Annotated in this window: 215 protein-coding genes, 5 tRNA genes, 1 other RNA gene, 1 pseudogene and 2 riboswitches (1 of these 224 running past the window's edge); of the genes and pseudogenes, 138 read left to right on the top strand and 84 right to left on the bottom strand. The window is 69.9% G+C overall.

What is annotated here, in order from left to right; genetic code table 11:
- The 7 genes from ACJJV7_RS09230 to xseA all read right to left on the bottom strand — a co-directional run.
- Positions 1-532, bottom strand: partial view of a response regulator transcription factor gene (locus tag ACJJV7_RS09230; RefSeq protein WP_405375451.1) — the 5' portion only. Its footprint begins 125 nt before the window's first position; 532 of the gene's 657 nt are visible here — the first part of the coding sequence; it begins with the start codon at positions 530-532; its stop codon lies beyond the left edge, outside the window.
- Positions 529-1,509, bottom strand: coding sequence for a sensor histidine kinase (locus ACJJV7_RS09225; RefSeq protein ID WP_405375453.1), 981 nt, complete (start codon positions 1,507-1,509; stop codon positions 529-531). The genes ACJJV7_RS09230 and ACJJV7_RS09225 overlap by 4 nt, the downstream gene beginning before the upstream one ends.
- A gap of 10 nt (positions 1,510-1,519) precedes the next feature.
- Entirely contained in the window at positions 1,520-2,917 is a 1,398-nt protein-coding gene (locus ACJJV7_RS09220) for a class II fumarate hydratase (RefSeq protein ID WP_405375455.1), read from the bottom strand.
- A gap of 63 nt (positions 2,918-2,980) precedes the next feature.
- A complete protein-coding gene (locus ACJJV7_RS09215; RefSeq protein ID WP_405375457.1) occupies positions 2,981-3,634 on the bottom strand; it encodes a carbonic anhydrase in 654 nt (217 codons plus the stop codon).
- Positions 3,631-4,245 (bottom strand): DUF4245 family protein, encoded by a 615-nt coding sequence (locus ACJJV7_RS09210; protein ID WP_405375459.1) that lies wholly within the window; start codon positions 4,243-4,245, stop codon positions 3,631-3,633. Before ACJJV7_RS09210 ends, ACJJV7_RS09215 begins: the two co-directional genes overlap by 4 nt.
- Positions 4,245-4,466, bottom strand: coding sequence for an exodeoxyribonuclease VII small subunit (locus tag ACJJV7_RS09205; RefSeq protein ID WP_405375461.1), 222 nt, complete (start codon positions 4,464-4,466; stop codon positions 4,245-4,247). Before ACJJV7_RS09205 ends, ACJJV7_RS09210 begins: the two co-directional genes overlap by 1 nt.
- Positions 4,467-4,476: 10 nt before the next feature.
- Entirely contained in the window at positions 4,477-5,775 is a 1,299-nt protein-coding gene (xseA, locus tag ACJJV7_RS09200; RefSeq protein ID WP_405375463.1) for an exodeoxyribonuclease VII large subunit, read from the bottom strand.
- 85 nt (positions 5,776-5,860) lie between these two features.
- Between xseA and ACJJV7_RS09195 the strand changes: the two genes are divergently transcribed.
- The 3 genes from ACJJV7_RS09195 (at position 5,861) to ACJJV7_RS09185 (ending at position 9,883) form a co-directional block, all read left to right on the top strand.
- Positions 5,861-6,895, top strand: coding sequence for a 4-hydroxy-3-methylbut-2-enyl diphosphate reductase (locus tag ACJJV7_RS09195; RefSeq protein ID WP_405376186.1), 1,035 nt, complete (start codon positions 5,861-5,863; stop codon positions 6,893-6,895).
- The gene (locus ACJJV7_RS09190; RefSeq protein ID WP_405375465.1) at positions 6,892-7,422 is read left to right on the top strand and encodes a DUF6264 family protein; all 531 of its coding nucleotides are present in this window, start codon (positions 6,892-6,894) and stop codon (positions 7,420-7,422) included. Before ACJJV7_RS09195 ends, ACJJV7_RS09190 begins: the two co-directional genes overlap by 4 nt.
- 124 nt (positions 7,423-7,546) lie before the next feature.
- Positions 7,547-9,883 (top strand): peptidoglycan DD-metalloendopeptidase family protein, encoded by a 2,337-nt coding sequence (locus ACJJV7_RS09185; protein ID WP_405375467.1) that lies wholly within the window; start codon positions 7,547-7,549, stop codon positions 9,881-9,883.
- A 79-nt stretch (positions 9,884-9,962) separates the two neighbouring features.
- On the opposite strand, the gene fbaA is transcribed toward ACJJV7_RS09185, so the two are convergent.
- Positions 9,963-10,994 (bottom strand): class II fructose-bisphosphate aldolase, encoded by a 1,032-nt coding sequence (gene fbaA, locus ACJJV7_RS09180; protein ID WP_405375469.1) that lies wholly within the window; start codon positions 10,992-10,994, stop codon positions 9,963-9,965.
- Between the two features lie 187 nt (positions 10,995-11,181).
- Between fbaA and glpX the strand changes: the two genes are divergently transcribed.
- Both glpX and ACJJV7_RS09170 read left to right on the top strand, forming a co-directional pair.
- On the top strand, positions 11,182-12,171 hold the full coding sequence (gene glpX, locus ACJJV7_RS09175; RefSeq protein WP_405375471.1) for a class II fructose-bisphosphatase: 990 nt from the start codon (positions 11,182-11,184) through the stop codon (positions 12,169-12,171).
- A gap of 135 nt (positions 12,172-12,306) precedes the next feature.
- Positions 12,307-12,615, top strand: a complete 309-nt coding sequence (locus ACJJV7_RS09170) for a hypothetical protein (protein WP_405375473.1) — start codon at positions 12,307-12,309, stop codon at positions 12,613-12,615.
- On the opposite strand, the gene rmuC is transcribed toward ACJJV7_RS09170, so the two are convergent.
- Together rmuC and ACJJV7_RS09160 are read right to left on the bottom strand one after the other, a co-directional pair.
- The gene (gene rmuC / locus ACJJV7_RS09165; protein ID WP_405375474.1) at positions 12,574-13,872 is read right to left on the bottom strand and encodes a DNA recombination protein RmuC; all 1,299 of its coding nucleotides are present in this window, start codon (positions 13,870-13,872) and stop codon (positions 12,574-12,576) included. The two genes, ACJJV7_RS09170 and rmuC, sit on opposite strands and share 42 nt — an antisense overlap.
- 53 nt (positions 13,873-13,925) lie before the next feature.
- The gene (locus tag ACJJV7_RS09160) at positions 13,926-14,522 is read right to left on the bottom strand and encodes an exonuclease domain-containing protein (RefSeq protein WP_405375476.1); all 597 of its coding nucleotides are present in this window, start codon (positions 14,520-14,522) and stop codon (positions 13,926-13,928) included.
- Between the two features lie 112 nt (positions 14,523-14,634).
- On the opposite strand from ACJJV7_RS09160, the gene ychF reads away from it, so the two are divergent.
- From ychF to ACJJV7_RS09140, 4 genes are all read left to right on the top strand, one after another.
- On the top strand, positions 14,635-15,708 hold the full coding sequence (gene ychF, locus ACJJV7_RS09155; protein WP_405375478.1) for a redox-regulated ATPase YchF: 1,074 nt from the start codon (positions 14,635-14,637) through the stop codon (positions 15,706-15,708).
- A gap of 481 nt (positions 15,709-16,189) precedes the next feature.
- Positions 16,190-17,473, top strand: coding sequence for a sensor histidine kinase (locus ACJJV7_RS09150; RefSeq protein ID WP_405375480.1), 1,284 nt, complete (start codon positions 16,190-16,192; stop codon positions 17,471-17,473).
- Positions 17,457-18,131, top strand: coding sequence for a response regulator (locus ACJJV7_RS09145; RefSeq protein WP_405375482.1), 675 nt, complete (start codon positions 17,457-17,459; stop codon positions 18,129-18,131). Before ACJJV7_RS09150 ends, ACJJV7_RS09145 begins: the two co-directional genes overlap by 17 nt.
- 139 nt (positions 18,132-18,270) lie before the next feature.
- Positions 18,271-19,044 carry an alpha/beta fold hydrolase gene (locus ACJJV7_RS09140; protein ID WP_405375484.1) on the top strand — a complete coding sequence of 258 codons (774 nt, stop codon included), beginning with the start codon at positions 18,271-18,273 and terminating at the stop codon, positions 19,042-19,044.
- Between the two features lie 18 nt (positions 19,045-19,062).
- Here ACJJV7_RS09140 and ACJJV7_RS09135 read toward each other — a convergent pair whose 3' ends face one another.
- Positions 19,063-19,998: a helix-turn-helix domain-containing protein gene (locus tag ACJJV7_RS09135; protein WP_405375486.1), complete on the bottom strand. Its 936-nt coding sequence runs from the start codon at positions 19,996-19,998 to the stop codon at positions 19,063-19,065.
- 29 nt (positions 19,999-20,027) lie between these two features.
- Positions 20,028-20,354, bottom strand: coding sequence for an ATP-dependent DNA ligase (locus ACJJV7_RS09130; RefSeq protein ID WP_405376188.1), 327 nt, complete (start codon positions 20,352-20,354; stop codon positions 20,028-20,030).
- A gap of 105 nt (positions 20,355-20,459) precedes the next feature.
- Here ACJJV7_RS09130 and ACJJV7_RS09125 point away from each other — a divergent pair, with 105 nt between their 5' ends.
- Positions 20,460-21,395: a hypothetical protein gene (locus ACJJV7_RS09125; protein ID WP_405375488.1), complete on the top strand. Its 936-nt coding sequence runs from the start codon at positions 20,460-20,462 to the stop codon at positions 21,393-21,395.
- A 6-nt stretch (positions 21,396-21,401) separates the two neighbouring features.
- Here ACJJV7_RS09125 and ACJJV7_RS09120 read toward each other — a convergent pair whose 3' ends face one another.
- Complete coding sequence (locus ACJJV7_RS09120; RefSeq protein ID WP_405375490.1) at positions 21,402-21,596, bottom strand: hypothetical protein; 195 nt, start codon at positions 21,594-21,596, stop codon at positions 21,402-21,404.
- A 180-nt stretch (positions 21,597-21,776) separates the two neighbouring features.
- On the opposite strand from ACJJV7_RS09120, the gene ACJJV7_RS09115 reads away from it, so the two are divergent.
- Positions 21,777-22,358, top strand: coding sequence for a copper resistance protein CopC (locus ACJJV7_RS09115; RefSeq protein WP_405375492.1), 582 nt, complete (start codon positions 21,777-21,779; stop codon positions 22,356-22,358).
- An 81-nt stretch (positions 22,359-22,439) separates the two neighbouring features.
- Positions 22,440-23,324, top strand: coding sequence for an SDR family oxidoreductase (locus ACJJV7_RS09110; RefSeq protein WP_405375494.1), 885 nt, complete (start codon positions 22,440-22,442; stop codon positions 23,322-23,324).
- Between the two features lie 61 nt (positions 23,325-23,385).
- Here ACJJV7_RS09110 and ACJJV7_RS09105 read toward each other — a convergent pair whose 3' ends face one another.
- The gene (locus ACJJV7_RS09105) at positions 23,386-23,934 is read right to left on the bottom strand and encodes a type 1 glutamine amidotransferase domain-containing protein (RefSeq protein ID WP_405375496.1); all 549 of its coding nucleotides are present in this window, start codon (positions 23,932-23,934) and stop codon (positions 23,386-23,388) included.
- Between the two features lie 85 nt (positions 23,935-24,019).
- Here ACJJV7_RS09105 and ACJJV7_RS09100 point away from each other — a divergent pair, with 85 nt between their 5' ends.
- Positions 24,020-24,142 (top strand): hypothetical protein, encoded by a 123-nt coding sequence (locus ACJJV7_RS09100; RefSeq protein ID WP_405375498.1) that lies wholly within the window; start codon positions 24,020-24,022, stop codon positions 24,140-24,142.
- Between the two features lie 23 nt (positions 24,143-24,165).
- Here the strand turns inward: ACJJV7_RS09100 and ACJJV7_RS09095 are convergent, their stop codons facing one another.
- The gene (locus ACJJV7_RS09095) at positions 24,166-25,650 is read right to left on the bottom strand and encodes a DHA2 family efflux MFS transporter permease subunit (protein ID WP_405375500.1); all 1,485 of its coding nucleotides are present in this window, start codon (positions 25,648-25,650) and stop codon (positions 24,166-24,168) included.
- Between the two features lie 167 nt (positions 25,651-25,817).
- On the opposite strand from ACJJV7_RS09095, the gene ACJJV7_RS09090 reads away from it, so the two are divergent.
- Entirely contained in the window at positions 25,818-27,692 is a 1,875-nt protein-coding gene (locus tag ACJJV7_RS09090; RefSeq protein WP_405376190.1) for an ABC transporter ATP-binding protein, read from the top strand.
- A gap of 64 nt (positions 27,693-27,756) precedes the next feature.
- On the opposite strand, the gene ACJJV7_RS09085 is transcribed toward ACJJV7_RS09090, so the two are convergent.
- From ACJJV7_RS09085 to ACJJV7_RS09060, 6 genes are read right to left on the bottom strand one after another with little or no spacing between them, the layout of a single operon-like run.
- Complete coding sequence (locus tag ACJJV7_RS09085) at positions 27,757-28,719, bottom strand: glycosyltransferase family 2 protein (protein ID WP_405375502.1); 963 nt, start codon at positions 28,717-28,719, stop codon at positions 27,757-27,759.
- Complete coding sequence (locus ACJJV7_RS09080; protein WP_405375504.1) at positions 28,719-29,858, bottom strand: cysteine desulfurase family protein; 1,140 nt, start codon at positions 29,856-29,858, stop codon at positions 28,719-28,721. Before ACJJV7_RS09080 ends, ACJJV7_RS09085 begins: the two co-directional genes overlap by 1 nt.
- 1 nt (position 29,859) lies before the next feature.
- Positions 29,860-30,717, bottom strand: coding sequence for a carboxylating nicotinate-nucleotide diphosphorylase (gene nadC, locus ACJJV7_RS09075; RefSeq protein ID WP_405376191.1), 858 nt, complete (start codon positions 30,715-30,717; stop codon positions 29,860-29,862).
- On the bottom strand, positions 30,717-32,279 hold the full coding sequence (nadB, locus tag ACJJV7_RS09070; protein ID WP_405375506.1) for an L-aspartate oxidase: 1,563 nt from the start codon (positions 32,277-32,279) through the stop codon (positions 30,717-30,719). Before nadB ends, nadC begins: the two co-directional genes overlap by 1 nt.
- A complete protein-coding gene (nadA, locus tag ACJJV7_RS09065; protein WP_405375508.1) occupies positions 32,276-33,589 on the bottom strand; it encodes a quinolinate synthase NadA in 1,314 nt (437 codons plus the stop codon). Before nadA ends, nadB begins: the two co-directional genes overlap by 4 nt.
- A gap of 10 nt (positions 33,590-33,599) precedes the next feature.
- A complete protein-coding gene (locus tag ACJJV7_RS09060; protein WP_405375510.1) occupies positions 33,600-34,283 on the bottom strand; it encodes an NUDIX hydrolase in 684 nt (227 codons plus the stop codon).
- Between the two features lie 138 nt (positions 34,284-34,421).
- Here ACJJV7_RS09060 and ACJJV7_RS09055 point away from each other — a divergent pair, with 138 nt between their 5' ends.
- From ACJJV7_RS09055 to gcvP, 5 genes are all read left to right on the top strand, one after another.
- Positions 34,422-35,591: a MarP family serine protease gene (locus ACJJV7_RS09055; RefSeq protein ID WP_405375512.1), complete on the top strand. Its 1,170-nt coding sequence runs from the start codon at positions 34,422-34,424 to the stop codon at positions 35,589-35,591.
- Between the two features lie 74 nt (positions 35,592-35,665).
- A riboswitch (glycine riboswitch) is annotated at positions 35,666-35,752 on the top strand.
- Positions 35,753-35,843, top strand: a riboswitch (glycine riboswitch).
- A gap of 92 nt (positions 35,844-35,935) precedes the next feature.
- Positions 35,936-37,294, top strand: coding sequence for an L-serine ammonia-lyase (locus ACJJV7_RS09050; protein ID WP_405375514.1), 1,359 nt, complete (start codon positions 35,936-35,938; stop codon positions 37,292-37,294).
- A 10-nt stretch (positions 37,295-37,304) separates the two neighbouring features.
- Complete coding sequence (locus ACJJV7_RS09045) at positions 37,305-38,492, top strand: glycine cleavage system aminomethyltransferase GcvT (protein ID WP_405375516.1); 1,188 nt, start codon at positions 37,305-37,307, stop codon at positions 38,490-38,492.
- On the top strand, positions 38,489-38,869 hold the full coding sequence (gcvH, locus tag ACJJV7_RS09040; protein ID WP_405375518.1) for a glycine cleavage system protein GcvH: 381 nt from the start codon (positions 38,489-38,491) through the stop codon (positions 38,867-38,869). The genes ACJJV7_RS09045 and gcvH overlap by 4 nt, the downstream gene beginning before the upstream one ends.
- 53 nt (positions 38,870-38,922) lie before the next feature.
- Positions 38,923-41,745, top strand: a complete 2,823-nt coding sequence (gene gcvP / locus ACJJV7_RS09035; protein ID WP_405376193.1) for an aminomethyl-transferring glycine dehydrogenase — start codon at positions 38,923-38,925, stop codon at positions 41,743-41,745.
- Between the two features lie 114 nt (positions 41,746-41,859).
- Here the strand turns inward: gcvP and ACJJV7_RS09030 are convergent, their stop codons facing one another.
- The 5 genes from ACJJV7_RS09030 to ACJJV7_RS09010 form a co-directional block, all read right to left on the bottom strand.
- On the bottom strand, positions 41,860-42,486 hold the full coding sequence (locus tag ACJJV7_RS09030) for a hypothetical protein (protein ID WP_405375520.1): 627 nt from the start codon (positions 42,484-42,486) through the stop codon (positions 41,860-41,862).
- 612 nt (positions 42,487-43,098) lie between these two features.
- Positions 43,099-43,893: a CPBP family intramembrane glutamic endopeptidase gene (locus ACJJV7_RS09025; RefSeq protein ID WP_405375522.1), complete on the bottom strand. Its 795-nt coding sequence runs from the start codon at positions 43,891-43,893 to the stop codon at positions 43,099-43,101.
- 75 nt (positions 43,894-43,968) lie between these two features.
- Positions 43,969-44,511: an Lrp/AsnC family transcriptional regulator gene (locus ACJJV7_RS09020; RefSeq protein WP_405375524.1), complete on the bottom strand. Its 543-nt coding sequence runs from the start codon at positions 44,509-44,511 to the stop codon at positions 43,969-43,971.
- Complete coding sequence (locus ACJJV7_RS09015) at positions 44,508-45,872, bottom strand: M20/M25/M40 family metallo-hydrolase (RefSeq protein WP_405375525.1); 1,365 nt, start codon at positions 45,870-45,872, stop codon at positions 44,508-44,510. Before ACJJV7_RS09015 ends, ACJJV7_RS09020 begins: the two co-directional genes overlap by 4 nt.
- Complete coding sequence (locus tag ACJJV7_RS09010) at positions 45,869-47,026, bottom strand: M24 family metallopeptidase (protein WP_405375527.1); 1,158 nt, start codon at positions 47,024-47,026, stop codon at positions 45,869-45,871. The genes ACJJV7_RS09015 and ACJJV7_RS09010 overlap by 4 nt, the downstream gene beginning before the upstream one ends.
- Before the next feature lie 366 nt (positions 47,027-47,392).
- On the opposite strand from ACJJV7_RS09010, the gene ACJJV7_RS09005 reads away from it, so the two are divergent.
- The 16 genes from ACJJV7_RS09005 (at position 47,393) to ACJJV7_RS08930 (ending at position 65,720) form a co-directional block, all read left to right on the top strand.
- The gene (locus ACJJV7_RS09005; RefSeq protein ID WP_405375529.1) at positions 47,393-49,009 is read left to right on the top strand and encodes an ABC transporter substrate-binding protein; all 1,617 of its coding nucleotides are present in this window, start codon (positions 47,393-47,395) and stop codon (positions 49,007-49,009) included.
- 112 nt (positions 49,010-49,121) lie between these two features.
- Positions 49,122-50,051: an ABC transporter permease gene (locus ACJJV7_RS09000; RefSeq protein ID WP_405375531.1), complete on the top strand. Its 930-nt coding sequence runs from the start codon at positions 49,122-49,124 to the stop codon at positions 50,049-50,051.
- The gene (locus tag ACJJV7_RS08995; RefSeq protein WP_405375533.1) at positions 50,041-50,991 is read left to right on the top strand and encodes an ABC transporter permease; all 951 of its coding nucleotides are present in this window, start codon (positions 50,041-50,043) and stop codon (positions 50,989-50,991) included. Before ACJJV7_RS09000 ends, ACJJV7_RS08995 begins: the two co-directional genes overlap by 11 nt.
- Positions 50,988-52,703: a dipeptide ABC transporter ATP-binding protein gene (locus tag ACJJV7_RS08990; protein WP_405375535.1), complete on the top strand. Its 1,716-nt coding sequence runs from the start codon at positions 50,988-50,990 to the stop codon at positions 52,701-52,703. Before ACJJV7_RS08995 ends, ACJJV7_RS08990 begins: the two co-directional genes overlap by 4 nt.
- Before the next feature lie 94 nt (positions 52,704-52,797).
- Entirely contained in the window at positions 52,798-53,322 is a 525-nt protein-coding gene (locus ACJJV7_RS08985) for a PH domain-containing protein (RefSeq protein WP_405375536.1), read from the top strand.
- A 227-nt stretch (positions 53,323-53,549) separates the two neighbouring features.
- On the top strand, positions 53,550-54,533 hold the full coding sequence (locus ACJJV7_RS08980) for an ABC transporter permease (protein WP_405375538.1): 984 nt from the start codon (positions 53,550-53,552) through the stop codon (positions 54,531-54,533).
- A gap of 1 nt (position 54,534) precedes the next feature.
- Positions 54,535-55,461 carry an ABC transporter permease gene (locus ACJJV7_RS08975; protein ID WP_405375540.1) on the top strand — a complete coding sequence of 309 codons (927 nt, stop codon included), beginning with the start codon at positions 54,535-54,537 and terminating at the stop codon, positions 55,459-55,461.
- Complete coding sequence (locus ACJJV7_RS08970; protein WP_405375541.1) at positions 55,454-57,598, top strand: dipeptide ABC transporter ATP-binding protein; 2,145 nt, start codon at positions 55,454-55,456, stop codon at positions 57,596-57,598. The genes ACJJV7_RS08975 and ACJJV7_RS08970 overlap by 8 nt, the downstream gene beginning before the upstream one ends.
- Positions 57,599-57,661: 63 nt before the next feature.
- Positions 57,662-59,350 (top strand): ABC transporter family substrate-binding protein, encoded by a 1,689-nt coding sequence (locus ACJJV7_RS08965; RefSeq protein ID WP_405375543.1) that lies wholly within the window; start codon positions 57,662-57,664, stop codon positions 59,348-59,350.
- A 169-nt stretch (positions 59,351-59,519) separates the two neighbouring features.
- A complete protein-coding gene (typA, locus tag ACJJV7_RS08960) occupies positions 59,520-61,430 on the top strand; it encodes a translational GTPase TypA (RefSeq protein WP_036312378.1) in 1,911 nt (636 codons plus the stop codon).
- Between the two features lie 18 nt (positions 61,431-61,448).
- On the top strand, positions 61,449-62,159 hold the full coding sequence (locus ACJJV7_RS08955) for an AzlC family ABC transporter permease (protein WP_405375545.1): 711 nt from the start codon (positions 61,449-61,451) through the stop codon (positions 62,157-62,159).
- On the top strand, positions 62,156-62,470 hold the full coding sequence (locus ACJJV7_RS08950; RefSeq protein WP_405375546.1) for an AzlD domain-containing protein: 315 nt from the start codon (positions 62,156-62,158) through the stop codon (positions 62,468-62,470). Before ACJJV7_RS08955 ends, ACJJV7_RS08950 begins: the two co-directional genes overlap by 4 nt.
- Before the next feature lie 23 nt (positions 62,471-62,493).
- The gene (locus ACJJV7_RS08945) at positions 62,494-62,877 is read left to right on the top strand and encodes a histidinol dehydrogenase (RefSeq protein WP_405375547.1); all 384 of its coding nucleotides are present in this window, start codon (positions 62,494-62,496) and stop codon (positions 62,875-62,877) included.
- Between the two features lie 9 nt (positions 62,878-62,886).
- Entirely contained in the window at positions 62,887-63,207 is a 321-nt protein-coding gene (gene fdxA, locus ACJJV7_RS08940; protein WP_405375549.1) for a ferredoxin, read from the top strand.
- A gap of 9 nt (positions 63,208-63,216) precedes the next feature.
- On the top strand, positions 63,217-64,335 hold the full coding sequence (gene dapC / locus ACJJV7_RS08935) for a succinyldiaminopimelate transaminase (RefSeq protein ID WP_405375551.1): 1,119 nt from the start codon (positions 63,217-63,219) through the stop codon (positions 64,333-64,335).
- 113 nt (positions 64,336-64,448) lie between these two features.
- Positions 64,449-65,720, top strand: coding sequence for a citrate synthase (locus ACJJV7_RS08930; protein ID WP_405376195.1), 1,272 nt, complete (start codon positions 64,449-64,451; stop codon positions 65,718-65,720).
- Between the two features lie 68 nt (positions 65,721-65,788).
- On the opposite strand, the gene dapD is transcribed toward ACJJV7_RS08930, so the two are convergent.
- Positions 65,789-66,733 (bottom strand): 2,3,4,5-tetrahydropyridine-2,6-dicarboxylate N-succinyltransferase, encoded by a 945-nt coding sequence (dapD, locus tag ACJJV7_RS08925; RefSeq protein ID WP_405375553.1) that lies wholly within the window; start codon positions 66,731-66,733, stop codon positions 65,789-65,791.
- A 36-nt stretch (positions 66,734-66,769) separates the two neighbouring features.
- On the opposite strand from dapD, the gene dapE reads away from it, so the two are divergent.
- From dapE to ACJJV7_RS08910, 3 genes are all read left to right on the top strand, one after another.
- Positions 66,770-67,846, top strand: a complete 1,077-nt coding sequence (gene dapE, locus ACJJV7_RS08920) for a succinyl-diaminopimelate desuccinylase (protein WP_405375554.1) — start codon at positions 66,770-66,772, stop codon at positions 67,844-67,846.
- Entirely contained in the window at positions 67,828-69,027 is a 1,200-nt protein-coding gene (locus ACJJV7_RS08915) for a hypothetical protein (protein ID WP_405375556.1), read from the top strand. Before dapE ends, ACJJV7_RS08915 begins: the two co-directional genes overlap by 19 nt.
- A 93-nt stretch (positions 69,028-69,120) precedes the next feature.
- Entirely contained in the window at positions 69,121-69,294 is a 174-nt protein-coding gene (locus ACJJV7_RS08910; RefSeq protein WP_405375557.1) for a DUF3117 domain-containing protein, read from the top strand.
- A 61-nt stretch (positions 69,295-69,355) separates the two neighbouring features.
- Here the strand turns inward: ACJJV7_RS08910 and ACJJV7_RS08905 are convergent, their stop codons facing one another.
- Entirely contained in the window at positions 69,356-69,991 is a 636-nt protein-coding gene (locus ACJJV7_RS08905; RefSeq protein WP_405375559.1) for an O-methyltransferase, read from the bottom strand.
- Positions 69,992-70,064: 73 nt separating this feature from the next.
- On the opposite strand from ACJJV7_RS08905, the gene ACJJV7_RS08900 reads away from it, so the two are divergent.
- Positions 70,065-70,436 carry a Sec-independent protein translocase TatB gene (locus ACJJV7_RS08900; RefSeq protein WP_405375561.1) on the top strand — a complete coding sequence of 124 codons (372 nt, stop codon included), beginning with the start codon at positions 70,065-70,067 and terminating at the stop codon, positions 70,434-70,436.
- Between the two features lie 7 nt (positions 70,437-70,443).
- On the opposite strand, the gene ACJJV7_RS08895 is transcribed toward ACJJV7_RS08900, so the two are convergent.
- Genes ACJJV7_RS08895 through ACJJV7_RS08885 form a run of 3 tightly spaced genes read right to left on the bottom strand, consistent with a single transcriptional unit; the run spans position 70,444 to position 73,405 of the window.
- A complete protein-coding gene (locus tag ACJJV7_RS08895) occupies positions 70,444-71,571 on the bottom strand; it encodes an Mrp/NBP35 family ATP-binding protein (protein ID WP_405375563.1) in 1,128 nt (375 codons plus the stop codon).
- Positions 71,568-72,137 (bottom strand): DUF1003 domain-containing protein, encoded by a 570-nt coding sequence (locus ACJJV7_RS08890; protein WP_405376197.1) that lies wholly within the window; start codon positions 72,135-72,137, stop codon positions 71,568-71,570. Before ACJJV7_RS08890 ends, ACJJV7_RS08895 begins: the two co-directional genes overlap by 4 nt.
- Entirely contained in the window at positions 72,137-73,405 is a 1,269-nt protein-coding gene (locus ACJJV7_RS08885; protein WP_405375565.1) for a magnesium transporter MgtE N-terminal domain-containing protein, read from the bottom strand. Before ACJJV7_RS08885 ends, ACJJV7_RS08890 begins: the two co-directional genes overlap by 1 nt.
- A 72-nt stretch (positions 73,406-73,477) precedes the next feature.
- On the opposite strand from ACJJV7_RS08885, the gene ACJJV7_RS08880 reads away from it, so the two are divergent.
- Positions 73,478-74,209, top strand: coding sequence for a general stress protein (locus ACJJV7_RS08880; RefSeq protein WP_405375567.1), 732 nt, complete (start codon positions 73,478-73,480; stop codon positions 74,207-74,209).
- An 8-nt stretch (positions 74,210-74,217) separates the two neighbouring features.
- Positions 74,218-74,910, top strand: coding sequence for an alpha/beta family hydrolase (locus ACJJV7_RS08875; RefSeq protein WP_405375568.1), 693 nt, complete (start codon positions 74,218-74,220; stop codon positions 74,908-74,910).
- Here ACJJV7_RS08875 and ACJJV7_RS08870 read toward each other — a convergent pair.
- The 3 genes from ACJJV7_RS08870 to ACJJV7_RS08860 are packed head-to-tail and all read right to left on the bottom strand — an operon-like array spanning position 74,892 to position 79,139.
- On the bottom strand, positions 74,892-76,613 hold the full coding sequence (locus ACJJV7_RS08870; RefSeq protein WP_405376198.1) for a gamma-glutamyltransferase family protein: 1,722 nt from the start codon (positions 76,611-76,613) through the stop codon (positions 74,892-74,894). The two genes, ACJJV7_RS08875 and ACJJV7_RS08870, sit on opposite strands and share 19 nt — an antisense overlap.
- A gap of 59 nt (positions 76,614-76,672) precedes the next feature.
- Positions 76,673-78,091: an aminopeptidase P family protein gene (locus ACJJV7_RS08865; protein WP_405375569.1), complete on the bottom strand. Its 1,419-nt coding sequence runs from the start codon at positions 78,089-78,091 to the stop codon at positions 76,673-76,675.
- Between the two features lie 34 nt (positions 78,092-78,125).
- Positions 78,126-79,139: an endonuclease/exonuclease/phosphatase family protein gene (locus ACJJV7_RS08860; protein ID WP_405375571.1), complete on the bottom strand. Its 1,014-nt coding sequence runs from the start codon at positions 79,137-79,139 to the stop codon at positions 78,126-78,128.
- A gap of 54 nt (positions 79,140-79,193) precedes the next feature.
- Between ACJJV7_RS08860 and ACJJV7_RS08855 the strand changes: the two genes are divergently transcribed.
- Positions 79,194-80,069 carry a PHP domain-containing protein gene (locus tag ACJJV7_RS08855; RefSeq protein ID WP_405375573.1) on the top strand — a complete coding sequence of 292 codons (876 nt, stop codon included), beginning with the start codon at positions 79,194-79,196 and terminating at the stop codon, positions 80,067-80,069.
- A 30-nt stretch (positions 80,070-80,099) separates the two neighbouring features.
- On the opposite strand, the gene ACJJV7_RS08850 is transcribed toward ACJJV7_RS08855, so the two are convergent.
- Complete coding sequence (locus ACJJV7_RS08850; RefSeq protein ID WP_405375575.1) at positions 80,100-81,614, bottom strand: DEAD/DEAH box helicase; 1,515 nt, start codon at positions 81,612-81,614, stop codon at positions 80,100-80,102.
- 142 nt (positions 81,615-81,756) lie between these two features.
- Here ACJJV7_RS08850 and ACJJV7_RS08845 point away from each other — a divergent pair, with 142 nt between their 5' ends.
- Positions 81,757-82,473, top strand: coding sequence for a ferritin-like fold-containing protein (locus ACJJV7_RS08845; RefSeq protein WP_405375576.1), 717 nt, complete (start codon positions 81,757-81,759; stop codon positions 82,471-82,473).
- Positions 82,474-82,485: 12 nt separating this feature from the next.
- Here ACJJV7_RS08845 and ACJJV7_RS08840 read toward each other — a convergent pair whose 3' ends face one another.
- Together ACJJV7_RS08840 and ACJJV7_RS08835 are read right to left on the bottom strand one after the other, a co-directional pair.
- Complete coding sequence (locus tag ACJJV7_RS08840) at positions 82,486-82,776, bottom strand: hypothetical protein (protein ID WP_405375577.1); 291 nt, start codon at positions 82,774-82,776, stop codon at positions 82,486-82,488.
- Position 82,777: 1 nt separating this feature from the next.
- On the bottom strand, positions 82,778-82,999 hold the full coding sequence (locus ACJJV7_RS08835) for a DUF3107 domain-containing protein (protein WP_405375578.1): 222 nt from the start codon (positions 82,997-82,999) through the stop codon (positions 82,778-82,780).
- Positions 83,000-83,140: 141 nt separating this feature from the next.
- Here ACJJV7_RS08835 and ACJJV7_RS08830 point away from each other — a divergent pair, with 141 nt between their 5' ends.
- Entirely contained in the window at positions 83,141-86,224 is a 3,084-nt protein-coding gene (locus tag ACJJV7_RS08830) for an ATP-dependent helicase (protein WP_405375580.1), read from the top strand.
- A complete protein-coding gene (locus ACJJV7_RS08825; RefSeq protein WP_405375582.1) occupies positions 86,221-89,523 on the top strand; it encodes an ATP-dependent DNA helicase in 3,303 nt (1,100 codons plus the stop codon). Before ACJJV7_RS08830 ends, ACJJV7_RS08825 begins: the two co-directional genes overlap by 4 nt.
- 52 nt (positions 89,524-89,575) lie before the next feature.
- On the opposite strand, the gene ACJJV7_RS08820 is transcribed toward ACJJV7_RS08825, so the two are convergent.
- Complete coding sequence (locus ACJJV7_RS08820; RefSeq protein WP_405375583.1) at positions 89,576-90,886, bottom strand: phosphotransferase; 1,311 nt, start codon at positions 90,884-90,886, stop codon at positions 89,576-89,578.
- 63 nt (positions 90,887-90,949) lie between these two features.
- Between ACJJV7_RS08820 and nudC the strand changes: the two genes are divergently transcribed.
- Both nudC and ACJJV7_RS08810 read left to right on the top strand, forming a co-directional pair.
- Positions 90,950-91,852: an NAD(+) diphosphatase gene (gene nudC, locus ACJJV7_RS08815; protein WP_405375584.1), complete on the top strand. Its 903-nt coding sequence runs from the start codon at positions 90,950-90,952 to the stop codon at positions 91,850-91,852.
- Positions 91,849-93,561, top strand: coding sequence for an ATP-dependent helicase (locus tag ACJJV7_RS08810; RefSeq protein ID WP_405375585.1), 1,713 nt, complete (start codon positions 91,849-91,851; stop codon positions 93,559-93,561). The genes nudC and ACJJV7_RS08810 overlap by 4 nt, the downstream gene beginning before the upstream one ends.
- 808 nt (positions 93,562-94,369) lie before the next feature.
- On the opposite strand, the gene ACJJV7_RS08805 is transcribed toward ACJJV7_RS08810, so the two are convergent.
- Entirely contained in the window at positions 94,370-95,794 is a 1,425-nt protein-coding gene (locus ACJJV7_RS08805) for a zinc-dependent metalloprotease (protein ID WP_405375587.1), read from the bottom strand.
- 125 nt (positions 95,795-95,919) lie between these two features.
- On the opposite strand from ACJJV7_RS08805, the gene ACJJV7_RS08800 reads away from it, so the two are divergent.
- Together ACJJV7_RS08800 and ACJJV7_RS08795 are read left to right on the top strand one after the other, a co-directional pair.
- Positions 95,920-97,044, top strand: a complete 1,125-nt coding sequence (locus ACJJV7_RS08800) for a PDZ domain-containing protein (RefSeq protein ID WP_405375589.1) — start codon at positions 95,920-95,922, stop codon at positions 97,042-97,044.
- A 91-nt stretch (positions 97,045-97,135) separates the two neighbouring features.
- Positions 97,136-100,063: a UPF0182 family protein gene (locus ACJJV7_RS08795; protein WP_405375591.1), complete on the top strand. Its 2,928-nt coding sequence runs from the start codon at positions 97,136-97,138 to the stop codon at positions 100,061-100,063.
- A 136-nt stretch (positions 100,064-100,199) separates the two neighbouring features.
- On the opposite strand, the gene ACJJV7_RS08790 is transcribed toward ACJJV7_RS08795, so the two are convergent.
- The 5 genes from ACJJV7_RS08790 to idi are packed head-to-tail and all read right to left on the bottom strand — an operon-like array spanning position 100,200 to position 105,144.
- The gene (locus tag ACJJV7_RS08790; RefSeq protein WP_405375593.1) at positions 100,200-101,075 is read right to left on the bottom strand and encodes a prenyltransferase; all 876 of its coding nucleotides are present in this window, start codon (positions 101,073-101,075) and stop codon (positions 100,200-100,202) included.
- 52 nt (positions 101,076-101,127) lie between these two features.
- Positions 101,128-102,687, bottom strand: coding sequence for a phytoene desaturase family protein (gene crtI, locus ACJJV7_RS08785; protein ID WP_405375594.1), 1,560 nt, complete (start codon positions 102,685-102,687; stop codon positions 101,128-101,130).
- The gene (locus ACJJV7_RS08780; protein WP_405375596.1) at positions 102,684-103,538 is read right to left on the bottom strand and encodes a phytoene/squalene synthase family protein; all 855 of its coding nucleotides are present in this window, start codon (positions 103,536-103,538) and stop codon (positions 102,684-102,686) included. Before ACJJV7_RS08780 ends, crtI begins: the two co-directional genes overlap by 4 nt.
- Positions 103,535-104,599 carry a polyprenyl synthetase family protein gene (locus ACJJV7_RS08775; protein WP_405375598.1) on the bottom strand — a complete coding sequence of 355 codons (1,065 nt, stop codon included), beginning with the start codon at positions 104,597-104,599 and terminating at the stop codon, positions 103,535-103,537. The genes ACJJV7_RS08780 and ACJJV7_RS08775 overlap by 4 nt, the downstream gene beginning before the upstream one ends.
- Complete coding sequence (idi, locus tag ACJJV7_RS08770) at positions 104,596-105,144, bottom strand: isopentenyl-diphosphate Delta-isomerase (RefSeq protein WP_405375600.1); 549 nt, start codon at positions 105,142-105,144, stop codon at positions 104,596-104,598. Before idi ends, ACJJV7_RS08775 begins: the two co-directional genes overlap by 4 nt.
- A 189-nt stretch (positions 105,145-105,333) precedes the next feature.
- On the opposite strand from idi, the gene ACJJV7_RS08765 reads away from it, so the two are divergent.
- On the top strand, positions 105,334-105,684 hold the full coding sequence (locus ACJJV7_RS08765) for a MarR family winged helix-turn-helix transcriptional regulator (protein ID WP_405375602.1): 351 nt from the start codon (positions 105,334-105,336) through the stop codon (positions 105,682-105,684).
- A gap of 98 nt (positions 105,685-105,782) precedes the next feature.
- Here ACJJV7_RS08765 and ACJJV7_RS08760 read toward each other — a convergent pair.
- Positions 105,783-105,856: transfer RNA gene (locus ACJJV7_RS08760), tRNA-Met, on the bottom strand.
- An 81-nt stretch (positions 105,857-105,937) separates the two neighbouring features.
- Here ACJJV7_RS08760 and ACJJV7_RS08755 point away from each other — a divergent pair.
- Together ACJJV7_RS08755 and ACJJV7_RS08750 are read left to right on the top strand one after the other, a co-directional pair.
- Positions 105,938-106,435, top strand: a complete 498-nt coding sequence (locus ACJJV7_RS08755) for a DUF6328 family protein (RefSeq protein ID WP_405375604.1) — start codon at positions 105,938-105,940, stop codon at positions 106,433-106,435.
- Positions 106,432-107,241: a carbon-nitrogen hydrolase family protein gene (locus ACJJV7_RS08750; protein ID WP_405375606.1), complete on the top strand. Its 810-nt coding sequence runs from the start codon at positions 106,432-106,434 to the stop codon at positions 107,239-107,241. The genes ACJJV7_RS08755 and ACJJV7_RS08750 overlap by 4 nt, the downstream gene beginning before the upstream one ends.
- Here the strand turns inward: ACJJV7_RS08750 and ACJJV7_RS08745 are convergent, their stop codons facing one another.
- Positions 107,242-108,450, bottom strand: a complete 1,209-nt coding sequence (locus tag ACJJV7_RS08745) for an aminotransferase class I/II-fold pyridoxal phosphate-dependent enzyme (protein ID WP_405375608.1) — start codon at positions 108,448-108,450, stop codon at positions 107,242-107,244. It lies immediately after the preceding gene.
- A gap of 126 nt (positions 108,451-108,576) precedes the next feature.
- Between ACJJV7_RS08745 and ACJJV7_RS08740 the strand changes: the two genes are divergently transcribed.
- Genes ACJJV7_RS08740 through ACJJV7_RS08730 form a run of 3 tightly spaced genes read left to right on the top strand, consistent with a single transcriptional unit; the run spans position 108,577 to position 112,696 of the window.
- A complete protein-coding gene (locus ACJJV7_RS08740; protein WP_405375610.1) occupies positions 108,577-109,965 on the top strand; it encodes a S1C family serine protease in 1,389 nt (462 codons plus the stop codon).
- Positions 109,966-110,006: 41 nt separating this feature from the next.
- On the top strand, positions 110,007-111,251 hold the full coding sequence (locus ACJJV7_RS08735) for a CDP-glycerol glycerophosphotransferase family protein (RefSeq protein WP_405375612.1): 1,245 nt from the start codon (positions 110,007-110,009) through the stop codon (positions 111,249-111,251).
- A complete protein-coding gene (locus tag ACJJV7_RS08730) occupies positions 111,248-112,696 on the top strand; it encodes a CDP-glycerol glycerophosphotransferase family protein (protein ID WP_405375614.1) in 1,449 nt (482 codons plus the stop codon). The genes ACJJV7_RS08735 and ACJJV7_RS08730 overlap by 4 nt, the downstream gene beginning before the upstream one ends.
- Before the next feature lie 21 nt (positions 112,697-112,717).
- Here the strand turns inward: ACJJV7_RS08730 and ACJJV7_RS08725 are convergent, their stop codons facing one another.
- Genes ACJJV7_RS08725 through ACJJV7_RS08700 form a run of 6 tightly spaced genes read right to left on the bottom strand, consistent with a single transcriptional unit; the run spans position 112,718 to position 119,270 of the window.
- Positions 112,718-113,725, bottom strand: a complete 1,008-nt coding sequence (locus ACJJV7_RS08725; protein ID WP_405376199.1) for a glycosyltransferase family 2 protein — start codon at positions 113,723-113,725, stop codon at positions 112,718-112,720.
- A gap of 47 nt (positions 113,726-113,772) precedes the next feature.
- Positions 113,773-116,241: a CDP-glycerol glycerophosphotransferase family protein gene (locus ACJJV7_RS08720; protein WP_405375616.1), complete on the bottom strand. Its 2,469-nt coding sequence runs from the start codon at positions 116,239-116,241 to the stop codon at positions 113,773-113,775.
- A gap of 33 nt (positions 116,242-116,274) precedes the next feature.
- On the bottom strand, positions 116,275-117,414 hold the full coding sequence (locus tag ACJJV7_RS08715) for an acyltransferase family protein (protein ID WP_405375617.1): 1,140 nt from the start codon (positions 117,412-117,414) through the stop codon (positions 116,275-116,277).
- A 29-nt stretch (positions 117,415-117,443) separates the two neighbouring features.
- A complete protein-coding gene (locus tag ACJJV7_RS08710) occupies positions 117,444-117,662 on the bottom strand; it encodes an SCO4848 family membrane protein (protein WP_405375619.1) in 219 nt (72 codons plus the stop codon).
- 10 nt (positions 117,663-117,672) lie between these two features.
- Positions 117,673-118,530 (bottom strand): hypothetical protein, encoded by an 858-nt coding sequence (locus tag ACJJV7_RS08705; protein ID WP_405375621.1) that lies wholly within the window; start codon positions 118,528-118,530, stop codon positions 117,673-117,675.
- A gap of 47 nt (positions 118,531-118,577) precedes the next feature.
- The gene (locus tag ACJJV7_RS08700) at positions 118,578-119,270 is read right to left on the bottom strand and encodes an NTP transferase domain-containing protein (protein WP_405375623.1); all 693 of its coding nucleotides are present in this window, start codon (positions 119,268-119,270) and stop codon (positions 118,578-118,580) included.
- Between the two features lie 184 nt (positions 119,271-119,454).
- On the opposite strand from ACJJV7_RS08700, the gene ACJJV7_RS08695 reads away from it, so the two are divergent.
- The 3 genes from ACJJV7_RS08695 to ACJJV7_RS08685 are packed head-to-tail and all read left to right on the top strand — an operon-like array spanning position 119,455 to position 123,162.
- The gene (locus tag ACJJV7_RS08695; RefSeq protein ID WP_405375625.1) at positions 119,455-121,326 is read left to right on the top strand and encodes an ATP-binding cassette domain-containing protein; all 1,872 of its coding nucleotides are present in this window, start codon (positions 119,455-119,457) and stop codon (positions 121,324-121,326) included.
- A complete protein-coding gene (locus ACJJV7_RS08690; protein WP_405375627.1) occupies positions 121,302-122,855 on the top strand; it encodes a hypothetical protein in 1,554 nt (517 codons plus the stop codon). Before ACJJV7_RS08695 ends, ACJJV7_RS08690 begins: the two co-directional genes overlap by 25 nt.
- A 40-nt stretch (positions 122,856-122,895) precedes the next feature.
- The gene (locus tag ACJJV7_RS08685) at positions 122,896-123,162 is read left to right on the top strand and encodes a DUF3039 domain-containing protein (RefSeq protein WP_405375629.1); all 267 of its coding nucleotides are present in this window, start codon (positions 122,896-122,898) and stop codon (positions 123,160-123,162) included.
- Here ACJJV7_RS08685 and ACJJV7_RS08680 read toward each other — a convergent pair.
- Positions 123,141-124,469 carry a nicotinate phosphoribosyltransferase gene (locus ACJJV7_RS08680; RefSeq protein WP_405375631.1) on the bottom strand — a complete coding sequence of 443 codons (1,329 nt, stop codon included), beginning with the start codon at positions 124,467-124,469 and terminating at the stop codon, positions 123,141-123,143. The genes ACJJV7_RS08685 and ACJJV7_RS08680 overlap by 22 nt on opposite strands.
- Before the next feature lie 39 nt (positions 124,470-124,508).
- Between ACJJV7_RS08680 and murI the strand changes: the two genes are divergently transcribed.
- The 4 genes from murI to ACJJV7_RS08660 all read left to right on the top strand — a co-directional run bounded on the left by murI (position 124,509) and on the right by ACJJV7_RS08660 (position 127,704).
- A complete protein-coding gene (gene murI / locus ACJJV7_RS08675) occupies positions 124,509-125,336 on the top strand; it encodes a glutamate racemase (protein ID WP_405375633.1) in 828 nt (275 codons plus the stop codon).
- Positions 125,333-126,073 (top strand): ribonuclease PH, encoded by a 741-nt coding sequence (gene rph, locus ACJJV7_RS08670; protein WP_405375635.1) that lies wholly within the window; start codon positions 125,333-125,335, stop codon positions 126,071-126,073. The genes murI and rph overlap by 4 nt, the downstream gene beginning before the upstream one ends.
- Before the next feature lie 7 nt (positions 126,074-126,080).
- On the top strand, positions 126,081-126,698 hold the full coding sequence (gene rdgB, locus ACJJV7_RS08665; protein ID WP_405375637.1) for an RdgB/HAM1 family non-canonical purine NTP pyrophosphatase: 618 nt from the start codon (positions 126,081-126,083) through the stop codon (positions 126,696-126,698).
- Between the two features lie 94 nt (positions 126,699-126,792).
- Positions 126,793-127,704, top strand: a complete 912-nt coding sequence (locus tag ACJJV7_RS08660; RefSeq protein WP_405375639.1) for a cation diffusion facilitator family transporter — start codon at positions 126,793-126,795, stop codon at positions 127,702-127,704.
- A 13-nt stretch (positions 127,705-127,717) separates the two neighbouring features.
- On the opposite strand, the gene ACJJV7_RS08655 is transcribed toward ACJJV7_RS08660, so the two are convergent.
- Positions 127,718-130,132 (bottom strand): ATP-dependent DNA ligase, encoded by a 2,415-nt coding sequence (locus ACJJV7_RS08655; protein WP_405375641.1) that lies wholly within the window; start codon positions 130,130-130,132, stop codon positions 127,718-127,720.
- Between the two features lie 60 nt (positions 130,133-130,192).
- On the opposite strand from ACJJV7_RS08655, the gene ACJJV7_RS08650 reads away from it, so the two are divergent.
- Positions 130,193-131,098, top strand: coding sequence for a Ku protein (locus ACJJV7_RS08650; protein WP_405375643.1), 906 nt, complete (start codon positions 130,193-130,195; stop codon positions 131,096-131,098).
- A gap of 7 nt (positions 131,099-131,105) precedes the next feature.
- On the opposite strand, the gene ACJJV7_RS08645 is transcribed toward ACJJV7_RS08650, so the two are convergent.
- Together ACJJV7_RS08645 and ACJJV7_RS08640 are read right to left on the bottom strand one after the other, a co-directional pair.
- Positions 131,106-131,912 carry a DedA family protein gene (locus ACJJV7_RS08645; RefSeq protein WP_405375645.1) on the bottom strand — a complete coding sequence of 269 codons (807 nt, stop codon included), beginning with the start codon at positions 131,910-131,912 and terminating at the stop codon, positions 131,106-131,108.
- Positions 131,913-131,988: 76 nt separating this feature from the next.
- Positions 131,989-132,070: transfer RNA gene (locus ACJJV7_RS08640), tRNA-Leu, on the bottom strand.
- Between the two features lie 60 nt (positions 132,071-132,130).
- Here ACJJV7_RS08640 and ACJJV7_RS08635 point away from each other — a divergent pair.
- The 8 genes from ACJJV7_RS08635 to ACJJV7_RS08600 all read left to right on the top strand — a co-directional run bounded on the left by ACJJV7_RS08635 (position 132,131) and on the right by ACJJV7_RS08600 (position 137,527).
- On the top strand, positions 132,131-133,024 hold the full coding sequence (locus ACJJV7_RS08635; RefSeq protein ID WP_405375647.1) for a methylenetetrahydrofolate reductase: 894 nt from the start codon (positions 132,131-132,133) through the stop codon (positions 133,022-133,024).
- 68 nt (positions 133,025-133,092) lie between these two features.
- Positions 133,093-134,253, top strand: coding sequence for a CpaF family protein (locus tag ACJJV7_RS08630; RefSeq protein ID WP_405375649.1), 1,161 nt, complete (start codon positions 133,093-133,095; stop codon positions 134,251-134,253).
- Positions 134,250-135,107, top strand: coding sequence for a type II secretion system F family protein (locus ACJJV7_RS08625; RefSeq protein WP_405375650.1), 858 nt, complete (start codon positions 134,250-134,252; stop codon positions 135,105-135,107). Before ACJJV7_RS08630 ends, ACJJV7_RS08625 begins: the two co-directional genes overlap by 4 nt.
- Entirely contained in the window at positions 135,104-136,015 is a 912-nt protein-coding gene (locus tag ACJJV7_RS08620; protein ID WP_405375652.1) for a type II secretion system F family protein, read from the top strand. The genes ACJJV7_RS08625 and ACJJV7_RS08620 overlap by 4 nt, the downstream gene beginning before the upstream one ends.
- Before the next feature lie 55 nt (positions 136,016-136,070).
- On the top strand, positions 136,071-136,280 hold the full coding sequence (locus tag ACJJV7_RS08615) for a hypothetical protein (RefSeq protein WP_405375653.1): 210 nt from the start codon (positions 136,071-136,073) through the stop codon (positions 136,278-136,280).
- 71 nt (positions 136,281-136,351) lie between these two features.
- Positions 136,352-136,681 carry a TadE family protein gene (locus ACJJV7_RS08610; protein WP_405375655.1) on the top strand — a complete coding sequence of 110 codons (330 nt, stop codon included), beginning with the start codon at positions 136,352-136,354 and terminating at the stop codon, positions 136,679-136,681.
- Positions 136,656-137,120: a TadE family protein gene (locus ACJJV7_RS08605; RefSeq protein WP_405375659.1), complete on the top strand. Its 465-nt coding sequence runs from the start codon at positions 136,656-136,658 to the stop codon at positions 137,118-137,120. Before ACJJV7_RS08610 ends, ACJJV7_RS08605 begins: the two co-directional genes overlap by 26 nt.
- Positions 137,117-137,527 (top strand): pilus assembly protein TadG-related protein, encoded by a 411-nt coding sequence (locus tag ACJJV7_RS08600; protein WP_405375661.1) that lies wholly within the window; start codon positions 137,117-137,119, stop codon positions 137,525-137,527. The genes ACJJV7_RS08605 and ACJJV7_RS08600 overlap by 4 nt, the downstream gene beginning before the upstream one ends.
- Positions 137,528-137,550: 23 nt before the next feature.
- On the opposite strand, the gene ACJJV7_RS08595 is transcribed toward ACJJV7_RS08600, so the two are convergent.
- Positions 137,551-138,852, bottom strand: coding sequence for an MFS transporter (locus tag ACJJV7_RS08595; protein ID WP_405375662.1), 1,302 nt, complete (start codon positions 138,850-138,852; stop codon positions 137,551-137,553).
- A 20-nt stretch (positions 138,853-138,872) separates the two neighbouring features.
- Between ACJJV7_RS08595 and prfB the strand changes: the two genes are divergently transcribed.
- The 8 genes from prfB to smpB all read left to right on the top strand — a co-directional run bounded on the left by prfB (position 138,873) and on the right by smpB (position 145,517).
- On the top strand, positions 138,873-139,982 hold the full coding sequence (gene prfB / locus ACJJV7_RS08590; protein ID WP_405375664.1) for a peptide chain release factor 2: 1,110 nt from the start codon (positions 138,873-138,875) through the stop codon (positions 139,980-139,982).
- 118 nt (positions 139,983-140,100) lie between these two features.
- Positions 140,101-140,922, top strand: a complete 822-nt coding sequence (locus ACJJV7_RS08585) for a DUF4397 domain-containing protein (RefSeq protein ID WP_405375666.1) — start codon at positions 140,101-140,103, stop codon at positions 140,920-140,922.
- Between the two features lie 10 nt (positions 140,923-140,932).
- Positions 140,933-141,583, top strand: a complete 651-nt coding sequence (locus ACJJV7_RS08580) for a class F sortase (protein WP_405375667.1) — start codon at positions 140,933-140,935, stop codon at positions 141,581-141,583.
- Positions 141,584-141,588: 5 nt separating this feature from the next.
- Entirely contained in the window at positions 141,589-142,170 is a 582-nt protein-coding gene (locus ACJJV7_RS08575) for an RNA polymerase sigma factor (protein ID WP_405375669.1), read from the top strand.
- A complete protein-coding gene (locus ACJJV7_RS08570; RefSeq protein ID WP_405375670.1) occupies positions 142,157-142,909 on the top strand; it encodes an anti-sigma factor domain-containing protein in 753 nt (250 codons plus the stop codon). Before ACJJV7_RS08575 ends, ACJJV7_RS08570 begins: the two co-directional genes overlap by 14 nt.
- Before the next feature lie 84 nt (positions 142,910-142,993).
- Positions 142,994-144,046, top strand: coding sequence for a cell division ATP-binding protein FtsE (ftsE, locus tag ACJJV7_RS08565; RefSeq protein ID WP_405375672.1), 1,053 nt, complete (start codon positions 142,994-142,996; stop codon positions 144,044-144,046).
- On the top strand, positions 144,043-144,957 hold the full coding sequence (gene ftsX / locus ACJJV7_RS08560; protein ID WP_405375674.1) for a permease-like cell division protein FtsX: 915 nt from the start codon (positions 144,043-144,045) through the stop codon (positions 144,955-144,957). Before ftsE ends, ftsX begins: the two co-directional genes overlap by 4 nt.
- An 83-nt stretch (positions 144,958-145,040) precedes the next feature.
- Complete coding sequence (gene smpB, locus ACJJV7_RS08555) at positions 145,041-145,517, top strand: SsrA-binding protein SmpB (RefSeq protein ID WP_405375676.1); 477 nt, start codon at positions 145,041-145,043, stop codon at positions 145,515-145,517.
- A 7-nt stretch (positions 145,518-145,524) separates the two neighbouring features.
- Here smpB and ACJJV7_RS08550 read toward each other — a convergent pair.
- The 3 genes and pseudogenes from ACJJV7_RS08550 to ACJJV7_RS08540 all read right to left on the bottom strand — a co-directional run bounded on the left by ACJJV7_RS08550 (position 145,525) and on the right by ACJJV7_RS08540 (position 147,909).
- A pseudogene (locus tag ACJJV7_RS08550) lies at positions 145,525-146,105 on the bottom strand (SIMPL domain-containing protein).
- A 110-nt stretch (positions 146,106-146,215) separates the two neighbouring features.
- Positions 146,216-146,398, bottom strand: a complete 183-nt coding sequence (locus ACJJV7_RS08545; protein WP_405375678.1) for a hypothetical protein — start codon at positions 146,396-146,398, stop codon at positions 146,216-146,218.
- A 32-nt stretch (positions 146,399-146,430) separates the two neighbouring features.
- Complete coding sequence (locus ACJJV7_RS08540; protein WP_405375680.1) at positions 146,431-147,909, bottom strand: SDR family NAD(P)-dependent oxidoreductase; 1,479 nt, start codon at positions 147,907-147,909, stop codon at positions 146,431-146,433.
- A 46-nt stretch (positions 147,910-147,955) separates the two neighbouring features.
- Here ACJJV7_RS08540 and ACJJV7_RS08535 point away from each other — a divergent pair, with 46 nt between their 5' ends.
- Positions 147,956-148,372 carry an NUDIX domain-containing protein gene (locus ACJJV7_RS08535; RefSeq protein WP_405375682.1) on the top strand — a complete coding sequence of 139 codons (417 nt, stop codon included), beginning with the start codon at positions 147,956-147,958 and terminating at the stop codon, positions 148,370-148,372.
- 136 nt (positions 148,373-148,508) lie between these two features.
- Positions 148,509-148,880: a transfer-messenger RNA gene (gene ssrA / locus ACJJV7_RS08530) on the top strand.
- Between the two features lie 80 nt (positions 148,881-148,960).
- Here ssrA and ACJJV7_RS08525 read toward each other — a convergent pair.
- Both ACJJV7_RS08525 and ACJJV7_RS08520 read right to left on the bottom strand, forming a co-directional pair.
- Positions 148,961-149,524 (bottom strand): hypothetical protein, encoded by a 564-nt coding sequence (locus ACJJV7_RS08525; RefSeq protein WP_405375684.1) that lies wholly within the window; start codon positions 149,522-149,524, stop codon positions 148,961-148,963.
- 6 nt (positions 149,525-149,530) lie between these two features.
- Complete coding sequence (locus ACJJV7_RS08520) at positions 149,531-150,364, bottom strand: inositol monophosphatase family protein (protein ID WP_405375686.1); 834 nt, start codon at positions 150,362-150,364, stop codon at positions 149,531-149,533.
- 93 nt (positions 150,365-150,457) lie between these two features.
- Here ACJJV7_RS08520 and ACJJV7_RS08515 point away from each other — a divergent pair.
- Positions 150,458-150,530, top strand: a tRNA-Lys gene (locus ACJJV7_RS08515).
- 66 nt (positions 150,531-150,596) lie between these two features.
- On the opposite strand, the gene corA is transcribed toward ACJJV7_RS08515, so the two are convergent.
- The 5 genes from corA to ACJJV7_RS08490 form a co-directional block, all read right to left on the bottom strand.
- The gene (gene corA, locus ACJJV7_RS08510; RefSeq protein WP_405375688.1) at positions 150,597-151,595 is read right to left on the bottom strand and encodes a magnesium/cobalt transporter CorA; all 999 of its coding nucleotides are present in this window, start codon (positions 151,593-151,595) and stop codon (positions 150,597-150,599) included.
- 66 nt (positions 151,596-151,661) lie between these two features.
- Positions 151,662-151,877: a DUF2945 domain-containing protein gene (locus ACJJV7_RS08505; RefSeq protein WP_405375690.1), complete on the bottom strand. Its 216-nt coding sequence runs from the start codon at positions 151,875-151,877 to the stop codon at positions 151,662-151,664.
- The gene (locus tag ACJJV7_RS08500; protein ID WP_405375692.1) at positions 151,862-152,479 is read right to left on the bottom strand and encodes a DUF2238 domain-containing protein; all 618 of its coding nucleotides are present in this window, start codon (positions 152,477-152,479) and stop codon (positions 151,862-151,864) included. Before ACJJV7_RS08500 ends, ACJJV7_RS08505 begins: the two co-directional genes overlap by 16 nt.
- Positions 152,479-153,294: an endonuclease/exonuclease/phosphatase family protein gene (locus ACJJV7_RS08495; protein ID WP_405375694.1), complete on the bottom strand. Its 816-nt coding sequence runs from the start codon at positions 153,292-153,294 to the stop codon at positions 152,479-152,481. The genes ACJJV7_RS08500 and ACJJV7_RS08495 overlap by 1 nt, the downstream gene beginning before the upstream one ends.
- A 3-nt stretch (positions 153,295-153,297) precedes the next feature.
- The gene (locus tag ACJJV7_RS08490; protein ID WP_405375696.1) at positions 153,298-154,092 is read right to left on the bottom strand and encodes a glycosyltransferase family A protein; all 795 of its coding nucleotides are present in this window, start codon (positions 154,090-154,092) and stop codon (positions 153,298-153,300) included.
- A 123-nt stretch (positions 154,093-154,215) separates the two neighbouring features.
- Between ACJJV7_RS08490 and ACJJV7_RS08485 the strand changes: the two genes are divergently transcribed.
- Positions 154,216-155,634 (top strand): dihydrolipoyl dehydrogenase family protein, encoded by a 1,419-nt coding sequence (locus ACJJV7_RS08485; protein ID WP_405375697.1) that lies wholly within the window; start codon positions 154,216-154,218, stop codon positions 155,632-155,634.
- 19 nt (positions 155,635-155,653) lie between these two features.
- On the opposite strand, the gene ACJJV7_RS08480 is transcribed toward ACJJV7_RS08485, so the two are convergent.
- Positions 155,654-156,445: an IclR family transcriptional regulator gene (locus ACJJV7_RS08480; RefSeq protein ID WP_405375699.1), complete on the bottom strand. Its 792-nt coding sequence runs from the start codon at positions 156,443-156,445 to the stop codon at positions 155,654-155,656.
- Between the two features lie 111 nt (positions 156,446-156,556).
- Between ACJJV7_RS08480 and ACJJV7_RS08475 the strand changes: the two genes are divergently transcribed.
- Genes ACJJV7_RS08475 through ACJJV7_RS08465 form a run of 3 tightly spaced genes read left to right on the top strand, consistent with a single transcriptional unit; the run spans position 156,557 to position 159,163 of the window.
- Complete coding sequence (locus ACJJV7_RS08475; protein WP_405375701.1) at positions 156,557-157,333, top strand: CoA transferase subunit A; 777 nt, start codon at positions 156,557-156,559, stop codon at positions 157,331-157,333.
- Between the two features lies 1 nt (position 157,334).
- On the top strand, positions 157,335-157,985 hold the full coding sequence (locus ACJJV7_RS08470) for a 3-oxoacid CoA-transferase subunit B (RefSeq protein ID WP_405375703.1): 651 nt from the start codon (positions 157,335-157,337) through the stop codon (positions 157,983-157,985).
- Positions 157,982-159,163, top strand: coding sequence for an acetyl-CoA C-acyltransferase (locus ACJJV7_RS08465; RefSeq protein ID WP_405375705.1), 1,182 nt, complete (start codon positions 157,982-157,984; stop codon positions 159,161-159,163). The genes ACJJV7_RS08470 and ACJJV7_RS08465 overlap by 4 nt, the downstream gene beginning before the upstream one ends.
- Before the next feature lie 54 nt (positions 159,164-159,217).
- Here the strand turns inward: ACJJV7_RS08465 and ACJJV7_RS08460 are convergent, their stop codons facing one another.
- Positions 159,218-159,472: a hypothetical protein gene (locus ACJJV7_RS08460; RefSeq protein WP_405375707.1), complete on the bottom strand. Its 255-nt coding sequence runs from the start codon at positions 159,470-159,472 to the stop codon at positions 159,218-159,220.
- Positions 159,473-159,500: 28 nt separating this feature from the next.
- On the opposite strand from ACJJV7_RS08460, the gene ACJJV7_RS08455 reads away from it, so the two are divergent.
- The 9 genes from ACJJV7_RS08455 (at position 159,501) to serA (ending at position 169,645) form a co-directional block, all read left to right on the top strand.
- On the top strand, positions 159,501-160,958 hold the full coding sequence (locus tag ACJJV7_RS08455; protein ID WP_405375709.1) for a trehalose-6-phosphate synthase: 1,458 nt from the start codon (positions 159,501-159,503) through the stop codon (positions 160,956-160,958).
- Positions 160,955-161,722 carry a trehalose-phosphatase gene (gene otsB / locus ACJJV7_RS08450; protein ID WP_405375711.1) on the top strand — a complete coding sequence of 256 codons (768 nt, stop codon included), beginning with the start codon at positions 160,955-160,957 and terminating at the stop codon, positions 161,720-161,722. The genes ACJJV7_RS08455 and otsB overlap by 4 nt, the downstream gene beginning before the upstream one ends.
- 9 nt (positions 161,723-161,731) lie before the next feature.
- Positions 161,732-163,438 (top strand): dihydroxy-acid dehydratase, encoded by a 1,707-nt coding sequence (gene ilvD / locus ACJJV7_RS08445; protein ID WP_405375713.1) that lies wholly within the window; start codon positions 161,732-161,734, stop codon positions 163,436-163,438.
- 41 nt (positions 163,439-163,479) lie between these two features.
- Positions 163,480-165,279: an acetolactate synthase large subunit gene (locus tag ACJJV7_RS08440; RefSeq protein WP_405375714.1), complete on the top strand. Its 1,800-nt coding sequence runs from the start codon at positions 163,480-163,482 to the stop codon at positions 165,277-165,279.
- A 2-nt stretch (positions 165,280-165,281) separates the two neighbouring features.
- Positions 165,282-165,791 (top strand): acetolactate synthase small subunit, encoded by a 510-nt coding sequence (gene ilvN / locus ACJJV7_RS08435; RefSeq protein WP_405375716.1) that lies wholly within the window; start codon positions 165,282-165,284, stop codon positions 165,789-165,791.
- Between the two features lie 46 nt (positions 165,792-165,837).
- Positions 165,838-166,863, top strand: coding sequence for a ketol-acid reductoisomerase (gene ilvC / locus ACJJV7_RS08430; RefSeq protein WP_405375718.1), 1,026 nt, complete (start codon positions 165,838-165,840; stop codon positions 166,861-166,863).
- 163 nt (positions 166,864-167,026) lie between these two features.
- Positions 167,027-167,578 (top strand): DNA polymerase III subunit gamma/tau, encoded by a 552-nt coding sequence (locus tag ACJJV7_RS08425; RefSeq protein WP_405375720.1) that lies wholly within the window; start codon positions 167,027-167,029, stop codon positions 167,576-167,578.
- Entirely contained in the window at positions 167,578-167,925 is a 348-nt protein-coding gene (locus tag ACJJV7_RS08420; protein WP_405375722.1) for a hypothetical protein, read from the top strand. Before ACJJV7_RS08425 ends, ACJJV7_RS08420 begins: the two co-directional genes overlap by 1 nt.
- Positions 167,926-168,040: 115 nt before the next feature.
- Entirely contained in the window at positions 168,041-169,645 is a 1,605-nt protein-coding gene (serA, locus tag ACJJV7_RS08415; protein WP_405375724.1) for a phosphoglycerate dehydrogenase, read from the top strand.
- Between the two features lie 7 nt (positions 169,646-169,652).
- Here the strand turns inward: serA and ACJJV7_RS08410 are convergent, their stop codons facing one another.
- Positions 169,653-170,195, bottom strand: coding sequence for a TetR/AcrR family transcriptional regulator (locus ACJJV7_RS08410; protein WP_405375726.1), 543 nt, complete (start codon positions 170,193-170,195; stop codon positions 169,653-169,655).
- A gap of 65 nt (positions 170,196-170,260) precedes the next feature.
- On the opposite strand from ACJJV7_RS08410, the gene ACJJV7_RS08405 reads away from it, so the two are divergent.
- The 8 genes from ACJJV7_RS08405 (at position 170,261) to ACJJV7_RS08370 (ending at position 178,090) form a co-directional block, all read left to right on the top strand.
- Positions 170,261-171,808, top strand: coding sequence for an MFS transporter (locus ACJJV7_RS08405; protein WP_405376200.1), 1,548 nt, complete (start codon positions 170,261-170,263; stop codon positions 171,806-171,808).
- Positions 171,809-171,840: 32 nt separating this feature from the next.
- Positions 171,841-172,893, top strand: coding sequence for a 3-isopropylmalate dehydrogenase (locus ACJJV7_RS08400; protein ID WP_405375728.1), 1,053 nt, complete (start codon positions 171,841-171,843; stop codon positions 172,891-172,893).
- Between the two features lie 51 nt (positions 172,894-172,944).
- Complete coding sequence (locus tag ACJJV7_RS08395; protein WP_405375730.1) at positions 172,945-174,039, top strand: branched-chain amino acid aminotransferase; 1,095 nt, start codon at positions 172,945-172,947, stop codon at positions 174,037-174,039.
- A 3-nt stretch (positions 174,040-174,042) separates the two neighbouring features.
- Positions 174,043-174,810: a fumarylacetoacetate hydrolase family protein gene (locus ACJJV7_RS08390; protein ID WP_405375732.1), complete on the top strand. Its 768-nt coding sequence runs from the start codon at positions 174,043-174,045 to the stop codon at positions 174,808-174,810.
- A complete protein-coding gene (locus ACJJV7_RS08385) occupies positions 174,803-176,038 on the top strand; it encodes an MFS transporter (protein WP_405375734.1) in 1,236 nt (411 codons plus the stop codon). Before ACJJV7_RS08390 ends, ACJJV7_RS08385 begins: the two co-directional genes overlap by 8 nt.
- Before the next feature lie 63 nt (positions 176,039-176,101).
- A complete protein-coding gene (gene gltX / locus ACJJV7_RS08380; RefSeq protein WP_405375736.1) occupies positions 176,102-177,616 on the top strand; it encodes a glutamate--tRNA ligase in 1,515 nt (504 codons plus the stop codon).
- A 70-nt stretch (positions 177,617-177,686) separates the two neighbouring features.
- Positions 177,687-177,758: transfer RNA gene (locus tag ACJJV7_RS08375), tRNA-Gln, on the top strand.
- Between the two features lie 95 nt (positions 177,759-177,853).
- Entirely contained in the window at positions 177,854-178,090 is a 237-nt protein-coding gene (locus ACJJV7_RS08370; protein WP_405375738.1) for a hypothetical protein, read from the top strand.
- 3 nt (positions 178,091-178,093) lie between these two features.
- Here the strand turns inward: ACJJV7_RS08370 and ACJJV7_RS08365 are convergent, their stop codons facing one another.
- Positions 178,094-180,106, bottom strand: a complete 2,013-nt coding sequence (locus ACJJV7_RS08365) for a DUF262 domain-containing protein (protein WP_405375740.1) — start codon at positions 180,104-180,106, stop codon at positions 178,094-178,096.
- 121 nt (positions 180,107-180,227) lie between these two features.
- On the opposite strand from ACJJV7_RS08365, the gene ACJJV7_RS08360 reads away from it, so the two are divergent.
- The 5 genes from ACJJV7_RS08360 (at position 180,228) to ACJJV7_RS08340 (ending at position 185,264) form a co-directional block, all read left to right on the top strand.
- Complete coding sequence (locus tag ACJJV7_RS08360; protein WP_405375742.1) at positions 180,228-181,001, top strand: hypothetical protein; 774 nt, start codon at positions 180,228-180,230, stop codon at positions 180,999-181,001.
- 129 nt (positions 181,002-181,130) lie between these two features.
- Positions 181,131-181,913 carry a DeoR/GlpR family DNA-binding transcription regulator gene (locus tag ACJJV7_RS08355; protein ID WP_405375744.1) on the top strand — a complete coding sequence of 261 codons (783 nt, stop codon included), beginning with the start codon at positions 181,131-181,133 and terminating at the stop codon, positions 181,911-181,913.
- Entirely contained in the window at positions 181,910-182,860 is a 951-nt protein-coding gene (locus ACJJV7_RS08350) for a 1-phosphofructokinase family hexose kinase (protein ID WP_405375746.1), read from the top strand. Before ACJJV7_RS08355 ends, ACJJV7_RS08350 begins: the two co-directional genes overlap by 4 nt.
- A 24-nt stretch (positions 182,861-182,884) precedes the next feature.
- Entirely contained in the window at positions 182,885-184,978 is a 2,094-nt protein-coding gene (locus ACJJV7_RS08345; RefSeq protein ID WP_405375748.1) for a fructose-specific PTS transporter subunit EIIC, read from the top strand.
- A 16-nt stretch (positions 184,979-184,994) separates the two neighbouring features.
- Entirely contained in the window at positions 184,995-185,264 is a 270-nt protein-coding gene (locus ACJJV7_RS08340) for an HPr family phosphocarrier protein (RefSeq protein ID WP_405375750.1), read from the top strand.
- Between the two features lie 56 nt (positions 185,265-185,320).
- On the opposite strand, the gene ACJJV7_RS08335 is transcribed toward ACJJV7_RS08340, so the two are convergent.
- Positions 185,321-185,959 carry an MBL fold metallo-hydrolase gene (locus ACJJV7_RS08335; protein ID WP_405375752.1) on the bottom strand — a complete coding sequence of 213 codons (639 nt, stop codon included), beginning with the start codon at positions 185,957-185,959 and terminating at the stop codon, positions 185,321-185,323.
- Between the two features lie 93 nt (positions 185,960-186,052).
- Here ACJJV7_RS08335 and ACJJV7_RS08330 point away from each other — a divergent pair.
- A tRNA-Glu gene (locus ACJJV7_RS08330) sits at positions 186,053-186,128 on the top strand.
- Positions 186,129-186,178: 50 nt separating this feature from the next.
- Here the strand turns inward: ACJJV7_RS08330 and ACJJV7_RS08325 are convergent.
- Positions 186,179-187,231: a DUF4349 domain-containing protein gene (locus ACJJV7_RS08325; protein ID WP_405375754.1), complete on the bottom strand. Its 1,053-nt coding sequence runs from the start codon at positions 187,229-187,231 to the stop codon at positions 186,179-186,181.
- Positions 187,228-187,788: an RNA polymerase sigma factor gene (locus ACJJV7_RS08320; protein WP_405376201.1), complete on the bottom strand. Its 561-nt coding sequence runs from the start codon at positions 187,786-187,788 to the stop codon at positions 187,228-187,230. Before ACJJV7_RS08320 ends, ACJJV7_RS08325 begins: the two co-directional genes overlap by 4 nt.
- Before the next feature lie 212 nt (positions 187,789-188,000).
- Here ACJJV7_RS08320 and ACJJV7_RS08315 point away from each other — a divergent pair, with 212 nt between their 5' ends.
- From ACJJV7_RS08315 to ACJJV7_RS08295, 5 genes are all read left to right on the top strand, one after another.
- Positions 188,001-189,107, top strand: a complete 1,107-nt coding sequence (locus ACJJV7_RS08315) for a TerC family protein (protein ID WP_405375756.1) — start codon at positions 188,001-188,003, stop codon at positions 189,105-189,107.
- A 114-nt stretch (positions 189,108-189,221) separates the two neighbouring features.
- On the top strand, positions 189,222-190,046 hold the full coding sequence (locus ACJJV7_RS08310) for an ABC transporter ATP-binding protein (protein ID WP_405375758.1): 825 nt from the start codon (positions 189,222-189,224) through the stop codon (positions 190,044-190,046).
- Between the two features lie 13 nt (positions 190,047-190,059).
- Positions 190,060-190,740: an ABC transporter permease gene (locus ACJJV7_RS08305; RefSeq protein ID WP_405375760.1), complete on the top strand. Its 681-nt coding sequence runs from the start codon at positions 190,060-190,062 to the stop codon at positions 190,738-190,740.
- A complete protein-coding gene (locus ACJJV7_RS08300; RefSeq protein ID WP_405375762.1) occupies positions 190,737-191,462 on the top strand; it encodes an ABC transporter permease in 726 nt (241 codons plus the stop codon). Before ACJJV7_RS08305 ends, ACJJV7_RS08300 begins: the two co-directional genes overlap by 4 nt.
- 34 nt (positions 191,463-191,496) lie before the next feature.
- Positions 191,497-192,414 (top strand): ABC transporter substrate-binding protein, encoded by a 918-nt coding sequence (locus tag ACJJV7_RS08295; RefSeq protein WP_405375764.1) that lies wholly within the window; start codon positions 191,497-191,499, stop codon positions 192,412-192,414.
- Between the two features lie 69 nt (positions 192,415-192,483).
- On the opposite strand, the gene ACJJV7_RS08290 is transcribed toward ACJJV7_RS08295, so the two are convergent.
- A complete protein-coding gene (locus tag ACJJV7_RS08290; RefSeq protein WP_405375766.1) occupies positions 192,484-193,794 on the bottom strand; it encodes an LLM class flavin-dependent oxidoreductase in 1,311 nt (436 codons plus the stop codon).
- Positions 193,791-195,107 carry an O-acetylhomoserine aminocarboxypropyltransferase/cysteine synthase family protein gene (locus ACJJV7_RS08285; protein ID WP_405375768.1) on the bottom strand — a complete coding sequence of 439 codons (1,317 nt, stop codon included), beginning with the start codon at positions 195,105-195,107 and terminating at the stop codon, positions 193,791-193,793. The genes ACJJV7_RS08290 and ACJJV7_RS08285 overlap by 4 nt, the downstream gene beginning before the upstream one ends.
- 245 nt (positions 195,108-195,352) lie before the next feature.
- Here ACJJV7_RS08285 and leuC point away from each other — a divergent pair, with 245 nt between their 5' ends.
- The 6 genes from leuC to ACJJV7_RS08255 all read left to right on the top strand — a co-directional run bounded on the left by leuC (position 195,353) and on the right by ACJJV7_RS08255 (position 201,692).
- Complete coding sequence (gene leuC, locus ACJJV7_RS08280; RefSeq protein WP_405375770.1) at positions 195,353-196,801, top strand: 3-isopropylmalate dehydratase large subunit; 1,449 nt, start codon at positions 195,353-195,355, stop codon at positions 196,799-196,801.
- A 2-nt stretch (positions 196,802-196,803) separates the two neighbouring features.
- Entirely contained in the window at positions 196,804-197,400 is a 597-nt protein-coding gene (leuD, locus tag ACJJV7_RS08275) for a 3-isopropylmalate dehydratase small subunit (protein ID WP_405375772.1), read from the top strand.
- 62 nt (positions 197,401-197,462) lie between these two features.
- Entirely contained in the window at positions 197,463-198,827 is a 1,365-nt protein-coding gene (gene murA, locus ACJJV7_RS08270) for a UDP-N-acetylglucosamine 1-carboxyvinyltransferase (RefSeq protein WP_405375774.1), read from the top strand.
- A 4-nt stretch (positions 198,828-198,831) separates the two neighbouring features.
- Entirely contained in the window at positions 198,832-199,590 is a 759-nt protein-coding gene (locus tag ACJJV7_RS08265) for a lysophospholipid acyltransferase family protein (RefSeq protein WP_405375775.1), read from the top strand.
- A complete protein-coding gene (locus tag ACJJV7_RS08260) occupies positions 199,580-200,713 on the top strand; it encodes an NAD(P)H-dependent glycerol-3-phosphate dehydrogenase (RefSeq protein WP_405375776.1) in 1,134 nt (377 codons plus the stop codon). The genes ACJJV7_RS08265 and ACJJV7_RS08260 overlap by 11 nt, the downstream gene beginning before the upstream one ends.
- Complete coding sequence (locus tag ACJJV7_RS08255) at positions 200,613-201,692, top strand: D-alanine--D-alanine ligase family protein (RefSeq protein WP_405375778.1); 1,080 nt, start codon at positions 200,613-200,615, stop codon at positions 201,690-201,692. Before ACJJV7_RS08260 ends, ACJJV7_RS08255 begins: the two co-directional genes overlap by 101 nt.
- A gap of 15 nt (positions 201,693-201,707) precedes the next feature.
- Here the strand turns inward: ACJJV7_RS08255 and ACJJV7_RS08250 are convergent, their stop codons facing one another.
- On the bottom strand, positions 201,708-202,181 hold the full coding sequence (locus tag ACJJV7_RS08250; protein WP_405375780.1) for a DUF3515 family protein: 474 nt from the start codon (positions 202,179-202,181) through the stop codon (positions 201,708-201,710).
- 22 nt (positions 202,182-202,203) lie between these two features.
- Between ACJJV7_RS08250 and thiL the strand changes: the two genes are divergently transcribed.
- Positions 202,204-203,175, top strand: a complete 972-nt coding sequence (gene thiL, locus ACJJV7_RS08245; protein ID WP_405375782.1) for a thiamine-phosphate kinase — start codon at positions 202,204-202,206, stop codon at positions 203,173-203,175.
- Positions 203,176-203,185: 10 nt separating this feature from the next.
- Here the strand turns inward: thiL and rsmD are convergent, their stop codons facing one another.
- Positions 203,186-203,743, bottom strand: coding sequence for a 16S rRNA (guanine(966)-N(2))-methyltransferase RsmD (gene rsmD / locus ACJJV7_RS08240; protein ID WP_405375784.1), 558 nt, complete (start codon positions 203,741-203,743; stop codon positions 203,186-203,188).
- 51 nt (positions 203,744-203,794) lie between these two features.
- On the opposite strand from rsmD, the gene ACJJV7_RS08235 reads away from it, so the two are divergent.
- From ACJJV7_RS08235 to mutM, 6 genes are read left to right on the top strand one after another with little or no spacing between them, the layout of a single operon-like run.
- Positions 203,795-205,948 (top strand): ATP-dependent DNA helicase RecG, encoded by a 2,154-nt coding sequence (locus ACJJV7_RS08235; protein WP_405375786.1) that lies wholly within the window; start codon positions 203,795-203,797, stop codon positions 205,946-205,948.
- Positions 205,949-205,994: 46 nt separating this feature from the next.
- On the top strand, positions 205,995-206,492 hold the full coding sequence (gene coaD, locus ACJJV7_RS08230) for a pantetheine-phosphate adenylyltransferase (protein WP_405375788.1): 498 nt from the start codon (positions 205,995-205,997) through the stop codon (positions 206,490-206,492).
- A 55-nt stretch (positions 206,493-206,547) separates the two neighbouring features.
- Positions 206,548-207,105, top strand: coding sequence for a YceD family protein (locus ACJJV7_RS08225; protein ID WP_405376203.1), 558 nt, complete (start codon positions 206,548-206,550; stop codon positions 207,103-207,105).
- A 2-nt stretch (positions 207,106-207,107) separates the two neighbouring features.
- Complete coding sequence (gene rpmF / locus ACJJV7_RS08220) at positions 207,108-207,317, top strand: 50S ribosomal protein L32 (RefSeq protein ID WP_208503539.1); 210 nt, start codon at positions 207,108-207,110, stop codon at positions 207,315-207,317.
- A 13-nt stretch (positions 207,318-207,330) separates the two neighbouring features.
- The gene (gene rnc / locus ACJJV7_RS08215; RefSeq protein ID WP_405375790.1) at positions 207,331-208,023 is read left to right on the top strand and encodes a ribonuclease III; all 693 of its coding nucleotides are present in this window, start codon (positions 207,331-207,333) and stop codon (positions 208,021-208,023) included.
- A 24-nt stretch (positions 208,024-208,047) separates the two neighbouring features.
- Positions 208,048-208,971 (top strand): bifunctional DNA-formamidopyrimidine glycosylase/DNA-(apurinic or apyrimidinic site) lyase, encoded by a 924-nt coding sequence (gene mutM / locus ACJJV7_RS08210; RefSeq protein ID WP_405375792.1) that lies wholly within the window; start codon positions 208,048-208,050, stop codon positions 208,969-208,971.
- 21 nt (positions 208,972-208,992) lie between these two features.
- Here mutM and ACJJV7_RS08205 read toward each other — a convergent pair whose 3' ends face one another.
- Positions 208,993-210,069: a GNAT family N-acetyltransferase gene (locus ACJJV7_RS08205; protein ID WP_405375794.1), complete on the bottom strand. Its 1,077-nt coding sequence runs from the start codon at positions 210,067-210,069 to the stop codon at positions 208,993-208,995.
- 54 nt (positions 210,070-210,123) lie between these two features.
- Complete coding sequence (locus tag ACJJV7_RS08200; protein WP_405375796.1) at positions 210,124-210,381, bottom strand: hypothetical protein; 258 nt, start codon at positions 210,379-210,381, stop codon at positions 210,124-210,126.
- A 419-nt stretch (positions 210,382-210,800) separates the two neighbouring features.
- Here ACJJV7_RS08200 and smc point away from each other — a divergent pair, with 419 nt between their 5' ends.
- The 4 genes from smc to ACJJV7_RS08180 are packed head-to-tail and all read left to right on the top strand — an operon-like array spanning position 210,801 to position 216,172.
- The gene (gene smc, locus ACJJV7_RS08195; protein WP_405375798.1) at positions 210,801-214,319 is read left to right on the top strand and encodes a chromosome segregation protein SMC; all 3,519 of its coding nucleotides are present in this window, start codon (positions 210,801-210,803) and stop codon (positions 214,317-214,319) included.
- Positions 214,320-214,373: 54 nt separating this feature from the next.
- Complete coding sequence (locus ACJJV7_RS08190) at positions 214,374-214,730, top strand: excalibur calcium-binding domain-containing protein (protein WP_405375800.1); 357 nt, start codon at positions 214,374-214,376, stop codon at positions 214,728-214,730.
- A 22-nt stretch (positions 214,731-214,752) separates the two neighbouring features.
- Positions 214,753-215,625: a signal recognition particle-docking protein FtsY gene (gene ftsY / locus ACJJV7_RS08185; RefSeq protein WP_405375801.1), complete on the top strand. Its 873-nt coding sequence runs from the start codon at positions 214,753-214,755 to the stop codon at positions 215,623-215,625.
- 46 nt (positions 215,626-215,671) lie between these two features.
- Positions 215,672-216,172 carry a DUF2004 domain-containing protein gene (locus ACJJV7_RS08180; protein WP_405375803.1) on the top strand — a complete coding sequence of 167 codons (501 nt, stop codon included), beginning with the start codon at positions 215,672-215,674 and terminating at the stop codon, positions 216,170-216,172.
- A gap of 10 nt (positions 216,173-216,182) precedes the next feature.
- Here the strand turns inward: ACJJV7_RS08180 and ACJJV7_RS08175 are convergent, their stop codons facing one another.
- From ACJJV7_RS08175 to lipB, 3 genes are all read right to left on the bottom strand, one after another.
- Positions 216,183-216,515, bottom strand: coding sequence for a hypothetical protein (locus ACJJV7_RS08175; protein WP_405375804.1), 333 nt, complete (start codon positions 216,513-216,515; stop codon positions 216,183-216,185).
- Positions 216,516-216,648: 133 nt separating this feature from the next.
- Positions 216,649-217,656 (bottom strand): lipoyl synthase, encoded by a 1,008-nt coding sequence (gene lipA, locus ACJJV7_RS08170; protein WP_405375806.1) that lies wholly within the window; start codon positions 217,654-217,656, stop codon positions 216,649-216,651.
- Positions 217,653-218,294, bottom strand: coding sequence for a lipoyl(octanoyl) transferase LipB (gene lipB / locus ACJJV7_RS08165; RefSeq protein ID WP_405375808.1), 642 nt, complete (start codon positions 218,292-218,294; stop codon positions 217,653-217,655). The genes lipA and lipB overlap by 4 nt, the downstream gene beginning before the upstream one ends.
- Before the next feature lie 63 nt (positions 218,295-218,357).
- Here lipB and ACJJV7_RS08160 point away from each other — a divergent pair, with 63 nt between their 5' ends.
- Positions 218,358-218,906, top strand: coding sequence for a TetR/AcrR family transcriptional regulator (locus ACJJV7_RS08160; protein WP_405375810.1), 549 nt, complete (start codon positions 218,358-218,360; stop codon positions 218,904-218,906).
- A 12-nt stretch (positions 218,907-218,918) separates the two neighbouring features.
- Positions 218,919-220,478 carry a signal recognition particle protein gene (gene ffh / locus ACJJV7_RS08155; protein ID WP_405375812.1) on the top strand — a complete coding sequence of 520 codons (1,560 nt, stop codon included), beginning with the start codon at positions 218,919-218,921 and terminating at the stop codon, positions 220,476-220,478.
- 10 nt (positions 220,479-220,488) lie between these two features.
- On the opposite strand, the gene ACJJV7_RS08150 is transcribed toward ffh, so the two are convergent.
- Positions 220,489-221,646 (bottom strand): glutamate--cysteine ligase, encoded by a 1,158-nt coding sequence (locus tag ACJJV7_RS08150; protein ID WP_405375814.1) that lies wholly within the window; start codon positions 221,644-221,646, stop codon positions 220,489-220,491.
- Between the two features lie 185 nt (positions 221,647-221,831).
- On the opposite strand from ACJJV7_RS08150, the gene rpsP reads away from it, so the two are divergent.
- From rpsP to ACJJV7_RS08125, 5 genes are read left to right on the top strand one after another with little or no spacing between them, the layout of a single operon-like run.
- Positions 221,832-222,242, top strand: a complete 411-nt coding sequence (gene rpsP / locus ACJJV7_RS08145) for a 30S ribosomal protein S16 (RefSeq protein ID WP_405375816.1) — start codon at positions 221,832-221,834, stop codon at positions 222,240-222,242.
- Positions 222,243-222,246: 4 nt separating this feature from the next.
- Positions 222,247-222,477 (top strand): RNA-binding protein, encoded by a 231-nt coding sequence (locus ACJJV7_RS08140; protein WP_405375818.1) that lies wholly within the window; start codon positions 222,247-222,249, stop codon positions 222,475-222,477.
- A 1-nt stretch (position 222,478) separates the two neighbouring features.
- Positions 222,479-223,105: a ribosome maturation factor RimM gene (gene rimM / locus ACJJV7_RS08135; protein WP_405375819.1), complete on the top strand. Its 627-nt coding sequence runs from the start codon at positions 222,479-222,481 to the stop codon at positions 223,103-223,105.
- A 1-nt stretch (position 223,106) separates the two neighbouring features.
- Complete coding sequence (gene trmD, locus ACJJV7_RS08130; protein ID WP_405375821.1) at positions 223,107-223,805, top strand: tRNA (guanosine(37)-N1)-methyltransferase TrmD; 699 nt, start codon at positions 223,107-223,109, stop codon at positions 223,803-223,805.
- Between the two features lie 51 nt (positions 223,806-223,856).
- Positions 223,857-224,321: an MFS transporter permease gene (locus tag ACJJV7_RS08125; protein ID WP_405375822.1), complete on the top strand. Its 465-nt coding sequence runs from the start codon at positions 223,857-223,859 to the stop codon at positions 224,319-224,321.
- Positions 224,322-224,437 lie beyond the last annotated feature (116 nt).

The following is a 224,437-nucleotide window of genomic DNA, read 5'->3' as shown; positions in this document are numbered from 1 at the left end:
GACTGAGCAGCGCCTCACGCGTCAGCACCTCGCCGGCGTTGCGCAGGAACTGCTCGGCGAGGGCGAACTCGCGGGCCGAGAGGTCGACCTCGCGACCGTCGACGCTGGCGCGCCGGGCGAGGATGTCAAGACTGACGGGCCCGCGGGTGAGGACCACGGCGGGGGTCGCGACAGTGTCCCTCAGACGCGAGCGCACACGGGCCATCAGCTCGGCGACCGCGAAGGGCTTCGGCACGTAGTCACTGGCCCCGGCGTCGAGACCCTCGATCGTGTCGGCCGTGCCGCTGCGCGCGGTGAGCATGATCACGGGTGTCGTCGAACCCGACGCCCGGAGGGTGCGGAGGACCTCGAATCCGTCCATGGTGGGGAGGCCGACATCGAGCACGATGACATCCACGTCACCCTGCAGGGCGATCTCCAGTGCTTCGGGGCCGTCTTCGACACCGACCGGCTCGAATCCCTCTGCTCGCACGGCGCGGGAGACGAGTGAGACGATGTGGGGCTCATCGTCGACGATGAGGATGCGGGTCATTCTGTAGCCTCTCGCTGCAGGAGCACGTCGCCGGCACGCACGGGCGACGGAAGGGCGCCACGCGTACCGATGGGGATCTCCAGGGTGAAGGTAGCACCGCCGCCCGGTGTCTCGGCCACCGAGCAGTGGCCGCCGTGAGCTTTGGCGATGGCGTCCACAATGGCCAGGCCGAGACCCGATCCGCCGACGTGACGCTTGCCGGCTCCTCGGTCGAAGCGGCGGAAGATCCGGTGACGCATGGCGTGGGGGATGCCGGGTCCGTGATCGCGCACCCAGAGCTGGGCGCCGGCGGCGTGCACGGCGCTGCCGATCTCGATGGTCGTTCCCTCGGGCGCGTATTTCGCCGCGTTGTCGGCGAGCTGCAGCCACGCCTGCAGCAGCCGGTCGCCGTCGGCGCGGATCACGGCCTCGGCCGTCTGCTCGACCCGCCAGCCGTGGTCGCCGATCACGGCCACCATCTCGGACACCCGCGCGGTGAGTGTCGCGATGTCGACGTCGCCGTAGGACAGCCGGCCCGACTCCACCGCCGCGAGGACATCGATATCGCCGATGAGTCTCGTCATGCGGTCGAGCTCGGCGATCGCCAGGTCGCGGATCGAGGCGACATCGCCGGGGTCGGCGGCATCCATCAGCTCGAGGTGCCCGCGGACGATCGTGATCGGCGTCTTCAGCTCGTGTCGGACGTCGTCGAGGAGGCGCCGCTGCGCCTCAGCGGCTCCGTCCGCGGCGTCGCGGCGGTCCTCCGGCGAGGGCGCGGAGCGCTCGAGGAGCGCCCACGCCACGATCCCCACGCTGGCGACGGCGGGGACGCCTCCGACGAACCACGCGAGCGCGATCCAGCCGGCGTTCTCGGGCGCTGCCCACAGCGCGACCGCGACGACCGCCGCTCCCACCACGAGCACCCCTGCAGCCGAGACCGCGATGATCGTGCGCACGCCCGGAATGCTCCGGCGCGGGGGAGCGGCCGCCTTGTTCACGCTGCGATTATCACCCCGGGTGGGTCATGGACAGGAGATCGAGCTTCTCGTCGAGCTGCTGCTCGGTGAGCTCGCCGCGCTCCACGAAACCCAGGTCGATCACGGCATCGCGGACGGTGATGCCCTGAGCGACCGCGTGCTTGGCGATCTTCGCCGCGGCCTCGTAGCCGATCAGCTTGTTCAGCGGAGTGACGATCGAGGGCGACATGCCGGCGAACGCGGCGGCGCGCTCGGTGTTGGCCTGGAGGCCGTCGATCGTCTTGTCGGCGAGCACCCGGACGGCGTTCGAGAGGAGGCGGATCGACTCCAGCAGCGCCGTTCCCATCACGGGGATCGCGACGTTCAGCTCGAAGGAGCCCGATGCGCCCGCCCAGGCGACGGTGGCGTCGTTGCCGATGACCCGTGCGGCGACCATCAGGACGGCCTCGGGGACGACGGGGTTGACCTTGCCGGGCATGATCGACGAACCCGGCTGGAGGTCGGGGATGTGGAGCTCACCCAGACCGGTGTTCGGCCCCGAGCCCATCCAGCGGATGTCGTTGTTGATCTTGGTGAGCGACACGGCGATCGTGCGGAGTGCCCCGGATGCCTCGACGAGACCGTCGCGGTTCGCCTGCGCCTCGAAGTGGTCCTTGGCCTCGGTGATCGGAAGCTCGGTCTCGCGGGCGAGGAGCTCGATGACCTTCTGAGGGAAGCCCTGCGGGGTGTTGATGCCGGTTCCCACGGCGGTGCCGCCGAGGGGGACCTCGCTCACGCGGGGGAGGACCGCCTGCACGCGCTCGACGCCCAGGCGCATCTGGCGGGCGTACCCGCCGAACTCCTGACCCAGGGTGACCGGGGTGGCATCCATCAGGTGGGTGCGGCCGCTCTTGACGGCGTCCTTCCAGAGGTCCGCCTTCGTCTCGAGCGCGACGGCGAGGTGGTCGAGCGCCGGGATCAGATCGTCGATGAGGGCCTGCGTGACGGCGATGTGCACCGAGGTCGGGAAGACGTCGTTCGACGACTGCGACGCGTTGACGTGGTCGTTCGGGTGGACGGGCGAGCCGAGCTTGCGGGTCGCGAGCGTCGCGAGGACCTCGTTCATGTTCATGTTCGACGACGTGCCGGAGCCCGTCTGGTAGGTGTCGACGGGGAAGTGCACGTCGTAGGCCCCGGTGACCACCTCATCGGCCGCCCAGGCGATCGCGTCCGCGATCGCGGGGTCGAGCGTGCCGAGGTCCTTGTTCGCGAGGGCCGCAGCCTTCTTGATGCGCGCCAGGGCGGCGATCTGCGTCGACTCGAGACCCGACCCCGAGATCGGGAAGTTCTCGACGGCACGCTGCGTCTGCGCGGCGTACAGGGCGTCCTTGGGCACCCGCACCTCGCCCATCGTGTCGTGCTCGATGCGGTATTCGATCGGCTCAGCCATGTCGTTCACGTCCTCGTTTCAGGTGACTGCGGAAAAGCGCCGCTGCGGATGCAGGGCGGGAGGTCAGCGGGTGGGGCCGGCGTCGCCGACGATGACGTCGGGGATGGCCGTGCCGTCGGCGAGGCGGTAGTTCGCGCCCACGATGGCGAGACGGCCGTCGGCGACCGCCTCGGTGATGAGTTCGGACGACTGCAGCAGGCTCCCGACGGTGTCCTGGAGGTGCTGCCGGCCGACCTCGTCGGCATCCACCGTCTCGGTCGTCACTCCGTCGGACGCGCCCGCCCGGAGCACGCGGCGCACCGCCGGCACGATCGGCGCGACCTGGCGCCAGATGTGCGGCGGAAGGGCCGGTGCGTCGACACCGGTGGAGTCGATGGCCGCCCGGACGGCGCCGCACTCGTCGTGGCCCAGGACGACGATGAGGGGCACGTCGAGCACGGCGACGGCGTACTCGAGGCTCCCGACGACCGAGTCGGAGATGACCTGGCCGGCGTTGCGGACGACGAACAGGTCACCGAGACCCTCGTCGAAGATGATCTCCGCGGCCAGGCGCGAGTCGGAGCACCCGAAGAGCGCCGCCGTGGGCCGCTGCACGTGTGCCAGCTCGTGACGTCGCTCCGCGTCCTGACGAGGATGCCGAGGCTCACCGGCGACGAATCGCTCATTGCCCTTGAGCATCTCGGTCCACACCTCGGCGGGCGTCGGGTTCGCCGTCATCGCAGGTCCTCTCTCAGAACGCGGATCTGGTCGCCGAGGCCGGTGGCGGCCTGGGCGGCGGTGTCGGGCGTCATCGACCCGGAGATCAGGATCGTGTCGGTGCCGGCGGCTGTCGCCAGCGCATAGGAGATCTCGGCGACGGGTGCCGGGAGCGCGTACTCGTCCCACTCGATGCCGTCGATCGTGACCGTCCCGGTGGGCGCGAACCCGCCGACCTGCTGGGCCACCCACGTGTCGGGGGCACCGACTGCCTGCGAGACGTGGACGAACCCCGTGGGCGGGGCGTAGACGATGCGCCAGATGCCGCCGTCGACAGCGGCGGAGTTCTTACGCCAGCCTTCGGGCGCGTCGGGCACGACGACGGGGTGCCCGATCGCGGTCGTCGCCTCCGCGGCAGCGGCAGGCAGATCGACGGTCGACTCCTGGGGTGTGCCGCGCGGGACACCCAGGTAGACGACGGCGACGATCGCGACGCACACGATCATCGCGGCGATGAGGTTTCGGAACGTCTTGCTGGAGCGATACCGCTGCGACGCCGCGGCCTTCCGGGCGGCGGCCTCGTCGGCGGTCTCAGGTCGGCCGAGCTCGGCGACGATCCGAGGACGCGCCATCAGGACGCCTTCTCATCGCTCGGACGGGCCTCATCGAGCCGGCGCTTGGCACCGAGCAGCCACTCCTCGCACCGGGCCGCGAGGGCCTCGCCGCGGGTCCACAGCGACAGGGATTCCTCGAGAGTGGGGGCGCCCTGCTCGAGTTTCGCCACCACCTGAACGAGTTCGTCGCGGGCCTGTTCGAAAGTGAGGCTCGAGACGTCGGCGGCGTCGGTGGTCATGCCTTCCATCCTAGATCGGAGCCGGTCCGGGCGACGCCGTGTCCGACTCCGCCACCTCGCCCTCAGAGCGGGCCGCGAACGACCCTCGGGAGACGGTCACCACGACCGGCGATCCGGGGGGTGCCTGCGCGGCGTCCCGGACGATCACGCCGTCGCCGAGGTGGGCGATCGCGTAGCCGCGGTCGAGGGTGGCGCCGGGGGAGAGGGCGCGGAGCGACGCGCGGAGCTCGGCGGTCGCCATCGCCGCGGCATCCCATCGCCGGCTCACGACCTCGCGGCCGCGGGCCGTCAGCGACCACAGTTCCTGGGCACGTCCGGTGAGCATCGACGCGGGGTCGCGGAGGACCGGCCGAGACCGGAGCTGGTGGAGGCTCCCGATGTCGTGCGCGATGCGCTGGGAGAGGCGCGTCCGGGCACGGCTCTGGAGCTGCTGGACGAGCGCACGCTGCTCCGAGACGTCGGGCACGACCCGCTTGGCCGCGTCGGTCGGCGTCGACGCCCGCACGTCGGCGACGTCGTCGAGCAGCGGATGGTCGTTCTCGTGCCCGATCGCGGAGACCACGGGCGTCGACGCCGCCGCGACCGCCCGGAGGAGGCGTTCGTCGCTGAAGCCGAGGAGGGTCTGCGGATCGCCGCCGCCGCGAGCGATGACGATCACGTCGACCTCGGGGTCGGCGTCGAGGGTGGCCAGGGCGGCGAGGGTCTCGGGCACGCAGCGGTCGCCCTGGACGGCGGCGTGGATCGTGCGGAAGCGCACGTGCGGCCAGCGGAGCTCGGCGTTGCGGTGGACGTCCTTCTCGGCGTCGCTGCGCTCGCCCGTGATGAGGCCGATCACGTGGGGGAGGAACGGGAGCGCCTTCTTCCGTGCCGGATCGAACAGGCCCTCCGCCCGCAGCTGCGCACCCAGGCGCTCCAGACGTGCCAGCTGATCTCCGAGGCCGGTGTGGCGCATCGACGAGACGGTGAAGCTGAAGTCGCCGGTCTTCACGAAGTAGTCCGGCTTGACGCAGGCGATCACGCGATCGCCCGCCCTCAGGTCGTCCGCCGTCCGCTGCAGCGTGGAGGACCACATGCGGAACGAGAGCATGCCGTCACCTCCGGCATCCTTCAACCGGCCGAAGACGTGACCGCCGCGCAGGTTCCAGGCCGTGATCTCGGCCTCGACCCAGACCGCGCCCCACTTCTGGACGAAGTCGCGGATCGTCTCGTTCAGCCGCGACACCGACGTGGGGGTCTCGGGCGACGAGTCGCGAGGATGCACCGCGTCGGGCGTCGGGACCGCGCCGGGAACCGTTTCGAAGTTCGTCACGGGAACCCATCTTTGCGCACACGTCCCACACCCAGCCGGGGGTTCGTAGAATCAAGGGGTGACCACTACTGCCGTTTCGCTGCCGATGCCCCGCATACCGGGAGCCCGCGCACGGCTCGTCGACCGTCCCATCTCGGGCCGCAAGCGGGTTCTGCTCGCCGCCCCCCGGGGATACTGCGCCGGCGTGGATCGCGCGGTGATCGCCGTCGAGAAGGCGCTCGAGCGCTATGGCGCGCCGGTCTACGTGCGCAAGCAGATCGTGCACAACATCCACGTCGTGACCGAACTCGAGTCGCTCGGCGCGATCTTCGTCGAGGAGGTCGACGAGGTTCCCGAGGGCGCGCACGTCGTCTTCAGCGCTCACGGTGTGTCACCGGCGGTCGTCAGCGCTGCTGCCGACCGGGGCCTGCAGGCCATCGACGCCACCTGCCCGCTCGTGACGAAGGTTCACCGCGAAGCGGTCCGGTTCGCGCGCGACGACTTCGAGATCCTCCTCATCGGCCACGACGGTCACGAAGAGGTCGAGGGCACGGCCGGAGAGGCTCCCGATCACGTGACCGTGGTCAACTCGCCCGACGAGGCCGACACCGTCGTCGTCAAGGACCCCGACAAGGTCGTCTGGCTCTCCCAGACCACGCTCTCGGTCGACGAGACCATGGATACCGTCCGTCGCCTGCGCGAGCGCTTCCCGAACCTCCAGGATCCGCCCTCCGACGACATCTGCTACGCGACCCAGAACCGTCAGGTCGCGATCAAGAAGGTCGCCAAGGACGCCGATCTCGTGATCGTCGTCGGTTCGGCGAATTCGTCGAACAGCGTGCGTCTGGTCGAGGTCGCCCTGGAGTACGGCGCGAAGGCCGCCTACCGCGTCGACTACTCGCACGAGATCCAGCAGGAGTGGCTCGACGGTGTCGAGACCGTGGGAGTCACTTCGGGCGCCTCGGTTCCCGAGGTCCTCGTCGATGAGGTGCTGGCCGACCTCGCCGGCGCCGGGTACGGCGACGTGGCCGTCGTCAAGACCGCGGAGGAGGACCTCATGTTCTCCCTTCCGAAGGAGCTCCGCCAGGACATCGAGGGTCGTCAGGACGAGCGTGCACTCGGAGGGCGGACCCGGTCGTGAGCGACCCTCGCCCCCGCCCGCAGTACGGCGAATACGCGACCCCCGAGCAGCAGCGCGCCGCGATCGGCGTGCCGGAAGAAGTGGTGGCTCCGTCCGCGCCGCCCGAGCCGGCTCACCGTCCGCCCACGGCGCCCGCGACGACGGTCGCTGCCCAGCCGACCCGCCTCGCAGACCGCATCATCACGGTCGCTCTGCTCACCTACGGTCTGGTCACGGTCATCGGGGCCGTTCCCCAGCTGGCCGATTTCACGGGCTTCGCCGAGCAGTGGATGCAGATGGCCGGCGTCGACGGCGATTTCACCAACACCGCGTCAGGTTCGCTCTGGGGCACGGTGTCCGTCTGGGTGCTGGTCGGAGGATGGATCCTGACCGCCTACCTCTCCTGGCTGTCGCTGTCGCGGCGCCGGGTGACCTGGTGGATCCCGCTCGTCGGCGCCATCGTGACCTTCGGCATCGTGACCGTCTGCCTGCTCGTGCCGCTCCTGGGCGACCCTGCGGTCACCGGCCACTTCATGTCGTTCGGCTGATCCGGATTCGGATCGTGTGCGCGGCCCGCACGATGTTCTGACGCGACGCTTGGAGGCGCTGACCCACGCCTGATACCGTGTGCCAGCGGGTCGAAATCCCTCGACCGCGGAGGTGGGGGATATCGTGTCGCGCACACACCGGCGACGGACGCTCTGGAGTGCCGGAGCGACGGTCGCAGCGATCGCGCTGACGCTGTCGATGATGAGCCCCGCCGCGGCCGTCACGCCGCAGGCGACGCCGCCCGTGCCGACCCCGGTCGTGAGCCCCGTCACCCCGGCGACACCGCTCCCGACCGCGACGCCCACACCGCCTCCGGCTGCGGCGCCGCGCCCGTTCACCACGGTCGGCACGCCGACGATCTCGGGCACCGCGAGCTTCGGCAAGACGCTCACGGCCGCGCCCGGCACGTGGAAGCCCGCGCCCACGGTCGCGTACCGCTGGCACCTCGACGGTGTGCCGGTCTCCGGTGCCGGCAAGAAGACGTGGACGCTGCCGGCATCCGCTGTGGGGAAGAAGGTGACCGTCGTCGTGACGGCCACCCGCACCGGCTACCGTGCCACGTCGGTCGCCTCGGCCCCGACCGCCAAGGTCGCGCCGGGCCGCCTGGCGGCCGGAACGCCCACCGTCGCGGGAACGCCGTCGGTCGGCAAGAAGCTCACCGCCGCGGCGGGCACCTGGGGTCCGAAGCCCGTCACCGTGAAGTACCAGTGGCTCCGTGAGGGCCGGGCGATCGCCGGTGCGACGTCGTCGAGCTACACGCTCGTCGCCGCCGACCGGGCGCGTCTGGTCTCGGTCCGGGTGTCGGCGACGAAGTCCGGGTACACCTCGACGACCCGAACGACGGCCGGTGTGCGCGTGGGTCTCGCCTTCACGAAGACGGTCGCGCCCACCGTTCGCGGCACCGTGGCGGTCGGTGGCAAGCTCACCGCATCGGCGGGTGCGTGGGGCCCGTCGCCCGTCGCGCTGAAACTCCAGTGGTACCGGGGAAGCTCGGCCATCAAGGGCGCCACGACATCGACCTATGCGCTCACCGCCGCGGACGCCGGCAAGAAGGTCTCGGTTCGCGCAACCGGGACGAAGGCGGGCTACACGACGCAGGTACGCGCGAGTACGGCGGTCGCGGTCCCGAAGGTGCTCACCGTCCCGAAGACGGTCGCCGTGTCGGGTACCCGCACGGTGGGATCGACGCTCACGGCGGCTGTGGGCAGCTGGCGGCCCGCCCCCGTGACCTTCTCGTACCAGTGGATGCGCAACGGAAGCCCCATCGCCGGGGCGACGTCACGCACCTACCGGCTGGTGGACGCGGATGCCACGCGCACGGTGTCGGTCAAGGTCACCGGCAAGAAGTCGGGCTACACCACCGTCAGCCGGACCAGCCCGGCCGTGGGCATCAAGTGGGCTTTCACGTCCTCGCCCACCCCGGTCGTCTCGGGGACGCCCAAAGCCGGCCAGATCCTTCAGGTCGCGGTGGGCGCATGGAAGCCGGCGCCGACCCTCCGCATCGAGTGGCGGGTCGACGGCAGCGTCATCACCGGTGCGACGGGAACGTCGTGGGAAGTCCCGGTGTGGGCGGCCGGCCGGAAGGTCACCGTGTCGGTGACCGCCACCAAGCGCGACTACGTCACCGTCACTCGGGCGTCGGCGGAGCGCACGGTGTCGTGGTCCCTGGGTTCCACGATCACTCCGGGAACGTCGCTGCGCAGTGGCGTCTACCTCTCCTCGCCGAACGGCGCCTATCGGTTCGGTCTGCTGGGCGACGGCAACCTCGCCCTCCTTCAGGGCACGCAGCCCATTCGCGACGCCAAGACCACCGGCACGATGGACGGAACCCTTCAACTGTCCGGCGACGGCGAACTCTTGCTCCTGAACGCCTCGAACGCGACCGTCTGGTCGACGCGCACCGCCGGTCGCGGAGCGACCGCCCTGGCCTTGAGTGACAACGGGACCCTCGCCCTCGTCGCCGCCGACGGTTCCACGGTGTGGTCGAGCGACGCCCTCACCCCCTTCTCGGAGCCGACCGCAGCGACCGGAGCCACGCCAGGACGCCACGGATGGGCGTACCCGCTCCGCCCGAACGGCACGTTCACGACCTACGCGGGGCACTCCGGCGATGACATCGCCGCGCCGAGGGGAACCCCGGTGTACGCGATGCGCGGGGGAACGGTGAAAGTCCGTGAGATCTGGATCACCTCCGGCTGCCCGTCATGGGCCCCCAACCGGTCTCGCCAGAAGGAGGTCGTGATCACCTCCACGATCGACGGCACCCGTTTCGAGCAGGTGTACGCCCACCTCGATTCGTTCTCCGTCACGACCGGTCAGCAGGTCGCGGCGGGACAACGCATCGGTGCAGTCGGGTCGACGGGCTGCTCGACGGGACCCCATCTCCACACCGCCTTCACGGTCGACGGCGTGCGCTACGCCATGTTCCCTCGCGACGTCCTGGGCGTCGACTCGTACTGACGGCCGCCACGGCGGTCCGGCTATAGCGAAGGGCCCCGTTCGATTCTCATCGGACGGGGCCCTTCGGCTGTGCGGAGTGTCAGGCGCCGAGGGACTTCCCTGCGGATCCGAGCTGCTGCGTCGCGCTGACGACGCGCTTCGCCATCGCCGACTCGGCGACCTTGCCCCACGCGCGGGGGTCGTACTGCTTCTTGTTGCCGACCTCGCCGTCGAGCTTCAGGACGCCCTCGTAGTTCTGGAGCATGAAGCCGGCGACCGAGCGGGTGAACGCGTACTGCGTGTCGGTGTCGATGTTCATCTTGACGACGCCGTTGCTGACCGCGACAGCGATCTCTTCGTCGGTCGAGCCGCTGCCGCCGTGGAACACGAGGTCGAGCGGCTTGGCTCCGGTACCGAAGTGCGCCGCGATGCCTTCCTGGATCTCGCCGAGGAGCTCGGGGCGGAGCTTGACGCCGCCCGGCTTGTAGACGCCGTGCACGTTGCCGAAGGTCAGGGCCGAGATGTACCGGCCGTTCTCGCCGAGACCGAGCGCCTCGACGGCCTTGGTCACGTCGGCGACCGTCGTGTAGAGCGCGTCGTTCGAGCCCTCGTGCTGAACGCCGTCCTCCTCGCCGCCGACGACACCGACCTCGATCTCGAGGATCGAGCTGATGTTCTTCATGCGGGGGAGGAGCTGCTTCGCGATCTCGATGTTCTCGTCGAGGGGGACGGCCGAGCCGTCCCACATGTGCGACTGGAAGATCGGGTTGCGACCTGCCTTCACTTCTTCCTCCGACGCCTCGATGAGGGGGAGGACGAAGCCCGGGAGGGCATCCTTCGGGCAGTGGTCGGTGTGGAGGGCGACCGTGATGGGGTAGTTCTTCGCGACCTCGGTCACGAAGCGCGCGAACGCGAGCGCACCGGTGGCACGGCCCTTGACGGTGTGGCCCGCGAAGTAGTCGGCACCGCCGGTGGTGACCTGAAGGATGCCGTCGGAGCCGGCTTCGGTCAGGCCCTGGAGAACGGCGTTGATGGTCTGCGAGCTGGACACGTTGATGGCGGGGTAGGCGAAGCCGCCCGCCTTCGCGCGGTCCAGCATGTCGGCGTACTGATCAGGTGTTGCGACGGGCATGACAAAGCTCCTCGGGAAAGTCCGGTGATTCACCGCCACTCTATCGAAGGCGGGCCTCCTCCCCGAGAGGGCGGCGGCGCGGCATCCGCTCGTGTGATCTTCCGGTTCGTTAAGAATCGCGAATCCTTCTGCGGCGCGGGGCCGTTCTCGGGCGTGCGGGACGATGCCGCGCTCTAGGCTGTGCACCATGGTGAGCCTTACTGCCGACATGAGTCCGCTCCACCCCGACCGCAATCTCGCTCTCGAGCTGGTGCGTGCGACCGAGGCGGCGGCGATCCGTTCCGTCCCGTTCATCGGGCGAGGGAAGAAGGAGCTCGCCGACGGCGCCGCTGTCGATGCGATGCGCGCCTTCTTGACCACCGTGAACTTCGACGGTGTCATCGTCATCGGCGAGGGGGAGAAGGACAACGCTCCCATGCTCTTCAACGGCGAGCGGGTCGGCACCGGCCGGGGGCCGCAGTGCGACATCGCCGTGGACCCGATCGACGGCACGACGCTCACCGCGGAGGGCCGCAACAACGCGCTCTCGGTGCTCGCGGTGGCCGACCGCGGCGCGATGCTCGACGCCTCGACGGTGTTCTACATGGACAAGATCGTCACCGGGCCCGAGGGCGTCGGAGTGGTCGACATCCGGCTGCCCATCGGTGAGAACATCCGCCGCCTGGCGAAGGCGCTCGACAAGCCCGTCGACGAGCTCGTCGTCTCGGTGCTCAACCGGCCCCGGCACGCGCTCCTGATCGACGAGATCCGCGAGGCGGGCGCCGGCACACGCCTCATGAGCGACGGCGACGTAGCCGGCGGCATCAATGCGGCCCGCCACAACGCCCGCACCGACATGTGCGTCGGTATCGGGGGCAGCCCGGAGGGGATCGTGACGGCATGCGCGATCAAGGCGCTCGGCGGTCACATCCAGGGCCGGCTCTGGGCGCGCGACGACGACGAGAAGCAGCGCGGCATCGACGCCGGGCTCAAGCTCGACGATCACGTGTACGAGGCCGACGACATGGTCCGCGGCAACAACACGATCTTCGTCGCGACGGGCGTCACCAACGGCGAACTCGTCGCAGGTGTTCGTCGCGCGGGCGATTTCGTCTACACCGAGAGTGTCGTCCTCCGCGGCGCGTCGGGCACGCTCCGGCGCATCAGCTCGGAGCACCTGACCTCCAAGTGGCTCTGAGACCGGACGCAGCCCGGCGCTGACGGACGGACACGCGACGGCGGCCGGCCTCAGGGTTCCCGGCCGGGCCTCTGGCACAATGGGCGAGAGTGCTCGGGTCTCCCGGCACGACGTCGAGGCGCATCAGGAGTGTTCATGCCCGCAGCATCGAGTGACCCCCGCACAGGCCAGCTGTCCCTCAACGGACACATCCCCGTCACCCCGACCGGTCAGATCCCGATCATCCCCTCGGGGCAGATCCCGGTGACCGGCCAGATCCCGATCGTGGCTCCGCAGCCGACGACGGCGCAGATTGCTCTCGCGAACGATCCCGCCCGGCGTCCCGATGTCCTCCTCCGCCGGCGTATGCCGCCGGGGCACCAGGTGAGCGCGTGGTGGATGGTCGGTGCGTTCGTCGCCGTGTCAGGCGCGACCATCGCCCTGATGAACTTCTTCCCGGCCTGACGCAGGTGCGCCGGCCCTCGCGCGCACGTCGCCGAGATCGGCTTCGAGCGCGCCGGTGAGTTCAGGCGCCGTCAGCCGTCGGGGCGCGGTCTCGATGAGAGCCGGCGCCGCGACGGCATCGAGGGTCGTCTCGTCGATCCCGGGGAAGCGGCGCGCGCTCACCAGCACGCGGCTTTCCAACGACCCCGCGAACTTGTTGTACGAATCGACGGTCCGCTCGAGTGCTCGGCGGAGGTCATCCGCATGCCCGGCGAGGGAGCCGAGGCGGTGGTAGAGCTCGTTGCCGAGGTCGAAGAGCAGCCGTGCCTCGTTCGACACGTCTTGCTGCGTCCAGGTGTAGGCGACCGTCTTGAGCACCGCCCAGAGGTTCACGGGAGACGCGAGGGCCACCCGCCGCCCGAAGGCGTACTCGAGGAGCGACGGGTCCTCTTCGAGCGCGGCGGCGAGCAGCGATTCGCTCGGGATGAAGCAGACGACGAACTCCGGGCTCGCGGCGAGGCCCGACCAGTACCGCTTCTTGGCGAGGGCGTCGACGTGCGCCCGCACCGCCTTGACGTGACGCTCGAGCAGGCGCTTGCGCCGCGCTCCCTCCTCGCCCTGGGCGGTGAGCGGGATCTCGGCCGCCTCGAGATAGGCGTCGAGTGGCACCTTCGCATCGATCGCCAGCGCCTTGTCGCCCGGCAGGCGCACCACGAGGTCGGGGCGGCCGGCGCCGGCATCCGAGGTCACGGAGGTCTGCGTCTCGAAGTCGACGAAGCGGGTGAGGCCCGCTGATTCGACGATGCGGCGAAGCTGGGTCTCTCCCCAGACGCCGCGAGCACTGCTCGACTTCAGCGCACCCGCGAGCGATTCGGTCGTCGCGCGGAGGGCTTCGTCGGACTCGTGCGAGCGTCGCAGCTGCTCCGCGAGGGCACCGAACTGCTCCTGCCGGTCGCGTTCGAGCGTGTCGACCTTCTGCTGCATCGCGACGAGGGAATCCTGCACGGGCGCGAGTGCGCGGAGCAGGAGCTGCTCGCGCCGCTCGCGCTCATCGCGCGCAGTCTGCTCGGCTCGTGCCTGCGCCGTGAGGTCGCGCTGCAACCCGCGCTGCTGCTCGAGCTGGACGGTGAGGGCGTCGCGCGCCGACTCGGCGGCAGCCAGTCGGCCGGCGACCTGCTCCCGTCGCGTCGCCGAACGGGCGGTCGCCACGGCGAATCCGAGCGCAGCGCCGGCGATCAGGCACACGAGCACGATCAGTGCGAGGGGGACGGCATCCATGCTGTCATCGTGCCGTTCCCCTCCGACATCGGCGGGATGCCGCGCGGGACGGCTCAGCCGGCGAGGAGTTCGGCCGGCGCCGGCAGGGGGATCGCAGGGATGCGGACGCCGAGCAGCATCGCGAGCTCGACGACGTCGTCGGCGCCGGCCCGGCGGGCGGCATCGATGATGATGTGGGCGCACGCGAGCGCATCCGCCGCGGCGTCATGGTGTGCGAAGTCGAGATGGCCGGCGGCGGCGGCGACCACGGGCAGCCGGTAGGACGGCAACTCGTAGCTCTTCCGGGCGACGTGCACGCTGCAGAGATAGCTCGCCGGGGGCGGGGTGAGTCCGGTCGCCTCGCACGCGCTGCGGAGGACCCGCATGTCGAAGCCGGCGTTGTGCGCCACGAGAACGTCCTCGCCGAGGAAGGCGGTCAGTCGGGGGAGCTGCTCCGACCAGGATGCCGCGTCGGCGACGTCCTCGGGCCGGATGCCGTGGATGCCCACGTTGATCTCGAAGAACCGGTCGTGCCCTGCGGGCGGACGGATGAGCCATCCGGCGGAGGCGACCACCTGTCCGTCACGGACCCGGGCGAGTCCGACCGCGCACGCGGATGCGCTCGACGAGTTCGCGGTCTCGAAATCGATCGCGGTGAAATCCAGGGGCACCCTGCCACCCTCGCGGCCCGTGCCTGCGCTCCCGAGGAGGCGCGCCGACGGCGGACCGAAGCGGGCTCGCTCGCGCGGCGCGGCGCGCGGGCGACGCGTAGAGTTAGTGCCCGTGGCTCTTACCATCGGAATCGTCGGCCTGCCCAATGTCGGCAAGTCGACCCTGTTCAACGCGCTGACCAAGAACGACGTCCTGGCGGCGAATTACCCGTTCGCGACGATCGAGCCGAACGTCGGGGTCGTGAACCTGCCCGACCCTCGGCTGACGACGCTCGCCGAGATCTTCGGCTCGGAGCGGATCCTTCCGGCGACCGTGTCGTTCGTCGACATCGCCGGCATCGTCCGCGGCGCGAGCGAGGGTGAGGGGCTCGGCAACAAGTTCCTCGCGAACATCCGCGAGGCCGACGCCATCGCCCAGGTGGTGCGCGGGTTCGCCGACGGTGACGTCGTGCACGTCGACGGCGACGTGAACCCCCAGAACGACATGGAGACGATCAACGCCGAGCTCCAGCTCGCCGACCTCGAGACCCTCGAGCGCGCCATCAGCCGCTACGAGAAAGAGGTGCGCGGCAAGAAGCTCGACGCAAGCGTGCTCGAGGCGGCCAAGGCAGCGCAGGACGCGCTTCAGCGAGGTGAGCTGCTGTGGGGATCGGGTCTCGACCTCGCACCCATCGCCGAACTCGGACTGCTCAGCGCCAAGCCGGTCATCTTCGTCTTCAACGTGGATGAGGCCGTCCTGACCGACGACACGCGCAAGGCGGAGCTTGCCGCGCTGGTGGCGCCCGCCCAGGCGGTCTTCCTCGACGCCAAGATCGAGTCGGAGCTGATCGATCTCGACCCCGAGGATGCGGCCGAGCTGCTCGCGTCCACGGGGCAGGACGAGTCAGGTCTCGACCAGCTCGCCCGCATCGGCTTCGACACGCTGGGTCTCCAGACCTATCTCACCGCCGGTCCGAAGGAATCGCGGGCGTGGACGATCGGGAAGGGCTGGAAGGCCCCGCAGGCCGCCGGCGTCATCCACACCGATTTCGAGAAGGGCTTCATCAAGGCCGAGGTCATCTCGTTCGACGATCTCGTCGCGCTCGGATCGGTCGCGGAGGCCCGGGCGAAGGGCAAGGCCCGCCTCGAGGGCAAGGACTACGTCATGCAGGACGGCGACGTGGTGGAGTTCCGCTTCAACAACTGAGTGCTTCGGGCACCTGAGTGCTTCGGGCAACTGAGCGCCGCGGGGACCTGAGCGCCGCGGGCAGCAGGGTGCTTCGGGTTCCGCCACGCCCTGTGGACGGCGGGCGTGCGGGGCCCGGTCCCCCCCAGGTTCGTCCGAGCCCCGCGCCGACGTCTCGAAGCCATGACACGTCGGGTCGCCCGCCGGATCTCACGATAGAAGCGGGAGGCACTCGCGCGCCCCGCCTGTCGCGGCTGCGGGGCCGCGGATGAGCCCCGCTCACGCTTGCCCTACCGCGCCGGTCCGCGCATCCGCGGGTGCGCGGCGACGTACGGCCGCTCTACGCCCGCGCTGGACTTTTCACCCATTCGGATGAGAACTGCGCCCGACCGGAGGCGATGGGCGCCGTTCGGACGCCGGCTCGACGGCTTCGGTGGCAGGATCGGGAGCCGAGCGGATGCCGGTACGAGCGCGCGCGAACCCGAACCACGAGGAGGCTGCGATGGCCGAGAACACGTCAGCGCCGGCCGATGACCGTCTGCTGAGCTCGACCCGCGCGGCTGCGGCCCTGGCGGCCACCGTCTTCGTCGCCACGGTCATCCAGGCGCTCTCGACCCCCACGATCGCCCTTCTGGAGCAGGCGGGCCCCTGGCCGCTGCCCGTCTCCATCCCCGTGGCCTACGTCCTCATCGTCGCCGGCTGCGCCGTGCAGGCCGGCGCTCTCATGGCGGCGGACCGACGACCCCGCACGGCCGTCGTCATCGTCACGGTCGTCTATCTCGCGCTCGCGCTCGGGCTCGGGGTGCCGAGCTGGCTGACCGGTATGTATCTCGTGATGGCGGTGGCGCTCTTCCTGCTCGCCAGCCGCACCCGGACGCTCACGGCCGTGGCATGGCTTCTGGCCAGCGTCATCGGAACCATGGCTGCGCTGCTCTGGTACCTCCTGTCGATCGGGTCGACTCTCACCGCCAGCCTGGGGTACGTCTCGGCGGAAGCCGCCGGACTCGGCGCGCCGACCGCGGCGGGGACCGCGCTCGGGGTGTGGTGGTCGGCGAACATGACGCGGACGAGGCGAGCACGCGACGCGGCCGAACGCGCGACCCGCGAACACGACGCGCGCGTGGCATCCGCTCAGCAGCAGGAGAGGTCGCGGATCGCGCAGGAGCTTCACGATGTCGCCGGTCAGCACCTCGCGGGTGTGATCACCCTGGCCGACGCGGCGCTCAAGATCGCCCCCACGCAGCGCGACAGGGCCTTGACGCTGCTCGAAGATGTGCGCGACGAGGGGCGGTTCGCGGCGGCGAGTCTCGCAGGAGCGCTGCTCGATCTGCGCGCCACCGGCGCAGCCGCGGGCGATGACGCGCACGACCTCCTCCGGCTGGACGACCTCGTGGGCTATTGGCGGCGGACGGGTGCGACGGTCGAGGTCGACGTCACCGGCGATGTGCGATCGTTGCCCGCCGTGGTCTCCGCGACCGCCTACCGCTGCGTGCAGGAGGCGCTCACGAATGCGGCCAAGCACGCGCCGGGGTCAGCGGTGCGGATCGCCCTCGTCGTCGGCGCCGACACGTTCCGGGGGACGGTCGTCAACTCGGCCTCTACGACGGGCGATCCTCTGCCGGGCATCGGGCTCGGGTGGGGTCTGCGCGGGATGCAGGAGCGCGTCGAACTGCTCCGAGGTTCGCTCGCCACCCGCATCCCGGAAGGCGGGGGATGGGAGCTCAGCATGGAGATCCCTCTCGTGCCGGCAGCTGACGCGGGGGAGTTCCGTGAACAGTTCGCGTGAGATCCGGGTCCTGATCGCGGACGACAACCGCTCCGTTCGAAAAGGCCTCCGCCTCCAGCTGGAGGCCGGCCCTGGGATCCGCGTGATCGGCGAGGTGGCGAACGGCGCCGATGCGGTGGACGTCGCCCTCGCCGAGTCGGCCGACGTGGTGCTGATGGACATGCAGATGCCGGGGATGAACGGATCGGAGGCGACCCGGCAGATCCTCGCGTCGGCGGAGGGTCGGACGGCCGTGATCGTGATGACGAGCTTCGCCGCCGACGGTTTCATCATCGACGCCCTCGATGCAGGAGCGGTGGGGTACCTCCTGAAGAGCTACGACTCCGATCAGCTGGTGTCGGCCGTCCACGGCGCTGCGCGGGGCGACGCCGTGGTCTCCGCGCGCGCCATCACGCCGGTGCTCCGCGAATTCGCGCGGCGACGCGGCGGGGCGGCCGACCCCGCGCAGGTCGACGCCCTGTCGCCGGCAGAGCGACGGGTGGTCGGCGTGCTGGCATCGGGGGTGACGAGCAACGAGGGCATCGCGGCTCACCTGCACGTCTCGGTGCACACCGTCCGGTCGCAGCTCCACTCCGCTCTGCGGAAGGTCGATCTCGCCGACCGCACCCAGCTCGCCCTGTGGGGCGTCCGGAACCACTTGGACGACGAGGCACGCTGACCCGGGAAGCCCGCCGGCGCGAGTACAGGTCATGACGGTGCCCGGGGCGGTGTTTCCGTAGACTGGGATGCTGGACCGCGTCACACCCCGCCGCACCGTCCGTCTCGCTCGCTCGTACACCCGCACCGGGAAGGCAGTCATGACAGAGATCCAGCGCCAGACCTTCGAGGCCGATGGCCGCAGCATCCCGTTCATCGATGAGGGGGACGGCCCGGCGATCGCGCTCGTTCCGGCTCAGGGCCTCGACATCGCCTATCTCGGCGCCCTCGCCAGCATCCTCGAGGAGGAGGGGTTCCGCATCGTCCGGATCGGATCGCGGCGCCCCGGTGCCGCGGCTCCCACGATGCACGACCTGGCGCAGGATGTCGTCGACGTGCTCGACCACGTGGGTGTCGCCTCGGCGTGGATCGGCGGTCACGCGTTCGGCGGCGCCATCGCGCGGACGGTTGCCCTCGATCACCCCACGCGTGCGAGCGGGGTGCTCCTGCTCGGCGTCGAAGCCATCCGCCCTCTTGCAGACGACGCGGCGCGCGCGCTGAAGGATGCCTTCTCCGCTCCGCTCGGCAGCGAAGATCGCTCCGCCATCTCGGTGCTCGCCGGCCCCGGCGTCGACGTGTCCGCCGCGTGGGACGTGTTCTCGCGGTCGCGTGATGTCGCCGTTCAGGACCTGCAGAGCGTCGCCCTCGGTTCGACGCCCGTCGCCGAATGGGCGAGGCTCGCTGCGGGCCTTCCGATCCTGATCATCCAGGGCGACGCCGACCGGATCACGGTTCCGTCGAACGGCGACGACCTGCAGGCGACGGCCGCCGATCGTGCGAGCGTCGTACGTATCCCCGACGCCGGGCACCTGTTCCCGATGACCCACCCGGGCGAGACGGCGTTCCAGATCGAGGATTACCTGGGCTGGGATTGAGCCTGCGGGGCGGGCGCGTCAGCCGCGGAGGGTCTCACTCGGAGGCAGTCCGTAGCGCGCCCGATAATGCTGTGCGAACCGCGGCAGGTGCGTGAAGCCCCACGCTCGCGCGACGGCGGCGACCGTCGTGTCGTCGGGAGACGAGAGTCGGAGCGCCTCGTGGGCCGCCTCGAGCCGGACACCGCGGATGTATCGAGCGGGCGTCACACCGAGCGTGCGGGCGAACATGCTCTGCAGACCGCGGACGCTCATGCGCGCGGCCTCCGCGACGTCGGCCACGCTGATGGGAGCTGCGAGGTTGTCGTCGATGAACGCCTGGGCGCGCCGGATCGCGCTCGGCTCGGCAACGGCCGGGGCGTCGTCCCAGCCGAGCTCGAACGTGCTCAGCGCGGTGGCGTAGGCGGCGTCGACGACCGCCTGCCGGATGAGGTCGTTGTGGAGCAGCTCCGGGTCGCCCAGCACGCCCTCGAGGTGCGCCGTCGTCACCTGCCAGTTCCGATGCATCGCGGCGGAGACGGCGGGGAACCCGTCCGTTCGGAACATGCCGCGGGCCACATCGCGGCCGACGAAGGCCTCGAGCGACGGCAGGTGGAGGCCCACCATCTGGGCATCGAGCCCCGTCGACCACGACTCCGCGATGCCGGGCGCGAGCACGAAGGGGGCAGCGGCCTCGACCTCGCGCCCGTTGGAGACGACGCGCAGGTCGCCCCGCCGGCGGAGCCCCACCCCGACGGCCCCTGAGATCTCGACGGCCATGTGCAGGAACGCCGTCGTCTCGAACGTGGTCAGCTGGAGTCGCTCATCACCGACCGTGCGCTGTCGGAACACGAACGGAGTGTCGGACTCGTGAATGCGGGCTCCCGCCGACACGCGTTCGAGCAGCGTTTCGGCGACCGCGGCATCCGTGGTCTCGAACGTCTCGTCGAGAAGGGTCGTGCCCAGGTCGGATGCCACGGGTCACGCCTCCGCGAGGCGCGGGGCGTTCATACGATCGGCTCCGCGGAGCCGCCGGTGACGGCCGGCTCGGGCACGACGTACAGACCGGTCGGCGAGTTGGCCACATGGCTCAGCGCGTCGAGCCATGCGGGGTTGAGCTTGGGCTGACGGCTGCCGTAGAACTGCCAGCTCAGGTCGGCGTGGGGATGCAGCCAGACGACCTGACGTCCGTCTCCGAGGCTCTGGTCGTTGCGCCACATGAAGGTGAACGCCTCTCCACGGCGCAGCTTGGTCGTGATGACCAGCTGGAGGTGAGCGAGCAGGCGGTCTTCGAAGTCGACCCTGATCCTGTCGTTGTAGACGAACTTCCCCACGGCGATCCTCTCAATGGCTGTCATCCATTATGCGCACGCGGCATCCGAAATACGAAGTCGGCGCAGGCGGCCTCCCCATGCTCAGAAACGTCATAGGATCGCGTCGTGGGTAGTGGAGGGGCGGCGCGTCGGACGCCGGGCGCCGGTGTCGACCAGCTCCGCCGGGAGAGTTTCCAGACGTCCGCCCGAGATGAGGCCGAAGCCCACCTCCGGCGCAACTACGGCGACGTCGCTCTCGATGCCGAACGCATCGACTACTCCGAACGCCTGATCTCGCATCCGGACTTCTCTCTGGTCGACCTCGAGGTGTCGGGGGAGTACCGGGCTGCGGCCGAGGTCGCCGGGGTCACGATCGCCGCCGGTGACGATGGCTACCGGTGGCAGGTCGGCGACGCTCGGGGGACGGCCGACGAGCCGGTGCTGTTCCAGCCGGGTGAACCCCTGAGCTGCCGTGTCCGGGACGCCCGCGTGCGCGTGATCGTCCTGCCACTGGAGCCCCTCACCGCGCTCGCGCGGACCGTCTACAACGACGAGTCCCTCGAGGTGCGCTTCGACAGCGGTCACCCCGTCTCACCCGCCCTGCTGCGGGCATGGCGGGCCGTGGCAGGTGCCGCATTCGATGCGGCGCCCTCGCTCGGGAACGACCTCATCCGCGCCACGATCTTCCGCTCTCTGGCGGTGACGACGCTCGAGGCCTTCGCCCTCAGCGGCGACCGCCCTCGGCGCAGTGAGACGGCCCGCTCGCAGCGGGCGGCTTACCGGCGCGCGCTCACCTTCTTCGACGACCACGCCTCGCTTCCGGTCACGGTGGATGATGCGGCGGCGGCGGCCGGTGTCTCGGCGGCGGCGTTGATCCGCGCGTTCCAGACCTACGCCGTCGGCGGCCGCGCCCCAGGCGAATACCTCGCTGCGGTCAGGCGGGATGCCGCGCGGCACGATCTCGCGGCGATCGACCCCGGCGACGGGGCCGCCGTGCAGGTAGTCGCAGACCGCTGGGGCGTCACCGTGCGCGGTCTCCGCGCGCACCGCGATCGCCGCTGACGAGGGTCAGTCCTCGACCGCGCCCTCGACGCCCTGCCCGGGCCCGGGCCGCATCGCGGCATCTCCGGCGATGTCGATCCTCGTGCGGCCGTGGTGGTCGGTCACGAGGATGTGCGATTCCTCGACGGGAGCGCCGCGATCTTCGGGTCCTTCGATCGACCCGTCGCGATCGTCGCTCGCCGTCGTGTCGTGTTCGCTCATTTCGGACTCCTGTTCCTGGGGCTTGCCACGTTACGGCCGCACCACGGCAAGGCAGGAGGGGTTGCGCGCGTCCGGCGGTCGTGGCAGCTCCGGCGCCCGCGTTCCTCCGGGGCACCGCTCGGGAGCCCGCGTTCCTCCGGGCGGGCGGGCGGACAGGGCAGGGCTGGCAGTATGGAGGGTATGCGTTCCGCCACCGCCCGTAATCCGCTGCGCGCCGTCCTGCTCGGCTTCACTCTGGCCATCGCGGCAGCGCTGATGGTCGCGACACCGGCATCCGCCCACGATGAGCTCGTCGGCAGTACGCCGGCCCCGAACGAGCAGCTCGCGGCGGCGCCGGCCCAGGTCGTGCTCACCTACTCGGCGGCGATCCTGCCCGACGGGGCGGCCATCACCGTCGTCGACGCAGCAGGCCGCGACTGGGTCGCGGGCGAGCCGGTCATCGAGACCAACACCCTCACCGCAGCCATCGGGACCGGCACCACGCCGCCCGATGGTGGATACATCGTCGAGTGGCGAGTCGTGTCGAGCGACGGTCACCCGATCAGCGGCACGATCCCCTTCGCTGTCGGCGACGCCGAGCCGCTCGCGAGCGCGCCGCCGATCGAGCAGCCCGGATCCGCGGCGCCGGCGGCCACCGCCGAGGGGCAGGGTGACCCCGGCATGGCCCTCACCCTCACCGCGTTCGCCTTCATCGCGATCGTGGCGGTGCTCGCGGTCGTCGTGTTCGCCCGCCGGCGCAAGGGCGAACACCCGGCGCCGTGAACTCCGACGTGCGCACGTCAACCCCCTTCGGCTCTTTTCCGGGGTGAACCTACCGTGGGGCTCCCCGACAGAAGGAGAGCCATGGACGCGCACAACGCCGACCCTCGCACGAAGCACACCGACGACGACTTCCCGTCGCAGGTGCAAGAGCAGCCTGGTCTGACGGGTGAGATGACCCCCGAGCCCGACCATGGGGAGAACCGCTACCGCGGGTCGGGGCTTCTCCGCGGGCGTCGCGCCCTGATCACCGGCGGCGACTCCGGCATCGGCCGGGCGGTCGCGATCGCATACGCACGGGAGGGCGCGGATGTCGCCGTCGTCGCGATGACGGACGAGAAGAAGGATGCCGACGACACGGTGACCTGGATCGAGGATGCCGGAACGCGCGGCCGCGCGCTTCTCGGCGACCTGCGCGAGGAGGAGTTCGCCACAGGCATCGTCGCAGAGACCGTCGACGCGTTCGGAGGCCTCGACCTCCTCGTGCTGAACGCCGGCTACCAGAAGGAGCGCGACGGCGTCGAGAACCTCGAGACGGCCGAGTTCGATCGCACCTTCCGCACCAACCTGTACTCGATGATCTGGACGGCCCGCGCCGCCATTGCCCACCTGAAGCCGGGAGCCTCGATCATCGTCACCTCATCGATCCAGGCGTTCAACCCCTCGCCCGACCTCATCGACTACGCGATGACGAAGGCTGCGCAGGTCGCTTTCGTCCGTGCGCTCGCGGAGGACCTCGGACCCCGCGGCATCCGGGTGAACGCCGTGGCGCCCGGTCCCATCTGGACGCCCCTCATTCCGGGCACGGGGTGGGATGCCGAGAAGGTCACCTCCTTCGGATCGGACACGCCACTCGGGCGTGCCGGTCAGCCGGTGGAGCTGGCGGGCGCCTATGTGTACCTCGCGTCGGAAGCCGCGTCGTACACATCGGGCGCGGTGCTGCCGGTGACCGGCGGCAAGCACCTCTGACCCGTTCCACACAGAGGACCCGCGGCCCGAAGGCCGCGGGTCCTCTGTCGGCGGGGGAGTGTCAGACGGTCTGGCCCGAGTGCGGGCCCTCTTCGATCTCCTCGATCACCTTGGCATTGAAGGCCGGAAGGTCGTCCGGGGTGCGGCTCGTCACGAACCCGGCGTCGACGCTGACCTCCTCGTCGACCCACACCGCGCCGGCGTTGGTGAGATCGGTCCGCAGGCTCGGGTAGCTGGTCAGCGTCCGGCCGCCGAGGACGTCGGCCTCGACCAGCAGCCACGCCGCGTGACAGATGGCTCCGACGGGCTTGTGCTGTGCGAAGAAGTCGCGCGCGAACCGCACCGCCGCCGCATCGAGCCGCAGGTGATCGGCGTTGACGACGCCGCCGGGGAGGACGAGGGCGTCGAACTCGGCGGCATCCGCGGCGTCCGTCGTGAGATCGACGGCCTGTTCGTGTCCGTTCTTGCCCGTGATCGACCCGTCGGAGGGGGCGATCATCACCGCGGTGGCGCCGGCATCGGTCACGGCCTGCCAGGGCGAGGTGAGTTCACTGTCTTCGAATCCATCCGTCGCCACGAAGGCGACGCGCTTTCCGGTGAGTGTGCTCATGCCGGCGACGCTACGCGCGGCGTGCACCGCCACGCAGGGCCTTGACCCTCGCGCCAGCCGGGGATAAGCGTCGTACGATGGGGAAATGGCTACCTCGAACCTTCCCGTCCCGACCCTTCAGCCCGTGCCCCTCGAGAACGTGGATCCGAAGCTCGCGGAGATCGTCGAAGAAGGCGCCAGCTGCTGCGGCGGCGGATGCTGCAGCTGAGGCTGACGCCCTCTTCCCGCTGATCAGTGAGTGATCGCGGGTTCGCCGTCGCCGCTGTCGGCCGGCTTCCGAATGAGGAACGCCCCGAGCAGCAGCGGCACCGAGATGATCGCGGCGATCAGGAACGCGGCGTTCGTGCCCGCGCTTCCGGCGACCGCCGGGTCGACTCCCGAAGCCGTCTGCGATGCCGTGACGGCGGTCATCACCGTCACCATGACGGCGATGCCGGCGGCGCCGGCGACCTGCTGGATGGTGCTCACGACGGCTGAGCCGTAGGAGATGAACCGCTTGGGCACCGACCCGAGTGCGGCCGTGAACAGCGGGGTGAACGACACCGCGAGGCCGAGCGACAGCACGGTCTGGGTGGCCACGATCGCCCACAGTTCGGTGCGCTCGTTGAAGGTCGTCAGGGTCCAGAGCATCGAGATCACGAGGACCGCGCCCGGGATCAGCAGGATCCGGGTGCCGCGCGCATCGTAGATGCGACCGATGAAGGGCCCCGCGAGGCCCATCAGGAGGGCGCCGGGCAGTGCCGCGAGACCGGATGCGCTGGCCGTCATCCCGAGCACGTTCTGCATGTACAGCGGCAGCACGATGATCGACCCGAAGAAGGCGATCGACAGCACCGTCACCTGCAGGATCGCGAGGGTGAAGTTGCGGTCGGTGAACACCCGCAGGTCGAGGAGAGCGGCATCCGTGCGCTGGAGGCGAAGCTGCCGCAGGACGAACAGGGTGAGACCGACGACGCCGACGACGAGCGAGATCACGAGCGGGAGCGACGAGCCTGCTTCGGCTGCGCCGTCGCCGCCGTGAGCCTGCGCTCCGCCGATCTGACTCAGACCGTAGACCACGCCGCCGAAGCCAAAGGCCGACAGGACGACCGACGCGACGTCGATCGGGGCGCGGGTCGTCTCGCCGAGGTTCGAGATCCACCGCGCGCCGACGGCGAGCGAGATGATCGCGATCGGGAGGACGACGGCGAAGGTCCAGCGCCAGTTCGCCGTCTCACTGATGACGCCGGACATCACCGGGCCGATGGCGGGGGCGAACGAGATGACGACGGAGACGCGCCCCATCATGCGGCCGCGCGCGTGGGGCGGCACGACGGTCATGAGGGTGGTCATCAGCAGCGGCATCATGATCGCCGTGCCGGACGCCTGGATCACACGGGCGGTGAGGAGCACGGGGAAGAGGGGGGCGACCGCGGCGACCAGCGTGCCGACGGAGAACAGCGACATCGCGGCGATGAAGACCTGGCGCGTGGTGAACCGGCGCAGGAGGAAGCCGGTCGTGGGGATCACGACAGCCATCGTCAGCATGAACGCCGTCGTCAGCCACTGCGCGGCCGCGCTGTCGATCCCGAAGTCCTCGGACACATGGGGGATCGCGACGCCCATCGTCGTCTCGTTCAAGATCGCGACGAAGGCCGCCGCCAGGAGCAGCCAGATGACCCGGCTCTCCTCCGGACGGATGAGGGGGGCCGCGGCGGGGCGGGAGGTGACGGTCATAGGGCTCCTCGAGAGGCGGATCGACGCACGGGTCAGGTCACGTCATCGACGCAAGCCTTCGAGCTTAACGGCGCCACCGGCCACGCCATTCCCGATCTCCCCGTTTTGATCGGGGGGCGGCATCCGCCCGGTGGGGGCGGGAGCGGAGTTATGGTGACGGAATGAGTATGGGCGGGCCCGGTGGGGGCCGGGGCGGGTTCCGCCGAGTGGATGAAGAGACGCAGCGCCGGATCAACGCGGATGCGCCGCCCGTGCCGCATCTCGGGCGTCGTGTCGCCGCCCTCTTCCGCCCCTACCGGACGCGCCTGATCGTGACGGCCGTCCTCGTCGTGGTGGGCGCGGCCGTCGGTGTCGCGCCGCCTCTCCTGGTGCAGCGCATCTTCGACGACGCGCTCTTCCCGCTCGACGGCTCGCCCCCCGACCTCGGTCTGCTCGGGTGGCTCGTGCTGATCATGGTCGCCCTGTTCGTCGTCGGAGCCCTGCTCGGCATCGCGCAGACGTGGCTGACGTCGACGGTCGGGAACCGGGTGACCGGCGATCTGCGCGTGCGCATGTTCGAGCACCTCCAGGCCATGGACCTCGGGTTCTTCACGCGGACGAAGACGGGTGTCATCCAGTCGCGTCTCCAGAACGACGTCGGCGGCGTCTCCGGCGTGCTCACGAACACGCTCACCAGCATCCTCGGCAACACCGTGACCGTCGCGTCGGCGCTCGTGGCGATGGTGCTGATCGACTGGCGGCTGACGCTGATCGCGGTGATCATGATGCCGATCCTGATCTTCGTGCAGCGGCGGGTGGGGCGCGTTCGCGCCCGGATCGCCGGTCAGACCCAGGAGTCCCTGTCCGAGCTGAGCGCGATCACCCAGGAGACGCTGAGCGTGTCCGGCATCCTGCTGTCGAAATCGTTCAACCGACAGCGTGCGGAATCGGAGCGCTACTCCGGGGAGAACGGCCGCCAGATCGTGCTGCAGGTGCGGCAGGCGATGAGCGGTCAGGGGTTCTTCGCGGTGGTCCAGGTGATCATGGCGTCAGTGCCGGCCGTGATCTACCTCGTCTCGGGCGCGCTCATCGCCGGCGAGAGCGGATCGATCACCGCGGGCACCGTCGTGGCGTTCACGACCGTGCAGGCACGCCTGCTGATGCCGCTCATGGGACTCATGCGGGTGGCCCTCGACCTGCAGACCTCGCGCGCCCTGTTCGCCCGGATCTTCGAGTACCTCGACCTCGTCCCGGCGATCTCGGATCGGCCGGACGCGATGTCGGCTGACCGGGCGCCCGGTCCGCTCGGCCGGATCGAGTTCCGCGACGTGTCGTTCCGGTACCCCGACGCCGCGCCGGGCAGTCAGGCGACGCTCGACCGTGTCTCGTTCGTCGCCGAACCCGGCCAGCACATCGCCTTCGTGGGGCCGTCGGGCGCCGGAAAGACGACGGTGCTGTACCTCGCACCGCGGCTCTACGAGGCGTCCTCCGGTTCGGTGCTCTTCGCCGGCGCCGACGTCCGCGATCTCACCCACGCGTCGATCATCGACTCGATCGGCATCGTGTCGCAGGAGACCTACCTGTTCCACGCCTCGATCCGCGACAACCTCCGCTACTCGCGGCCCGAGGCGACCGATGCCGAGGTCGAGGCCGCCGCCGTCGCGGCGAACATCCATCACGTCATCGCCGGATTCGAAGACGGCTACGACACCGTCGTCGGGGAGCGCGGCTACCGGCTCTCGGGCGGCGAGAAGCAGCGCATCGCGATCGCGCGCGTGCTGCTGAAGGACCCGCCCGTGCTGCTGCTGGACGAAGCGACCTCGGCGCTCGACACGGTCTCGGAGCGGATCGTGCAGGATGCCATCGATGCGGCCGCCCGGGGCCGGACCACCCTCTCCATCGCGCATCGGCTGTCGACCGTCGTCGGCGCCGATGTGATCCACGTCGTCGACGGGGGACGGATCGTCGAGTCGGGCACGCACACGGAACTCCTCGGTCGTGGCGGGCTCTACACCGAGCTGGCCGCCCAGCAGCTCGCCGCGGGTCGCATCGACGGCGTCTGACGGCCAGGCGGTCCGCCGCTGCGGGTGCGGCGGGGCGGGTCACCCTCCGGTGCCCGAGACGAGGTCACCAGGCGCGGGCGGCCTCGAGCAGCGGGGCGGACCCCGCATCGAGGGTGACGCCCTCGTCACCGGCACGTGCGCTCAGCTCTCTGACGAAGGCGCCGAGAAGCCGGCGGTATTCGTCGTCGGGATGATGCTCGGCCACGCGCACGAGCGCGGGCGTGTCCATATCGAGCATGAGGCCGATCCGGGCGCGGGCCGCGCTCCGGTGCTGGCCCTCGTCGAGGACGGCGAGACCGCCGCGCATGCCGTCGAGGTAGTCCTGGAGCACGTCGACCCGGTGCCGCCGCTGCGTGATCGAGGTTCCATCGGCACGCTCGCGCCAGTGCACGACGATGTCGGGGACGACGTCGATGCCCCGCGCCGCCGAGTACAGACGCTGCGCGACGACCTGATCCTCGTAGGCCCGCTCCTCGGTGAAGCGCAGGCCGGCCCGGCGCCAGAGCTCCGTCCTGCTGACCTTCGACCAGGCGACGATGTTGCCCGAGACAGCGGGATGCTGCTCGAGCGAGACGCCCTGACGGGCAGGGTCGGTCGCGGCGGACACCCAGGGCTGGATGACACCGGGGGAGTAGCCGCCGGCGACGTCGGGCGTGAGTCTCACGTACGCGCCCACGGCGATCTCGCTGCCGCTCTCGGCGAGCGAGCCCACGAGGGTGTCGAGCGCCGTGGGCATCATGACGTCGTCGGCATCGAGGAACCCGACGAAGGGTGTCTCGACCCGATCGAGGGCGATGTTCCGGCCGGCGCCCAAGCCGCGGGCGACATCATGTCGGATGAGGCTGATCCGAGGATCGTCGCGCTCCGCCTTCGCGAAGATCGCGGAGGTCGCATCGACCGATGCGTCGTCCACGAGGATCGCCCGCCAGTCGGTGAAGGTCTGCGCCCGGAGGGAAGCGAGCGCCTCGTCGGCGAAAGCCCCCACGTCTCGGCCGGGGACGATGACGGTCACGCTCGGGATGCTCATCAGCGTGATCGTACCGCCGCCACCGATGCGGCCACCGCCGCCGCCAGATCTGCGGCATCCGTCGTGTGGCGATGGCCGAGGGTGATCCGCACCGACGTCTGCGCCACGGACGGGTCGATGCCGAGGGCGAGGAGGACGTGCGACGGCTCATCGCTTCCGGCCGCGCAGGCCGACCCGCTGGAGGAGACCACGTCGCGACGCTCGAGCTCGAGGAGCACGGCCTCGCCGCTGACCGTCCCGAACGTGAAGCTCGCGGTGCCGGGAAGGCGCCGGACCGGGTCGCCGGTGAGCGCCGCCTCGGGCACCTGCGTGAGGACGCGCTGAATGAGCTCGTCGCGGACCGCGGCAGTGCGTGCGGCTCCATCGAGGCGCTCGGCCTCGGCGAGTTCGAGTGCGAGCGCAAGGGCGACGGCGCCCGCGACGTTCTCCGTGCCGCTGCGCCGGTCTCGCTCCTGGCCGCCCCCGTGCAGGAGGGGCTCCAGAGGGATGCGCCCGCGGACCGCGAGCGCGCCGATGCCCTGTGGAGCGCCGACCTTGTGCCCCGCGATCGTGAGCGCGTCCGCGCCGGTGCCCGACAGAGGCAGCCATCCTGCCGCCTGGACGGCGTCGAGGTGAAGGGGAACGCGGGCGGCCTGAGACGCGGCGGCGAGCCCGGCGGCATCCTGGATCGTCCCGATCTCGTTGTTCGCGTACCCGACCGAGACGAGCGCGGTGTCCTCGCGCATCGCGGCCGACACGGCGCCGGGATCGATGCGGCCCGTGCCGCTCACCGGCACGCGCGTCACGGCGAATCCGTGGACCCGTTCGAGGTAGGCGCACGACGCGAGGATCGACTCGTGCTCGATCGTGCTCGTGATGACGTGCGCCGGCTGACCGCGCCGAAGAGAGGCCGCGATCGCGATGCCTTTCACCGCGAGGTTGTTGGCCTCGGTTCCCCCGGAGGTGAAGACGATGTCGCCCGGACGCATGCCGACCACGGCGGCGACCCGGCGGCGGGCGTCGCCGAGGGCGGCCGCGGCGTCTTCGCCCACCGTGTGGTGGCTCGACGGGTTGCCGAACCGCTCGCCGAGGAAGGGCAGCATCGCCTCCCTGACCTCCGGCCGCACCGGCGACGTCGCGGCATGGTCGAGGTAGATCACCTCAGTCCTCGCCGAGGGAGATGTCGAGCCCGAGATCGAGCGCACGCGCCGAGTGCGTGAGCGCGCCGACCGAGATGACGTCGACGCCCGTGGCCGCGATGGCCGCCACCGTCTCGAGGGAGACGCCGCCCGAGGCCTCGACGGTCGCGCGACCGGCGACACGGGCGACGCCGGCGCGGAGGTCGGACAGGGAGAAGTTGTCGAGCATGATGGTCCCGATGCCGGCGGCGAGCACGGCGTCGATCTGATCGAGCCGGTCGACCTCCACTTCGACGTGGGCGGTGTGGGGGAGCCTCGAGATCGCCGCGGTCAGTGCCTCGGTCACGGGCAGCCCCGAACGGGTGAGGACGGCGAGGTGGTTGTCCTTGGCCATGACGGCATCCGACAGCGAGAACCGGTGGTTGTGCCCACCGCCGCTGCGCACCGCGTGCCGCTCGAACGCGCGCAGACCCGGGGTGGTCTTGCGGGTGTCGACGATCCGCGCCCGGGTGCCGGCGACGGCCGCGACGTAGTGGGCGGTGAGGGTCGCGATCCCCGTCATCCGCTGCGCGAAGTTGAGTCCCACCCGTTCCGCCGTGAGGACGGCCCGCGCAGGACCCTGAACGACGGCCAGGACTGTGCCGGCCGTGAAGGCGGCGCCATCGGCGATCCGCAGGTCGACGGCTGCCGCGGGGCTCGTGAGCCGGAAGGCCGCCGCGAACACCTCCCCGCCGCTGAACGTGCCGGGTTCGCGGGCGACGAGTTCGGCGCGGGCGAAGAGCTCTGCCGGGATGAGGGTCTCGCTCGTCAGGTCGCCCCAGGGCGCGTCCTCCTCGAGCGCCGCCGAGACCACGCGATCGATCACAGCCGGTGACAGCATCATGCGGCACCCTCCCATTCGTTCAGGGCCGTACTCAGGACGGCGCCGGTCTCGGTGTCGCTGCGGTGGTGCGCCCCGACGGATCGCGTTCGCGCTGCCGCCGCGGCGACGACGTGCTCTGCCACCGTCAGGAGGTTCTCGTCCTCGAACTCCGCGGTGCGGTGCGGAGACCGTGGGGCCGCACGCCACGCCGCCAGGGTGTCCGCGGCGTGGGCGAGACCGTCGCGGGTGCGGGTGACGCCGGCATCCCGCCACATCAGCTCCTGCAGCGCGCGCCGGTCGAACGCCGGTGCCGACAGCGCCGGGAGCGCTGCGGGGGCAGGGCCATCGGATGCGCTCGACGGGGGCAGGGTGGGCCCCCGCCAGGGACCTGCGGCGCCGGCGACGCTGGCCGCGCCTGCCCGGGCTCCGAACACGGCGCCTTCGAGGAGGGAGTTCGACGCGAGCCGGTTCGCGCCGTGGACGCCGGTCCAGGCGACCTCTCCGGCCGCGTAGAGGCCACGGACGCTCGTGCGGCCGTCGAGGTCGGTCGCGACGCCGCCCATCAGGTAGTGCGCCGCCGGGGTCACCGGGACGAGCTTCGTCGCCCAGGCGATGCCGCGCGCCCGGAGCGCCGCGTCGATCGTCGGAAACCGGCGGGCGAGGAACGCCGCGCGTTCGGCGGGATCGTCGCTGTGGATCCCGGTCGCGTCGAGCAGGACGGGACGGCCATCCTGCCGCGCCATGGTGTCGGCGATCGCACGGGCGACCACATCGCGCGGGGCGAGGTCGCCCTCCGGGTGCACACCGGCCATCACCCGGTGGCCCGCCTCGTCGACAAGGACGGCGCCCTCGCCGCGGACGGCTTCGGAGACGAGGAACGCCTCTCCCACGGCGAGGACCGTGGGATGGAACTGGACGAATTCCAGGTCGCGGACGGCGGCGCCGGCCCGCAGCGCGGCGGCGATACCGTCTCCGGTGGCGACCGACGGGTTCGTGGAGTGCGCGTACAGCTGCCCCGCCCCACCCGTCGCCAGCACGACGGCGTCCGCGTCGAGACGGGCGCGCGCGTCGCCGGTGAGCAGACCGACCCCGGCGGCCCGGCCGCCCTCGACGATGACGTCGACCAGCAGCGTCCACTCCCGCACGGTCACATCGCTGCGCCGCAGCCGCTCGACCAGGGCCTCCTCGATCGCCGCGCCCGTGGCATCGCCGCCGGCATGCAGGATGCGGGCGAACGAGTGCGCGCCCTCCAGGCCCGCGGCGAAGCGCCCGTCGGGTGCCCGGTCGAACGGCACACCGGCCGTCACCAGGTCGCCGATGCGCGCTGGGCCCTCCTCGACGAGCACCCGGGCCGCCGCGGCATCCGTGAGTCCGGCGCCGGCGCGGATCGTGTCATCGAGGTGGGCCGAGACGCTGTCCGCAGGGTCGGTGACTCCGGCGATACCGCCCTGCGCATAGCGCGTGTTCGACTCGCGGACGCCGGCCTTCGTCACGAGCGTCACGTCCGCGCCGTGGGCGCTCGCCGTGAGGGCGGCGGTGAGTCCGGCGATACCCGATCCGACGACGACGACCCGGGTCATGGCTTGGCCGCGAGCATCCGCTCGAGGGCGACGCGGGCCGGAGCGGCGACGTCCGTGGGAACGGTGATGCGGTTGCGGACCTCGCCGGCGACGAGACCCTCGAGGATCCAGGCGAGGTAGCCGGGGTGGATCCGGTACATCGTCGAGCACGGGCACACGACGGGGTCGAGGCAGAAGATCGTGTGCTGCGGGAACTGGGCCGCGAGCCGCTGGACGAGGTTGATCTCGGTGCCGATCGCGAAGGTCGTGGGCTCGGATGCCGCAGCGATCGCCTTCCGGATGTAGTCCGTCGACCCCGCCTCGTCGGCAGCGTCCACGACGTCCATCGGACACTCCGGGTGCACGATCACCCGGACGCCGGGGTGCTCTGCGCGGGCCTGCTCGATCTGACCGACCGTGAAACGGCGGTGCACCGAGCAGAAGCCGTGCCAGAGGATGACGCGGGCGGCATCCACCTCGGCTTCGGTCGACCCGCCGAGCGGCTTGCGCGGATTCCACATGGGCATCTGCTCCAGCGGCACCCCCATCGCCTTGGCGGTGTTGCGGCCGAGGTGCTGGTCGGGGAAGAACAGCACGCGGCGCCCGCGGGCGAACGCCCACTCGAGCACGGTCCGCGCGTTCGACGACGTGCAGACGATGCCGCCGTGACGCCCGACGAAGCCCTTGATCGCGGCGGAGGAGTTCATATAGGTCACAGGGATCACCGGGACGAGCCCGTCGGCGTCCCGGGCGTCGAGGTCGCCGTACACCTCGGCGAGCTGCTCCCAGCACTCCTCGACCTGATCGATGTCGGCCATGTCGGCCATGGAGCAACCGGCAGCGAGGTTCGGGAGGATGACCGCCTGCTCGGGGCGGGAGAGCAGGTCCGCGGTCTCGGCCATGAAGTGCACACCGCAGAACACGATCGCCTCGGCATCCGGGTGCTCGAGGGCGGCGTTCGCGAGCTGGAACGAGTCGCCCACGTAGTCGGAGTGGACGATCACCTCCTCGCGCTGGTAGAAGTGCCCCAGCACCACGACGCGCTCGCCGAGGATCGCCTTCGCGGCCGTGATGCGGGCGGAGAGCTCGATCTCGCTCGCCTCGCGGTACTCGGCCGGGAGCTGCCCCTGTCGGGGTGCCCCGGTGGGGATGACGTCGCCCATCGACGACCCCGGCCCGTAGCCCGGCCGGGTGTCGAAGGTCCACGGCCCCTCGGCGAGGTCGGTATTGCACGTCTCCGCCGTCGTGGCGCCGGCGACGATCGCCTGGATCCCGTGATCGACGCTCGGGTCGACGGGACGGGGCTGGAGGGTGAGGGGGGATGCAGTCATGTCGGGTCCTTCACTGCGGGAGCGGGCCACGGTCGGCGAGCTCGACGTCCTGGTTGTAGCGGTAGAGGCGTGCGGGGCGGTGGTTGCCGCTGCGGAAGCCGTCCGTGGGGATGAGGGTTCCCGAATTCTCGACCTGCCGGCGGAAGTTCGCGGGGTCGAGGCGGCGGCCGAGGATCGTCTCGTAGACCTCGCGGAGGTCGGCGAGGGTGAACAGGTCGGGCAGCAGCCCGTGCGCGATGCGGCTGTAGCCGACCTTGTTCTGGAGGCGCCAGAGGGCGTAGCCGACGATCGCGTTGTGGTCGAACGCGAGCGGGGGCAGGTCGGCGGCGTCGAACCAGGCGACGTTGTGCTGCTCGGCGGCACGGGAGAGGTCTTCTCGGACGAGTGCCCAGTAGACGATCGACACGACGCGGCCGGGGGAGCGGCCGACGTCCCCGAACGCGTACAGCTGCTCGAGGTAGCTGGGTGCGAGCCCGGTGGTCTCGGCGAGGGTGCGGGATGCCGTCGCCTCGACGTCCTCGTCGGTGAGCACCCATCCGCCGGGGAGCGCCCACTGCCCCTCGTGCGGGGCTCGGGTGCGCTTGACGAGGGGGATCACGATGCGGGCATCCTCGGCCGAGGGTTCGCGCCGCCGGCTGAAGATGACGGTCGAGACGGCCACGCGGATGCCGCTGGGCTCGCTTGTTCGTGTCATCGTGACTCTAACCTCCGGGATCGATCTTAGAGTCATGACGACACGAAGGGCAAGTTCCGCGGACTCACAGGCGTTCGGCTCTACTCTGGCGGTGAGGAATCGACAGTCCGTCGTCACGCCTCGCCTGGGAGGCCGTCCGTGCTCGTCGTCGACATCATCGTCGTACTCGTGCTCATCGCCGCGCTGTTCGGCGGCCTGCTCCGCGGACTCGTCGCCACCGCCGGCACGCTGGTGGGTGTCGTGCTCGGGGCGATCATCGCCGTGTGGCTCACCCCCGTGATCGCGCCCGCGTTCACCGACTGGGAGTACCGCAGCCTCGTTCTCGCGCTCATCGCCCTGGCGATCGTGGCTGTGCTCGCCGGCATCGGCACGGCCGTGGGCGCGCGTCTGCGGCGCGGCGTCGACCGTGCGAAGCTCGGCGCCATCGATCGTGTGCTCGGCGGCGTCGTGAACACCGCGGCCGCAGCCGTGATCGTCACTCTCGTCTCCGGCGCCATCGTGGGTTCGGGCATGCCGGGGGTGGCGCCCGCCGTCGCGTCGTCGCGCGTGATCGGGATCATCGACGCCGTCACCCCCGAGCCCGTCGACACGGCGCTCGCCGAGCTGCGCGGCTTCATCGTCGAGGAGGGGATCCCGCGCGTGGGAGAGCTCCTCGCCCCCGAGGTCGAGCCCACGGCACCGCCTGTCGCGCTCGACGACCCCGAGCTGGAACGCGCGGGGGCATCCGTCGCCCGGATCAGCGGAAACGCGTACGCCTGCGGCGCCTCGCTGACCGGGTCGGGCTTCGTCGCCGCGCCCGGCATGGTGATCACGAACGCCCACGTCGTCGCGGGCGTCGAGACCCCGGTGATCGAGCTTCCCGGTCGCGAGGCCGTCGAAGGCCGCATCGTGTACTTCGACGCCACCGACGACCTCGCCGTCATCGCCGCACCGGGGCTCGATGCCGAGCCGCTGACCATCATCGACCCTGTCGCCGCGGGCACATCGGTCGCCGTGCAGGGGTACCCCCTGGGCGGCCCGTTCACCAGCGGCGTCGCCTACGTCCTGTCGGTCGGCAGCGCGCTCGTCGCCGACATCTACGACGAGGACGCCTCCCCGCGCCAGATCTACGCGCTCGAAGCCGATGTGCGGCCGGGCAACTCCGGCGGGCCGATCCTCACCGAGGACGGCGAGGTCGCCGGCGTGGTCTTCGCCCGCGGAGAGGACGACGAGCAGCGCGGCTACGCCATGACGACGGCAGAGCTCGCCCCCGCCCTCGAGGCATCCGTCACCGGCGACGCCGTCTCGTCGGGCGCCTGCACGCGCTGACGCCACCGACGACGGGGGCCCTGTGCGCGACGCGACGCGGTGGTAGGCTCGGCGCAAATCGAACACCGGACCATCACGTCTGCTCGGGAGAAGCCGCTCGCGGCTGCCGAAGGAGCAATCCCTCCCCGGAATCTCTCAGGCCCCCGTACCGAGCCGACATGGTCACTCTGAAAAGCGGCACCCGTGTGCCCGCCGACGGGGCAAGCGGGCACCACCCGTGAAATCTCTCAGGCCTATGACAGAGGGGGAGGAACTCTCCGCACATCGTTGCGCCGTCAGGAGTTCCCCGTGATCCACTCGTTCTCATCCACTGCACCCCCGCCGGTGCCCATCGAAGCGCGCTCATGAGCATCGGCGTCTTCGACCTCTTCACCGTCGGCATCGGGCCCTCGAGCTCGCACACGGTGGGGCCGATGCGCGCGGCATCCGATTTCATCGATCGACTCGATGCGCGCGCCGTCGTCGCCGTCGAGGTCCACCTCTACGGGTCGCTCGCCGCGACCGGGCGAGGACACGGCACGTTCTCCGCCGTGCTGCTCGGGCTCGAGGGACTCCGGCCCGACGAGGTCCTCCCCGCCGTCGTGGAGGAGCGCGTCGCCGCGATGCGGGAGACGGGACGGATACGGCTCGGCGGCGTCCGCGACGTGGCGCTCCGCGAAGAGGACATCGTCCTGCATCCGCTCACCGAGCTCCCGGGGCACAGCAACGGCATGCGCGTGATCGCGACGGATGCCGCCGGGGCGGCCGTCGATGAGGCGATCTACTACTCGACCGGGGGCGGGTTCATCCTGCGCAGCGGAGAGCGTCCGCCGCAGGCCGAGCCGGTGCCGGTGCCGTTCCCCTTCGAGACGGGCGCGGAGCTGCTCGCGCACTGCGAGCGCGAGGGGGTCTCCATGGCCGAGATCCAGCGCCGCAACGAGCGGGTGACGCGTACCGACGACGCGATCAGCGCGGGCATCGCCCACCTCGCGGACGTGATGGCGGACAGCGTCGCCTCGGGCGCTGCTCGCGAGGGGATGCTGCCGGGCGGCCTGAACGTGACGCGGCGTGCGCCGCGCTGGCGCGAGCGGCTGCTCGCCGCCGATCCGGAGGGCGATGATCCGGCGCTCTGGCAGGAATGGGTGAACTTCGTCGCCCTCGCCGTCAACGAGGAGAACGCGTCGGGTGGTCGCATCGTCACCGCCCCCACCAACGGCGCGGCGGGGATCATCCCCGCCGTCCTGCACTACGCGACGCACTACGCCGCTGCCGGTCGCCCCCGCGCGGCGATCGTCGAGCCGTACCTCCTCACCGCTGCCGCGATCGGCATCCTGTACAAGGCCCGCGCGTCGATCTCCGGCGCCGAGGTCGGCTGTCAGGGCGAGGTCGGCTCGGCGTCATCGATGGCGGCCGCGGGACTCGCCGAGGTGCTCGGCGGAACGCCCCGCCAGGTCGAGAACGCCGCTGAGATCGCGATGGAACACAACCTCGGACTCACCTGCGACCCGATCGGCGGACTCGTCCAGATCCCGTGCATCGAACGTAATGCGATCGCCGCAGCGAAGGCGATCAATGCCGCCAAGATGGCCCTGTGGGGCGACGGCACGCACCGGGTCTCCCTCGATGAGGTCATCGTGACGATGCGCGAGACCGGACGCGACATGAGCAGCAAGTACAAAGAGACGGCCCTCGGCGGACTCGCCGTGAGCGTCGTGGAATGTTGAGCGGAGAACCATGACAGACACCCCCACGGCCGAGCCGAGACGTTCCCCCCTGCACGAGGTGCACGAGAGCCTGGGCGCGTCCTTCACCGATTTCGGCGGCTGGTTGATGCCGGTGCGCTACACCTCGGATCTCGCGGAGCACCACGCTGTCCGTCAGGCGGCGGGCTTGTTCGACATCTCCCACATGGCGGAGTTCCGCATCGTGTGCCCGGATGCCGCGGGGTTCCTCGACTACGCCCTCGCCGGTCGCATCTCCACGATGAAGGTGGGCAAGGCGAAATACTCCTTCGTCCTCGCCTCGGGCGGCGGGATCGTCGACGACGTCATCGTGTACCGGATCGCAGACGGCGAGTTCCTCATCATCGCGAACGCCGGAAACCGGAGCGCCGTCGCCGCGTCGCTCTCCGCGGCCGCCGACTCCTGGTCGGAGCAGTGGACGCCGCCGGTCGCCCCCGACGGCTCGTTCGCCTTCGTGGCGGGCGCGCACGTGCCCGAGATCACCGACCTGACCGACGCGATGTCGCTGATCGCCGTTCAGGGCCCGGCCGCGCGCGCGATCATCGAGGCGACCGACGGCATCGCCGGCGTCGACCCGGTGCTCGCCGACCTGCCGTACTACGCCTGGGCGTCGGGGGAGTTCGACGGACGGAGCCTGCTCATCGCGCGTACCGGCTACACCGGCGAGGACGGCTTCGAGCTCCTGGTGCCGAACGCGACGGCCGCCGCGCTGTGGCAGTCGCTCTCGGCCGCCGGCGCCGCGCACGGGCTCGTCCCTGCCGGACTCGCCGCCCGGGACACGCTCCGCCTCGAGGCGGGAATGCCGCTGTACGGCCACGAACTGGGGCCGGACATCGTGCCCGCCCAGGCAGGCCTCGGCCGCGCCGTCGCCGCCGACAAGGACGACTTCGTCGGCAAAGCCGGACTCGACGCCCGTGACACCGCCGAACTCCCTGTCCTCGTCGGGCTCGTCGCGGAGGGGCGCCGTGCCGGACGCGCCGGCTACGCGGTCCTCGACGGAGACGACCCGGTCGGCGAGGTCACCTCCGGAGCCCTCAGCCCGACCCTCGGACACCCCATCGCCATGGCGTTCGTCGCCCCCTCGGCAGCCGCTGTGGGCACCATCCTTTCCCTCGACGTGCGCGGAACCCGCATCCCCGCGACCGTCACCGCCCTTCCCTTCTATCGGAGACAGAAATGACCGACCCCACCGCCCTCTCGTACACCGCCGAGCATGAGTGGATCGCCTTCGACGGCGACATCGCCACCGTCGGCATCACCGATTTCGCCGCGGAGAAGCTCGGTGATGTCGTCTTCGTCGAGCTCCCCGCCGTGGGTACGAGCGTGAGCGCCGGCTCCGTCGTGGGAGAGATCGAGTCGACCAAGTCGGTGGGCGAGCTGTTCGCCCCCCTGACGGGGGAGATCGTCGAGATCAACGACGCCGTCGTCGACGACCCCTCGTCGGTCAACGCCGGCGCGTTCGACGCCTGGCTCGTGAAGATCAGACTCGACGGGGCGGCGCCGGCCGACCTCCTCGACCACGACGGCTACGTGGCCCTGACGGGCGGCGAGGCGTGAGCGCGACCTTCCGCGACCGCCACATCGGCACGGACGCCGCCGCGCAGGAGCAGATGCTCCGCGCGGTGGGCTTCGACTCCATCGACGCTCTCGTCGAGAGGGCGATCCCCGACGCGATCGCGGTGACCTCGCGCGACAGCGTGATTCCGCCGGCGGCATCCGAGGCCGAGGCTCTCGCGGAGCTCCGCGATCTCGCCGCCCAGAACCGGGTCGCGCGATCGTTGATCGGGCTCGGCTACTACGACACCATCACGCCGTCGGTGATCCAGCGCAACGTGCTCGAGAACCCCTCGTGGTACACCGCCTACACGCCCTACCAGCCCGAGATCTCACAGGGCCGGCTCGAGGCGCTCATCAACTTCCAGACGATGGTCACCGACCTCACCGGGCTCACCACGGCGGGCGCGTCGATGCTCGACGAGTCCACGGCGGTGGTGGAGGGGATGCTGCTCGCGCGACGCGCGTCGAAGGCGGCGTCGAACGTCTTCCTCGTCGATTCCGACGCGTTCCCGCAGACCAAGGCACTGCTCGCGCACCGGGCGGCAGCCCTGGGAGTCGAGGTGCAGGAGGTCGACTTCCGCGTCTGGGAAGACGCCGGCGGACAAGCAGACCGCGCGGTTCCCGACGCCTTCGGGGTCTTCATCCAGTACCCGAGCGCCTCCGGGCGGGTCTGGGACCCGACCGCAGCGATCGCCGCGGTGCACGAGCGCGGCGGGCTCGCCGTGGTCGCGGCCGACCTCCTCGCGATGACGCTCCTGCGCTCGCCCGGATCGATGGGCGCGGATATCGCCGTCGGCACGACGCAGCGGTTCGGCGTGCCCATGGGGTTCGGCGGTCCGCACGCGGGCTACCTGGCCGTGCGCAAGGGACTCGAGCGTCAGCTCCCCGGTCGCCTCGTGGGCGTGTCGGTGGATGCCGTCGGCAACCCCGCCTACCGGCTCTCGCTGCAGACCCGTGAGCAGCACATCCGCCGTGAGAAGGCCACCTCGAACATCTGCACCGCGCAGGTCCTCCTCGCCGTCATGGCCTCGATGTACGCGGTCTACCACGGTCCCGACGGGCTCCGCTCGATCGCGGAGGAGCTGACGGCCAAGACCGCGCTGCTGCGCGACTGGCTGGTCGAGTCGGGCGCCTCGGTGCTGCACGAGTCGTTCTTCGACACGCTCGTGGTGCGCACTCCCGGCAGGGCCGAGGAGACGGTGGCCGCAGCGCGCGAACGCGGCTACCAGCTCTGGTTCCGCGACAGCGACTCGGTCGGCATCTCGCTCGACGAGACGACCACGGTCGCCGATCTGCACTCCATCGCCCAGGTGTTCGGCATCACGGCATCCCGGGTCTTCGTCGCGCTGCGCGATCGGAACGCGCACCTGCCCGAGGCGCTGCGTCGCCAGGACGAGTACCTGACTCACCCGGTCTTCCGCACCCACCGGTCCGAGACGGCGATGATGCGCTACCTCAAGCAGCTCGCCGACCGCGACTACGCGCTCGACCGCGGGATGATCCCGCTCGGCTCGTGCACCATGAAGCTGAACGCCGCGACCGAGATGGCTGCGGTGTCGTGGCCGGAGTTCGCCCGCGTGCACCCGTTCGCGCCGCTCGAAGACGTCGCGGGCTACCTCGTGATGATCGAGCAGCTCGAGTCCTGGCTGGCCGACGTGACCGGCTACGACGCGGTGTCGTTGCAGCCCAACGCCGGTTCGCAGGGCGAGCTCGCGGGTCTTCTCGCCATCCGCGGCTACCACCACTCGCGCGGCGACCAGCACCGCGACGTCTGCCTGATCCCGTCGTCGGCACACGGCACGAACGCGGCATCCGCCGTGCTCGCGGGCATGCGGGTCGTCGTCGTCGCGTGCGACGAGGCCGGCAACGTCGACCTCGACGATCTGCGCGCGAAGGTGGCGGCGAACGCCGAGGACCTCGCCGCCTTGATGATCACCTATCCGTCGACGCACGGCGTCTACGAGCAGGACGTCGTCGATGTCACCGGCGCGGTGCACGAGGCGGGCGGCCAGGTGTACGTCGACGGCGCGAACCTCAACGCCCTGCTCGGCTTCGCGCGTTTCGGCGACCTGGGCGGCGACGTATCGCACCTCAACCTGCACAAGACGTTCGCGATCCCGCACGGCGGCGGCGGCCCGGGCGTGGGCCCGGTCGCGTCGAAGGCGCACCTCGCGCCGTTCCTGCCCTCCCATCCGCTCGCCCAGCGCGCGGAGCACGCGGGCGGCTTCGTGTTCGACGGGGGGCCGGTCTCGGCGGCGCCGTACGGCTCTGCGTCGATCCTTCCGATCTCCTGGTCGTACGTGCGCATGATGGGCGCCGACGGGCTCCGGGCGGCGACGGGCGCCGCGGTGCTGGCGGCCAACTACGTGGCGCTGCGGTTGAAGGACCACTACCCGGTGCTCTACGCGGGCGAGGGGGGTCTCGTCGCCCACGAGTGCATCCTCGATCTGCGACCGTTGAAGGAGGCGACCGGGATCACGGTGGACGACGTCGCGAAGCGCTTGATCGATTACGGCTTCCACGCCCCGACCATGTCGTTCCCGGTTGCGGGCACGCTCATGGTCGAGCCGACGGAGTCGGAGGACCTGCCCGAGCTCGAGCGCTTCGTCGAGGCCATGATCGCGATCAAGGCGGAGGCCGACGCGGTCGCGGCGGGGGAGTGGCCCGCCCGCGACAACCCGCTCGTCAACGCCCCGCACTCCGCCGAAGCGGTGATCACCACCGAGTGGGCTCATCCTTACTCGCGGGAGACGGCCGTCTACCCCGTGCGGACCCTGATCCGCTCGAAGTACTGGCCGCCGGTCCGGCGCATCGACAACGCCTACGGCGACCGCAACCTCGTGTGCGCCTGCCCGCCGATCGAGGCCTTCGCCTGATCCGACCGGCCGCCTGATCCGGCCCAGGCCCTCCGCAGGCGAGAATGCAGCTGTGCGCCGAGACGGCGGTCATTGCCGCGGTTTCGGCGCGCCGCTGCATCCTCGCGGGTCGTGTCAGACAGTGCTGGGGGATGCCGGGTGGTCGTGGATGTGTGGCGTGCGGTGCCCGTTTATCGCTCCGCGCAGGGAGAACAGGGGAGGTGCCTGCTCCGGTCGACCTCGTCGAAGCCCCGCATCCTGGAGGATCGCGGCTAACTCGTGCGTGACGGATACCTCTCGCCATCCCCATCGCGCGTAGCCACGCACGCGTCGCCGCATCCGGTCCTCGCGCCGCTTCTCCGCTACGTACACCGCTCCAGGGTCACCGAACCGACCGCTGTACTTGACGCGTCCGTCGGCCTCTCCGACCGCATCGCACGACTGCCACCGGAAGTCGGCACGATCCACGGAGCCGTCGTCGTGTCGCACCGACCACTGCAGCGACGGCTCCTCGAAGCCGAGCCACTCGATGGCCGCGCGGCTGACGGACTCCAGCGCAGTCTCGGCGAGGGGCGTGGCCCGCGCGAGCACCCACCGGGCGAGCCTTCGTCCGCGGCTGCTGGCGCGTGCCTCGTTCACCGCGACCAGGTGCCCGACTGTGAGCGAGCGGTCGATCCGGAGGGCCGCGTCAGCGACGGCGAGTGCGACCGCAGGATGCCGGGAGCGCGCGAGATCGACCACGGTCTCGCTGATCGAGGTCACCCCTCGCCCCCTGATCATCATGATCTCCCGTGCGTCGGCGGTCGAGTGCGTCCGCACCCCTGCGCTGACGCGCGACGTGGCATGCCGGTCGCCGAGAACGTGGACATGTGTGGGCTCCGCGAAGACGGGTAGGCCCCAAAGGGCGGCCGCGGACTCATGCGATGACACCGCCCCAGGTCGGACGAGCGTATGGGCGTGCACTCTCGCGAGGTACCGATCCCATGCCGGTAAGCGTTGCCACGCGGCGGCAGGCGCGAAGACGCCCGCTTCGACTCTCACCAGTTCCCCGCGCGCGACACGGCGCTCGGGGTGGGGCGTCGATCGCCCCGGGATCAGCAGCACGGGGGCGGGACGGCACTCTGGTGGCGCGTTCATCGGCCCAGCGTGCTCTCCCGCCGGGCCCGACCGGCATCCGATCCCGATCTCCCCTGTCACCTCGGCCTCGACTCCGCGTGTGGAGGAGCCGGTGGCTCCGTCTGCCCCGTCGTCCGCGGTCGCCTGGCCGCTCGCCCGCCCCTCCGGCGACACACCACCGTCGCGCCGAGACAGCGCGAGCCTCCGCCGTGTCGGCGCCGGGAAGCAGTCTCGGGGAGGGGGACGGGGCGCGGCCTGTCAGGAGCCCGGGGGAGCGAAGACGCCCGGCCACCAGGCGGCCGCGAGGGGATACCCGACGAAGGCGATGACGTCGATCGTGACGTGCGCGATCACGAGCGGCATCACCCGCCCCCAGCGGTGGTAGACCCAGCCGAAGACGATGCCCATCGCGATGTTGCCGATGATCGGCCCGAAGCCCTGATACGAGTGGTACGCGCCGCGGAGCATGGCGGTGGAGAGGATGATCGTCCAGGTGTTCCACCCGAGCAGCCGCAGGCGGTCGAACAGGTACCCGACCATGACGACCTCCTCCAGCAGGCCCGCGCGGAGGGCGGCGAGAAGCAGGAGCGGAATCGTCCACCACGACGAGTCGAGCGGCGAGGCGTCCACCTGGATCGTGATCCCGAGCGCCCGGCCGGCGGCGTAGAGGGCGAGACCTGGCACGCCGATGACGACGACGAGGAGGAGTCCTCCCCACTGGTCGCGCCCGAACCTCGCGAAGGTCAGTCCGATCTTCGCGAATCCGCTCCGTACCGGGTCCCACAGGAGGTAGATCGCGAGCGCCACGGGAGCGAGCCCGAACAGATACGACAGCACCTGCTCTGCGACGTCGAAGGCCTCCGACGCCCCGGCGCCCGGATTTATCGAGGTCTGCTGACCCCCGAGCGGCGCGCGCGTGAGCGCTTCGATGAGCGCCAGCAGCGAGAACACGGCGGACCGTCCGAGCGAAAGCGCCAGGACGATGGCGATCTCCCACCCGAGCCGGCGGCGGCTCACGGCCGCCACGGGGGCGAGGTCTGAGGATCCGGGCACGAGCCGCAGGATGCCACGCCGCGCCGCCGGGGCGACGCGGCGGCATCCGGATTCATAGGGTCTTCGTCAGCGCCGTCAGCCGCGGCGGCGCTTCAGGGGGGCTTCGGTGGCCAGCACGTGGCGGAGCGGAGTCGGATCGGCGAGGCGTCCGATGGACAGCATGGTCTCCGCGTGCTCGATGCCCGGGATCGGCCAGATGCGCTCGATGAGCAGGCGCTGGAGGTCGGCGTGATCGCGCACCCGGAAGCGCGCCATCAGGTCGTACCCCGCCGCGAGCACGAGCACCTCGGTGAGAGCCGGGATCTCCCGCAGACGGTCGAGCACCGCCCCGGCGTCCGTCGTCGCCGCCAGGCGGATCGGCACCACGACGAGCATCGGGTACCCGAGCGCCGCCCAGTCGAGCTCGACCGTGTGGCGACGGATCACGTGGCCGCGCTCGAGACGTGCGATCCGCTCCGCCACGGCCGGAGCGGACATGCCGACATCGCCGGCGATGCTCCGCAGTGACGCGCGGGCGTCCTCGTGGAGCCGGTGCAGGATGCGCCGGTCGACGTCGTCGAGGTCGAGCGCCTCGCGCTCGGGCTCGAGGAGTGAGCGGAGGGAGCCGTCGTCGCTCATGCCGGCACCTCTTCCGCGAAACCGCCGCGGTCGAGTTCGCGGAGGATGTCGAGCGTGAACTGCACGTGGTCGAGGAAGTCCTCGACATAGCCGTGCTCGTCGTAGCCGTGCATGTTGCCGGCGGGGCGGAGGGTGCCGGTCGGCGAGATGATCGGCGCTCCGAGGTGGCCGAGGAACAGGGCGCCCGGGCCGGCGCCGGTCATGACGTCGTAGACGACGGGCTCGGCGCGGAACGCCGACCGCGCCGCTCGCACGACGGCCTCCCCGAAGGTCGATTCGACGGGGGAGTAGGCGGGCGCCATCGCCCGCACGAGGCTGAGCCCGATATCGGGGTTGACCGCGGTCACGTGCGCGCGCACGGCCTCGTAGGCGGCGGCGGGGTCGATGCCGGGGACGAGACCGAATCGCACGCGGGCCGTGCACGACGCGGGGATGCTCTGGCGCACGCCCGGGTCGAGATCGAAGCCCGACAGGCTCATCGAGGGTTCGTAGATGAAGCGGGTCGACAGCTCGTCCGCCTCGATCGGCAGGTGCGGCGAGACGCCGGGGGCAGCGATCGACGGACCGGGCACCGTCACCTCGGCCGTCCGGCTGCGCGCCGCGTCGTCGGCGACGACCGCGTGGTCGGCGAACCCGGCCACCGCGATGCGTCCGTCGGCGTGGCGGAGCGACGAGATCGCGCTCATCAGCTCGAGCGGCGCCGACCGGAGGATCGAGGCATACGACGGATGCTGCGCGGATACCAGCGTCGTCAGCGACAGCTCGACCTCGAGCGACCCCCGGCATCCGAAGCCGATCGCCGGCCGGCCGTCCTCCTCGCGCAGGTAGCTCTCCCACAGGCACGCGTCGGCGGCGAGGCGGTCGGCATACTCCGCGAGGACGTCGTCGAGGCCGGGGCTGCCGATCTCCTCGCACGGATCGGCGAGGTAGATCACGCTGAACGGAAGGTCGCCGTCGTGCTCGTCGATCCACAGCCGGAGCGAGGTGAGCCTGCCGGCGGCGTCCGCCTTGTCGTCGCACGCGCCGCGTGCATACATCGCCCCGCCCCGGATCTCCGCGGCGTAGGGCGGCGAGGTCCACCGGCCGAGATCCCCCTCGGGCTGGACGTCGTAGTGGTTGTACAGCAGCAGCGTCCGCTCGCTCCGGCCCCGGCGGAATCCCATGAGCACCGGTCCGTAGCCGGGGATCTCCCGCCGCTCGACCCGGTCCATGAGGGGAGCCAGCCGCTCCTCGATCCAGTCGGCGGCCTCGCCGATGGCCTCCAGGTCTCCGGCGACCGTCGGGAAGCGGCAGAGGGCCTGCCACTCCGCGACGATCGCGTCTGCCGCCTCGTCGATCCGAGGGTCGCGTGCCGCGCTCATTTGCCGCGGGGGAGCGAGACGGGTGTCAGCTCGTACGGGTAGTCCGAGATGAGCTCGTAGCCGTCCTCGGTCACCAGCACGATGTCTTCGAGGCGCACTCCGCCGAAGCCCTGCCGGTAGCAGCCGGGCTCGATCGCGATGACGTCGCCGACCACGAGCACGGCGTCGTTCTGGTTCAGGCTCGGCGGCTCGTGGACCTCGAGGCCGACCCCGTGGCCGAGGCTGTGGAAGTAGCCCTCGTCGAGCACCTCGCCCGGCTTCTTCGTGAGCTGCGTCGGCTGACCGGCGGCTTCGATCGGCGCGCAGGAGATGCGGTGGAGCTCGGCGACGGGCAGACCCGGGCGGATCGCAGCGAGCGTCGCGTCGAACGACTCCTTGACGATCCGGTAGTAGAAGGCGAGCTCCTCGTCGATCTCGCCCTTGACGAAGGTGCGCGTCATGTCGGAGTTGCCGCCCGAGGCGATGTCACGCGGGCAGATGTCCACGGTGACCGGTTCGCCCGCGTAGATCTGCCCCGATCCGGCGTGGTGGCCGATGCAGGTCTGTGCGCCGTGGGCGACGATCATGCCGGCGTCCTCGCATCCGTTGCGGAGGTAGACCGCCCGGATACGGTCCTTCAGGTCTTCGCACGTCAGGGGCACGCCGTCAAGCATGAGGCCGCCGTCGTCCGCGACGTCGGCGCGGTCGATCGCGTCCGCCACGAGCGAGACGCCCGCTTCGGCGGCGATCTGAGCGCGGCGGATGCCGGCGAGTTCGTGCGGGGTCTTCACCCGGCGACGGTCGACGAAGAGGCGTCGGTCGACGGCGATGTCGAGGCCCGCAGCCCGCAGGTGGTCGGCGACCTCGAGCGGGAACGTCGGCGGCACCAGCCCGCGGGTCACGCCGAGGCGGCGGCACAGCTCGACGAGGGTGCTCAGCTCGGCGGTGTCGGGGTCCTCGCCGGCCGCGCGGAAATCATCGAACCCCAGCTCGTCGAGCGGGTGGACGGTCATGCCGTCGACCTCTCGCATGCGGGCGGCTTCGAGGGACTTGATGGCCGTGTGGGCCGCGCCGTCCACCTCCATGTAGAGGAAGGGGTCGTGCACGTCGTGGGGGATCACGTGGCGCATGTCCGCGGCTTCGGTGCTCGCGAAAATCATGACGGCGTCGCTCATGGGGGTCCTCTCGTCCGGGTGGCACCACGAGCGTAACAGTCGCTTTACATCGCGCCGGTCACTCCCCATCGAAACCTCCGATTCGAAAGCGCAGCCGCCGCCGGATGCCGCATATCGAACGGCCGATGCCGATGCCTGCGCGTGGCCCCGCAAGCCCGACTGGGCTAATCGCGCACATGTTCGCCGCCGGTGTGAACAGACGGCCCAAGCCGGCCACCCCTTTGTTGCCGACGTGTAACGTTTTCGCCCGTGGTGCGCCCCCGGCGCTGACAGCGGCATATCGTCGGGGTGCCAACTCGTGCGCATTTCCGCGCCGGCACCGCTGCCGGGGCTGCTGTGCCACGTACCCGTAATCCAGGAGGAACCATGTCGCGACGACGTTTGGGGCTCAGTGCATTCGCACTCGCGTCCGTAGTCACGCTCACGCTTGCCGGCTGCTCGCAGTCCGCCGAGACCCCGGCTGAAGAGGGCAGCGAGAGTGACAGCGCCGCCATCATCACCACGAACGGCAACGAGCCCCAGAACCCGTTGATCACCTACGGCACCACCGAGGTGGGCGGCGGAAAGATCCTGACCGCGATGTACGCAGGTCTGGTCAGCTACGACGCCGACGGTCAGATCGAGAACGAGGTCGCCGAGTCGATCGAGAGCGACGACAACGTCGTCTGGACCATCAAGGTCGCCGACGGCTGGGCGTTCACCAACGGCGAGGCCATCACGGCGAAGACCTTCGTCGACACCTGGACCGCCGGTGCGCAGGACCCCAACGGCGCCTACTGGTTCAACACGATCGAGGGCGCGACCGAAGACGGCAGCGCCGCTCCGACCGGTCTCGAGGTCGTCGACGACATGACGTTCACCGTCACCCTCAAGGCACCCGACGCGGACTTCCCGCTGCGCCTCGGCTACACCGCCTACATGCCGCTTCCCTCCGTCGCGTTCGAGGACATGGAAGCCTTCGGCGAGAACCCCATCGGCAACGGCCCGTACATGCTCCAGGAAGAGGGCGCATGGCGGCACAACGAGGGCATCACCCTCAAGAAGAACCCCGACTACAAGGGTGTTCGTGCGGTTGCCAACGGCGGTCTCGACATCCGTTTTTACACCGGCCTCGACGCAGCCTACGCAGACGCGCAGGGCGGCAACCTCGACGTCCTCGACACGGTCCCCGACACCGCCTTCGGCACCTATGAGACCGACTTCCCCGAGCGCTCGGTGAACCAGCCGGCCGCGATCTACCAGGGCTTCAACATCCCCTTCTACATCGACCACTTCGGTCAGGATGAAGAGGGCCAGCTCCGCCGCGCGGCGATCTCGATGTCGATCAACCGCGAAGAGATCACCGACAAGATCTACCAGGGCACCCGCACCCCCGCGACCGACTTCACGTCGCCGGTCGTCGAGGGCTGGTCGGACTCGCTCCCCGGATCCGAGGTCCTCGACTACAACCCCGAAGAGGCCAAGGCCATGTGGGCCGAGGCTGAGGCGATCTCGCCGTACGAGGGCACCTTCCAGCTCGCGTACAACTCCGACGGAGGCCACCAGGCCTGGGTCGACGCCGTGACCAACAGCATCTCCAACACGCTGGGGATCGACGCCGAGGGTCAGCCGTTCCCGACCTTCGCCGCAGCGCTCGACCTCCGCACCTCGGGCACCCTGCCCGGTGCGACCCGTGCGGGCTGGCAGGCGGACTACCCCTCGCAGGGTAACTTCCTGTCGGCGCAGTACTCGACCGGTGCCAGCTCGAACTACGAGGGCTACACGAACCCCGAGTTCGACGCCAAGCTCGAAGAGGCCGCTGCTGCTCCGTCCGTCGAGGACGCTGCAGGCCTCTACGAAGAGGCTCAGGAGATGCTGATGAAGGATCTCCCCAGCATCCCGCTGTGGTACTCGAACGCAGTCGGCGTGTGGGCTGACGGCGTGAACGACGTCGAGTTCGGCTGGGACTCGGTTCCGCTTTACCACCTCATCACCAAGGGCTGAATTCAGCACTCGGTAAACAGTGGAGTACGGTGTCCGGGGCGCGTAGCGTCCCGGACACTGTGCTGACCGGAACCCGCCCTTCACCCGCTACCCTCACTTAGGATTTTCGTCGATGCTCTGGTACATCGGTCGACGGCTCTTGCAGCTGATCCCCGTCTTCTTCGGGGCGACCCTCCTGATCTACGCCCTCGTCTTCCTTCTGCCAGGAGACCCGATCGCCGCCCTGTACGGCGACCGTCAGCCGTCTCCCGCAGCGATCGAAGCCGTTCGGGCGCAATACAACCTCGACAAGCCGTTCATCGTGCAGTACTTCCTGTACCTCGGCGATCTCGTCCAGGGCGACTGGGGCACGACCTTCTCCGGCCGGCCCGTCGCGGACGTGATGGCGAACGCCTTCCCGATCACGGCGCGCCTCGCCCTCCTGGCCCTCGCCATGGAGGCCGTCCTCGGCATCCTCGTGGGCCTGATCGCAGGTCTTCGCAAGGGCAAGTTCTTCGACGCGAGCATCCTCGTCGTGAGCCTTCTGCTCATCTCGGTCCCGACCTTCGTGATCGGCTCGGTCCTCCAGCTGATCTTCGGCATCCGGCTGGGCTGGGCGCGCACCACCGTGAGCGCCGAGGCGCCGTGGAGTGAGCTGATCCTCCCCGCGATCGTCATCGCCTCGGTGTCGTTCGCCTACATCGTGCGTCTCACGCGGTCGTCCGTTGCGGAGAACCTCTCGGCCGATTACGTCCGCACCGCGACCGCGAAGGGCCTCAGCCGCCCCCGCGTGGTCACCGTCCACGTGCTCCGCAACTCGCTGGTGCCCGTCGTGACCTACCTCGGTGTCGACCTCGGCTCGCTCATGGTCGGCGCGATCGTCACGGAGAGCATCTTCAACATCAACGGCGTCGGCGGCACGATCTACCGTGCCATCACGATCGGCGAAGGACCCACGGTCGTGTCCTTCGTCGCCATCATGGTGATCATCATCATGCTGGCGAACCTGCTCGTTGACCTTCTGTACGCCTGGCTCGACCCGAGGATCCGCTATGCCAAGTAACGCTCGACTCAATCAGGCGCACTTCGTCGCCTCCGAGGAAGATGCGCCGCTCCAGGCGATCGACGCCGTCTCCGTCTCCGACAAGCCCCGCAGCGTCTGGAGCGACGCGTGGCAGGCGATGCGTCGCCGGCCGCTGTTCTGGGTCTCCTCGGTCCTGATCCTGATGATCATGATCGTCGCGATCATCCCGGGTGTCTTCGCCCCGGTCTCCCCGACGGACAACTGCCTGCTCCAGAACTCGAGCGAGGGCCCGGCTGCCGGTCACCCGTTCGGCTTCACCCGCCAGGGATGCGACGTGTACTCGCGCGTCATCTTCGGGGCACAGGCATCCGTCCTCGTCGGTGCGCTCGCCACGCTGATCGTGACCGTCTTCGGCTCGATCGTGGGCGCCCTCGCCGGCTACTACGGCGGCTTCCTCGACGCGATCCTGTCCCGCGTCGGCGACATCTTCTTCGCGATCCCGACCGTGCTCGGCGCGATCGTGTTCATGTCCGTCGTCCCCGACCGCACCCCGCTCGTCGTGGCTCTGGTCATCGCGGTCTTCGCCTGGCCCCAGATCGCCCGCATCATGCGCGGCGCCGTCATGAGCGCCAAGCAGGCCGACTACGTCGTGGCATCCATCGCGCTCGGCGTCTCGCGGTGGCGCGTGCTGCTGCGTCACGTCCTCCCGAACGCACTCGCTCCCGTCATCGCCGTGGCGACCGTCTCGCTCGGAACGTTCATCGTGGCCGAGGCGACCCTGTCGTTCCTCGGAATCGGTCTCCCGACCAACGTGATGAGCTGGGGCAATGACATCAACCAGGCCCGCGCGTCGCTGACGACGAATCCCATGGAGCTGATCTACCCCGGGGCCGCGCTGTCGCTGACCGTGCTGTCCTTCCTCATGCTGGGCGATGTCGTCAGCGACGCCCTCGACCCGAAGGAGCGTGCCCGCCGATGAGCGAGTCCACGTCCCCCGAGACCCCCCTTCTCGACATCCGCAACCTCCACGTCGGATTCCAGACCAAGGGCGGGCTCATCCCCGCCGTCCGCGGCGTCGACCTCACGATCTACCCGCGGCAGTCGGTTGCGATCGTCGGCGAGTCGGGCTCCGGAAAGTCCACGACGGCGCAGGCGATCATCCGTCTGCTGCCCGGATCGGGCCGCATCACCGACGGCTCGATCATGTTCGAGGGCCAGGATCTGGCGACCCTGTCGACCCGTGAGCTGCAGAGCGTGCGCGGCTCGCAGATCGGCTACGTGCCGCAGGACCCGATGTCGAACCTCAACCCCGTCCTGAGCGTCGGGTTCCAGGTCCGCGAGGCCGTCCGTTCGAACGGCTCGGCCACCGGTCGCGCCGCGATCAACGACCGTGCCGCCGATGTCCTCACCGAGGCAGGCCTGCCCGACGCGCGTGATCGCATGCGTCAGTACCCGCACCAGTTCTCGGGTGGCATGCGTCAGCGCGCGCTCATCGGGATCGGCCTGTCGGCCCGGCCCAAGCTCCTGATCGCCGACGAGCCCACGTCGGCGCTCGATGTGACGGTGCAGCGTCAGATCCTCGACCACCTGGGCACGCTCACGACGGACTACGGCACCTCGGTCCTGTTCATCACGCACGACCTCGGCCTCGCGGCCGAACGCGCGGAGCACCTCGTCGTCATGTACCGCGGCAAGGTCGTCGAGTCGGGCCCGTCCGCCGAGATCCTCGCGGACCCGAAGCACCCCTACACCCGCCGGCTGGTCTCCGCCGCCCCGAGCCTCGCGTCACGGCGCATGCAGGCGGTGCGCCACAACGAGAAGACCGAGCTGTTCGGCGACTCGGCGCAGTACCTCGCACGCGCCGAGGAGCGCGAGGCCGAGGTCGTCGCGCCGCAGCAGGACTTCATCGACATCCGCAACGCGCGCCGCGTCTACAAGATCCGCACCGGCGGGTTGAGGTCGCGCGAGATCGTCGCGGTGGACGACGTGAGCCTGTCGGTCGCCAAGGGCACGACGACGGCCATCGTGGGGGAGTCGGGGTCGGGCAAGTCGACCCTGGCGAAGCTCTTCCTGCAGCTCGAGTCGCTGACGTCGGGTGAGATCTCCTTCGACGGCAAGAAGCTCGGCGGTCTCAACCGGGCTGAGGAGCTCGCGTTCCGTCGACGCGTGCAGCCGGTGTTCCAGGACCCGTACGGCACGCTCGACCCGCAGTACAGCGTGGGTGACACGATCTCCGAACCCATGCGCGTGCACAAGTTCGGCACCGCCAAGGAGCGCTCCGCCCGCGTCACCGAGCTCCTCGATCAGGTGTCGCTGCCCGCCGCCACCCGCGACCGATACCCGAGCGAGCTGTCGGGAGGACAGCGCCAGCGCGTCGCGGTCGCCCGCGCGCTCGCCCTCAAGCCCGACGTCCTCGTCCTCGACGAAGCGGTCTCCGCGCTCGACGTGCTGGTGCAGGGGCAGATCCTGAACCTGCTCACCGAGCTGCAGTCCGAGCTCGACCTCACGTACCTCTTCATCACGCACGACCTCGCGGTCGTCCGCCTGGTGGCGGACAACGTGAGCGTCATGCGTCAGGGCCGGCTCGTCGAGTCGGCGACCACCGACGAGGTGTTCGACCACTCGCAGGAGCAGTACACGCGCGAGCTGCTGGCAGCCATCCCCGGCGCCGGATTCGAGTTCGGCGCGTGATCGGCATCCGCCGATGATGTCCGATGCGAGGGGCGGGGCTTCCGGGGAAACCGGTCGCGTCGCCCCTCGGGTCTTCCGTGCCGCATCCGGCCCGGTGTCGCTGGGCGCGGCCGCGATCATCACCGCCCTGCTGATCGTCGACGCGATCGTCCGCGCGGGGTGGCTCGAGACGTTCCTGCTGCTGCCGTGGCTGCTGCTGGTGCTGTGGGGCATCTACGTCGCGACCTTCGCCTCGCACGTGGCGATCGACGCGGAGGGGATCACGGTCCAGAATCTCCTCCGGGTCATCCGCATCCCCTGGGGGTGCGTGCATGACATCGGCATGAGGTTCCAGCTCCGTGTCACCGTGGACGACTCCTCGGTCGTGAACGCGTTCGGAGGTCCCGCCGCGGGGCGTCCGCCGCGGCCCGCCCGCCGTTCCGAACCGGACGCGCCGCGCCGCGAATCCACCGCGGTGCGAGACCTTCAGCTGATCCGAGAGCAGTGGGATGCCGCAGCGTCGGCGGGCGCCTCCGGCGGAGACGTGGTCCGTCGATGGGACCTTCGCAGTCTGCTGGCCCTGGGTGTCCTCGCGTGCTGGGCATTGGGCGCGGTGATCATCAGCCGATCCATAGGCTGAGCGGACTGCGCGCGGATGCCGTCGTTCACAGGCATTTTGCAAGCAGGTCACGCAATGTTACGTTCATACAAAGAGTTACCGACACGGACATATCAAAGTCGAGGTCCGAGTTAGTGTCGTCGAACGGAATGTGATTCCGGTTCCTCCGGACGCTCGCGAGCGTCAGCCCGAGAAAGATCCACCACCATGAGCGTGTCTATCTGCATCCGTTCCGCCGGGACCGCCCAGTGACGTTGTACGTCCTCCGCAGGTTCGTGAACTACGCGATCCTCAGCCTCATCGCCACCTGCATGGCGTACGTCCTGGCGAGCACCGTCCTGAAGCCGGGTGACCGTTACTACGGCATGAACCCGCGGCCCCCGCAGGCGTCGATCGACGCCTCGCTCGCCGCGATCGGGCAGAGCCCGGACATGCCCGTGATCGTCCGCCTCTGGAACTGGCTGGTGGGACTGTTCACCCAGTTCTCGCTCGGCATCACCGTCGGCGGCCAGCCCGTCACGGACGAGATCCTCGCCCGCTCCGGCGCGAGCCTGCGCCTGCTCCTGATCGGCTCCATCCTCGGAGCGATCATCGGCGTCCTCCTGGGCGTCTGGGGAGCGGTTCGGCAGTACAAAGCGAGCGACCAGATCGTCACTTACTCGTCGTTCCTGATCTTCGCGACCCCCACGTTCGTCATCGGCGTGCTCCTCATGATCGTCGCGACGGCGTTCAACAACGCGGTCGGGGTGCAGGTGATCACCTTCACCGGTGAGTACAGTGCGGGGATCAGCGGAAGCTGGTGGGATCTCGCGCTCGATCGGGCCATCCATCTGCTCCTCCCGACGATCGCGCTCGTCCTCATGGGCGCCGCGAGCTACTCCCGCTACCAGCGCAGCGTGATGCTCGACGTCCTCGGAGCCGACTACATCCGCACGGCGCGCGCCAAGGGCCTTCCTCGGAGCAAAGCGCTCTTCCGCCACGGGGTCCGCATCGCGCTGATCCCGATGTCCACATTCTTCGCCTACAGCTTCGGAACCCTGATCGCCGGCTCCGCGATGCTCGAGATCGTCTTCAGTTGGCGCGGCATGGGGCAGTTCACCCTCGACGCCGTCACGAAGAACGACGTCAACGCGGCTGCGGGCTCCACCCTGTTCATCGCTGTCCTCGTCCTGCTGTCCTCGACCATCTCCGAGGCGATGTATGCAGCGCTGGACCCCCGAGTGAGGAGCTGACATGTCGATCGTGCAGCACGAATCCATCGAGTTGCCGCTCGACGATGATCAGTCGGTCACGAACCGTCAGCGCCCGCTCTCCCGGAACGCGCTCGTCTGGAAGCGCCTCACCCGGATGCCCCGGTTCTGGGTCGGCGCGATCGCGTTCGTCCTCATCGTGGCGTGGGCTGTGCTCGGACCGCTTTTCGCTCCCTGGAGCCCGACCGAGCGCGACCCCTACAACATGGGCCTGGGTCCGACTCTCCGCCACTGGTTCGGCACGAACGGCATCGGCCAGGACATCTACGCGCAGACCCTCTCGGGGCTGCAGAAGTCGCTCATCATCGGCCTCGTCGCCGGCATCACCGGAACGTTCCTCGCCGCAGTCATCGGCTCCCTCGCCGGCTACGTCGGCGGCCGCACCGACCGCGTCATCGGATGGCTCACCCACCTCCTGCTGGTCGTGCCGTCCTTCTTCATCCTCGTGCTTCTCAGCCCGCTGTTCACCTCACTGTCATGGGTGGCCCTCACGTTCTTCCTCGCGATCTTCAGCTGGATGATCATGGCGCAGGTCGTCCGTAACCAGACCCGTTCACTCCGCAACCGCGACTTCGTGCGGGCCGCGCGGTACATGGGGCTGTCCACGCCGCGCATCCTGCGCCGCCACATCCTGCCGAACGTCGCGTCGCTCCTGATCATCGACGCCACCCTCGGGGTCGTGTCGATGATCATGTCCGAGACGGCGCTCAGCTACTTCGGGTTCGGCGTCCAAAAGCCCGACGTCTCCCTGGGCACCCTGCTGGCCGACGGCACGTCTGCGGCGATCACGCGCCCGTGGTTGTTCGTCTTCCCCGCCGGCGTCCTCGTCGCCCTGCTCTTCGCCATCAGCCTCATCGGCGACGCCCTGCGCGACGCGATCGACCCGACCTCGGGGGCCAACCGTGCCTGATTCCGCCGTGAACATCACGTCGACGGTGCATGCAGAACCTGCTCGCACCCCTCTTCTCTCCGTCCGCGATCTGAGCGTCACGTTCCCGCAGCGCGCGGGCGGCGACGTCCAGGCCGTGCGTGGCATCTCCTACGACGTCCACCCTGGCGAGTTCCTCGGCATCGTGGGGGAGTCCGGGTCGGGCAAGTCGGTCTCCTCGCTCGCGATCATGGGACTGCTGCCGACCAACGCCCGAGTGGAGGGTGCCATCGAGTTCGAGGGGCAGTCGCTCCTCGGGATGAGCGATCGCCGACTGTCGCAGATCCGCGGCAAGGAACTCGCCATGGTCTTCCAAGACCCGCTCTCGGCGCTGACGCCCGTCTACACCGTGGGCGATCAGATCAGCGAGGCGCTCCGCCTGCACGACTCCTCCTTGAGCGCGCAGGCCGCCGCCGCCCGCACCGTCGAGCTCCTGAAGTCGGTGGGCATCCCCGACCCCGACCGCCGCGCACGGGCGTTCCCCCACGAGTTCTCGGGCGGCATGCGTCAGCGCGCGATGATCGCCATGGCGATCGCGAACGACCCGAAGGTGATCATCGCCGACGAGCCGACGACCGCCCTCGACGTCACCATCCAGGCGCAGATCCTCGAGGTGCTCGAGAAGGCCAAGGAGATGACGGGCGCCGCGGTCGTCCTCATCACCCACGACCTCGGCGTCGTCGCCGGTCACGCCGATCGGGTCGGCGTGATGTACGCTGGCAAGCTCGTCGAGCTGGGCACCACCGATCAGGTCTTCCATGATCCGCACATGCCGTATTCGGTCGGCCTGCTCCGATCGGTCCCGAACATGCTGACGGCAGGCACCGAGAGGCTCGTTCCGTTGGAGGGACGACCACCATCTCTCGCAGCGCTGCCGCGCGGATGCCCGTTCGCCCCCCGCTGCCCGATCGCGATCGACGCGTGCCGCGACATCGAGCCGTCGCTCATCGCGCACGACGCCGCGGCCAGCACGAGCCACGTGGCGGCCTGCATCCGAGGCGATGAGATCGCCTCCGGCGAACTGCGCCGTGCCGAGATCTTCCCCCGGCCCGAGCCCATGGTCGATGCCGTCGCGGAGGTGTCGACCGACGTCCCCGTCATCGAGGTCACCGACCTCCAGCGTCACTTCCCGCTCATGCGCGGCTCGGTCTTTCCGCGCCGGGTCGGCACCGTGCGCGCCGTCGACGGCGTCTCGTTCTCGCTCCAGCCCGGTCGGACGCTGGGGCTCGTGGGGGAGTCGGGCTGCGGCAAGACGACCACGATCCTCGAGATCATGGAGATGACGGCGCCCCAGTCGGGGTCCATCCGCATCAACGGCAAGGACGTCGGCTCCGTGTCGGGGCGGGAGCGTCTCGCGCTCCGCCGGGACGTGCAGATCGTCTTCCAAGACCCGATGGGCGCGATCGATCCCCGTCTTCCTGTCGGCGAGGTCATCACCGAACCGCTGTGGGCACTGGGCGCCGGCAAGGACGAGCGCGATCGCCGCGCGCTCGAACTGCTCGATCTGGTCGGCCTCGATGCGGCGATGTCCGATCGTTACCCGCACGAGTTCTCGGGCGGACAGCGTCAACGCATCGGCATCGCGCGAGCGCTGGCGACGAACCCGTCGGTCATCGTCCTCGATGAGCCCGTGTCCGCGCTCGACGTCTCGATCCAGGCGGGTGTCATCAACCTGCTCGAGGACCTCAAGCTCCGACTCGGGCTGTCGTACATCTTCGTGGCGCACGACCTCGCGGTGGTACGGCAGATCGCCGACGACGTCGCGGTCATGTATCTGGGCGCCGTCGTGGAGCAGGGCCCGATCGCGGACGTCTTCGACAATCCGCAGCATCCGTACACGAAGGCCCTCATCTCGGCCGCCCCGATCCCCGACCCGCGCATCGAGCGGGGGCGGGCCCGCATCCTGCTGCAGGGAGACATCCCCAGCCCGACGCAGGAGATCTCGGGATGCCGTTTCCGCACCCGCTGCCCGCTGTATCAGCTTCTCGACGACACCCGTCAGGAGCAGTGCCGCACCGTGGACCCTCCGCTCGCGCCCCGAGGCCGCGCGAGCGTCGCCTGCCATCATGCCGATCAATCGGCGCTGGTGGACATCGCCGTGACGACCGCGGCACCCTGAACCCCGCCGGCGAATGCACCATGTCGCCTGTGGTCCCTAAAGAACGACGAGAGGAACAATCACATGAAGATTCGGGGTGCAAAAGCGCTGGCCCCTCTGGCGCTGCTGGGCGCTGCCGCGCTCGTGATCTCGGGCTGCTCCGCCGGTAACACCGGCGCGCCGACCGAGACCCAGTCGGCCGAGGCCGGGCCGGCTCTGCCGGTGACGGACTGGGTGCGTGCTGACGCTGCTGACGTTCAGGACGGTGGGACGCTGACTCTTGCGGTGAGCGCGCTGCCTGTGCAGTTCAACATCAACCAGGTCGATGGCAATGAGGTCGACTCCGTCGACATCAACGAACCCACCACGGGTGGCCCGTTCAAGATCTCTGAGGACGGCACGCCGGTTCTCGACGAGAACTACGCGGTCTCCGCCGAGATCACGAGCGAAGATCCGCAGGTCGTCGAGATCAAGCTGAACCCCGACGCGGTGTGGGAAGACGGCACCCCGATCACGGCAGAGGATTACATCGCGTTCTGGGAGGCGCAGAACGGCACGAACGACGCTTACCTCCCGGCATCCACCGCCGGCTACGAGGACATCTCCTCGGTCGAGCAGGGCGACGACGAGTTCCACGTGATCGTCGAGTTCTCCCAGGTTTACGCGGACTGGCAGAGCCTGTTCGGCACGGTGCTCCCGGCGGCGATCTCGAGCGACCCGGCCGCGTACAACGACGGCTACCGCACGAAGGCCGTCCCGTCCTCGGGGCCCTTCCGTATCAGCGACATCGACGCGACCGGTCAGGTCGTCACGCTCGAGCGCAACCCCGAGTGGTGGGGCGAGACCCCGAAGCTCGACACCGTCATCTTCCGCGGAGTGAGCCAGGATCAGCAGGGCTCGTCGTTCGCCAACTCCGAGATCGACACGCTGTACATCTCGGCCAACGCGGACCTGTACCAGACGGCGCAGAGCCGGGCCGATGCAGCGATCCAGACCTCGGGCGGACTCACGTGGACGCACGTGACGATGAACGCCAAGGAGGGGCCGCTCTCCGACGTCAACGTCCGCAAGGCGGTCGCCTCGATCGTCAACCGCGAGCAGATCGCCGCTGCGGCGAACACCCCCGTCGACGCCCCCGCCGTCACCCAGGGCGACTACATCTTCATGCCCGGACAGAACGGCTATGAGGACAAGGCTCTCCCGCTGGATGCCGATGCGGCGACCTCCTTCCTCGAGGAAGCCGGCTACACCGGCAGCCCCGAGGACGGCTGGACGAAGGATGGCGAGGCTCTTGAGCTGAGCATCACGGTTCCCGCCGATACCGCGACGAACATCCAGCGGTCGGAGCAGGTCCAGGCCGACCTCGGCGAGTTCGGCATCCCGGTCGAGCTGGTCTCGGTGCCCGTCGCGCAGTACTTCAGCGACTACGTGATCCCGGGTGACTTCGAGATGGTCTCGTTCTCGTGGGCGGGCACCGCCTTCCCGATCTCGTCGTCGGAGGCGCTGTACTACCCGCTCAAATCGGAGTCGAACTTCACCGGCACGACCGATGACCGGCTGGGTGACCTGTACAACAAGGCCAATGCCGAGCTCGACCCCGACGCGCGCATCGAGATCGCCAAGCAGATCAACGACGTCATCTGGGACTACGTGCCGATGTTCGGCATCGCACCGCTCCCGAACGTCTACGCGGTCAAGGAAGGCCTCGTCAACTGGGGTGCCACCCAGTTCGAGACCATCGACTGGACGACCGTCGGCTGGGCTGCGGAGTAATCACGCACCCGTGCTGATCGTCTGATCACGGGGAGGGGGCGGGCGCCGGGAGGCGCTCGTCCCCTTCGTCGTTCCCGGTGCGGAGCGGCATCCAGGGTCGGTTCGGCATGCTGCGGTAGAGTGGACCGTCGGATTCCCGACCCTCACACTCTTCGCAAGGAACCTTTTTATGGCGCACGCCCTCCGCCCGGACCTCCGCAACGTCGCAATCGTCGCGCACGTCGACCACGGCAAGACGACCCTCGTCGACGCGATGCTCCGGCAGACGGGCTCGTTCGGCTCGCACGAGCACATGGAAGAACGCGCCATGGACTCGAACGACCTCGAGCGCGAAAAGGGCATCACGATCCTCGCGAAGAACACGACGATCACCTACAAGGGCCTCCATTCTGAGGAGCCCGTGACGATCAACGTCATCGACACCCCCGGCCACGCCGACTTCGGCGGCGAGGTCGAGCGCGGTCTGTCGATGGTCGACGGTGTCGTCCTTCTCGTCGACGCCAGCGAGGGCCCGCTCCCGCAGACGCGGTTCGTGCTCCGCAAGGCGCTCGAGGCCAAGCTGCCCGTCATCCTGCTGGTCAACAAGACCGACCGCCCCGACGCCCGCATCGCCGAGGTCGAGGAAGAAGCCCACGACCTGCTGCTCGGCCTCGCGTCCGACCTCCAGGACGACGTGCCCGACCTCGACGTCGACGCCCTGCTCGATGTTCCCGTCGTCTACGCCTCGGGCCGTGCCGGCGCCGCATCGCGGAACCGTCCCGACAACGGATCGCTTCCCGACAACGACGACCTCGAGCCGCTCTTCGGTGCGATCCTCGAGCACGTCCCCGCTCCGGCCTACGACGACGAGGCGCCTCTGCAGGCCTGGGTCACGAACCTCGACTCCTCGCCGTTCCTCGGGCGTCTCGCCCTGCTGCGCGTCTTCAACGGCACGCTCAAGAAGGGGCAGACTGTCGCCTGGGTGCGCGCCGACGGCACCACCAGCAACGCTCGCATCACGGAGCTCCTGAAGACCCGCGCCCTCGAACGCTACCCGGCCGAGTCGGCCGGCCCCGGCGACATCGTCGCCATCGCCGGCTTCGAGGACATCACGATCGGCGAGACCATCGCCGACCCCGAGGACGTCCGCCCGCTGCCGCAGATCCACGTCGACGATCCCGCGATCTCGATGACCATCGGCACGAACACCTCGCCCCTCATGGGCAAGGTCAAGGGCCACAAGCTGACGGCGCGCATGGTCAAGGACCGTCTCGACCGCGAGCTCATCGGTAACGTCTCCATCCGCGTCGTCGACATCGGCCGTCCGGACGCCTGGGAAGTCCAGGGCCGTGGCGAGCTCGCTCTGGCGATCCTCGTCGAGAACATGCGTCGCGAAGGCTTCGAGCTGACCGTCGGCAAGCCGCAGGTCGTCACGAAGCAGGTCGACGGCAAGACCCACGAGCCTTTCGAGCACCTGACGATCGATGCGCCCGAAGAGTACCTCGGTGCGATCACGCAGCTCCTCGCCGCCCGCAAGGGCCGCATGGACAACATGACGAACCACGGCACCGGCTGGGTCCGCATGGAGTTCATCGTCCCCTCGCGCGGTCTCATCGGCTTCCGTACCGAGTTCCTCACCACGACCCGTGGCACGGGCATCGCGAACGCGATCTCGCACGGCTACGAGCCGTGGGCCGGCCACATCTCGACGCGTCAGAACGGCTCCATCGTCGCCGACCGCTCCGGCGTCGTGACCCCCTTCGCCATCATCGGCCTCCAGGAGCGCATGTCGTTCTTCGTCCAGCCGACGCAGGAGGTCTACGAAGGCATGGTCGTCGGCGAGAACTCGCGTGCCGACGACATGGACGTGAACATCACGCGTGAGAAGAAGCTGACGAACATGCGAGCGGCCAGCTCCGACTCGTTCGAGTCGATGACGCCGCCCCGCCTCCTCACGCTCGAGGAGAGCCTCGAGTTCGCGCGTGACGACGAATGCGTCGAGGTCACGCCCGAGGTCGTCCGCATCCGCAAGGTGAGCCTGGCTGCGACAGACCGCGCGCGTGCAACCGCGCGTCTGAAGCGCCAGGACGCCAACTCCTGATCCCGCAGTAGCACCCCGATGACGGGTGACGAGACGCCGACCCGGCGCGCATGGCGCGACGCGGTCGGCGTCGCCGTTGCGACCAGCGCCTACGGCGTCTCCTTCGGCGCGCTGTCGGTGGCGTCCGGTCTCGACGTCTGGCAGACCTGCGTGCTGAGCCTGCTGATGTTCACCGGAGGATCGCAGTTCGCGTTCGTCGGCGTCATCGGCGGGGGCGGGGTGCCTCTCGCCGCCGTCGCGTCGGCGGGCCTCCTCGGCATCCGGAACGTCGCCTACGGCCTCAGGATGTCTCCCGTGGTGGGCGCCGGATTCTGGCGGCGCGCGGCGGCATCCCATTTCACGATCGACGAGTCCGCCGCCGTCGCCCTCGCACAGGCCGACCCGGCCGCGCGGAAAGTCGGCTTCTGGGTGACGGGCATCGGCATCTACCTGGGCTGGAACCTGACGACCCTCGCCGGCGCGCTCGTCGGCGACATCCTCGGCGACGTCCGCGACTACGGACTGGATGCCGCGGCGGCGGCCGCCTTCCTGGCGCTGCTGTGGCCGCGGCTGCGCCGGAGACAGGCGATCGCCGTGGGCGCCGCCGCAGCGGTCGTGGCGGCACTTCTCACCCCCGCGCTCATGCCGGGACTGCCGGTGCTCGTGGCCGCCCTGGTCGCCATCGTCGTCGGCTGGTCGAACGCCTTCGCGTCGCGAGGGCAGCGAGCGGGAGAGGACGTGACGCCATGACCCTCTGGAACACGATCCTGCTCGCGTCGATCGTCTGCGTCGTGCTCAAGACCGTGGGGTATCTCGTGCCGCCGACCTGGTTCGAGGGCCCTCGGCCGAGCCGCGTGATCGACCTGTTGACGGTCGCCCTCCTCGCCGCCCTGGTCGTGGTGCAGACGTTCGGCGCCGGTCAGGCGGTCGTCCTCGACGCTCGCGTGCCGGCGCTCATCGTCGCCGCCGGGCTGCTCGCTGCTCGGGCGCCGTTTCTGATCGTGGTCCTCGCGGCTGCCGTCGCGGCAGCTCTTCTGCGCGCGGTGGGGTGGGCGGGCTGAAGACCGCCGCCTAGACTGACGCGGTGAGCTCCACCATCGCCCGTCTCGGCACCTGGGTCATCGCGGCCGTCATCGGCTTCGTCTACGGCGTCGCCTGCGTCATCGGGCAGGCGGCCACCTGGGGCCCGGTTCCCGTCGGCCTCATCGCGGCGACCATCGGCCTCCTCGGCCTTCTGGTCGCGGTCCGCGTGCTGACCGGCGAGCGTTCCTCCACGCTCGCCGCGGGCGTCGGCGCTCTCGTCGCGACGGTCGTGCTCTCGGGTCGTGGCCCGGGCGGATCCGTCGTCGTCCCCGCCGCGCCCGAGGGCGTCATCACGACGGGGATGGTCTGGACGGTCGCCGTCCCCCTGCTCGCCGCGCTCATCGTGGCCTGGCCGTCGGCGTCCGCCTTCCGCGCGACGAACTAGACTTGCCCCGTGACGTATGTGATTGCCCTGCCGTGCGTGGATGTCAAAGACCGTGCCTGCATCGACGAGTGTCCCGTCGACTGCATCTACGAAGGTGAACGGTCGCTGTACATCCACCCGGATGAATGCGTGGACTGCGGCGCGTGCGAGCCCGTCTGCCCGGTGGAGGCCATCTACTACGAGGACGACCTCCCGGCGGAGTGGGCCGACTACTACACGGCCAACGTCGATTTCTTCACCGACATCGGATCGCCCGGCGGCGCCGCGAAGGTCGGCGTGATCGCGAAGGATCACCCGATCATCTCCGCCCTTCCGCCGCAGAGCCACTGAGCGCGCGCGATGAGCGTCCGCGACCTCGCCGACTACCCGTGGGACGCCGTCGCCCCCTACGCCGAGCGGGCGCGCCGGCATCCTGACGGCATCGTCGACCTTTCGATCGGCTCGCCCGTCGATCCGACTCCCGCCGTCGTCGCAGAAGCGCTCGTCGCCGCAACGGACGCGCACGCCTACCCGCAGACGATGGGAACGCCCGCTCTGCGATCCGAGATCGCGCAGTGGTACGCGCGCCGCCGGGGCGTCACCGGCCTCGAGGCCCGTCACGTCATCCCGACCGTCGGCTCGAAAGAGCTCGTCGCCCTCCTTCCCCTCCTCCTCGCGCTCGGTCCCGGCGACACCGTCGTGCACCCGCGCGCGGCCTACCCCTCGTACGAGGTCGGTGCGCGACTCGTCGGGGCGACGCCCTTCGCGTCGGACGATCCCGACGAATGGCCGGACGGGACGCGGCTGGTCTGGCTCAACACGCCCGGGAACCCCGACGGCAGAGTGCTCGGCGCGGATGAACTCCGCCGCGCCGTCGACCGAGCGCGCGCACTGGGAGCCGTGCTCGCCTCCGACGAGTGCTACGCGGAGCTGGGCTGGGACGGCCCCTGGGCGCACGCGCCGGTACCGAGCGTGCTCGATGCGGCCGTCGTGGGTGACGATCTCACCGGGGTGCTCTCGGTCTACTCCCTGAGCAAGCAGTCGAACCTCGCCGGCTACCGCGCGGCATTCGTCGCCGGAGATCCGGCTCTCGTCTCCGCGCTCCTCGAAGCTCGCAAGCACCTGGGTCTCATGGTCCCCGCGCCGGTCCAGGCGGCCATGGTCGCCGCGCTCCGCGACGACGACCACGTCGAGACGCAGCGCGCCCGCTACGGCGCGCGCCGGGGGGTCCTCCGGCCGGCGCTCGAGCGTGCGGGGTTCCGCATCGACCGGAGCGAGGGCGGCCTGTACCTGTGGGCCACGGCGGGGGAGGACGCGTGGCAGTCTCTCGACCGCCTCGCCGATCTCGGCATCCTCGCCGGTCCGGGCCACTTCTACGGGGCGCACTTCCCCGAGCACGTGCGATTCTCGCTGACCGCTCCCGACGAGCGGATCGCAGCCGCAGCCCGCCGACTGGGCGGTTCGTCGACGTCCGCCTAGGAATCGCTCGATCCGCCGGCGAGGTCAGGAGACGCGCTCCGCCACCGTTAGGCTGTAAAGACCGCTCTCGACGACCGCAAGGAGGCTTCGTGACCAACGCGGACATCCCTCAGATGGCCACCGTCACCATTGGTGACAAGACCGCGAGCCTGCCGCTCGTCGCAGGGAGCGAGGGGGTTCCGAGCGTCGACTTCTCGAGCTTCACGAAGCAGACCGGCCACACCTCGCTCGACTACGGGTTCGTCAACACCGCCTCGACGCGGTCGGCGATCACCTACATCGACGGCGACGCCGGCATCCTTCGCTATCGCGGGTACCCGATCGAGCAGCTCGCCGGAAACAGCACCTACCTCGAGGTGGCCTGGCTCCTGCTCTACGGGGAGCTTCCCACGGCTGACGAACTCGCCGGCTGGGACGACAAGATCCGTCGTCACACGCTCCTGCACGAGGACCTCAAGCACTTCTTCTCGGCGCTGCCTCACACCGCCCACCCGATGTCGGTGCTGTCCGCGGCCACGGCTGCCCTCTCGACCTATTACGAGAGCCAGAGCGACCCGCACAACCCGGAGCACGTCGAACTCAACACGATCCGGATGCTGGCCAAGCTCCCCGTGATCGCGGCGTACGCCCACAAGAAGAGCATCGGGCATGCCTTCTTGTACCCCGACAACTCGCTGAGCTTCGTCGACAACTTCCTCAAGCTGAACTTCGGCAACAACGCCGAGCGTTATGAGATCAACCCGGTCATGTCGCGCGCCCTGGAGCGGCTGCTGATCCTTCATGAGGACCACGAGCAGAACGCCTCGACGTCGACGGTCCGCCTGGTCGGATCGACCGGCGCCAACCAGTTCTCGTCGATCTCGGCGGGAATCAACGCCCTCTACGGCCCCCTTCACGGTGGCGCCAACGAGGCGGTCCTCGACATGCTCGCGCGCATCCGCGACTCGGGCGAGAGCGTGCAGCGCTTCGTCGAGCGGGTGAAGAACAAGGAAGACGGCGTGAAGCTCATGGGCTTCGGTCACCGCGTCTACAAGAACTACGATCCTCGCGCGAAGCTCGTCAAGGAGTCGGCCGATGAGGTGCTGCGCGAGCTCGGCGTCGAAGACCCGCTCCTGGCCCTCGCGAACGAGCTCGAGGACATCGCCCTCAACGACGACTACTTCAAGGAGCGTCGCCTCTACCCGAATGTCGATTTCTACACCGGCGTCATCTACAAGGCGATGGGCTTCCCGACCCGGATGTTCACGCCGCTGTTCGCGATCGGTCGCCTGCCGGGCTGGCTGGCGCACTGGCGCGAGATGCAGAACGACCCGCAGACCAAGATCGGCCGCCCGCAGCAGCTCTACGTGGGCGCCACGGAACGTCAGTACCCCGGCCAGGGCTGACCGGCTCGTCTGAACCGAAGGAGGCGCACGCGCTCACCCCCGGGTGAGCGCGTGCGCCTCTTTCACTGTCAGGCGTGGAGTTCGGTGTTCAGGGTGACGCCGACGCCCTCGCGCCGGACCGCTTCGACGGCGCCCGAGATCGAGTTGCGGCGGAACAGGATGCCGCTCTGCCCCGACAGCTGCGCGCCCTTCACGATCTGCGGAGTGCCGTCAGGAGTGGCGGGCTCGCCGGGAAGGGTGATCTTCGTGCCGGCGGTCACGTAGAGGCCGGCTTCGACGATGCAGTCGTCACCGAGGGAGATGCCGATGCCGGCATTCGCGCCCAGAAGGGTCCGGGCGCCGATCGACACCCGGTGGGTGCCTCCGCCCGAGAGGGTCCCCATGATCGACGAACCGCCGCCGATGTCGCTGCCATCGCCGACGACGACTCCCTGGGAGATGCGCCCTTCGACCATGGACGCGCCGAGTGTGCCGGCGTTGAAGTTCACGAAGCCCTCGTGCATCACCGTCGTGCCGGGAGAAAGGTAGGCGCCGAGGCGCACCCGCGAGGCGTCGGCGATCCGCACTCCTGCCGGAGTGACGTAGTCCGTGAGGCGGGGGAACTTGTCGATGCCCTGCACCTGCAGGCCCGCGCGCTGAAGGGCGGGTCGCCGCTCGTCGAGGTCGTCCGGATGCACGGGGCCGCCGGTCGTCCAGGCGACGTTCGGCAGATGGCCGAAGATGCCCGTCAGATCGAGGTCGTTCGGCGCGACCACACGGTGCGACAGGGCGTGCAGGCGGAGGTAGGCGTCGGAGGTGTCGGTCGGGGGCGTGTCGAGGTCGACCTCGACGACGACGACCGCGGTGGTGACCCCGCGTCGCTCGTCGGCGCCGACGGAGCGCTGGAGTGCGGAGGTGTCGACATCGGCGGGCGCACGACCGAGCGCCGGAGCGGGGTACCAGGTGTCGAGCACCGTCCCGTCTGCGCGTCGCGTCGCGATTCCGATGCCCCATACCCAGCGCTGTTCACTCATACGTTCAGGCTATCGGCCCTCGTTAGACTCGAACGCATGCCCCCGCTCGATCTCTCCGCGTCCTCGATCGACCTCACCCGCACGATCTGCGACATCCCCAGCGTGTCGGGTGACGAGACTCCGCTCGCCGACGCGATCTTCGCCGCGGTGAGCGCACTGGATCATCTCGAGGTGATCCGGCACGGCGACACGATCGTCGCTCGCACCCGCCTCGGCCGGGACCAGCGGGTCGCGATCGCCGGGCACATCGACACCGTCCCGATCAACGCCAACCTTCCGACCCGCGACGAGGAGATCGACGGCGCGCCGTACCTCTGGGGCCGGGGCACCGTCGACATGAAGGCCGGCGTCGCCGTGCAGCTCAAGCTCGCCGCCGAGCTCGTCTCTCCCCGCGTCGACATCACCTGGATGTGGTACGACCATGAGGAGGTCGCGGCCGAGCTCAATGGGCTGACCCGCCTCGCGGCATCCCGACCCGACCTGTTCGAGGCGGACTTCGCCATTCTGGGGGAGCCGTCGAACGGCACCGTCGAGGGCGGCTGCAACGGCAACCTGCGCGCGATCGTGCGCACCGCCGGCGTGCGGTCTCACAGTGCGCGCTCGTGGATCGGGGAGAACGCGATCCACAAAGCCGCACCGATCCTCAGCCGGCTCGCGGAGTACCGTGCCCGCGAGGTATCGGTGGACGGTCTGGTCTACCGAGAAGGGCTCAACGCGGTTCGGATCAGCGGCGGCATCGCCGGAAACGTGATCCCCGATGCCTGCGAGGTCGAAGTCAACTACCGGTTCGCCCCGAACAAGGACGGCGCCGCAGCCGAAGCGCACGTCCGCGATGTTCTCGCCGGGTTCGACGTCGAGATCATCGACCTCGCCGAAGGCGCCCGACCGGGGCTCGACGCCCCGCTCGCGCAGGAGTTCGTCGCGGCCGTCGGCGGAGAGCCGAAGCCGAAGTACGGCTGGACCGACGTGGCACGCTTCTCCGCGATGGGGGTTCCCGCCGTCAACTACGGACCCGGCGACCCGCATCTCGCGCACCACGACGACGAACGCGTCCCCCTGGCGCAGATCGAGGACGTCGAACGGGGACTGCGCGCGTGGCTGACCGGCGCCTGAGATCGCCGATCGCGGTCGCCGGTGCGATCGCGCTGATCTATCTCACCGCCCGCCTGATCACGACCGGATTCTTCTGGATCGCTGCCGAGCTGTCTGTCGCGTCGTCGCGTTTCGGCGCGGATGCCTCGATCGGATCACTCTCGATGGGGTGGGACAGCCAGTGGTACTGGGTGATCGCGACCACGGGGTATCCGACCGAGCTGCCCCTCGACGCGGCCGGGCAGGTCGGAGAGAACGCGTGGGCGTTCATGCCCTTCTACCCCGCGGTGTCGGCTGCCCTCGGCAGCGTGGTCGGGGGATACCCCGCGGCGGCGATCGCGGTCTCGCTGGTCGCCGGCTACGCGGCATCCGTCGTGCTCTTCCTCCTGCTCCGCGATCGGATCGGCGAGGCCGCGGCGCTCTGGGCGGTCGTCTTCTTCGCGAACGGCCCCCTCGCGGCGCTGTTCCAGATGGGCTACGCCGAGTCGCTCTTCCTCGTCTGGTTGTTCCTCGCGCTCCTCGCACTCATGCGGCGCTCGTACCTGTGGCTGTACCTGCTCATCCCGCTGATGGGCTACACCCGACCCGGAGTGCTCGCCTTCGCGCTGCTGCTCGGGCTGTACGGCATCCACCGCTGGTTCCGTCGGAGGCGCGACACCCTGGCGCGCCGGGAGGTCCTGCACATCATCGCGCTCGGCGCGTGGGCGAGCGCCGTCGGGTTCTCCTGGCAGGCCATCGCGGGTGTGGTCACCGGTGACGGCTCCGCGTATCTCGAGACCGAACTCGCCTGGCGTCGGAGTTGGGTGGGGGCAGAGGAAGGCTTCGTACCCTTCACCGGCGTCGTCCACGCGGCTCAGATGTGGTTCGGACTCTGGGGCCTGCCCCCGGTGCTCGGGCTCGTCGTGCTGGCGCTGATCGTCGGGGGAACCGCCGCCGCTCTCCTCTGGTCGCCGCAGGTCGCCCGGCTCGGGCCCGAGCTCAGGCTGTGGTCGGCGAGTTACCTCGTGTACCTGCTCGCCGTCTTCTTCCCGCAGTCGAGCATCTTCCGACTGCTTCTTCCGCTGTCGCCGCTCGCGGGGGCCTTCGCGGTTCCCCGTGCGCGGTGGTGGCGGTTCACCGTGCTCGGCGCCGCTCTGCTCGCGCAGTGGTGGTGGGTGCACGAGATGCTCGCCCTCGGGGACACCTACTTCCGCATTCCGTGACGATCCGGGTCCGGATCCGCGCCATGGCGCCGAACGGGTTCTGGCGTTTGGGTAGACTGGTTCGGTAGGCCGAAGACGAAAAGGAGCCCCACAATGGCAGCCATGAAGCCGCGCACCGGAGACGGACCTATGGAGGCCGTCAAAGAGGGCCGACTCATCATCGTGCGTGTTCCGCTCGAGGGGGGCGGACGACTTGTCGTGTCCGTCAACGACGACGAAGCGAAGGAACTCCACACCGTTCTGAGCGGGGTCGTCGGCGCAGCCTGACCCCACGACGATGAACGAACGGCCGGTCGGGGGATCGGCCGTTCGTCGTTTCCGGGCTGACTCAGCCGTCGTTGACGGTCGTCAGCTGCAGGAGCCCTTCGCCGACGATCGACAGTGCGCCGAGGACGGCCGGTGAGGTCTGGGTCTCCTGGATCAGCGAGCGGTAGGCGCTTTCGACCGGACCGCGACGCACGGGGTCGGCGACGGCCCCACCTGCGAGGACGCGGGGCACCAGGACCGTGCCGCCGGAGCGCACGAGTCGGAGCCCGTGTTCGACGTATTCGATGACGCCCTCGGCGTCGGCGTCGACGAGCACGATGTCGTAGGACGCCTCGTTCATGCGCGGCAGGACGTCGGCGGCGCGACCGGAGATGAAGCGGGCGCGGGCGCCGGGCACGCGGGCATCGGCGAAGGCCGAACGGGCCACAGCGAGGTGCTCGGGCTCCTTGTCGATCGTGGTCAGGGTCGCGCGCGGCGATCCGTGGAGCAGCCACAGGCCCGAGACGCCCCCGCCCGTGCCGATCTCGACGATGTTCAGCGCGCGACTCGCGGCGGCGATGATCGCGACCTGCGCGCCGACGGCCGCACTGATGGGGTCGGCGCCGATCTCGAGCGCGTGGGCGCGTGCGCGCGCGATCGTGTCGGGTTCGACGGTCGCCTCGTCGGCGAATCTGCGGGTGGCGTCGTAATCGCCCATGGTGGACCTCCGGTTGTCAGCCTAGGCGGCGCTTCGCAGCTCATGCCTCAGGCGCACGGGTAACCTGGAAGGCATGTCAAATGGGCTCGATCTCGAGAAGATTTTTCTCATCGCGCTCATCGCCGCACTCCTGCTCGGCCCGGAGCGTCTGCCCGGCTACGCCGCCGCCCTCGCTCGCTTCGTGCGGCGGGTCCGGGAATGGCTCGACGGCGCCCGCACCCGCGTCAAGGAGGAGATGGGCGACGACTTCGACGAGATCGAATGGCGCAAGCTCGATCCGCGGCAGTACGACCCGCGCCGCATCATCCGCGAGGCGCTCATCGACGACGCTCCCGTGCCCGCCGCCGTGAAGCCGGTGACGGCGGTGCCCGGGGTCGTCGCTCCGGCGGAGCGGGAACGCCGCGACCGCACGGCGCCGGCTCCGTACGACACCGAAGCGACCTGATCCGGGGTCAGCGCGGCTGCACGGGGAGCCGTCTGCCCGCCAGCGACGGCCGCTGAGCCATGATCGCGCCCGCCACCTCGTCGATCGCCCGAGCCGCCTCATCCGAGGGAGATCCGACGACGACGGGCACCCCGGCATCGCCGCCGCCGCGGAGAGCGGGGCTGAGCGGCACCGACCCGAGGAGCGGCACGTCCTCGTCGCCGTCCGACAGTGCGGTCGCGACCGCGTGACCGCCGCCGGAGCCGAACAGGTCGAGCGTCGATCCGTCGGGAAGGGTGAGCGCGGCCATGTTCTCGATGACGCCGATGACGCGTTGCCCCGTCTGGCGTGCGACGAGCCCGCTCCGGATGGACACGTCGGATGCCGCGACCTGCGGTGTCGTGACGACGAGGACATCGGCGTGGGGGAGCAGCTGGCCCACCGAGATCGCCACGTCGCCTGTTCCGGGCGGCATGTCGATGAGGAGGACGTCGAGATCGCCGAAATGGACATCGGTGAGGAACTGCTGCACCGTGCGGTGCAGCATGGGGCCGCGCCACGCGACCGCGGAGGGCGCCCCGGGCGGCAGGAACATGCCGATCGAGATCGTCTTCACGTCGTAGGCGACGGGCGGGAGCATCAGGTCGTCGATCCGGGTGGGCTGCGGCGGGCGACCGTCGTCGCCGACGATCCCGAGGAGGCCCGGGATCGAGAACCCGTGCACGTCGGCGTCGATGAGCCCGACCGACAGGCCGCGCCGAGCGAGCGCGACGGCGAGGTTGGCGGTGAGCGTCGACTTGCCGACGCCGCCCTTCCCGCTCGTGACGGCGATGACGCGCGTGAGGCTGTCGGCGTCGAAGCGCATCCGGCGCGGGCCCCGGATGCGCGCGACGAGCGCGGCTCGCTCGTCCGGAGTCATGACGCCGACGGCGACCTCGACTCCGTCGATTCCGGAGACGGATGCCGCAGCGTCCCGCACATCGCGTTCGATGCGGTCGGCGGCCGGGCACCCGACGATCGTGAGAGCGATGTCGACGTGCGCGACCGCGCCGTCGACCCGCACACCCCGCACCATGTCGAGTTCACCGAGGGGCCGGCGCAGCTCGGGGTCGCTGACGGCCGCGACGGCGCGCCGCACCTCGTCCGCGTGGGTCACGAGGAGGTGTCGCTCTCGGCGCTCGGATGCCGATCCGCTGCCGCCTGACGCTCGACCGCGGCCTCCCGCTCGTCGAGCTTGTCGAGGAGGCTCCGCAGCTCCTGCCGGAGCACGTCGCGGCTGACCACCTCGTTCTGCATGTCGGTCAGCGCCATCCGGAGGGCGACGACCTCGCGGGCGAGGTACTCGGTGTCGGCCAGGTTGCGCTCGGCGCGCTGCCGGTCCTGCTCGATCTGCACGCGGTCGCGGTCATCCTGGCGGTTCTGCGCGAGCAGAATGAGGGGCGCGGCGTACGACGCCTGCAGCGAGAGCATGAGGGTGAGCGCGGTGAAGCCGAGCGCGGCGTCGTCGAAGCGGAGGTTGTCGGGCCCGACGGTGTTCCAGAGGATCCAGGCGACGCAGAAGAGCGACAGGATCAGGAGGAACGTGGGCGTTCCCATCGCGCGCGCGATCCACTCGGTGAATCGGCCGAACCGGTCGCGGGAGGGCTGAGGGGTGCGGCTGAGCACCGGCGCCCGACGACGGCCGCGCGGCGCCTCGAACCCCGACTTCGGCCCGCGGGCCATCATCGGCGCACCCCGGGCGCGACGCGGACGGCATCCGAGTCGTGCGAGCGCCAGTCGTCGGGCAGCAGGTAGTCGATCACGTCGTCGACGGTGACCGTGCCCACGAGGTGGTGCGCGCGGTCGACGACGGGAAGCGAGACCAGGTTGTAGCTCGCGAGCATGCGGGCGACCTCGGCCGCCGTCGCGGTGGCGGGCACGGGCTCGACGGAGTCGTCGATGATCGCGCCGAGCCGTTCGTGCGGCGGGTAGCGCAGCATCCGCTGGAAGTGGACGACGCCGAGCAGCCGCCCGGTCGGGGTCTCGTAGGGAGGGAGCGTGACGAACACGGCGGCGGCGAGGGCCGGATGCAGTTCGTGGCGGCGGATCAGGGCGAGGGCCTCGGCCACGGTCGCATCGGCCGACAGCACGATCGGCTCGGTGGTCATGAGCCCGCCGGCAGTGTCGGGGCCGTACTCGAGGAGGGCGCGGACATCCTCCGCCTCCTCCGGCTCCATCAGGTCGAGCAGCTGCTCGGCGCGGAGCTCGGACAGCTGTCCGAGGACGTCGGCGGCGTCGTCGGGCTCCATGGCGTCGAGGATGCCGGCGGCGCGCTCGTCGCCGAGAGCTTCGAGGATATGGACCTGCTCGTCCTCGGGCATCTCCTCGAGCGCGTCGGCGAGGCGATCGTCGGGCAGCTCCTCGGCGACTTCGAGGAGCCGCTCCTCCGGAAGATCGAGGAGGGTGTTGGCGAGGTCGGCGGGCTTGAGCTCGGAGTACGAGGCGACGAGCAGCTCGGCGGACTGCGTCTGCCCGGCGACCTGCTGGTCGCGCACATCGCTCCATCGCGCGAAGGTCGTCGGACCCTTCGCGAAGGGGGAGGCGCTCGTCTTGGGCTTTCGGAGGAAGAGCTGACCGACCTGCCAGTCGCCGAGGCGGTCGCGCTCGATCGCGACGTCCTCGATGATCGCGGTGCCGCTGCCGTCGTGGAAGTGGACGCTGCGGCCGACGAGTTCGCTCATCACGCGCACCTCACCACCGCGCTGCTCGAAGCGGCGGACGTTGATGAGGCCGGTCGTGATGACCTGTCCGCTCGCGATGGAGGTGACCCGGCCGATCGAGAGGAAGACGTTGCGGCGTCCCGGGATCTCCACCACGAGGCCGACGACGCGGGGAGGGTCGTCCTTACGGTAGATCACGACCACGTCGCGGACGCGGCCCAGGCGGTCTCCTGCGGGGTCGAAGACGGCGCACCCCGTCAGGCGTGCGACGAAAACCCGCTGCGTACTCACCCGACCAGCGTAGTCCGCGCCCGCATCGTTCTCGCCCTGCCGGGGCATAGGCGCGCGTGTCAAGATGGGGGGATGAGCATGTTGGGTGGAGCACCGAAGGATCACGGCGCGACCGTGGCCGAGTACACCTCGTACGAGGCGGCGCAGAAGTCGGTGTCGACGCTGATCGCGTCGGACGTCCCCGCACAGGACATCGCCATCGTGGGCCGCGGCCTGCGGTCGGTCGAGCGGGTGACCGGCAAGCTCGGGTACGCCACCGCCGCGCGCTCCGGCGCGATCAACGGCCTGCTGCTCGGTCTGCTCTTCGCCGCCATCTTCGTGCTCGGGAGTCCGACGGCCGTCATCCAGCTCTTCGTCGGAGTGATGCTCGTCGGCATCGCCCTCGGCATGCTCATGAGCATCATCAGTTACTCGATCATCCGTCGGCGTCGCGACTACACGTCGGTGACGCAGGTCATCGCCGATCATTACGACGTCACCGTGCTCTCGCGGAGCTTCACTCGCGCTCAGGGACTCCTCGGACCGGGCGCTGCTGCTGCGGCTCCAGCCCCGCCCGTCGATCTCTCGTCACCGCCCCGGTACGGCGAGCGGGTCGATCCGGCTGCACCGCCCGCCGGCGGGGAGGTCGTGACGCCTGCGCCAGGGACGCCGGCCCGCCCGGGCGAGCGCGTCGACCCGGCACCGGAGCGGCCCCTCGACCCCCCTCGATACGGTGAGCGGATCCCTGCGCCGACCGGCCCCGGCGAGAAGGTCGATCCCGCGCCGCGGCCGCCGGCAGAGCCTCCCCACACCACCCCGCGCTGAGAGCCCCCGTGACCGGGAGCGCGTCGTCGACCCTCGCCGTCGGTCTCCCCACCGGTGAGATCGAGATCGATGTCGAGGTCGATCATGCGATCGACCCGTGGGCAGTCGTGGCGCTGGCCCATGGCGCCGGCGCGGGGATGCGGCATCCGTTCCTCATCGGATTCAGCGGCGCGCTCGCGGCCGCCGGCGTGACCACGCTGCGGTTCACGTTCCCCTACCTGCAGGCCGGGCGCCGGATGCCAGGTCCCGCCGCCCACGCGCTCGCGACGTGGCAGGCCGTCGCCGAACGGACTCACCTTCTCGCCGCCGGTGCGCCGTGGTTCGCGGCGGGGAAGTCGTACGGCGGCCGGATGGCCTCGATGGCCGCCGCCGAGGGCGTGATCGATCCGGTCGGGCTCGTCTACGCCGGGTACCCGCTCCACCCGCCGGGCACGCCCGAGAAGGCGCGCACCGCCCACCTGCCGTCCATCGCCACGCCGCAGCTCTTCCTCGCCGGCACGCGCGACCCGTTCCTGCAGCCGCTCGACCAGTTCACCGACGCCGTCGCCGACTGCCAGGACGCCGAGATCCTCTGGACCGAGGGTGGTGGCCACTCGTTCGAGGTCGCCGGACGCACGCGCCCACCCGAGGAGACCGGGGCCGCCCTCGCCGCGTCGACTCTGCCGTGGCTGCGACGCCGCGCTCAGCGTCCCGACGCGTAGCCCTGCACCCCGCGCGGATTCGCCGCGGCCCACAGCCCGCCGGTCGCCCGGTCGCTGGCGACCGCCGAGAGGCGGCCGAGCGTCCAGTCGCCGACGACGGTGACCTCGTGTCCCCGGGCGCTCAAGGCGTCGATCACCTCGTGACCGAGCCGCGCCTCGGCGACGACGCCCGTCGGGGTCCATGTCCGCGGCCAGAAGGAGTCCACCATCGCGGTCGTGTGCAGCGTCGGCGCATCGATCGCCTCCTGCGCCGAATAGCCGCCCACCAGCATTCGGAGGATCATCGGCAGCTGCCACTGGTCCTGCTGATCGCCGCCGGGGGTTCCGAGGGCGATCACCGTCGTCCCGTCGAGGATCATCGTCGGCGAGAGCGTCGTTCGGGGCCGTCGACCCGGGCGGAGCGCCGAGGGGGAAGTCTCGTCGAGCCAGCACATCTGCAGCCGGGTGCCGAGGCAGAACCCGAGCCCGGGGATGGCGGGGGAGGATTGCAGCCAGCCGCCCGACGGCGTCACGGCGACGATGTTGCCCCAGCGGTCGACCACGTCGATGTGGCAGGTGTCGCCCCGGGTCTGTCCCGATCGGGCGACGGTGGGCTCGCCCGTCGCCGCCGAGTCGCCGGCCGCGTCCGCGGAGCGCAGCGGCGGCTGCCAGGGTGCGGGGCCGCCGGACGGCGCCGGACGCCAGGCGCGGGAGGCGCGCTCCCCGATGTCCGCCCGGCGGGCGCCTGCGACGGCGTCGCCGAGCAGCCAGTCGGCATCCGCGCCGTCTCCGAAGTAGGCGTCCCTGTCGGCGAGGGCGAGCTTGAGCGTCTCGATGACGGTGTGCGCGCCGCCCGGGGTGGCGACATCGAGCATGTCGTCTGCGAAGGGCTCGAGGATGCGGAGCGCTTCGAGCAGGGCCGGTCCCTGCGTCCACGCGCCCGCCTTGACGACGGTGCAACCTCGGAAGGACGCCGTCACCGGCTCCTCGTACCCGGCGGCGAAACGGTCGATGTCGTCGGCGGCGAGGACGGCGGCATGGTCGGTGCCCGACGAATGCCGGTGGGGCGCGGCGAGAAACGGAACCGCCGTGTCGACCAGGATGCCGGTGGCCCACTCCCTGCGAGCGGCGTCGATGCGTTCCGCGCGCGTCCCGCCCCCATGGCCGGCCACGACGAGTCGCTCCAGCACAGCGGCGTATGCGGGGTTCCGGTGCACGGATCCGGGCTGCGGCGCGTGCCCGTCGGTCAGCCAGAGCTCGGCCGATGTCGGCCAGTGCTCCGTGAACAGATCGGCGACGCGCGCGATGGTTGCGGCCGCGGCCGGGAGGAGCGGATGGCCGTCGCGGGCGTAGCCGATCGCATAGGCGAGGACGTCGGCGAGTTCCCACGTGCCGTGATCGCGGAGGAGCAGAAGCCACGCGTCCACGGCGCCGGGGACGGCCGCGGCGAGCCCGCCTGCCCCCGGGACGAGGTCGAGGCCTTCCCCTGCGACGTGGGCGATCGTCGCTCCCGCAGGAGCCGGGCCCTGTCCCATGAGGACGGTCGGCGAATCGGCATCCGCACGCTGGAAGAGCCCGACCAGGTCACCGCCCGGTCCGTTGAGGTGCGGCTCGACGACATGGAGGGTGAAGCCTCCGGCGACGACCGCGTCGAAAGCGGTCCCGCCGCGCTCGAGGACGGACTGGGCGACGGCCGTCGCGGACGCGTGCGTCGACGCGGCCATGCCGAAACGGCCGGTGAGCTGCGGTCTCGTCGTGAACGCCGGAGGCGGCGTGAACCCGGTCACCGTGCGCTGCGCGCGATCCAGGCCTCGACCTCGTCCGCGGTGCGGGGGATGGAGGCCGACAGGTTGACCGGACCCGACTCCGTCATCAGGATGTCGTCCTCGATGCGGACGCCGATGCCGCGGTACTCCTCGGGCACCGTCAGATCGTCGATCTGGAAGTAGAGGCCGGGCTCGATCGTGAACACCATGCCGGGAGCCAGCTCGCCGTCGTAGTACATCTCGCGACGGGCCTCGGCGCAGTCGTGCACGTCGATGCCGAGGTGGTGACTCGTGCCGTGGACCATGTAGCGCCGGTGCTGACCGCCCCGGTCGGCGTCGAGCGCCTCCTCGGCGGTGACGGGGAGCAGGCCCCACTCGGCGACGCGCTCGGCGATGACCGCCATGGCGGACTCGTGGAGGGTGCGGAACTTCACGCCCGGACGTGCGGCCGCGAACGCGGCGTCGGCCGCCTCGCGCACGGTCTCGTAGATCTTCCGCTGGATGGGGGTGAACGTGCCCGACACGGGCAGGGTCCGTGTGATGTCGGCCGTGTACAGGCTGTCGACCTCCACGCCCGCGTCGATCAGGACCAGGTCGCCGGGGACGACGGCGCCGTCGTTGCGCGTCCAGTGCAGGTAGCACGCGTGAGGCCCCGACGCGGCGATCGTGTCATATCCCTCGCCGTTGCCGTCGGTGCGCGCCCGGAGGTGGAAGACGCCCTCGATGGCGCGCTCACCACGGGGGGTGTCGATGATCCGGGGGAGTTCGGCGACGACATCGTCGAACCCGCGGGCCGTCGTCTCGACGGCCAGCCGCATCTGCGCGATCTCGTACGGGTCTTTGATGAGGCGCAGCTCGGCGAGGAAGCGGGTGAGGTCGGCGTCGGACTCGACGACCAGGTCGCCGTCGGCGGCCGCGAACCGGTCGAGGTGGTCGGTGCGCAGGCCCAGCTCCGCGGCGACGCCGCTGAGGGCGGGTCGCGGACCGATCCAGAACTCGCCCACCGACGCATCCGCGTAGAACTCGGCGGTCGTGCGATCGGCGCGCTCGCGAAGATAGAGCGTGACGTCGTGGCCGTCGTCGGTCGGGTCGAACACGAGCACCGAATCGGGCACCGCGTCGGCCGCCCAGCCCGTGAGGTGGGCGAAGGCGGAGTGCGCCCGGAACGGGTAGTCCGTGTCGTTGGAGCGCTGCTTCAGAGAGCCGGCGGGGATGACCAGGCGACGGCCCGGGAACGCCGTCGACACCGCGTCACGACGCGCTGCGGCGTAGGGGGCCTGTGCGCTCGCGGCCGGCTCCGACTCGGGGCGATCCGCCCATCCGGTCGAGATCGTCGCCAGGAAGCCGGCGGGGAAGGGCGCCTTCCGGTTCGTCGTCGCGGGTGCCGGGGTCTCGGTCGTCGGTGCTGCGATCGTGTCGCGCTCGTCGGTCGTCATGTCTCCAGTCTCGCACCGACGTCCGGCATCCGCCTCAGTTCGCGGGCTCGAGCTGAACGACCATCGGCCGGTGATCGCTGGCGGTGCCGTCGAGCGACGTCACCACGACCGAGCCGGTCGCGGTCCAGGCATCCGTCGTCATCACGTGGTCGATGGGCGCACCGAGCTGCGCAGGCCACGCGGTGTCCCAGGTGCCCACCGCGCCGTTGCCGGTGTCGGCCGCCGCGTCGTGGCAGCGACCGAGATCGCCCCCGTCCACGCCGAGGCGCGCCATGTGGTCGAGGGTCGCGTTGAAGTCGCCCGCCATGATCACATCGTCCGCGGCGCACTGGTCGGCGAGCCACCGGAGATCGCTCCGCCAGGCGGCCATGTCGCCCGGCCGCGGCGCCACGGCGTGGGCGGCGACGACGACCGGTCCGTCGCCTGACACCGGCATGGCGACGACGCTCGGAACGATCGAGGTGTTCGTCGTCCCCTGCGACGTCGAGGCGACGACCGCGTAGTCGCCGAGATCGGGGGAGATGAGGACGGTGGTCCAGTTGGCATCCCAGCCGCGGAAATCCTCGTCGTGCACCCACATCGGGTTGCCCCGCTCTCCCATGGCGACCGCGACCGCCTTGCCGGTGTCGGCGTTGGTCTCGGGCAGGGCGACGATGTCGACGTCCATCGCGATCGCCGTCTTCACGATCGCATCGACGTCGGTGGCTTCGCCGGCGGTGTTCCAGGTCATCACTCGGATGCTGTCGGCGGTGGCCTCGGGGAGGTCCGCGTCGCCGAGGCCGCGGAACGCGAGGATGCCCGCGTTCGCGATGACGGCGAGGAGCGCGATCATCGCGATTCCGGCGCCGAAGCCCCGGGTGCGCCGGGCGAGGCACAGCAGCAGCCCGACGATCGCGAGGACGACGAAGCCGGCGGCGACGAGGGGCCGGAGCGAGACGACCTGGGCGAACGGGAAGGTCTGCTCGAGCCGGAAGAACTGCGGCCACGTCACGATCGCAGCGCCGATGGCGGCGGCGATCGTCAGGAGGATTCCGATCAGACGCAGCACACAGTGACAGTAATCGGAGAGGCTGGGGAGTTTCTGCGCGCTACGCTCGATCGCATGTCCTCCGGCCCCGGCTCCGTCGCTGCGCGCGCCGGTTCAGCGGACCTCCACCTGCACTCCGACCGCTCCGACGGCACGGAGCCGCCGGCGGGTGTGATGGCCGCCGCGCACCGCCACGGCATCCGCACCGCAGCCCTCACCGACCACGACACGACCGCGGGATGGGCGGAGGCCGCCGAGGCCGCTGTCTCGCTCGGGCTCCGATTCCTTCCGGGAATGGAGCTGTCCTCGCGCCACGAGTGGCGGAGCGTGCACGTCCTCGCCTACCTGTTCGACCCCGACGACGCCGGGCTCCGTGCCCTCACCGACCGCATCCGTGAGTCGCGATTGACGCGGGCGAGGACGATGGCCGACCGCATCGGCCGCGACTACGACCTCACCTGGGAGGACATCGTCGAGCAGACCGCGGCGGATGCCACGGTGGGACGCCCTCACATCGCCGACGCCCTGGTGGCGCGCGGGTTCGTCCGCGACCGTGGCGAGGCTTTCGCCGGCATCCTCAACCCCTCGAGCGACTACTACGTCGACCTGTTCGCGCCCGACCCGCTCACGGCGGTCTCCGCCGTGGCCGCCGCCGGCGGTGTGCCGATCATCGCGCACCCGGCGGGGCGCGGCGGGCTGCTCCCGCGCGCGCTCCTGGAACGCATGGTGGATGCCGGTCTGGCCGGGTTCGAGCTCGGTCACCGTGAGAACGTGGAGCCGGGGCTCGGGCAGTTGCGCCGGTTCCTGGCCGAGCATGGCCTGATCGCAACCGGCTCGAGTGACTATCACGGGCGCGGCAAGGCGAACGTCCCGGGGGAGTTCACGACGTCCGACGAGATGGTCGAGCGGATCATCTCGGCGGGAACGGGAAGTCCTCCCGTCCTGCCCTGACCCCGAGGCGGGGCCAGGCGCCCGCTCCGGTCAGGCTCCGGCGACCGGAGCTCCGCCGGCGGCTCCGCCGCGACGACGGCGACGACGGCGCGCGGGGGCCGGCTTGCCGTCGTGGTGCTCGGTTCCCGATCCGTCGTGCGTGCCCGCACCGTCTGCAGAGCGGTCGGCGGATGCCGCCTCTCCCTCGGTGCGGGGGGCCGTGCTCTGCGCGCCCTCGGCGAAGGTCGCACCGACACGGGGCTCGCCCTCTCCGCGACGGCGACGACGGCGACGCGTGCCCGCTTCTCCGGACGTTTCCTCGGCGACCTCGGCGGCCCGGGCCGGCGGCGCGGTGCGCGGAGCCTGCTGCGCCTTAGGAGCCGTGGTGATGCGCCCCTTCGTGCCGGCGGGGATGTTCAGCTGCTCGAAGAGGTGCGGGCTCGACGAGTACGTCTCGAGCGGCTCGGGCTGTCCGAACTCGAGGGCGCGGTTGATGAGCGCCCACTTGTGCAGGTCGTCCCAGTCGACGAAGGTGACGGCGATGCCCGTCTTGCCGGCGCGTCCCGTGCGGCCCGCGCGGTGGAGGTAGGTCTGCTCGTCGTCGGGGATCGTGTGGTTGATGACGTGGGTGACGTCGTCAACGTCGATGCCGCGGGCGGCGACGTCGGTCGCGATGAGGACATCGCGCTTGCCTGCTTTGAAGGCCGCCATCGACCGCTCGCGCGCTTCCTGGCTCATGTCGCCGTGAACAGCGCCGGCGTTGAAGCCGCGGTCACCGAGCTCGTCGACGAGTCGCTGCGCGGCGCGCTTGGTGCGGGTGAAGATGACGGTCTTGCCGCGGCCTTCGGCCTGCAGGATGCGGGCGATGACCTCGTCCTTGTCGAGCGAGTGCGCCCGGTAGACGAGGTGGTTGATGTTGGCCTGCGTGAGACCCTCGTCGGGGTCGCTCGCACGGATGTGGATCGGGTTCGACATGAAGCGGCGCGCGAGGGCGACGATCGGACCCGGCATCGTCGCCGAGTACAGCATCGTGTGGCGCACCGGGGCGACCTTCTGGAAGATCTTCTCGATGTCGGGCAGGAAGCCGAGGTCGAGCATCTTGTCGGCCTCGTCGAGCACGACTTCCGTCGCGTGCGACAGGTCGAGCAGGCGCTGGTTGTTGAGGTCGATGAGACGGCCCGGGGTGCCGACGACGATCTGCGCGCCGGCCTTCAGCTGATCGATCTGGCCCTCGTAGGCCTTGCCGCCGTAGATCGCGACGACGCTCGTGGCGCGACCGGAGGTGAGCATGTCCATGTCCTCGTAGACCTGGACGGCGAGCTCGCGGGTCGGGACGACGATGAGCGCCTTGACCCCGGGCTCGGGGTTCAGTCCCAGACGCTGGACGACGGGGATGCCGAACCCGAAGGTCTTGCCGGTTCCCGTCTTCGCCTGGCCGATGATGTCCTGGCCCGGGAGGCCGAGGGGGATCGTCTGCTCCTGGATGGGGAAGGTGTCGACGATGCCCTTGGCGGCGAGGGTCTCGACGATGTCCTGGTCGACGCCCAGATCAGCGAAAGTCGTCATGTTGTCATGCCTGTCTGGCGGTGAGAGTCCGCCGAGGTGAAGGTCCACGCCCTTCACTCATCCACAGGCGCGGGGTCCCGATCCGACGCCGGGACTGTTCCACCCTACCCGAGCGGCTTCGCGAGGCCCGTAGGCTGTGCTCGTGGTGAGGTGGTTCTGGCAGCGGCGTCGGCCTCCCGGACGCACCCTCCGACTGCGGTCGAGGGGCGAGGCGGGGGATGTCCGTCGCGTCGATTTCGAGCAGCTCGCCCCGGGTGTGGCGGCCTATCTCGGACAGGCCGCCTATCTGCAGCTCGGATACGTCGAGACCCTGAGCGCTCTGATCGAGGGGACGCCCGAGCTCTCCGACAAGGAATCGCTCTCGCGCGCTGCCGGCGCCGCGCTGCTCAAGCATCACGCCCTCGTCGCGCTGATCCGCGACCGTGACGAGGACCCGCCCGAGCTGATGCTCCCCTTCCGGGAGCCGCTCGACGTCTTCCGCCGCGCGACGCACGGCGCGCGCCCCCTCGAGACGATGCTCTCGGTCCATCTCACCGCGGGGCTACTGGACGACTTCTACCTGGCGCTGTCGGGAAGCTACGGCGACACCGGACGGCGGGTCGCCGCGATCCTCAAAGCGGATGCCGACCGGTCCGCCCTCGTCGGCATCGTCGTCGACGCCATCGAACGAGACGACGAGTGGCGCTCGCTCCTCAGCCTGTGGGGCCGCCGACTCGTGGGGGACACCCTCCTGGTCGCGCGGGGGGTCCTGCGCCCGGAGGGCCTCGGCGCCGAGGACGAGAAACAGGTGGAGCCGGTGTTCACCGAACTGCTCGGCGCGCACTCGAGGCGGATGACCGCGATGGGCCTCGACGCCTGAGCGCGTCCCGGCTCAGCCGATGCCGAGCTCGGTGCGGGTCGCCTCGTCGCGGGCGGCGCGTGAACGACCCAGTACGACGAGGGCCAGCGGGGTGACGACCGCGGGCACGGCGATCGCGAGGAGCCAGAGCCCGGCGGCATCCGTTCCCCAGCCGACCCACGTCAGGATCATCCAGGTCAGGGCGCCGAGCACCGCGCCGAGGAGCGGCCCCACGGCCGCTCCTCGGAGAGTGCGTCCGGGGACGGCGAAGTGCGCCGCCGCCCCCGCTGCCGCGCCGAAGACCAGCGCGAGGACGATGAGCATGTCAGGCGACGAAGCCGACGCGGCGGGACTGGTCGGTTCCGACCTCGACGAAGGTGATGCCCGCGGTCGGGACGAGGTAGGTGGCGCCCTTCGCGTCGGCGAGCGTGACGTACGCGGCGCCCGAGTCGAGCGCTGATGCGATCGTGTTCTTGACGGCGTCCGCCGTCTCGTTCGAGTCGAAGCTCAGTTCGCGCGAGTGCGCGATTCCGATACGGATCTCCACGGTGCTACCTGCCTTCTCTGCGCCGCCGGTGCGGGCGCGTTTCGAGCCTACGACACGGGTTCGGGGCCGGGATGCCGACACGAAACGCTCTGGGCGAACGCCTCTGCCGCCCGTGTCGGTGTCGGCGGATAGCGTGGAGGCATGAGTGCTCCGACGCGTCCCGTTTCGCTCGACGAGGCGCAGCGACGGGTCGTCTCCCTTCCTCCGGAGGCCTCGGGCGTGGTGATCGGGGCGCCGGGCACGGGAAAGACGGCGACACTCGTCGAACGCGTCGTTCAGCTGCTGGCGTCGGGGATCGCCCCCGAGGAGGTGCTCGTCCTCACGCCGACCAGGACGGCGGCGACCGCGCTCCGCGACCGGCTCGCCCTGGCGGTCGGCGTCGCGACCGCGGGCCCCCTCGCGCGCTCGGTGGCCGCCTTCGCCTACCAGGTGGTGCGCGCGCGCGCCGTGCATGCGGGCGAGGAGCCTCCGCAGCTGCTGACCGGCCCCGACGAGGACCGTCTCATCGGCGATCTCCTGGCCGGCGACGCCGAAGACGAGCGCCTCGGCCGCTCCCGGTGGCCCGAATGGGTGACGCCCGAGATCCGGGCGATGCCCGGCATCCGCGCCGAGATCCGTGCCTTCCTCGCCGAGCTGACGACGCTCGGGATCGAACCTGACGACCTGGCGCGTCTGTCGGCGCGGCACGACCGCGAGATCTGGACGTCCCTCGCCTCGTTCACCCGCGAGTATCACGAGGTCCGAGGGCGGATGCGCGGATCGCACCGCGATGCCGCCGGACTCGTCCGCGAGGCGGTCGGTCTCGTGCGCGGCAATCCTGCCGGGTCACCGGTCTGGGGCGCTCTCGCAGACCTGCGCGTCCTCCTCGTCGACGACGCCCAGGAGCTCACCCTCGGCGGCGTGGAGCTTCTCGAAGCCTGCCGTGACCGCGGCATCGCGGTGCTCGCCTTCGGCGACCCCGACGTCGGCTCCGGGAGCTTTCGCGGCGCCCGGCCGGAGAACTTCGCGCGCCTCGCGACGCAGACGCACCTGCTCGCCACGACCCATCGCGGAACGCCCTTCCAGCGCGACATCGTCGCCCGGATCACTTCGCGCATCGGCGCCGCAGGTCTCGTCTCGCATCGCCGGCCGCCGTCCGGCGCCGACCCGGACGGCAGCGTCACGACGTTCTCCCTCCGGTCGGGAGCGGAGGAGTACGACACCATCGCCCGCCTCCTCCGAGAACGGCACGTGCATGACGGTGTGCCCTGGGAGCAGTGCGCGGTCATCGCGCACGACACGCGTCAGGTGAGTGCGCTCGAGGCCGAACTCGCCGCCCGCGACGTTCCGACGGCCGCCGTCGGACCGGCTCGCTCGCTCGCGGGCACTCCCCTCGTCCGCGACCTGCTCCGGCTGGTCGACCTGGCCGGCACCGACCCGACCTCCTGGAACGGCGACGACGTGCTGGATGCCCTCGTGGGCGGCGGCCTCGACCCCGTCGAGCTCCGCCGACTGCGCACGGGGCTCCGCCACGGGGAACTCGCCGCGGGCGGGGAGCGGTCGGCATCCGACCTGCTGGCCTCGGCGCTCCGGCATCCGCTCGAGTTCGATCTGCTCGACACCCCCGAAGCGCGTCGCGCCGGCCGGGTCGCGTCCATCGTGAGCACACTTCGCGGGCAGCTCGCCGAGGATGCGACGGCGCACGAGCTGCTCTGGACGGTCTGGGAGAAGCAGTCCCGCGAGCGGGAGCTGAGGACGCTCGCCGACAGCAACGGTCCGCTCGCTGATCAGGCGCGACGCGATCTGGATGCCGTCGTCGCGCTCTTCCAGGCGGCGAAGCGCCACGGTGAGCGGGAGGACGGCACCGCTCCGATCGCCTACCTGAGATCGCTGCTGCACTCGGAGGTCGCCGAAGACCGCCTCGCCACCTCGGCTGCCACGCGCGGTGTGCAGGTGTCGACGCCGGCCGGGGCGCTCGGACTCGAGTTCGACACGGTCGTGATCGCCGGGGTCCAAGACGGCGTCTGGCCGAATCTGCGGGTGCGCGGCGGTCTGCTCGACACCTGGCGGCTCGCCGACGGGGAGGGGGGCAGCGACGCGGTCGACAGGCGCCGGGGCGTGCTGCACGACGAGCTCCGGCTGTTCGCCCGGGCGGCCTCGCGGGCAGCGAGCCGGCTGATCGTGACAGCCGTCGACGACGACGACACCGGCCCCAGTGTGCTGTTCGAGCTCCTGCCGCCCGCGCGGCCCGCGCCGACATCGGCCGAGTATCCGCTGACCCTGCGCGGTCTCGTTGCCGCGCACCGGCGTGCGCTGACCGATCCGCGCTCGCCCGAGCCGGCGCGCGATCACGCAGCCGACCAGCTCGCGCTGCTCGCTCGCGCGGGCGTCCCCGGCGCCTCTCCCGAGCACTGGTACGGCGTGGCGGAGCCGACATCGACCCGCCCGCTCCGCGACCCCGACGAGGCGCCCGTCCGGGTGTCGCCATCGCGGCTCCAGGCCCTCGAACGGTGTCAGCTCGACTGGGTGATCGGCGATCTGGGCGGCGATCCGGGAACGGCGGTCGCCGGACTCGGGACGATCCTGCACGCGGCCCTCGAGCACGCGGCGGGCGCCGATGAGGACGCGCTCTGGCGCTTCGTCGAAGACCGATGGTCGCAGCTCGACTTCGAGGCGGAGTGGATCGACCGATCCGAGCGGATCCGGGCACGAGACCTCGTGTCCCGCCTCGCGGCGTACCTCCGCGATGTGGAGCGGTCGGGAGCGGAGCTCGTCGGCGCCGAACCGCACTTCGAGGTGGAGATCCCGATCGAGGGGGCCGCGCATCCGGCCGTCCTGAGCGGATACATCGACCGGGTCGAGCGGCAGGCCGACGGCCGCGTCGTGATCGTGGACCTCAAGACCGGTCGGGCCGAGCAGACGAGCGACAAAGCCGTCGCCGACAACCCCCAGCTCGCCGCCTACCAGCTCGCGTTCGAGCGCGGCGCGATCGCCGGGGCGGCGGGGGAGCCCTCGGGCGGGGCGAAACTCGTGGTCCTGAAGAAGACCCGCCAGGCGCCGTACGCAGAGCCGCACCAGCCGCCGTTCGATGACGAGGCGCGGGCCGCGTTCCTCGGGCGCGTCGACTCCGCGGTCCGCGTGATGCGCGGTGCACGCTTCGAGGCGCCGTTCGAAGAGCACTGCCGGGACGATCACACCCACGGGCTCTGCCGGATCCACACGATCGGCGCGGTGAGCTCCTCGTGACCGGCGCGACGCTCTCGCCCGAGGTCATCGCCGCCGCGCTCGGACAGTTCCCTCCGACGCCCGAGCAGTCCGAGGTGATCGCCGCACCGCTGTCGCCCGCCCTCGTGGTGGCCGGGGCCGGCAGCGGGAAGACCGAGACGATGGCCGGACGCGTCGTCTGGCTCGTCGCGAACGGCCTCGTCCGCCGCGACCAGGTGCTGGGGCTGACCTTCACCCGGAAGGCCGCGGGGGAGCTCGCCGAACGTATCGGCCGGCGCCTGCAGCGTCTGGCCGAGTTCGAGCGGCGCGGCCTCCTCTCGAGCCTGCCCCGCCTGTTCGATTCGGGCGCGCTCGACGTCTTCGGCGAGCTCGAACGGGGTGGTGCACCCGAGTCGGCGCGCATCGCCGCCCTCGATCGGCTCGAAGCGGATCTGCCCCCGGCCGCCGGCAGCGCCGAGCCGGCCGACACCCTGCTCGACCGGCCCACCGTCTCCACCTACAACAGCTTCGCCGACAGCATCGTGCGGGAGAACGCCGTCCGAATCGGCCGCGACGCCGACGCGGTGGTGCTGAGCGAATCCGCGGCCTGGCTGCTGATGAGGCAGGTCGTCTTCGCGTCCGACGACGAACGGTTGCCCGAGCGCATCGAGAGGCCTTCGACGATCATCGACGCGGCGCTGCGGATCGCGCGCGACAGCGTCGACAATCTGGTCGACCTCGACGCCCTCGAGGCCTTCGCGGACGACTTCATGGGCGTCTTGGAACGCCCCTCCGATTCCGCCCGCACCGTCGTCTACGCCGACATCCGCACGGCCGCCGAGAAGGTCGGCGGGCTCGGACTCCTCGTGACCCTGGCTCGCGCGTACGACGCCGAGAAGCGGCGCCGGGGGGTCATCGACTTCTCCGATCAGGTCGCCGGCGCCCTCTCCGTCGTCCGCGCCCATGCGGCCGTGGCCGAGGAGCTTCGAGACCGTTACCGCGTTGTGCTGCTCGACGAATACCAGGACACCTCGGTGGTCCAGACCGATCTGCTGGCCGCCCTGTTCGCGGGTACCGCGGTGATGGCGGTGGGCGACCCCCACCAATCGATCTACGGATGGCGGGGGGCGAGCGCAGGCAACCTCGGCGACTTCGCCACGGCCTTCGCAGCGGATGCCGGAGCGCGCACGTACTCGCTCCTCACCAGCTGGCGTAACAGCGTCGACGTCCTGCGGGCGGCGACGGCAGTGCTCGCCCCGCTCGCGGGTGACGCGCCGGTGGCGGTCGGAGCGCTCCGGCCACGTCCCGGTGCGCCGACGGGCCGAGTGGACGTCGTCGTCGATCCCGATGTCGACGCCGAGGCCGACCGCGTGGCGGAGTGGTTCGCCTCCGTGCGGGCCGACCGGCACCGGGCGAGCGAGGCCACGACGGGCGCGGTGCTGCTGCGCAGCAAGAAGCACATGGTGCGGTTCGCCGATGCGCTCGGCCGTCGCGGCATCCCGCATCGCATCCTCGGGCTCGGCGGCCTGCTGTCCACTCCGGAGGTCGTCGACGTCGTCTCTGCGCTACGTGTGATCAGCGATCCGCGGGCGGGCAGCGCGCTCATCCGCCTGCTCGCGGGGCCTCGGTGGGCCGTGGGCCTCGCCGACCTCCGCGAGCTCGCCGGGCTCGCCGGGAGGCTCGCCCGGCACGACACCGCCCTTCAGCCTTTGGCTCCCGAGATCACCGACATCCTCCGCACCTCGGCGGGAGACGAGCAGGGCTCGCTCATCGTCGCGCTCGACTTCGTCGCTCGTCAGCGGCCCGAGCACGGCTGGCTGGCCGGCTTCACGCCGGTGGCGCGGGAGCGTCTCAGAGAGGCCGGTGCCGTCTTCGCGGGCCTCCGGCGAGCGGCGAGTCTCCCCATCCCCGAACTGGTGCGGCTGATCGAGGCCGAACTGCGCCTCGACGTCGAGCTCGCCTCGAACGAGGCCCGCGGGCCGGCGCGCATCGCCGGTGACCAGCTGCGCGCCTTCGTCGACGAGCTGCATGGCTTCTTGCAGACCGACGACCGCGGATCGCTGTCGAGCCTGCTGGCCTGGCTCGACCGAGCCGAGCGGCTCGACGAGTTCGCTCCGCGCACCGAGCCCCCCGAGGACGATGTCGTCCAGCTTCTGACGATCCACGGCTCGAAGGGGCTCGAGTGGGATGCCGTCGCCGTGGTGCGCGGCGTCGAGGAGGAGCTTCCGTCGCGGCTGCAGGACGGCAAGGGCTGGCTCGGCTTCGGCGTGCTGCCCTACTCCTTCCGCGGCGACAGGGCCTGGCTCCCCGATTTCGCCTGGGACTCCGGGCGATCGGAGACCCAGCAGCACCTCAAAGCCGCTCTGGAGGCATATGCCGACGGCATCCGTCGTCGCCATCTCGCCGAGGAGAGGCGTCTCGCGTACGTCGCGGTCACGCGTGCCCGCGAGCACCTGCTGCTGACGGGTTCGGGGTGGGCGGGCACAAAGAAGCCGCGCCCCGCGAGCCGGTTCCTCGCCGAGATCGCCGCCGAACTCGACATCGAGCTCCCGGAAGACCCCTCGCCGGGGGAGAACCCGTTCGACGGCGTGCAGGCGACACTCCAGTGGCCCATCGATGCGCTCGGAGTGAGGCGGGAACGGGTGATGCGGGCGGCCGATCGGGTCCGCGCAGCTCTCGACGCTCCGCCCGCTGCTCCCACGCGCGACCTCGAGCTGCTCCTCGCCGAACGCGCCGCGCGCGCGGCCGGCCGCACCGACGCCGCCCCGACGCGGATCCCCGCCTCGCGGTTCAAGGACTTCGTCGCGGACTACGGTCAGGCGGCGACGGCCGTGACGCGGCCGCTGCCGGAACGGCCCTATCGACAGACGCGGCTCGGGACGATGTTCCATGCCTGGGTGGAGGAGCGCTCGGGTGTCGTCGGTCGCGGCCGATCGATCGACGACGCGCTGTGGGAGGACGACGAGGAGACGCCCTCCGCGATGTCACCCGACGCGGAGGCGCTGGCGCGGCTGAAGGAGGCCTTCCTCGCCTCGGAGTGGGCTGACCTGCAACCCATCGAGGTCGAGACGGAGATCGACTTCGCCGATCCCGACGCCTTCGGCGACGGCCGCGCGCACATCATCATCTGCAAGCTCGACGCCGTCTACCGCCGCGGGGAGCGCATCGAGATCGTCGACTGGAAGACCGGCAGGCCACCTCGGACCGCGGCCGAGAAGGCAGAGCGGATGCTGCAGCTCGAGCTCTACCGCCGGGCGTACCATGCCCGGCACGGCGTCCCCATCGATCAGATCGACGTCGCGCTGTTCTATGTCGGCGACGGCGTCATCCTGCGCGGCTGATCGCGCGGGACGCTGTGATCCCTGCAGCCAGGGGCTTCCGCAGCTCCGCGGCTCAGGCCGTGCCGGTCCAGCGGCGGAGGGCGTTGCGCGCCGCGTCGTCGGGGTCGCGGTCGTCATCGGGCGCATCGGTGTGCGCCGCCGAGCTCCCGCCCGTTGCCGGATCGGACGGCGGCCACTCCGAGAACTCCAGCGGCTCGGTCTCGAGATCGGCCGCTGCGCTCCGGGACGATCCGGCGTCCGAGGCGGGTTCCCGCGTAGTCGGCTCGCTCGGCTGGTCGTCGTCCTCGTCGAACAGGCCCATCTCGCCGGGGTCGTAGGCGTCGGTCTGCATCGACGTGTCGACGGCGTCGGTCTGCGCGGCGGGCACGCGCCCGAGCGCGGCGATGGCATCATCGACGGTCACGTGTGCGGCGGCGATGGGCGCATCGTCGCTGACGGTGTCGGCCAGGGCGGTGAGCAGGGCGACGGCATCCGCCATGATCGACTCGGACCCGGTCTCGTGCCCGTGCACCAGCCACTTCGCGAACTCCAGCTCGGCGTGCAGTCGCGCGCGCTCCGCGATCATCGCGTCGGGGGAGCGGTGCGACTGAGCCGAGTACGTCGCGAAGACGTCGGCTGACGCATCCGGGCTTCCGGACGTCCAGCGGAGATCTTCGGCCGGATCGCCGACGCTGAGGCCGCCCCACGTGAGCAATCCGGAGATCGTCGGGACGCCGTCGACGTCGACGAGCGTGAACGATGCCGGGTCGACCCCGCCGAGGGTCACCGTCGGCTCGAACCGCCACAGCCCCTCGGCCGTCAGCGCGCGGCTCCACCGTCGCAGGAGGCCGAACGGGAGCCGGCCGGTCGCTTCGGCGCGATCGAGGAGACGCTCGGTGTCGCCGTGGATCTGCGCGGAGGTGCGGGAGGGAAGGCCGGCACCGGTGACGACGGACGACGGGAGGTCGTGCACCGACGCGATGGCCTCCGCCAGAGCCGTGGCCACGCCTCGGCCGGCCGGGACGTGGGCGGCGTCGACGCGGTAGCCGTCGAGGTAGGTGAAGACGCGGGCGATGCCGCCGCTCAGCCGCGCGCGACCACGCAGCTGCGGCGCCGCGAATCCGATCAGGGCGCGGACGCCGGGAGTGAGGGCGGTGAGGGCCGTCGTCTCGCGGTCGAGTTCCGCATCGGCCTCAGCCGTCGTCGGCACGCGCACGACCGCGCGGTCGCCGTCGTCCAGGTGCAGCAGCGCACTGTCGTAGCGGCCGCCCGTGTTCTCGCTGAGAGTGGCCGCTCCGACGATGCGGATGCCCTCCTCGACGCTGCCGACCGGCGCGAGAGCGGCGGTGGCGGCCGCGGCTAGAGTGAGAGGAGAGCGTGCCATGCCCCCAGGGTAGGTCGAGCACGCGCCCGCGCATCCGCGCCACGCCCGCAAGAGAGGTCCTCGATGATGACGAAGGACGTCCCGCCGCCGCTTGCCCGTGCGGCCATCGACCGCGCTGCCGAAGAGCGGCCCGACGAAGGTCTGCTCGATCGCGCACGCGCGGACGACCGCTCGCGCGTGCTGCTGCTGCACGGCGATCGCGCACCGGTCGCCGCCGACGGCTCGCTCCACCTCGTCGGCCCCGGCGACGCTCCGGACGACGCCGAATGGGCGTTCCTCGGCAGGGATGCCGCCGGTCTTGCGGTGCTGATGGCGATCGTTCCCGCGGCCGCCGACGAGCCCGCCCTCGCCACCGGCACCTGGTCGGGCCTGCGCGCCGTCGGCGGCGACCTGCCCGCCGACGATGCCGGCAGGTTCGTGCAGGCGCTCAGCCTCGGTCGCTGGCTGATCGACGCGCCGTTCTGCCCCGCGTGCGGGTCGAGGACCGATGTCCGTCAGTCGGGCTGGTCGCGCGTGTGCCCCTCGTGCGGACGCCAGCACTTTCCGCGCACCGACCCCGCGGTCATCGTCGCCGTTTCGAGCGCCGAGGGCGACAAACTGCTCCTCGGCCGCAATGCCGCGTGGGGCGAGACACCGATGTACTCGACGTTCGCCGGATTCGTCGAGGCAGGCGAGTCTCTCGAGACCACCGTGCACCGCGAAGTCGGCGAGGAGGCGGGCGTCCGACTCGACTCGATCGAGTACCACGGTTCCCAGGCCTGGCCGTATCCGCGCTCGCTCATGCTCGGCTTCTCCGCCCGGACGATCGACGACGCCGAGGCCCGCGCCGACGGTGAGGAGATCATCGACGTGCGCTGGTTCGGTCGCGAGGAGGTGCGCCGTGCTCTTGCGGGCGAGGGCGAGGTGCGACTGCCCGGTCGCGCGTCGATCGCTCGCAGCCTGATCACCCGCTGGGCGGGTCGGTGAGCACGGATCCGCTCGCCGGGCTCGACGACCGGCAGCGCGAGGCGGCCTCGGCGCTGCGGGGGCCCGTGTGCGTGCTCGCCGGAGCCGGAACCGGCAAGACCCGGGTCATCACGCACCGGATCGCGCACGGTGTCGACACCGGCGCCTACTCGCCGCAACGGGTGATGGCCGTCACGTTCACCACGAAGGCCGCCGGCGAGCTGCGCGGACGTCTGCGCGCACTCGGTGTGGAAGGCGTCGCCGCGCGGACCTTCCACGCTGCGGCGCTCGCCCAGTTGAACTTCTTCTGGCCCCAGGTGGCAGGTGACACGGCGCCCGCGATCGTGGACAGCAAGATCCGCCTGCTCGCCCATGCCGCCGACGAGATCGGCATGCGCCTCGACGGCGCCACTCTCCGCGACGTCGCGTCGCAGATCGAGTGGCGCAAGGTCTCGATGCGGACGCTCGACCAGTACGCGGTCGACCGGCCCGCCGGCATCCCGGGTCTTGCTCTCGGCCGACTCGTCGACCTGCAGCGATCGTACGAGCGCGTCAAGGACGAGCGCCGACAGCTCGATTTCGAGGATGTCCTGCTGGCGTGCGCCGGGATGATCGAGTCCGAGCCGCGGGTGGCCGCGGCCGTCCGTGAGCAATACCGTCACTTCACCGTCGACGAGTTCCAGGACGTCTCGCCGGTGCAGCACCGCCTGCTCGAGCTCTGGCTCGGTGACCGCCGCGACCTCTGCGTCGTCGGCGATGCGAGCCAGACGGTCTACTCCTTCGCCGGAGCCGATCCGCGGTATCTCCTCGACTTCGCCGACCGGTACGAGGACGCTCAGGTCGTGCGCCTGGAGCGGAACTACCGTTCGGATGCCGCGGTGCTCGCCGTGGCGAACGAGCTCATGCGCGGGCGCCCCGGCGCCCTCGAACTCGTCGCGGGCGACGAGCCCGGCCCCCGCCCGGAGGTCGTCGCGTTCGACGACGAGTCCGCGGAGGCGGAGGGTGTGGCCGCGAGGGTCGCCGCGCAACTCGCCTCGGGCATCGATCCGAGCGAGATCGCCGTGCTGTACCGTCTCAACGCGCAGTCGGCTCCGCTGCTGGCCGCTCTTGCCGGCCGCGGCATCGCGGCGAGCGTGCTGGGCGGCAAGAGGTTCTGGGATCTCCCCGAAGTGAGACAGGCCTTGATGGCGCTTCGCGGCGCCTCCGTCGCGCCCCTCGCCGGGTCGTTCACCGACACCGTGCGCGACATCCTCCGCTCCCTCGGCCTCACCGACGAGGCGCCGCCGGCCGGGGGCGCCCTGCGCGACTCCTGGGAGGCGCGCGCGGCGGTGCTCCGCTTGGCGGAGGAGGCTCCCGACGGCATGTCGCTCCGCGCCTTCACCGATGAACTCACCGCCCGCGCGAAGTCGCAGCACGAACCGACGCTCAAGACCGTCACGCTCGCGACGCTGCACGCTGCCAAGGGGCTGGAGTGGAATCACGTGCACCTGATGGGTCTGAGCGAGGGCCTGCTTCCCATCTCCTATGCCACGACCTTCGAGCAGATCGATGAGGAGCGGCGCCTGACCTACGTGGGCGTCACGCGGGCCGCGCGAACCCTGTCGCTGTCCTGGGCTCGGGCGTCGGGGCACCGGGAGCGTCAGCGGTCGAGGTTCCTTCAGGAGATCGGCACAGGCAGCGTGGATGAGGTCGGTGCGCGCGCCACTCGCGGCGGGCGTCCCCGGCGCTGATCACCACCGAGCGATCCGTCTCGCCGCTGCGGAGCAGGTGCGCTGCGACGACGGCGCTCTCGACCAGCACGAGCGGATCCGTCGGGGTGCAGGATCGACCGAGCAGTTGCGCGGCGACGAGCGGCCACTGCGGATCGGCGTCGCGGCGGTGGCTGTGCAGACAGGACAGGCAGGCCGACCGGCCCGGACGCACGAAAGGACCGACGGTGCTGCGGTCGCCGGCGAGCTCGACGGCAAGGTGCGGCACGTCGTCGGCCATGAGCCGGGCGGCCCGGTGCGGGTCGACCAGGCGCGACGCGACGAGCAGGATCGGCTGTCGCCCCGGAGGGAGCGCCCAGGGCGCCACCTCGCTCACCCGCACGCCCGCCGACGCCAGTGCGGACAGGAGCGCCTCCACCTGATCACGGGCCATGTCGTGGGGGACCTCGACGCGGACGGCCGGGGCGGGCGCGGGCGAGGGCTCGAGGGCGCGCGCGATGCGGTCGAGGAACTCGTCGGCATCCGTGTCGGTCGCGCCGAGTTCGCGGGCGAGCGGTCGAAGACGGGCATCGGGGATGCCGGTGACGAGCGCGTCGAGCAGGCGTTCCTGCCACGGACTCACCGCTTCGAGTGGGCGGGGGTCGTCGGCGCCGAGCTGGACGCTCGACGGTGTGCGCCAGAGCGGCGGCGAGGAGGAGGCGAGTCGCAGCATGCGGCGATTCTCGCCCGCCTCACCCGCCGGCGCGTGAGCTGTCCACAGCCCTCCGTCGAACGATGGACGACTCACCGCACGGGGAGGAGTCCCCGCGGAGCAGTCGCCCCGTGCAGATCAGACGGGTCGCGGGCCCGCGGGTCCGCCGTCGCCGGCCGCGTCCGATCCGCCGTCGCCGGGTGCGTCCGGTCCCTCGCCCTCGCGGGGGCGGGACCCGCCGTCTGCCTCTTCGTCCAGAAGTGCGGCGAGGGCATCGTCGAAGGCGTCGCGCGCGGGCGCTTCGCCCCGCGCGCGCGCCTGCAGCCGTGCGACCAGGGCGGACGGGTCGTCGATGTCCTCGGCAGTCGGCATGAGGTCGGGGTAGTCCCAGAGGCCGTCGCGCTCGGCCGGCCCGACGGCGTCGGTGACCGCGCGCCACATGGCTGCGGCCTCACGTAGACGGCGCGGCCGCAGCTCGAGTCCGACGAGCGAGGCCATGGCCTGCTCGCCCGGGCCTCCCACGGCGCGGCGGCGACGGACCACCTCGGCGATGCGGTTCGCCTCCGGCAGTCGGGTGAGGGCGTCGGCGGTGACCACGTCGACCCATCCTTCGATGGTGGCGAGGAGGTTCTCGAGGCGCGTGAGGGCGGCGACCTGCGCCTCCGACCGCTGCGGAAGAAGCGCGCCGCTCTCGATCGCCTGACGCAGCTCGTCGGGCGACGACGGGTCGAATCGAGAGGCGAGCTCCTCGAGGGCGTCGACATCGACATGCACGCCGCGGGCGAAATCGGTGATCTGGGAGATCACGTGCAGGCGGAGCCACCGTGCGTGGCGGAAGAGGCGCGCGTGGGCCAGCTCCCTGGTCGCCAGCGCGAGGGCGATCTGGTCGCCGTCGATCTCGAGGTCGCGGCTGAAGTCGGCGAAGTTCTGCGGCAGGATCGTCGCTTCTCCGTCGGGCATCAGCGGGATGCCCACATCGCCGCCCGAGACGACTTCGAGCGAGAGTCGACCGATGACCGTGCCCAGCTGGCCGGCGAACAGGGCGCCGCCGACGCGTCTCAGCAGCTTGCCCGCGCCCGCGATGGCCGAGCGCATCTCTTCGGGCGTCTGCGACTCGAGCGCGGCCATGAGGGCGTCGCTGATCGACGAGGCCACCGGTTCTGCGAGCTCCTGCCAGACGGGAAGCGTCGCCTCGACCCACTCTCCTCGGGTGATGACCCGCGGCGGAGAGGCGATGTCGCCGATGGCAGTGGCCTCGCCCAGCCACAGCGAGGCGAGGGTGAAGGCCTGATCGAAGTCCTGACGGTCGCCCGCGGTCACACCGAGTCCGTCGCGGTTCGCGGCGTGGAGGGCCTGCGTCTTCGCGGCGGACCAGTCGATGCCGTCGTCGTCTCCGGCCATCGCGCTCTGCATCTGACGCATCAGGTTCTGCATCATGGCGGGGTCCACGCCGAGCCCCGACAATTGCGCGAACTGCTGCGGATCGATCCCGCCTTCGCCGTTCAGAAGCCGGCGCAGGATCTCCGCCAGATCGTCCTCGCCGGGCCGGTCGTCATCGGTCATGTCAGGCGCCTTTCAGCAGGGGTGGGCGAACTCGTCCTACGCTAGTCGCGGGTTTCCACCGCACGGTCCGAGCGGGAGCCGTCCCGTGTACGCCGGTCGCGAACGAGCGACAGAAGAAGGTTCCTTTGTCTCTGTTCGAGAATGACGCCGTCGCCCCTCCCGTACCTCGTCGCAAGGCATCCCGCCGCGCGTCGTTGGGCGTGTGGTCGCTCGCCGTCGCTCTGGTCGCACTCCTCGTGCTGTCGTTCCTCCCCACCGCCTTCGTGATCCAGCGGCAGGGGCCGGTCGTCAACACCCTCGGGACGGCGGAGAACGCCGAGGGGGAGCAGGTCCCGCTCATCTCGATCTCGGGCGCCGACACCTACCCGGCCGAAGGATCGCTCGACCTGACGACGGTCCAGGTGAGCGGCAACCGTGAACGCACGCCGTCCTGGTTCGAGCTCGCGATGGCCTGGTTCGACTCGTCGAGCGCGGTGCTGCCGATCGACCAGATCTTCCCCGCCGGGACGACGACCGAACAGCGCAACGAGGAGAGCGCCGCTCTCATGATCGATTCGCAGAAAGAAGCGACCGCGGCAGCCCTGACCGAGCTCGGCTACGACGTCCGACCCCACGTGAGCGTGTACGACTTCAGCGAGGGTTCGCCCGCGGAGGGAGTCCTCGCGATCGAGGACGAGTTCGTGTCGGCGAACGGCGCTCCCGTCGAGACGACGCAGCAGCTGCGCGACGCGATCAACGCCGGCGGCGGCGACCCGGTCTCGCTCGTCGTCCGGCGCGACGGCGAGGAGCGCACCGTGGACGTCACGCCGACCGAGGCGGAGGCCGGTGGCCAGAAGACATGGATCATCGGTGTCTCGACGAGTCACGACTACGACTTCCCGATCGACGTGACCATCCAGCTCGACCGCATCGGGGGACCGAGCGCCGGCCAGATGTTCGCGCTCGGGATCATCGACACGCTGACCCCCGGCGAGCTCACCGGCGGCGAGCACATCGCCGGCACCGGCACGATCGACGCCGCCGGCGCGATCGGGCCGATCGGAGGCATCCGACAGAAGCTCTACGGGGCGCAGGATGCCGGTGCGTCCTTCTTCTTCGCTCCGGCGGAGAACTGCAACGAGGTCGTCGGGCACGTCCCCGACGGTCTGCAGGTCGTGTCGGTATCGACTCTCGAGGATTCGCTCGACGCCCTCGAGGCCATCTCCGCAGGGGACGGCGTAGGCGCGCTCCCGACCTGCACCGCGGGCTGAACCGGCGAGCCTTCCCCCGGGGACTGCGATTACGCCGTGAGCACAGGCGGCGCGGCGCCTCGCCCCTGAGGGCCCCGCGTAGGATGACAGAGTGACCTCGACACCGACCGCGGGCCCGGCCACGCCCTCGCCTCCGAACCCTGTCCGTCGCGCGATCGCCATCACGATCGGCGTTCTCGTCGCTCTCGTCGTGGCGTTCTTCGCCTTTGCGAGCCTGTACGCAGATTGGCAGTGGTATCGCCAACTGGGCTTCGACGGGGTGCTGACCACGCAGTGGATCGCCCGCGTCGTGATGTTCGTGGTGGGCTTCCTCGCCATGGCCGCCCCGGTGTTCGCCGCGATCCAGCTCGCCTACCGGCTCCGCCCGGTCTACGCGCGGCTGAGCTCGCAGCTCGATCACTACCAGGAGGTCGTCGAGCCCCTCCGTCGCCTCGCGATGTGGGGGATCCCGGTCTTCTTCGGCTTCTTCGCCGGTTTCGCCGCATCCGCACAGTGGGAGACCGTGTGGCTCTGGCTGAACGGCGTCGCCACGGGTCAGAACGACCCCCAGTTCGGCATGGACACCGGCTTCTACCTGTTCCAGATGCCGTTCTACAGCGCTGCCCTCGGGTTCGCCTCGGCCGTCCTCCTCATCTGCCTGCTCGTGACGGTGGTCGTCTCCTACCTCTACGGTTCGCTCCGGGTCGGCCAGCGGGAGCTTCGCATCTCGCGCTCGGCGCGCATCCAGCTCGCGATCACGGCGGGTCTGTACCTGGCCGTTCAGGCCGTCAGCCTGTGGCTCGACCGGTACAAGACGCTCACGACGCGCGGTGACCGGTTCACGGGTGCGAGCTACGTCGACGTCAACGCGATCATCCCCGGCCTCGCCATCGTCTCGATCGCCGCGGCCATCGTCGCCGCTCTCTTCTTCGTCACGGCGATCATCGGTCGCTGGCGCTTCCCGCTCATCGGTACCGCTCTCCTGATCGTGTCGTCCCTCGTGGTGGGCGTGGCCTACCCCTGGGCCGTCACGCAGTTCCAGGTCACCCCGAACCTCGAGACGTACGAGGCGCCTTACGTGGCGAAGAACCTCGAGGCGACGAAGTTCGCCTACGGCATCGACGACCTCGAGAAGACCGACTACCAGGCCGTCACGACCGCCGAGCAGGGCCAGCTCCGCGCCGACGCCGAGACCACGGCCTCCCTGCGCATCATGGACCCGGCCATCATCGGACCGACCGTCCGTCAGCTCGAGCAGTACCGCTCGTACTACCGGTTCACGAACCCCCTCGACGTCGACCGCTACGAGATCGACGGCGAGATGCAGGATGCCGTCGTGTCGGTCCGCGAGCTCAACCTCGACCAGCTCGGCACCGCGCAGTCCTGGTACAACAACACGCTCGTGTACACCCACGGCTACGGCATGGTCGCCGCCAAGGGCAACGACCGCACGGATGACGGCGACCCGGTCTTCCTCGAGCGCGGCATCCCGACGTCCGGCGACCTTACGTCGGGCAAGGAGTACGAACCCCGCATCTACTTCGGCGAGTTCTCCCCGCCCTACTCCATCGTGGGCGCACCCGAGGGCACCGATCCCGTGGAGCTCGACTACCCGCGCGGCGAGGACGGTGCCGGCCAGACCCGGAACACGTTCGAAGGTGAGGGTGGCCCCGACATCGGCAACCCGTTCAACCGCCTGATCTACGCGCTCAAGTTCCAGTCGACGGACATCCTCTTCTCGGACGGCATCAACGACCAGTCGCAGATCCTCTACGACCGCACCCCGCGCGAGCGCGTGCAGAAGGTCGCGCCGTACCTCGAGCTCGACAGCGACCCGTACCCGAGCGTCGTGGACGGCCGCGTCGTCTGGATCGTCGACGGTTACACGCTGAGCAACAACTACCCGTACTCGTCGATCGTGAGCCTGCGCGACTCGATCTCCGACACGACGAACACCTCGCCCCGCGTGGCTCTCGATGACGTGAACTACATCCGCAACTCGGTGAAGGCGACCGTCGACGCCTATGACGGGTCGGTCAAGCTCTACGCCTGGGACGACGAGGACCCGCTCCTCAAGGCCTGGCAGAAGGTGTACCCGACGGGTCTCGAGTCCATCTCCGAGATGTCGGCCGATCTGATGAGTCACGTGCGCTATCCCACCGACCTGTTCAAGGTGCAGCGCGCGATGCTCGGGACCTACCACGTCGACGACGCAGCATCCTTCATCCGCCGCGACAACGCCTGGCGCACACCGGAAGACCCGGTGTCGCAGACGAGCCTGCAGCCGCCGTACTACCTGACGATGCAGATGCCCGGCCAGGACGACCCGTCGTACTCGATGTTCACCTCCTTCATCCCGGCGTCCGAGGGTGATGGCGCGCGCAACGTGCTCATGGGCTACCTCGCCGTCGATGCGAACGCCGGCAATACGAAGGGCGAGAAGAGCGAGGGCTACGGAAAGCTCCGGATGCTGGAGATCAGCGCCGACGTGTCGGTGCCCGGTCCCGGCCAGGTGCAGAACGCGTTCAGCTCCAACGACACCGTGGCGCGAGAGGTCAACCTCCTCCGCCAGGGTCAGTCCGAGGTCCGTAACGGCAACCTGCTGACGCTCCCCGTCGGCGGCGGTCTGCTCTACGTCCAGCCGATCTTCGTCCAGGCGTCGAGTGGAACCCAGCTGCCCCAGCTGCGGAAGATCCTCGTGGCGTTCGGTGACCAGGTCGCGTTCGAGGACACCCTCCAGGAGGCGCTCGACGTCCTCTTCGGCGGCGACTCGGGAGCGACCGCGGGTGACGAGGGCACGACCCCGACGCCGGCACCGGGTGAGACTCCGGCAGCGACACCGACGCCCACTCCGACGGAGGACCCGGGCACGACGCCCACGGTTCCCGCGGGAACGCTCGAGCAGCTGCTCCAGCAGGCGCAGGAAGCCATGATGGCGCGCGACAGTGCCATGGCCGAGGGTGACTGGGCGACATACGGCGAGCAGGACAACCGCCTGACCGGCATCATCCAGCAGCTCCTCGACCTCGAGGGCCAGTAAGCGATCGGTGGTGGGCGCTCCTGGATGAGCGCCCACCACCGGATCGGCTGTCACCGCCTTCTCGGCGAAGACGCTCCGGGTGTGCGCCGAGTCGGGCAGCTGTCTTCGCGGAGACGATCGTCGCCGCTGATCGGACTCACGCCGTGAGAGCCCACCACCAGATCAGCAGCATGGTCACGATGAAGCCGGCGAACTGGTTCAGCCACAAGAACCGGTCCCAGCCCGTGGTGGCGACGGCAGAATCCGCATCCGTGACGGAGCGGTACGGCCACACCGTCAACAGGTACGGGATCGCGACGATCGCCGCGAGCGGTCCGGGCCAGGCGGTGACGAGCATCGCGGCTCCGGATGCCGCGTACGCGACGATCGCGAAACGCACCGTCCAGGCCGCGCCCCTGGCCGTCGCAATCGAAGAGATCCCCGCTTCGCGGTCGGCGACGACGTCCTGCACGGCGCCGAAGGCGTGCGAGGCCACGCCCCAGAGGGCGAACGCGAGAATCACGGCACCGAGCTGCCACGTCCAGGTGGCATCCGCCATCACGAGGCCGTAGACGGCGGGGGAGAAGAAGTGGATGCTGCTCGTCACCGAGTCGGCGAACGGGCGCTCCTTGAGTCGAAGCGGCGGCGCACTGTAGAAGACGACGGCCAGCATGCTCAGCGCGAGGACGACCCACGACAGCGGCCCCCCGACGGCCGCGAGGAAGACCAGGAACGGCACGCACAGAACAGCGGCGGCCCACAGGGTGGGCGCATGGAGGCTCTTGTCGAGGATCGCGCCGTGCGCGCCGCCCTTCCGCGGGTTCCGGAGGTCGGATTCATAGTCGAAGACGTCGTTGATCCCGTACATGGCGACGTTGTACGGGATCAGGAAGAAGATCGTCCCGATCACGAGGACGAGATCGATCTCGCGCGCCGTCAGGACATACGCGGCCGCGAACGGGTAGGCCGTGTTGATCCAGCTGACGGGCCGGGACGAGACGATGAGCTGGCGCAGAAAGCCGGTGGCGTTCACACCCGCTCCTTTCCGTTGGAGGGGAGATCGGGAGAGTGCAGGCCCGCCCAGATCAGTGCGTCGCGTGCGCGGGCTCGGGCAGTTGCCCTGTTCCGTGATCGCCGTCCAGCAGCTTCACGATGAGCTCCGCCGAGATAAGGCACATCGGCAGCCCCACGCCGGGGAGGACGGAGTGCCCCGCGTAGAAGAGGTTGTCGAGCTTCGACCGGTTTCCCGGTCGGAACATCGCCGACTGCCCCAGGGTGTGGGCGAGGCCGAGCGCGCCGCCGCGGAATGCGCCGAAATCGGCTTCGAAATCGGCGGGCGCGATGGTGCGCCGCACGCGGATGCGTTCGGCGAGGTCGCCGACACCGGTCCATGACGAGATCTGCGCGATGACGGCATCCGCGGCCGCCTCGATCACGGCATCACCGCCGCGGTCGATGCCGCCGTGGCCCAACTCGGGCGCCGCCGGCATCGGCACGAGGACGAACAGGTTCTCGTGCCCGGCGGGAGCGACGGTGTCGTCCGTCGCGCTCGGACGGCAGACGTAGATGGATGCCGGATCGGGGATCTTCGGCGCGGTGCGGCCTTCGGGCCCGAAGATCGCACCGAAGTTGGCGTTCCAGTCCTCCGTGAACAGCAGCGTGTGGTGGGCGAGCTCGGGGAGGTCTCCCTCGACGCCCAGGAGCAGCAGGAGCGCCCCGGGAGACGAGACCCGCTTGTCCCACCACTTCTCGCTCTTGGAGCGGAGCTCGGGCGGGAGGAGGGCCGTCTCGGTGTGATGCATGTCGGCTGTGGAGACGACCACGTCGGCGGTCTCGATCGTTCCGTCGGCGAGCTCGATGCCGGTGGCGTGCTTTCCCTCGGTCGCGATCCGCGCGACGCGCGCACCGGTCCTGATCACCACGCCACGGTCGACGGCGAGTCGGGCGACCGCGGCGATGAGCTGCGTGAATCCGCCCTTCGGGTAGAGCACGCCGTCATCCAGGTCGAGGTGGCTCATCAGGTGGTAGAGGCTCGGCGCGTCGAAGGGGGAGCTGCCGAGGAAGACGGCCGGGTAGCCGAGGATCTGGCGGAGCGTGGTGTCCTCGAAGCGCTTCGCGACGTGAGAGGCGAGCGATCGGGTCAGCAGCGGGGCGAGCGTCGTGAGGCGCTTGAGTACGTCGGGGTGGGTGAGCCCGGCGTACGAGACGTAGGGGTCGTAGAGGAAGCGCGAGACGGCGAGGTCGTAGACCTCCGCGGCCGAATCGAGGTAGGTCGCCAGGGCGGCGCCGGCTCCCGGCTCCCGCGATTCGAACGCGGCGACCGCCTCGGCCCGGCCGGACACGACGTCGAACGGCTCGGTCTCGCCTTCGCTGTACACGCGGTACGCGGGCTCGAGACGCACGAGGTCGAGCTGTTCGGCCGCTGTCGTCCCGAGAAGGGCGAAGAAGTGGTCGAATACTTCGGGCATGAGGTACCAGCTCGGTCCGGTGTCGAAGCGGAACCCGCCCGCCTCCCAGCTCCCGGCGCGTCCACCGACCTCGTCGAGCGCCTCGTAGATCGTCACGTCGTCACCGCGATCGGCGAGGAGAGCGGCGGTGGCGAGGCCGGTGATGCCGCCGCCGATGACAGCGATGCGTCTGCTCATGTGATTCTCCGAGAACGTCGCGCGCCGGTGACGGCGCGAAGGGCGATGGTGGCTTTGGCGGGGGCGGGCACACGGACCCGGACGTCGGTGTCGCCGGAGGCGCGAAGGCGCCGCGCGAGCGAGGCGAAGAGACCGTGCGCGGCGCCGACGGCTGCGCGGCAGTCCGCGGGCAGGAGCGGGATCGTCGCGGCGGCGGCATCCAGGTCGGCATCGATGCGGTCGAGGACGTCCCGGCGGCGCTCGGCACCGGTGACGCCGAGGTAGTCGCGTCCGAGGCGGCCGGCATCGTCCGACAGGTCGCGGAGGAAGTTGATGTCCTGGAAGGCGGCACCCAGTCGGCGGGCGCCGGTGACGAGAACCGGATCGGCCTCGATCGGGGCGCCCGAGCCGCCGGCGTTCACGAACACCTGAAGGCACATGAGACCGATCACCTCGGCCGAGCCGTAGACATAGTCGTCGTGGGAGGCCTCGTCGTGGTCGGCGCGCTCGAGATCGGTGCGCATCGACGCGAAGAAAGGCTCGACGAGGGCCGAAGAGATCCCGCATTCGCGCGCCGTGAGCGAGAACGCGTGCACGATGAGGTTGGCGCTGAACCCGCTCTTCATCGCCCCCAGGGTCTCGGCCTCGAGGTCGTCGAGAATGCGGTGCTGCCCCTCCAGCGGCACGCCGGCACTCTCGGCGGCGCCGTCGACGATCTCGTCGGCGACCCGAACGAGCGCGTAGACGTTCCGCACGTGCGAGCGGACCCTCGCGCCGAGCAGTCGCGTCGCCAGCCCGAACGAGGTCGAGTAGGCCTGGATGACGGCGGCGGCTGCCGCTGTCGCGGTCTGGTCGTACAGGGGCGTCGTCATCGCGGAATCCGCTCTTCGACCGCGGCGGTCAGCGAGGCGAGCAGGACGACGGCGTCACGGGGGAGTGTGGCATCCGCCGCGAAGGACTGGGCCGATCGGAGCGTGGTGGTGATGAGGTCGACCGCACGTTCGCGGGCACCGCTCGCGGCGAGCTCCCGCTGCGCGTCACGGATGCCGATGGGCCCCGTCATGGCCAGCGCGAGAGCAGACGCGACGCGTGGCCACGCATCCGTCTCGGCGGCGAGGGCGATGAGTGGCGTGCGCTTGGCGGCGCGGAGGTCGGCGCCCGGCTCGCGGCCTGCCTCGGCGCGTGAGCCGAACGTGCCGATCAGATCGTCGGCGAGCTGGAAGGCGATCCCGATCTCCGCTCCCGCGGCTTCGAGGGCGGCTCGCTGGTCGTCGGAGGCGCCCGCGAGAAGCGCCCCAGCTGCCAGCGGGGCTTGGAAGGAGTAATAGGCGGTCTTGTCGCGTGCCGTCCGAAGCAGCGATTCCGTCGGCGGAAGGTGCTCGCCGATCGCCTGCTCGACGTCCGCCAGCTCACCCGCTGCCGAGATGAGCAGAGCGTCGTCGAGGATGACCATGAGCGCGGCGCGTTGCGCCGCCGGCACCGGAGCTGTCGCGATCAGGCGGGTGGCCTCGAACAGGAGGAGATCGCCCGCCAGGACGGCGGCTGCACCGCCGAGGGTGCGGGCGGCGTCGTCGTCTCCGCCGAGAGCGCGGGCGCGCTGCTGGAACACGCCCACGACGTTCGGGACGCCTCGCCGCTCGACGTCGCCGTCGATGACGTCGTCGTGCACGACGAAGGCGGCGTGCAGGAGCTCGAAAGCGGCGGCGACCCGCCACAGGCCCGGGGCGTCGGAGACGGCGCCGCCGAACGCCTCGAACGCACTCGCGACGAGGGCGGGGCGGAGGCGTTTGCCGCCGACGGCGGCATCGGCAGTTGCGGCACCGAGCGCTCCGGCGGCTTCGCCGAGCGAGGCCGAGCGGCGTCGGAGGCGGCCGAGGGCGAGATCGAGCGCGTCATCGATCTCGCGGCGCGCGATGTCGGACAGCTCGATCATGTGACCTTCTGCGGTTGCAGGGCGGCGAACGCGGCGAGCTGCGGCGCCTGCAGCACGAGCCAGGGGCTGAATGCCCAGGGCGTCGCCGCGACGGACGCGGCGAGTTCGCGGGGATCGACCCATCGGGCCTCGGCGACTTCGCCCGGGTGAGGCGCGGGCTCGTCGTCCGTTCGGGCGAGGTAGACGGGGCAGATCTCGTTCTCGACGATCCCGGAGGCGTCGACGGCGCGGTAGCGGAAGTCGGGGAGGGCGAGCTCGAGGGATCGGACGGTGATGCCCAATTCGAACTCTCCTCGTCGGGTCACGGCGTCGACGCTCGCTTCGCCGGGCAGCGGGTGGCCGCAGAAGGAGTTCGTCCATACTCCGGGCCATGCCTGTTTGCCGAGCGCGCGGCGCGTGACGAGGACCTGCCCGGCCGCGTTGAAGACGTGGCACGAGAAGGCGAGGTGCAGGGGGGTGTCCGAGTCGTGGATAGTGGACTTCGGCGCGACCCCGATCTCGTTCCCGCTGTCGTCGAGGAGGACGACATACTCGGTATCCGACATTCTGGCTCCGTTATTTGCTAGATTATCTAGCGATCGTTCCCATCGTACATATCTGCCGAGGAGGTGTCCAACGTGTCGACGCCTACTCAGACCTCCCCGGAACGTGACGTTCTGGTGCGTTCCGCGCTCGAAGCGGTTCGTGCTTTCTCCGACTCTCTCGATCGAATGTACGCGGGCATGCGCGGCGACATGGACTTGAACACGACCGACCTTGCCGCCCTCCGCATGCTGATCATGCGCGAGCAGCACGGAGAGGTCGTCAAACCCCACGATCTCGCCACACACCTGGCGATCTCGACAGCCTCGACCACGAAGCTGCTCGACAGGCTCACGGTCAGCGGGCACTTGAGGCGCGAGCCGCACCCGCACGACCGGCGAGCACGCATCGTCGTCCTGACCGACCTGGCGAAGAGCGAGTTCTTCCGGCATTTCGGCACTCGGCTGCAGGCGATGCGCGCCGTCGCGGCGGAGTACAGCGACGCCGAACTGATCGCCATCGTGCGTTTTCTCGCCGACATCGAGCGTGCGATGCTCGTCTGACGCGCCGGCAGGACCGCGCCGGCGCACGGAGGAGGACCGCGGAGCACCTCCGGGCAACGAAGAAGGCGCCTCCCGGAGGAGACGCCTTCTTGTTTTTGTTGCGGGGACAGGATTTGAACCTGCGACCTCTGGGTTATGAGCCCAGCGAGCTACCGAACTGCTCCACCCCGCGGCACAAGAAGTTAGCCTAGCACGGGTTTCGGGGGAGTGCGAACCGGTGTCGAAGATCAGGACGGAAGGGCACGATCGCGGCATGATCCCGGACTCCGCATCCCCTCGCGACGACGGCAGAGATGAAACCCGCAACGAGCGCGCCGACCGCAACTGGCTCGAAGTCCTCCAGGAGCTCCGCGTCCTTCAGACAGGAACGCAGATCCTCACCGGCTTCCTCCTCGCCCTGGCCTTCCAGCCCGCCTTCTCCGACCTGGAGGAGGGGCAGCGAGGCTTCTACCTCGCCCTGATCCTGATGTCCGCGATCAGCGCAGTCGTCGCCCTGGCACCGGTGGCCGCCCACCGGCTCCTGTTCGCGCGACAGGTCAAGCCGACCGTGGTGCGGTTCGGGCACGTCAGCATGGTGTCGGCCCTGCTGTGCGTGTCGCTGCTTCTGATCGGGGTCGTCGCGTTCGTGTTCGACGTGGTGGTCGGCGGTGCGGCATTGTGGGTGGCAGGAGGGTCGCTCGCGGCTCTCCTCGCCCTCCTCTGGATCGGCGTTCCCGTGGTGATCCGTTCCCGGAAGGACCCCTCGACATGACAGGCTCCACGATCGGCCTCGCGGTCGCTCAGTTCGCCCCGGCGGCAGACGAGACCGCGAATCTGCAGACGATGACGTCCCTGGTCGAGCGAGCAGTCGACCGCGGCGCCAGCGTCGTGGCCTTCCCGGAATACAGCAGCTACTTCGTCGACCCCTTCGACACGTCGTTGGCCGATCACGCGCAGGACCTCGACGGCCCCTTCACCCGGTCGCTGACCGAGCTCGCGGCGCGCACCGGCACCCACATCGTCGCCGGGATGGTCGAAAGAGCGTCATCGGCCGAGCGCGTGCGCAACACCGTCGTCGCCGTCGGGCCGGACGGTCCGGTCGCCCATTACCGCAAGCTGCACCTGTACGACGCGTTCGGGCAGCGGGAGTCGGACTGGGTGGAAGCCGGCGAGATCGAGGAGCCCCAGACGTTCGAGGTGGGCGGAGTGCGGTTCGCGCTGATGACCTGTTACGACCTGCGCTTCCCCGAGGTCGCCCGCCTCCTCGCCGACACGGGCGCTCACGCCGTGCTCGTCGCGGCCGAGTGGGTGCGCGGACCGCTCAAGGAGCACCACTGGCGAACACTGCTGCACGCGCGCGCCATCGAGAACGTGCTCTACGTCGCAGGAGCGGATCACCCTCCTCCGCTCGGAGTGGGCACGTCGATCGTGATCGATCCTCAGGGCGTTCAGATCGCCGGCGTCGGCACGGCGACCGACGTCGCGGTCGCGCATGTCGACGTCGCCGCGGTCGGGCGGGCCCGGCGGGTCAACCCGGCGCTGGACCTCCGGCGGTTCACGGTCGCTCCGCGCCGCTGATCACGACCCGGATGCCGCGAGGCGGCGGGCCGCTTCCTCGATGACGGGCGTCCTCTTGCAGGCTGCGAACCGGATGAGCGTCGCGAATTCGGCCCGGTGCGCGGCGGACACGAACGCCGCGAGCGGAATGGCGGCGACGCCCACGCGCTCGGGGAGGAGACGGCAGAAGTCCGCGGCATCCGTCCCCGGAGCGAGGAGTGCACCCGCGTCTGCGACGGTGAAGTACGAGCCGCTCGACGTCGCCGCATCGAACCCCGCAGCGCGGAGACCGCCGATCAGCACGTCCCGCCGCCGCCGCTGCTCCACCGCGATTCCGGCGAAGTAGGTGTCCGGCAGGCGAAGGCCGACGGCGATCGCGGGCTGGAACGGGGCGCCGCTCGTATAGGTGAGGAACTGCTTCACGGCGACGACGGCGTCGATGTAGCCTGCCGGTCCGGTGATCCAGCCGACCTTCCATCCGGTCGTTCGGAAGGTCTTGCCTCCCGAGGAGATGGTGAGCGTCCGTTCCGCGGCGCCGGGGAGCGTCGACAGCGGGACGTGTTCTCCCTCGACGACGAGGTGCTCGTAGACCTCATCCGTCACGATGAGGGCGTCGTGATCGGCCGCGAGGCGGATGATCTCCCGTTTGACCTCCGCAGAGAAGACCGTGCCGGTCGGATTGTGGGGGTCGTTGACCAGGATGATCCGCGTGCGGCTGGTCACCGCACGCCGCAGGTCGTCGAGATCGGGCTCGAGGGCGGGCCAGCGCAGCGGAACCGGAACGAGCTTCGCGCCCGCGAGCGCGATGCATGCTGCGTACGCGTCGTAGTACGGCTCGAAGACGACGACCTCGTCGTCGGGACCGTCGATGAGGCCGAGCAGAGCGGCGGCGAGGGCCTCGGTCGCTCCTGCCGTGACCAGAATCTCGCGCTCCGGGTCGAGCCGGATGCCATAGAAGCGCTCCTGGTGCTCGGCGATGGCGGCGAGCAGATCGGGGGTGCCCCGGCCGGGCGGATACTGGTTGAGCCCCTCGTCGATGGCGCGCTTCGCGGCCTCGAGGATCTCGGCGGGGCCATCTTCGTCGGGGAAGCCCTGGCCGAGGTTGATCGCCCCGGCGGCTGTCGCGAGAGCCGTCATCTCGGCGAAGATCGTGGGCGCGATCGCGCCGTCGGCTGAGAGGAGGCCTGCACCGCGTGCGGTGCGCTGCCAGGCGCCGGGTATGTGCAACACGCGGCCAGAGTACCGCTGACCCGCCCGGTACCGGTCCGCACACGCATAGGGTGGTCGGAGGGCCGGCATAGCTGATCCACAGGGTGGAGTCGCACTCTGGGAACGCCTCGAAGAAGGAGCATCCCCATGAGCGAATCGCAGTTTCCTGCATCGAACGGTCCTGACGCGAACGGCGCCGAACCGACCCAGACCGGCGGATACGTGCCGCCCCGTCCGCCGATGCCCGGTGACCAGGTCACCGAGCCCGTGCCCGCCGGATGGCACGCCGCCCCCCAGTCCACCGACGGCCACGTCTCCGCAGAGCCCGCGACGAAGGACGATGCCAAGGTCGGCACCGGCAAGATCGTCGCCGTCCTCGTCGCCGCAGCCATCGTCGGCTCGGTCTCCGGTATCGGCGGAGCCTTCGTCGGCTCGTCCATGTTCGAAGGATCGGGTTCCTCGGTCGTGCAGAGCTCGCCGAGTCAGGTGACGGTGAACAACCCCGACCAGGTGAACCAGACGACGGGCATCGCCGCGAAGACCCTTCCGAGCGTCGTCACGATCTCCGCGACGTCGTCCGACGGCGGCGGCACCGGGTCGGGCGTCGTTCTCTCGGAGGACGGCTACGTCGTCACCAACACCCACGTCGTCACCCTCGACGGCGCGACGGGCGACGCGGCCCTGCGGGTGACCGCATCGGACGGACGCGTGTACGACGCCGAGATCGTCGGCACCGACCCGATCTACGACCTCGCCGTGATCAAGCTGACGGATGCCTCGGGGCTGACCCCGATCGAGTTCGCCGATTCGGACTCGCTCAACGTCGGCGACACGACGGTCGCCGTGGGCGCGCCCCTCGGACTCTCGAACACGGTCACCACAGGTATCGTCAGCGCTCTCAACCGCTCGATCCAGATCGCATCATCCGCCGTTCCGGACAGCGGCGAGCAGCAGGAGGAGGACAGCGGCCAGGATTCGCCGTTCCAGTTCGACTTCGGCCAGGGCGACCGCCCCAGCGGGTCGACGGGCACGATCTCGATCGCCGTCATCCAGACCGACGCCGCCATCAACCCCGGCAACTCGGGCGGCGCGCTCGTCGACGACGAGGGCAAGCTGATCGGCATCAACGTCGCGATCGCCTCCGCGGGCGGGTCCTCCTCGAGCCAGTCGGGCTCGATCGGCGTCGGCTTCTCGATCCCCTCGAATGTGGTGGAGCGCGTCGCCGGTGAGATCATCGACGACGGTGCGGCGACCCACGGCCTCCTGGGCGCGATGGTCGGCAACGCTGCGGACGTCGAAGGAGCCACCGTCGCCGGTGCCGCCATCAGCGACGTCACACCGGGCGGAGCCGCGGCCGAGGCCGGCCTCGACTCGGGCGACGTCGTGACCGAGTTCAACGGCGTGCCGGTGCGCGACGCGACCGACCTCACCGCGCAGGTGCGTGCGCTGGCAGCAGGATCGGACGCGACCGTGATCTACGTCCGTGACGGTCAGACCCGCACCGCGCAGGTCACGCTCGGCGAACTGACCGACTGACCGGTCGAAGACACGACCCCACCCCGCGATAGGCTCGCGGGGTGGGGTCGTTCTCGTTCGGGTCGGGCAACGGGGCGCAGCTGCTGCGGCTCCCGTTGCACCTCGGCGGCGCGATCGTGACCCGCGTCGTCCCTCGATCGGCGAACCTGTGGGTCTTCGGATGTGCGATCGGCATCGGAGAGGGCGCTCTCGCGCTGTGGCAGCAGGCCGACGCAGCCGGAGAACGATCGGTGTGGCTCGTCGCGAACGACCGAGAGGCAGCGGACGCGTCCGCACGCGGCATCCGATGGGCGCGAAAGCGGAGCCTGCGGGGATTCTGGTCGACGGTTCGCGCCGGCGTCGTCGTCGTGACGCACGGCGCGGGTGACGTCAACCGGTACGGCACCGCGGGATCCTTCCTCGTGCAGCTGTGGCATGGCATCCCGCTCAAGCGCATCGGCCTCGACTCGGCCGTCACGGCCCGCGCGCCGATCCCGGTGCCCGGCCTCGCCGCGCTCCTCCGGTTCGCCTATCGCCGCACCCAGCGCCGCATCCGCCTGATCCCGGCGGCATCCCATCTTGTTCGCGGTCGCCTCGAGTCGGCCTTCGGACTCAGCGACGACCGCGTGCCTGTCACGGGCGAGCCCCGCGTCGACGTGCTCTCCGCGGGGGATGCCGCGCACCGGCGCCAAACGGCCCGTGAGGCGATCTCCGGGGTCACCGGGGCGCACCTGGGCGACGGTACCCGTCTCGTGCTGTACGCGCCGACCTGGCGCGACGGGGAACCCGACCCGGGCGTGCCGACTCCCGCGGAGTGGCGCGGCATCGTCACGGTGCTCGAGCGGGCCGACGCCCTCCTCCTCATCCGCTCGCACCCCTTGGGCGCCGGGAGCTACGCGCCGCCCGCCGACACGGATCGCGTCCGATCTCTCGGAAGCGACCTCGTGGCCGAGGTGACCCCACTGCTGCCGGGGGTGGACGTGCTGATCACCGACTACTCGTCGCTCGCCTACGATTCCGCGCTCGTCCCGCTGCCGGTGATCTACTTCGCCCCCGATGAAGCCGCCTACGCCGACTCGCGCGGCTTCTACGGCCGGTACCGCGATGTCGCCGGCGACGACGTGGCCTCCGATTGGACCGCGGCGGCGAACCAGCTCGAGCGGCTCCTGGCGGACCCGTTCGAGAACCAGCGACGGCTGGACAGGGCGGGGTCTCTCAGCCTGGCCGTCCACCGTCACCGGGATGGCCGCAACGCCGAGCGGGTCTATCAGGCGATCCGCCGCGTGCGGGAAGGGCTCGACGCATGATCCGCACCCGACTGGCCGATCCCCCGGGCGACCCCGTCCTCGTCCTCGAGGGCGACGGTGGTGCGCCCGGCGATGTCCGCGTCACCGGGGCCCGAGCGCGCGTCCGCGCGGTCATCGAACCGCACGGCGGCGGGTGGCGGGCGACGGTGCCGCTCACCGTGTCGCGCTGGGGGGCGCCCGCAGCGCCCCTGCCGTCGGGGGAGTATGTCCTCGCCGTCGACGGTCTCGCCGTCAGCGACCTGGCGGACCTGCCGCGCACGGTCGTCGGGTCGCTCGCGGTCGCGGTGGTGGACGGGCGCGTGGTGGCATCCGCTCCGCTCGACGACGCCGCCCGGAGCGCTGCCGGGCGTCGCGACCGGGAGCGGGAATACGCCCGATCGTCCGAACGGGTGACGAACGCTGTGTTCTTCGAGAGCTTCTACGGCCGTAACGCGAGCTGCAACCCGCGCGCACTCGATGCGGCTCTCGCCCGGGTCGCGCCCGAGGTGACCCGCTACTGGAGCGTCGCGGACCTCTCCGTCACCATCCCCGACGGCGCCGTGGCTGTCGTGGAGGGCAGCCCGGAATGGTGGCGCGCACGGGCGACATCGAGGCTCCTCATCGTCAACGACTGGCTGCGACACCGGTTCACCCGGCGGCCGGGTCAGCGGGTCCTCCAGACCTGGCACGGCACCCCGCTGAAGAGACTCGCCCTCCACCGCGCCGGATTCGATCCTCGACGCGTCCTCGCCGTCCTTCGCGAGAGCCGCCGGTGGGATGTCCTGCTGGCGCAGAACCCCTATGCGGCCGGCGTCCTCGCGAAGGCGTACGGCTTCTTCCGGAAGCCCGTGTGGGTCGAGGGCTACCCCCGCAACGACTCCCTGCGGAGCGCTGACCCGGCCCCCGTGCGCGCCGCCCTCGGTCTCGACGACGGCGATCACGTGATCCTGTACGCGCCGACATGGCGTGACGACCGGGAGAGCCTCGTCGACTTCGTCGACCTGGAACGGCTCGCGTCCGACACCGGAGCCGTCGTCCTCGTCCGCGGACACTCCCGCACGCTGCTCCCCGGCTCCGACACCGTCGGAGAGCGGGTCATCGACGTGACGACCTACCCGGACATCGCCGACCTGCTCCTCGTCGCCGACGCGGTCGTGACCGACTACTCCTCCGTCATGTTCGACTTCACCGTGACGGGTCGTCCGCTGTACTTCCTGGTGCCCGATCTCGAGCACTACCGCGGCGAGTTGCGTGGGTTCTACTTCGACCTCGTCGAACGCGCCCCGGGGCCGCTGGTCTCGACGCAGGAGGAGCTCACCGAGGCGATCCTCGACCCGGGCACCGCAGCGCGCTTCGCGGAGCGCTACGACGCCTGGCGGGCGAGGTTCAACGCGCGCGACGACGGCCACGCCGCTGAACGTGTGGTCGCGCGGATCTTCGATCAGGGATTCCTCGACCGGGGGTGACGGCGGGCTCGCCGGACCTGATCAGGGGAGAGGCGTGTTGCGGTCGAGCCGCGACGTGTCGATCGTCTTCGACGCTCCGCGAAGGATGCCGCGGAGGAACCCCGCACCCCAGGCGAGGTGCATCGACGGCACGACGGCGAGGTACCAGGCGCGCTGGCGTGCTGGCCCGCCGGCGCGGGTGCCGGCCGCCGCGACCAGAGCGACGTAGAGGGCGATCGGAAGGTGGAAGATCGAGGCGCGGCGGCCCGTCAGCACACCGGTCGCCTGCAGGCCGGCGACGATGATGCTGGACGCGGTCGCCGCGACGAGGGCGGGCGGCGCGAAGAACCGTACGGAGTTGCGACGACCGAACCGGCGCACCAGCTCGCCCCGCCAGGTGCCGGTCGCGGTGAACTGCCGCACGAGGCGAGTCCAGCTGTCGCGCGGCCAGTAGGTCACCGAGAGCGCCGGGTCGAACCAGACGAGGTGACCTGCCGCGCGAAGACGGAGATTGAGCTCCCAGTCCTCGCCGCGCCGGATCGACTCATCGAAGAGACCGACCTCCTCGAGGATCTCCTTGCGCATGACGCCCAGATATGCCGACTCCGCAGGTCCCTCCTCACCGCCGCTGTGGTACGCGCCGCCCCCGAGGCCGAGGCGGGAGTTGTAGGCGTGAGCGACGGCAGCCTGGAAGGGGGTGCGCCCGTCCGCATGCATCACGCCGCCGACGTTCGCGGCGCCGACGCGACGAAGGGTCTCGAGCGCGCGTCGGGCGTACCCGGCGGTGAGCTCGGAGTGCGCATCGACGCGGACGATGACGTCGTGGCGGGCGGCACGGATGGCGCGGTTGAGGCCGATCGGGATGTCCGCCTCGGGGTTGTGCACGATCGTGATCCGAGGATCTTCCGATGCCAGGTGCGTGGCGAGCTCCGTCGTGCCGTCGCGAGAGGGGCCGAGGGCCAGGATGAGCTCGGTGGGGCCGTCGATCTCCTGTGCGAGGACGGTCTCGACGGCACGCTCGAGGTAGGCGCGCTCGTTCAGCACGGGCATCACGAAGGAGACGCCTACGTCCGCGGCCAGTGGCGGGAGGGTCCGAGTCACGCCGACGCCCTGCGGCTGTCGGCGACGAGCTGGTCGAAGCTCTGGAGCACGTCCCGCGTGTACCCGGCGACGTCGAGATGGGAGGGAGGCACCTCGCCCGCGATGAACGCGCGCATTCCATACGCGAGCGCGTCGTCGTCACGGTCGACGATGAGCATCGAATCGCCCGGAAGCGCCCCTTCAGCGGATCCGAATGCCGTCGACACGATCGGAAGCCCGAGCTGAGCGGCCTCGATGAGGACCATGGGCTGACCTTCGTAGTCGCTCGAGAGCACGAAGCAGTCGCAGGCGCTCATGATGGCGACGGGGTCATGCTGGGGCCCGGTGAGGAAGACCCGATCGGTCAGTCCCGCGTCGTCGATCTGCGCCCGAAGGTCGACGGCGAGCGGCCCTCCGCCGACGATGAACAGCTGCGCGTCGGGCTCGGTGCCGGCGACGGCGGCGAAGGCCCTGATGAGGCGCGCGTGGTTCTTCTCGGGGGAGAGCCGGCCCACCGTCACGAAGCGGCGCACTCCCGGCGTGGCGAGGGCGGCCCGCCAGGGTTCGGGGCCGTCGTCGACGTCGGCCCCCTCACGCGATCCGATGATGTCGGGAAGGTTGCGGAGGGTCCGGAACTTCTCGGCCGGCGCGTACTCCGCCAGCTCCGCCCGGTTGAGCGCGGTCAGCGACGGTGACACCGACACGAGTTGGTCGTAGGCCCGATACATCGCGAAGACACGGCCGAGCGGGCGGAGGAACGGCTTGCGTCCACCGACGGTGCGTTCGCGGTCTGCGGCCATCTCGTTGTGGAGCCAGATCGCGCGCACGGCGGGCGGCGAGTGCAGCATGAGATGCGTCCAGAACGGGCTGTAGCCGCTGAAGTCGGCGACCCAGTCGAACTCGGCGGAGCCGAAGATGCGGACCCACTCGTCCTTCCACAGGTTCCGGTGTCCGAGTCGGCGATGCGCGCGGAGGGGATCCGTGCTCGCATCAGCGACGCGGCGGAGGACCTGACGCCCCTTCAGGCCGTTCATGCCCCCGAGGCGGAACACCTGGCGGATGCTGGGCGCGAGCCGCTCCTGGTTGGCGCGCGTCGTCGCGCCCCGCGGCATCGCCATGAGCGCGGTCACGTCGTAGCGCTCCGGGTCGAGCGAGTTCAGCAGGTTCACCGCTGAGGTGGTGATCCCGTTGAGACGGTTCCCGCCGATGTAGAACAGCACGCGCGTTCGCTCGTCGCGTGCGGCGGGTGCCGCGCGGAGCCCGTCGCGGCGTCCGCGGAACACGACATCGATCACGCGGTCGGCGGCATGCCCGTCCTCGTGGGGGGTGAACCGGCTCGCCCATTCGCCGTATCGAGGATGCTGCGGCGCGCCCGCCTGCATCAGCTCGCGGAGATCGCGCCCCAGTGCGCTCGCGTCGGTGTGCACCGGTCCGGGGAGCGCGTTCAGCGGCAGGTACGTTCCGCGTTCGGCGGCGTAGTCGTCGCGGTCGGGTACGAGGAAGCCGATCGGCGCACCCGTCGCGAGGTAGTCGAAGAAGATCGACGAGTAGTCGGTGACGAGGGCGTCTGCGACGCCGAGGGTCACATTGGTCGGGATGCTGTTGGGGATCAGCATCCGGCGGAGGGACGGTATCCGCTTCGCCAGCGTGTGGACGACCTGGTGCGTCTTGACGAGGACGACGGTGTCATCGCCGAGGGACTCCTGGAGGCTCACGGCCTGCTCGGCGAGGTGGGCCAGATCGGCGTCGGGGGACTGGAAGGACGACCCGCGCCATGTGGGCGCGAAGACGACGAGGCGCTCCGGCATCCGCTCGATGCCGAGATGGGACTGGATCCGCGCCCGGACGGAGGCCCGCTCCTCAGCACCGAGTCGCTGACGATCGATGCGCGGGTATCCCTCCTCGATGATCGTGCCGCGGTAGACGTTCGACAGCTGGTAGGCGCCCTCGTACATGACCTCCGTCATGAAGCGGTTGGCGGAGAGGAGGTAGTCGGCGGCGAGGAGGTTGCGAAGGGTGTTCGCCGATTCGCGCGCACCTCCGGGCATGTCCGCTCCCATGAGCTTGAGCGGGGTGCCGTGCCAGGTGTTCAGGTAGATCTGGCCCGTCCGTTTGCCGAATGCCGGCGGGAAGGTCGCGTTGTTGATCAGATAGCCGGCCGTGGACATCGCGCGCCAGTAACGGGCGCTGCCGCGCGCCACGACCCGGACGTTCGGACGATCCTGGAACTCGGCTCGGAGCGCCCGCGCCGTCTCGGCGTCGCTGATCGCCCAGATGTGTGTGAGGTCGGCGAACTCGGGATCGTCGAGCAGCCGGCGGAAGATGGCCTCGGGGTTGCAGAGCGCGCCGTTGCCCGCGAAGGACTCGTACACCACACTGCGGGGGCGCAGGGGCAGCGCGCGGGCGAGCGCGATCTGCTCGGAGACCAGCATCCGCTTCGCACGTGCGACGCTCTTGAGGAGGGCCGGGGGCAGGAAGGAACGCATGGGTCTGTGTGCTGTGCTCTCGTTCTCGGTTGATCAGGGCGCGACTTCACCGGCGCGGCGGCGGGCGCGTGCCGCAACCGAGCGGTGAACGCGACGCGCCATCCGATGAATCCTAGCCTCGACGCCCTGATAGAACGCCCAGGCGATGAGGATCGAGAGCGGGATGCCGATCGCACCGACGAGCAGGTACTGATCGGCGCCGATCGCGAAGGCGAGGGTCGCGAGCACGGGCACGTGCACGAGGTACAGGCTGAACGAGATCTTCCCGAACCACTGGACGACCTTCGTCTCGAACAGTCTGACGACCGGCCCCCAGGCGAGGCTCACGAGGACAACCCCGGCGGCGCCCGGAGCCGCGAGAGCCCAGAGCGCGTGGCTCAGCTCGCTGCCACTCGGCGCGATCGGACGAGCCAGCCAGCTCGCGATGAGCAGGACGACGGACGCGACCGCGAAGGTCGGCATGAACCAGCGCGAACGCGGCCGCTGCACCCAGGCCAGCAGATCCGGCATCCGCGCGGCCATGATCGTGCCGATGAAGAAGATCGGGAAGTACAGCAGCTCGCTCTGCTCGAAGATGCGGCCGGCGAAGCTCAGCGCGCAGCAAAGGGCGACGGCGATCAGGGCCCAGCGCCGGATGAGCAGGGCGAGCGCCACCGCGAGCGGCATGACGATCGAGTAGAGCAGCTCCCAGTGGAGCGACCAGAGCGGGTTGTTGAGCGAGTACTGGCGCGGCACGAGAGACGCCTGCGAGAAGAAGCTCGACCAGGTCACCGATTCGGCGTGGGTCTCCGCCATCCAGGAGCCCTCGGGCATCGTCGACCGGTCGCGCGGCACCAGGTAGATGAGGAGGGTGCTGAGCAGCAGCGCGGCGATCACAGGCCCATAGAGGCGGACGACGCGGGCGGAGAGGAATCCCATCCACGAGAAGCCCTCCTTGAACACCGGGAGGACGACCACGAGGCCCGACAGGACGAAGAAGACGAGCACGGCCTCGTTGCCCGCGGTGAGCAGCTTCACCGGTGACTGGGAGATGACGTCCCACCCGACCGTCCCCTCCAGCAGCGGTCGCGCGATCAAGAGCCAGTGGTGGAGGACGACGACGAGCGCGGCGACGCCGCGCAGTCCGTCGAGGCTGCGGATGCGCCCGTCGGGAGGGGGAGGGGGAGTGGTCACGAGGCCGTTTCGGTAAAGGGGTGGCCGGCTCAGATCGCGCCGGTCAGCCCGGCGATGCCCGCGATCACGGAGGCCAGGGCGATGGCGAGAGCCACGGCGAACAGGATCGTGTGCACCGTGAGGAAGGGGGTCGGGCGGCCCGACGCGTCTCGCGCCCGCGGGTCACGGACGACGCGGCGGAAGAATGTCGGCCAGACGATGACCGTGAAGGCGGCGTTCACGAACAGGAGGACGGCGAGAAGAGTCACGCCGACGACACTACTGGCCGAGCTGATCTTCTCCCGACCCCTTGCGCTCGCCTCGCCGGAGCGCCCGGCGGACGCCCCGCACCGCGCCCTTCTCGAGAGGCAGGGTGCCCGGGGCGGGCTCGAGTTCGGTCGGGTAGAACGCGGGCGCGGGGCCGAAGGCACGATGGGCGTTGGTCACGACCCGGCGACCGAGGATGTGGTTGCCGGTTCCGCCGATGACGGCACCCACACCGAACGGGAGTGCCTTTCCGACGATGGACGCGCCGCCCTGAGCGACGAATCTGCGCATGAACGCCGTCTTCAGGCGGTCGACCAGCGGCCCCATCACGGCTCGGGGGAGCGCCGAGGTGACGAGATTGCCCCAGTACTTGTCGCGCGTCGGTCCGTTTCCGCTCACCTGCCGCGCGAACTGCGACACGAGGTCAACACCTTCCTTCCCGACCATCAGCGTCAGCACGAGTGCACGCGCACGATCAGGGTTCTCCACGCGGATGCCGTGCAACTCGGCCAACGACTGCGCGTACAGGGCGGTCGCATCGAGGAAGCCGAGCGTCTCGACGCCGCCGAGGGCGAGCGTGATGCCGGTTCCGATTCCGGGGACCACCGCCGTCGCTCCGACAGCCGCCCCGCCCGCGGTCACCGCGGCGAGGTAGCGGCGGTCGAGGATGCGCGCGATCTCCGCCGGAGAGGCATCCGGGTGCCGGAGGCGGATGCTGCGCAGGTGCGCGAGCACGATGGGCCGCTGAACGGCCAGCACGCGGTCGAGAGCACGGATCAGCCGCGGGTGCTCCGGAGAGCCTTCAGGTGGCAAGCCGCCCTCCCACGGTGCGTCGACGGGAAGGGAGTGGATGCGAGGAACGTCGGTCATATCAGCACCGATGCTAGGAGCCGGCGCTGGACGCGGCCTGAGCGGACTCAGACGTAGAGGTTGGCCCGCTCGAGGTCTTCGGCGAAGTCGACCTCGACCGCGTAGAGGTCGGAGATGTCGAGCGGGGTGATCTTGATCCCGTTCTCGGCGATGGCGAGCTCGAGCCCGCGTTCGAAGTAGTCCTGGTCGCCGACACGGGCGAGCTGGGCGATCAGGGCGGGCTTGTCCTCGCGGGAGATGAAGTTGATGCCGACCGCCTCGCCGAGGCCGCCGACGACCGTCTTCGAGAGCTCGGCGATGTTGCCGGTCGCGTCGACCGTGTACTTCACCTCTTCGTCGCTGACCTTGGCCGTGTTGACCGTGACGAAGGACTGACCCGCCTCGACCAGTGCCAGGGCGCGTCCGAGCACGCGGGGGTCGAAGACGACGTCGCCGTTCATCCAGAGCACACCGCCCTTGCCGGTCGCCGACAGGGCGCGAAGGAGGCTCTTGGAGGTGTTCGTCTGGTCGTAACGGTCGTTGTAGACGTAGTTGACGTCGGGGAACGCGTCGACGACGGTCTCGGCGCGGTAGCCGACGACCGTGGTGATCTTCGCGGCGGTGCCGAACGCGGCACGGATGTTGTCGTGCTGCTGCCCCATGATGCTGCGACCGTCGCTGAGGACCGTCAGCGGCTTGGGAAGACTGCGCCCGAGGCGCGAGCCCATTCCGGCGGCGAGGATGACGATCTGGGTGGTCACGGGGAACTCCTGACGAGTGGACACTTTCCGTTCATAGGACGGACACATCTTCGTGCCGTCTTCCACACTACCGAGAAGACCTGAAAACCCGCCGAGGTCGGCCACGACGTTGTGCATTCGTGATGCGCGACGGACCGGGGGGTGTTCGCCGGTGAGCCCCGATTCGCCTTGCTAGGTTTGGAGGGTGACTGCCTTGCCGCCACGGCCAGAGCGGGGTCCGGATTCGACACCGGATGCTGCTGCCGTCTTCCTGCCCCCGCCGCCCCCGGCGGTCTCGGCAGCGGTCGCCGCCGCCGAGCGCGCACGCGCCGCAGCGGTCGATGCGGACCGTGTCCCGGCCGACGCATCCCGCGAGCCCGGCGGTTCTCCTGCCCGCACGCCCGGCACGAAGGTCGGATCGGCGAAGAAGGCCAGAGCGCGGAAAGCGCGAGCGGCGGAAACCACGCAGGTACCGGTCGAAACGCCCCCGCCGCCGGGGCCCGAGCTGCCGGCGGCCATCGCCAGTCACGGCGGCGAGACGCGAGCACCCGAGGGTGCGGGCGTCATCGAGTTGCCTGCCGAGAACGAGCCGCCGACAGACGCCGAGAATCCCGCAGACGCCGACATCCCTGTCGACCCGGGAACCCCGGTGCCGATGGTGTCCGATGAGACGCACGTCATTGCGGTCGTGGACGCGTCGCCTGCCACACGGGTACTCGACGTGCCGGGCGACGACTCCGAGCCCGCCGACGCTGAAGACGAGCAACACGACACCGCCACGGATCTGCTGACCGAGTGGGGCCTCGTCACGGTGCCCGCCCCGCCCGAGCCGTTCGATACCGAGACGGCACATGGCGCCGACAGCCTTGCGCTCGCGGAGACCGCGATGCCCGCCGAGGCCGACTCTTCTCCAGCCGCGCCGGAGGCGGACGGCATCGATCACGACATGGTCGACGACGAGCAGGTGGCCGAACCGCAGCCGGAGGTCGAACCCGAACTCGTGGTCGAAGCGGAGCCGGTGGCCGAACCCGAACCCGAGGTCGAAGCCGACCCCGAGGTCGGACCTGAACTCGAGGTCGGACCTGAACTCGAGGTCGAAGCCGACCCCGAGGCCGGACCGGAACTCGAGGTCGAACCTGGACCCGAGGTCGAAACCGAACCCGAGGTCGAAGCCGACCCCGAGGTCTCCGCGGAGCCGACAGCCGAGACGCAGACCGACGGGATCGACGAGCCCGAAACCGGTCATGCCGCGGTCGAAGAGGTCGGCGACGCCGAGTCGCTCTCGGAGACGCAGGCGCCCGTTGCGACGCCCGGGGATGCGCCGGCCCTCCGGCTCACGGGCGTGACGAAGTCATTCGGCCGAACCCGTGCCGTCGACGATCTGGACCTCGAGATCCCCGCGGGCAGCTTCTATGGTCTCGTGGGGCCCAACGGCGCAGGCAAGACCACGACACTGTCGATGATCGCCGGCCTCCTCCGCCCCGACGCCGGGCGCATCGAGGTGGCGGGCGTCGACCTGCTTCGTGACCCGAGCGGCGCCAAGGCGCAGATGGGCGTCCTTCCCGACCGCCTCCGGACGTTCGACAGGCTGACCGGCCGCCAGCTGCTCCACTACTACGGCGTCCTGCGAGGACTTCGACCCGCGGTGGTCGCCGAGCGCACGGCCGACCTCGCTCGCGCTTTCGACCTCACATCGGCGCTCGGGCGACCGGTGTCGGACTACTCGGCCGGCATGATCAAGAAGATCATGCTCGCCGGCGCGATGATCCATGCGCCGCGTCTGCTGGTGCTCGATGAGCCGTTCGAAGCGGTCGACCCGGTGTCGAGCTCCGTCATCCTCGACATCCTCACCGCCTACGTGGCGGCGGGCGGAACGGTCGTGCTGTCGAGTCATGGCATGGACCTCGTCGAGCGGGTGTGCGACGGCGTCGCGGTGATCGTATCCGGCCAGGTGCTCGCCCGAGGGACCGTCGACGAGGTCCGCGGAGACCACACGCTCGCGGAGCGCTTCGTCCAGCTCTCGGGTGGGGTCACCGACGTGGAGGGCCTGGAGTGGTTGCACACGTACTCCGACTGAGGCTCGCGCTGCTGGCCGGCTCGCTGCGGGCACGACCGGGCGTGCTCGTCCGACGCGTGCTCGCCGGGATCGTGCTGGCGGTGGCCGTGGTCGCCGTCTGCACCGCGATCGTCCGGCTCGGCGAGGCGCCTGCCGAGAACGCCACCGCTCTCTCGGTCGTGGCAGGCTCCATCATCATCCTCGGCTTCGCCCTGCTCCCCGTGTTCACCGGTGCGGAGGATCCGCTCGATCCCCGGCGGTTCGCCGTGCTCGGGGGGAGCGTGCGCCAGGTGGCGGGCGCGACCCTCGTGGGCTCGGTCGTCAGCGTCCCGGTGCTCGCGGTCATCGCTGTCGGCGCGGCTCTGGCGACGGCGTGGACGGCGCGCGGGGCGGGGATCGTGCTCGCGGTCGTCTCCGTTCTCCTCGGTACCGTCACCGCGATCCTCGCGGCGCGGTGCGCGATGGCGATCGGCGCCCTCGTGCTGCGCGATCGGCGAACGCCTCAGCTCACCGGACTGATGGTGGTGGCTGCGGCCGTCCTGATCGTGCCCGTCGTCGTCTTCACCGTATCGCTCGACTGGTCGGCGGGGCTCCCGTCCCCGCTCGTCGAGGCGGCGGACGTGCTCGCGATCACCCCGCTGGGAGCCTCGTGGGCCGTCGGGCTCCGCGAGGGAGGGGCGTTGGCGGCATCCATCCTCGTCGCCCTTCTCACGATCGGCGCGCTGGCGGGCCTGTGGCTTCTCCTCGTCCGCCGGATGCTGACGCAGACCGAGCGTCCCGTCCCCGTCCGGGAGCGCCGCGGGCTCGGATGGTTCGCCGTCATGCCCGGAGTGCCCGGCGGTGCGATCGCCGCCCGCAGCCTGATCTACTGGTTCGCGGATCCCCGGCACCTCGCCAACATCATCGTGGTCCCGATCGTGTCGATCCTCGCGGTGGCCCCGCTTCTCGTCGTCGGCGTGCCCGTGCAGACCGTCGCGCTGATCCCGGCGCCGCTGATGGCGCTCTTCTTCGGGTGGCTCGCGCACAACGACCTCGCCTACGACTCGACGGGGATCTGGCTCCACCTGGCTGCCGGAGTGCGTGGGATCGCCGATCGCCTCGGCCGGCTCGTGCCCGTTCTCCTCATCGCCGTCCCGCTGCTCGCTCTCGCCATCACGGTCTCGGTCTGGGTCCATGATCGCTGGGCGGTCCTCCCCGCCCTCGTCGGCGTGTGCGCGAGCCTGTTCGGCGGCGGTCTCGGGCTCAGCTCGATCTCGTCGGCGCTCGCTCCGTATCCGGTGTCGCGACCGGGTGACGGACCCTTCGAACAGCCCCAGCGCACCGGCGGTGGAATGACGCAGGCGGCCGTCCTCCTGGGGGCGATCGTCGTGAGCGCTCCCGCGCTGTGGTGGGGGTGGCTGACCCTGACCAGCGACCCCGGCTACGCATGGACGTCTTTCTGGGGCGGCATCATCGTCGGCGGCGTGATGGTCGTCGGCGGCCTCGTCGTCGGCGGGCTCGTCTTCGACCGCCGGACGAGCCGGATCATGGAGTTCGCCGAAACGATGTGACCAGACCCCGGGGAGGGGGTCCGCCGGTACACTCAGGGTCATGAGTACGCCGATCGACAGTCCCGACCAGGGCGGCCTCGCCACCCTCGACCGCGAGCTCGAAGAGCTCATCCGCGAGGAGAGCATCGAACCGGGCGACCACGAGCGGTTCTCCCACTACGTCAAGAAGGACAAGATCCTCGAGTCGGCGCTGACGGGCAAGCCCGTGCGCGCCCTGTGCGGAAAGAAGTGGACTCCCGGTCGCGACCCGGAGAAGTTCCCGGTCTGCCCCACGTGCAAGGAGATCTACGCGTCGATGACGTCGTAGACGGTCGGCAGGGCCGGGTCCGCGCGGCTGAGCGCCAGCGCCGCCACGGGCAACTCCTCCCGAACCCGGAGATGGTGCGTTCGCGCGGCGTCGACGCCGCGGGCGCCCTCGTGGGCGGCATCCGATTCTCCGGCGCTGATCAGCGTGACCTGCAGTGCGCGCGCATCGGGATGCTGGGACGGGGCGGGCAGCACCTCGAAGCCGTCTGCGACGACGATGAGCTCGCTCGTGGCAACGCCGTCGTCGCGGGTGCGGAAAGCGGCCTTCCGGCCTCCGATCGACGCCTTCGAGGTGGACGCTTTGGCCACGGGGACCCACCCGCCGTCGGCGCCCTGGCGTGCGACCAGCTTGTAGACCATTCCGGCGGTGGGTGATCCCGAGCCGGTGACGACGGACGTGCCGACGCCGTAGGAGTCGACCGGCGATGCGGCGAGGGCCGCGATCGCGTATTCGTCGAGGTCGCTCGTGACCGTGATGCTCGTGCCGGTGGCGCCGAGCTCATCGAGCTGCGCGCGCACCGAGGCGGCGACGGTCGGCAGATCGCCCGAGTCGATGCGTACGCCCCCGAGCCCCGTGCCGGCGACGGCGACGGCGGTCGCGACGCCCTGCCGGATGTCGTAGGTGTCGACGAGAAGGGTCGTCGCGGTGCCGAGGGAGGAGATCTGGCTGCGGAACGCCTCCTCCTCGGTGTCGTGCAGGAGCGTCCACGCGTGCGCGGCCGTGCCCATCGTCGGCACTCCCCAGGCGCGTCCGGCTTCGAGGTTGCTGGTCGCGGAGAACCCGGCGATGTAGGCGGCACGGGCGGCGGCGACGGCAGACCGCTCGGCGGCACGCCGCGAGCCCATCTCGGCGAGAGGGCGGTCGCCCGCGGCGATGCTCATGCGGGCGGCGGCCGTGGCGACCGCAGAGTCGTGGTTGAGGACGCTCAGCGCGAGGGTCTCGAGGATCACTGCTTCGGCGAAGGTGCCTTCGACCGTGAGGAGGGGAGACCCGGGGAAGTACAGCTCGCCCTCGCGGTAGCCGGTCACGGTGCCGGTGAAACGGTAGTCCTCGAGGTAGCGCACGGTCTCGGCGCTGACGATGCGGTGATCGCGGAGGTAGGCGAGCTCGGCGTCGTCGAAGCGGAAGTCGCGGATCAGCGCCAGGAGGCGGCCCGTGCCCGCGACGACGCCGAATCGCCGGCCACCGGGGAGCCTCCGCCCGAAGAGCTCGAAGACGCAGCGCCGCGAGGCGGTTCCGTCGCGGAGGGCCGCATCGAGCATCGTGAGCTCGTAGCGGTCGGTCAACAGCGCCGTGGAGGTGCTCATGCGGTCACTCTATCCAGCGCGCGGGTAGGCTGGTCGACCGTGACGGATGCACCGATCGGGATCTTCGACTCCGGGGTCGGCGGTCTCACCGTCGCGCGAGCGGTCTCGCAGCTGCTTCCCCGGGAATCCCTCCTCTACATCGGCGACACGGCGCACTCGCCCTACGGTCCGAAGCCCATCGCGGACGTCCGACGCTTCGGGCTGGAGGTCCTCGACACTCTCGTCGAGGAGGGCGTGAAGATGCTCGTGATCGCGTGCAACACGGCATCCGCTGCGCTTCTGCGCGATGCTCGCGAACGCTACGACGTCCCGGTGGTGGAGGTCATCGGCCCCGCGGTCCGGACGGCCATCTCGACCACACGCAACGGCCGGATCGGCGTGATCGGCACCGAGGGGACGATCAGCTCGGGCGTCTACCAGGACATGCTGGGCGTGAACGAACGACTCAGCGTGTTCGCGCAGGCCTGCCCGCGCTTCGTCGACTTCGTGGAGGCGGGCGTGACCGACACGCCCGATGTGCTCCGCGTGGCCGAGGACTACCTCGCCCCGCTCCGCCACGCCGGCGTCGACACCGTCGTCCTCGGATGCACGCACTATCCGTTCCTCGAGGGCGCGATCAGCTACGTCATGGGCCCGGACGTGTCGCTCGTGTCGAGCGACACCGAGACGGCGAAGGACGTCTACCGCCAGCTCGTCTCCCGCGACCTGCTCGCCGGAGCCGGAGCCGAACCCACACATGTCTACGAAGCGACCGGCGACTCCGCCGAAGACTTCCTGCAGCTCGCCGACCGGCTCATGGGCCGCGGAGTGAGCACCGTCCGGCTCGTGCAGACCGGAGCGATCGACCTACCGAAGGGAACCCCATGACCGAGACCACCCGTGCCGACGGCCGTACCGTCGACCAGCTGCGCCCCGTCGTGATCGAGCGGGGCTGGAGCGCCCATGCCGAGGGGTCGGCTCTCATCTCGTTCGGCGACACGAAGGTGCTCTGTACCGCGTCGTTCACCAACGGTGTGCCGCGCTGGCTGACCGGCAAGGGCAAGGGGTGGGTCACGGCCGAGTACGCGATGCTCCCGCGCGCGACCAACTCGCGCAACGACCGCGAATCCATCAAGGGCAAGGTCGGCGGCCGCACGCACGAGATCTCACGGCTGATCGGGCGCGCTCTCCGTTCGGTCGTCGACACGAAGGCGCTGGGCGAGAACACGATCGTCATCGACTGCGACGTCCTGCAGGCCGACGGCGGCACGCGGACCGCCGCGATCACCGGGGCGTACGTCGCCCTCGTCGACGCGATCGAATGGGGACGCTCGAAGGGCTTCGTCGCCAAGAACGCCACGGCGCTCATCGACTCGGTCGCGGCGATCTCCGTCGGCATCATCGACGGTGAGCCGATGCTCGACCTCGCCTACGTCGAGGACGTGCGCGCCGAGACGGACATGAACGTCGTCGTGACCGGCCGTGGGCTGTTCGTCGAAGTGCAGGGCACCGCGGAGGGCGCGCCCTTCGACAAGCGCGAGCTCGATGCCCTGCTCGAACTCGGGGTCGCCGGCTGCGCCACCCTGCGCGACGAGCAGGCGAGCGTGCTCGCGGCGGAGCGCTGATCAGATGATGACGGATGCCGCCTCGGGCGCCCTTCGGCAGGTCGTCCTGGCCACCCACAACGCGCACAAGGTCGAGGAGTTCGCGGCGATCGTCGCGGCCACCCGCCCCGATCTGGAGGTCGTCGGCTACGACGGTCCCGAGCCCGTCGAGGACGGCGTCACCTTCGCGCAGAACGCGCTGATCAAGGCCCGCGCGGCGTCGGCCCACACCGGCCTGCCCGCCATGGCCGACGACTCCGGGATCAGCGTCGACGTGCTCGGGGGGTCGCCCGGCGTCTTCTCGGCGTATTGGGCGGGACACCGCAAGGACGGGCGGGCGAACTACGAGCTGCTGCTCGATCAGCTCTCCGACATCGCGGGCCCGCACCGCACCGCGCAGTTCGTGTCGACCATCGCGCTCGTGATCCCGGGCCGCGGTGAGCACGTCGTCGACGGCGTGTGGCCCGGTCGCCTCGCCACGGCGCCGGCCGGCCTGCACGGCTTCGGGTACGACCCGGTCTTCGTGCCCGACGGGCAGGACGGCTCGCCGCGGACGGCGGCCGAGTTCACCCCCGCCGAGAAGAACGCGCACTCCCACCGGGCTCGCGCGTTCCGTTCGCTCGTCCCACTGCTCTCCGCGCTCTGAGCCCGGTCGAGGGGGAGTGAGCCTGAGAATCGGACTCATTCCCGAGTTCTGCGTCGCGCCGCCCGCGCGGCGCCCCCGGCCGTAGCCTCGAATCATGCACGACCACGCGCCCACCGGCATCCGCGCCGGAGCACCCCGCACCCTGCTCGCGGTGTCGCTCGTGATCACGGGATCGGTCCTGGTCGTGCAGGTCGTCGGGGCGATCCTGACCGGCTCGCTCGCGCTCCTGGCCGACGCGGGGCACATGCTCACCGACACGCTGGCGCTCGTGATCGCGCTCATCGCGGCGTCGGTGGCCGCCCGTCCGGCAGACGACCGGCAGACGTACGGATATCAGCGCGCCGAAGTCCTCGGTGCGCTCCTCAACGCGGTCATCCTGATCGCGCTCTGCGTCTGGATCGCGGTCGAGGCCGTGCGCCGTCTCCTCGTGCCGGGCGACGTCGAGGTGCAGGGTCTTCCCATGCTGATCGTCGCGGCGATCGGTCTCGTCGCGAACGGCGTCTCGCTCTATCTCCTGAGCGTCGCCCAGCGCACGAGCATCAATGTCCGGGGGGCCTATCTCGAAGTGCTCGGCGATCTCGTCGGCTCCGCGGTCGTGCTCGTGGCGGCGCTCGTGGTCTGGCTCACGGGGTGGATGCCCGCCGATGCGATCGCGTCGCTGGCCATCGCGGTGCTCATCGTGCCCCGGGCCGTCACCCTCCTCCGGGAGGTGATCGCCGTCCTCGGCGAGCGGGCACCCGAGGGCACGCGGGTCAGCGACATCCGCGCGCACATCCTGCGGACCCCGGGCGTCGTCGACGTCCACGACGTGCACGTGTGGCAGCTCACCCGCGGTGCCCCCGTGTTCACCGCGCACGTCGTGGTGGCGCCCGAGCTGTTCGCGGATGCCCGCGCCGGCATTCTGCTCTCCGAGCTGCAGACGTGCATGGCCTCGCACTTCGACGTCGAGCACTCGACGTTCCAGCTCGAGCCCGCCGGACACGTCGAGCACGACGCCCACGCGTGAGGCGGCGGCGGCCTCAGTCTGCGGGTGGCGGTTCGCCCTCCCACACGACCGCGGCGGGCTCGATGTCGGCGCGGATGCCACGCCACCGGGCGTGGCGGAGCGTCCCCCCGGGCGTCGCCTCCGCGTACTCCACCTCACCGACCACCTCCGGGCGCACCCACAGCGCGTCGGACGCCTCCGCCCGCCCGATGTCGACGAAGGGGTTCTCGTCGGTGCGAAGCGGCGTCAGGACGGCATCCAGGCGCGCGAGCGTCGCATCGCTGAAGCCTGACCCGACGCGGCCGATGTAGCGGAGGCCGCCGCCCGTCGGGATGCCCATCAGGAGCGAGCCGATCGCCCCGGAACGCCCGCCGCGGCCCGGCCGGATGCCGCCGATCACGATGTCCTGCATCAGGGTGAGCTTCACCTTGAGCCAGCCCTCGCTCCGGATGCCGCGACGATAGGTCGACGAGGGGTCTTTCACGACGACGCCCTCCAGGCGGAGGGTCCGCGCCGTGGCGAGGGCATCGTCGACGTCGCCGGCCACAGGCGGCACGACGATCGTCGCGGCCGCGTCGGCGGCGATCTTCTCGAGCAGTTCCCGGCGCTGCGCGAGCGGGAGCGAGGCGGCATCCGTGCCGTCGATCTCGAGGACGTCGAACAGCATGAAGGCGACGGGGATGCGGGCGGTCTCGCGGTCGATCTCGTGCGGAGTGGTCAGGTGCATGCGGTGCTGCAGGCGTGAGAAGCTCGGCCGGCCCGACGCGTCGAGCGCGACGATCTCGCCGTCGACCACGCACGCCGCATCGGAAAGCCCCGGGTGCGCTCTGGTGAGCTCGGGATACCTCGCCGTGACGTCGGTGCCGCTCCGTGCGCGCAGGCGCAGACGGGCGCCGTCCCAGAGCCCGATCGCACGGACCCCGTCCCACTTGAACTCGACCCACGCCCCCCACCTCGCGGCGGCCCGGCGGGCGAGGGCAGGATCGGCGCCCGTCGCGAGCATCGGTGCGAAGCGGGAGGCCCCCGTCGGCGCCGCAGGGGCGACGGCAGGAGGTGCCGCAACGGGGGTTCCGGCGGCGGGTGGCGGTGATGCGGCATCCGCTTTCATCCGGTGCAGGAGCCACTGCGACTTCTCGCCCTCGCCGCTCGTCCGGATCAGCGCGAGACGCGCCGTTCCGAGGGGGCCGCTGCTCCGGCCGGTCGCGGTGAAGATGACCTCGTCGTCGCGCCACTTCTCGAGCGCGAACGTTCCGGCATCCCAGATCGACATCGTCCCCGCGCCGTACTCGCCGGCCGGAATCTCCCCCGAGAAGTCGAGGTACTCGAGCGGGTGGGGTTCGGTCATGACGGCGAGATGGTTCTTGTCGGGAGATTCCGGGATGCCGCGCGGCACCGCCCAACTGACGAGCACGCCGTCGCGCTCGAGGCGGAGGTCGAAGTGCAGGCGCCGCGCGTGGTGCTCCTGGACGACGAACCGCGTCGAGTCGGTCGGCGCCGCGGCGGGGGAGTCGGGAACCGGTTCGGGGGTCTTCGCGGCCGTGCGTTTGGCGATGTACGGCGCCAGGAGTCCCGCATCCTGCGGTGCGAGGGCCGCGAACAGATCGCCGCTCCGGTCGACTCGCTCGAGGACGTCGCCGAACACCAGGTGGCGAAGATCCGGGTCGTCGAGCTCCTCCCATGTGCGGGGTGCGGCGACGGTCGGGAGGGATCGTCCCCGGAGCGAATAGGGCGCGATGGTCGTCTTGGAGCCGTTGTTCTGGCTCCAGTCGATCAGGACTTTGCCGCCGCGGAGCGCCTTCGCCATCTGGCTGACGATCAGGTCGGGGTGGTCGGCTTCGAGCAGCCTCGCGAGCTCTTTGGTGAACGCGGAGATCTCGTCGCTCGTGCGCGTGCCGTCGAGCGGGGCGTAGAGGTGGATGCCCTTGCTGCCGCTCGTGACGGGGACCGGCGGCATCCCCATGTCGGTCAGGATCGGACGCGCATAGCGGGCGACCTCGGCGCATTCCGCAAGGCCCACTCCCGGCCCGGGGTCGAGGTCGAGCACGAGGCGGTCGGGGTTCCGCCGCTTTCCGCCGGGGTCGAAACGCCACTGCGGCGCGTGCAGCTCGATCGAGGCGACCTGTGCCAGGTAGACGAGGGTCGGCACGTCGGCGACCAGGGGATAGTCCTTCGCGCCCGACGAGTGATCGATCGCCCGACGGGCGACCCAGCTCGGCGCCCCGCGTTCGAGGTCTTTTGCGAAGAACGATCCTGCGCCGGTGCCGTCGGGCCAGCGGATGCGGGTCACCGGCCGCCCGTCGAGGTGCGGCAGCATCACCGGTGCGACCCGGGTCAGGTAATCGATGATCTCGGCTTTGGTCGTGCCCGTCTCGGGATAGAGGACCTTGTCGAGATTGCTCACCCGCACGCGACGGCCGCCGACGACGACGTCCTGTGCTGCGGCTGTCATGGAGCCAGGGTAGTGCGCAACCCCTGGTCGTCGCGGCGCCCGGGGGTGTGTACTGGCCCCATGAGAGCGATCTGGAAAGGCGCGTTGACGTTCGGCCTCGTGAACGTCCCGGTGAAGGTGTACTCGGCGACGGAGGATCACGACGTCTCGCTCCACCAGGTGCATGCCGCCGACGGCGGTCGCATCCGGTATCAGCGCATCTGCGAGATCGACGGTGAGGTCGTGCCTTACGCCGATATCGACAAGGCCTACGACGACGGCGAGCGCACGGTGGTGCTCACGTCCGCCGATTTCGCCGCCCTGCCGTCGGAGCGCAGCCGCGAGATCGAGGTCGTCGAGTTCGTCCCGACCGACCAGATCGATCTGCTCACCCTCGACAAGGCCTACTACCTCGAACCCGATTCGACCTCCCCGAAGGCGTACGTGCTTCTGCGGCGGACGCTCGAGGAGACCGACCGCACCGCCATCGTGCGGTTCGCGCTCCGGCAGAAGACACGGCTCGCCGCCCTGCGCGTGCGAGGGGACGTGCTGGTGCTGCAGACGCTCCTGTGGGCCGACGAGGTCCGTGCGGTGACCTTTCCCGCCCTCGACGAGCCCGTGCGCATCTCGAGCAAGGAGCTCGAGCTCTCGGCATCCCTCGTCGACAGCTTCTCGAGCGACTTCGACCCGGAGGAGTTCACCGACGAATACCAGCAGGAGCTCCGCACCCTGATCGAGGCGAAGCTCGACAAGGGCGATGCGTTCGACACCGCCGAGACGTTCGGAGAGAAGGCCGACTCCGACGGAGGGGAGGTCATCGACCTCATGGAGGCCCTCCGCGCGAGTGTGGAGAAGAGTCGCGCCGCGCGCGGCGGGGCGTCGGACGGCGCGAAGGCGTCTCCCGAGAAGGATGCCGGCGCGAAGACCCCCGCCAAGAAGGCGCCGACGAAGAAGGCCCCCGCGAAGAAACCCGCGAAGGCCTCCTGACGGTCGATCAGCGGAGCGGGTGCGCTCCGGGCGTGCCGTCGCTGTCGTGGGGCCGGGCGGCCGTGGCGGGGTCCTGGTCGAAGGCTCCCTCGCGGAGCGTGAGCTCTTCCGCCTCGGCACGGTCGATGACGCCGTCGCCACCGGCGGCCTTCTCGAGCTTGACCTTGCGCTTCTCGGCGAAGTAGTGCCAGACGATGAAGACGAGGGTGCCGGCGACCGCGATCAGCAGGATGACGTCGATGTACTCCGCGACGAACTCGCCGACGCCCGGGATGAGGCTGACCAGGTAGCCGATGACCGTGAGGCCGAAGCCCCAGATGACGGCGCCGATGAGGTTGTAGAGCGAGTACTTGTGCCAGGCCATCTTGCCGACGCCGGCCGCGACGGGCGCGAACGTCCGGACGATGGGGACGAAGCGCGCGAGGATCACGGTCACGCCGCCGTAGCGCTCGAAGAACGCGTTGGTGCGTTCGACGTTGCTCCGGCTGAAGATGCCCGACTCCTTGCGTTCGAACACCGCCGGCCCGCCCTTGCGACCGATCAGGTAACCGACTTCGCCGCCCACGAATGCGGAGAGGCCGATGAGGAGGCCCACGATCCAGACGTTGACGCCGAAGACGCCGTTCGGCGCGTGGGTGACCGGGTTGGAGAGGAGGCCGGCCATGATCAGCAGTGTGTCGCCCGGGAGCAGGAAGCCGACCAGGAGGCCGGTCTCGGCGAAGACGATGAAGCACACCACGACGAGGGCCCAGGGGCCGGCCGCATTGATGATGGTCTCGGGGTCCAGCCAGGGGAGCAGAGCGAAGGGGTGCACAGGGTTCCTCGAGAACGGTGCGACGGGTGTCGCGGGCTGATGGGCACAAGGCAATGAGGCACGACGCGGCGCCCCGTGCGGAAGGGGGGACTTGAACCCCCACGCCCGAAAGCACAGGAACCTAAATCCTGCGTGTCTGCCAATTCCACCACTCCCGCGGGTGGATTCAGTCTAGGCCGCGGCTCCTGATCGCCACGGCAGGGCCCAGACTCGTAGCTGTGGATCACCCGGAAGACGCGCAGCCGCCCGAGCCCGCCACGTCGGCGGGCGAGCGACGACTTCTGGACGGGTACTCCCTCGAGATGACCGGCAAGGACGTCGCAGGTCTCTGGGAGGCGCGGCCGCTGATTCCGGTGGGCACCCGCGTCAACGTCACCTTCCTCGCCCACGAGTCGCTCCAGATGCGGATCGCCGCCTGCCGCGCCGTCCGTGACGCCGGGTTCGTGCCCGTGCCGCACATTTCTGCACGACGGCTCGAGACGACCCGCGACCTCGAGGTGTTCCTCGCAGCGCTGCGGGAGATCGGCGCGGCGGCGAGCGTCCTGGTCGTCGCGGGAGATCCCTCCCGGCACCGGGGGCCGTTCCCCGATTCGCTCTCGGTGATCCGCTCGGGCCTTCTCGAGAAGCACGGCGTCGAGGAGGTCGGCTTCTCGGGCTACCCGGAGGGCCACCCGGACATCGAGGACGACGAGCTGTGGCGTCATCTCGTCGAGAAGGCGGCGCTCACGGCGGAGCGGGGCCTTCGCCCGGTCGTGGTGACGCAGTTCGCCTTCGACGCAGAGCCCGTCGCGGCCTGGGTGGGCGAGGTGCGAAGGTGGGGGATCGACGCACCGATCCGAATCGGCACGCCGGGCCCCGCGGGCATCGCCCGGCTGCTCGCGTTTGCGCGGCGGTTCGGCATCGGCGCGAACGCGATGATCGTGAAGAAGTACGGCTTCTCCCTCACGAATCTCGTGGGATCCGCGGGTCCGGAGCGGTTCGTGCGCGACCTCGCGGCCCGGCTCGGCGCGGGCCCCGACGCGGGGGACGTCGGCCTCCACTTCTATACCTTCGGCGGATTGCCGGCCACGGCGGAGTGGGTGGTCGCGCACACGGCGCACGGCCATCGGTGAGCGGCGCCCACGGGGCGGTGTGGATAACTCCGGCGTGATCGTGCGGCGGGTTGCCACAATCCTTCCCCATGAGCCTCTCCACTCCGACTGCCGCACGCGGCGGGGTGCGTGCGGTCGCGGAACGGGTCCGCGAGCGGCTGCGCGCCGAAGAGGTCGACCCGGCCCTCGATCCGGACCGGGCGCTCGTGATCGCACGGTCGGAGGTCCGTCGGCACAACGATTTCGCCCTGGCGCGCGGCGTCGACGTGATCGAGGACGAAGCGGCATCCGTTCGCGAGGTGCTCTCGAGCGTCGCCGGCTACGGCCCGATCCAGGCGCTCCTCGACGATCCGGAGGTCGAGGAGATCTGGATCAACGCTCCCGACCGCGTCTACGTCGCCCGTCACGGCCGGAGTGAACGAGCGGCCGTCGTCCTCAGCGATTCGGCCGTCCGTGATCTCGTCGAACGGATGCTGCACGCCACCGGCCGCCGCGTCGACCTCAGCCAGCCGTTCGTCGATGCCTCGCTCCCCGACGGGTCGAGGCTCCACGTCGTCATCCCGGACATCACGCGCCGTCACTGGGCGGTGAACATCCGCAAGTTCCTGACCGATTACCGCACGCTCGACGACCTCGCGGCCGTGGGGTCGGTCGCACCGGGCGCCGCCGCGGTGCTGCGCGAGGCCATGGCCGACGGGAAGAGCGTGATCGTGTCGGGTGCCACCCACGCCGGCAAGACGACCCTTCTCGGCGCTCTCATCGCGGCGAGCCCGGCCGAGCATCGGATCGTGACGGTCGAGGAGACCTTCGAGCTGGCCGTGCGAGCGGCCGACGTCGTCGCGATGCAGGGCCGTCAGCCGAGCCTGGAGGGCACCGGCGAAGTGAGCCTGCGACGGCTGGTGAAAGAGGCGCTCCGCATGCGGCCCGACCGCCTCGTCGTGGGCGAGGTGCGAGACGCGGAGGCCCTCGACCTCATCCTCGCGCTGAACACGGGTGTGCCCGGCGCCGCGACGATCCACGCCAACTCGGCCGCCGACGCGCTGCGGAAGCTGGCTTCGCTCCCGCTCCTGGCGGGTCGCAACATCGACCGCGACTTCCTCCTCCCGGCGATTGCGAGTTCGGTCGGGCTGGTCGTCCACTGCACCCGAGACGTCTCCGGGCATCGCCGCGTCTCCGAGATCGCGGCGCCGACCGGCCGCGTCGTCGGCGGCGAGGTCGAGACGACGCCGATTCCGCTGGGGCGATCGTGACCCTCGTCCTGGGGCTCGTCCTCGCCGCGGGCGTGCTGCTCGCGCTCTCGCCGTGGGTGTGGCCGGTCCGGGAGACGGCCGCCAAGACGAGTAGCGAGGGGACGCTGAACCGGATGCTGCAGGCCGCCGGTTTCGCGCACGCGTCGCCCGGACACCTCGTCGCAGTCTCGATCGCGTCGGCGGCTTTCGCGGCCGCGGTCGTGTGGCTGATCACGGCGCTCCCCGCTTTCGCTGCGGTCGCCGCGGGCGCCGGGGCCTGCGCGCCGACGGCGTACCTCCGAGGGCGCGCGCGTCGTCTTCAGCGCTCACGGCGCGCCCTGTGGCCCGACGTGTGCGATCTTCTGGTCGCGTCCGTGCGATCGGGCATGTCCCTCCCCGATGCCGTTTCGGCGCTCGGTGAGGTCGGACCCCCCGCCCTTCGGCCGGCCTTCGCCGCCTTCGCCTCGGACGTCGCCGCATCCGGTCACTTCGACTCCGGTGCCCTCCGCGTCAAGGCACGTCTCGCCGATCCCGTCGCGGATCGCATCATCGAGGCGCTGCGCATGGCGCGTCAGGTAGGCGGCACGGAGCTGACGACCGTGCTCCGCGCACTGTCTGCCTCCGTGCGCGCCGAAGCGGCCCTGCGCGGCGAGATCGAAGCGCGTCAGTCGTGGATCCGCGGGGCCGCCGTCCTCGGGGTGGTCGCTCCGTGGGTGATCCTCGGGCTTCTGGCCCTGCGCCCCGAGGGCGCAGCGGCCTACTCGAGCCCGGAGGGGGTCGCCGTGATCCTCATCGGGGCGGGCGTGTCGGTGATCGCCTTCCGCCTGATGCTGGGCATCGGTCGCCTCCCTGAGCCCCGGCGGTGGTTCGTGTGAGTGCGGCGACCGAGATCGCGATCGCGATCGTCCTCGGAGGCGCCTTCTCGGCCGGTGTCGTGCTGGCATCCACCCGGGTGCCGCGGCTGTCGGCTCCCACTCTGTCGCGCAGGATCTCGCCCTATCTCCGCGACATCGCGGACCCTCGCGGGCTCACGCCTCTCGCGTCGGCACCCGGATCCTGGCGTGCACGACGCGACGGCCTGATCGCCGGCCTCGGCGGGACGGCGGGCATCGAGCGGCGCCTGCGCCAGGCGGGATGGCGACAGGACGCGACGTCGTTCCGGGCGAGGCAGCTCGCCTGGGCGCTGTCGGGCGCGACCGCGGGCGGGCTCGCGGTGGTGGCTCTCGTCCTGACCGGCCGGATGACAGCGGCATCCGCTCTCGTGCCCCCACTCGCGGGGCTCTCGGCCGCGGTGGTCTACGACATGCGGCTGACGGCTGCCGCGAAACGTCGCCGCAGCCGCGTCGAGGAGGAGCTTCCGACGGTGCTCGAGTTCGTGTCGCTGTGCCTCGCCGCCGGCGAAGGGCTGCGTGACGCGCTGCGCCGGGTGGGTGACATCGGTTCGGGGGAGCTGACGGCCGAGATCCGCCGCGCGGTGCTCGACAGCGGCACCGGATCCAACCTGTCCGACGCACTCGTCGACCTGGGGCGGCGGCTCGACGTCCCGTCGCTGTCGCGCGCCATCGAGCACCTCGTCGCCGCGATCGATCGAGGTGCCCCGTTGGCCGGAGTGCTGCAGGCGCAGGCGGGTGATGCGCGAGAGGACGCCAAGCGGACGCTCATCGAGCAGGCCGGTCGCAAGGAGATCGCGATGCTCTTCCCGATCGTCTTCCTGCTGCTGCCGATGAGCGTGCTCTTCGCCGTGTTCCCCGGAATCGTCATGCTCCGACTGGGGGTGGGATGACCGATGCCGCACCCGATACCGACTTCGACCGTGACCGACAACGAGGGGAAGAACCATGGAGAACATCACGAACATCGCGCTCCGGCTGCGCACGGCTTGGGGCGCCGTCACCCGGGGCGCGGCGGAGGACGAGCGAGGCGACGTTCCGGGCTGGGTGCTCATCACCCTGATGACGGCGGGCCTCGTCGTCGTGATCTGGGCCCTCGCCGGGCCCGCGCTCTCGCGGCTGTTCGAGCAGGCGATCGATCAGGTCTCCTCGTTCTGAGGCCTCTGCGCTCTGACCCCCTCCATCCAGATGAGCGCGGGTCGACGCCGGTCGAGTTCCTCCTCGTCGGGGTGCTCCTCACCGTCCTCACCCTCGCGGTGCTGCAGCTGGGACTCGCCGTCTACGTCCGCAACGTGGTGCACGATGCGGCCGTGGACGGCGCGTACTACGCGGCGCTCGCGGACGTCGACACACCCGCCGGCGCGGCGCGGGCCGAGGCGATCATCGAGGGAACGGTGGGCGACGGCTTCGTGGCCGCGGTGAGCGCCCGGGAGTCGCGATCCCTCGGTCACGCCACGGTCGCCGTGACCGTCACGACCAGGTTGCCGATCATCGGCCTGCTCGGGGTGCCCCGCGGGTGGGAGGTGACAGCGCATGCGCCGGCCGAGACCTTCGAGTGACCTCCGGGGCGATGACGAGGGCTCGGCGGCACTGGAGTTCATCGTCGCCGGCGTCGTCCTTCTCGTCCCGATCGTTTATCTGATCGTGACACTGGGGCTGGTGCAGGCCGGCGCTCTCGGAGTCGACGCCGCTGCCCGGCATGTCGCGCGGAGCGTGGCGGCGTCGGAGGATGCCGCGGATGCCGACGAACGCTCCGCCCGTGTCATCGCGTCGATCATCGACGAGTACGACCTCGACCCGGAATCTGTGGAGGTGAGCGTGTCGTGCGCGGGTCCCGCGGAGGAATGCCCTGACGCGGGGCGCACGCTTCGGGTGACCGTGTCGGCACGAGTCCCTCTCCCGCTCGTCCCGCCGGTGCTCGGGCTCGACGAGACGGCGCGGGTGACCGTCGAGTCGACGTCGGTGCAGAAGGTCTCCCGCTACTGGGACGGCTCATGAGACGCCCGCCCGACGACGACGGCAGCGTCCTGCTGCTGACGATCGGCTACGCACTGCTGGCGCTGGTTCTGGTGTTCGTCTGCGTCGACGCGACCAGTCTCTACCTGGAGCAGAAACGCACGCAGGCCATCGCGGATGCCGCTGCGCTGGCGGGGGCGGACGGCTTCACCCTCGCTCTTGCCGACGGTGAACCGCGCGCGGAGCTCAGCGATGCGGGCGTGCGCGATCAGGCTGACGCGATCGTCGCTGCATATGGCGACGCGACCGTGGTGGACGCGGCGTCCCCCGACGGTTCGTCGGCGCGGGTGACCGTCACGCGGCAGTGGCGGCCTCCGATCGTGACGCTCTTCGTCCCGGACGGTGTGCGATTGGAGGCGACCGCGACCAGTCGCACCGCCCTCCGCTGACCGCCCGAGGTCAGCGGTCCCGATCAGGGCCGCGAGTGGGGCACGAAGCGGGGGAGCCAGCGGATGAAGGCCACCGCGCCCAGCAGGCCGACGACGCCGACGGCCCCGGCCGCAACCGACAGCGAGGCGACGGCGGTGAGCCCCGAGACGATCAGCGGGGTCGTCGCGCCGCCGGCATCCGTCAGTGTCCGCCACGAGCCGAGGAACGGCGCGGGATCGTCCCGAGGTGCCAGGTCGGCTCCGATGGTGAGCAGGATGCCGCTCGACAACCCGTTCCCGACGCCGAGGACCGCGGCGAAGAGCGCGAACCACATCTCGGCGTTCATCACGTCATGCGTGACCGACAGGGCGAGGAAGCCGCTTCCCATCAGCACCATGGCGGGCAGCGCCGCCCACAGTCGGCCGAACCGGTCCATGACCTGGCCGCTCGCATAGAAGAGGGCGAAGTCGACCGCGCCGGATACACCGACGACGAGGGCGATGGTCTGGGCGTCGAGGCCGATCGACACTCCCCAGAGGGGGAGCACCACCTGGCGAGCCGACCGGACGGCCGACAGGCACGCCGCCGCGAGCCCGACCCGGGAGAGAACTGTGCGGTGCTGCCACATCGTGCGAAAGACCCCCACCCGGCGCGGTGGCGGCAGGGGGGCGGCGATCGCGCCCGGCACCGGCTCCCCGGCATCCGCGACCAGATCGACCGGTCGGGTGGGTGGGGCCGGTGAAGCGAACTGCTTCTCAGGGTCCGGCCCGAAGGTGACGAGCACCAGGAGCGCGACCAGGCAGACGGCCAGGAACCAGATCGTCGACCGCTCGTCGCCGGACAGTCCGATGAGAGCGGCGGCGATGAAGGGGCCGGTGAACATGCCGAACCGGAAGGTGCCGCCCAGCAACGACAACGCACGCGCGCGGAAGACGATCGGGACGCGGGTCGTCATGAACGAATGGCGAGCGAGCCCGAACGCCGCTGCGCAGAAGCCGAGGATGAACACGGCCAGAGCGAACAGCGCGAGCACCGGCGCGAACGCACCGATCGCCGTGGAGACGAGCGCGAGAAGCCCCGCGGCGATCATCGTCGCTCGTTCGCCGAACCGCGCGACCGCCCAGCCTGCAGGAATGTTGCCGAGCAGCTGGCCGATGACGAGCAGCGAGGCGATGAGCGCCGAGAGGGCCACATCGGCGCCGAGCCGCGCAGACAGGATCGGGATGAGAGGGAGGACCGCGCCCTCGCCGACGGCGAACAGGACGGTCGGTGCGTAGACCATCGGTCCGAACCGCCACAGCACTTCCCTCGCCGTGGGGGAGTCGGGGCGGTCTGTCACGAACATCCACGTTAGTCTGAGGTGCCATGCTCGAATTCGATCCCGCCGCCGACATACAGGCCCTCCGCTCCACCTTCAGCGACATCAAGTCCGTCGTCGACGTGGAATCCCTGACCGCCGAGATCGCACGACTCTCCGAAGAGGCCGGCGCTCCCGACCTCTGGGACGACGTCGAGAAGGCGCAGAAGGTCACAAGCGCGCTCAGCCACCGCCAGACCGAGCTCAAGCGCGTCACCGAGATCGAGCAGCGCCTCGACGACCTCGACGTCATGGTCGAGCTCGCCCACGAGATGGACGACGAGGATGCCGCCGAAGAGGCGCGCCGCGAGATCGTCGATCTCGAGAAGGTCATCGGCCAGCTCGAAGTGCAGACGCTCCTCGACGGTGAGTACGACGACCGCTCCGCCGTCGTGACGATCCGCTCCGGCGCCGGCGGCGACGACGCCACCGACTTCGCCGAGATGCTGATGCGCATGTACCTGCGCTGGGCCGAGCGCCACAAGTACCCCGTGAAGGTCATGGACACCTCCTTCGCCGAGGGCGCGGGCATCAAGTCGGCCACGTTCGAGATCGACGCCCCCTACGCCTACGGCACGCTGTCCGTCGAGGCCGGCACCCACCGCCTCGCGCGCATCAGCCCGTTCGGTTCCGCCGACAAGCGGCAGACGAGCTTCGCGGCCGTCGAGGTCATCCCGGTGATGGAAGAGGCGAAAGAGGTCGAGATCCCCGAAGGGGACATCCGCGTCGACGTCTTCCGTTCGTCGGGCCCGGGTGGTCAGTCCGTCAACACGACCGACTCCGCCGTCCGCCTGACGCACCTCCCCTCGGGCATCGTCGTCTCGATGCAGAACGAGAAGTCGCAGATCCAGAACCGCGCGGCCGCGATGCGCGTGCTGCAGACCCGCCTCATGCTCCTGCAGCGCGAGGAGGAGGCCGCGAAGAAGAAGGAACTCGCCGGGACGATCACCGCGAGCTGGGGCGACCAGATGCGCTCCTACTTCCTCTACGGTCAGCAGTTGGTCAAGGACCTCCGCACCGGCCATGAGGTCGGCAACCCGACCGTCGTCTTCGACGGCGATCTCGACGGGTTCATCGCCGCCGGCATCCGCTGGCGCAAGCGCAAAGACGAGGACTGATCGGCGCGGATGACGATTCTTCGAGGAATCTTCATCCAGCTGCATCCACATCGGCGGTCCTGCGGGAATACCTCTGTGACAGCGCGAAAAGGTCGCGCCGCACACATTGGAGTCCATCATGCGCAAGACACTCTCTGCGGGGGTCGCCCTCGGCGCCGCCGTGGCGTTCACGGCATTCGCTCCCGCGACCGCGATGACCGCGGACACTGCCGACCTGGCTGTCCTCCACGGGATCCCCGACACACCGGTCGATGTCTACGTGGACGGCGAACTGACGATCGATGATTTCCAGCCCGGCGACCTGGGCGGGCCGCTCGAGCTCGCCGCCGGCACCTACTCCGTGGCGCTGACCGCTGCGGACGCGACCGACGACTCCGCACCGGTGCTGGGTCCGATCGACCTGACGCTCGAGGGCGGGATGAACTACACCGCCGTCGCACACCTGGATGCCGCGGGTGAACCGACCGCGAAGCTGTTCACCAACGACACCTCCGAGACCGCGGCGGGCGAGGGCCGGCTCACGGTCCGCCATGTCGCTGCCGCTCCCGCCGTCGACATCCTCGCCGGGGGCGAAGCCGTCGTCAGCGGACTGGAGAACCCCGACGAGGCGTCGCTCGACCTCCCGGCCGGCACCGTCAGTGCGGCCGTCGCCCTGGCCGGGACCACCGATCCGGTGATCGGACCCGCCGACGTCGAGGTCGCCGAGGGCGCCCTGACGATCGCGTACGCCTGGGGCAGCGCGGAAGACGGGAACCTCCAGCTCGCCGTGCAGACGGTCGACGGTCTCCACTCCGGTCCTGACGGCGTCAACACCGGCTCGGCCGGCTTCGTCGCCGAGAACGGCGTCAACGCCTGGCTCGTCGTCGGTGGCGCGGGCCTGCTCGCCGCTGTCATCGCCGGCGGGCTCCTCGTGACGCGTTCGGCAGCCGCGCGACGCTGAGAGCCAGATCGTGTCACGCATCCGCTTCGCTCTGATCGTCGTCCTGGCGATGGGCGCGCTGACTGCGTGCACCCCAGCGACGGAGGCCGGTGTCCCGGTGTCGACCTCCGGCGCGGGCGTCCCGACTCTCGCCCCTTCGGGAACGCCCCCACCGGCACCGACGCCCCGCGCGTCGGTGCCGGTGGCACCCGCCACGCCCACCCCGGCCGTCGACGTCTCGGCACCGGAGCGGCTTCGGATCATCGATCTCGACGTCGACATGCCCGTCCTCCCGGTCGGTGTGCAGCGCGACGGGAGCATGGAGATACCGGAGCGTCCGTCGATCGCCGGCTGGTACCGGTTCGGCCCCACTCCCGCCGACGCGGAGGGTGCGACGGTGATCGCCGCTCACGTGGACGACCGGGAGTTCGGGATCGGACCCCTCGCGCAGCTGCGCACCGCCCAGAAGGGGAGTGCGGTCTCCGTCACCGACGAGGCGGGCGAGGTCGTCGAGTACGAGGTCGAGAGCGTGACCTACATCCCGCGGGCCCAGTTGCCCGTCGAGGAGCTCTTCACGAGAGAGGGTCCGCGCACCCTCGTGCTCATCACCTGCGGGGGGTCGTTCGACGAGCAGACCCGCAGCTACAGCGATAACGTGGTTCTCATCGCCCGAGCGTCATGATGTCGATGACGATCGAGCGGGACGCCACTCCAAGGAAGGACAGGGCCGTAGACGAGGACATCGATCTGGCGCGACGGTTCTCCGCCGGTGACGAGCGGGCGCTCAAGGCGGTCTACGAGCGTTGGTCGCGGCTCGTGTACACCCTGGCCGCACGCTCTCTCGGCGACCTCACCGAAGCGGAGGACGTGACGCAACGGACCTTCGTATCGGCATGGACCTCGCGGGAATCGTTCCGTCCCGAGATCGGCCGGCTGAGCACCTGGATCATCTCGATCGCCAAGCGCCGCATCGCCGATGCGCACGAGGCGAGAGCGCGCGCCGCGCGGATCGAAGAAGCGCTCAAGGCCGTGACACCCGAAGCGACGGTGGACGCTCCTGACATCTCCGACGCGATCCTGATCGCCGACGAGATGGCACAGCTCGATCCCGATGCGCGCACGGTGCTCGCGCTCGCATTCTACGAAGACCTGACTCACGCGCAGATCGCCGAGCGCCTGCACATGCCACTCGGTACCGTGAAGAGTCATATCCGACGAAGTCTCACCCGCCTGCGAACCCGATTGGAGGCCGCCCATGTCGCATCTTGACCCCGACGTCGCCGCCCTCCTCGCGCTGGGCGAGCAGGTCGACGAGGCCGACCAGGCGCACCTCGACGCATGCGCCGACTGCCGCGCCGAGGTCGACGCGTTCGCCCGCGCGGTCGGCGCAGGTCGTGCGGGCTCTGCCGACGGACTGCTGACCCCGCCCGACCGGGTGTGGGGGTCGATCAGTTCGGAGCTCGGCCTGTCCGGGGCGGAGTCCGCCGAGCCGGTGGCCCCGCAGCCCGCGGGCGCCGAGTCCGCCGACCTCGTCGCTCCGCAGTCGCACGTCGCGCCTCGCAGGCGAGCCGGCCGGCGGCGTCCGGTCTTCCTCGTGCTCGCCGCAGCGGCGGCCGCGTCGGCGCTGATCGTCGCGGGCGTCTGGATCGGGGGCGGGATCGTTCCGCAGCCGACCGTGGTGTCCGAAGCGTCTCTCGCCTCGTTCCCCGAATGGCCGGATGCCACCGGCGAGGCCGTCCTCGAGCGCGTCGACGGGCACAACCGCGTCGTCGTCACCCTCGACGCCGCGCTGCCCGACGCGGGGTATCGCGAGGTGTGGCTCCTCGCATCCGACGGGTCCGATCTCGTCAGTCTCGGCGTCCTCGACGGCGGTGGCGGAGACTTCGACATCCCCGACGACGTGGATCTTGCGAGGTTCTCGGTCGTCGACATCTCCCAGGAGAGCGTTGACGGCGACCCGGGCCACTCCGGCGACTCGATCGTTCGGGGCACGCTCGGCGAGTCCTGACCGTCCTATGCGTGCGGTGGGAACCGGCGCGGCGCGGGTGTCGCTGACGGATGCCGCGGGGCCGACGCTTAGGCTCGTGACGCCATGATCCGGTTCGAGAATGTCACCAAGCGTTACCGCGGAACGACCAAGCCGGCGCTGAGCGACGTCGCCTTCGACGTCCAGCGCGGGGAATTCGTGTTCCTCGTCGGCGCCTCGGGGTCGGGGAAGTCGACCTGCCTGCGCCTCATCCTCCGTGAGGACGCCGCCTCCGACGGACGTGTCGTCGTCCTCGGGCGAGATGTGCGAAGTCTGACGACGCGGAAGGTCCCGTATTTCCGCCGTCACATCGGCTCCGTCTTCCAGGACTTCCGCCTGCTGCCCAACAAGACCGTGTTCCAGAACGTGGCCTTCACGCTGCAGGTGATCGGGTCGAGCCGCGCGTTCATCCAGCAGTCGGTTCCCGAGGCGCTGGCTCTCGTCGGGCTCGACGGCAAGCAGAAGCGTCTCCCGCACGAGCTGTCGGGCGGCGAGCAGCAGCGCGTCGCGATCGCCCGGGCGATCGTCAACCGGCCGCAGATCCTGCTCGCCGACGAGCCCACCGGAAACCTCGACCCCGGAACGTCGATCGACATCATGCAGCTCCTCGCGCGCATCAACGCCGGTGGCACGACGGTCGTGATGGCCACCCACGAGGCGGGCTTCGTCGACCAGATGCAGCGACGCGTGATCGAGCTGAGCGGCGGTGTGATCGTCCGCGACGAGCGGCATGGCGGCTACGGCGACACGTCGGGGCTTCCGACTCTCGCGCCCGAGCCGGTCAAGGGTGCGGCGGCGACGGCCGCCCTCACGGCGGTTCTCGAGCTGCAGAAGCAGATCGCGCAGCAGCACGAGACGGCGCCGGATGCCGCCCCGCCGGCCCCCGCGCACATCGAGCCGCCGACCCCGCAACCCGATCACGTCCTGCCCGCCGTCCCGGTGGTGGCGGACGCGGGTCCGGCAGAGGAGGCCGTCCGGAGAGAGCCCGACACGGGCACCCGATCCGTGCCGATCGCCGCCCCCGACCTCGACCTCGCCGAGATCGACGGCCTCGGCGTGGCTGACCGTCTGGGCCTCGGCCGACGCGGCGACGACAACGAAGTGGGACCCACCGCATGAGGCTCGGACTCGTTCTCGGCGAAGCGCTCTCGGGGCTCCGTCGCAACGTCTCGATGGTCATCTCCGTCGTGCTCGTGACCTTCGTCTCGCTCACCTTCGTCGGAGCCGCGATGCTCATGCAGATGCAGATCGGTCAGATGCGCGACTACTGGGCCGATCGTGCTCAGGTCGCCGTGTTCATGTGCCGCGACGATTCGACCCAGACCACCTGCGCCGACGGAGCGGCGGGCGAGGAGGAGCTGGCCGCCGTCTCGGAGAAGCTCGAGAGCCCGGCTCTGGCGGGCATCGTCCGCGACGTCAGGTTCGAGACCCGTGACGAGGCGTACGACAACGTCCTCGAGCTCATGGGGGAGGACTATGCCGGCTTCATCACGCCCGCGCAGCTCAACGAGACCTACTGGGTCAATCTGGCCGACCCTACCCAGACCGACGTGATCACGGAGGCCTTCACCGGCATGGACGGGGTCGAGGAGGTGACCGACCAGATGCAGTACCTCGAGCCGCTCTTCTCGGCATTGACGGTCGCCACCTACATCGCGGTGGGCATCGCGGGCCTGATGCTCATCGCCGCCGTCCTGCTGATCTCCACGACCATCCGGCTGTCGGCGTTCGCGCGGCGCAAGGAGGTGGGGATCATGCGGCTGGTCGGGGCGTCGAACCGCTTCATCCAGACGCCGTTCATCCTCGAGGGCGTCTTCGCGGCGCTCCTGGGGTCGGTCCTCGCGAGCGTGGCCATCGTGCTCGGCGTGCAGTTCGGCGTCAACGTGTACCTGCGTGGTCAGATCGATTTCGTCAGCTCGTGGGTGGACCTCTCCGATGCAGCGCTCGTCGTGCCGGTGATCGTGGCTCTGGGCCTCGTGCTCGCCGCGCTCTCGGCCAGTTTCGCCATCAGGCGTTGGCTCCGCACCTGAGCCCGACACGCCCGGGCGGGCGCGGCCTCGGCTAGACTGACAGGCCGGTCGCGCGCAGGGCGCGGCCTCACGAAGGAGTTCGCATGCCCAGGGAACGCGGGGAGCAGGTCATCGCGACCAATCGTCGCGCGCGCCACGACTACCTCATCGAGAAGACGTATGAGGCGGGTCTCGTGCTGACGGGAACCGAGGTCAAGTCACTCCGGCAGGGGCGTGCCAACCTCGTCGACGGGTACGCCTTCATCGATGGCGGCCAGGCATACCTCGACGCCGTCCACATCCCCGAATACTCGCAGGGCCACTGGACGAACCATGCGGCCAAGCGGACGCGCAAGCTCCTCCTGCACAAGGAGGAGATCGTGAAGCTCTCGCACGCCGTCTCGGCAGGCGGGTACACGCTCGTCCCGCTCAAGCTCTACTTCTCCGACGGTCGCGCCAAGGTCGAGATCGCGATCGCGAAGGGCAAGCGCGAGTTCGAGAAGCGTCAGACGATCCGTGAGCGCGAGGACAAGCGCGAAGCCGAACGCGCCATGCGCGGCCGCAACCGTCTCGGCGACTGAGCTCCGCTCACTGCGCTCGGAACCGCGCCTCGACCACGGCCGTGATCACGATCTCGTCGGCGCGGATGGCGAGTGCGGGTGCGACGGCGGCATCCGATCTCATCAAGGACTTCGCGGCGGCACCCTCCTCCGCGGCGCTGCCGATGAGCCCGACGTCGGCGATCTCGATCGGACGCACTCGCTCACGGCCGACCGCGCGCGCATACGCCGTCGCGCGCTCGACGGCGTCGAGGACGGCCGAGGCGGCGGCATCCCGCTCCAGAGCGGCCCGTGTCTCTCGCGACACGTCCACACGACGCTGCCGACCTGGATGCCGCTGTGCGCCGCGATCTCGCTCAGCCACCGCGAGAGCACGTCGTCGTCTGCGATCGTGACCGACAGGTCGAGCGACGCGTGATGCACGGGCGGCAGCTGCGCGCCGTGTTCGTTCCAGGGTCGCTCGGACCACACCGATACCCGGCCGCCCGTCCAGGCCGAGATCGACCCCGCAGCGAGGCGGTCGTCGAGGTCGCGCCGGATCGGATCGGCGATGTCGCCGACGGCGGAGATGACGCCGGCCCGGTCGGGTCCGTCACCGGTGACCGTCATCTGCACCACCGCGTGCGCCGCGCGGACGCGGGCGGAGCTCTCGCCGCGCACCGTGATGATCAGGTCGTCCGTGCCGTCGTGGTCGGTCATGGTCTCGACCCTACGACCCGTCAGCCGCCGGTGCGGCGGGAGCGCGGCTCCGGCGGAGGCGGCACCGGCTTGGCCGCGACGATGTCGGTCCGTCGGATGCGCTCGATGCCGCGCTTTCCTGCCACCGAGATGCCCTCGTCGTCGACGGAGAGCAGTTCACCGAGCGCGTCGGTCGCCTGCCCCGTGGGGAGCAGGTAGCGCACGACAACACGCTGACCGGGCGGAGGGAGACGTATCACCAGGCGCTCGGGGCGTAGTCCTTCAGGAAGACGCCGAAGAGGTCGTCACCGGCTTCGCCGCGGACGATCGGGTCGTAGACGCGAGCGGCACCGTCGACGAGATCGAGCGGCGCGTGGAAGCCCTCCTCGGCGAGGCGGACCTTCGTCGGGTGGGGCCGCTCGTCGGTGATCCATCCGGTGTCGACACTCGTCATGAGGATGCCGTCGGACTCGAACATCTCCCGGGCGCTCGTCCGGGTGAGCATGTTGACGGCGGCCTTCGCCATGTTGGTGTGGGGGTGTCCCGGCCCCTTGTAGCCGCGGTTGAACACGCCCTCCATCGCGCTGACGTTGACGACGTAGGTGCGTGCCGCATCGCTGGCCGCGAGCGACGCCCTGAGGCGCGAGATCAGCAGAAACGGCGCCGTCGTGTTGGCAAGCTGGACCTCGAGCATCTCGAGGGGGTCGACCTCTTCGACCCGCTGCACCCAGGAGTTGCTGTGGTCCAGGTCGGGAATGAGCCCGCCGGCGTCGATGGCGGTGCCGGCAGCCAGCCGCTCGAGCGAGCTCGATCCGGCGGCGAGGGCCTGCTCGGTGAGCTCGTCGGCCCGTGACGTGGCGGCGGCGAGGATCGGGTGCGCCGTCACCGACCGCTCGAGCGCCTGAGGGTGCTGATCGTTCGTGTGCCCGAAGGTGACGAGTTCGGGGAGGGGTCCGTCGGGCAGCGGCGCCAGCTCGGCGTCGACGAGCGGCTGGTAGGCGCCGGGCGAACGACGGACGGTCTGAGTCGCGTTGTTGATGAGGATGTCGAGCGGTCCCGCTGCGGCGACGTCGTCGCACAGGCCGATGACCTGGGCAGGGTCTCGGAGGTCGATTCCGACGACCTTCAGGCGATGGATCCAGTCCCCGGCATCCGGCAGGCTGCTGAAGCGTCGCACCGCGTCGCGGGGAAATCGCGTCGTGATCGTCGTGTGGGCGCCGTCGCGGAGGAGGCGGAGCGCGATGTACATGCCGATCTTCGCGCGTCCGCCGGTGAGCAGGGCGCGCTTTCCGGTGAGGTCGGTGCGGGCGTCCCTCTTGGCGTGGCTCATCGCGGCGCAGTCGGGGCAGAGCTGGTGATAGAAGGCGTCGACGACCGTGTACGGCTGCTTGCAGATGTAGCAGCCGCGTGCCTTGAGCAGGGTGCCGGCCGTGGGCGCGGTCGTTCGCGTGCTGATCGCGACGCCGCGCGTCTCGTCGTCGATGCGGTCGGGTGCGCCCGTGGCGGTGGCGTGCACGACGGCGCGATCGGCATCGGCGATGGCGTCGCGGATCTCGCGTCGGCGCACCTTCTTCGCCGCCTTGAACATCGCGGCGGTAGCCCGGCGGACGGTCACGAAATCGGGGTGCGTCTGGTCGAGCTGGTGCAGCTGCTCGAGGACACGGAGGGTGACCGCGAGGTCGGCGGCGTCGACTCCGGCAGAGGGAGCGGGGGCGGGCGGGTTCTCGTCGGGCACAGGAGATTCTACGTCGAGCGGGCCGGCGCGCTGTTACGGTGCAGGCGTGACCCAACCGGATGCCGATGCCCCGCCCGTCCGACGCATCCACGTGTCGGCCGCGGTGATCCATGACGACCATGGCCGACTCCTGCTGGTGCGCAAGCGGGGTACGACCTCGTTCATGCAACCGGGGGGCAAGCCCGAGCCGGGGGAGTCGGCGGGGGAGACCCTCCGCCGAGAGCTCAGCGAGGAGATCGGCGTGCGCGTCGAGGAGTCGGCGTTGACCGCCCTCGGCACGTTCTCCGCGGCCGCGGCGAACGAACCCGGGCATGTCGTGGTCGCGGACGTCTTCCACGTCGAGCTGTCGGGCCAGGTGGCGTCGGCGGCCGCTGAGATCGACGAGGTGCGGTGGGTCACACGATCAGACGCCGACGGGCTGGATGTCGCGCCGCTCGCCCGCGAGTACTTCCTCCCCGACTGACGAACGGGGGCATGGGCACCGGCTCGCGGAATGGCGGACGGCGCCGATGCGTTGTAGTCTGTGATGCTCGGATGCCTCGCGTCCGAGAGTGACAACTCCACAGTGCGACAACGGTCCACACGCCGCCAGGCGACACGGGGATGATCGGTTTCGACATCGCTTGTGACTCTGCGGGAAGCGGGCCGAGGATGCAGGGTTATCTCGTAAACGATCTCTGCAAAACCATAACTGCCGAAAAGAAGCAGTCTGACTTCACCCTCGCTGCGTAAGCAGCGAGCCTGAGTCCGTCAGCCCGTGACTGATCCCGTCATGGGTCCTGGCGTCATTTAGGGATCTTGCTGTGCGACGTCGCCTGAGCGTCGTTCGGGACTTTTTTCAGGCTGGGCTCGTCGACCTAGGTGTCTGTACAAAGGGTCGGGGCCGAGCAGAACGCTCTCTACAGACTGCGCCCGGAGAAGACGCCGTATTTCAGTGATGGACGGGGGTTCGATTCCCCCCATCTCCACGAACCGTTGTCGCGACGAGGAAGCCCCTCGATCCCTGCCTCACGGCAGGCGATCGAGGGGCTTTCGTGGTTCCTGGCGGCGCTCAGGGGCCGACGAGCGTGATGAGGTCGAGGCTCTGCTTGGTGTCGGAGACGCTCACCCATCCATCGCCGAACCGGTAGGTCATTCCATACCCCTGCTCGTCGACGCGCAGGGCGAGCTCGGGGTCCTCGGTGACGACGACGGCGCCCCCCTCCTCCTCGCGGATCCACCCTTCGGCGACCAGCGAATCGCTGACTGTCGCCGCCTCTTCTGCGGTGATCGGCGACCATCCGAACAGGATCAGATCGTCGTTGGTGGGGGAGGAGAAGTCGCCCCAGGTGCAGGCGATGCCATCGGGCAGTTCGAGGTCGAGGATGACGAACGGGTCCTCGCGGACCGTCCACCCGGTCTCGGCGAACTCGGCGACGGTGTCATCGCTGAGCATGTTCTCGCAGGTGACGTCCTCCGGCGCGATGGTGGCGATCGTCGTCGGCGTCGGAGCAGCCGACGCACGAGGTGCCTCCGAGTCGGGGCCGACCGCGGGAAGACTCGCCGTGCATGATGTGAGGAGGAGCGCCGCGCCGATGAGTGCGGAGCCGGTGCTGAGGGCGCGGACCGTCATCATCGGGCGTCAGACCGTTTCCGGAGCGAAAAGAGCGACGAAGGCGTCGTGGAGCACGCCGTTCGTGGCCATCGACGACCGCGACGCGATCGAGTCGCGCCCGTCGATGTCGGTGAACCGGCCGCCCGCCTCCATGATGATCGGCACGTGTGCGGCGATGTCGTACTCTTTGACGTCGAACTCGGCCACGAGCTCGAGCCGCCCTTCGGCCAGGAGCATGTAGGGCCAGGCGTCGCCGTAGCCGCGGTCGCGCCATACCGAGCGCGACAGGCGGAGGAGAGCGTCGCTGCGGCCCTCGGCATCCCATTGGGCGATGCTCTGGAAGCTCACGCTCGCGTCGGAGACCGCGTCGACGCCGGACACCGCGATCCGTCGCGGTGATCCCGACGGCCCGTTCGTCCATGCCCCGAGGCCCGTGGCGCCCCACCAGCGGCGACCCAGCGCGGGCTGACTGACGACACCGACTCGCGGGACGCCGTCGATCACGAGAGCGATCAGCGTCGCCCACATCGGGATGCCCTTGAGGTAGTTCGACGTGCCGTCGATCGGGTCGATGACCCACTGCCGGGTCGCGTCGCCCGTCGTGCCGTACTCCTCGCCGAGGATGCCGTCGGCGGGCCGCTCGTCCGCCAGGAGTGAGCGGATCGCCCGCTCGGTCGCGAGATCGGCGTCGGTGACGAAGGAGGCATCCGCTTTCGTCCGGACCTCGAGGTCGGCGGAGTCGAACTGCGCCATCGACACGGCGTCTGCAGCGTCGGCGATCCGGAGGGCCAGAGCCAGGTCTTCCGACAGGTCGCCGTCGAAGGGCACAGTCCAGGGCGTCGAGTCGGAGGGGGAGGTCACGGTTCCAGAATACGGGCGGGATGGTGGCTCGATTGGCGATGTGCCGGATCGTGATGATAGTGTTGACCCTCGGTTCGACACATACGAATCAACGCACCTCTAGCTCAATCGGCAGAGCAACTGACTCTTAATCAGTGGGTTCTCGGTTCAAGTCCGAGGGGGTGCACGGATCGCCCTCGCAGCTCTCGCCAGCTGCGGGGGCTTTCTGCTTCTCCGGGGGTTGCGGGAGGCGTCAGAGCCAGTGCTTGCGCTTGAAGATCGCGAACAGCAGCACCGAGCTCGCCGCCATCATCCCGAGCGCCATCGGATACCCGAACGCCCAGTGGAGCTCGGGCATGTGGTCGAAGTTCATCCCGTAGACGGTGCCGACCAGGGTGGGACCGAAGAGGATCGCCGCCCATCCCGAGATCTTCTTGACCTGTTCGTTCTGCTCCAGCGAGGTGTCGGTCTGGCGCTGCGTCACGAGCGTCGCGTGCGTGGTCAGAGCGTTGTCGAGCACCGACCGCAGTGTGACGATGCGGTCGTTGATCCGCAGCGTGTGATCGAGCACGTCGCGGAGTGACCGCTGCAGCTCGATGTGCACCTCGTACTTGTCCGCCCCCTGCAGGAGCTTCTCGAGCATCTCGGTCAGCGGGAGAGTGGCGCGGTGGAAGGAGATGACCTCGCGGGCGAGTTCGTAGATCCGCTGCGAGAGCGAGGCATCGGCGCCGCTGAAGAGCGCGTCCTCGATCTCGTCGATGTCGTCCTCGACGCCGGCCGCCACCGGCGCGTATTCATCGACGACCTCGTCGAGGATCGCGTAGAGCACCGCCTCGGGGCCGAGCGAGAGCAGGTCGGGCTGTTCTTCGAGGCGCCGACGCACCTTTGCGAGGTCGGGGGATTCCGCATGGCGGATGGTCACCACGAAGTCGGGGCCCACGAAGATGTGGAGCTCTCCGAAGGTGACGGTCTCGCTCGCATCGTCGTACGTGGCCGGCCTGAGCACCGTGAAGAGCACGTCGCCGTAACGCTCCAGCTTCGACCGCTGATGGCCCGCCAGTGCGTCCTCGACGGCGAGCGGATGCAGGGAGAACTCCGCCGCGACGGCGTCGACTTCCTCCCGGGTCGGGCGGAAGAGTCCGATCCACGCCATCCCGCGCTGGGCCCTCGTGTACTCGAAGGTGTCGCTGAGGCTCGCGGGGTTGTCGATGCGGCGGCCGTCGACGTACACGGCGTTGTCGATGATGGGCACGGTCCATTGTGGCCCCGCGCGGATGAGCCCGTGGACGTGCGGTCGGGCTCCTGACCGTCGAGCGCGTCAGGAGGGCAGTTTGCGCAGCGCCGAGCGCTGGTGCGCGGCCTTGGCCCCGGACTTCTCCGATTCGACGATGAAGGTCGGATCGTCCTTCGACGCGGTGAAGTGCTGCCCGTCGAAGTCGAAGTCGGCGGTTCTGCTCTCGACCACCGTTCCCGTGGTTCGCCCCTGAGGGGTGTTCCAGCTCACCCGATCTCCCGTGCTCAGTTCGACTGCCATGCGTCCTCCTTCCGTCCGACAGCGGGGCTCTCCACGCTGCCCGTCCGTTCGATGCGGGTCCGTGCGACGACGACGGCGGCGGCGAGCGCGCCGAGACCGCCGAAGACCATGTCGCCGACGGTGTCGTCATAGGTCACGAAGATGTCGGGGGAGATGAAGGCCTTGCCGAGCCACTCGATCATCTCCCAGACGGCGCTGATGGCCAGGCCGATGGTCGTGACCAGCACGAGCGCGACTCGCCGGGGCGCCGTGCCGGGGGGAACCACGCCGGCACGGCGGAGGGCGAGGTAGAGCATCGCGGCGATGAGGCCGGTCGCGGCGAAGTGCACGGCGAGGTCCCACCACGAGATGGCCCGGTACAGGCCGAGCACGTTGCTCCACGCGGCGATGCTGACGACCGCGCCGTAGACGATGTCGAACGAGGCCCGTGCGCCGAGGAAACGCGGAACGAGGATCGTGGGGAGAGCGAGGGCGAGGATCCCGGCATCCGTCACCTCCCACCAGATGAACGCGATGACCACGCTCAGCAGACCGAGCACACGGATGCCGTCGGCCGCCCATTCGAGGGGCGCCGAGGGCGGGCGGAGGAAGTTCGCGATCATCACGGGAACCTCAGCCAGGCGGAGATCGGGAGGTGGTCGGAGGGCCAGCGGCCGTCGACGCGGCGATGATCCGCGCCGATCCGGCTCACCTGCACGCCCTCGGTGGTGACGATCCAGTCGATTCGCGGTCCGCCGATCACCGGCTCCCGGTAACCGCCGAACGTTCCCCAGCTGGGGGTCACCCGCTCGTCGGCGCCGAGCCACGCGTCGCGCAGGTCACCGCCGGCGAGCAGCGCGGTCAGCGTGGGAGACCCTGCCCGGGAGTTGAGATCGCCCATCACGACCACTGGGATCGAGAGATCCCGGGCGACGGTGCGGACCCTCCGGGCCGATTCGATCCGCGAGCGTTGCGAGAACGGATCGAAGTGGGTGTTCACGACGGCGAACTCAGCCCCGGAAGCGGGGTGACGGAACGTCGCCGTCACGAGGGTCCGAGGTGAGGCGTTGCCCCAGGTCCGCGACCCCGCGACGCGCGGAGTGGCGGAGAGCGCGGTCTGATCCGCGCCGATCAGTTCGAGGCGGGTGGAGTCGTAGAAGATCGGGCACCCCTCGCCCCGTCCGCCGCGGCCGCGGCCGCGGCCCGTGAACCGGTATCCGTCCCCGAGGGCGCCCCGGATGTCGCGGGCGGGCGCGGGGAACACCTCCTGCGCGCCGAGGACCATGGGGCGCTCGGCGGCCAGCAGGGCGGTCAGCCGGGGGCGTCGCGCCGGCCAGTGGTCGGCGGGCGGCGTGATCCACGTCGGCAACGGGCGACGCACGTTGTAGGTCATGACGGTGACGGTGTCGTCGGGGGCATTCCCGAGCAGCGGGGTCATGGCTCAGCGCTCCTTCGCTGATCGGACGCGCGCCGCGACGACCGCGCGGCGCATCGCCATCCTGGTCCAGCGCACGGGAGGGAAGTCCTCCGGCCAGTGCGACAGCACCGTGACGAAGCCCCGGTGGATGCGGCGGGCGAAGGCCCGACGGTCGGCGAACGGCCGCATCGACATCCCCATGGCTGCACGGGGGACCGCGACGATCCGATGGGTCTCACCCAGATGGAACGCCAGATCGAGGTCGTCGTGGAGGTCGTCGCTGTCGGTGTGCACCCGGTGGCGGATCTGCATCCAGGCGTCGCGGCGGAACGCCAGGTTCGACCCGAAGAGCGGCAGGTGACCGAGCGCCGGCGTGACGGCCACGGCGTACGCGCCCAGGTAGGCCGCCGCGAGTGGACCCCGCAGGCGCCGGGGGCCGTCGATGAAACGGGCGCCGCCGACGAAGGCGGAGACGCCCGGATGCCGCTCCGCCGCGCCCGCCATGGTGGCGACCCACGTCGTGGCAGGGATGCAGTCGGCGTCGAGGCGCAGCACGAGCGAACCGGATGCCGCGTCGTACCCGGTCGCCGCGGCGGCGGGGATGCCGGGGGTCGCGCACGCGATCACGCGGGCGCCGGCATGGGCGGCGACCGCCGCGCTGTCGTCGGAGGACCCGTTGTCGACGACGACGATCTCGTCGGGGATGCGGGTCTGGAGCGACAGGGCCCGGAGGCACCGGCGGAGCTCGGCGGCGTCGTCTTTGACCGGGATCACGACCGAGAGCCGGATGTCGTGCGTGTCGTGCGTCTCGGCGGCCATTCTCCGATCCTCACACCGGTCGCGCCCTTCCGTCCCGACATCGGACGACCCTTGACGGGCAGGGCCGCGTGTGCGAGCGCAAGGGGGTGCACCCGTGGGGCCGGTCCTGACTACGGTGAAGCCATGACCACTCAGGAGTACGACCTCATCGTCATCGGCGCCGGCCCTGTAGGCGAGAACGTGGCCGATCGTGCCGTTCAGGCCGGCCTGACCGCCGTCATCGTCGAGAGCGAGCTGGTCGGCGGTGAATGCTCCTACTGGGCCTGCATGCCCTCCAAGGCGCTGCTCCGCGCGCCTGCGGTGCTCCGCGCCGTCCGCGACGTCGCCGGCGCCGCCGAAGCGGTCACCGGCGACCTCGACGTGGCTGCCGTCCTCGCACGTCGTGACCGGATGGTGCACGACTTCCAGGACTCGTCGCAGGTCGAATGGCTGCAGGGTGCGGGGATCGATCTCGTCCGCGGCTTCGGCCGCCTCTCCGGCGAGCGCGAGGTCACCGTCTCGACCGCCGACGGCTCCACCCGTGTGCTCACCGCGCGGCACGCGGTCGCCCTCTGCACGGGCTCCGCGGCCCTGATCCCCGACATCGACGGCCTCGTGGATGCGAAGCCCTGGACGAGTCGTGAGGCGACGAGTGTCCGTGAGGTGCCGTCCTCTCTCGTCATCCTCGGCGGCGGCGTGGTGGGCGCCGAGATGGCGACCGCCTTCGTGGCCCTGGGATCGACCGTCACCGTCGTCGCACGATCGGGCCTCCTGGGCGGCCTCGAGCCGTTCGCCGGGGAGGCGGTCGCGGGCGCGTTGACAGCGTCCGGCGCCACCGTCCGCACCGGCGCCGGCATCACCTCGGTTTCACGGCACGACGACGGGACGGTCTCGGTGACGCTCGACGACGACGAGGTCGTCTCCGCGGACCAGATCCTCGTCGCCACCGGTCGCGTCCCGCGCACCGGTGATCTCGGCCTGGACGTGGTGGGGCTCGAGCCCGGCTCGTGGCCCGACGTCGACGACACCCTGCGGGTGACGGGAAGTGATTGGCTCTACGCCGTCGGCGACATCAACCACCGGGCCCTCCTCACCCATCAGGGCAAGTACCAGGCGCGCATCGCCGGAGACGTGATCGCCCGTCGCGCGAAGGACCTCGGCCTGGACGACGGCCCGTGGGGCGCTCACGCGGCGACCGCGGATCACTCCGCCGTCCCGCAGGTGGTCTTCAGCGAGCCCGAGGTGGCGGCGGTCGGCCACACCGAACGATCGGCGAAGGACGCCGGGCTCTCCGTCCGCGTGCTCGACTACGACCTCTCCTGGGTGGCCGGTGCGAGCACGCACTCCGACCGGTACGAGGGGCAGGCCCGCGCGATCGTCGATGCGGATCGCGGCGTGATGGTCGGCGCGACGTTCGTCGGCCCCGATGTGGCAGAGCTGCTCCATGCCGCAACGATCGCGATCGTCGGCGAGGTTCCGATGTCCCGCCTGTGGCACGCGGTGCCGGCGTATCCGACGGTCAGCGAGGTCTGGCTGCGCTGGCTCGAGGCGTACGGCCGCTGACCCGGGAGAGCAGCGTCCGTCAGGCCCGTCGCGCCACCGCGAGGCGTGTCGTCAGCTGGTGGGCATGGGCGAGCAGAGTGCGCCCGAGGTCGGGCAGCCGGTCGCGACCGAACCGGAACCCGACCCCCGTGAGGCTGAGCGCCCACTGGGGCCGTCCGGCGTGGTCGAAGACGGCGGCGCCGAGCCCCCACGAGCCTTCGACGATGAGACCCGGGTTGATCGCGTAGCCGCGGTCGCGCGTCTCCGCGATGCGCGTACGCAGGTGGTCCGCATCGTGGACGTCGCCCCAGCGCTCCACCAGCTCGGGATGCCGCCCCAGGTACGCCTGCACCCCGGCATCCGGGAGGAAGGCGAGGATCGCGAGCCCCGCCGATGCGACGCCGAGCGGAAAGCGGACGCCTTCGCTGAGGACGAAGGAGCGGATCGGGAACGCGCCTTCCTCGCGGACGAGGCACACGGTCTCGTCCCCGCGGCGGACGGAGAGGAACGCACTCTCCTCGGTCTTCACGGCGAGCGACCTCACGATGTCCCGCCCGAGGTGCGTGATGTCGTAACGGGATGCGGCGGCCGCCCCCATGAGGAACAGCTCCGGGCCGGGCAGCCAGCGCGCGGTCCGCGGATCCTGATCGACGAGCCCCTCGACGCGCAGGGCGCTCAGGAGGCGGTGAGCCGTGGATCGCGAGAGCGAGGCCGCCTGCGCCAGTTCCTGCACGCTCCGGCCCTCCTCGGCGCCGGCCGACACCAGCCGCAGCAAGGACGCCGCTCGGCCGATGGCCTGCGTTCCGGGTACCGCAGCAGAAGAGCGTTCCACAATGTGGACGCTAGGGCAGTGGCATCCCACATGGCAAGAGACCGCTTGGCGGGGTGCCGACCGCGGCCGGAAGCTGGACCGGGACGACGATGACCATCCGAGGAGCATGCCGTGATCGACAAGACCGTGCACAGCGCCGCCGACGCGGTGGCCGACATCGGCGACGGATCGTCGCTGGCGGTCGGGGGATTCGGGCTCTCCGGCAATCCGATCGCCCTGATCGAGGCGCTCCTCGCTCAGGGCACGCGTGACCTGTCCGTCGTCTCGAACAACTGCGGGGTCGACGACTGGGGTCTCGGCGTCCTGCTCGGCGCGGGCCGGATCCGGAAGATGACGTCGTCGTACGTCGGTGAGAACAAGGAGTTCGAGCGGCAGTTCCTTTCGGGCGAGCTCGAGCTCGAACTCACGCCGCAGGGAACCCTAGCCGAGAAACTGCGGGCCGGTGGTGCGGGCATCGCAGCGTTCTACACGCAGACCGGTGTGGGCACCCAGGTCGCCGAGGGCGGGCTTCCCCGTCGCTACGACGGCTCCGGCGGCATCGCCGTCGCCTCTCCGGCCAAGGACGTCCGCAGCTTCGGGGAAGGAACGGGCGCGCGGCAGTACGTCCTCGAAGAGGCGATCACCACCGATTTCGCCCTCGTCCACGCCCTCCGCGGCGATCGCCATGGCAACCTCGTCTTCTCGAAGTCGGCACGCAACTTCAACCCGCTCGCGGCGATGGCCGGCCGTGTCTGCATCGCGCAGGTCGAGGAGCTGGTCCCGCCCGGGGCGATCGACCCCGACCTCATTCACCTTCCGGGGGTCTTCGTCCACCGCGTGGTCGAGGTGGGTCCGAAGGTCGTCAAGCGGATCGAGCGCCGCACCGTCCGCCCGGCGACGGGGGCGTGAGATGGCGCTGAACCGCGATCAGATGGCCGCGCGAGCCGCTGCCGAGCTCGCCGACGGGTCGTACGTGAACCTCGGCATCGGTCTGCCCACCCTGGTTCCCAACCACATCCCCGAAGGGGTCGCCGTGGTCCTCCAGTCCGAGAACGGCATCCTGGGCGTCGGTCCGTACCCGACGGAGGACGAGGTCGATCCCGACCTGATCAACGCCGGCAAGGAGACCGTCACGACCCTGGCCGGGGCGTCGTTCTTCGATTCGGCGCTGAGCTTCGGGATGATCCGCGGCGGCAAGATCGACGCCGCCATCCTGGGCGCCATGCAGGTCTCGGCCGGAGGCGACCTCGCGAACTGGATGATCCCCGGCAAGATGGTGAAGGGTCCCGGCGGCGCGATGGACCTCGTCCACGGGGCGGGTCGCGTCATCGTGCTGATGGAGCACACCGCGAAGGACGGCTCCCCGAAGATCGTCCGCGAATGCTCGCTGCCGCTCACCGGCAGAGGCGTCGTGGATCGGATCATCACCGACATCGCCGTCATCGACGTGACGCGCGAAGGACTGCGACTGGTCGAGGTCGCGCCGGGAGTGACGGTCGACGACGTCATCGCCGCCACCGACGCCCCGCTGCTCATCGCCCTCGAAGGGAACCCCGCATGACCCCGGACATCGTCATCGTCTCCGCTGCCCGCACCCCCCAGGGGCGACTGGGCGGTCAGCTCTCGACCGTGCCGGCCGTCACCCTCGGTGCGACCGCGATCGCCGGGGCCCTGGCGCAGGGCGGAGTGTCGCCCGAAGAGGTCGACGCGGTGGTGATGGGCCACGTGCTGGCCGCCGGCACCGGCCAGAACGCCGCGCGACAGGCAGCGGTCGCTGCCGGGATCGGCTGGCGCACCCACGCGGCATCCGTCAACAAGGTGTGCCTGTCGGGTCTGACCGCCGTCATCGATGCGAAGCGGATGATCGCGGCGGGCGACGCCGATGTGGTCGTCGCGGGCGGGATGGAATCGATGAGCCTCGCCCCGCACCTGCTCCCCGGGTCACGCATGGGCTGGGCGTACGGCGCTGTCGAGATGGTCGACCACACGGCGTTCGACGGATTGACCGATGCCTACGACGGTGTCTCGATGGGGCTGAGCACCGACCGCGGGAACGGCGAGCGCGCGATCACCCGCGAGGATCAGGACCGCGTCGCGCTGCTCTCGCACCAGAGGGCTGCAGCAGCGCAGGATGCCGGCGCATTCGCCGCAGAGATCGTCGCCGTCGAGGTGGCCCGGCGACGGCAGGAGCCCCTCGTGGTCAACGAGGACGAGGGCGTTCGGCCCGAATCGACGATGGCCACCCTCGCTCGGCTGCGACCGGCCTTCTCCGAGTCCGGGACGATCACGGCCGGCAACGCGTCGCCGATCTCCGACGGCGCGGCGGCACTCGTCGTCACGACGCGCGCCATCGCCGACGACCGGGGATGGCCGATCCTGGCGACGGTGGGCTCCGCCGGACAGGTCGCCGGTCCCGACAACTCCCTGCACTCGCAGCCGTCGCGTGCGCTCCAGCAGGCCCTCACACGCCAGCGGCTCGGTGCGGAAAGCCTGACGATGATCGAGATCAACGAGGCGTTCGGCTCGGTCCTCGCGCAGTCGAGACGCGATCTCGGGGTGGAGGAGGACGTCGTGAACATCCATGGCGGCGGCATCGCTCTCGGGCACCCCATCGGGGCGTCCGGTGCGCGACTGGTCGTCCATGCCGCCCACGAGCTCGCCAGACGGGGCGCCGGGGCCGCGGGGATCGCGCTCTGCGGAGGCGGCGGCCAGGGCGAGGCGCTGATCCTCACCCGGTGACGGCAGCCGCGACGCGGTACGCCGCCGGACCGGTGGCGGCGGGTGTGGCGTGGGTCAGCGCGAGAGGCGCTTGCGGAGCAGCTTCTTCTGCTCGCCCGAGCGGGGCGAGTCGGTCGGGACGAGCTTGCCGCGCGACGCCTTGCGGGTGTCGACGATCGAGCCGATGGCGAGCGCAAGGGTGATGCCCCAGCTCAACCACGCCAGGGCGGTCCGCCAGGTGAAGGTCTCTTCGCTGCGCGCCGAGCGCAGCAGGGTGGCTCCGCCGGTCAGCGCCGACAGGAGTCCGGTTCCGAACAGGTATTTGCGCATCCCCCCACGCTAGCGCGACGAACTGGCGATGGCGGGGGTTGTTAGCCTGGACACACCTCTCGAAAGGACCATCGTGGCCGCCGTCTCGGACTTCGTCGTCGTGTCCAACCGCCTTCCGGTCGACCGGACGGACGACGAGAACGAGCCCTGGCGCCGTTCTCCCGGCGGCCTGGTCGCCGCTCTCGACCCCGTCATGCGCAGCAACAGCGGCGCGTGGGTCGGCTGGCCGGGCCAGCCTGGTGCGTCGATCGAGCCGTTCGAGTTCGACGGTCTGCAGCTCGTTCCGGTCGAGCTCAGTGCCGACGAGGTCCAGCTCTACTACGAGGGCTTCTCCAACGACACGATCTGGCCGCTGTATCACGACGTGATCGCCACGCCGACCTATCACCGCACGTGGTGGGACGCGTACGTCAAGGTCAACCGGCGTTTCGCCGAAGCGGCATCCGAGCATGCGGCAGAGGGGGCGACGGTCTGGGTGCACGACTACCAGCTCCAGCTGGTGCCGCGGATGCTGCGGGAGCTCCGTCCCGACGTGACGATCGGCTACTTCCACCACATCCCGTTCCCGGCCTACGGCATCTACGCCCAGCTGCCCTGGCGGCGCCAGGTACTCGAAGGGCTGCTGGGGGCCGATGTCATCGGCTTCCAGCGAGTGGCCGACGCCGGCAACTTCGCGCGGGCGGTTCGTCGTCAGCTCGGCTACGACACGAAAGCGGGATCGATCGCCGTGCCCGTCGACGGCGGCGGCACCCGGACGGCCATCGCCCGGGCGTACCCGATCTCGATCGACGCGAACGTCTACGACGAGCTCGCGAAGCGGCCCGACATCCAGGCCCGCGCGGCGGAGATCCGGGCGAGCCTCGGCAACCCCAGAGCGATCCTGCTCGGCGTCGACCGCCTCGACTACACGAAGGGCATCGGACACCGGCTGAAGGCCTACGGGGAGCTGCTCGCCGACGGGCGGGTGTCCGTCCACGACGTCATCCTGGTGCAGGTGGCGAGCCCCAGCCGCGAGCGCGTGCAGACCTACATGGAGCTGCGCGACGAGATCGAACTGGCGGTCGGACGCATCAACGGCGACTACGACGAGCTCGGCTTCAGCGCCATCCAGTACCTGCACAATTCGTACCCGCGCGAGGAGATGGTCGCGCTCTACCTCGCGGCGGACGTCATGCTCGTCACGGCGCTCCGCGACGGCATGAACCTCGTGGCCAAGGAGTACGTGGCGAGCCGCGTCGACGGCGGCGGCGCGCTCGTGCTCAGCGAGTTCACCGGCGCGGCCGACGAACTGACCCAGGCCATCAAGGTGAACCCGCACGACATCGCGGGCCTGAAGGACGCCATCATGCAGGCGATCGACATGCCCGAGAAGGAGAAGGACCGCCGGATGCGCGCCCTCCGCCGCCGGGTGCGCGAGAACGACGTCGCCCGGTGGTCCGCACGATTCCTCGCCGATCTCGACACGGTCCGGGAGGCCCGCTCATGACCGACATCTCCGCACTCGCCGGCACCGATCACCTCCTCGTCGCGCTCGATTTCGACGGCACGCTCTCCCCGCTCGTCGACGACCCGATGAGCGCCCGCATGACGGCGGACGCTCGGGCCGCCCTGGGCGCTCTCCTGGCAGCACCGGCGACCTCCGTCGCCCTCGTGTCGGGACGCTCGCTCGGAGACCTCCGCACGATCGCGGAGCACGACGACGCGTCGGCCGTCCTCCTGGCCGGCTCGCACGGCGCGGAGTACTGGGTTCCGGGCGGCGGCGCCGAGACGATCGCAGATCCCGCGCAGCTCGCACTTCGCGACCGACTGCGGGGGAGCGCTGAGGGGTTCGCCGTTTCGGCTCCCGGGGCGTGGATCGAACCGAAGAGCTTCGGGTTCGGCGTGCACCTCCGGACGGTGGCCGATCGTGCCCAGGCCGAGACGCTCCGCGCGTCCGTGGACGATCTCATGCGCGTCGAGGCCGCCGACTGGCGCCGGCGCGAGGGCCACAACCTGGTCGAGTACGCCTTCCGGACCGAGGGGAAGGATGCCGCCGTGGCCCATCTGCGTGAGCTCACCGGGGCGACCGCCGTGGTCTTCGCGGGCGACGACGTGACAGACGAGGACGCGCTGCGGACGCTCGGAGAGCACGACATGGGCATCCGCGTCGGCCCGGGGGAAACCGCCGCACGCGTGCGTGTGGATGACACGACAGAACTGGCCCGATTGCTTGGAGACATCGCGCGCGAGCGGGTAGCCGCACGGCAATAGACTGCGAGAATGCCTTCACCCGAAGAGACGATCGACATCAAGCCCCGCAGCCGTGCAGTGACCGACGGCATCGAAGCCACGACGTCGCGAGGAATGCTCCGCGCCGTCGGTATGGGCGACGAGGACTGGGACAAGCCCCAGATCGGCATCGCGTCGAGCTGGAACGAGATCACCCCCTGCAACCTGAGCCTCGACCGGCTGGCCCAGGGCGCCAAGGAGGGTGTGCACGCCGGAGGCGGTTACCCCCTCCAGTTCGGCACGATCTCCGTCTCGGACGGCATCTCCATGGGACACGAGGGCATGCACTTCTCCCTCGTGAGCCGCGAGGTCATCGCCGACTCCGTCGAGACCGTCATGATGGCCGAGCGTCTCGACGGCTCCGTCCTGCTCGCCGGGTGCGACAAGTCGATCCCCGGCATGCTCATGGCCTCCGCGCGCCTCGACCTCTCGAGCGTCTTCCTGTACGCCGGGTCGATCGCCCCCGGCTGGGTCAAGCTCAGCGACGGCACCGAGAAGGACGTCACGATCATCGACTCCTTCGAGGCCGTCGGCGCGTGTCTCGCAGGAAAGATGAGCGAGGCCGACCTCAAGCGCATCGAGTGCGCCATCGCCCCCGGCGAAGGCGCCTGCGGTGGCATGTACACGGCCAACACGATGGCATCCGTGGCCGAAGCCCTCGGGCTCAGCCTCCCCGGATCGGCCGCCCCGCCCTCGGCGGACCGCCGCCGCGACTACTTCGCGCACCGGTCTGGCGAAGCCGTCGTCAACCTGCTCCGCCTCGGCATCACGACGCGCGACATCCTGACGAAGGAGGCCTTCGAGAACGCGATCGCTCTGGCGATGGCCCTCGGCGGCTCGACCAACGTCGTCCTGCACCTCCTCGCGATCGCCCGCGAAGCCGACGTCGATCTGACGCTCCACGACTTCAACCGCATCGGCGACAAGGTGCCCCACGTCGCCGACATGAAGCCGTTCGGCACCTACGTCATGAACGACGTCGACCGTCACGGTGGCATCCCCGTGATCATGAAGGCCATGCTCGACGAGGGCCTCCTGCACGGCGACGCCCTCACCGTCACCGGCAAGACCCTCGCGGAGAACCTCCGCGACCTGGACCCCGACCCCATCGACGGCACGGTCATCCACACGTTCGACAACCCGATCCACGCGACCGGCGGCATCACGATCCTCCACGGCTCGATGGCTCCCGAAGGAGCGGTCGTCAAGACGGCCGGGTTCGACGCCGCCGTCTTCGAGGGGCCGGCTCGCGTGTTCGAACGTGAGCGCGCCGCGATGGACGCGCTCGAAGAGGGGCGCATCTCCGCCGGTGACGTCGTGGTGATCCGCTACGAGGGTCCTAAGGGCGGCCCCGGCATGCGTGAGATGCTCGCCGTGACGGCCGCCATCAAGGGCGCGGGCCTCGGAAAAGATGTACTACTCTTGACGGACGGACGATTCTCAGGCGGCACAACCGGCCTGTGCATCGGCCACATAGCACCCGAAGCGGTGGACGCAGGTCCTATCGCCTTCGTGCGCGATGGTGATCTGATACGGGTCGATATCGCTGCTCGCACTCTCGACCTACTCGTCGATGAGGCTGAGCTGACCTCCCGCCGCTCCGGCTGGGAGCCCCTTCCCCCGCGCTATACCCGTGGCGTGCTGGCCAAGTACTCGAAGCTCGTGCGCTCCGCCGCGGAGGGCGCGACGACAGGCTGAGCCCCACACTCCCGCGATCGATCACCGTAGAGGTTTCTCTCATGTCATCTGACACCGTCGCTGTGCCTCGTCCTCCGGCAGGGGGCTCATCCGCTCCCGTGCTGACAGGCGCGCAGGCCGTCGTCCGTTCTCTCGAGCTCCTCGGGGTGACCGACGTGTTCGGCCTTCCCGGAGGAGCGATTCTCCCCGTCTACGACCCCCTCATGGACACGTCGGAGATCCGGCACATCCTCGTCCGTCACGAGCAGGGTGCGGGTCACGCCGCAGAGGGCTTCGCTGCGGCATCCGGTCGTGTCGGAGTCGCCATCGCGACCTCCGGCCCCGGCGCCACCAACCTCGTGACCGCGATCGCCGACGCGTACATGGACTCCATGCCGCTCGTCGCGATCACCGGGCAGGTCTTCTCGACCCTGATGGGGACGGATGCCTTCCAGGAGGCCGACATCGTGGGCATCACGATGCCGATCACGAAGCACTCGTTCCTCGTGAAGGACCCGGCGGAGATCCCCGGCGCGATCGCGTCGGCATTCGAGGTCGCCTCGACCGGACGCCCCGGCCCCGTGCTCGTCGACATCACGAAGGACGCCCAGCAGGCCGAAGCGCCCTTCGTCTGGCCGCCGAAGATCGACCTGCCCGGCTACCGCCCCGTCACGAAGGCGCACGGCAAGCAGATCCAGGCCGCCGCGCAGATGATCGCCGCCGCGAAGAAGCCCGTGCTGTACGTGGGCGGCGGCGTGGTGCGCGCCGGAGCCGCCCCCGAGCTGCTCCGTCTCGCCGAGTCGACCGGTGCGCCGGTCGTCACGACACTCATGGCCCGCGGCGCCTTCCCCGACTCGCACACGCAGCAGCTGGGCATGCCCGGCATGCACGGCACGGTTCCCGCCGTGCTGGCCCTCCAGGAGTCCGACCTGATCATCGCCCTCGGTGCGCGCTTCGACGATCGCGTGACGGGCAAGGCGGCACTGTTCGCGCCGAACGCCAAGGTCGTGCACGTCGACATCGACCCCGCTGAGATCTCGAAGATCCGTTTCGCGGACGTCCCGATCGTCGGCGATCTGAAGGACGTTCTCGTCGATCTCGACGCCGCGTACGCCGGAGCGCTCGAGTCGACGACGCCCGACATCTCGGAATGGTGGTCGTACCTCGACGGGCTCCGGGAGGAGTTCCCCCTCGGCTACGCGCCCACCACCGACGGCCTCCTCGCCCCCCAGTACGTGATCCAGCGCATCGGTGAGCTCACCGGACCCGAAGGCATCTACGCCTCCGGTGTCGGCCAGCACCAGATGTGGGCGGCGCAGTTCATCAAGTACGAGCGCCCCAACGCGTGGCTCAACTCGGGCGGCGCCGGCACGATGGGCTACTCGGTCCCGGCGGCGATGGGTGCGAAGATCGCCCAGCCCGACCGCGACGTGTGGGCGATCGACGGCGACGGATGCTTCCAGATGACCAACCAGGAGCTCGCCACCTGCGTCATCAACAACATCCCGATCAAGGTCGCGATCATCAACAACTCGTCGCTCGGCATGGTCCGCCAGTGGCAGACGCTGTTCTACAACGGCCGCTACTCGAACACCGACCTCAACACCGGTCACGACAGTATCCGCGTGCCCGACTTCGTGAAGCTGGCCGAGGCCTATGGCTGCCTCGCCATCCGCGTGGAGAAGGAAGAGGACGTGGATGCCGCGATCCAGACCGCCCTCGCCACGAACGACCGTCCCGTGGTCATCGACTTCGTCGTGAGCGCCGACGCGATGGTGTGGCCGATGGTCCCGCAGGGCGTCAGCAACAGCTACATCCAGTACGCGCGCGAACACGCGCCGGCATTCGACGAGGAGGACTGACGATGAGCAAACACGTGCTGAGCCTCCTGGTGGAGGACAAACCCGGTCTGCTGACCCGGGTGGCGGGGCTCTTCGCCCGCCGTGGCTTCAACATCGACTCGCTCGCCGTGGGCGTCACCGAGGTGCCGGGTCTGTCCCGCATCACGGTGGTCGTCGACGTCGAGGAACTGCCGCTCGAGCAGGTGACCAAGCAGCTGAACAAGCTGGTCAACGTCATCAAGATCGTCGAGCTCGACTACGCGGCCTCCGTCCAGCGCGAGCACATGCTCGTCAAGGTGCGCGCCGACAACCAGTCGCGCTCGAACGTCATCGAGGTCGTGAACCTGTTCCGCGCCTCCGTGGTGGACTACGCCACCGACGCCCTGGTGATCGAGGTCACCGGCGACCGCGGCAAGGTGGACGCGTTCCTGCGCGCCGTCGAGCCGTTCGGCGTCAAGGAGCTCGCCCAGTCCGGCATGGTCGCCATCGGACGCGGCGGCAAGAGCATCACCGAACGCGTGCTCCGCGGCTGACGCCGCGAGCCTTTCTACCGATATCTACAAGGAGATACACACGAACATGGCTGAGATCCTCTACGACGCCGACGCCGACCTCTCGCTCATCCAGGGTAAGAAGGTCGCCATCGTCGGTTACGGCTCGCAGGGCCACGCCCACGCTCAGAACCTGCGCGATTCGGGTGTCGAGGTCGTCATCGCCCTCAAGGAGGGCTCGAAGTCGGCTCCTAAGGCAAGTGACGACGGTTTCGACGTGAAGAGCGTCGCCGAGGCCGCGCAGTGGGCCGACCTGATCATGATCCTGGCGCCCGACCAGCACCAGCGCGGCATCTTCAACGACGAGATCAAGCCGCACCTGACGGCGGGCAAGACCCTCGCCTTCGCCCACGGCTTCAACGTGCGCTTCGGTTACATCGAGGTCCCCGACGACATCGACGTGATCCTCGTCGCACCGAAGGCACCGGGTCACACGGTGCGCCGTGAGTTCGTCGCCGGGCGCGGCATCCCCGACATCATCGCGGTCGAGAAGGACGCGTCGGGTCAGGCCTGGGACGTCGCCCTCGCGTACGCGAAGGCCATCGGCGGCACGCGCGCCGGCGTCATCAAGACCACCTTCACCGAAGAGACCGAGACCGACCTCTTCGGCGAGCAGGCTGTGCTCTGCGGCGGTGTGTCGCAGCTCGTCCAGTACGGCTTCGAGACGCTGTCCGAGGCCGGCTACCAGCCCGAGATCGCCTACTTCGAGGTGCTGCACGAGCTGAAGCTCATCGTCGACCTCATGTGGGAGGGCGGCATCGCCAAGCAGCGCTGGAGCGTGTCGGACACGGCTGAGTACGGTGACTACGTCTCCGGCCCCCGCGTCATCGACGAGCGCGTCAAGGAGAACATGAAGGACGTTCTCGGCGACATCCAGTCGGGTGCCTTCGCGAAGCGCTTCATCGACGACCAGGACGGCGGCGCTGAGGAGTTCACCGCCCTCCGCGAGAAGGCCGCTCAGCACCCGATCGAGGCCGTCGGCCGCGACCTGCGTGCTCTGTTCGCCTGGAAGCAGCAGGACAACGATTACACAGAGGGAAGCGCCGCGCGCTGACCGACCGCGCATCAGCGCGACAGAGTCAGAGGGAAGCGCCGCGCGCTGACCGACCGCGCATCAGCGCGCCAGGCTCTCGGCTCACCGGCCGAGTCCGGCTCTTCGAGCCGTGGAGGCCCGATCCCCACCGGGGTCGGGCCTTCGCCGTCGCTAGACTCGGACAATGGCCTCCCGCGCAGACGATGACGACGACGCCCTCCGCTGGGAGGGCGATGATGCGTCGACTCCGGCCGCCCCCGGCGCCCGTGCCGGCGAGCCTCTTCCCTCGGGATGGCACGCGGTGGGGCGGGGGAGCGACCGCGTCGACGAGGCGGATGCGCCCCCGACGCGGCGTCCTGAGGCCGCTGCACCCGCGGCATCCGGGGTCTCTGCTGATCGCAGGGAGTCCGTGACCGACGCGGGCACGGCCGCCGAGGCTCCGACGATGGGCAACGCCGCGCTCGTCACGCTGGGACTTCTCGGCGGCATCTATCTGCTGTACACCGTCGGCTGGGTCATCGGGGGTCTCCGACTTCTCGACGCGGCGGCCTTCCTCGTCGCCGCTCCCGCCGTCGTGCCCGCGGTGTGGCTCGGAGTCCTCGCACCCGGTCTCTGGTTCGGATCCACCCTCCTCCTCACCCGGCACAGCGCGCCGTGGAAGCGGCTCGTGGCGCTGGTCGCCGGGGCGCTTCTGCTGGTCCCGTGGCCGTTCATCATGATCGGAGCCGTGAGCTGATGACCGCTGAAACGATGCCTTCTCCGCGACGCTCGCCGTCGTGGGTCATACCCGCCGTTGCCGGGGTGTTCGGCTTCTTCTACGCGTACGCGGCGTGGAACGCGATCGGGTTCCTGATCTCCCAGGCATCGGGCACCGCGGGGCTCAATGGCGCGGGCTGGGCACTGCTGCTGTTCGCCGTCGTCTTCCCGATCGTCGTGTTCGTCGCGGGCGTCGTGGCGGCGCGCCGACGTCCGGTGTGGAAGCTGGCTCTGGTCCTCCTGACCGGGCTCGGGCTGGTGGCGGTGTTCTGGTTGAACGTCCTCGCCTACGCGTTCTCGAACGGCGACACGCTGCTCGGCAGCTGAGCGTCACACGGTCGTCGACGCCGCATGCCTCCCGGTAGGCTGGGCGGGTCGCGAGCCCCGGCCCGATGGGCCCGTCTCTGCGGCATGCCCCTCTCCGCGCACCCGAAGGTCAGCCGTGTCTCAGCCTGTCGTCCTCATCGCCGAAGAACTCTCTCCCGCCACGATCGACGCGCTCGGTCCTGACGTCGAGGTTCGCACCGTCGACGGCGCAGACCGCGCCGCTCTGCTTCCTGCTCTCGCGGATGCGCACGCCGTGCTCATCCGTTCGGCGACCAAGATGGATGCCGAGGCGATCGCCGCTGCTCCGTCGCTGAAGGTCATCGCGCGCGCGGGCGTCGGACTCGACAACGTCGACATCAAGGCGGCGACAGCCGCGGGTGTCATGGTCGTCAACGCACCGACGTCGAACATCATCTCGGCAGCCGAGCTCACGGTCGGCCACATCCTCAGCCTCGCGCGCCACATCCCGGCCGCCCATGCCTCCCTCTCCGAGGGTGCCTGGAAGCGTTCCTCCTTCACCGGCACCGAGCTGTTCGAGAAGACGGTGGGCATCATCGGCCTCGGCCGTATCGGTGCGCTCATCGCCGCGCGCCTGCAGGCGTTCGGCGTCTCCGTCGTCGCGCACGACCCCTACGTCACGCCCACCCGCGCCCAGCAGCTCGGTGTGCAGCTGCTCGCCCTGGACGACCTGCTCGCGCAGAGCGACTTCGTCACGATCCACATGCCGAAGACGCCCGAGACGACGGGGATGATCGGCACGGCGCAGTTCGCGCTCATGAAGCCGACGGCCTTCGTCATCAACGTGGCGCGCGGCGGGCTCATCGACGAGGAGGCGCTCTACACGGCGCTCACCACCGGCGAGATCGCCGGCGCCGGCCTCGACGTGTTCACGAGCGAGCCGCCCAAGGCCGACGGCACCGCGTTCCCGCTGCTGTCGCTGCCGAACGTCGTCGTGACGCCGCACTTGGGAGCCTCGACCGACGAGGCTCAGGAGAAGGCCGGCGTCTCGGTCGCGAAGTCGGTCAAGCTCGCCCTTGAGGGAGACCTCGTGCCCGATGCCGTCAACGTGGCAGGTGGCGTGATCGACCCGTTCGTCCGCCCCGGTATCGCCCTCGTCGAGCAGCTCGGGCAGATCTTCACCGGACTCGCGCCGAGCGCGCTCACGAGCCTCGACATCGAGGTGCGCGGTGAGCTGGCCGACTACGACGTGAGCGTCTATCGCCTCGCCGCGCTCAAGGGCATCTTCACGAACATCGTCAGCGAGAACGTCTCCTACGTGAACGCGCCCCTGTTCGCGGAGCAGCGCGGCATCGAGGCTCGCCTGATCGTCGAGTCCGAGAGCCCCCTGTACCGCAACATCACGGTCCTCCGCGGCACTCTCGCGGACGGCTCGGTGCTCACGGTCGAGGGCACCCTCGCCGGTACCCGCATGGTGCCCAAGGTCGTCGGGATCAACGGCTACGAGGTCGAGGTGCCGATCGAGCGCTACCACGTCGTCATGCGCTACGCCGATCGTCCGGGCATCGTTGCGATCTACGGCCAGAAGCTCGGCGCGGCCGGCATCAACATCGCCGGGCTCCAGGTCGCCCGTCCCGACGCGAGCGGTCGCGCGCTGTCGGTCCTGACGGTCGACTCGCCGATTCCCGACGCGATGCTCGACGAGCTCCGCGAGGCCGTGGCAGCCGATCTGTTCCGGCAGATCGAACTGACCGAGGCCTGAACCGGCCTCAGCGCACGGAGCGCTCCACCAGGGCGACCAGGGCATCGAGCTCGTCGCCCTGGGGGAGCGGACCCGGCACAGCGCCCGTCGCGAGAGCGTTGTTGAAGTAGAGGCCGTCGCTGACCAGCAGAACGAGCTGAAGCGCCGTCTCGTCGCGCGTGTGCGGGCGGAGCACGTCTTCCCACCGCTCGCGGACGAGGCGGAGGGCCGCCGACGCGGACGTGTGACCGCCCTGTGCGAGGCGCGAGGTCGCCACGATCGCCCGGTCGAGCGGGGTGTCCGTCATCTGCGACGAGCGCACGAAGGCGGCGATGATCCCGTCGGGGTCGGCGAGCATCTCTTCGATGTCGAGCTCCACGAGGTGATGCAGGCGGTCGAGCAGCGCACCCTCGAGCGCATCCTTCGACGCGTAGTGGTAGAGCAGCCCGCCCTTGGAGACCCCGGCTTCGGCGGCGACGGCCTCCATCGTCGCGCCGCGTCCACCTTCGGCGACGAGCAACGACTCGTAAGCGTCGAGGACGCTTTCTTTGGCGCGTGGCGGTCGGCTCATGTCTCGATCCTCTCGCGATCTCCGGTCGACACCTGATACTATACCGGCTGGACGGTGTATAAATGATGACTTTGACAGAAGAGATCCGCCTGGCCGACGCGTCGGGCACGCGCCAGGGATGGCGCGGCTGGGCCGCGCTCACGGTGCTGATGCTGCCGGTGCTCCTGGTGTCCGTGGACAACACGGTGCTGAGCTTCGCGCTGCCGGAGATCGCGCGCGATCTCGCGCCCACCAGTGCGCAGCAGCTGTGGATCATCGACGCGTACCCCCTGGTGCTCGCGGGGCTGCTCGTGACGATGGGCTCGCTCGGCGACCGCTTCGGTCGTCGGCGTCTGCTCCTCATCGGCGCGACCGGCTTCGCCGCCGTGTCGGCGCTCGCGGCGTTCGCGCCGAGCGCCGCGCTCCTGATCGTGGCCCGGGCGGCGATGGGCGTGTTCGGTGCAATGCTCATGCCCTCGACGCTGTCGCTGCTGCGGAGCATCTTCACCGATCGCGATCAGCGCCGCCTCGCGATCGCGGTCTGGGCCTCGATGTTCTCGGCGGGCTCCGCGCTCGGCCCGATCGTCGGCGGCATCCTCCTCGAGCATTTCTCGTGGGGTTCCGTCTTCCTGATGGCGGTCCCCGTGCTCGTCCCGCTGCTGGTGCTCGCGCCGATCCTCGTCCCCGAAAGCCGCGATCCGAAGCCCGGCCGCATCGATCCGGTGAGCATCGCCCTGTCGATGGCGACGCTCGTGCCGATCGTCTACGCGATCAAGGAGCTCGCCGTCCACGGCGTCGGAGTGCTGCCGGTCGTCCTGGTGGTCGCCGGCGTCGGCTTCGGTTGGCTGTTCGCACGACGCCAGCTGCGCTCGGAATCGCCCATGCTCGACATGCGTCTGTTCGCCCGCGGTACCTTCACCGGCGCGCTGCTGGTGAACCTCTTCAGCGTCGTCGCCCTCGTCGGATTCCTCTACTTCGTGACCCAGCACCTTCAGCTCATCATCGGCATGTCGCCGCTGCAGGCCGGCCTCGCGCTCGTGCCGGGACTCGTCCTGATGATCATCGCGGGCCTCGGCGTGGTGCCGATCTCCCGGAGGGTGTCGCCTCGGATCGTCATTCCGGCGGCGCTGACCCTCTCGGCGGCCGGCTACCTCATGATCTCGCTTTCGACGGATGCCGCGGCGGTCGGCACCCTCATCGCGGCGTTCGGGCTCCTGGGCATGGGAATCGGGGCGGCCGAGACCGTGTCGAACGAGTTGATCCTCGCCAGCGCGCCCCCGGCAAAGGCCGGCGCAGCGAGTGCGGTCTCCGAGACGGCGTACGAGCTCGGCGCCGTCCTCGGCACGGCGGTGCTCGGCGGCATCCTCACCGCGCTGTACCGATCGGGGTTCATCGTGCCGGACGGCGTTCCGGCTCCGGCAGCGGACGCCGCGAGGGAGACGCTCGCCGGCGCGGTCAACGTGGCGGAGACGCTTCCGGCGGGCGTGGGCGACGACCTCCTGCAGGCAGCCGCGCGCGCATTCGATGCGGGCGTGGGGGTCACGTCGCTCATCGGCGCCGCGCTCGTGATCTGCGCCGGCATCGTTGCGGCCACTACGCTGAAGGGATCCCGCGCGCAGCAGGTCGAGCACTGACGTCGCTGCGCCCCCCGAGCACGAGGAGAGCGATGTCGCGTGTCGTGAAGCTGGCCGTCATTCCCGGAGACGGGATCGGACCGGAGGTCGTGGCCGAGGCCGAGAAGGTGCTGGCCGCCGTCACGAAGACAGCGGACGTCACCTTCGACACGACCCGATTCTCGCTGGGTGCGGCCCGGTACCTCGAGACCGGCGACACCCTCACCGATGACGACCTCGCTGCGATCGCCGCGCACGACGCGATCCTGCTGGGCGCTGTCGGGGGAGTGCCCGGCGATCCCCGGCTGGCGAACGCGAACATCGAGCGCGGCCTGCTGCTGAAGCTGCGGTTCGCTCTCGACCACTACGTGAACCTCCGGCCGTCGGTGCTGTACCCCGGCGCGCCCGGCCCGCTCGCCGATCCGGGCGAGATCGACTTCGTCGTCGTCCGAGAGGGCACGGAGGGCCCCTACGTCGGCAACGGCGGCTCGATCCGCACTGGAACACCCCACGAGATCGCGAACGAGACCTCGGTCAACACCGCCTTCGGCGTCGAGCGCGTCGTGCGGTTCGCCTTCGCCGCGGCGCAGAAGCGACGCGGCATCCTGACCCTCGTCCACAAGACGAACGTCCTCGTCCACGCCGGCGGGATATGGAAGCGCATCGTCGACGAGGTCGCCGGCGAGTTCCCCGACGTCACCGTCGACTACCTGCACGTCGATGCGGCGACCATCTTCCTGGTCACGAACCCGAGCCGCTTCGACGTCATCGTCACCGACAACCTCTTCGGCGACATCCTGACCGACCTGGCCGGTGCCGTCACCGGCGGCATCGGGCTCGCCGCCTCGGCGAACATCAACCCCGACGGCGCCTTCCCGTCGATGTTCGAGCCGGTCCACGGGTCGGCCCCCGACATCGCGGGCGCGCAGATCGCCGACCCGACGGCGGCCATCCTCTCCGTCGCCCTGCTGCTCGAGCACCTCGGGATGGACGACGAAGCCGCGCGCGTGACCCGCGCCGCCCGAGAAGACATCGCCGCGCGAGACGGCTCCGCACGTTCGACCGCCGCGGTGGGCGACGCCATCACCGCTCGTCTCCAGGCGTAGCCTGGACCGATCCGCGGCGCGTCGACACCCCGCACGAAACAAGGACACGACATGACGACTTCCCCCACCACCACCGAACCCCTCGCGTTCACCGTCACGAAGAACCTGGCGGCCGCCACGCCTGCGGCTCGCGACGAGATCCTCGCGAGCCCGGGCTTCGGCGTGCACTTCACCGACCACATGGTCGACATCTGCTGGTCGGCCAAGGGCGGGTGGCACCGCCCGCGGGTTCAGCCCCACGGTCCCATCTCACTGTCTCCGGCGGCCGCGGTGCTCCACTACGGCCAGGAGATCTTCGAGGGGATCAAGGCCTACCGCCACGCGGACGGCTCGATCCACACGTTCCGCCCGGAAGAGAACGCGCGCCGTCTTCAGCGCTCCGCTCGGCGGATGGCGCTGCCCGAGCTGCCGACCGAGTACTTCCTTCAGTCGCTCCGCGAGCTCATCGCCGTCGACGGCGCCTGGGTGCCGTCGGGCGACGACCAGAGCCTGTACCTCCGCCCCTTCATGTTCGCGAAGGAGGCGTTCCTCGGAGTGCGCCCGGCGCAGAAGGTCGCCTACTACGTGATCGCCAGCCCCGCCGGCGCCTACTTCACCGGCGGCGTCACGCCCGTGAAGATCTGGCTCAGCGAGGACTACGCCCGTGCGGGCAGGGGCGGCACCGGCGCTGCGAAGACGGGCGGCAACTACGCGGCATCCCTCCTTCCCCAGGCCGAGGCGTATCAGAAGGGCTGCGACCAGGTCGTCTTCCTCGACCAGGACGGCAACGTCGAAGAGCTCGGCGGCATGAACGTCGTGTTCGTGCGCAAGGACGGCACCATCGTCTCGCCCGCGTCGGAGTCGATCCTCGCAGGCATCACGCGCGACTCGATCCTGCAGCTCGCCGAGGACCGCGGGCACCGGGTCGAACGACGCGCGGTCCCCCTCCAGGAGTGGCGCGACGGGGTCGCGTCGGGCGACATCGTCGAGGTGTTCGCGTGCGGCACCGCCGCCGTGGTCACACCCATCGGCGTTCTGAAGGCCGACGGGTTCGAAGACGTGCAGCCGACGGGGACGCTCGCCCTCGAACTCCGCCAGCACCTCACCGACATCCAGTACGGCCGCGCCGAAGACGTGCACGGCTGGCTGACGCGACTGGACGGCTGAGCCGTGCGCATCGTCCGCTACAGCCGCAACGACGTCATCCGCTACGGCATCATCGACGAGAAGGAGATCGTCGAGCTCGCCGGCGATCCGATCTTCGCGGGGTTCGAGACCACGGGGGAGCGCATCCCCGTCGGTGAGATCACCCTCCTCGCGCCGTCGATCCCGCGATCGAAGATCGTCTGCGTCGGCAAGAACTACCGCGACCACGCCGCCGAGATGGGCGGAGAGGCTCCCTCCGAGCCGATGCTGTTCTTCAAGCCCAACACATCGGTGATCGGCCCCAACGATGCGATCGTCCGGCCGACCCAGTCCACACGCACCGACTACGAGGGTGAGCTGGCGGTCGTGATCGGTCGCATCGCCAAGAACGTGCCCGCAGAGCGCGCGCTCGACTACGTCTTCGGCTACACGATCGCCAACGACGTCACGGCGCGCGATCTGCAGGCCTCCGACGGCCAGTGGGCGCGGGCCAAGGGCTTCGACACGTTCTGCCCTCTCGGCCCCGCGATCGAGACCGAGTTCGACCTCGACGGCGGCGCCCGCGTCGTCACGCGGGTCAACGGCGAGGTCAAGCAAGACGGTCCGATCTCGGACATGGTCCACTCCGTCCCCGACATCATCGCCTACGCCTCCGCCGCGTTCACCCTGCTGCCCGGCGACGTGATCCTCACCGGCACCCCGGGGGGGATCGGCTCCTTCACGGAGGGCGATGTCATCGAGGTCGAGATCTCCGGGTTGGGGATCCTCCGCAACACGGCCCGGAATGCCTGACGGCGAAGATCCCACCCTCCTTCCGTCCGATATCGGGCGGCTGCAGCGCCGCACGGTCGGCGTCCTCGCGGCCGGCCAGGTGCTCGGCGGCGTCGCCTTCGGAGCGACCGTGTCGCTCGGCGCCCTCCTGGCCGCCGACATCTCCGGCTCCGAATCGCTCTCGGGCTTCGCGACGGCGTCGGTGACGCTCGGCGCCGCCCTCTGTGCGATCCCACTCGCGCGGCTCGCCGCGGCCCGCGGGCGCAGACGCGCGCTCACCACGGGCAACGCGCTCGCGCTCGTGGGCATCGCGGTCGTGATCGCGGCGGCGTCGGTGCGCTCGTTTCCCCTTCTGCTCCTGGGCGTCATCCTCATCGGCGCCGGCAACGCCGGCAATCTGCAGTCGAGGTTCGCGGCGACCGACCTCGCCACGTCGACGCGCCGAGGCCGCGATCTCGGCACCGTGGTCTGGGCGACGACGGTCGGCGGCGTGGTCGGTCCGCTCATGCTCACCCCCGGCGAAGCCGTCGGCGCCTGGCTCGGGATGCCGCCGCTGACCGGTGCCTATGCGTTCTCGGTCGTCGCGCAGATCCTCGCGCTCATCCTCTACCTCGTGGCGCTGCGACCCGATCCGCTCGTCATCGCGCAGCGGCTCGCCCGATCGGCATCCGCACATGCGACGCCCGTCGTCGAGACCGACCGGCCCGAGATCGCGCGGTACGCGGTGTTCGCCGTGGCCGGATCGCACGTCGTCATGGCATCGGTCATGGCGATGACCCCCGTTCACCTGTCGCATCTCGATCCCGCGAACGTCACCACGATCGTGGGGGTGACGATCGCCGTGCACGTGTTCGGCATGTACGGCCTGTCACCGGTCTTCGGCATCCTCGCCGACCGCTGGGGGCGCGTGGCGACGATCCTCCTGGGGCAGGCGATCCTCGTGGCATCGCTGGTCACCGCCGCTGTCGCCCCCGACTCTCCCGGCGCCGTGCTCGTCGCGCTGCTCCTGCTCGGCCTCGGCTGGAGCGCAGCGACGGTCGGCGGCGCCGCTCTGCTGACCGAAGTGTCGCCCACCGCGATCCGCCCCAAGCGGCAGGGCCGGAGCGATACGGTGATGACTCTGTCGGCGGCCGTCGGCTCCGTCGCCGCCGGCGGCATCCTCGCCCTCATCGGCTACGGCGGTCTGGCCCTGGTGGCCCTCGTGATCGTGATCGCCATCGGCGCCCTCTCGGTGACGGCGCGGCGCTGAGCGCGCCAGGCGCGGCAGCTGCGGCATCCGTGGCCCGACCCGCGCCGAACTAGACTGGGGTCGATGTCTGCCGCACCGCACCCCCGCACCACGACCGCCTCCGGAACCGACGTTCGCGTCCGGTTCTGCCCCTCGCCGACGGGCCTGCCGCACGTCGGCATGGTGCGGACGGCCCTGTTCAACTGGGCCTACGCGCGCCACACGGGCGGAAAGCTGATCTTCCGCGTCGAGGACACCGACGCCGCACGCGACAGCGAGGAGAGCTACCGCCAGCTCGTCGACGCGCTCACCTGGCTCGAGATCGACTGGGACGAGGGCGTGGAGAAGGGCGGGCCGCACGAGCCCTACCGGCAGTCGCAGCGGCACGATCTCTACCGCGGTGTGCTGGGCACCCTCATCGCCTCCGGCGCCGTGTACGAGTCGTACTCGACCGCCGAAGAGATCGACGCGCGCAACGCCGCAGCCGGCAGGGCGAAGCAGCTCGGTTACGACAACTACGACCGGACGCTCACCGACGAGCAGAAGGAGGCCTTCCGCGCCGAGGGCCGGGAGCCCGCGTGGCGCCTGCGTGTGCCGGCCGAGGACCTGACCTACGTGGACCTCGTCCGCGGCGAGGTGACCTTTCCCGCCGGCTCCTTCCCGGACTTCGTGGTCGTCCGCGCCGGGGGAGTGCCGCTGTACACCTTCACCAACCCGGTCGACGACGCCCTCATGGGGATCACGCACGTCCTCCGCGGTGAGGACCTCATGCCGTCGACGGCCCGTCAGCTGGCTCTCTACGCCGCCCTCATCGACGCCGGTGTGACCGACTTCGTGCCGCGGTTCGCGCACATGCCCCTCGTCCTCGGCGAGGAGGGCACCAAGAAGCTCTCGAAGCGCGATCCGAAGGCCGACCTCTTCCTCCAGCGTGAGAAGGGGTTCATCCACGAGGGTCTGCTGAACTACCTCTCGCTGCTCGGCTGGTCGATCGCGGCGGACCGCGACGTCTTCACCCGGCAGGAGCTCATCGAGGCGTTCGACATCGTCGACGTGAACCCGAACCCGGCTCGGTTCGACCAGAAGAAGGCCGAATCGATCAACGGCGACCACATCCGGATGCTGGAGCCCGCCGACTTCGCCTCGCGGCTGGTCCCGTATCTCGTCGGCGCGGGCGTCATCAGCACGCCGCCGACCGACGCTCAGCGCGAGATGCTGCAGAAGGCAGCGCCTCTCGTCCAGGAGCGGATGCAGATGCTCGGCGAGGCTCCTGGCCTCCTCGGCTTCTTGTTCCGCGACGTCGACGGTTACGACGAAGACGCTCTGAAGGGTCTGCCCGCCACGGCCGGCGACGTCCTCGCCGCGTCGATCGCTGCGCTCGAGGACGTTCCTGCGGACGAGTTCCGCGCCGACCCGATTCAGGCGGCCCTCGCGGCCGCGCTGATCGACGGTCTCGGGCTGAAGCCCCGCGTCGCCTACGGGCCGGCTCGTGTGGCCCTCAGCGGACGTCGCATCTCGCCGCCCTTGTTCGAGTCGATGGAGCTGCTGGGCAAAGACGTGACGCTCGCGCGACTCGAGCGGCTGCGGGCGACACGCGGCTGATCGCCCCGGTTTGGCCGCGACCGCGCCGTGGGCTAAGCTTGACCCTCGGAACGGTTTCGGCCGGATCCATTGGGGTATGGTGTAATTGGCAACACGGCGGTTTCTGGTTCCGTTGTTCTTGGTTCGAGTCCAGGTACCCCAGCAAGAAGAAAACCCCCGCTCCGGCGGGGGTTTTGCTTTTCCCCAGAACCTGTCGCTGGCGTTCCGCGCAGAGGGGGGAGGCGCGATGATGGGGGAATGGGACTCTTCTCCGAACTGCCCGAAGATCCGACCGACTGGGCGGGCCTGCCTTCTGAGCCGCTCCCGCCGCGCACGGAGGCGGAGCTGCTGGCCGGCGCCGACCTCGGCGAGTGGAAGCCCGACCTCGTCAGCGCCGAGCCGGGCCTGCTGACCTCGATCGAGATTTCCGTGCCGGCGCCCGCGCCCGAGGGCGCTGCCGGGGGAGCGGACGCGGTGGACGGGGACGGCGACTGACCGTCAGCGCATCGCGTCGCCGATGTAGGAGTACTTGACGAACACCTCCGAGGCCCAGCCGGCCTCGTCGAGCACTCCCTGCACCGCGCTCAGCATGTACTTCGAATCCCAGCCCATGTAGAGGTACTGGCCTTCGCCGAGCTCGTCCCACTGGCCGTTCCACGCCATCGCGGGGTAGATCGGGCCGCCGCGCTCGGCGCTGAAGCGCACCACGCTCTCGCGGGAATCCGCCCACAGCCGCGTGAACACCCGGTTGAAGAGGTAGCGGACGTCTTTGACCTCCCAGTGCTCGCCGCGGAACTCGACGTAGTCGAACTCCCGCTGCCAGCCCCTCGGCCACCCGCGTCGCTTCTTGGCGTCGAGGACGGGAGTCAGGTTGTCGTCGTCGATGCCGACCACCGCCGGCCGCCGCCACGTCTGCATGAACTGCGCCGTGAGCGACTCGGTGCGCGCGGCGATCTGTGCGGTGCCCCAGGTGCTCGTCTCGGCGATCGTCCGGGTGAAGGCGAGGTCGGTGCGGTCGTACGCCTCGCGCTTCAGGGGGAAGGAGGCATCGAAGACGCGCTCGGCGAGATCGGGCTCGAGGAGCGTCAGATTTCCGAGTGTCTGGCTCAGCGCGCGATGCGCGTTCTGCTCGTCCTCGGTCAGCTCGCGCCAGCGCCTGACCCCGTCGCCGGTCCAGTCATCGGACGGGGCGGCCGGCAGGACGTGATCCAGATCGAGGTCGACGTCCACAGAGACGCCTGCGAGGCGCGCCAGCACGTAGGCGGCGTGCGGCAGCTCGCCGTAGCGGAGTCCCACACGGGTGCGCTCGTCGGAGGGCGCTATGCGCGCGATCGCGTGCCGGAGCGCCTCACGGCCGTTGTCGGCCGCGCGGCAGAAGCGGGCGACGAGCCGGTCGTTCGACAGCCCGACGACGGTGCGCCGGAGCAGCAGAGATGCGACGTCCTCGAGTGACGCGGTGAGATCGGATGCCGACAGCTCGCCGTGGCGGTGGTCGCGGTAGAGCCTCATCGCGAGCGGGTACATGCCGCGGCCGAGAATGTTGAGCGCGGCGAAGTGCTCGCCGATCGCGGCATCCGGCGTGTCGGCAGGCGATAGGAGGAGCCGGTAGATCTCGGACAGCTCACGCCACTGCCCCGCGCGTGCGCGGAGGGTCGCCACGTCGAGCCGGGGGAACTCGTGCCGGAACGCGTCGTACACCCCGCGCTCGCCCTCGACGAGCACCTCGCGCCCCGTGAGCATGACGAGGTAGTGGCGCCAGAAGGCCCCGATCTGCTCGCCGGTGTTCTGCTCGATCGGAAGCCAGTACTCGTTCTCGATCTCGCTCTGCTCCGCATGGGACAGACCCATGAGGACGTAATTGTGGATCAGCTCGTGGTCGCGGAGCGGCTCGCCGGTGGAGTTGAGGCTCTCGAAGATCTGCTGCGCATTGGCGTCGGGTCCGAGGGTGATGGAGACGTGCTCGAGCTTCTGCAGCCCTCGCCAGATGTCGGCAGCCTCGTCCGGGCGGATCTGGCTCCGGAAGAAGGCGTAGTTGTCGTCGAACCGCGATTCGCGCTGTGCATCCTGCGGCGCGCGCTGATCGAGCACAACGCTCTCGAAGACGTCGGCCCACGCGCGGTGGGGACGGAGCTTCGTGCGACCCGGAGCGTCTGCGCGGACGAGCACGCGCTCGAGCTCGGCGGCGAGCTTCGGGTCGTCTGAGCGAAGGGTGTGGTGGAGCGCGGCGATCAGGAGCATGAGCGTCGTGATGCGCTGCTGCCCGTCGATGAGGACGAGGTGGGAGTCCTCGTCCCGGGACGTGCTCGCGGTGGAGAGGATCGAGCCGATGAAGTGGCGGTGCCCGGCATCCGTGTCCGCGACGGCGCGGATGTCGCCGAGGAGCTGCTCGCACCCGCCGATGTCCCAGCGGTACTGGCGCTGATAGACCGGGACGACGATCGTGGTGTCCCGGGCGGACAGCCACTCGATGGTGTTGACGGCGGTGGCGTCGACGTTCGTCGCAGTGCTCATGATCTCCGAATCGCTCCTCGAAACCCCGGTCGAGTCTACTGGCGAGCCGGAATCGGCTAGGTAGGCTTGCCTAAGTCGGGCCTGTAAAAACTTCGCTCGCCCGACAGAAAGGTTGATCCGCATGGGCTACATCAAGAGCGCTGCGCTCGAGGAGACCGGCTACGTCGTCCTCGACAGCTACGGCAAGGAAATCGATCCGAAGGAATGGCTGGACATCGAGTACGTCGACTGGAAGTCCTCCGGCGACACGCGATTCGCTCCGCTCGCCTCGGCGAAGGGTGAGATCGAGTGCAACGGCTTCTGGAATCACCAGCCGCCGCGCACCGACAAGGACGGCGTCTGGATTCCGTCTCAGACGGAGAAGGCGCCGACTCTGACCGAGCGTGCGTTGGAGCCCGGCTCCAACGTGGGTCGCTGCCGCATCATCGAGCTGCAGCCGAACACCTACGCGGACGCCCTCTACAACCTGCACCAGGACGACAACAACCGTCTGAACCCGGACGGCACCGGCTGGGTCGTGCGCAGCTTCTTCAACCTCACCGATGACAAGGACAGCTTCTTCGTCCTGCGCGAGAACCGCACCGACCCCAGCGAGGAGACCCGCATCGCGCTCCCCGCCGGTGCGCAGTTGGTCATCGACACGCAGCGCCTCTGGCACGCCGCCGCCCACTTCGGCGACGAGCCCCGCTACTGCCTGATCACGTCGTGGGAGTCGGGCCCCGAGCTCGACGCCTACCTCGCCAAGTACAACGCCGTGAACAAGGTCGAGAGCGTTCCGCTCGACCAGGACACCATCGACGCGGCCCAGGCCGAGCAGGCCCGGCGCATCGCGGCGCGCGCGGCCGCCCTGGCTGCCCGCGGGCAGAAGGAAGTCATCGCGATGAGCGAGGCCTGAGCCTCCGCCTCGATCGCTCGCCGCGCCCCCGGTCTTCGGACCGGGGGCGCGGTCGCGTTTCGCGCACCGATTCCGTTGTGTTTGTGTGGATATGTGTTGTATTGTGTGTGCAGTTCAGGGAAGGACCACATGTACGCAACGGAGCGGCACCAACTCATCGAGCGCCTGGTGGCGACCGATGGACGCGTCGCGGTCATCGATCTCGCCGAGCGTTTCGGCGTGACGACGGAGACCGTCCGACGGGATCTCGCCGCCCTGGAAGCCGCCGGTCTCGTCCGCCGCGTGCATGGGGGAGCGGTGACCCGCTCCCGCCTCAGCACCGTCGAACCGTCCCTGGCGGAGCGCACGTCTCAGCGGAGCGCCTCGAAAGAGGCCATCGCCGCGGCGGCCGTCGAGCTCCTCGGCGCTGAACTCGACGGCGCGGTGTACCTCGACGCCGGAACGACGACGGCGGCGATGGCGCGACTCCTCGCCGGCAGCGCTCGGCCGCACGTCGGGCTCGAGGTCGTCACCCACTCGATGACGGTCGCTCAGCTTCTCGCCGGAGTGCCCGATCTCGGCCTCACGGCGATCGGCGGCCGGGTGCGCGGGTTGACGGCGGCCGCCGTCGGGGCGCAGACCGTCGAGGCGATCGGCCGCCTGCGCCCCGACATCGCCTTCATCGGCGCGAACGGCATCTCCGCCGCGTTCGGCCTCAGTACGCCCGATCCTGACGAAGCGGCAGTCAAGCGCGCGATCGTCGCTTCGGCCCGGCGCGTGGTCGTGGTCGCGGACGCGGAGAAGTTCGATGCCGAACTCCTCGTCTCCTTCGCCCCTTTGGCCGAGGTGGACGTGCTCATCACCGATGCCGCCCCCACGGGCGCCCTCGCTGCCGGGCTGGCAGACGCCGACGCGGAGGTCCAGGTCGCATGATCGTCACCGTCACCACGAACCCCTCGCTCGACCGCACCGTATCGCTCGCCGCCGCGCTGCGGGTGGGCGAAGTGCAGGCGGCGGAGTCCGCTCGCGAAGACGCGGGGGGCAAGGGCATCAATGTGGCCCGCGTGATCTCGGCGGCGTCGCAGCGCACCCTCGCCGTCGTGCCACTGTTCCCCGGCGATCCGTTCGCCGCCGCCCTCCGTCACGCCGCCGTGCCGGTGCGCTCGGTGCCCGCCGCGGGTCCGGCGCGTGCCAACATCACGATCGCGGATGCCGACGGCGTCACCACCAAGCTCAACCTTCCCGGCGTGCCGATGTCGGGCGAGGACGCGGCGCGCCTCGTCGAGGCGATCGTGGTGGCGGCAGAAGGCGCGGATTGGCTCGTCCTCGCCGGGTCGCTCGCTCCCGGCCTCGCAGACGACTTCTACGTCACCGTGATCAGGGCAGTGCGCGGCCGATGGGCCGACGGCGCACCCCTGATCGCGGTCGACACCTCGGGCCCGGCGCTCTCGGCGGTCGTCGCCGCGGGCCGGCCCGATCTCATCAAGCCGAACGACGAGGAACTGGCCGACCTGGCCGGGGTCGCGATCGGCACGGACCGCGACCTTCCGGATGCCGTCCACGCGATCGCCCGGTCTCTGGTGCCCGATCGCGTCGGCGCCGCGCTGGTCACCCTCGGGGCCGATGGCGCCGTGCTGGTGACGAGCGAGGGTGCCTGGCACGGAACCCCGCCGCCCACGCGCGTGCGCAGCACCGTGGGCGCCGGCGACAGTTCGCTCGCCGGCTATCTGCTCGCGGCGACCGCGGGAGCCACCCCCGAAGAGAGGATCCGCAGCGGCATCCGCTATGGCTCCGCAGCCGCGGCGCTCCCGGGCACGCAGCCCCCGACTCCTTCTGATCTGCCGAGCGGCGACGTGCCCGTCCGGCTTCTCCCGCAGTGAACAACCCGACCACTGGAGGTCACCGTGACTGACATCATCACCGCGGCACTCGTCAGCATCGACGAGCCGCTCGGCAGCGACAAACGCGCTGTCATCGAGGCGCTCGCGCAGCGTGTCGCCGACCAGGGCAGGGCCACCGACGGCGCCCGCCTGGCCGCCGACGCCTGGGCGCGCGAGGAGAAAGACGAGACCGGCCTGCCCGGCGGCATCGCGATCCCGCACGCGAAGAGCGCCGCGGTGACGCAGGCGTCTCTCGCGTTCGCGCGCCTGAGCCCGGGGATCGATTTCGGCGCGGACGACGGCGGCGCAGATCTCGTCTTCCTCATCGCGGCACCCGACACCGCCGCCGAGGAGCACCTCGCCGTGCTCTCGAAGCTCGCGCGGAGCCTCATGCGCGATGACTTCACCGCGGGGCTGCGCGCCGCGACGACGGCCGACGAGGTCCTCGCGATCGTCCGTGACGCGATCTCGGACGAGCCGCGGCCCGCAGAGGCGCCGAGCACGCGCCGCGAAGCCGCCGCTGCCGGGTCGAGCGCGGCGCCCGCGTCAGACGTCGATTCGGCGCTCATGATCGACGGTCGACCGGCTCGCATCGTCGCCGTCACCGCCTGCGCGACCGGTATCGCACACACCTTCATGGCCGCTGACGCGCTCACCGCGACCGGACAGAAGGACGGCGTCGAACTCGTCGTCGAGCCCCAGGGGTCGAGCGGCTACAAGGCGATCGACCAGAAGATCATCGACGAGGCCGACGCCGTCATCTTCGCCGTCGACGTCGATGTGCGCGAGCAGCAGCGGTTCGCCGGCAAGCCCGTGGTCCGCTCGGGTGTGAAGCGCGGAATCGAGCAGCCGGCTCAGATGATCCGTGAGGCCGTGGCCGCCGCGAAGAACCCGAATGCGATGCGTGTCGGCGGTGCCGGCGCGACAGCATCCGATGCAGACTCCGGACAGGCGACAGCCAACCTGTCCTGGGGCGCACGCATCCAGCGCATCCTCCTCACCGGCGTGAGCTACATGATCCCGTTCGTGGCGGGTGGTGGCCTTCTCATCGCGATCGGGTTCGCCCTCGGCGGGTACCGGGTCACCGAGCGAGCGGCGGAGGTGATCATCGACAACTCGCTGTGGAACCTTCCGACGTCGGGCATCACGTCGCCGCTCGGCCCGCTCGGCCAGTATCTCGGGTCGGTGTCGTTCATGATCGGGTCCACGTCGATGGGCTTCCTGGTCGCTGCGCTGGCCGGCTACATCGCCTTCGCCATCGCCGATCGACCGGGTATCGCACCGGGCTTCGTGGCCGGCGCGATCGCCGTGACCATGAACGCCGGCTTCATCGGCGGCATCGTCGGCGGACTCCTCGCCGGCTACATCGCCTGGTGGCTGGGCCGCCTGCCCGCCCCGCGCTGGCTCCGCGGCCTGATGCCGGTCGTGATCATCCCGCTCGTCGGCTCGATCGTCGCGTCGGGCCTGATGGTCCTCTTCCTCGGTCGACCCATCGCCGCCCTCATGGCCATGCTCACGGACGGCCTCACGGGCCTCACCGAGAGCGGCGCGGGACTCATCGGCGTGGGCGTCCTCCTGGGGCTCATGATGTGCTTCGACCTCGGGGGCCCGATCAACAAGGTCGCCTATGTGTTCGCCACGACGGGCCTCGCGGCGGCGTCCAGCGACAACCCGGCACCGTACCTGATCATGGCGGCCGTGATGTGCGCCGGCATGGTCCCGCCGCTCGCTCTCGCGCTGGCCTCGACGGTGCTCGCCCGGCCGCTGTTCACCCCGGTCGAGCGAGAGAACGGCAAAGCGGCCTGGCTGCTGGGCGCGGCCTTCATCAGCGAGGGCGCCATCCCGTTCGCCGCGGCAGACCCCCTGCGAGTGATCCCGGCCTCGATGGCCGGTGGCGCAGTGACCGGCGCGCTCAGCATGTGGTTCGGCGTCACCAGCTTCGCCCCGCACGGCGGGATCTTCGTCCTCTTCGCCATCGCCCCGGTCTGGGGTTTCGTGGTCGCGCTCGTGGCGGGTACCGTCGTTTCTGCGCTTCTCCTCGTCGTGCTCAAGAGGTACACGAGGCGTCAGAAGCTCGATCAGGCCGAGTCAGCTCCTGCTGTCGCGGTCGCAGCGTAACTCGGAGGAGATCATCATGGCCGAACGGACCGCAACCGTCGCGAGCAGCTCAGGTCTGCACGCCCGTCCCGCGAAGCTCTTCGTGCAGGCGGTGAAGGAGACCGGTGTGCCCGTGACGATCGCCGTCGACGGTGGGCCCGACCTCAACGCCGGCAGCATCCTCACCCTCATGGGTCTGGGCGCCACCAAGGGCACCGTCGTCACCATCAAGGCCGAGGGTGAGGGCGCCGAGGCGGCGCTCGACAGCCTCGTGGCGTTCCTCGAGACGGATCACGACGCGGCCTGAGCGAATCAGGCGAGAACGGATGCCGCGGGGCTCGAGCCCCGCGGCATCCGTCGTCTTCAGAGGTCGGTGCTCTCGCCGGCGGCGAGTTCGATGAACTCGCCGCCGCCCTGCTCGGTCGCCCAGCGGAGCCGGTCGCGGTGCATGCCGAGGCCGATCTGCGACAGGGTCATGTCGTGCGTGCCGAACGCGCGGCGAGGCGCGACCGCGAGGACGAAATCGATCGCCTCGCCGATCTTCAGCCAGGGTGCTCCGACGGGGGTTGCGAGAAGGCCGACCTCGACGCCCGCCGGGACGGCGTAGGAGTCGCCCGGGTAGTAGAACTCGCCGTTGACGAGTACGCCCACGTTGTCCATCGCCGGCAGGGATTCGTGGATCACCGCGTGGGTGCCGCCGAAGAACGACAGGCTGAACGGCCCGACGGTGACGTCGTCGCCGGGGGCGACGGTGGTGACGTCGATGTCCGACGCGGCGGCAGCCACTCCTTCGGGGCCGAAGATCACCGCATCCGGAGCCATCTCGCGAATCTGCTCGAGATGCGTCGGGGTCCAGTGATCCGGGTGCTCGTGGGTCAGGACGACCGCGATGACGTCGGTGAGGTTCTCCAGGGGGAGGGTGAACGCACCGGGGTCGATCAGCAGGGTCTTGCCTTCGCTGTCGATCCGCAGGCAGGCGTGCTCGTGCTTCGTTATGCGCATCCCACCAGTCAAGTCAGCCGCGTCCGAGACGGCAAGGGGCGGCCGATTTTGCGTCCCGTATTTCCTCATGGCATACTTGAACGGTTGCCTGACGGCCCCATCGTATAGCGGCCTAGTACGCTGCCCTCTCACGGCGGTAACGCGGGTTCGAATCCCGCTGGGGTCACCAACACACCAAAACCCTCGACCATTCGGTCGAGGGTTTTGGTGTTTTCCGGCTCAGCGCGATGGATCCGGCTCTTGCCCGGTCGTCCGGCGGTGCCGGATCCGGACGATGAGGCGGACCGCAGCGATCCCCACCCCGATGAGCACCAGCCAGGGCAGCAGGAATCCCAGTCCGACGATGATCCCGTTCAGCGTCGCGACGAGACCGTTCCAGCCCGCGGACAGGCCGTCCCCGAATCCAGCGGGGTCGGCGGCGGCGACGGATGCCGCGGGCTGCGTGAAGGTGATCGTGAGCGTCGACATCGCGACCTGAGAGTCGAGCGCCGTCAACTGCGCGCGGAGCCCGTCGAGTTCGGCCTGCCGTTCGGCGAGCGCCCCCTCCGCCGTGAGGAGGTCGGCCGTCGAGTCGGCTTCCTCGACGAGGGCTCCCAGGCGGTCGACGGAGCGCTCCAGTGCACCGACCCGCGCCCGCAGGTCGACCGTCTGAGAGGTCACGTCTTCGCGCTGCAGCTCGGACGACGCCACGTCGCCGATGTCATCGAGCATCGCCGTCACGGCGGGGAGATCGGATGCCGGCACCCGCACCGTCATCCATGCTCCGCCGACGTACCCGACGTCATCGGCGTCTGCCGTCTGACTGGGCGATGCAGGCAGGGTCAGGGTCTCCACGTAGCCTCCCGCATCCTCCACACGCGTGGCGATCTGTGCGGCGGCCGCGGCGGCATCCGAGGTCTCGAGAGTCGCGCGTGCCGTGGCGACGACGTCGCGTGCGGATTCGGCGCCGGACGCCTCCTGCTCGGGAACGGACTGCGCCTGGCCGAGGTCTTCTGCCCCCTGCTCTGCCGTCGCCCCGCCCGCCCCGGTGTCCATGGTGCTGGCGGCGTCGCCCGACGTCCCTGACCCTGACATCAAGGCCGGACCTGCGAAGGCGGCGACGGCGATGACCGCCGCAGCGGCTCCGGTCGTCAGCCAGCCACGTCGTGTGCGCTGTCGGTGTCGGGATCGCCCCGAGGCGCGCTCGTCCGCGATCGCTCGGAAGAGGTCGCGTTCGATCGCGTCGACGCGGTCGGCGGTCAGCTCGGGCAGGTCGATCTGTTCGGTGCTCATGATCCCTCCGGATCGGTGATCGCCCGAAGACGGGAGCGGATGCGGGAGAGGCGGTTGCGCACGACCGCATGCGAGACGCCGAGGTGCTCTGCCGCGGCGTTGTAGGCGTACCCCTCGCCGGCGCACAGACGGAAGATGTCGCGGTCGAGGGGGGAGAGGTGCGTCAGCTCGACGAGCACGCGTTCCACGAGCGCCCTGCTGATCACCTGCTCCTCGACGTCCACCGTGTCGGCGAGGGTCTCCTCGGCGGCGGCAGCGGTGTGGGTCCGGTCGCGGCGCTGCCGGCGCATCCGGTTCGCGCTCTGGAAGCGGCAGATGGTCACGAGCCAGGGGAGCAGCGAATCGCTCGCGAGGACGAGACCCGGAAGCTTCCGCCACGCCACGAGGAAGGTCTCCTGCATCACGTCCTCCGCATCCGAAGAGTGCCCGAGCAGACCGTGCGCGACCCAGTACACCGGCCTCGCGTAGGCGCGGTAGATCGCGCGGAAGGCCGTCTCGCTACCTCCAGCGGCGGCAGCGACCAGCTCCGCATCGGTCTGCGCGACCGGTTCGCCCATCACGCCCTCACTCGTCTCTCCTCCGGGAAGTGTCACGCGCGCGTCGATCGTCTCACGCGTCCGCGGACGCTATCCTTGGTCCCACGAGAGGGAGTATCCCGGTCTCGCGTTCCCGTCATCACGACCTCCCTCTGCGGGGGTCCGGGTGCGCGCCGCCCCACAGGGCGGGGGAGAGACTCTCGTGGACACCCTCATCTTTTGGAAAGGCCCGAATGGACCTCCCCGTGTGGTTCGAAGTCGGCTCGCTCGTCGTGCTGACTCTCGTCCTGATCGCCGATCTCCTCCTGATCATCAAGCGCCCCCACATCCCCTCCGCGAAGGAGTCGACGCTCTGGGTCGTGTTCTATGTGGCGCTGGCGCTCGTTTTCGCTCTGCTGCTGTGGAGTTTCGCGGGCGGTGAGTACGCCGGACAGTTCGTCGCCGGATGGCTGACCGAGTACAGCCTCTCCATCGACAACCTCTTCGTCTTCGTGCTGATCATGAGCCAGTTCTCGGTGCCCCGGGCGGCGCAGCAGAAGGTGCTCATGGTCGGCATCATCATCGCGCTGATCCTCCGAGGCATCTTCATCCTGCTCGGCGCGGCGATCATCGAGCAGTTCAGCGCGATCTTCTACCTCTTCGGTGCGTTCCTCATCTACACCGCCTGGCGTCAGGCGTTCCCCGGCGAGGAGCACGACGAGGGCGAGAAGAAGGACAGCTTCATCACCCGCATGATCCGCAAGCGGATCGCGATCAGCGACGAGTACGACGGCGCGAAGGTGCGGACCGTCGTGAACGGCAAGCGCATGTTCACCCCGATGGTGATCGTGTTCGCCGCTCTCGGGATGACCGACCTGCTGTTCGCGATCGACTCGATCCCCGCGATCTTCGGCATCACGCAGAGCGCGTTCATCGTCTTCACCGCGAACATCTTCGCCCTGATGGGCCTGCGCCAGCTCTACTTCCTCCTGGGCGGTCTGCTCGACCGGCTCAAGTACCTGCACTACGGCATCGCGTTCATCCTGGCGTTCATCGGCGTGAAGCTCGTCTTCCACGCGATGCACGAGAACGAACTGCCATTCATCAACGGCGGCGAGCACATCGAGTGGGTGCCGGTCATCTCCACCTGGATGTCCCTCGCCGTGATCATCGCCTCCATGGCGGTCGCCACGATCGCCTCGCTCATCGCGTCGCGGCGCGAAGGCCTCCGCGACGAGGTGCCGGCCGCCGAGCGCGAGGGCGTCCGCACCCCCGTCGCCCCGGCGCAGGCCGTCGCCGACGAGCAGGGCACACCCCCGACCGTCGAGCAGAATCCGGACGATCGGCGCGGAACCCCCTGACCCAGGGTCGCAGGACCCACGCGGCCCGGCACGCATACGCTATGAAGTCACTCCGTGACAACAGGCGAATCCGTGTCGGGCCCGTGTGCTTGAGTGGGTGCAGGAGGTAATCCCGTGATCGAATTCCGTGCGGTATCCAAGCGGTATCCCGACGGCACCGTCGCGGTCGACGACTTCAGCCTCGCGCTGCCGGCCCACCAGACGACCGTGTTCGTGGGCTCATCGGGCTGCGGCAAGACGACGCTGCTGCGCATGATCAACCGGATGGTCGAGCCCACCAGCGGCGTGGTCGAGATCGACGGCGAGTCGGTCGCGACGAAGGATGCCGTCGCCCTGCGCCGCAGCATTGGCTACATCATGCAGAACGGCGGTCTCCTGCCGCACCAGACGGTGGCGGCCAACGTCGCGACCGTGCCGGTGCTCCGAGGCACGTCGAAGCGCGAGGCCCGAGCGCGCGCCCTCGACCTCCTCGACGTCGTCGGCCTCGACCGGGCCCTCGCCGATCGTTATCCGCATCAGCTCTCCGGCGGGCAGCAGCAGCGCGTCGGTGTCGCGCGAGGCCTGGCCGCCGAACCGAACATCCTCCTCATGGACGAGCCGTTCGGCGCCGTCGATCCCATCGTTCGCGCGGAGCTGCAGCAGGAGATCATTCGTCTGCAGCGCGACCTCGACAAGACCGTCGTCTTCGTCACCCACGACATCGACGAAGCGTTCCTGCTCGGTGACCAGGTCGTGATCCTCGAGCGCGGCGCCGGCATCGCCCAGGTGGGAAGCCCGAGCGAGATCCTCGAGAATCCGGCATCCGATTTCGTCGCCCAGTTCGTCGGGCTCGAACGGGGTCGACGGGCGCTGAGCCTGAAGGAGACGCCGCAGGGGACCGTCGTCGTCGATTCGGACGGCCGCACGCAGGGTGCGCTCGTCGATCGGCCCGAGGCGTGAGCGGGCGCGCACAGTGACCTGGATCCTCGACAACCTCGACCTGATCCTGTCGCTGACGATCGAGCATCTGCGCCAGAGCGGCATCGCGATCGTCCTGTCCTTCGTGCTCGCGATTCCCCTCGGCGCGCTCGCGTGGCGCTTCCGGCTCGTCCGCGGCGGGATCATCACGCTCACGAGCCTGCTGTACACGATCCCGTCGATCGCCCTCCTCGTGCTCGTGCCGACGGCCCTCGGGATCAGTCTGCTCAGCGAGTTCAACCTCATCCTCGCCCTGACCCTGTACGGGATCGCCCTGATGGTCCGTTCGGTGGCGGAGGGCCTGGACTCGGTCGACGACGATGTCCGACTCGCAGCCGTGGCCATGGGATACGGGCCCCTGCGGCGGTTCGCCACGGTCGATCTGCCGCTCGCCGGTCCGGTCATCCTCGCGGGCCTCCGGGTGACCTCCGTCTCCACCATCGCGCTCGCGACCGTCGGCGCGCTGATCGGAACGAGCAATCTCGGCTACCTCTTCACCAACGGCTACCAGCGCCGGATCACGGAGGAGATCCTTTCGGGCATCGTTGCCGTCGTCATCGTGGCGCTCGTGATCGATCTGCTGCTCGTCCTGGCCGGGCGGTTCGTCCTGCCCTGGGCACGCGCGGCCACGACCGCGGGAACGCGGATCGCCGTGACGACAGGGGCAGCCGCATGAACATCTTCCTCGACGCGATCGCGTGGATCTTCTCGGGAGACCCGGGGCGCGGGCTCGCGCCCATCCCGGTCGCCCTCGCGCAGCACCTCGCCTACACGTTCGCCGCCGTCCTCATCGCGGCCGTCATCGCCGTCCCGCTCGGCTGGATGATCGGTCACACCGGTAAAGGACGCGACATCGCGGTCGCGATCTCGGGCGCCGCGCGCTCCGTACCGTCCTTCGGACTGCTCCTTCTCCTCGTTCTCGTGATGGGCGTCCTGCACAAACCCGAAGCGGCGCTTATCACCTTCGTCCTCCTCGCGATCCCCTCGCTGCTCGCGGGCGCCTACACGGGCTTCGAAGCCATCGACCGCGCGACGATCGATGCGGGCAAGGCGATGGGGATGACGACCGCGCAGGTCCTCCGGCGCATCGAGATCCCGCTCGGGCTGCCCCTGCTCATCGGCGGGTTCCGCGCGGCCACCCTCCAGGTCGTCGCCACGGTCACGATCGCCGCGTACACGAACCTCGGCGGCCTCGGCCAGTACATCATCACGGGGCTGCCGCTGCGCCGGATCGACATGGTCCTGGGCGGCGCGCTGCTGGTCGCGGTCCTCGCACTCGTGATCGACGGACTTTTCGCCCTCCTCGCGACGTTCGCTCTTCCGCGGGGTGTTCGCGCCGCCGCCCACCGATCCCACCCTCGACCCTCGCGGAAGGCCGCAGCAGCGGCATCCGCCTGAACGCACTGCATCACCCACACAGTAAGGAAAGTCCATGTCCCTCACACGCACCCGCATCGCGTCGGCGGCGGCCCTGATCGCTGCCGGCGGTCTGGTCCTCGCCGGCTGCGCCAGCAGCAACCCGCTCGACACCCCCAGCGAATCGGCTCCGGCCGCCGGCGGATCCGACACCATCGTCATCGGATCGCAGCAGTACCCGTCGAACGAGATCATCGCCGAGATCTACGCGCAGGCCCTCGAAGCCGCTGACTTCACCGTCGAGCGCACCTTCAACATCGGTCAGCGCGACGCCTACGTGCCGTCGCTCGAAAGCGGCGAGCTCCAGCTCTTCCCCGAGTACAGCGGAAACCTGCTCCAGTTCTTCGAGCCCGACACCGAGGCGCGCAGCTCCGACGACGTCTACGCCGCGCTCCAGGAGGCGCTGCCCGACGGCCTCACGGTCCTCGACCAGTCGACCGCCACCGACCAGGACTCGTACACGGTCACCGCCGCATTCGCGGAGAAGTGGAACCTGACGTCGATCGCCGACCTGGCGAACGTCGACGAGACGCTCACCCTCGGAGGCGCCCCCGAGCTCGCCGAGCGCCCTTACGGCCCGCAGGGCCTCTCCGATGTCTACGGCGTCGACGTCGAGTTCAGCGGAACCGGTGAGACGACCGTTGACGAACTGCTCGCGGGCACCGTCAACGTCGCGAACGTCTACACGTCCGACCCCCGCATCCAGACCGACGACCTCGTCGTCCTCGAAGATCCCGAGGCGCTGTTCCTGGCCTCGAACGTCGTCCCGGTCGTCAGCGAGTCGGTCGCCGACGAGATCGCCGACGTCATCAACCCGGTCAGCGCAGCCCTGACGCCCGAAGGCCTCGTCGGACTGAACGTCCAGTCGACGGTCGACAAGAAGTCGCCTGAAGACATCGCGACGGAATGGCTCACGGAGAACGGTCTCAACTGACCGCACGGTCGTGAAGCGGGGATCGGCGTCAGCGCCGGTCCCCGCTTTGTCGTGTCGGCGGGCGGCGCGTCAGAAGGGACGGAGGTTGGCGCGAAGGCTCCCCGCGTATTCCGACCGCAGGATGCCGCGGCGGCGGAGGATCGGGACGAGCTCGTCCAGGGCGCGGTGCACCGTGACGGGGTGAAGGTCGCCCCAGAGCAGAACTCCGTCGTTGCCCCAGGTGCCGTACTCCTCGATCCTGTCGGCGAGTTCGTCTGCCGTGCCCACCCATCCCGTGCCGTCGCTCAGGCGACCGAGGCGGGCCTGCGCGGTGAGAAGGTGACGAAGCGGGGCGTCGGGTGCCTGCGCGCCGACGAGACGCGCGATGCTCCCGTGAGAGACGTGGCCGCCGAAGATCGACGGATCGAGCGGGGCATCGAGGTCGAGCGTCGTCAGGTCCGTCTCGAGGTCGCTCGACTGCCGCTCCGCGATCGTCCGCAGCGCCGCATCCGTCGGCGTCAGCGAGGACGCCACGATGCGGTCCGCCTCGTCGGGGGATGACACGATCACCGGCTGGATCGCGAACAGGACCGTCACATCGGCTGGGTTCCGCCCCGCGGCGACGGCGGCCGTGTGGATGCGGTCGCGGTAGGCCCGCACAGAGGTCTCCGTCATCGGCGCGAGGGCGAGCTGCACGTCGGAGTTCGTTCCGGCGAACCCGAGACCGCGTCCCGAGCCGCCCGGAGAGACGACCACCGGTTCGCCACCCGTGAACGGGATGAAGTTGAGGGGTCCGTCGAAGTCGAAGTACTCGCCCCGGTGCCGGGTGGCGGCGAGGCGGCTGCCGTCGGCGTAGCGACCGTGTCCGCGGTCGGCGATGAGGGCGTCGTCCGGCCAACTGCGCCAGAGGTCGCGGATGCCGCCGAGCCACTCCTCCGCCCGGTCGTAGGCCGCGTCGTGGTCGAGCTGCGGCGCCGCGCTGAAGTGCCGCGCGCTGCCGGTATCGGTGACCACGTTGAGCGCGAGGCGATGCCCGCTGAGATGCTGCAGCGTGGCGAACTGCCGGGCGGCGGTGTAGGGGAGCGTCGCTGCCGGGTTCACGGTCGGCGCGATGCCGAGGTTCCGGGTCGCGGCGAAGAGATAGGGCGCCAGCAGAAGCGGATCGAGCTTCGGACCGCCGAACGCCTGCCGCACCCGGAGGTCGATCGTCGCCGGTGAGCCGAGCGAGGGCGCGTCCTCGATGATCAGCAGGTCGAAACCCGCCTGCTCGAGCGTGCGGACGGAGTCCTGGTAGAGCTCCGGCGAGGTCCACGGGTAGTTCCACTCGAGGGAGGGGGTGCCCCAGCCGTGCGGGCCGAAGCCGCGTGCGAGGAACCAGCCGAAGTGCTGCAGCCGGCTCATGCGGCGACTCCGTCGGCGGTGAGGGTGACGGATGCCGCTGCGGCGAGGCCGCGTTCGAGATCGGCGATCAGGTCGGCGACGTCCTCGATCCCGATCGACAGACGGAGCGTTCCCGGGAACACACCGGCGGCGGCCTTCTCAGCGGGGGAGCGCTGCGCGTGGCTCGTGGAGCCCGGGTGCAGCACGAGGGAGCGGACATCGCCCAGGTGGGTCATGTGCGTGATCACGGTGAGTGCTTCGACGAACGCGCGCGCGGCATCCAGGTCCCCCCGGAGGGTCACGGTGAACACCGAGCCGAATCCGCCGCGGAGGTAGCGGCGCGCGAGGTCGTGGGTCGGGTGACTCTCGAGGCCGGCGTGGTGGACGGCAGCGACGTCGGGGCGTGCCTCGAGCCAGGTCGCGACGGCGAGGGCGTTCGCCGACTGCCGTTCGACCCGCAGGCTGAGGGTCTCGGCGCCCTGGCCGATCAGGAACGCGTTCAGGGGCGACGGGGTCGGACCGAACCGGGGTGCGACGCTCTCGCGGAGGTGCGCGATCCGGGCGTTGCCGCCGTGGCGCTCCCAGGCGCTGGCGCCGCCCGACCGGGTCCGTTCGACCAGGTGGGGGTACCGTGCGCCGTGTGCGACGTCGAAGCGTCCGTCGTCGATGATCGCGCCGCCGAGGACCGACCCGTGGCCGGCCAGGAACTTGCTCGCCGAGTGGACGACGATGGCCGCGCCGTGCTCGAGCGGACGGACGAGGTAGGGCGTCGCGAAGGTGTTGTCCACGATGAGCGGGATGCCGTGCTCGTCACCGACAGCGGCGATGGCCGCGATGTCGAGCACGTCGTTCCGGGCGTTGGCGATGGACTCTGCGAACAACGCACGGGTCTCGGGCCGGATCGCCGCTCGCCACGCACCCGGGTCGCCGATGTCGTCGATGAAGGTGGTCGTGATCCCCAGACGCTCGAGGTTCTCTACGAAGAGGCCGCGGGTCCCCTCGTAGATGTGGGTGGATGCCACCAGGTGGCCGCCTGCGGAGACGAGCCCGAGGATGGCGACCGCGACGGCGGCCTGACCGCTCGCCAGCAGGAGCGCCTCGGCGCCCCCTTCGAGCGAGGCGAGCTTCCGCTCGACCGCGTCGACGGTGGGGTTGCCCGTCCGGGTGTAGCCGAAACCGTCGCCGGTCCCGAAGTGCGCTGCCGCCTCGTCGAGGGTGTCGAAGGTGAATCCCGCCGTGAGGTGGATGGGCAGCGCACGCGGCGTGGCAGAGACGGCATCCGTCCCCACATGCACCTGACGTGTCGCGAATCCGTCGCCCGTCGTCCCGCTCATCGCTCGTTCCTCTCGCTCGCGCTGTCAGGCTCCCATGACGGCGCGGCGGGGCTTGTGGATGCGTCGCGGTGTTACGCGGGCGGGCGGCGTCACCTGCCACCGACGCCGACGTGCCCGGTGGTAGTCTGGCGCGATGCGGTTCGATCGTCTTCTTCTTAGCGGCCGCGGTGGGACCTCGTTCTGAGCCCTCTCCCGCCGCGGAGTCCGGTCTGGGCTGAGATCCCTGCAGAGGAGAACGAAACAGCATGAGCATTTCCCTTCCCGATCGTCCCCGCACGCTGGCTGAGAAGGTCTGGGACGACCATCTCGTCGTCAAGGGCGAGGGTGGTCAACCCGACCTCATCTACATCGACCTCCATCTCGTGCACGAGGTGACGAGCCCCCAGGCGTTCGACGGCCTCCGTGCCGAGGGGCGCCCGGTGCGGCGTCTCGACCTCACGATCGCGACCGAGGACCACAACACCCCGACGCTCGACATCGACAAGCCGATCGCCGATCTCACCAGCCGTACGCAGATCGAGACGCTCCGCCGTAACGCCGCGGAGTTCGGCGTGCGACTGCACTCCCTCGGCGACAAGGAACAGGGCATCGTGCACGTCGTCGGTCCGCAGCTGGGCCTCACGATGCCCGGCGTGACCGTCGTGTGCGGCGATTCGCACACGTCCACGCACGGCGCGTTCGGCGCGATGGCGTTCGGCATCGGCACGAGCGAGGTCGAGCACGTGCTCGCCACGCAGACACTGCCGCTCACGCCGTTCAAGACGATGGCGATCACCGTCGAGGGCGACCTCAAGCCGGGGGTGAGCGCGAAGGACATCATCTTGGCGATCATCGCCAAGATCGGCGCGAACGGCGGTCAGGGCTACGTCCTCGAGTTCCGCGGCTCCGCGATCCGCTCCCTCTCGATGGAGGGCAGGATGACGATCTGCAACATGGCGATCGAGGCGGGCGCGCGCGCCGGCATGATCGCCCCCGACGAGATCACCTTCGCCTACGTGAAAGACCGCCCGCACGCCCCTCAGGGCGCGGACTGGGACGACGCGGTCGCCTACTGGCGCACGCTGCCCTCCGACGACGGCGCCGTCTACGACGCCGAGGTGTTCCTCGATGCGGGTGAGCTCGAGCCGTTCGTCACGTGGGGCACCAACCCCGGTCAGGGCGTCTCGCTGAGCGGTGTCGTCCCGAACCCGGCCGACTTCGCCGATGCCAACGATCGCGCCGCGGCAGAGCGCGCCCTCGAGTACATGGATCTCGCCCCGGGAACCCCCCTCAAGAGCGTTCCCGTCGACGCGGTCTTCATGGGCTCGTGCACCAACAGCCGCATCGAGGATCTCCGGCAGTTCGCCTCGATCGTCGCGGGCCAGAAGAAGGCCGACGGGGTGCGGGTGATGGTCGTCCCCGGCTCCGCCCGGGTCAGGCTCGAAGCCGAAGCCGAAGGCCTCGACAAGGTCATCCTAGATTTCGGGGCCGAATGGCGTTTCGCCGGCTGCTCCATGTGCCTCGGCATGAACCCCGACCAGCTGGCACCGGGCGAGCGCTGCGCGTCGACGAGCAACCGGAACTTCGAAGGCCGACAGGGCAAGGGCGGCCGCACCCACCTCGTGTCGCCCCAGGTCGCGGCCGCCACGGCGATCCTCGGGCACCTCGCGAGCCCGAGCGATCTGCGCACGCTCGTCGAGACGGAGGTCTTCTGACCATGGACGCGTTCACCACCCACACCGGGATCGGCGTGCCGCTCACCCGCTCCGCCGTCGACACCGACCAGATCATCCCGGCCGTATACCTCAAGCGCGTGACGAAGACGGGCTTTGACGACGCGCTCTTCGCGAACTGGCGGCAGAGCCCGGACTTCGTGCTCAACCAGGATGCCTACCGGGCCGGCTCCGTGCTCGTCGCCGGCCCCGACTTCGGCACCGGCTCGAGCCGCGAACACGCTGTCTGGGCGCTTCGGGACTACGGTTTCCGGGTCGTGCTGAGCCCGAAGTTCGCCGACATCTTCCGCGGGAACGCCGGCAAGCAGGGCTTGCTCACCGGAGTCGTCGAAGAGAACGAGATCGAGCAGATCTGGGCGATTCTCGAGAGCGCTCCGGGTACCGAGATCACGGTAGACCTCGAGACACGCTCCGCGCAGATCGGCGACCTCCGGGTCTCGTTCCAGATCGACGATTACACTAGGTGGCGGCTTCTCGAAGGGCTCGACGACATCGGGCTCACCCTGCGCAATGAGGAAAAAATCACGCAGTTCGAGGCGCGCCGCGAGGCGTGGCGGCCACGGACACTCCCCGTCCTCTAGCCGGATCGCGCCCCACAACGGGCGGTCCTGCGCTTCCTCGACACACTAATGAGGTCTCTTCGATGAACACACTCCTGAGCGATTCCGGATCGGCTCCCTCCGGCGGCAGTGCCGCCGGTCAGACGCTGACGATCCGCGGCGGTCGGCCCCTTCGCGGGCGCGTCGAGGTGAAGGGCGCGAAGAACCTCGCGACCAAGGCGATGGTCGCCGCGCTGTTGGGGGAGACGGCGAGTCTGCTGCGCGATGTCCCCGAGATCAGCGACGTCCACGTCGTCCGGTCGCTGCTCGAAGTGCACGGCGTCACGGTCGAAGACCTCGAAGACGGCGTCCTCCGGCTCGACCCGAGCGGCGCCGTCTCGGCCCACTTCGAGGAGATCGACGCTCACGCCGGTGCCTCGCGCATCCCGATCCTCTTCTGCGGACCGCTGCTGCACCTCCTCGGACAGGCCTTCATCCCCGATCTCGGCGGATGCCGCATCGGCGACCGCCCGATCGACTTCCACCTCGATGCGCTCCGCTCGTTCGGCGCGATCGTCGAGAAGCTGCCCAGCGGCATCCGTCTGTCGGCTCCCGAGGGCCTCACGGGCGCGAACATCGAGCTGCCCTACCCGAGCGTCGGGGCCACGGAGCAGGTGCTCCTCACCGCCGTCCGCGCGAAGGGCACCACGGAGCTTCGCAACGCCGCCATCGAGCCCGAGATCATGGACTTGATCGCTGTTCTCCAGAAGATGGGCGCGATCATCTCCTACGAGCCCAACCGGGTGATCTTCATCGAGGGCGTCGAATCGCTGCGTGGCTACGACCACCGCAGCATCTTCGACCGCAACGAGGCGGCCTCCTGGGCGTGCGCCGCGCTCGCGACCGACGGTGACATCTTCGTCGGCGGGGCGAAGCAGCAGGAGATGCTGACCTTCCTCAACGTCTTCCGCAAGGCCGGCGGCGACTTCGACATCGCCGAGGACGGCATCCGGTTCCGTCGTGGCGGAGCGCTCAAGCCGATCGTCGTCGAGACCGACGTCCACCCCGGCTTCATGACCGACTGGCAGCAGCCGCTCATCGTCGCGCTCACCCAGGCGCAGGGCGAGTCCATCGTGCACGAGACGGTGTACGAGAACCGACTCGGATTCACGCGCGCCCTCGTGCAGATGGGGGCCGACATCGTCGTGCACCCCGAAGGCATCGCGAGCCCCGACCGCCGGGTTCCCCGTCGTGCGCTGGAGCAGGCGGCCGTCATCAACGGCCCCACCCCGCTGCACGCGGCCGACGTGGTCGTGCCCGACCTGCGTGGCGGGTACAGCTACGTCATCGCTGCCCTCGCCGCCGAGGGCGAGTCGACGGTGCGCAACATCGGTATCATCCGCCGTGGGTACGAGAAGTTCCTCGAGAAGCTCACCGACCTCGGGGCCGACTTCGACGTGACGGAGTGACGGCGTGACCCGTCGTCGTCGCTGGTCGCCCGAGAAGTCGCGCCCGAGTGCGTTCTGGCCGCCTGCGGCGCTCGTCATCCCAGGCGTGGGCTGGTTCGCCAAGATCGAGATCGAGGGCCAGGAGAACCTGCCGCTGAGCGGGCCGTACGTCCTCGCACCGAACCATTACAGCGAGTTCGACCCGCTCGTGATCGCCGTGGCCACGTGGCGCATGGGGCGCGCCCCGCGCTTCATGGCGAAGGAGAGCCTGTTCCGCGTCCCCGTGCTCGGAGCCTTGCTCCGTGCGACCGGGATGGTGCCCGTGGCGCGGTCGTCGAACTCCGCCGCGGCGAAGAACACGCTGGCCCAGTCCGAGGCCCTCGTCCGCGACCAGCGCGGCGTGATCGTCTACCCGGAGGGGTCGCTCACGCGCGACCCCGACATGTGGCCCATGCGCGGCAAGACGGGCGCGGTGCGTCTGGCGCTCTCGGCCGGAGCGGACATCCCCGTCATCCCCGTCGCGACGTGGGGTGTCCAGCAGATCCTGCCGCGATACGGCAAGTTGCGCTTCTGGCCGCGTCGCCGCGTGCGTGTGCTGGTCGGTCCTCCGGTCGACCTGACCGCCTTCAGCGGCACGGCCCCCGGCACGCTGATCGCCGCGACGGATGCCGTGATGCGCGACGTCTCCATCCTGCTGGGACGGCTCCGCGACGAAGAGCCGCCGGCAGAGCGCTGGAACCCGTCGCAGCACGGCCAGAGGGAGACGGGTCGCCTTGAGCCGTAAAGAACCTGCGCTGCCCAAGGTCGCGGTGCTCGGGTCGGGGAGCTGGGGCACCACTTTCGGCAAAGTGCTCGCCGATGGCGGCGCCGACGTCATGATGTGGGCTCGCCGCGCGGAACAGGCGCACGAGATCCGCGAGGGCAAGCGGAACACCCAGTACCTGCCCGGCATCAACCTGCCGCGGACGCTGAGCGCGACGCACCACCTGGCCGAGGCGCTCGAGGGTGCCACGCAGGTCTACATCGCGATCTCCAGTCAGGCGCTGCGCGAGAACCTGAAAGCCGTGAGGCCGTTGGTCGCCGGAAGCGATGCTCCGATCGTGTCGCTCATGAAGGGCGTCGAGAAGAAGACGGGTCTTCGCATGAGCCAGGTGCTCGAGGAGGAGCTCGGCTGCGACCCTGGACGCATCGCCGTGGCATCCGGCCCCAACCTGGCTCTCGAGATCGCGCGCCAGCATCCGACGGCGGCGGTCATCTCGTCGTCGAGTCGGGAGACCGCGGATGCCGTCGCGCGTCGCGCCCGGAACGACTACTTCCGCACGTTCGTCAACACCGATGTGATCGGCACCGAGTTCGGCGGCGTGCTCAAGAACCTCATCGCCGTCGCGATCGGCATCGTGGACGGCGTCGGCTACGGCGAGAACACGAAGGCCTCGATCATCACGCGCGGGCTCGTCGAGATGACCGACTTCGCCGTCGCTCAGGGGGCTCATCCCGAGACCCTGCACGGGCTCGCCGGCCTCGGCGACCTCATCGCGACGTGCCAGTCCCCGCTCAGCCGCAACAACACCGCCGGCCGTCTGCTCGGCCAGGGCTACAGCTTCCACGAAGTCGTGAAGCAGATGGACCAGACCGCCGAAGGCCTGGCCTCGGTGGCTCCGGTGCTGCAGCTCGCCCGAGCCGCCGGTGTGCAGATGCCCATCGTCGAACAGGTGAAGATGGTGTTGGACGGGACGATGAACCCGCGCGACATCGCGCCTCATCTGACGACGGACGACGACCAGCCCACGGGTGAGAGGACCTCGAATGAATCAGGCGGCAGTCGTTCTGCTTTTCGGCGGGCGCTCGAGCGAGCATTCGATCAGTTCCGCCACGGCGGGCGGGGTGCTTCGAGCGATCGATCGTGACCGCTACCGGGTCATCCCGGTCGGCATCACCCGCGACGGCGCCTTCGTCCTCGAGGACGACGAGCCCGACAAGTTCGCGCTGAATCCCGAGCACCTCCCGGAGGTTCGCGACAACGGCACCCGCATCATCTGGCCCGACTCGACGCTCTCGCGGGAGCTCTCCGTCCGCCGCGCGGACGGCACCGTGGAGTCTCTCGGCGAGATCGACGTCGTCTTCCCGATCCTGCACGGCCGGTTCGGCGAGGACGGTACGGTCCAGGGCTTTCTCGAGTTGCTCGACCTCCCGTACGTCGGGGCGGGTCTGCTCATGTCAGCGATCGGCATGGACAAGAACACGACGAAGAGCATCCTGCAGTCCGCCGGCGTTCCCGTCGTCCCCTGGGTGAGCGTGACCCGGGCCGACCTCGATCGCACGCCTGATCTCTGGCAGCGTCGGATGCAGGCTCTCGGGCTCCCGGTCTTCGTGAAGCCGGCGAGGGCCGGGTCGAGCGTCGGCGTGTCGAAGGTCTCGCACGCGGACGAGCTGGATGCTGCGCTGGCGACCGCCTTCGCCGAGGACTCCACCGTGCTTGTCGAGCAGGCCATCGTGGGTCGTGAGATCGAGTGCGGCGTCCTTCAGGGGCGAGACGGAGATGTTCCTCGGGTGAGCGTGGCGGGCGAGATCGTCGTGTCGGGTCGGGAGTTCTACGACTTCGATGCCAAGTACCTCGGCGCCGACGGGATCGATCTCGTGTGCCCGGCCGACGTTCACAGCGGTGAACTGGCCGAGATGCAGCGCATCGCCGCGCGCGCCTTCGAGGCAGTCGGCGGCCAGGGGCTGTCGCGGGTGGACTTCTTCTACACGGGGACGGAGTTCTTCGTGAACGAGGTGAACACGATGCCTGGGTTCACCCCGATCTCGATGTTCCCGACCTGCTGGATCGCCAGCGGGATGACCTACCCCGACCTCATCACCGAGCTCATCGAGCTCGCCCGCTGAGATCTCTCGGGCCGGTCAGGGCACGCGGGAGGACGACTCGACGCATTCGCTCTCGCGCGTGAGTCGTGACTGCAGGATCTTTCCGAGTGCGCTGAGGACGTCGGTCGGTCCGACCGCCTCGTTGTCGGAGATCACCTCGACGGCCGGGACGCGACCGTAGGTGACGACGCGGTACGTGGGCGCCTTCGAGTCGTCGACGATCCAGTCCACTCCGCCGACGGTGATGCACTGCGCCTCCGTGGGACCGGGCGGGACGACGCCGCACGTCATGATGACGGCCGACGGATCCCCCCACGCGGCTGTCGCCTGCGCGTCGGTCCATCGGCGCTCCTGGCCTTCGATCACCGACGGGAGCACGACCATCACGTCTGCGCAGCGCGGATCGTTGGCGTCTTCGGCAGCGTCGACGGCCACCGTGGGCGAGCACCCGGAGAGCAGCGCGGCCCCGATCACCAGGACGACGAGAGGGACCAGGCGCGGACGGGGCATCGCTCCAGGCTACCGTGGAGGCATGGGCGACGAGCGCGTGGGTGACCTGAGCGAACGCGACCTGCTCCGGCGCATCTTCACGGCCCTGGCGGGGTCGTCACGGGCGCTCGTGGGCCCCGGCGACGACGCCGCTGTGATCGCCGCCCCCGGTGGCCGGGTCGTCGCGACGACCGACACTCTGGTGCACGGCCCGGATTTCCGCCTGGCCTGGTCGAGCGGGCGCGATCTCGGTTTCAAAGCTGCCGCCGTCAACCTCGCCGATGTCGCAGCCATGGGGGCCCGCCCGACGGCGCTCCTCGTGGCGCTGGCGATCCCGGAGGACATGACGGCGGACTTCGTGTCCGACCTGGCGGCGGGGCTGCGAGAAGCGTGCGACGTGCTCGCTCCGGGCTGCGCGGTGGAGGGAGGAGACCTCACCGTGTCGTCGACACTGACCATCGCCGTCACCGCGCTCGGGGTCCTCGACGGCGTGGAGCCGGTGCTCCGGTCGGGCGCTCGCCCCGGCGACGTCCTCGCGATCGCGGGAGACGTCGGGCCCGCCGCGCGCGGCCTGGCGGTCCTGTTCGATCGCTTCCGCGACGGCGACGGTGGGCCCGTTCCGGTAGACGGCACGGTGCTCTCGGACGTCGACCGGCGCGCGATCGCGGCGCAGCTCCGACCGCACCCGCCGATCATGCTCGGTCCGGCCGCGGCCGCAGGGGGAGCGACCGCGCTGATGGACGTCTCGGACGGGCTGGTCCTCGACGCGACCCGGATGGCGGACGCGTCGGACGTGACCATCGCGATCACGGGCATCACCGATCCGGTCGCGCTCGCGGGTGGCGAGGATCACGCTCTGCTTGCGACCTTCCCGACCGGAGCCCTGCCCGCGGGGTTCCTCCCCATCGGACACGTGGAGGAGCGCGGAGCGGCTCCCGTGACCGTGTCGGGACGACCCGCCGACATGCGCGGCGGATGGGACCCTTACGCGGACTGGGATTCGGGACGCGGCTGACGCGAAGGTCTCAGGATCGCGACAGCCACCAGAGGACGGTGTCGCCGTACTTCTTCGATCGTTCCACGGCCAGCCCGCCCGGGAGCGGGGGAGCAGGAGAGCGGTTGGAGCGCTCCAGCACGACGACCGAATCGTCGCTCAGCCGGGGCACGAGCAGCTCGAGGACCCGCGCCAAGTCGTCGTCGTCCTGGTCGTACGGCGGATCGATGAAGATGAGATCCCAGGTTCCGGATGCCGCGCGGAGGAAGGCTTCTGCGCTCGCGCGGTGCACGCGCAGGCGGGTGCCGGAAACGCTCCGCGCGATCGCGTGGCAGTTCCGGTCGACGACGGTCGCGGCTTTCGGGGCCCGCTCCACGAAGTCGACCGAGCTCGCGCCCCTGCTGGCGGCTTCGAGCCCCAGTGCGCCCGAGCCGGCGAACAGGTCGAGCACGGTGGCATCCGTGATCAGATCGGCGGATTCGAGGGCGCCGAACAGAGACTCCCGCACGCGGTCGCTGGTCGGTCGCGTTCCTGCCGCGGGGACGGCGAGGGCGATCGATCCTGCCCGGCCTCCGATGATCCTCGTCACCCGCCCACGATAGCCGGGGTCGGCGTCGGCGCTCGATCGTAGACTCGTCGCATGCCGTCGCACACCCTCGATGCCCCGCTCGACGGGATCCTGGGCGAGCGGACGGCCAAGGCGCTCTCACGGGCGTTCACCATGGCGACGGTGGGCGACCTGCTCGGCCACTATCCCCGACGGTACGCGCGGCGCGGTGAGCTGACGCCGATCGACGCCCTTCCGGTCGGCGAACTGGTGACGATCGTGGCGGAGGTCCGGTCGGCGAGCACTCGCCAGATGCGCGGACGCCGCGGTGACCTCCTCGAGGTCGTGATCAGTGACGGGGCGGGCACCCTCTCGCTGACCTTCTTCGGGCAGGCGTGGCGGCTCAAGGATCTCCGCGCCGGCAGGCAGGGGATCTTCTCCGGAAAGGTGGGGGAGTACCGCGGCCAGAAGCAGCTGACCCACCCGGACTACGAGCTCTTCGACGACGAATCGATGGCGCGGATGACGGCGGAGGCGTGGCAGAACAAGCCCATCCCCATCTATCCGGCCACGAGCACCTTCTCGAGCTGGCAGGTCACCCGTTGCGTCGAGCTGGTCCTCGCCGGTCTCGGCGGCGTTCCCGACCCGCTGCCCGAGCCGTTCCGTATCGCTCACGGCCTGCTGGACGCCCGGACCGCGCTCCAGCGCATCCATGCCCCGGAGTTCCCCGACGAGGTCGGTGTGGCGCGCGAGACGCTGCGGATGCACGAGGCGTTCGTGCTTCAGGCAGCGCTCCTCCAACAGCGTGAGTTCGTCCGGTCGATGTCCGCGACGGCTCGTCCGGCAGGCGATCTGCTCGAGCGCTTCGATGCGGCTCTGCCCTTCGAGCGCACGGCCGACCAGGTGGTGGTCGGTGATCGGATCGCGGCGGATCTGGTGGGGTCCTGGCCCATGAACCGGCTGGTCCAGGGCGAGGTCGGCTCCGGCAAGACACTCGTGGCGCTTCGGGCGATGCTCCAGATCGCGCAGTCGGGCGGGCAATCGGCCCTCATCGCGCCCACCGAGGTGCTGGCGGCTCAGCACGTCCGCTCGATCACGCGCATGCTCGGCGCGCAGCTCGCTCCTGCGCTGATGCCGACCCTGCTCACCGGACAGCTGTCGGCGGCGGAGCGGCGGAAGGCCGCTCTGCGGGCGGCGGCGGGGCAGGCCCTGATCGTGGTCGGGACTCACGCCCTCCTGAGCGAGTCCACGACGTTCGCCGATCTGGGGCTCGTCGTGGTCGACGAGCAGCACCGATTCGGCGTCGAACAGCGCGAGACACTCCGCGCGAAGGGCACCGCACCGCACGTGTTGGTGCTGACGGCCACGCCGATTCCCCGCACCGTGGCGATGACGGTCTTCGGTGACCTCGATGTCTCGACGATCCGCACCCTTCCGGCGGGCCGTGCGGGCATCACGAGCCATGTCGCTCCCGTCGGCGAGAAGCCGGCGTGGTTCGCGCGCGTATGGGACCGCGTGGCCGAAGAGGTGGCCGCAGGCCACCAGGCCTTCGTGGTCTGCCCGGCGATCGACGCCGCCGTTGCGGCGGCCGACGACGAGGCGGCGCTCGACGAACCCGAAGAAGCGGGCCCGACGCGCTGGGGAGTCGTCCAGGCCGCGGCGCTCCTCGAGGGACACCCCGCCTACGCCGACATCCGAGTGCAGATCCTGCACGGGAAGATGCCCGGCGAGGAGAAGGATGCCGTCATGCAGGCGTTCGCCCGCGGTGACATCGATGTGCTCGTCGCCACGACCGTCGTCGAGGTGGGTGTCGACGTCGCGAACGCGTCGACCATGGTGATCCTCGAAGCCGACCGCTTCGGAGTCTCCCAACTCCACCAGCTGCGCGGCCGGGTGGGGCGAGGCAGCATCCCGGGTCTGTGTCTGCTGGTGACCGAGGCGGTGGCGGGCTCGCCCGCTCGTGCCCGGGTCGAAGCGGTCGCCGCGACGACCGACGGGTTCGAGCTGGCCGAGGTGGACCTCGATCTGCGCGGGGAGGGCGACGTCCTGGGCGACAAGCAGTCGGGTGTCCGCTCGTCCCTCCGCCTCCTCCGGGTGGTCGCCGACGCCGACATCATCGCGATCGCGCGCGCCGAAGCCGAGCGCGTGATCGCGGCGGATCCGGCGCTCGACGCGCACCCCGGGCTGCTCGCCGCTATCGGCACTCGGGTCACCGGCAGCGAGCGCGCTGCCCTCGCGAAGAACTGACGCGGAGCCCGCCCGCGTTCCCGGTTCGCTGGCTAGGCTCGGATGCATGAGCAACCGGATCGCCGTCGTCCCCGGATCCTTCGACCCGCCCACGCTGGGCCATCTCGATGTCATCCGCCGCGCGGCTGCGCTCTACGACCAGTTGCACGTGCTGGTGGTGCACAACCCCGGCAAAGAGGCGATGCTCCCCATCGCGCAGCGCCTCGCCCTTCTCGAGCAGTCCATCGAGGAGAGCGACGTCGAGGGGGATGTCGTGGTCGCAGCGTGGAGCGTCGGGCTCCTGGTCGACTACGCCACCGAGGTGGGCGCGGGCGTTCTCGTCAAAGGCATCCGATCCCAGGTCGACGTCGCCTACGAGACCCCGATGGCGATCGTGAACCGGCACCTCGCCCATGTCGAGACGGTGTTCCTCCTGCCGGACCCGTCGCACGCGCTTGTCTCAAGCTCGCTGGTGCGGCAGGTCGCTTCGCTCGGCGGCGACGTCGGTCCGTTCGTGCCGCCCGCCGTCGCGCGGTTCCTCGACACGGGATCCCGACAGGGCTGACGGCCCCGGGAGCCCTCGCTCCCGCGTACGATTGACGACCGTGGTCAGAAAGCATGTGAGCGGTCCGTTCGTCCTTCCCGCCCGCGATCTCATCCGGAAGCCCGGTGAGATGCGCGAGTTCTCCCTGGAGGTCCCCGCGCCGACGAAGTGGGGAGAGGGTCTTGCGTACATCGACGCCGGCGAGATCGTCGACGTCGAGGTGCGCCTGGAGTCCGTCCACGAAGGGATTCTCGTCACGGCGGAGGTCGACAGCACCTACCGCGGAGTGTGCAGCCGGTGCCTCACCGACCTGACACACCCCCTCGAAGTCGAGTTTCAGGAGCTCTTCGGGTATTCTGGGGACGAAGCGACTGACTTCAACGTTCAAGACGACCACGTGGATCTTGAAAGCTCGGTCAGGGATGCGATCGTCCTGTCGCTTCCATTCCAGCCGGTGTGTCAGCCGGATTGCCCCGGGCTCGACCCGAACACGGGTGAGAGGCTGACGGAAGACGCCGAGCCGGAGACACAGATCGACCCGCGCTGGACTGCGCTGGCTGCACTGGCGGCCCCCACCACAGACCACGACGACGAGGCAACGCGCCCCGCCGCCGACAACACAGAGAAGAGCTGACCATGGCAGGTAACCCCCCAAAGCGGAAGGTCTCCCGCTCCAACACTCGTTCGCGTCGCGCGCAGTGGAAGGCCGAGGCCACCCCGCTCGTCAAGACCATCGAGAACGGCAAGGTCGTCTACAGCCGTCCCCACCAGGCCAAGGTCGTCACGGACTCGCAGGGCACCGAGCTGTTCCTGGAGTACAAGGGCCGCAAGGTCGCCGACGTCTGATCGATCAGACGTCGTGACGGACGTTCTTCGTGAGCACACGGTGCTCACCGACAAGCTCGGGGTCGACATCGACCCCGAGCTTCTGTCGCTCGCCCTGACGCATCGCTCGTACGCGTACGAGCACGGTGGCATCCCCCACAACGAGCGCCTCGAGTTCCTCGGCGATTCGATCCTGGGGCAGGCCGTCACGGTGCACCTCTTCCTCCAGCATCCCGGTCTCGACGAGGGCTCTCTCGCCAAGCGGCGTGCGAGCGTCGTCTCGACGGTGGCGTTGGCCGAGGTCGCGCGGGGGGTCGGTCTGGGCGAGCACCTCAAGCTCGGCCGTGGCGAGGACCAGACTGGTGGCCGCGACAAGGATTCGATCCTCGCCGACACCACCGAAGCTCTGATCGGCGCGACCTTCCTCTCGGCGGGCCCGGATGCCGCGACCGCGATGGTCCTGCGCCTGGTTGCCCCCCTGATGGCGGACCCCGAGCGCTACGGCGCCGCGATGGACCCCAAGACCAGCCTGCAGGAACTGGCCGCTCAGAAAGAACTGCCCCCGCCTGTCTATTCGGTCGACGCCGACGGCCCGGACCACCACCGGGTGTTCACGGCGACGGTCACGGTCGGCGACATCAGTCGCGAGGGGGGCGGTTCGAGCAAGAAGCAGGCCGAGATGGCGGCGGCCCTCGCCGTCTGGCGCGTTCTCTCCGCGCGCTCCTGACAGCTCGCCGACCACCGGATCACAATGCCCGAGCTCCCTGAAGTCGAAGTCGTCCGCGCCGGGCTCGACCCCGCCCTCGCCTCTGCGACGATCGCCGCGGTCACGGTGCACGACAGTCGGGCGCTCACGCGGCATCTCGGAACGGCGGGCGATTTCGAAGAGCGCCTGGTCGGCCGGAGCGTCGACGCTGTCGTCCGCCGCGGCAAGTTCCTGTGGATGCCGCTCGCTCCCGAGGTCGCCGAGATGGAGCCGGCCGAGGCGATCGTCGGGCATCTGGGTATGAGCGGACAGATGCTTCTGCGGGCGGCGGGCGCACCGATCGAACGCCATGAGCGCGTGCGCTTCGAGATCGACTCGCCCGAGCACGGCGAGCTTGCCGTGGTCTTCGCCGATCAGCGGACTTTCGGGTCTCTCGCCATCGATCCTCTGCACAAGACGGCCGACGGCGCTCCCGGAGGATGGGGGAGCTCCCTCGCCCTCGTGCCCGGCCAGGTGGCGCATATCGCGCGCGATCCCCTCGATCCCGCCTTCGACGAGGCCGGGTTCTTCGCGGCCATCGCCCGGTCGCGGTCCGCCGTCAAGCGGATGCTGCTGGACCAGACGGTGGTGAGCGGCGTCGGCAACATCTACGCCGATGAGTCGCTGTGGGCGGCGCGGCTGCATCCCGAACAGGCCGGGCGTGACCTGCCGACCCGCGCCGTCCGCCGGTTGCTCGCGGAGGTCCGCAGCGTGCTGCAGCGCGCCTTGGCGGAGGGCGGCACGAGCTTCGACGCGCAGTACGTGAACGTCAACGGCCAGGCCGGCTACTTCGCCCACTCGCTCAACGCCTACGGTCGCACCGGCGAGCCGTGCCCGCGGTGCGGGACGGCGATCGTGCGGGTGAGTTTCACCAACCGATCGAGCCACTACTGCCCGCGCTGCCAGCGCCGGCGCCCACCGGTCGAGTGAACCCGGTCGGCGCCGGCGCCGTCAGACGAGCGTCTTCTGCCACGCCCCCTCGTACGCCACCGGCACGAAGCCGAGGGCCTCGTTGATGTCGAGCATCGGGCGGTTCTCCTCGGCGTTGTAGGTGATGATCCGAGGGGATGCCGGCGCGATCTCTCGCCAGCGGACGATGCCGGCGCTCTTCACCAGCATCCCGAGGCGATGTCCCCGGTGCTCCCGGAGTACCAGCGTGTCCTCCTGATGCGTGGCCGCGGCGAGGTCGGTTCCCGACACGAGCTCGTTGAAGGCGACGACCTCTCCGGTCGCCTCATCGACGGCCGCCGTCACGAGCACCGTGCGACCCGAGGCGAGGTAGCGCTCGTCGTTGCGGCGCAGCCGTTCGACATCCCAGACCTCCTCGTCGACCTCGAGGCCGGCGGCGGGCGCATCGGTCGACATCCGCGACTTCGCATAGGCGTAGCTTGCCTCGTAGGCCTGGGGTGTCGGCAGCGTCCATTGCTCGATCCGGTAGCCCTGTGCACCGCGGGCGACGATGGTCTGCATCGAGGAGAGGTCCGCCTGCCCGGTGAGGTCGAGCGCGCTCTTGCGGACGACCTGTTCGAGTGCGTGGCCCGAGTTCCGGAAGAACCGAGCCGGTCTATCGAGCGGGATGGATCCGAACCCGGTGGGGGCATCGAGATGGCCGGCGCCCGGCTCATGATGCTCGCCCCATGACTGCAATGCGGTCCGGCCGTGGGTACGAGCCGTGTCTTCGATCGTCGGATAGAGCGCCCGAGCGATCCCACGCCCATGAACGGCCGAGATCAGTTCTATGAGCCAGAAGGCTACGGCGGATCCGTCCTCGAGGGGAACGTCGACGAGCATCCGACCGACGACCTGGTCGTCGACGAGGACGACCCAGGTGTAGCGGAGACCGTCCGGGTCGGGCGCGAAGAACGGCAGCAGCTGCGCGGGGGTCATGTTCTCGTCGTCGTCGCCGCTGATCTCGCGGAAGACGGTGTTGCGGGCATGGGTCATGCCGATGAAGTCTCCGGCGTCGTGGTCGTCGATCGACGCCGGAACGTGGAGTGGACGAAAGGTGAAGAGAGGTTCGGGGGTCATAACCGTTCTTTTCAAGTGGGGGCGGGACCCCGGCCGAGCCGGGGCCCCGATGGGTCATCGACGGGGAGCGAGGAGTGCCTGCCGGAGCTGCCACTCCGCCTCGCGGGCGACACGGTCGCGGTGATTCCGCTGTCGGCGCTCGAGGTCGTCCGGCGTCGCCTGCGGGCGCGAGCTCCACAAAAGGAGCGCGACAGCCAGGCGCATGGCGAGCCGGTCGGGCCACGAGGTCCGAGGGCGGCGGTCAGCGAGGGTCGGATGCTGCAGCGCGGCGGTGACCGCCGAGGTGCGCTGCGGCGCGTGAAGAGAGGACATGAGAGTTCCGTTCGGAAGAGGATGGATGCCGCGAGCGCGGCGAGACGTGTGCCGCAGCACACGGGAGTATCGCGAGAGCGATGGGAGGCGTCACCGAGCGGTGGACGCGCACCGATATGAGGGGCCGGGCCGGGAGAACACCCCGGTCGTCGTCAGGAGACGGAGTCCACCCCTGCGAAAGTCAGCGGGCGGTGTGAGTGCGGGTGTTCTGGAATGCGCGGAAGGAGACGGTCCCCATTCCGATGGGGAACACGGCGGGAACCGTTCCGGTGATGCTGATGCGAGTAATCATGTCGGGGACCTCCTTTCTCGACTTCTGACGCGAGCACTGACGATAGACCCGTATCGCGCGCGGCGTCAAGAGCAGATGCCGACGCGTCCGCTAGTTTGAATCGACACCCGACGCGGAGGCGGACCGTATGCACCTCAAGAGCTTGACGCTCAAGGGCTTCAAATCGTTCGCGCAACCTACGACCTTCGCGCTCGAGCCCGGCGTCACCTGCATCGTCGGGCCGAACGGATCAGGCAAGTCCAACGTGGTCGACGCGCTCGCCTGGGTCATGGGGGAGCAGGGGGCGAAGACCCTCCGCGGCGGCAAGATGGACGACGTGATCTTCGCGGGCACGTCGACGCGCGGTCCCCTCGGACGAGCGCAGGTGCAGCTGACGATCGACAACGCCGATGGCGCGCTGCCGATCGAGTACAGCGAAGTCACGATCAGCCGCACGCTCTTCCGCAACGGAGCGAGCGAATACGCGATCAACGGCGAGACGTGTCGTCTCCTCGACGTCCAAGAGCTCTTGAGCGATTCCGGACTCGGCCGTGAGATGCACGTGATCGTCGGCCAGGGTCGCCTCGACACGGTCCTGCAGGCGACACCCGAAGACCGACGCGGCTTCATCGAAGAGGCCGCAGGAATCCTCAAGCACCGGCGGCGCAAGGAGAAGACCCTTCGCAAGCTCGACGCCATGGAGGCGAACCTCACCCGGTTGAGCGATCTCGCGGGTGAGCTTCGTCGGCAGCTGAAGCCGCTCGGCAAACAGGCCGAGATCGCCCGCGAGGCGGCGACGATCGCCGCGGTCGTCCGCGATGCGAAGGCCCGGCTGTACGCCGACGAGCTCGCCCGCCTTCGGCGTGAGCTCGCCGACCATGCCCGCGGCGAGCAGGAGAAGCACGCGGAGCGGATGGTTCTTCAGGATCAGGTCGACCAGATCTCGCAGCGCATCGGCGCCCTGGAGGCCGACCAGCGCTCGGAATCGGTCGATGCGGCCCGAGCGGTGACTTTCGAGCTCGGCCGGGTGCAGGAGCGTCTGCGGGGGCTCTATTCGCTCGCCGGTCAGCGCCTCGCCCTGCTCGAGGACGATTCTCCGCAGGCCGTCGAATCGACGACGGTCAGCGCCGCGACGATCGGTGAGGCGCGTGGCGAGATCGATCAGATCGCCGCGGGGCTCGGCGACGCCCAGGACGCGGCTGCGGCGGCGGCGCGGCAGGTCATCCGTGCGCGTGCCGAGCTCGACGCCCTCGACACCGACATCGCGGCGCAGAGCGCCCTGGTATCCGAGCACGACATGCGTATCGCGTCACTGCGCGGTGCGGCGGATGCCGCCGCGTCGAAGCGCGACGCCCTGCGCGTCGCCGTCGAGAGGCAGCAGCGTGCACTCGACTCCGCCGTCGAGCGCCGCACCGACGCCGAGGCCGCCTTCGCGTCGGCGACGCCGACGGGTGAGGTTCCGTCCGACGCGACAGCCGAGCATTCCGCCGCGTACGAACGCGCCCAGCGCGACGCCTCCGACGCGGAGGGGTCGCTCGGAGGCATCCGGGAACGCCTCCACGCCGCGGAGCGTGAGCGCGAGTCGCTGCTGGCTGAGACGGCAGCACTCGGCCGCGCGCTCGACATCCGCAACGCCGCCGCGACGATCGTGGCGCAGGGCGGGCGCGGCATCCGCGGACTCGTCGGCGACTCGGTCAAGATCACGCCCGGCTTCGAGGCGGCCGTCGCAGCCGCTCTGGGCGCGGTCGCGGAGGGGGTTCTCGTCGACGACGTGTCCGCTGCGCTCGACGTCGTCACGGCCGTCCGTGCTGGAGACCTCGGGTCGGTCGATGTGGCCGTCGCCGACGCGCCGCGAATCGACGTGACTCTCCCCGAGGGCCTCATCGCGGCATCCGACGTCGTGACTGCTCCGGACGGAGTCCGCGCGGTTCTGGCGGGCGTGGCCATCGCCGACGACCTCGCTTCCGCGCATGCCGCGGCCCGTTCCGCGGCCGAGAGCGGGCACCAGATCACGGTGGTCACCCGTGCGGGGGAGACCGTGACGTCGGCGACGATCCGCGCGGGTTCGGGCCAGTCCCGCTCGAGGCTCGAGCTGTCGGCCGAGCGGGATGTCGCATCGGCCCGCCTGGACGAGGTCACCGTCGTCGCCGCTTCGCTCCGCGAAGCCCTTGCCGACGCGCAGGCGCGATGGGATGCCGCGCGCTCGCACACGCGCGAGGCCCTGCAGGCCCTACGCGAACACGACTCTGCTCTCGCTGCTCACGCTGAGCAGGTGAACCGCGCGACGGTCCGGCTGGAGGCGGCTCGCGCAGAATGCGACCGGCTCGAGGCCGGCGTGCGGCAGGCGGCGGACGCCGTCTCCGATGCCGATGTCGCCGCCCGCGCGACGGCCGACGCGCTCGAGCGCGCACTGGCGACGCCTCGTCCGATGCTCGACGCATCGTCGAGAGACGGAATGCTCGACGCCCTGGAGGGCGCTCGGAACGCCGAGATGGAGAGCCGGCTCGGGGTCGAGACCCTGAAGGAGCGCATTCGGGCGGCGGAGGCACGGGTCGCGCAGCTCGAGCGGCAGCGGGAGCGTGAACGAGCCGCGGCGGAGGAAGCTGCTCGTCGAGCGGTCATCCGCCGCGCGCAGCGCGCCGTCGCGGCGAACGTGGTCGATCAGCTGCCGCCGGTTCTCGATTCCGTCGACCGCTCGGTTGCGCAGGCCCGTCTCGACCTCGAACGCGCCGAGCAGACGCGCTCCGCCGTCACCGCGGAGCTCGCATCCCTGCGTTCCCGCGAGCTGGCGGCGCGCGACCGTCTCGCGCGCCTCACCGAGTCGGTTCACGGCCTGGAGATGAAGATCCACGAGAAGCGTCTCCACGTGAACAGTCTTCGGGAGCGTATCGGGTCGGAGCTGGCCCTCACCGAGGATATTCTCCTGGCGGAATACCGGCAGGATGCCGCATCGAGCGCCGCTTCAGAGGGTGAGAACGCGGGCACCGAACAGCGCGCGCCGTTCGACCGGGCTGCCGAGCAGAAGCGTCTCCAAGAGGCGGAACGCAAACTCGCACAGCTCGGGCGCGTCAATCCGCTCGCTCTCGAGGAGTTCGCGGCACTCGAGCAGCGCCACGCCTTCCTCACGGCGCAGCTCGACGACCTGGTCCGGACCCGCGAAGATCTCCGCACGATCATCGGCGAGCTCGATGAGCGGATGCAGACGATCTTCCTCGCGGCGTTCGAGGACACCAGGACGGCGTTCGGTGAGGTGTTCCCGATCCTCTTCCCTGGGGGCGTCGGGAGTATCTCGCTCACCGATCCCGACAATCCGCTCACGACCGGGATCGACGTCGCCGTGCGTCCGGTAGGCAAGAAGATCGAGCGACTCTCGCTGCTCTCAGGCGGGGAGCGGTCGCTCGCCGCGGTGGCACTCCTCACGGCGATCTTCAAAGCGCGACCGAGCCCGTTCTACATCCTCGACGAGGTCGAAGCGGCCCTTGACGATGCCAACCTCGGCCGCCTCCTGGGCGTGTTCGAGCAGCTTCGGGAGTCGAGCCAGCTGATCGTCATCACCCATCAGAAGCGCACCATGGAGATCGCCGACGCTCTGTACGGCGTCTCGATGAGGCAGGACGGCGTCTCCGCCGTCGTCGGTCAGCGAGTGCGCGAACGCTCCGACGCGTGACGGGCACTCGCTGGGTGTAGCGTCTCCCCGACGGGGACGACGAACGGGGTGGGAATGAAGACTTCTGTGCGCACGGGAGTGCTGCGACGCGGCGCTGTGGCGATCATGCTGGCGGGTGTTCTGGTGGCGGGGCCGGCCGCGGTCGGATCTGCGGCGGAGATGACGCCCACCTCACGTTCGGTCTCGGCCGGTCACGCCCTGGCAGGGAAGGCCACTGCGAAGGCGTTCGCGAACTGCACCGCACTCAACAAAGTTCACAAGGGCGGCGTGGCCAAGGCAGGCGTGAAGTTCAACAAGGTGAGTGGAAAGAACAAGCCGCTCAAGGTGAAGCCGACGTCGTCGACTCCGCTGTACAAGGCGAACATCAAGATGGACCGTGACAAGGACGGCATCGCCTGCGAGAAGGGCTGACCGGGTCAACTAACCTGGGGTCATGGCGGATAGTCCTTGGTCTCTGAGTCGCGCGCTGCGCGGCATGTTCGTCAAACCCACGATCGACGAGACGACATGGGAGGACCTCGAGACGGCCTTGATCACGGCGGACTTCGGCCCCGACATCAGCGAGCGGATCATCGACGAGCTCCGTGAGAAGGTCGAGCGCTACCGCACGACCGACCCCAAGGATCTGCAGCGGATGCTGCGGGAGACGCTCGAAGAGCACTTCGCGAAGTTCGACACCACCCTCCGCCTGACGGAGCGGCCCGCGGTCATCCTGGTCGTCGGGATCAACGGCGTCGGCAAGACCACGACGATCGGAAAGTTCGCGGCCTACCTGAAACGGTTCGGACGTTCGGTCGTCGTCGGTGCGGCAGACACCTTCCGTGCCGCGGCCGTCGAGCAGTTGGCGACCTGGGCCGAACGCGGCGGCGCGAGCATCGTCCGCCCCCAGCAGGAAGGACAGGATCCCGCCTCCGTCGCCTTCCAGACGATCGACCACGCGATCCGCACGGGAACCGAGATCGTCCTCATCGACACCGCGGGGCGCCTTCACACCAAGGCCGGGCTCATGGACGAGCTCACGAAGATCCGGCGCGTCATCGAGAAGCAGGCGCCCATCAGCGAAGTGCTCCTCGTTCTCGATGCGACGACCGGCCAGAACGGCGTCATGCAGGCGGAGGCCTTCCTGCAGCACGCCGGGGTGACCGGTCTCGTCATCACGAAGCTCGACGGGTCCGCCCGCGGCGGATTCGTCCTCGCCGTGCAGGAACGCACCGGCATCCCGGTCAAGCTGCTCGGTCAAGGCGAGGGGATCGGCGATCTCACCGGCTTCACCCCCCACGTCTTCGCCTCCGCACTCGTCGATTGACGGTGCGCCGCTCGCGCGCGGGCCGCAAGGCTGGTTTCATGGACACATGGCGATCGAGCACGACTACTTCGGACTCTTGGAGTCCGGGCCGGACGGATCGATCTTCTGGTCGGAGGTCATCGACTTCGGCGAGCAACGCGTCACGGTCGATCTGACCGCGCCGGATCAGGATGACGTGTCCCTGACAGCGCTGGACGTCGCGGCCGCGATGATCACCTCGCTCGAGGACATCGACATGCGGTCCCGCAACGCGATGGTGACGGAGCTCGACGATCGCACGAGCGAAGTGACCGAATACATCCTCCAGCAGCAGGAGGTGCTCGGCGAAGACATCGACGATCTGCTGGTCGACGTATCGGGCGACGTCCACATGGACGTGATCCGTTCTCTTCAGCTGATGAGCATGACGATCCTCGCCGACGAGCACGGCGGCAAAGACCCTTTCGCGGTCCTGGAGTACGCGCTCGACCCCGACTCGACCGACGACGTCCTTCTCGTGAACCTCGACGTCGACGGGTCCGTTCAGTCGGTGACCAGCGCCGACTGACGCCTCCGGGTCACGAGGCGTTCGCCCAGACGAGCGCCTGCTGCAGCACCGCGAGATCTCGATACCAGGTCGCCACCTCTGTCCGGCATCGCACCCGTTCGATCCTGGTGTCGTACTCCGCGCACTCTGCGCGGGCCTCCGACGCGGTCGGGGGATACTCGCCGGTGCCGTCGTAGTACTCGATCTCGAAGCCGTTCTCCGCGTCGCCGGTGACCGACACGACGGTCTTCGGCGGCGGCGGCGCGTCTCTGGCGGTGGCCGGTGCGTGCGCGCTGAGCGGAGCGCCGAGGGCGAGGACGGCGGTGAGGGACACAGCCGCGGTGACGGTGGTGGGCATGCGCATGATGATCCTTCCTGAGGGACGCGTCGGAGTCCCGGCATCCCTCACGGTAGGACGGGGCACATGCGGCTGGACCGTCCTACAACGGACCGAGGATGGATCGGAGATGCGTCCGCCCGGGGGAGGAAGCGTCGGTTCAGACGGCTTGCGCGAACCCCTCGAGCGCGGCTTCGGAGGCGAGATGGGCGAGCGTCTCCGGAATGGGGCGTCCCTTCGCCGTCATGGACTGGGCCCACAGACGCCCGGCCCGGTAGGAAGACCGGACGAGCGGGCCGGCGAGGACGCCCGAGAAGCCGATCGACAGGGCGATGTCGCGGTAGTCGACGAACTCGGCGGGGGTCACCCACGAGGCCACGGGCAGGTGACGCGGTGTCGGTCGAAGATACTGCGTGACCGTGAGGATGTCGGTCCCCGCCTCGCGCAGGTCGGTCATCGCCTGGATGACCTCCTCGCGTTCCTCGCCCATTCCAAGGATCAGGTTGGACTTCGTGATCAGTCCGGCCTCGTGGGCTCGGGTCAGCACGCCCAGCGATCTCTCGTATCGGAAGGCGGGCCGGATGCGCGTGAACAGGCGGGGCACCGTCTCCACGTTGTGCGCGAACACCTCGGGCTTCGATGCGAACACCTCGTCAAGGAGTGCGGGGTCGCCGTTGAAATCGGTTGCGAGCAGCTCGACGCCCGTCCCGGGATTGTCGGCATGGATGCGACGCACCGTCTCCGCGTTCAACCAGGCTCCGCCGTCGGGGAGATCATCGCGGGCGACGCACGTGACGGTCGCATACCGAAGCTTCATCGCGGCGACGCTCGCGGCGACACGACGCGGTTCGTCGGTGTCGTAGTCGGCGGGCTTCCCGGTGTCGATCTGGCAGAAGTCGCATCGACGAGTGCACTGCGATCCGCCGATCAGGAAGGTCGCCTCGCGGTCCTCCCAGCACTCGAAGATGTTCGGGCATCCGGCCTCCTGGCACACCGTGTGCAGTCCCTCGTCCTTCACCAGGCTCTGCAGCGCCTGATATTCCGGACCCATCCGTGCTTTGGTCTTGATCCACGGCGGCTTGCGCTCGATCGGGGTCTGCGCGTTGCGGACCTCGAGGCGCAGCATCCGTCGTCCGCCCGGACCGGGTGCTGCGACGCTGGCGCTCATGCCGCCACCTCCGCATCGAAAGCGGCGGAGAACACGGATGCCACGGTGCCGGCGACCTCTCGCGGTGCGACGCGCGATCCGATGATCTCGCTGACGGTGGTCACGCCGGCATCCGCGATCCCGCAGGGGACGATACGGTCGAACGGCTCGAGGGAGTTGTCGCAGTTCAGGGCGAAGCCGTGCATCGTCACGCCGCGCTGGACGCGGACGCCGATCGCAGCGACCTTCGATTCCCCGCCGTGAGGTCCTGCCCACACCCCGCTCCGGCCTTCGACGCGGCGCCCGGCCACACCGAACTCGCGAAGAGCCGTCATGAGGAGTTCTTCGAGCCGCCGAACGTGCGCCACGACGTCCACGGGCTCCGCGAGACGGACGATCGGGTAGCCCACGAGCTGCCCGGGGCCGTGCCACGTGATGCGCCCGCCGCGGTCGACATCGACGACGGGAGTGCCGTCGTCCGGTCGATCGTCCGGCGTGGAGCGGGCTCCCGCCGTGTAGACGGCCTCGTGCTCGAGAAGGAAGAGGGTGTCCGGACGCGTTCCGGCCACCACCTCTTCGTGACGCCGTCGCTGGGTCGCCCAGGCATCGGAGTAGGGGACATAACCGGGCGCCAACCCGAGGGTCACGATGTCGAGCACGATTCTCCTGACGAGGGGGTTCTTGTACTGCGTCCAACAATAGCGCGCCGATAGGCTGGCGCAATGACGACCGGGCGCCCGCGTGCGAGCTCGCGCGCGACCATCACCGAGGCCGCCTGCGAGCTCTTCCTCGAACGCGGCTACGACGGCACCGCAGTGGGTGACATCGCCGCGCGGGCGGGTGTGAGCAGGTCGAGCTTCTTCAACTACTTCGATTCGAAAGCTGCCATCATCTGGGCCGGCTTCGACGAGAGGTTGCGCCGCGTCGAGGCCGCCCTGGCCGTGGGCGGGGTCCGCCCGGCGCTCGAGGGTCTGGCCGTGGATCTCGAGCCTGACGGTCTCGCGCTCGCGCTCGTGCACGCCGATGCGATGGGCCTTCGAGACGAACTCGACCGCGGGGCAGGGTGGCGCCAGACGAGGATCTCCCGCGCGGTGACCGCCCGGCTGATGACGGACGGGGTGGCTCCGCTCCGAGCCGAGGTGGCGGGCGCCGCTCACGCGGGGGCCGTGGTCGCCGCGCTGGGCGCGTGGGCGAACGATGGTCCCGGCCGGGCGCCTCTTGCCGGGAGGCTCGGCGAGGCGCTCGACATCGCCGCCGTCACGCTCGCGTAAACTTGCGGGATCATGGCAACTTTCGGCACGCTCTCCGATCGGCTCACAGAGACCTTCCGCTCCCTCCGCACGAAGGGGAAGCTGACGCCCGCGGACATCGACGGCACCGTCCGCGAGATCCGTCGTGCACTCCTCGACGCCGACGTGGCGCTCCAGGTCGTGAAGGAGTTCACGGGCAAGGTGCGCGATCGCGCGCTCGGCGACGAAGTGAACCGCGCGCTCAACCCCGCTCAGCAGGTCGTGCAGATCGTCAACGAGGAGCTCGTCGCGATCCTGGGAGGCCAGCAGCGGCGACTCCAGTTCGCCAAGCAGCCCCCCACCGTCATCATGCTCGCGGGGCTCCAGGGCTCCGGTAAGACGACCTTCGCGGGCAAGCTCGCTAAGCAGCTCGAGAAGGACGGCCACACGCCGCTCCTCGTCGCCTGCGACCTCCAGCGCCCCAACGCGGTGACGCAGCTGCAGGTCGTCGCAGAGCGCGCCGGGGCGGCCATCTTCGCCCCCGAGCCGGGCAATGGCGTCGGTGACCCGGTGAAGGTCGCGAAGGCGGGAGTGGAGCACGCCAAGCGCCAGCAGCACGACGTCGTCATCATCGACACCGCCGGCCGCCTCGGCGTCGACGCCGAGCTCATGAAGCAGGCGTCCGCGATCCGTCGCGCCACAGACCCCGACGAGGTCCTCTTCGTCCTCGATGCGATGATCGGACAGGATGCCGTCGCGACGGCGAAAGCGTTCCAGGATGGCGTCGACTTCACCGGCGTCGTGCTCTCCAAGCTCGATGGCGACGCCCGCGGTGGTGCCGCGCTCTCCGTCGCCTCGCTCACGGGGCGCCCGATCATCTACGCGTCGACCGGCGAGGGACTCGATGACCTCGAGGCCTTCCACCCCGACCGCATGGCGAGCAGGATTCTCGATCTCGGCGACATCCTCACCCTCATCGAACAGGCTCAGGAAGCCTTCGACGAGGAGGAGGCACAGAAGGTCGCCCAGAAGCTCGCGACGGAGCAGTTCACGCTCGAGGATTTCCTGGAGCAGCTGCAGCAGGTCCGCAAGATGGGCTCGATGAAGAAGATGCTCGGGATGCTGCCCGGCATGGGTCAGATGAAGCAGCAGATCGAGAGCTTCGACGAGCGGGAGATCGACCGCACCGAAGCCATCATCCGTTCGATGACCCTCGCGGAGCGGCGGAACCCGAAGCTCCTCAACGGCTCGCGGCGCCTGCGGATCGCCCGCGGTTCGGGAATGACGGTCACCGACGTGAACCAACTGGTCCAGCGATTCGACCAGGCCGCCAAGATGATGAAGACCGTCGCTCGCGGTGGTGTGCCCAGCATGCCCGGCATGGGTGCGGTCGGCGGAAAGCCCGGCGCATCGAGCAAGCGCGGGAAGAAGCAGAAGACCTCAGGCGGGTCGCGGTCGGGCAATCCGGCCAAGCGCGCCGCCGAGAATGCGGGCGTGACCGCGGGAGCACCTTCCGCGCCGGCCGGCTCCGGATTCGGGCTGGGGACGCAGGCTCCTGCTCAGCCCAGCGAGGCCGACCTCGCCGAGATCCAGAAGCTCTTCGGCAAGAGCTGAGCCGGGCGCCTCAGCCGACGGAGACGTGCTCGCGAAGGGTCGGTCCGCCCCGGAATTCGCGGATCAGGTGATGGACGACCTCGCGGAGGTCGCCGTCTGCGGCATCCGCCACGATGATCTGTCGTGCGTAGCTCGCACCTCGGTCGAGGATCGCGCGGACTTCGGCGAACTCCTTGGCGCAGTGCAGCTCGACGGCGATCGGCTCGAGTTCGTCGATGATCTCCCGGAGGTGCGCCGCCACAGGTCGCTGCGTGCCCGCGCGGTCGACGATGATGTCCGCTTCGAGGCCGTAGCGGGCCGCCCGCCACTTGTTCTCCCTGACGAACCACGGCTGGATGGTCGGCAGTTCCCGGCCCTCGTCGATCATCCGCGAGAAGTGCTCGGCCAGCACCTGGACGAGCGCCGCCACTGCCGCAAGCTCGGGGAGGGTGGACATGCCATCGCACGCGCGGATCTCGATGGTGCCCCAGCGCGGGGCCGGCCGGATGTCCCATCGAACCTCGGTCGCATCGGCCATGACGCCGGTGCGCACCATGTCGTCGAGATAGGACTCGTACTCGCCCCACGTCTCGAGCGGCCACGGCAGGCCCGCTGTGGGCAGCTGCTGGAAGACCAGCGAACGGTTGGAGGCGTACCCGGTGCGATCGCCCGCCCAGAACGGGCTCGACGCCGAGAGCGCCTGCAGGTGCGGAAGGTAGGCCGAGAGCGCGTTGATCATCGGGAAAACCTTGCTCACATCTTCGACGCCGACGTGGACGTGGATGCCCCAGATCATCATGTTGCGCCCCCACCACTGGGTGCGCTCGATGAGGGAGTGGTACCGGGTCTTGTCGGTGATCCCCTGGTCGTACCAGCGCGCGAACGGATGGCTGCCGGCGCAGAGCAACTCGATGCCGCGTGGATCGGTGACCGTGCGGACCAGATCGATCGCATCGGCGATGTCGTCGACAGCGGCGGCGACGGTGTCGCCCACGCCGCTGGTGACCTCGATCGTGTTCGTCAGGAGTTCGCCCGTGACGGTGTGCCGCTCGTGTTCGGTCTGTGCCTCGACGAGGTCGAGGATCTCGGGCGCGCGCGGAACCAGGTCGCCGGTTTCGCGGTCGGCGAGCATGATCTCCCACTCGATTCCGACGGACGCGCGGGCAGAGGGGGCGAAGGTCACCGTCATGGGCCCAGTGTGCCACGCCGTCCGAACGGTTCGCGGCAGGCCGGGACATCTGGCAGAATAGACGGTTGGACCGCCTTGCTCGACCCTCTATCCGGCTCGACGGTCCACCGCAGAGCTCCCGCCGGGTGTGCACCCCACGCTCCAGGCGACGTTCATCACCTTTCGCAACACCATTCAGGAGAATTGTGGCTGTCAAGATTCGTCTCAAGCGCCTCGGCAAGATCCGCGCACCCTACTACCGCATCGTCGTCGCCGACTCGCGCACCAAGCGCGATGGTCGTGTCATCGAGGAGATCGGCAAGTACCACCCCACCGAGGAGCCCTCGTTCATCGAGGTCGACTCCGAGCGAGCTCAGTACTGGCTCTCCGTCGGCGCGCAGCCGACCGAGCAGGTTGCGGCACTCCTCAAGCTGACCGGCGACTGGGGCAAGTTCAAGGGTGACGCCAACGCCGTTTCGACGGTGAAGGTCGCCGAGCCCAAGGCTCCGTTCGAGATCGACTCGTCGAAGAAGTCCGTCGTCAAGCCGAAGGCCGAGAAGAAGGCCGACGCTCCCGCCGAGGCTGACGCCGCGGCCGACTCGACCGACTCGGAGTAACACCTTGCTGGCCGCCGCGCTCGAGCACATCGTCAAGGGGATCGTCGATCACCCGGAGGATGTGACCATCCGCTCCAGCACCTCGCCGCGAGGCGACGTGCTGGAGGTGCGTGTGCACCCCGATGATCGGGGTCGCGTGATCGGGCGCGGCGGACGCACGGCAAAGGCGCTGCGAACGCTGGTGTCGGCCCTCGCCGACGGCAAGCGTGTGCGCGTCGACGTGGCGGACGACTGACATGTCCGCAGCGAAGCCCGCCCGCACGCAGCTCCGCGTCGGGCGACTGGTGAAGGCGCACGGCCTCAAGGGCGCGCTGAAGCTGGAGCTGTTCACAGACGACCCGGACGGGCGCTTCGTCCCCGGAGCCGTCTTCACCCTGCAGGTGCCGGAATCCTCGCCGTGGCACGGCAAGGCCGTCACGGTCCGCGAGTTCCGCTGGATGAACACGCACCCCGTGATCTTCCTCGAAGGCGTCGACGACCGCGAAGCAGCGGAATCGATCGTCCGGGCGATCCTCTGGCTCGATCAGGACGAGGCCGAGCAGTCGACCGAGGACGACGCATGGTTCGACCATCAACTCATCGGCCTCGACGTCGTTCGCGACGGCGCGGTCATCGGCACGGTCACCCGCATCGATCACTTCCCCTCGCAGGACCTCCTGAGCGTCCGGCTCGAGGGCGATGACGACCGCGAGGTCCTCGTCCCGTTCGTCAAGGCCATCGTCCCCGAGGTGGACATGACCGCCCGCCGCCTCATCGTCACGCCCCCCGCAGGGCTGTTCGAGGACATCGCCGGGGAGGACGACGCCCCCTCGGAGACCGTCGCTGCAGCATCCGACGCCGACGAGGACGCGACCGAGGCCTGACGTGCGCATCGACGTCGTCACGATCTTCCCCGCATTCTTCGACGTCCTCGAGGTGTCACTCCTCGGCAAGGCACGGGGCGCGGGGCTTCTCGACGTCCGCGTGCACGACCTTCGCGCGCACACCACCGACAGACACCGCACCGTCGACGACACGCCCTACGGCGGCGGCGCGGGCATGGTCATGAAGCCCGAGCCATGGGGCGACGCGCTCGACGACATCGTGTCGACGACTCCCGACGCCGCGCCCGGCCCGGTCATCATCTTTCCGTCGCCGGCTGGCGAACTCTTCACCCAGGCGACGGCTCGCGAGCTGAGCACCGAGCAGCACCTCGTCTTCGGGTGCGGCCGCTACGAGGGGATCGACGAGCGCGTGTTCTCGTACGCCGCCACCCTGGGAAGGGTGCGCCTCGTGAGCCTCGGCGATTACGTCCTCAATGGGGGAGAGGTGGCATCCATGGCGATGATCGAAGCCATCGGACGCCTCGTGCCCGGCGTGGTGGGAAACCCCGCGAGTCTCGTCGAGGAGTCGCACGAGGACGGGCTGCTCGAGTATCCCTCCTACACGAAACCGTCCTCCTGGCGCGGTCACGACGTGCCCGATGTGCTGCTGAGCGGCCATCACGGACGTGTCGCACAATGGCGCCGGGACCAGCAGGTCGAGCGGACGAAGGCGCGTCGCCCCGACCTGCTGCCGGACTGAGCGACGCTCGACCCTCAGCCCGTGCACGGGCGAGAGGCGTAGCATCGAAGCATGTGGCTGCGTCGCGCGTTCTTCCACTGGTTGGCTCCAGCATCCGTCGTGCTGCCGCTCTGGCTGCTGGTCGGGTGGATCGCATCGGATGCCGGCGGATGGGCCCTCATCTGGGTGCTCCTCATCGCTATGCCGTCGGTTCTCGTCGGCGAGCTCGTCCTCACGTTCCTCGTCCGAGCCCGAGGCACGGTTCGCCATAGCCGCGCCGTCTCGTGGCGGGATGTCGCAGGGTTCGGACTCTGGCACGTGCTGACGATCGCCGTCGGACTGTTCAACCAGCAGTGGTTCTGGCCTCTCCTGATCGCCGCCGTCGTCGTGTTCTTCGGCCTGTTCTGGCTGTCGCTGCGCCAGTTGCTGCAAGAGACCCAGCCCACGGCGATCCTGCGCCGATACACGGCCCCGGCGAGGACCGAGGCGCCTGCGCCCGTCGTGGTCATCGAAGAGGGTCAGCGCCGCAGGGATTAAGCGTTTTGTGCCGTCTCGGATTCGTGACAGAATGATTCTTCGTGCCCTGACACATCTCTGCCTCAGGGGAGCATGACGCCGCGTGCGGCGTCTCGGGCACCGCATCCTTTTTCCTC

Source organism: Microbacterium sp. Ld4 (assembly GCF_045066555.1).
In the GTDB taxonomy this organism is placed as follows: domain Bacteria; phylum Actinomycetota; class Actinomycetes; order Actinomycetales; family Microbacteriaceae; genus Microbacterium.
Note: the sequence above shows the minus strand (reverse complement) of the source record. Positions and strands in the feature narration are given on the sequence as shown.

Bases quoted from the DNA above. Each gene is read 5' to 3' on its own strand.
- ACJJV7_RS09220 (WP_405375455.1), bottom strand. From the start codon at position 2,917: ATGGCTGAGCCGATCGAATACCGCATCGAGCACGACACGATGGGCGAG.
- ACJJV7_RS09215 (WP_405375457.1), bottom strand. From the start codon at position 3,634: ATGACGGCGAACCCGACGCCCGCCGAGGTGTGGACCGAGATGCTCAAG.
- ACJJV7_RS09210 (WP_405375459.1), bottom strand. From the start codon at position 4,245: ATGGCGCGTCCTCGGATCGTCGCCGAGCTCGGCCGACCTGAGACCGCC.
- ACJJV7_RS09205 (WP_405375461.1), bottom strand. From the start codon at position 4,466: ATGACCACCGACGCCGCCGACGTCTCGAGCCTCACTTTCGAACAGGCC.
- ACJJV7_RS09195 (WP_405376186.1), top strand. From the start codon at position 5,861: ATGCCCCGCATACCGGGAGCCCGCGCACGGCTCGTCGACCGTCCCATC.
- fbaA (WP_405375469.1), bottom strand. From the start codon at position 10,994: ATGCCCGTCGCAACACCTGATCAGTACGCCGACATGCTGGACCGCGCG.
- glpX (WP_405375471.1), top strand. From the start codon at position 11,182: ATGGTGAGCCTTACTGCCGACATGAGTCCGCTCCACCCCGACCGCAAT.
- ACJJV7_RS09170 (WP_405375473.1), top strand. From the start codon at position 12,307: ATGCCCGCAGCATCGAGTGACCCCCGCACAGGCCAGCTGTCCCTCAAC.
- rmuC (WP_405375474.1), bottom strand. From the start codon at position 13,872: ATGGATGCCGTCCCCCTCGCACTGATCGTGCTCGTGTGCCTGATCGCC.
- ACJJV7_RS09150 (WP_405375480.1), top strand. From the start codon at position 16,190: ATGGCCGAGAACACGTCAGCGCCGGCCGATGACCGTCTGCTGAGCTCG.
- ACJJV7_RS09140 (WP_405375484.1), top strand. From the start codon at position 18,271: ATGACAGAGATCCAGCGCCAGACCTTCGAGGCCGATGGCCGCAGCATC.
- ACJJV7_RS09120 (WP_405375490.1), bottom strand. From the start codon at position 21,596: ATGAGCGAACACGACACGACGGCGAGCGACGATCGCGACGGGTCGATC.
- ACJJV7_RS09115 (WP_405375492.1), top strand. From the start codon at position 21,777: ATGCGTTCCGCCACCGCCCGTAATCCGCTGCGCGCCGTCCTGCTCGGC.
- ACJJV7_RS09110 (WP_405375494.1), top strand. From the start codon at position 22,440: ATGGACGCGCACAACGCCGACCCTCGCACGAAGCACACCGACGACGAC.
- ACJJV7_RS09105 (WP_405375496.1), bottom strand. From the start codon at position 23,934: ATGAGCACACTCACCGGAAAGCGCGTCGCCTTCGTGGCGACGGATGGA.
- ACJJV7_RS09100 (WP_405375498.1), top strand. From the start codon at position 24,020: ATGGCTACCTCGAACCTTCCCGTCCCGACCCTTCAGCCCGTGCCCCTC.
- ACJJV7_RS09095 (WP_405375500.1), bottom strand. From the start codon at position 25,650: ATGACCGTCACCTCCCGCCCCGCCGCGGCCCCCCTCATCCGTCCGGAG.
- ACJJV7_RS09090 (WP_405376190.1), top strand. From the start codon at position 25,818: ATGGGCGGGCCCGGTGGGGGCCGGGGCGGGTTCCGCCGAGTGGATGAA.
- ACJJV7_RS09085 (WP_405375502.1), bottom strand. From the start codon at position 28,719: ATGAGCATCCCGAGCGTGACCGTCATCGTCCCCGGCCGAGACGTGGGG.
- nadC (WP_405376191.1), bottom strand. From the start codon at position 30,717: ATGCTGTCACCGGCTGTGATCGATCGCGTGGTCTCGGCGGCGCTCGAG.
- nadB (WP_405375506.1), bottom strand. From the start codon at position 32,279: ATGACCCGGGTCGTCGTCGTCGGATCGGGTATCGCCGGACTCACCGCC.
- nadA (WP_405375508.1), bottom strand. From the start codon at position 33,589: ATGACTGCATCCCCCCTCACCCTCCAGCCCCGTCCCGTCGACCCGAGC.
- ACJJV7_RS09060 (WP_405375510.1), bottom strand. From the start codon at position 34,283: ATGACACGAACAAGCGAGCCCAGCGGCATCCGCGTGGCCGTCTCGACC.
- ACJJV7_RS09050 (WP_405375514.1), top strand. From the start codon at position 35,936: ATGAGCATCGGCGTCTTCGACCTCTTCACCGTCGGCATCGGGCCCTCG.
- ACJJV7_RS09045 (WP_405375516.1), top strand. From the start codon at position 37,305: ATGACAGACACCCCCACGGCCGAGCCGAGACGTTCCCCCCTGCACGAG.
- gcvH (WP_405375518.1), top strand. From the start codon at position 38,489: ATGACCGACCCCACCGCCCTCTCGTACACCGCCGAGCATGAGTGGATC.
- gcvP (WP_405376193.1), top strand. From the start codon at position 38,923: ATGCTCCGCGCGGTGGGCTTCGACTCCATCGACGCTCTCGTCGAGAGG.
- ACJJV7_RS09020 (WP_405375524.1), bottom strand. From the start codon at position 44,511: ATGAGCGACGACGGCTCCCTCCGCTCACTCCTCGAGCCCGAGCGCGAG.
- ACJJV7_RS09015 (WP_405375525.1), bottom strand. From the start codon at position 45,872: ATGAGCGCGGCACGCGACCCTCGGATCGACGAGGCGGCAGACGCGATC.
- ACJJV7_RS09010 (WP_405375527.1), bottom strand. From the start codon at position 47,026: ATGAGCGACGCCGTCATGATTTTCGCGAGCACCGAAGCCGCGGACATG.
- ACJJV7_RS09005 (WP_405375529.1), top strand. From the start codon at position 47,393: ATGTCGCGACGACGTTTGGGGCTCAGTGCATTCGCACTCGCGTCCGTA.
- ACJJV7_RS09000 (WP_405375531.1), top strand. From the start codon at position 49,122: ATGCTCTGGTACATCGGTCGACGGCTCTTGCAGCTGATCCCCGTCTTC.
- ACJJV7_RS08995 (WP_405375533.1), top strand. From the start codon at position 50,041: ATGCCAAGTAACGCTCGACTCAATCAGGCGCACTTCGTCGCCTCCGAG.
- ACJJV7_RS08990 (WP_405375535.1), top strand. From the start codon at position 50,988: ATGAGCGAGTCCACGTCCCCCGAGACCCCCCTTCTCGACATCCGCAAC.
- ACJJV7_RS08975 (WP_405375540.1), top strand. From the start codon at position 54,535: ATGTCGATCGTGCAGCACGAATCCATCGAGTTGCCGCTCGACGATGAT.
- ACJJV7_RS08965 (WP_405375543.1), top strand. From the start codon at position 57,662: ATGAAGATTCGGGGTGCAAAAGCGCTGGCCCCTCTGGCGCTGCTGGGC.
- typA (WP_036312378.1), top strand. From the start codon at position 59,520: ATGGCGCACGCCCTCCGCCCGGACCTCCGCAACGTCGCAATCGTCGCG.
- ACJJV7_RS08955 (WP_405375545.1), top strand. From the start codon at position 61,449: ATGACGGGTGACGAGACGCCGACCCGGCGCGCATGGCGCGACGCGGTC.
- ACJJV7_RS08950 (WP_405375546.1), top strand. From the start codon at position 62,156: ATGACCCTCTGGAACACGATCCTGCTCGCGTCGATCGTCTGCGTCGTG.
- dapC (WP_405375551.1), top strand. From the start codon at position 63,217: ATGAGCGTCCGCGACCTCGCCGACTACCCGTGGGACGCCGTCGCCCCC.
- ACJJV7_RS08930 (WP_405376195.1), top strand. From the start codon at position 64,449: ATGGCCACCGTCACCATTGGTGACAAGACCGCGAGCCTGCCGCTCGTC.
- dapD (WP_405375553.1), bottom strand. From the start codon at position 66,733: ATGAGTGAACAGCGCTGGGTATGGGGCATCGGAATCGCGACGCGACGC.
- dapE (WP_405375554.1), top strand. From the start codon at position 66,770: ATGCCCCCGCTCGATCTCTCCGCGTCCTCGATCGACCTCACCCGCACG.
- ACJJV7_RS08910 (WP_405375557.1), top strand. From the start codon at position 69,121: ATGGCAGCCATGAAGCCGCGCACCGGAGACGGACCTATGGAGGCCGTC.
- ACJJV7_RS08905 (WP_405375559.1), bottom strand. From the start codon at position 69,991: ATGGGCGATTACGACGCCACCCGCAGATTCGCCGACGAGGCGACCGTC.
- ACJJV7_RS08900 (WP_405375561.1), top strand. From the start codon at position 70,065: ATGTCAAATGGGCTCGATCTCGAGAAGATTTTTCTCATCGCGCTCATC.
- ACJJV7_RS08890 (WP_405376197.1), bottom strand. From the start codon at position 72,137: ATGGCCCGCGGGCCGAAGTCGGGGTTCGAGGCGCCGCGCGGCCGTCGT.
- ACJJV7_RS08880 (WP_405375567.1), top strand. From the start codon at position 73,478: ATGAGCATGTTGGGTGGAGCACCGAAGGATCACGGCGCGACCGTGGCC.
- ACJJV7_RS08870 (WP_405376198.1), bottom strand. From the start codon at position 76,613: ATGGCCGCGTCGACGCACGCGTCCGCGACGGCCGTCGCCCAGTCCGTC.
- ACJJV7_RS08865 (WP_405375569.1), bottom strand. From the start codon at position 78,091: ATGACGACCGACGAGCGCGACACGATCGCAGCACCGACGACCGAGACC.
- ACJJV7_RS08855 (WP_405375573.1), top strand. From the start codon at position 79,194: ATGTCCTCCGGCCCCGGCTCCGTCGCTGCGCGCGCCGGTTCAGCGGAC.
- ACJJV7_RS08850 (WP_405375575.1), bottom strand. From the start codon at position 81,614: ATGACGACTTTCGCTGATCTGGGCGTCGACCAGGACATCGTCGAGACC.
- ACJJV7_RS08840 (WP_405375577.1), bottom strand. From the start codon at position 82,776: ATGCTCATCGTCCTCGCGCTGGTCTTCGGCGCGGCAGCGGGGGCGGCG.
- ACJJV7_RS08830 (WP_405375580.1), top strand. From the start codon at position 83,141: ATGAGTGCTCCGACGCGTCCCGTTTCGCTCGACGAGGCGCAGCGACGG.
- ACJJV7_RS08820 (WP_405375583.1), bottom strand. From the start codon at position 90,886: ATGGCACGCTCTCCTCTCACTCTAGCCGCGGCCGCCACCGCCGCTCTC.
- nudC (WP_405375584.1), top strand. From the start codon at position 90,950: ATGATGACGAAGGACGTCCCGCCGCCGCTTGCCCGTGCGGCCATCGAC.
- ACJJV7_RS08805 (WP_405375587.1), bottom strand. From the start codon at position 95,794: ATGACCGATGACGACCGGCCCGGCGAGGACGATCTGGCGGAGATCCTG.
- crtI (WP_405375594.1), bottom strand. From the start codon at position 102,687: ATGAGCAGACGCATCGCTGTCATCGGCGGCGGCATCACCGGCCTCGCC.
- ACJJV7_RS08780 (WP_405375596.1), bottom strand. From the start codon at position 103,538: ATGACGACGCCCCTGTACGACCAGACCGCGACAGCGGCAGCCGCCGCC.
- ACJJV7_RS08775 (WP_405375598.1), bottom strand. From the start codon at position 104,599: ATGATCGAGCTGTCCGACATCGCGCGCCGCGAGATCGATGACGCGCTC.
- idi (WP_405375600.1), bottom strand. From the start codon at position 105,144: ATGTCGGATACCGAGTATGTCGTCCTCCTCGACGACAGCGGGAACGAG.
- ACJJV7_RS08765 (WP_405375602.1), top strand. From the start codon at position 105,334: ATGGACTTGAACACGACCGACCTTGCCGCCCTCCGCATGCTGATCATG.
- ACJJV7_RS08755 (WP_405375604.1), top strand. From the start codon at position 105,938: ATGATCCCGGACTCCGCATCCCCTCGCGACGACGGCAGAGATGAAACC.
- ACJJV7_RS08750 (WP_405375606.1), top strand. From the start codon at position 106,432: ATGACAGGCTCCACGATCGGCCTCGCGGTCGCTCAGTTCGCCCCGGCG.
- ACJJV7_RS08740 (WP_405375610.1), top strand. From the start codon at position 108,577: ATGAGCGAATCGCAGTTTCCTGCATCGAACGGTCCTGACGCGAACGGC.
- ACJJV7_RS08730 (WP_405375614.1), top strand. From the start codon at position 111,248: ATGATCCGCACCCGACTGGCCGATCCCCCGGGCGACCCCGTCCTCGTC.
- ACJJV7_RS08725 (WP_405376199.1), bottom strand. From the start codon at position 113,725: ATGCCCGTGCTGAACGAGCGCGCCTACCTCGAGCGTGCCGTCGAGACC.
- ACJJV7_RS08720 (WP_405375616.1), bottom strand. From the start codon at position 116,241: ATGCGTTCCTTCCTGCCCCCGGCCCTCCTCAAGAGCGTCGCACGTGCG.
- ACJJV7_RS08705 (WP_405375621.1), bottom strand. From the start codon at position 118,530: ATGACCGACGTTCCTCGCATCCACTCCCTTCCCGTCGACGCACCGTGG.
- ACJJV7_RS08685 (WP_405375629.1), top strand. From the start codon at position 122,896: ATGAGTACGCCGATCGACAGTCCCGACCAGGGCGGCCTCGCCACCCTC.
- ACJJV7_RS08680 (WP_405375631.1), bottom strand. From the start codon at position 124,469: ATGAGCACCTCCACGGCGCTGTTGACCGACCGCTACGAGCTCACGATG.
- rph (WP_405375635.1), top strand. From the start codon at position 125,333: ATGACCGAGACCACCCGTGCCGACGGCCGTACCGTCGACCAGCTGCGC.
- rdgB (WP_405375637.1), top strand. From the start codon at position 126,081: ATGACGGATGCCGCCTCGGGCGCCCTTCGGCAGGTCGTCCTGGCCACC.
- ACJJV7_RS08660 (WP_405375639.1), top strand. From the start codon at position 126,793: ATGCACGACCACGCGCCCACCGGCATCCGCGCCGGAGCACCCCGCACC.
- ACJJV7_RS08655 (WP_405375641.1), bottom strand. From the start codon at position 130,132: ATGACAGCCGCAGCACAGGACGTCGTCGTCGGCGGCCGTCGCGTGCGG.
- ACJJV7_RS08650 (WP_405375643.1), top strand. From the start codon at position 130,193: ATGAGAGCGATCTGGAAAGGCGCGTTGACGTTCGGCCTCGTGAACGTC.
- ACJJV7_RS08630 (WP_405375649.1), top strand. From the start codon at position 133,093: ATGAGCCTCTCCACTCCGACTGCCGCACGCGGCGGGGTGCGTGCGGTC.
- ACJJV7_RS08615 (WP_405375653.1), top strand. From the start codon at position 136,071: ATGGAGAACATCACGAACATCGCGCTCCGGCTGCGCACGGCTTGGGGC.
- ACJJV7_RS08605 (WP_405375659.1), top strand. From the start codon at position 136,656: ATGCGCCGGCCGAGACCTTCGAGTGACCTCCGGGGCGATGACGAGGGC.
- ACJJV7_RS08600 (WP_405375661.1), top strand. From the start codon at position 137,117: ATGAGACGCCCGCCCGACGACGACGGCAGCGTCCTGCTGCTGACGATC.
- ACJJV7_RS08595 (WP_405375662.1), bottom strand. From the start codon at position 138,852: ATGTTCGTGACAGACCGCCCCGACTCCCCCACGGCGAGGGAAGTGCTG.
- prfB (WP_405375664.1), top strand. From the start codon at position 138,873: ATGCTCGAATTCGATCCCGCCGCCGACATACAGGCCCTCCGCTCCACC.
- ACJJV7_RS08585 (WP_405375666.1), top strand. From the start codon at position 140,101: ATGCGCAAGACACTCTCTGCGGGGGTCGCCCTCGGCGCCGCCGTGGCG.
- ACJJV7_RS08575 (WP_405375669.1), top strand. From the start codon at position 141,589: ATGACGATCGAGCGGGACGCCACTCCAAGGAAGGACAGGGCCGTAGAC.
- ACJJV7_RS08570 (WP_405375670.1), top strand. From the start codon at position 142,157: ATGTCGCATCTTGACCCCGACGTCGCCGCCCTCCTCGCGCTGGGCGAG.
- ftsE (WP_405375672.1), top strand. From the start codon at position 142,994: ATGATCCGGTTCGAGAATGTCACCAAGCGTTACCGCGGAACGACCAAG.
- ftsX (WP_405375674.1), top strand. From the start codon at position 144,043: ATGAGGCTCGGACTCGTTCTCGGCGAAGCGCTCTCGGGGCTCCGTCGC.
- smpB (WP_405375676.1), top strand. From the start codon at position 145,041: ATGCCCAGGGAACGCGGGGAGCAGGTCATCGCGACCAATCGTCGCGCG.
- ACJJV7_RS08525 (WP_405375684.1), bottom strand. From the start codon at position 149,524: ATGATGACGGTCCGCGCCCTCAGCACCGGCTCCGCACTCATCGGCGCG.
- ACJJV7_RS08505 (WP_405375690.1), bottom strand. From the start codon at position 151,877: ATGGCAGTCGAACTGAGCACGGGAGATCGGGTGAGCTGGAACACCCCT.
- ACJJV7_RS08500 (WP_405375692.1), bottom strand. From the start codon at position 152,479: ATGATCGCGAACTTCCTCCGCCCGCCCTCGGCGCCCCTCGAATGGGCG.
- ACJJV7_RS08495 (WP_405375694.1), bottom strand. From the start codon at position 153,294: ATGACCCCGCTGCTCGGGAATGCCCCCGACGACACCGTCACCGTCATG.
- ACJJV7_RS08490 (WP_405375696.1), bottom strand. From the start codon at position 154,092: ATGGCCGCCGAGACGCACGACACGCACGACATCCGGCTCTCGGTCGTG.
- ACJJV7_RS08485 (WP_405375697.1), top strand. From the start codon at position 154,216: ATGACCACTCAGGAGTACGACCTCATCGTCATCGGCGCCGGCCCTGTA.
- ACJJV7_RS08470 (WP_405375703.1), top strand. From the start codon at position 157,335: ATGGCGCTGAACCGCGATCAGATGGCCGCGCGAGCCGCTGCCGAGCTC.
- ACJJV7_RS08465 (WP_405375705.1), top strand. From the start codon at position 157,982: ATGACCCCGGACATCGTCATCGTCTCCGCTGCCCGCACCCCCCAGGGG.
- ACJJV7_RS08460 (WP_405375707.1), bottom strand. From the start codon at position 159,472: ATGCGCAAATACCTGTTCGGAACCGGACTCCTGTCGGCGCTGACCGGC.
- ACJJV7_RS08455 (WP_405375709.1), top strand. From the start codon at position 159,501: ATGGCGGGGGTTGTTAGCCTGGACACACCTCTCGAAAGGACCATCGTG.
- otsB (WP_405375711.1), top strand. From the start codon at position 160,955: ATGACCGACATCTCCGCACTCGCCGGCACCGATCACCTCCTCGTCGCG.
- ilvD (WP_405375713.1), top strand. From the start codon at position 161,732: ATGCCTTCACCCGAAGAGACGATCGACATCAAGCCCCGCAGCCGTGCA.
- ACJJV7_RS08440 (WP_405375714.1), top strand. From the start codon at position 163,480: ATGTCATCTGACACCGTCGCTGTGCCTCGTCCTCCGGCAGGGGGCTCA.
- ilvN (WP_405375716.1), top strand. From the start codon at position 165,282: ATGAGCAAACACGTGCTGAGCCTCCTGGTGGAGGACAAACCCGGTCTG.
- ilvC (WP_405375718.1), top strand. From the start codon at position 165,838: ATGGCTGAGATCCTCTACGACGCCGACGCCGACCTCTCGCTCATCCAG.
- ACJJV7_RS08425 (WP_405375720.1), top strand. From the start codon at position 167,027: ATGGCCTCCCGCGCAGACGATGACGACGACGCCCTCCGCTGGGAGGGC.
- ACJJV7_RS08420 (WP_405375722.1), top strand. From the start codon at position 167,578: ATGACCGCTGAAACGATGCCTTCTCCGCGACGCTCGCCGTCGTGGGTC.
- ACJJV7_RS08410 (WP_405375726.1), bottom strand. From the start codon at position 170,195: ATGAGCCGACCGCCACGCGCCAAAGAAAGCGTCCTCGACGCTTACGAG.
- ACJJV7_RS08405 (WP_405376200.1), top strand. From the start codon at position 170,261: ATGACTTTGACAGAAGAGATCCGCCTGGCCGACGCGTCGGGCACGCGC.
- ACJJV7_RS08400 (WP_405375728.1), top strand. From the start codon at position 171,841: ATGTCGCGTGTCGTGAAGCTGGCCGTCATTCCCGGAGACGGGATCGGA.
- ACJJV7_RS08395 (WP_405375730.1), top strand. From the start codon at position 172,945: ATGACGACTTCCCCCACCACCACCGAACCCCTCGCGTTCACCGTCACG.
- ACJJV7_RS08385 (WP_405375734.1), top strand. From the start codon at position 174,803: ATGCCTGACGGCGAAGATCCCACCCTCCTTCCGTCCGATATCGGGCGG.
- gltX (WP_405375736.1), top strand. From the start codon at position 176,102: ATGTCTGCCGCACCGCACCCCCGCACCACGACCGCCTCCGGAACCGAC.
- ACJJV7_RS08370 (WP_405375738.1), top strand. From the start codon at position 177,854: ATGGGACTCTTCTCCGAACTGCCCGAAGATCCGACCGACTGGGCGGGC.
- ACJJV7_RS08365 (WP_405375740.1), bottom strand. From the start codon at position 180,106: ATGAGCACTGCGACGAACGTCGACGCCACCGCCGTCAACACCATCGAG.
- ACJJV7_RS08360 (WP_405375742.1), top strand. From the start codon at position 180,228: ATGGGCTACATCAAGAGCGCTGCGCTCGAGGAGACCGGCTACGTCGTC.
- ACJJV7_RS08355 (WP_405375744.1), top strand. From the start codon at position 181,131: ATGTACGCAACGGAGCGGCACCAACTCATCGAGCGCCTGGTGGCGACC.
- ACJJV7_RS08350 (WP_405375746.1), top strand. From the start codon at position 181,910: ATGATCGTCACCGTCACCACGAACCCCTCGCTCGACCGCACCGTATCG.
- ACJJV7_RS08340 (WP_405375750.1), top strand. From the start codon at position 184,995: ATGGCCGAACGGACCGCAACCGTCGCGAGCAGCTCAGGTCTGCACGCC.
- ACJJV7_RS08335 (WP_405375752.1), bottom strand. From the start codon at position 185,959: ATGCGCATAACGAAGCACGAGCACGCCTGCCTGCGGATCGACAGCGAA.
- ACJJV7_RS08325 (WP_405375754.1), bottom strand. From the start codon at position 187,231: ATGAGCACCGAACAGATCGACCTGCCCGAGCTGACCGCCGACCGCGTC.
- ACJJV7_RS08320 (WP_405376201.1), bottom strand. From the start codon at position 187,788: ATGGGCGAACCGGTCGCGCAGACCGATGCGGAGCTGGTCGCTGCCGCC.
- ACJJV7_RS08315 (WP_405375756.1), top strand. From the start codon at position 188,001: ATGGACCTCCCCGTGTGGTTCGAAGTCGGCTCGCTCGTCGTGCTGACT.
- ACJJV7_RS08300 (WP_405375762.1), top strand. From the start codon at position 190,737: ATGAACATCTTCCTCGACGCGATCGCGTGGATCTTCTCGGGAGACCCG.
- ACJJV7_RS08295 (WP_405375764.1), top strand. From the start codon at position 191,497: ATGTCCCTCACACGCACCCGCATCGCGTCGGCGGCGGCCCTGATCGCT.
- ACJJV7_RS08290 (WP_405375766.1), bottom strand. From the start codon at position 193,794: ATGAGCCGGCTGCAGCACTTCGGCTGGTTCCTCGCACGCGGCTTCGGC.
- ACJJV7_RS08285 (WP_405375768.1), bottom strand. From the start codon at position 195,107: ATGAGCGGGACGACGGGCGACGGATTCGCGACACGTCAGGTGCATGTG.
- leuC (WP_405375770.1), top strand. From the start codon at position 195,353: ATGAGCATTTCCCTTCCCGATCGTCCCCGCACGCTGGCTGAGAAGGTC.
- leuD (WP_405375772.1), top strand. From the start codon at position 196,804: ATGGACGCGTTCACCACCCACACCGGGATCGGCGTGCCGCTCACCCGC.
- murA (WP_405375774.1), top strand. From the start codon at position 197,463: ATGAACACACTCCTGAGCGATTCCGGATCGGCTCCCTCCGGCGGCAGT.
- ACJJV7_RS08255 (WP_405375778.1), top strand. From the start codon at position 200,613: ATGAATCAGGCGGCAGTCGTTCTGCTTTTCGGCGGGCGCTCGAGCGAG.
- ACJJV7_RS08250 (WP_405375780.1), bottom strand. From the start codon at position 202,181: ATGCCCCGTCCGCGCCTGGTCCCTCTCGTCGTCCTGGTGATCGGGGCC.
- thiL (WP_405375782.1), top strand. From the start codon at position 202,204: ATGGGCGACGAGCGCGTGGGTGACCTGAGCGAACGCGACCTGCTCCGG.
- ACJJV7_RS08235 (WP_405375786.1), top strand. From the start codon at position 203,795: ATGCCGTCGCACACCCTCGATGCCCCGCTCGACGGGATCCTGGGCGAG.
- coaD (WP_405375788.1), top strand. From the start codon at position 205,995: ATGAGCAACCGGATCGCCGTCGTCCCCGGATCCTTCGACCCGCCCACG.
- rpmF (WP_208503539.1), top strand. From the start codon at position 207,108: ATGGCAGGTAACCCCCCAAAGCGGAAGGTCTCCCGCTCCAACACTCGT.
- mutM (WP_405375792.1), top strand. From the start codon at position 208,048: ATGCCCGAGCTCCCTGAAGTCGAAGTCGTCCGCGCCGGGCTCGACCCC.
- ACJJV7_RS08205 (WP_405375794.1), bottom strand. From the start codon at position 210,069: ATGACCCCCGAACCTCTCTTCACCTTTCGTCCACTCCACGTTCCGGCG.
- ACJJV7_RS08200 (WP_405375796.1), bottom strand. From the start codon at position 210,381: ATGTCCTCTCTTCACGCGCCGCAGCGCACCTCGGCGGTCACCGCCGCG.
- smc (WP_405375798.1), top strand. From the start codon at position 210,801: ATGCACCTCAAGAGCTTGACGCTCAAGGGCTTCAAATCGTTCGCGCAA.
- ACJJV7_RS08190 (WP_405375800.1), top strand. From the start codon at position 214,374: ATGAAGACTTCTGTGCGCACGGGAGTGCTGCGACGCGGCGCTGTGGCG.
- ftsY (WP_405375801.1), top strand. From the start codon at position 214,753: ATGGCGGATAGTCCTTGGTCTCTGAGTCGCGCGCTGCGCGGCATGTTC.
- ACJJV7_RS08180 (WP_405375803.1), top strand. From the start codon at position 215,672: ATGGCGATCGAGCACGACTACTTCGGACTCTTGGAGTCCGGGCCGGAC.
- ACJJV7_RS08175 (WP_405375804.1), bottom strand. From the start codon at position 216,515: ATGCGCATGCCCACCACCGTCACCGCGGCTGTGTCCCTCACCGCCGTC.
- lipA (WP_405375806.1), bottom strand. From the start codon at position 217,656: ATGAGCGCCAGCGTCGCAGCACCCGGTCCGGGCGGACGACGGATGCTG.
- ACJJV7_RS08160 (WP_405375810.1), top strand. From the start codon at position 218,358: ATGACGACCGGGCGCCCGCGTGCGAGCTCGCGCGCGACCATCACCGAG.
- ffh (WP_405375812.1), top strand. From the start codon at position 218,919: ATGGCAACTTTCGGCACGCTCTCCGATCGGCTCACAGAGACCTTCCGC.
- ACJJV7_RS08150 (WP_405375814.1), bottom strand. From the start codon at position 221,646: ATGACGGTGACCTTCGCCCCCTCTGCCCGCGCGTCCGTCGGAATCGAG.
- rimM (WP_405375819.1), top strand. From the start codon at position 222,479: ATGTCCGCAGCGAAGCCCGCCCGCACGCAGCTCCGCGTCGGGCGACTG.
- ACJJV7_RS08125 (WP_405375822.1), top strand. From the start codon at position 223,857: ATGTGGCTGCGTCGCGCGTTCTTCCACTGGTTGGCTCCAGCATCCGTC.